Annotated in this window: 176 protein-coding genes and 4 pseudogenes; 95 read left to right on the top strand and 85 right to left on the bottom strand. The window is 73.3% G+C overall.

From position 1 onward, the window contains the following. The coding region (locus ACZ6A9_RS29065; RefSeq protein ID WP_468991267.1) for a maltotransferase domain-containing protein at window positions 1-573 on the bottom strand (573 nt) is incomplete at its 3' end. Between the two features lie 73 nt (window positions 574-646). Then, a complete protein-coding gene (locus ACZ6A9_RS29060) occupies window positions 647-949 on the bottom strand; it encodes a DUF5133 domain-containing protein (protein WP_468991264.1) in 303 nt (100 codons plus the stop codon). 372 nt (window positions 950-1,321) lie between these two features. Here ACZ6A9_RS29060 and ACZ6A9_RS29055 point away from each other — a divergent pair, with 372 nt between their 5' ends. Both ACZ6A9_RS29055 and glgX read left to right on the top strand, forming a co-directional pair. Then, a complete protein-coding gene (locus tag ACZ6A9_RS29055; RefSeq protein WP_468991261.1) occupies window positions 1,322-1,834 on the top strand; it encodes a pep a2 in 513 nt (170 codons plus the stop codon). Continuing rightward, window positions 1,831-3,975: a glycogen debranching protein GlgX gene (gene glgX / locus ACZ6A9_RS29050; protein ID WP_468991258.1), complete on the top strand. Its 2,145-nt coding sequence runs from the start codon at window positions 1,831-1,833 to the stop codon at window positions 3,973-3,975. The genes ACZ6A9_RS29055 and glgX overlap by 4 nt, the downstream gene beginning before the upstream one ends. 18 nt (window positions 3,976-3,993) lie before the next feature. Here the strand turns inward: glgX and ACZ6A9_RS29045 are convergent, their stop codons facing one another. Further along, complete coding sequence (locus tag ACZ6A9_RS29045; RefSeq protein WP_468991256.1) at window positions 3,994-4,794, bottom strand: VOC family protein; 801 nt, start codon at window positions 4,792-4,794, stop codon at window positions 3,994-3,996. 250 nt (window positions 4,795-5,044) lie between these two features. Between ACZ6A9_RS29045 and ACZ6A9_RS29040 the strand changes: the two genes are divergently transcribed. Next, window positions 5,045-5,365 (top strand): ANTAR domain-containing protein, encoded by a 321-nt coding sequence (locus ACZ6A9_RS29040; RefSeq protein ID WP_468991253.1) that lies wholly within the window; start codon window positions 5,045-5,047, stop codon window positions 5,363-5,365. 26 nt (window positions 5,366-5,391) lie between these two features. On the opposite strand, the gene ACZ6A9_RS29035 is transcribed toward ACZ6A9_RS29040, so the two are convergent. Continuing rightward, window positions 5,392-6,183 (bottom strand): RNA polymerase sigma factor SigF, encoded by a 792-nt coding sequence (locus ACZ6A9_RS29035; RefSeq protein WP_468991249.1) that lies wholly within the window; start codon window positions 6,181-6,183, stop codon window positions 5,392-5,394. A gap of 507 nt (window positions 6,184-6,690) precedes the next feature. On the opposite strand from ACZ6A9_RS29035, the gene ACZ6A9_RS29030 reads away from it, so the two are divergent. Beyond that, on the top strand, window positions 6,691-7,212 hold the full coding sequence (locus tag ACZ6A9_RS29030) for a hypothetical protein (RefSeq protein ID WP_468991247.1): 522 nt from the start codon (window positions 6,691-6,693) through the stop codon (window positions 7,210-7,212). 6 nt (window positions 7,213-7,218) lie between these two features. Here the strand turns inward: ACZ6A9_RS29030 and hemC are convergent, their stop codons facing one another. From hemC to ACZ6A9_RS29015, 3 genes are all read right to left on the bottom strand, one after another. Then, window positions 7,219-8,154 (bottom strand): hydroxymethylbilane synthase, encoded by a 936-nt coding sequence (gene hemC / locus ACZ6A9_RS29025; RefSeq protein WP_468991244.1) that lies wholly within the window; start codon window positions 8,152-8,154, stop codon window positions 7,219-7,221. Window positions 8,155-8,234: 80 nt separating this feature from the next. Next, window positions 8,235-9,011 (bottom strand): NPP1 family protein, encoded by a 777-nt coding sequence (locus ACZ6A9_RS29020; protein WP_468991243.1) that lies wholly within the window; start codon window positions 9,009-9,011, stop codon window positions 8,235-8,237. A 145-nt stretch (window positions 9,012-9,156) separates the two neighbouring features. Then, window positions 9,157-10,113, bottom strand: a complete 957-nt coding sequence (locus ACZ6A9_RS29015) for an ATP-dependent DNA ligase (protein WP_468991281.1) — start codon at window positions 10,111-10,113, stop codon at window positions 9,157-9,159. 159 nt (window positions 10,114-10,272) lie between these two features. On the opposite strand from ACZ6A9_RS29015, the gene ACZ6A9_RS29010 reads away from it, so the two are divergent. From ACZ6A9_RS29010 to ACZ6A9_RS28995, 4 genes are all read left to right on the top strand, one after another. Further along, window positions 10,273-10,779: a MarR family winged helix-turn-helix transcriptional regulator gene (locus ACZ6A9_RS29010; protein ID WP_468991241.1), complete on the top strand. Its 507-nt coding sequence runs from the start codon at window positions 10,273-10,275 to the stop codon at window positions 10,777-10,779. 78 nt (window positions 10,780-10,857) lie between these two features. Continuing rightward, complete coding sequence (locus ACZ6A9_RS29005) at window positions 10,858-11,238, top strand: DoxX family protein (RefSeq protein WP_228967586.1); 381 nt, start codon at window positions 10,858-10,860, stop codon at window positions 11,236-11,238. Beyond that, window positions 11,235-11,702 carry a peroxiredoxin gene (locus ACZ6A9_RS29000; RefSeq protein ID WP_468991234.1) on the top strand — a complete coding sequence of 156 codons (468 nt, stop codon included), beginning with the start codon at window positions 11,235-11,237 and terminating at the stop codon, window positions 11,700-11,702. The genes ACZ6A9_RS29005 and ACZ6A9_RS29000 overlap by 4 nt, the downstream gene beginning before the upstream one ends. A 60-nt stretch (window positions 11,703-11,762) precedes the next feature. Beyond that, on the top strand, window positions 11,763-14,105 hold the full coding sequence (locus ACZ6A9_RS28995) for a SpoIIE family protein phosphatase (RefSeq protein WP_468991232.1): 2,343 nt from the start codon (window positions 11,763-11,765) through the stop codon (window positions 14,103-14,105). Between the two features lie 53 nt (window positions 14,106-14,158). Here ACZ6A9_RS28995 and ACZ6A9_RS28990 read toward each other — a convergent pair whose 3' ends face one another. Then, the gene (locus tag ACZ6A9_RS28990) at window positions 14,159-14,989 is read right to left on the bottom strand and encodes an aldo/keto reductase (protein ID WP_468991230.1); all 831 of its coding nucleotides are present in this window, start codon (window positions 14,987-14,989) and stop codon (window positions 14,159-14,161) included. 183 nt (window positions 14,990-15,172) lie between these two features. Between ACZ6A9_RS28990 and ACZ6A9_RS28985 the strand changes: the two genes are divergently transcribed. Next, window positions 15,173-16,147, top strand: a complete 975-nt coding sequence (locus ACZ6A9_RS28985) for a TauD/TfdA dioxygenase family protein (protein ID WP_468991226.1) — start codon at window positions 15,173-15,175, stop codon at window positions 16,145-16,147. A gap of 13 nt (window positions 16,148-16,160) precedes the next feature. Here ACZ6A9_RS28985 and ACZ6A9_RS28980 read toward each other — a convergent pair whose 3' ends face one another. From ACZ6A9_RS28980 to ACZ6A9_RS28970, 3 genes are all read right to left on the bottom strand, one after another. After that, entirely contained in the window at window positions 16,161-17,669 is a 1,509-nt protein-coding gene (locus ACZ6A9_RS28980; protein WP_468991222.1) for a metallophosphoesterase family protein, read from the bottom strand. A 161-nt stretch (window positions 17,670-17,830) separates the two neighbouring features. Continuing rightward, the gene (locus ACZ6A9_RS28975; protein WP_468991219.1) at window positions 17,831-18,577 is read right to left on the bottom strand and encodes a dienelactone hydrolase family protein; all 747 of its coding nucleotides are present in this window, start codon (window positions 18,575-18,577) and stop codon (window positions 17,831-17,833) included. Window positions 18,578-18,600: 23 nt separating this feature from the next. Further along, window positions 18,601-19,221: an L-threonylcarbamoyladenylate synthase gene (locus ACZ6A9_RS28970; RefSeq protein ID WP_228967579.1), complete on the bottom strand. Its 621-nt coding sequence runs from the start codon at window positions 19,219-19,221 to the stop codon at window positions 18,601-18,603. 159 nt (window positions 19,222-19,380) lie between these two features. Between ACZ6A9_RS28970 and ACZ6A9_RS28965 the strand changes: the two genes are divergently transcribed. From ACZ6A9_RS28965 to ACZ6A9_RS28955, 3 genes are all read left to right on the top strand, one after another. Continuing rightward, the gene (locus ACZ6A9_RS28965) at window positions 19,381-20,871 is read left to right on the top strand and encodes a helix-turn-helix domain-containing protein (protein ID WP_468991216.1); all 1,491 of its coding nucleotides are present in this window, start codon (window positions 19,381-19,383) and stop codon (window positions 20,869-20,871) included. A gap of 324 nt (window positions 20,872-21,195) precedes the next feature. After that, a complete protein-coding gene (locus ACZ6A9_RS28960; RefSeq protein ID WP_468991213.1) occupies window positions 21,196-21,432 on the top strand; it encodes a hypothetical protein in 237 nt (78 codons plus the stop codon). Between the two features lie 330 nt (window positions 21,433-21,762). Then, on the top strand, window positions 21,763-23,421 hold the full coding sequence (locus tag ACZ6A9_RS28955) for a catalase (protein WP_468991210.1): 1,659 nt from the start codon (window positions 21,763-21,765) through the stop codon (window positions 23,419-23,421). On the opposite strand, the pseudogene ACZ6A9_RS28950 reads toward ACZ6A9_RS28955, so the two are convergent. Continuing rightward, window positions 23,411-24,304 (bottom strand): annotated as a pseudogene (locus ACZ6A9_RS28950) (fructosamine kinase family protein). The gene ACZ6A9_RS28955 and the pseudogene ACZ6A9_RS28950 overlap by 11 nt on opposite strands. A 129-nt stretch (window positions 24,305-24,433) precedes the next feature. Between ACZ6A9_RS28950 and ACZ6A9_RS28945 the strand changes: the two are divergent. From ACZ6A9_RS28945 to ACZ6A9_RS28930, 4 genes are all read left to right on the top strand, one after another. After that, on the top strand, window positions 24,434-24,757 hold the full coding sequence (locus ACZ6A9_RS28945; RefSeq protein ID WP_468991207.1) for a hypothetical protein: 324 nt from the start codon (window positions 24,434-24,436) through the stop codon (window positions 24,755-24,757). Window positions 24,758-24,833: 76 nt separating this feature from the next. Further along, a complete protein-coding gene (locus ACZ6A9_RS28940; protein WP_468991203.1) occupies window positions 24,834-25,367 on the top strand; it encodes a DoxX family protein in 534 nt (177 codons plus the stop codon). A gap of 148 nt (window positions 25,368-25,515) precedes the next feature. Beyond that, window positions 25,516-26,079: a hemerythrin domain-containing protein gene (locus tag ACZ6A9_RS28935; RefSeq protein WP_468991201.1), complete on the top strand. Its 564-nt coding sequence runs from the start codon at window positions 25,516-25,518 to the stop codon at window positions 26,077-26,079. Window positions 26,080-26,247: 168 nt separating this feature from the next. Continuing rightward, window positions 26,248-27,660 carry an MFS transporter gene (locus tag ACZ6A9_RS28930; RefSeq protein ID WP_468991198.1) on the top strand — a complete coding sequence of 471 codons (1,413 nt, stop codon included), beginning with the start codon at window positions 26,248-26,250 and terminating at the stop codon, window positions 27,658-27,660. 123 nt (window positions 27,661-27,783) lie between these two features. On the opposite strand, the gene rfaE2 is transcribed toward ACZ6A9_RS28930, so the two are convergent. From rfaE2 to ACZ6A9_RS28890, 8 genes are all read right to left on the bottom strand, one after another. Then, on the bottom strand, window positions 27,784-29,208 hold the full coding sequence (gene rfaE2 / locus ACZ6A9_RS28925; protein ID WP_468991196.1) for a D-glycero-beta-D-manno-heptose 1-phosphate adenylyltransferase: 1,425 nt from the start codon (window positions 29,206-29,208) through the stop codon (window positions 27,784-27,786). Beyond that, window positions 29,205-29,831, bottom strand: a complete 627-nt coding sequence (locus ACZ6A9_RS28920; protein WP_468991193.1) for a D-sedoheptulose-7-phosphate isomerase — start codon at window positions 29,829-29,831, stop codon at window positions 29,205-29,207. Before ACZ6A9_RS28920 ends, rfaE2 begins: the two co-directional genes overlap by 4 nt. Before the next feature lie 93 nt (window positions 29,832-29,924). Continuing rightward, on the bottom strand, window positions 29,925-31,187 hold the full coding sequence (locus ACZ6A9_RS28915) for a glycosyltransferase (protein ID WP_468991189.1): 1,263 nt from the start codon (window positions 31,185-31,187) through the stop codon (window positions 29,925-29,927). Further along, window positions 31,184-32,149: a glycosyltransferase gene (locus ACZ6A9_RS28910; protein ID WP_468991184.1), complete on the bottom strand. Its 966-nt coding sequence runs from the start codon at window positions 32,147-32,149 to the stop codon at window positions 31,184-31,186. The genes ACZ6A9_RS28915 and ACZ6A9_RS28910 overlap by 4 nt, the downstream gene beginning before the upstream one ends. Before the next feature lie 49 nt (window positions 32,150-32,198). Next, a complete protein-coding gene (locus ACZ6A9_RS28905; RefSeq protein ID WP_468991180.1) occupies window positions 32,199-33,263 on the bottom strand; it encodes a glycosyltransferase family 2 protein in 1,065 nt (354 codons plus the stop codon). Next, window positions 33,260-34,927: a carbamoyltransferase family protein gene (locus ACZ6A9_RS28900; RefSeq protein ID WP_468991178.1), complete on the bottom strand. Its 1,668-nt coding sequence runs from the start codon at window positions 34,925-34,927 to the stop codon at window positions 33,260-33,262. The genes ACZ6A9_RS28905 and ACZ6A9_RS28900 overlap by 4 nt, the downstream gene beginning before the upstream one ends. A gap of 66 nt (window positions 34,928-34,993) precedes the next feature. After that, a complete protein-coding gene (locus ACZ6A9_RS28895) occupies window positions 34,994-35,956 on the bottom strand; it encodes an NAD-dependent epimerase/dehydratase family protein (protein WP_468991175.1) in 963 nt (320 codons plus the stop codon). A 261-nt stretch (window positions 35,957-36,217) separates the two neighbouring features. Continuing rightward, window positions 36,218-36,709 (bottom strand): hypothetical protein, encoded by a 492-nt coding sequence (locus tag ACZ6A9_RS28890; RefSeq protein ID WP_468991172.1) that lies wholly within the window; start codon window positions 36,707-36,709, stop codon window positions 36,218-36,220. Between the two features lie 170 nt (window positions 36,710-36,879). Here ACZ6A9_RS28890 and ACZ6A9_RS28885 point away from each other — a divergent pair, with 170 nt between their 5' ends. Further along, window positions 36,880-38,127, top strand: coding sequence for a cytochrome P450 (locus tag ACZ6A9_RS28885; protein ID WP_468991169.1), 1,248 nt, complete (start codon window positions 36,880-36,882; stop codon window positions 38,125-38,127). A 92-nt stretch (window positions 38,128-38,219) separates the two neighbouring features. On the opposite strand, the gene ACZ6A9_RS28880 is transcribed toward ACZ6A9_RS28885, so the two are convergent. After that, window positions 38,220-39,590: a trypsin-like serine protease gene (locus tag ACZ6A9_RS28880; protein ID WP_468991166.1), complete on the bottom strand. Its 1,371-nt coding sequence runs from the start codon at window positions 39,588-39,590 to the stop codon at window positions 38,220-38,222. 166 nt (window positions 39,591-39,756) lie between these two features. Then, window positions 39,757-40,337: pseudogene (locus ACZ6A9_RS28875) on the bottom strand (alkaline phosphatase D family protein); the annotation flags it as partial. An 89-nt stretch (window positions 40,338-40,426) separates the two neighbouring features. On the opposite strand from ACZ6A9_RS28875, the gene ACZ6A9_RS28870 reads away from it, so the two are divergent. Continuing rightward, the gene (locus ACZ6A9_RS28870) at window positions 40,427-41,230 is read left to right on the top strand and encodes an SAM-dependent methyltransferase (RefSeq protein WP_468991163.1); all 804 of its coding nucleotides are present in this window, start codon (window positions 40,427-40,429) and stop codon (window positions 41,228-41,230) included. 167 nt (window positions 41,231-41,397) lie between these two features. Here ACZ6A9_RS28870 and ACZ6A9_RS28865 read toward each other — a convergent pair whose 3' ends face one another. Genes ACZ6A9_RS28865 through ACZ6A9_RS28855 form a run of 3 tightly spaced genes read right to left on the bottom strand, consistent with a single transcriptional unit; the run spans window position 41,398 to window position 43,151 of the window. Continuing rightward, complete coding sequence (locus ACZ6A9_RS28865) at window positions 41,398-42,153, bottom strand: metallophosphoesterase family protein (protein WP_468991161.1); 756 nt, start codon at window positions 42,151-42,153, stop codon at window positions 41,398-41,400. Then, on the bottom strand, window positions 42,150-42,437 hold the full coding sequence (locus tag ACZ6A9_RS28860) for a hypothetical protein (protein ID WP_228967559.1): 288 nt from the start codon (window positions 42,435-42,437) through the stop codon (window positions 42,150-42,152). Before ACZ6A9_RS28860 ends, ACZ6A9_RS28865 begins: the two co-directional genes overlap by 4 nt. Window positions 42,438-42,455: 18 nt before the next feature. Then, complete coding sequence (locus ACZ6A9_RS28855) at window positions 42,456-43,151, bottom strand: nucleotidyltransferase family protein (protein WP_468991155.1); 696 nt, start codon at window positions 43,149-43,151, stop codon at window positions 42,456-42,458. A gap of 221 nt (window positions 43,152-43,372) precedes the next feature. On the opposite strand from ACZ6A9_RS28855, the gene ACZ6A9_RS28850 reads away from it, so the two are divergent. From ACZ6A9_RS28850 to ACZ6A9_RS28820, 7 genes are all read left to right on the top strand, one after another. Continuing rightward, window positions 43,373-43,957, top strand: coding sequence for a hypothetical protein (locus ACZ6A9_RS28850; protein WP_468991153.1), 585 nt, complete (start codon window positions 43,373-43,375; stop codon window positions 43,955-43,957). Between the two features lie 22 nt (window positions 43,958-43,979). Continuing rightward, entirely contained in the window at window positions 43,980-48,305 is a 4,326-nt protein-coding gene (locus tag ACZ6A9_RS28845) for an HAD-IC family P-type ATPase (RefSeq protein WP_468991151.1), read from the top strand. 324 nt (window positions 48,306-48,629) lie between these two features. Further along, window positions 48,630-49,703 carry a zinc-dependent alcohol dehydrogenase family protein gene (locus tag ACZ6A9_RS28840; protein WP_468991148.1) on the top strand — a complete coding sequence of 358 codons (1,074 nt, stop codon included), beginning with the start codon at window positions 48,630-48,632 and terminating at the stop codon, window positions 49,701-49,703. A gap of 145 nt (window positions 49,704-49,848) precedes the next feature. Then, window positions 49,849-50,448: an Rv1733c family protein gene (locus ACZ6A9_RS28835; protein ID WP_468991145.1), complete on the top strand. Its 600-nt coding sequence runs from the start codon at window positions 49,849-49,851 to the stop codon at window positions 50,446-50,448. 210 nt (window positions 50,449-50,658) lie between these two features. Next, the gene (locus ACZ6A9_RS28830) at window positions 50,659-52,317 is read left to right on the top strand and encodes a SulP family inorganic anion transporter (RefSeq protein WP_468991279.1); all 1,659 of its coding nucleotides are present in this window, start codon (window positions 50,659-50,661) and stop codon (window positions 52,315-52,317) included. After that, window positions 52,314-52,736 carry an ATP-binding protein gene (locus ACZ6A9_RS28825; RefSeq protein ID WP_468991142.1) on the top strand — a complete coding sequence of 141 codons (423 nt, stop codon included), beginning with the start codon at window positions 52,314-52,316 and terminating at the stop codon, window positions 52,734-52,736. Before ACZ6A9_RS28830 ends, ACZ6A9_RS28825 begins: the two co-directional genes overlap by 4 nt. A 151-nt stretch (window positions 52,737-52,887) precedes the next feature. Continuing rightward, window positions 52,888-53,238, top strand: coding sequence for an ArsR/SmtB family transcription factor (locus ACZ6A9_RS28820; protein ID WP_468991138.1), 351 nt, complete (start codon window positions 52,888-52,890; stop codon window positions 53,236-53,238). A 174-nt stretch (window positions 53,239-53,412) separates the two neighbouring features. Here ACZ6A9_RS28820 and ACZ6A9_RS28815 read toward each other — a convergent pair whose 3' ends face one another. Continuing rightward, a complete protein-coding gene (locus ACZ6A9_RS28815; protein ID WP_468991136.1) occupies window positions 53,413-54,102 on the bottom strand; it encodes a class I SAM-dependent methyltransferase in 690 nt (229 codons plus the stop codon). A 74-nt stretch (window positions 54,103-54,176) separates the two neighbouring features. Here ACZ6A9_RS28815 and ACZ6A9_RS28810 point away from each other — a divergent pair, with 74 nt between their 5' ends. Then, window positions 54,177-54,629: a flavodoxin family protein gene (locus ACZ6A9_RS28810; RefSeq protein WP_468991133.1), complete on the top strand. Its 453-nt coding sequence runs from the start codon at window positions 54,177-54,179 to the stop codon at window positions 54,627-54,629. Between the two features lie 61 nt (window positions 54,630-54,690). Here ACZ6A9_RS28810 and ACZ6A9_RS28805 read toward each other — a convergent pair whose 3' ends face one another. Next, window positions 54,691-55,821: a YihY/virulence factor BrkB family protein gene (locus ACZ6A9_RS28805; protein ID WP_468991131.1), complete on the bottom strand. Its 1,131-nt coding sequence runs from the start codon at window positions 55,819-55,821 to the stop codon at window positions 54,691-54,693. 106 nt (window positions 55,822-55,927) lie between these two features. On the opposite strand from ACZ6A9_RS28805, the gene ACZ6A9_RS28800 reads away from it, so the two are divergent. From ACZ6A9_RS28800 to ACZ6A9_RS28785, 4 genes are all read left to right on the top strand, one after another. Further along, complete coding sequence (locus ACZ6A9_RS28800; RefSeq protein WP_468991128.1) at window positions 55,928-56,560, top strand: GNAT family N-acetyltransferase; 633 nt, start codon at window positions 55,928-55,930, stop codon at window positions 56,558-56,560. A 76-nt stretch (window positions 56,561-56,636) separates the two neighbouring features. Next, complete coding sequence (locus ACZ6A9_RS28795) at window positions 56,637-57,143, top strand: lytic polysaccharide monooxygenase (RefSeq protein WP_468991126.1); 507 nt, start codon at window positions 56,637-56,639, stop codon at window positions 57,141-57,143. 283 nt (window positions 57,144-57,426) lie between these two features. Then, window positions 57,427-59,487 carry a DUF1996 domain-containing protein gene (locus ACZ6A9_RS28790; protein ID WP_468991277.1) on the top strand — a complete coding sequence of 687 codons (2,061 nt, stop codon included), beginning with the start codon at window positions 57,427-57,429 and terminating at the stop codon, window positions 59,485-59,487. Between the two features lie 390 nt (window positions 59,488-59,877). Further along, entirely contained in the window at window positions 59,878-60,069 is a 192-nt protein-coding gene (locus ACZ6A9_RS28785) for a hypothetical protein (protein WP_468991123.1), read from the top strand. 86 nt (window positions 60,070-60,155) lie between these two features. Here ACZ6A9_RS28785 and ACZ6A9_RS28780 read toward each other — a convergent pair whose 3' ends face one another. Next, window positions 60,156-62,723, bottom strand: coding sequence for a SpoIIE family protein phosphatase (locus ACZ6A9_RS28780; protein ID WP_468991122.1), 2,568 nt, complete (start codon window positions 62,721-62,723; stop codon window positions 60,156-60,158). A 164-nt stretch (window positions 62,724-62,887) separates the two neighbouring features. Here ACZ6A9_RS28780 and ACZ6A9_RS28775 point away from each other — a divergent pair, with 164 nt between their 5' ends. Beyond that, on the top strand, window positions 62,888-63,463 hold the full coding sequence (locus tag ACZ6A9_RS28775; RefSeq protein ID WP_468991120.1) for an AMIN-like domain-containing (lipo)protein: 576 nt from the start codon (window positions 62,888-62,890) through the stop codon (window positions 63,461-63,463). A 28-nt stretch (window positions 63,464-63,491) separates the two neighbouring features. Here the strand turns inward: ACZ6A9_RS28775 and ACZ6A9_RS28770 are convergent, their stop codons facing one another. After that, window positions 63,492-64,184, bottom strand: coding sequence for a GAF and ANTAR domain-containing protein (locus ACZ6A9_RS28770; protein WP_468991118.1), 693 nt, complete (start codon window positions 64,182-64,184; stop codon window positions 63,492-63,494). Window positions 64,185-64,353: 169 nt separating this feature from the next. Here ACZ6A9_RS28770 and ACZ6A9_RS28765 point away from each other — a divergent pair, with 169 nt between their 5' ends. The 8 genes from ACZ6A9_RS28765 to ACZ6A9_RS28730 all read left to right on the top strand — a co-directional run bounded on the left by ACZ6A9_RS28765 (window position 64,354) and on the right by ACZ6A9_RS28730 (window position 70,869). After that, a complete protein-coding gene (locus ACZ6A9_RS28765; protein ID WP_468991115.1) occupies window positions 64,354-65,157 on the top strand; it encodes a restriction endonuclease in 804 nt (267 codons plus the stop codon). 35 nt (window positions 65,158-65,192) lie between these two features. Further along, a complete protein-coding gene (locus ACZ6A9_RS28760; RefSeq protein ID WP_468991114.1) occupies window positions 65,193-65,459 on the top strand; it encodes a hypothetical protein in 267 nt (88 codons plus the stop codon). Window positions 65,460-65,543: 84 nt separating this feature from the next. Beyond that, window positions 65,544-66,416, top strand: coding sequence for an oxygenase MpaB family protein (locus ACZ6A9_RS28755; protein ID WP_468991113.1), 873 nt, complete (start codon window positions 65,544-65,546; stop codon window positions 66,414-66,416). Window positions 66,417-66,512: 96 nt separating this feature from the next. Next, window positions 66,513-67,019 (top strand): SRPBCC family protein, encoded by a 507-nt coding sequence (locus ACZ6A9_RS28750; protein WP_468991110.1) that lies wholly within the window; start codon window positions 66,513-66,515, stop codon window positions 67,017-67,019. Then, the gene (locus ACZ6A9_RS28745) at window positions 67,012-68,661 is read left to right on the top strand and encodes a phytoene desaturase family protein (protein WP_468991106.1); all 1,650 of its coding nucleotides are present in this window, start codon (window positions 67,012-67,014) and stop codon (window positions 68,659-68,661) included. The genes ACZ6A9_RS28750 and ACZ6A9_RS28745 overlap by 8 nt, the downstream gene beginning before the upstream one ends. Before the next feature lie 49 nt (window positions 68,662-68,710). Continuing rightward, complete coding sequence (locus ACZ6A9_RS28740) at window positions 68,711-69,181, top strand: hypothetical protein (RefSeq protein WP_468991103.1); 471 nt, start codon at window positions 68,711-68,713, stop codon at window positions 69,179-69,181. Then, window positions 69,181-70,065, top strand: a complete 885-nt coding sequence (locus tag ACZ6A9_RS28735) for an SDR family oxidoreductase (RefSeq protein ID WP_468991099.1) — start codon at window positions 69,181-69,183, stop codon at window positions 70,063-70,065. Before ACZ6A9_RS28740 ends, ACZ6A9_RS28735 begins: the two co-directional genes overlap by 1 nt. Before the next feature lie 72 nt (window positions 70,066-70,137). Beyond that, window positions 70,138-70,869 carry a class I SAM-dependent methyltransferase gene (locus tag ACZ6A9_RS28730; protein WP_468991097.1) on the top strand — a complete coding sequence of 244 codons (732 nt, stop codon included), beginning with the start codon at window positions 70,138-70,140 and terminating at the stop codon, window positions 70,867-70,869. A gap of 12 nt (window positions 70,870-70,881) precedes the next feature. Here the strand turns inward: ACZ6A9_RS28730 and ACZ6A9_RS28725 are convergent, their stop codons facing one another. The 6 genes from ACZ6A9_RS28725 to ACZ6A9_RS28700 all read right to left on the bottom strand — a co-directional run bounded on the left by ACZ6A9_RS28725 (window position 70,882) and on the right by ACZ6A9_RS28700 (window position 75,629). Further along, window positions 70,882-71,241 carry an STAS domain-containing protein gene (locus ACZ6A9_RS28725; protein WP_468991093.1) on the bottom strand — a complete coding sequence of 120 codons (360 nt, stop codon included), beginning with the start codon at window positions 71,239-71,241 and terminating at the stop codon, window positions 70,882-70,884. Between the two features lie 29 nt (window positions 71,242-71,270). After that, a complete protein-coding gene (locus ACZ6A9_RS28720) occupies window positions 71,271-72,350 on the bottom strand; it encodes a cobalamin B12-binding domain-containing protein (RefSeq protein WP_468991091.1) in 1,080 nt (359 codons plus the stop codon). Between the two features lie 40 nt (window positions 72,351-72,390). Further along, window positions 72,391-74,037 (bottom strand): PP2C family protein-serine/threonine phosphatase, encoded by a 1,647-nt coding sequence (locus ACZ6A9_RS28715; RefSeq protein WP_468991089.1) that lies wholly within the window; start codon window positions 74,035-74,037, stop codon window positions 72,391-72,393. Window positions 74,038-74,222: 185 nt separating this feature from the next. Continuing rightward, window positions 74,223-74,906 (bottom strand): adenosylcobinamide amidohydrolase, encoded by a 684-nt coding sequence (locus ACZ6A9_RS28710; RefSeq protein ID WP_468991087.1) that lies wholly within the window; start codon window positions 74,904-74,906, stop codon window positions 74,223-74,225. Window positions 74,907-74,980: 74 nt separating this feature from the next. Then, window positions 74,981-75,406, bottom strand: coding sequence for an ATP-binding protein (locus ACZ6A9_RS28705; RefSeq protein ID WP_468991083.1), 426 nt, complete (start codon window positions 75,404-75,406; stop codon window positions 74,981-74,983). Window positions 75,407-75,479: 73 nt separating this feature from the next. Next, window positions 75,480-75,629: a hypothetical protein gene (locus ACZ6A9_RS28700; RefSeq protein WP_228967530.1), complete on the bottom strand. Its 150-nt coding sequence runs from the start codon at window positions 75,627-75,629 to the stop codon at window positions 75,480-75,482. A 328-nt stretch (window positions 75,630-75,957) separates the two neighbouring features. Between ACZ6A9_RS28700 and ACZ6A9_RS28695 the strand changes: the two genes are divergently transcribed. Together ACZ6A9_RS28695 and pgm are read left to right on the top strand one after the other, a co-directional pair. Further along, the gene (locus tag ACZ6A9_RS28695) at window positions 75,958-76,389 is read left to right on the top strand and encodes a hypothetical protein (RefSeq protein ID WP_468991081.1); all 432 of its coding nucleotides are present in this window, start codon (window positions 75,958-75,960) and stop codon (window positions 76,387-76,389) included. 151 nt (window positions 76,390-76,540) lie between these two features. Next, window positions 76,541-78,181 carry a phosphoglucomutase (alpha-D-glucose-1,6-bisphosphate-dependent) gene (pgm, locus tag ACZ6A9_RS28690; RefSeq protein WP_468991078.1) on the top strand — a complete coding sequence of 547 codons (1,641 nt, stop codon included), beginning with the start codon at window positions 76,541-76,543 and terminating at the stop codon, window positions 78,179-78,181. 50 nt (window positions 78,182-78,231) lie between these two features. Here the strand turns inward: pgm and ACZ6A9_RS28685 are convergent, their stop codons facing one another. Further along, window positions 78,232-78,744 (bottom strand): hypothetical protein, encoded by a 513-nt coding sequence (locus tag ACZ6A9_RS28685; protein WP_468991076.1) that lies wholly within the window; start codon window positions 78,742-78,744, stop codon window positions 78,232-78,234. A 256-nt stretch (window positions 78,745-79,000) separates the two neighbouring features. On the opposite strand from ACZ6A9_RS28685, the gene ACZ6A9_RS28680 reads away from it, so the two are divergent. The 4 genes from ACZ6A9_RS28680 (at window position 79,001) to ACZ6A9_RS28665 (ending at window position 81,687) form a co-directional block, all read left to right on the top strand. Then, on the top strand, window positions 79,001-79,411 hold the full coding sequence (locus ACZ6A9_RS28680; RefSeq protein ID WP_468991073.1) for an AraC family ligand binding domain-containing protein: 411 nt from the start codon (window positions 79,001-79,003) through the stop codon (window positions 79,409-79,411). A 65-nt stretch (window positions 79,412-79,476) separates the two neighbouring features. Then, window positions 79,477-80,742, top strand: coding sequence for a glycosyltransferase family 4 protein (locus ACZ6A9_RS28675; RefSeq protein ID WP_468991071.1), 1,266 nt, complete (start codon window positions 79,477-79,479; stop codon window positions 80,740-80,742). Continuing rightward, entirely contained in the window at window positions 80,739-81,542 is an 804-nt protein-coding gene (locus tag ACZ6A9_RS28670; protein WP_468991069.1) for a transferase, read from the top strand. The genes ACZ6A9_RS28675 and ACZ6A9_RS28670 overlap by 4 nt, the downstream gene beginning before the upstream one ends. Before the next feature lie 22 nt (window positions 81,543-81,564). Further along, window positions 81,565-81,687, top strand: a complete 123-nt coding sequence (locus ACZ6A9_RS28665; RefSeq protein ID WP_468991067.1) for a hypothetical protein — start codon at window positions 81,565-81,567, stop codon at window positions 81,685-81,687. 7 nt (window positions 81,688-81,694) lie between these two features. On the opposite strand, the gene ACZ6A9_RS28660 is transcribed toward ACZ6A9_RS28665, so the two are convergent. Further along, the gene (locus tag ACZ6A9_RS28660; RefSeq protein ID WP_468991065.1) at window positions 81,695-82,477 is read right to left on the bottom strand and encodes a hypothetical protein; all 783 of its coding nucleotides are present in this window, start codon (window positions 82,475-82,477) and stop codon (window positions 81,695-81,697) included. Window positions 82,478-83,492: 1,015 nt separating this feature from the next. Between ACZ6A9_RS28660 and ACZ6A9_RS28655 the strand changes: the two genes are divergently transcribed. Next, entirely contained in the window at window positions 83,493-84,347 is an 855-nt protein-coding gene (locus ACZ6A9_RS28655) for a L,D-transpeptidase family protein (protein WP_468991062.1), read from the top strand. A 41-nt stretch (window positions 84,348-84,388) separates the two neighbouring features. On the opposite strand, the gene ACZ6A9_RS28650 is transcribed toward ACZ6A9_RS28655, so the two are convergent. After that, window positions 84,389-85,396 (bottom strand): MASE1 domain-containing protein, encoded by a 1,008-nt coding sequence (locus ACZ6A9_RS28650; protein ID WP_468991060.1) that lies wholly within the window; start codon window positions 85,394-85,396, stop codon window positions 84,389-84,391. Between the two features lie 52 nt (window positions 85,397-85,448). Beyond that, on the bottom strand, window positions 85,449-86,279 hold the full coding sequence (locus ACZ6A9_RS28645) for a PP2C family protein-serine/threonine phosphatase (RefSeq protein ID WP_468991058.1): 831 nt from the start codon (window positions 86,277-86,279) through the stop codon (window positions 85,449-85,451). A 183-nt stretch (window positions 86,280-86,462) separates the two neighbouring features. On the opposite strand from ACZ6A9_RS28645, the gene ACZ6A9_RS28640 reads away from it, so the two are divergent. Beyond that, on the top strand, window positions 86,463-86,813 hold the full coding sequence (locus ACZ6A9_RS28640; RefSeq protein ID WP_468991056.1) for a hypothetical protein: 351 nt from the start codon (window positions 86,463-86,465) through the stop codon (window positions 86,811-86,813). 241 nt (window positions 86,814-87,054) lie between these two features. Next, window positions 87,055-89,106 (top strand): discoidin domain-containing protein, encoded by a 2,052-nt coding sequence (locus ACZ6A9_RS28635; protein ID WP_468991052.1) that lies wholly within the window; start codon window positions 87,055-87,057, stop codon window positions 89,104-89,106. Here the strand turns inward: ACZ6A9_RS28635 and ACZ6A9_RS28630 are convergent. Further along, on the bottom strand, window positions 89,070-90,695 hold the full coding sequence (locus ACZ6A9_RS28630; RefSeq protein WP_468991050.1) for a glycerol-3-phosphate dehydrogenase/oxidase: 1,626 nt from the start codon (window positions 90,693-90,695) through the stop codon (window positions 89,070-89,072). The two genes, ACZ6A9_RS28635 and ACZ6A9_RS28630, sit on opposite strands and share 37 nt — an antisense overlap. Next, complete coding sequence (locus tag ACZ6A9_RS28625) at window positions 90,692-91,300, bottom strand: TetR/AcrR family transcriptional regulator (RefSeq protein ID WP_468991046.1); 609 nt, start codon at window positions 91,298-91,300, stop codon at window positions 90,692-90,694. The genes ACZ6A9_RS28630 and ACZ6A9_RS28625 overlap by 4 nt, the downstream gene beginning before the upstream one ends. A gap of 74 nt (window positions 91,301-91,374) precedes the next feature. On the opposite strand from ACZ6A9_RS28625, the gene ACZ6A9_RS28620 reads away from it, so the two are divergent. The 8 genes from ACZ6A9_RS28620 (at window position 91,375) to ACZ6A9_RS28585 (ending at window position 99,386) form a co-directional block, all read left to right on the top strand. After that, entirely contained in the window at window positions 91,375-92,967 is a 1,593-nt protein-coding gene (locus tag ACZ6A9_RS28620; RefSeq protein ID WP_468991042.1) for an FAD-binding oxidoreductase, read from the top strand. A 62-nt stretch (window positions 92,968-93,029) separates the two neighbouring features. Next, window positions 93,030-93,911, top strand: a complete 882-nt coding sequence (locus ACZ6A9_RS28615; RefSeq protein WP_468991040.1) for a YegS/Rv2252/BmrU family lipid kinase — start codon at window positions 93,030-93,032, stop codon at window positions 93,909-93,911. 152 nt (window positions 93,912-94,063) lie between these two features. Next, complete coding sequence (locus ACZ6A9_RS28610; RefSeq protein WP_468991038.1) at window positions 94,064-94,501, top strand: Fur family transcriptional regulator; 438 nt, start codon at window positions 94,064-94,066, stop codon at window positions 94,499-94,501. 32 nt (window positions 94,502-94,533) lie between these two features. Then, window positions 94,534-96,765, top strand: coding sequence for a catalase/peroxidase HPI (gene katG / locus ACZ6A9_RS28605; protein ID WP_468991036.1), 2,232 nt, complete (start codon window positions 94,534-94,536; stop codon window positions 96,763-96,765). A 131-nt stretch (window positions 96,766-96,896) separates the two neighbouring features. Further along, window positions 96,897-97,127: a hypervirulence associated TUDOR domain-containing protein gene (locus ACZ6A9_RS28600; protein ID WP_468991034.1), complete on the top strand. Its 231-nt coding sequence runs from the start codon at window positions 96,897-96,899 to the stop codon at window positions 97,125-97,127. Then, entirely contained in the window at window positions 97,124-97,480 is a 357-nt protein-coding gene (locus ACZ6A9_RS28595) for a DUF3140 domain-containing protein (RefSeq protein WP_468991031.1), read from the top strand. The genes ACZ6A9_RS28600 and ACZ6A9_RS28595 overlap by 4 nt, the downstream gene beginning before the upstream one ends. A 275-nt stretch (window positions 97,481-97,755) precedes the next feature. Continuing rightward, complete coding sequence (locus ACZ6A9_RS28590; protein WP_468991029.1) at window positions 97,756-98,721, top strand: YihY/virulence factor BrkB family protein; 966 nt, start codon at window positions 97,756-97,758, stop codon at window positions 98,719-98,721. A 158-nt stretch (window positions 98,722-98,879) separates the two neighbouring features. Beyond that, the gene (locus ACZ6A9_RS28585) at window positions 98,880-99,386 is read left to right on the top strand and encodes a hypothetical protein (RefSeq protein WP_468991026.1); all 507 of its coding nucleotides are present in this window, start codon (window positions 98,880-98,882) and stop codon (window positions 99,384-99,386) included. A gap of 22 nt (window positions 99,387-99,408) precedes the next feature. Here ACZ6A9_RS28585 and ACZ6A9_RS28580 read toward each other — a convergent pair whose 3' ends face one another. Both ACZ6A9_RS28580 and ACZ6A9_RS28575 read right to left on the bottom strand, forming a co-directional pair. Then, window positions 99,409-99,540 carry a hypothetical protein gene (locus ACZ6A9_RS28580; RefSeq protein WP_468991023.1) on the bottom strand — a complete coding sequence of 44 codons (132 nt, stop codon included), beginning with the start codon at window positions 99,538-99,540 and terminating at the stop codon, window positions 99,409-99,411. Between the two features lie 81 nt (window positions 99,541-99,621). Next, a complete protein-coding gene (locus tag ACZ6A9_RS28575; RefSeq protein WP_468991021.1) occupies window positions 99,622-100,044 on the bottom strand; it encodes a DUF350 domain-containing protein in 423 nt (140 codons plus the stop codon). A 258-nt stretch (window positions 100,045-100,302) separates the two neighbouring features. Between ACZ6A9_RS28575 and ACZ6A9_RS28570 the strand changes: the two genes are divergently transcribed. The 5 genes from ACZ6A9_RS28570 to ACZ6A9_RS28550 all read left to right on the top strand — a co-directional run bounded on the left by ACZ6A9_RS28570 (window position 100,303) and on the right by ACZ6A9_RS28550 (window position 105,211). Continuing rightward, window positions 100,303-100,659, top strand: a complete 357-nt coding sequence (locus ACZ6A9_RS28570; protein WP_468991019.1) for a hypothetical protein — start codon at window positions 100,303-100,305, stop codon at window positions 100,657-100,659. 163 nt (window positions 100,660-100,822) lie between these two features. After that, window positions 100,823-102,067: a lectin gene (locus ACZ6A9_RS28565; protein WP_468991016.1), complete on the top strand. Its 1,245-nt coding sequence runs from the start codon at window positions 100,823-100,825 to the stop codon at window positions 102,065-102,067. Between the two features lie 180 nt (window positions 102,068-102,247). After that, the gene (locus ACZ6A9_RS28560; RefSeq protein ID WP_468991014.1) at window positions 102,248-102,802 is read left to right on the top strand and encodes a tellurite resistance TerB family protein; all 555 of its coding nucleotides are present in this window, start codon (window positions 102,248-102,250) and stop codon (window positions 102,800-102,802) included. Window positions 102,803-102,890: 88 nt separating this feature from the next. Then, on the top strand, window positions 102,891-104,342 hold the full coding sequence (locus tag ACZ6A9_RS28555; RefSeq protein WP_468991011.1) for a WGR domain-containing protein: 1,452 nt from the start codon (window positions 102,891-102,893) through the stop codon (window positions 104,340-104,342). Between the two features lie 146 nt (window positions 104,343-104,488). Continuing rightward, window positions 104,489-105,211, top strand: coding sequence for an FAD binding domain-containing protein (locus ACZ6A9_RS28550; RefSeq protein ID WP_468991009.1), 723 nt, complete (start codon window positions 104,489-104,491; stop codon window positions 105,209-105,211). Window positions 105,212-105,320: 109 nt separating this feature from the next. Here the strand turns inward: ACZ6A9_RS28550 and ACZ6A9_RS28545 are convergent, their stop codons facing one another. The 15 genes from ACZ6A9_RS28545 to ACZ6A9_RS28475 all read right to left on the bottom strand — a co-directional run bounded on the left by ACZ6A9_RS28545 (window position 105,321) and on the right by ACZ6A9_RS28475 (window position 118,828). Further along, window positions 105,321-105,773 carry a universal stress protein gene (locus ACZ6A9_RS28545; RefSeq protein WP_468991007.1) on the bottom strand — a complete coding sequence of 151 codons (453 nt, stop codon included), beginning with the start codon at window positions 105,771-105,773 and terminating at the stop codon, window positions 105,321-105,323. A gap of 76 nt (window positions 105,774-105,849) precedes the next feature. Then, window positions 105,850-106,917, bottom strand: a complete 1,068-nt coding sequence (gene hypE / locus ACZ6A9_RS28540) for a hydrogenase expression/formation protein HypE (RefSeq protein ID WP_468991005.1) — start codon at window positions 106,915-106,917, stop codon at window positions 105,850-105,852. After that, window positions 106,910-108,049, bottom strand: coding sequence for a hydrogenase formation protein HypD (gene hypD / locus ACZ6A9_RS28535; RefSeq protein ID WP_468991003.1), 1,140 nt, complete (start codon window positions 108,047-108,049; stop codon window positions 106,910-106,912). Before hypD ends, hypE begins: the two co-directional genes overlap by 8 nt. Next, entirely contained in the window at window positions 108,046-108,348 is a 303-nt protein-coding gene (locus ACZ6A9_RS28530; protein WP_468991000.1) for a HypC/HybG/HupF family hydrogenase formation chaperone, read from the bottom strand. The genes hypD and ACZ6A9_RS28530 overlap by 4 nt, the downstream gene beginning before the upstream one ends. A gap of 38 nt (window positions 108,349-108,386) precedes the next feature. Next, window positions 108,387-110,801, bottom strand: a complete 2,415-nt coding sequence (hypF, locus tag ACZ6A9_RS28525) for a carbamoyltransferase HypF (protein WP_468990997.1) — start codon at window positions 110,799-110,801, stop codon at window positions 108,387-108,389. Beyond that, window positions 110,762-111,457, bottom strand: a complete 696-nt coding sequence (gene hypB, locus ACZ6A9_RS28520) for a hydrogenase nickel incorporation protein HypB (RefSeq protein ID WP_468990994.1) — start codon at window positions 111,455-111,457, stop codon at window positions 110,762-110,764. Before hypB ends, hypF begins: the two co-directional genes overlap by 40 nt. A 2-nt stretch (window positions 111,458-111,459) precedes the next feature. Then, complete coding sequence (locus ACZ6A9_RS28515) at window positions 111,460-111,855, bottom strand: hydrogenase maturation nickel metallochaperone HypA/HybF (protein WP_468990992.1); 396 nt, start codon at window positions 111,853-111,855, stop codon at window positions 111,460-111,462. 106 nt (window positions 111,856-111,961) lie between these two features. After that, window positions 111,962-112,078 carry a DUF6893 family small protein gene (locus ACZ6A9_RS28510; RefSeq protein ID WP_468990990.1) on the bottom strand — a complete coding sequence of 39 codons (117 nt, stop codon included), beginning with the start codon at window positions 112,076-112,078 and terminating at the stop codon, window positions 111,962-111,964. Next, window positions 112,075-112,623, bottom strand: a complete 549-nt coding sequence (locus ACZ6A9_RS28505; RefSeq protein ID WP_468990987.1) for a hydrogenase maturation protease — start codon at window positions 112,621-112,623, stop codon at window positions 112,075-112,077. The genes ACZ6A9_RS28510 and ACZ6A9_RS28505 overlap by 4 nt, the downstream gene beginning before the upstream one ends. Continuing rightward, the gene (locus tag ACZ6A9_RS28500; protein WP_468990984.1) at window positions 112,620-114,035 is read right to left on the bottom strand and encodes a hypothetical protein; all 1,416 of its coding nucleotides are present in this window, start codon (window positions 114,033-114,035) and stop codon (window positions 112,620-112,622) included. The genes ACZ6A9_RS28505 and ACZ6A9_RS28500 overlap by 4 nt, the downstream gene beginning before the upstream one ends. Beyond that, window positions 114,032-114,670: a DUF6084 family protein gene (locus tag ACZ6A9_RS28495; RefSeq protein WP_468990981.1), complete on the bottom strand. Its 639-nt coding sequence runs from the start codon at window positions 114,668-114,670 to the stop codon at window positions 114,032-114,034. Before ACZ6A9_RS28495 ends, ACZ6A9_RS28500 begins: the two co-directional genes overlap by 4 nt. Next, window positions 114,667-115,308 (bottom strand): DUF5947 family protein, encoded by a 642-nt coding sequence (locus ACZ6A9_RS28490; protein ID WP_468990978.1) that lies wholly within the window; start codon window positions 115,306-115,308, stop codon window positions 114,667-114,669. Before ACZ6A9_RS28490 ends, ACZ6A9_RS28495 begins: the two co-directional genes overlap by 4 nt. After that, a complete protein-coding gene (locus ACZ6A9_RS28485) occupies window positions 115,305-115,895 on the bottom strand; it encodes a hypothetical protein (RefSeq protein ID WP_468990976.1) in 591 nt (196 codons plus the stop codon). Before ACZ6A9_RS28485 ends, ACZ6A9_RS28490 begins: the two co-directional genes overlap by 4 nt. Further along, a complete protein-coding gene (locus ACZ6A9_RS28480; RefSeq protein ID WP_468990973.1) occupies window positions 115,892-117,673 on the bottom strand; it encodes a nickel-dependent hydrogenase large subunit in 1,782 nt (593 codons plus the stop codon). The genes ACZ6A9_RS28485 and ACZ6A9_RS28480 overlap by 4 nt, the downstream gene beginning before the upstream one ends. 66 nt (window positions 117,674-117,739) lie before the next feature. Then, window positions 117,740-118,828, bottom strand: coding sequence for an NADH-quinone oxidoreductase subunit B family protein (locus ACZ6A9_RS28475; protein ID WP_468990970.1), 1,089 nt, complete (start codon window positions 118,826-118,828; stop codon window positions 117,740-117,742). Window positions 118,829-119,423: 595 nt separating this feature from the next. Here ACZ6A9_RS28475 and ACZ6A9_RS28470 point away from each other — a divergent pair. Beyond that, window positions 119,424-119,810 carry a hypothetical protein gene (locus tag ACZ6A9_RS28470; RefSeq protein ID WP_468990968.1) on the top strand — a complete coding sequence of 129 codons (387 nt, stop codon included), beginning with the start codon at window positions 119,424-119,426 and terminating at the stop codon, window positions 119,808-119,810. Window positions 119,811-119,864: 54 nt separating this feature from the next. Here ACZ6A9_RS28470 and ACZ6A9_RS28465 read toward each other — a convergent pair whose 3' ends face one another. Beyond that, window positions 119,865-121,343, bottom strand: a complete 1,479-nt coding sequence (locus tag ACZ6A9_RS28465) for a glutamate-cysteine ligase family protein (protein WP_468990965.1) — start codon at window positions 121,341-121,343, stop codon at window positions 119,865-119,867. A gap of 258 nt (window positions 121,344-121,601) precedes the next feature. Between ACZ6A9_RS28465 and ACZ6A9_RS28460 the strand changes: the two genes are divergently transcribed. Beyond that, complete coding sequence (locus ACZ6A9_RS28460) at window positions 121,602-122,048, top strand: DNA-binding protein (RefSeq protein WP_468990963.1); 447 nt, start codon at window positions 121,602-121,604, stop codon at window positions 122,046-122,048. On the opposite strand, the gene ACZ6A9_RS28455 is transcribed toward ACZ6A9_RS28460, so the two are convergent. Next, window positions 122,000-122,716, bottom strand: a complete 717-nt coding sequence (locus ACZ6A9_RS28455; RefSeq protein ID WP_468990961.1) for a lysophospholipid acyltransferase family protein — start codon at window positions 122,714-122,716, stop codon at window positions 122,000-122,002. The two genes, ACZ6A9_RS28460 and ACZ6A9_RS28455, sit on opposite strands and share 49 nt — an antisense overlap. 192 nt (window positions 122,717-122,908) lie before the next feature. Here ACZ6A9_RS28455 and ACZ6A9_RS28450 point away from each other — a divergent pair, with 192 nt between their 5' ends. Both ACZ6A9_RS28450 and ACZ6A9_RS28445 read left to right on the top strand, forming a co-directional pair. Then, window positions 122,909-123,103, top strand: a complete 195-nt coding sequence (locus tag ACZ6A9_RS28450) for a DUF2795 domain-containing protein (protein WP_228967499.1) — start codon at window positions 122,909-122,911, stop codon at window positions 123,101-123,103. A 103-nt stretch (window positions 123,104-123,206) separates the two neighbouring features. Continuing rightward, window positions 123,207-123,620: an SRPBCC family protein gene (locus ACZ6A9_RS28445; RefSeq protein WP_468990959.1), complete on the top strand. Its 414-nt coding sequence runs from the start codon at window positions 123,207-123,209 to the stop codon at window positions 123,618-123,620. A 409-nt stretch (window positions 123,621-124,029) separates the two neighbouring features. Here ACZ6A9_RS28445 and ACZ6A9_RS28440 read toward each other — a convergent pair whose 3' ends face one another. Both ACZ6A9_RS28440 and ACZ6A9_RS28435 read right to left on the bottom strand, forming a co-directional pair. Then, window positions 124,030-124,407, bottom strand: a complete 378-nt coding sequence (locus ACZ6A9_RS28440) for an ArsR/SmtB family transcription factor (RefSeq protein ID WP_468990957.1) — start codon at window positions 124,405-124,407, stop codon at window positions 124,030-124,032. A 42-nt stretch (window positions 124,408-124,449) separates the two neighbouring features. Further along, window positions 124,450-125,511, bottom strand: a complete 1,062-nt coding sequence (locus ACZ6A9_RS28435) for a flavin-containing monooxygenase (RefSeq protein WP_468990954.1) — start codon at window positions 125,509-125,511, stop codon at window positions 124,450-124,452. 110 nt (window positions 125,512-125,621) lie between these two features. Between ACZ6A9_RS28435 and ACZ6A9_RS28430 the strand changes: the two genes are divergently transcribed. Next, window positions 125,622-127,025, top strand: a complete 1,404-nt coding sequence (locus ACZ6A9_RS28430) for an NAD(P)-binding domain-containing protein (protein ID WP_468990952.1) — start codon at window positions 125,622-125,624, stop codon at window positions 127,023-127,025. Next, window positions 127,022-128,263: an MFS transporter gene (locus ACZ6A9_RS28425; protein WP_468990950.1), complete on the top strand. Its 1,242-nt coding sequence runs from the start codon at window positions 127,022-127,024 to the stop codon at window positions 128,261-128,263. The genes ACZ6A9_RS28430 and ACZ6A9_RS28425 overlap by 4 nt, the downstream gene beginning before the upstream one ends. Before the next feature lie 330 nt (window positions 128,264-128,593). Here ACZ6A9_RS28425 and ACZ6A9_RS28420 read toward each other — a convergent pair whose 3' ends face one another. Continuing rightward, window positions 128,594-129,484: a MerR family transcriptional regulator gene (locus ACZ6A9_RS28420; RefSeq protein WP_468990947.1), complete on the bottom strand. Its 891-nt coding sequence runs from the start codon at window positions 129,482-129,484 to the stop codon at window positions 128,594-128,596. A gap of 190 nt (window positions 129,485-129,674) precedes the next feature. Beyond that, complete coding sequence (locus ACZ6A9_RS28415; protein WP_468990944.1) at window positions 129,675-130,511, bottom strand: alpha/beta fold hydrolase; 837 nt, start codon at window positions 130,509-130,511, stop codon at window positions 129,675-129,677. A gap of 201 nt (window positions 130,512-130,712) precedes the next feature. Between ACZ6A9_RS28415 and ACZ6A9_RS28410 the strand changes: the two are divergent. From ACZ6A9_RS28410 to ACZ6A9_RS28400, 3 genes and pseudogenes are all read left to right on the top strand, one after another. Then, window positions 130,713-131,464 (top strand): annotated as a pseudogene (locus ACZ6A9_RS28410) (transposase). Window positions 131,465-131,594: 130 nt separating this feature from the next. After that, window positions 131,595-131,909, top strand: a complete 315-nt coding sequence (locus ACZ6A9_RS28405) for a CPCC family cysteine-rich protein (protein WP_468990941.1) — start codon at window positions 131,595-131,597, stop codon at window positions 131,907-131,909. Between the two features lie 341 nt (window positions 131,910-132,250). After that, window positions 132,251-132,754: a MarR family winged helix-turn-helix transcriptional regulator gene (locus ACZ6A9_RS28400; protein WP_468990939.1), complete on the top strand. Its 504-nt coding sequence runs from the start codon at window positions 132,251-132,253 to the stop codon at window positions 132,752-132,754. A 382-nt stretch (window positions 132,755-133,136) separates the two neighbouring features. Here ACZ6A9_RS28400 and ACZ6A9_RS28395 read toward each other — a convergent pair whose 3' ends face one another. The 9 genes from ACZ6A9_RS28395 to ACZ6A9_RS28355 form a co-directional block, all read right to left on the bottom strand. Continuing rightward, a complete protein-coding gene (locus ACZ6A9_RS28395; protein ID WP_468990936.1) occupies window positions 133,137-133,973 on the bottom strand; it encodes a pentapeptide repeat-containing protein in 837 nt (278 codons plus the stop codon). A gap of 169 nt (window positions 133,974-134,142) precedes the next feature. After that, the gene (locus tag ACZ6A9_RS28390) at window positions 134,143-135,069 is read right to left on the bottom strand and encodes a GNAT family N-acetyltransferase (protein ID WP_468990933.1); all 927 of its coding nucleotides are present in this window, start codon (window positions 135,067-135,069) and stop codon (window positions 134,143-134,145) included. Between the two features lie 88 nt (window positions 135,070-135,157). After that, window positions 135,158-135,949 (bottom strand): enoyl-CoA hydratase/isomerase family protein, encoded by a 792-nt coding sequence (locus ACZ6A9_RS28385; RefSeq protein WP_468990929.1) that lies wholly within the window; start codon window positions 135,947-135,949, stop codon window positions 135,158-135,160. Then, window positions 135,946-137,211: a cytochrome P450 gene (locus tag ACZ6A9_RS28380; RefSeq protein ID WP_468990926.1), complete on the bottom strand. Its 1,266-nt coding sequence runs from the start codon at window positions 137,209-137,211 to the stop codon at window positions 135,946-135,948. Before ACZ6A9_RS28380 ends, ACZ6A9_RS28385 begins: the two co-directional genes overlap by 4 nt. Before the next feature lie 98 nt (window positions 137,212-137,309). After that, window positions 137,310-138,608, bottom strand: a complete 1,299-nt coding sequence (locus ACZ6A9_RS28375; RefSeq protein ID WP_468991274.1) for a cytochrome P450 family protein — start codon at window positions 138,606-138,608, stop codon at window positions 137,310-137,312. Window positions 138,609-138,726: 118 nt separating this feature from the next. Next, complete coding sequence (locus ACZ6A9_RS28370) at window positions 138,727-139,329, bottom strand: GTP-binding protein (RefSeq protein ID WP_468990923.1); 603 nt, start codon at window positions 139,327-139,329, stop codon at window positions 138,727-138,729. Continuing rightward, on the bottom strand, window positions 139,304-139,678 hold the full coding sequence (locus tag ACZ6A9_RS28365; RefSeq protein ID WP_468990921.1) for a DUF742 domain-containing protein: 375 nt from the start codon (window positions 139,676-139,678) through the stop codon (window positions 139,304-139,306). Before ACZ6A9_RS28365 ends, ACZ6A9_RS28370 begins: the two co-directional genes overlap by 26 nt. Continuing rightward, complete coding sequence (locus tag ACZ6A9_RS28360) at window positions 139,675-140,076, bottom strand: roadblock/LC7 domain-containing protein (RefSeq protein ID WP_190099164.1); 402 nt, start codon at window positions 140,074-140,076, stop codon at window positions 139,675-139,677. Before ACZ6A9_RS28360 ends, ACZ6A9_RS28365 begins: the two co-directional genes overlap by 4 nt. Continuing rightward, window positions 140,073-141,278: an ATP-binding protein gene (locus ACZ6A9_RS28355; protein ID WP_468990917.1), complete on the bottom strand. Its 1,206-nt coding sequence runs from the start codon at window positions 141,276-141,278 to the stop codon at window positions 140,073-140,075. The genes ACZ6A9_RS28360 and ACZ6A9_RS28355 overlap by 4 nt, the downstream gene beginning before the upstream one ends. 470 nt (window positions 141,279-141,748) lie before the next feature. Here ACZ6A9_RS28355 and ACZ6A9_RS28350 point away from each other — a divergent pair, with 470 nt between their 5' ends. Continuing rightward, complete coding sequence (locus ACZ6A9_RS28350; protein WP_468990914.1) at window positions 141,749-142,447, top strand: response regulator; 699 nt, start codon at window positions 141,749-141,751, stop codon at window positions 142,445-142,447. 47 nt (window positions 142,448-142,494) lie between these two features. Here the strand turns inward: ACZ6A9_RS28350 and ACZ6A9_RS28345 are convergent, their stop codons facing one another. The 5 genes from ACZ6A9_RS28345 to ACZ6A9_RS28325 are packed head-to-tail and all read right to left on the bottom strand — an operon-like array spanning window position 142,495 to window position 149,869. Beyond that, the gene (locus ACZ6A9_RS28345) at window positions 142,495-143,100 is read right to left on the bottom strand and encodes a vitamin K epoxide reductase family protein (RefSeq protein WP_468990909.1); all 606 of its coding nucleotides are present in this window, start codon (window positions 143,098-143,100) and stop codon (window positions 142,495-142,497) included. Further along, window positions 143,097-143,789, bottom strand: a complete 693-nt coding sequence (narI, locus tag ACZ6A9_RS28340) for a respiratory nitrate reductase subunit gamma (RefSeq protein WP_468990905.1) — start codon at window positions 143,787-143,789, stop codon at window positions 143,097-143,099. Before narI (ACZ6A9_RS28340) ends, ACZ6A9_RS28345 begins: the two co-directional genes overlap by 4 nt. Next, window positions 143,789-144,574 carry a nitrate reductase molybdenum cofactor assembly chaperone gene (gene narJ / locus ACZ6A9_RS28335; RefSeq protein WP_468990902.1) on the bottom strand — a complete coding sequence of 262 codons (786 nt, stop codon included), beginning with the start codon at window positions 144,572-144,574 and terminating at the stop codon, window positions 143,789-143,791. Before narJ (ACZ6A9_RS28335) ends, narI (ACZ6A9_RS28340) begins: the two co-directional genes overlap by 1 nt. Before the next feature lie 47 nt (window positions 144,575-144,621). Next, entirely contained in the window at window positions 144,622-146,166 is a 1,545-nt protein-coding gene (gene narH / locus ACZ6A9_RS28330) for a nitrate reductase subunit beta (RefSeq protein ID WP_468990899.1), read from the bottom strand. Between the two features lies 1 nt (window position 146,167). Continuing rightward, complete coding sequence (locus tag ACZ6A9_RS28325; RefSeq protein WP_468990897.1) at window positions 146,168-149,869, bottom strand: nitrate reductase subunit alpha; 3,702 nt, start codon at window positions 149,867-149,869, stop codon at window positions 146,168-146,170. A 451-nt stretch (window positions 149,870-150,320) separates the two neighbouring features. Here ACZ6A9_RS28325 and ACZ6A9_RS28320 point away from each other — a divergent pair, with 451 nt between their 5' ends. The 13 genes from ACZ6A9_RS28320 to narI (ACZ6A9_RS28260) all read left to right on the top strand — a co-directional run bounded on the left by ACZ6A9_RS28320 (window position 150,321) and on the right by narI (ACZ6A9_RS28260) (window position 166,889). Then, window positions 150,321-151,568: a TIGR04053 family radical SAM/SPASM domain-containing protein gene (locus tag ACZ6A9_RS28320; protein ID WP_468990894.1), complete on the top strand. Its 1,248-nt coding sequence runs from the start codon at window positions 150,321-150,323 to the stop codon at window positions 151,566-151,568. After that, window positions 151,565-153,073, top strand: a complete 1,509-nt coding sequence (locus tag ACZ6A9_RS28315) for a multicopper oxidase domain-containing protein (protein ID WP_468990891.1) — start codon at window positions 151,565-151,567, stop codon at window positions 153,071-153,073. The genes ACZ6A9_RS28320 and ACZ6A9_RS28315 overlap by 4 nt, the downstream gene beginning before the upstream one ends. Further along, complete coding sequence (locus ACZ6A9_RS28310) at window positions 153,073-153,519, top strand: hypothetical protein (protein ID WP_468990887.1); 447 nt, start codon at window positions 153,073-153,075, stop codon at window positions 153,517-153,519. Before ACZ6A9_RS28315 ends, ACZ6A9_RS28310 begins: the two co-directional genes overlap by 1 nt. Window positions 153,520-153,676: 157 nt before the next feature. Then, complete coding sequence (locus ACZ6A9_RS28305) at window positions 153,677-153,982, top strand: FeoA family protein (RefSeq protein ID WP_468990885.1); 306 nt, start codon at window positions 153,677-153,679, stop codon at window positions 153,980-153,982. Beyond that, window positions 153,979-155,928, top strand: a complete 1,950-nt coding sequence (gene feoB, locus ACZ6A9_RS28300; RefSeq protein WP_468990882.1) for a ferrous iron transporter B — start codon at window positions 153,979-153,981, stop codon at window positions 155,926-155,928. The genes ACZ6A9_RS28305 and feoB overlap by 4 nt, the downstream gene beginning before the upstream one ends. Window positions 155,929-155,935: 7 nt before the next feature. Beyond that, window positions 155,936-156,517, top strand: coding sequence for a NifU family protein (locus ACZ6A9_RS28295; protein WP_468990879.1), 582 nt, complete (start codon window positions 155,936-155,938; stop codon window positions 156,515-156,517). Between the two features lie 364 nt (window positions 156,518-156,881). After that, a complete protein-coding gene (locus ACZ6A9_RS28290; protein WP_468990876.1) occupies window positions 156,882-157,919 on the top strand; it encodes an Acg family FMN-binding oxidoreductase in 1,038 nt (345 codons plus the stop codon). A gap of 123 nt (window positions 157,920-158,042) precedes the next feature. Next, entirely contained in the window at window positions 158,043-159,290 is a 1,248-nt protein-coding gene (locus ACZ6A9_RS28285; RefSeq protein WP_468990873.1) for an MFS transporter, read from the top strand. Between the two features lie 30 nt (window positions 159,291-159,320). Continuing rightward, window positions 159,321-159,794 (top strand): hemerythrin domain-containing protein, encoded by a 474-nt coding sequence (locus ACZ6A9_RS28280; RefSeq protein WP_468990870.1) that lies wholly within the window; start codon window positions 159,321-159,323, stop codon window positions 159,792-159,794. Window positions 159,795-160,071: 277 nt separating this feature from the next. Beyond that, window positions 160,072-163,758, top strand: coding sequence for a nitrate reductase subunit alpha (locus ACZ6A9_RS28275; protein ID WP_468991272.1), 3,687 nt, complete (start codon window positions 160,072-160,074; stop codon window positions 163,756-163,758). 1 nt (window position 163,759) lies between these two features. Further along, on the top strand, window positions 163,760-165,460 hold the full coding sequence (gene narH, locus ACZ6A9_RS28270) for a nitrate reductase subunit beta (protein WP_468990867.1): 1,701 nt from the start codon (window positions 163,760-163,762) through the stop codon (window positions 165,458-165,460). Next, entirely contained in the window at window positions 165,457-166,125 is a 669-nt protein-coding gene (gene narJ / locus ACZ6A9_RS28265; protein ID WP_468990864.1) for a nitrate reductase molybdenum cofactor assembly chaperone, read from the top strand. The genes narH (ACZ6A9_RS28270) and narJ (ACZ6A9_RS28265) overlap by 4 nt, the downstream gene beginning before the upstream one ends. Continuing rightward, window positions 166,122-166,889 (top strand): respiratory nitrate reductase subunit gamma, encoded by a 768-nt coding sequence (gene narI / locus ACZ6A9_RS28260; protein WP_468990862.1) that lies wholly within the window; start codon window positions 166,122-166,124, stop codon window positions 166,887-166,889. The genes narJ (ACZ6A9_RS28265) and narI (ACZ6A9_RS28260) overlap by 4 nt, the downstream gene beginning before the upstream one ends. A 49-nt stretch (window positions 166,890-166,938) precedes the next feature. On the opposite strand, the gene ACZ6A9_RS28255 is transcribed toward narI (ACZ6A9_RS28260), so the two are convergent. Together ACZ6A9_RS28255 and ACZ6A9_RS28250 are read right to left on the bottom strand one after the other, a co-directional pair. After that, a complete protein-coding gene (locus ACZ6A9_RS28255; RefSeq protein WP_468990859.1) occupies window positions 166,939-168,141 on the bottom strand; it encodes a globin domain-containing protein in 1,203 nt (400 codons plus the stop codon). A 73-nt stretch (window positions 168,142-168,214) separates the two neighbouring features. After that, window positions 168,215-168,724, bottom strand: a complete 510-nt coding sequence (locus ACZ6A9_RS28250; protein ID WP_468990857.1) for a nucleotide triphosphate diphosphatase NUDT15 — start codon at window positions 168,722-168,724, stop codon at window positions 168,215-168,217. Window positions 168,725-168,963: 239 nt separating this feature from the next. On the opposite strand from ACZ6A9_RS28250, the gene ACZ6A9_RS28245 reads away from it, so the two are divergent. Beyond that, window positions 168,964-170,469 carry a PTS transporter subunit EIIC gene (locus ACZ6A9_RS28245; protein ID WP_468990853.1) on the top strand — a complete coding sequence of 502 codons (1,506 nt, stop codon included), beginning with the start codon at window positions 168,964-168,966 and terminating at the stop codon, window positions 170,467-170,469. A gap of 674 nt (window positions 170,470-171,143) precedes the next feature. Beyond that, window positions 171,144-172,010, top strand: coding sequence for an endonuclease/exonuclease/phosphatase family protein (locus ACZ6A9_RS28240; protein ID WP_468990850.1), 867 nt, complete (start codon window positions 171,144-171,146; stop codon window positions 172,008-172,010). Window positions 172,011-172,017: 7 nt separating this feature from the next. On the opposite strand, the gene ACZ6A9_RS28235 is transcribed toward ACZ6A9_RS28240, so the two are convergent. The 3 genes from ACZ6A9_RS28235 to ACZ6A9_RS28225 form a co-directional block, all read right to left on the bottom strand. After that, entirely contained in the window at window positions 172,018-172,350 is a 333-nt protein-coding gene (locus ACZ6A9_RS28235) for a putative quinol monooxygenase (protein ID WP_468990847.1), read from the bottom strand. Beyond that, window positions 172,347-173,912: an MFS transporter gene (locus tag ACZ6A9_RS28230; RefSeq protein WP_468990842.1), complete on the bottom strand. Its 1,566-nt coding sequence runs from the start codon at window positions 173,910-173,912 to the stop codon at window positions 172,347-172,349. The genes ACZ6A9_RS28235 and ACZ6A9_RS28230 overlap by 4 nt, the downstream gene beginning before the upstream one ends. A 96-nt stretch (window positions 173,913-174,008) precedes the next feature. Then, window positions 174,009-176,738: a cation-translocating P-type ATPase gene (locus tag ACZ6A9_RS28225; RefSeq protein WP_468990839.1), complete on the bottom strand. Its 2,730-nt coding sequence runs from the start codon at window positions 176,736-176,738 to the stop codon at window positions 174,009-174,011. Between the two features lie 226 nt (window positions 176,739-176,964). Here ACZ6A9_RS28225 and ACZ6A9_RS28220 point away from each other — a divergent pair, with 226 nt between their 5' ends. The 4 genes from ACZ6A9_RS28220 to ACZ6A9_RS28205 all read left to right on the top strand — a co-directional run bounded on the left by ACZ6A9_RS28220 (window position 176,965) and on the right by ACZ6A9_RS28205 (window position 182,317). Next, complete coding sequence (locus ACZ6A9_RS28220; protein ID WP_468990836.1) at window positions 176,965-177,729, top strand: ABC transporter ATP-binding protein; 765 nt, start codon at window positions 176,965-176,967, stop codon at window positions 177,727-177,729. Window positions 177,730-177,732: 3 nt separating this feature from the next. Then, window positions 177,733-180,261: an FtsX-like permease family protein gene (locus ACZ6A9_RS28215; RefSeq protein WP_468990832.1), complete on the top strand. Its 2,529-nt coding sequence runs from the start codon at window positions 177,733-177,735 to the stop codon at window positions 180,259-180,261. A gap of 137 nt (window positions 180,262-180,398) precedes the next feature. Beyond that, a complete protein-coding gene (locus ACZ6A9_RS28210) occupies window positions 180,399-181,670 on the top strand; it encodes a sensor histidine kinase (protein ID WP_468990827.1) in 1,272 nt (423 codons plus the stop codon). Next, window positions 181,658-182,317, top strand: a complete 660-nt coding sequence (locus ACZ6A9_RS28205) for a response regulator (protein WP_468990824.1) — start codon at window positions 181,658-181,660, stop codon at window positions 182,315-182,317. Before ACZ6A9_RS28210 ends, ACZ6A9_RS28205 begins: the two co-directional genes overlap by 13 nt. A gap of 71 nt (window positions 182,318-182,388) precedes the next feature. Here ACZ6A9_RS28205 and ACZ6A9_RS28200 read toward each other — a convergent pair whose 3' ends face one another. Both ACZ6A9_RS28200 and ACZ6A9_RS28195 read right to left on the bottom strand, forming a co-directional pair. Beyond that, window positions 182,389-182,742, bottom strand: a complete 354-nt coding sequence (locus tag ACZ6A9_RS28200) for a MazG-like family protein (RefSeq protein ID WP_468990821.1) — start codon at window positions 182,740-182,742, stop codon at window positions 182,389-182,391. A gap of 49 nt (window positions 182,743-182,791) precedes the next feature. Next, the gene (locus ACZ6A9_RS28195; protein WP_468990817.1) at window positions 182,792-183,334 is read right to left on the bottom strand and encodes a DoxX family protein; all 543 of its coding nucleotides are present in this window, start codon (window positions 183,332-183,334) and stop codon (window positions 182,792-182,794) included. A 129-nt stretch (window positions 183,335-183,463) separates the two neighbouring features. On the opposite strand from ACZ6A9_RS28195, the pseudogene ACZ6A9_RS28190 reads away from it, so the two are divergent. The 5 genes and pseudogenes from ACZ6A9_RS28190 to ACZ6A9_RS28170 all read left to right on the top strand — a co-directional run. Then, window positions 183,464-183,791, top strand: a pseudogene (locus tag ACZ6A9_RS28190) (nuclear transport factor 2 family protein). Window positions 183,792-184,142: 351 nt separating this feature from the next. Continuing rightward, window positions 184,143-185,351: a S8 family peptidase gene (locus ACZ6A9_RS28185; protein WP_468990815.1), complete on the top strand. Its 1,209-nt coding sequence runs from the start codon at window positions 184,143-184,145 to the stop codon at window positions 185,349-185,351. A gap of 174 nt (window positions 185,352-185,525) precedes the next feature. Next, window positions 185,526-188,900, top strand: a complete 3,375-nt coding sequence (locus ACZ6A9_RS28180) for a pyruvate carboxylase (RefSeq protein ID WP_468991269.1) — start codon at window positions 185,526-185,528, stop codon at window positions 188,898-188,900. 206 nt (window positions 188,901-189,106) lie between these two features. Next, window positions 189,107-189,919, top strand: a complete 813-nt coding sequence (locus ACZ6A9_RS28175) for an SAM-dependent methyltransferase (protein WP_468990812.1) — start codon at window positions 189,107-189,109, stop codon at window positions 189,917-189,919. Between the two features lie 46 nt (window positions 189,920-189,965). After that, window positions 189,966-190,481: class I SAM-dependent DNA methyltransferase (locus ACZ6A9_RS28170; RefSeq protein WP_468990810.1), on the top strand; the 516-nt coding region annotated here is incomplete at its 3' end.

The following is a 190,481-nucleotide window of genomic DNA, read 5'->3' as shown; positions in this document are numbered from 1 at the left end:
CAGCGGCAGCGGGTCACTGCTGGTGACCAGCTCCCGCAGCGGATACCCCGCCAGCACCGCCTCCACCTCCGGCGTCAACGCCGCCGCCAGCCGGGTGGCGCAGGGCAGGGAGTCGTCGCGCAGCGTCCGTGCCGCGGCCAGCACCACGTCCCGTCCGTCGTCCCGCGGCACCCCGGCGGCCGCACGCTCGTGGAGATCGGCGCCCTCCTCCAGGACCAGGCCCGCGTCGATTCCTGCCGGAACCTTGATGCCGGCGGTCCTGCGCCAGGTGGTCACGGGGTCGCTCCAGGCCTCGACCCGGTAGGTCCACCGGCCCGTGCCGTGCGCGACGACCTCGGCGCCCCACCGGTCCGTGCCGGGTGCCAGCTCCCGCATCGGCGTGAACGGCCCCGGACGCCCCTCGGGATCCTTCAGCACCACGTTGGCGGCCACCGCGTCGTGCCCCTCCCGGAACACCGTGGCCGTGACCTGGAACGTCTCGCCCACGACGGCCTTGGCCGGCCGCCTTCCGCAGTCGACGGACGGCCGGACGTCCCGTACCGGGACACGACCGATGGTCCGGGTCGTCTTCATGGGTCTTCGCACCTCCGCCGTGCTCGACGCCCGGGCGGGCGCCCGGGCGTGGGACCAAACAGCGGCGGGAAGGTCATTGCCTTCCCGCCGGGGAGCGCCGCTCGACGGCCGGCGGGCCCCGCCGGGCCGTGGCGGCCGGACGGGGCCTGTCGTCCTGTTCCTGCAAGTAGGTGACGACGGTGGTGCGCAGATATCGTTCGGCGGCGTCGGCGGCCTCCCGGGCACAGCGCTTCCCCATCAGCACACAGAGGGTGTAGCCGGAGTCCTCGAAGGTGGCCCGCACCGTACGGTCGGTGGGGGCGGCCAGCATCACGCGTTCCCAGGCCCGGTAGCGACGCAAGTGCCGGGCAACTTCGGCTTTTGCGGGTAGCAGCATGCGCCGTTCACCTTTCCGGGGCTCGATGGAGACGCGTTGTCCCGACGGTCGGGCGAGACCGTGCGCACCGATGCACGGACCCGTAACGGCGATCGAGGTCTTCACACATGGTGCACGGGTGATGACCCAGCGTCTTGTTGGAATTTCAACCATCACTGGTGCGGGCTCGCGACCGCCCGGCGTGCGATGTCCACCCGCTCGCACCCGGCTGTCGCCCCATGAGCCCCACTCGTGCGCTCGTGTTGCACGAATGGACCAACCCCCTCACCCTGAAGGTGACTCAGAAGCGACACCCGCTCACGTTCCGTGTTCGGGGGCTCGCCCCACGGGGGCGAGGAGGAGCGAGAGCTTCGCGGTGAGGAGCCGACGACGATGAAGACCGCAGTGCCCTGCTACTACCACCTCGACGTGGAAGTGTGCCCGGAGAAAGTGGGACAGGTCAGCCGCATACTGGCCGCACACCTCCGGTTCTGGGACCTCGAGAACCTGATGGAACCCGTCTGCGGCGGCGCCGAGATGCTGCTGCGCGCCATCGCCGAGCACGCCACCGACCGGAACACATCGATCGAGATGTGGTGGAACGGCCAGCACCTCATCACGGCCATCGGAGAGAACAACCGCGCCCTGCGCCCGGACCAGGAACTGCGCGACTGCCTGCAGCACATCGCCGCGTGCAGCGACGGCTGGGGCTGCTGCGCCACCGAGAGCGGAGCCAAGGTCATCTGGTTCTCCCAGCGCGCCCGCGCCGGCGAACGCGTCCCGCTCGTGCCCACCACACCCGACCCGCGCGAGAGCGAGGGTCTCGACCTGCCCCGCGAGCTGAGCGTCACCCTGCTCGCGGGCCGGGTACGAACGCCCGGCGGCCTCCTGGAGGAGGTCCGGTGACCCGGCGACAGAGCCGGAAAGGGGCGCCCGCGTGGAGCGGGCGCCCCTATCCACTGGGTGCGGCCTACGACGGCCAGGGCACCAACTTCGCCCTCTTCAGCGAGGTCGCCGAACGCGTCGAACTGGTCCTGGTGGACGACGACGGCCGGCACCGGACCGTACGGCTCACCGAGGCCGACGGATTCGTCTGGCACGGCTACCTCCCCGGCATCGGTCCCGGGCAGCGCTACGGCTATCGGGTGCACGGCCCCTGGGCCCCGTCGGCCGGCCACCGCTGCAACCCGGCCAAACTGCTCCTCGACCCCTACGCCACCGCGGTGGACGGACAGATCGACAACCACCCCTCGCTGTACGAACGCGACCCGTACGGCCCCGACCCGGCCGACAGCGCCGGCCACACCATGCTCGGCGTGGTGACCGACCCGGCGTTCGACTGGGGCGACGACACCCGGCCCGGCCGCCCCTACTCCGACACGGTGATCTACGAGGCCCACGTCAAGGGCATGACCCGCACCCACCCCGACGTCCCCGACGAACACCGGGGCACCTACGCCGGACTGGCGCACCCCGCCGTGGTCGAGCACCTGACCTCGCTGGGCGTCACCGCCGTCGAACTGATGCCGGTGCACCAGTTCGTCCAGGACGGCGTTCTGCAGGGCCGCGGCCTGGCCAACTACTGGGGCTACAACACCATCGGCTTCTTCGCCCCGCACAACGCCTACGCCGCCGGCGGCACCCGGGGGCAGCAGGTCACCGAGTTCAAGAACATGGTCAAGACCCTCCACGCCGCCGGACTCGAGGTGATCCTCGACGTCGTCTACAACCACACCGCCGAGGGCAACGAGAAGGGCCCCACCCTCTCCTTCCGGGGCATCGACAACTCCTCCTACTACCGCCTGGTGGACGGCGACTGGCGCCACTACTACGACACCACCGGCACCGGCAACAGCCTGCTGATGCGCCACCCCTACGTGCTCCAGCTGATCATGGACTCGCTGCGGTACTGGGTGACCGAGATGCACGTCGACGGCTTCCGCTTCGACCTCGCGGCCACCCTGGCCCGGCAGTTCCACGAGGTGGACCGGCTGTCGGCGTTCTTCGACCTCATCCAGCAGGACCCGGTGATCAGCCGCGTCAAACTGATCGCCGAACCCTGGGACGTCGGCGAGGGCGGTTACCAGGTGGGCAACTTCCCGCCCCTGTGGTCGGAGTGGAACGGCCTCTACCGGGACGCCGTGCGGGACTTCTGGCGCGGGGAGGAGCACACCCTCGGCGAGTTCGCCTCCCGGCTGACCGGCTCCTCCGACCTGTACGCGCACAACCGGCGCAGGCCCCGCGCCAGCGTCAACTTCGTCACCGCGCACGACGGTTTCACTCTGCGCGACCTCGTCTCGTACAACGACAAGCGCAACGACGCCAACGGTGAGGGCAACCGGGACGGCGAGAGCAACAACCGCTCCTGGAACTGCGGCGCCGAGGGCCCCACCCGCGACCCGGCCGTGCTGGAACTGCGCGCCCGCCAGCAGCGCAACTTCCTCGCCACACTGCTGCTGTCCCAGGGCATCCCGATGCTCTCCCACGGCGACGAACTCGGCCGTACCCAGCGCGGCAACAACAACGCCTACTGCCAGGACAACGAGACCAGCTGGATCGACTGGCGGCTCACCGACGAACAACGCGGCCTGCTGGACTTCACGCGCACCCTCATCTCGCTGCGCGTCACCCACCCGGTACTGCGCCGCCGCCGCTTCTTCCGGGGCGAGACCGTACGCCACGCCGGCCAGCCGCTGCCCGATCTGGTGTGGCTGCTGCCGAACGCCGAGGAGATGACCGACGGCGACTGGCAGCGCTCCGACGCCCACTCCGTCGGCGTGTTCCTCAACGGCGACGCCATCGCCGAACCCGGCCCGCGCGGCCGGCGCCTGGTCGACGACTCGTTCCTGCTGCTCCTCAACAGCCACTGGGAGCCGGTCGACTTCCGGCTGCCGGACGCCTCCTACGGCGAACGCTGGACGGCCCTGATCGACACCGCTGACCCGGACGGCACCCCCGACGAGTCGGAACGCAAGGCCGGCACCACCCTCACCGTCGACGCCCGCAGCCTGGTGCTGCTGTCCCGCCCGTCCCGCACCCCGCGGTGACGGGCGGGCCCGGGGAGGTCAGCGCCCGCGGCGCGAGGTCACCGTGAACTGGGCGCCGTCGTTGTCACGGAGCACGGCCTCCCCGGGATCCTCGGACAGCACGCTGCCGCCGTGCCGTTCGGCGGCACGGGCACAGGCCGCCACGTCCTTCACCGCGAAATGCACCTGCCAGTGGGGCCGGATGGCCGGATCGGGGGCCGATCCCAGTGCCCCCGACTCGATGCGCGCCACCACGTTCCCGTCGCTGCGCAGCACCACTTCCTCGCCCTCGTAGTCGACCTGGCAGTAACCGGGTTGCGAGGACGCCCAGTCGAAGACCTCGCCGTAGAAGATCGCGGCGTCGAAGGCGTCCCGGGTGTGCAGCCGGATGAAAGCGGGCTGCGCCCGGTGCCAGGCGGCCCAGTCACTGAAGAGTTCCCCCTCCCACACCCCGAAGGTCGCCCCGTCCCGGTCGGCGAGCAGCGCCGCGCGGCCGGGCGGCAGCGAAAGGGGCCCGACCGCCGTCGTTCCGCCGCGCTCCTGCACCCGCGCCGCGGCCTCGTCGGCACTGCGCACCGCGAAGTACGGGGTCCACGCCACCGCCATCTGCCACATTCCGGCGACGGCGGCGATCCCGGCGACCGGCCGGCCGTCGGCCAGCGCGACCCGGAAGCGGTCGCCCAGGCGCATCGGACGCCACTCCCAGCCCAGCACCGCCCCGTAGAACTCCTCGGTCGTCCGCACGTCCCGGCTGGTCAGGCTCACCCAGCAGGGCGCGCCGTAGACGGAGTGCGTGGAGAAGACCTCCGTCGCGGCGGAGGAGGGCGTGTCGTGGTTCATGGCAGTCGTGTCCTGATCTCTTCGGCCTGGCAGCCACCCGGATGGCACCAGTGTCGGCCGGACACCGGCCCGGGCGCCTGCCGAGTACCCCGGCGGCGGGCCCGAAACGGTGCCCCCGAACGCCCCCGGACCACCCCGGTGGCACAGGGCGGCCCCAGTAGCGACGATGGAGGAATCCGACACTGGGTGAAGGCACTCAAGCACCCTGCGACGGCACGACGAGAGCGGCACACCGGACCCGGAGGTGACCATGCCCACGGACGGGGGCGCGGACCGGATTCTCCAGCTGGAGGAAGAAGTACAGCAGCTGAAGGACGCGGTCGTCTCGCACGCGGTGGTGGACCAGGCGATAGGCATGATCGTCGCACTGGGACGGGTCTCGCCCGACCAGGGCTGGACGGTCCTCAAGGAGGTCTCCCAGCGCACGAACATCAAACTCCGCACCATCGCCGACATGATCCTCGTCTGGGGCCGCACCGGCCTGCTGCCGGCGGAGGTGCGCACGGTGCTGGAGGAGGCCCTGGACCGGCTCGGCCCCACCCGGCTCCCCGGCGCGCCGCCGGAGCCCTGAGCGGGCCCCCGCCCGGCCGGGGCAGTTCAGCCCGCCTCGGTCCGCAGCTCCTCGCGCAGCCGGGCGAAGCAGCTGCTGAGCAGCCGGGAGACGTGCATCTGCGAGATGCCGAGCTGTTCGGCGATCCCGCTCTGCGTCATCCCCTTGAAGAAGCGCAGATAGAGGATGAGCCGCTCGCGCTCCGGCAGCGCCTCCAGACAGGGCCGCACCGCCACCCGGTCGACGACCGTGTCGTAGGCCGGGTCCGGGCCGCCGATCGCGTCCCCGAGCGCGTACCCGTCGGTGCCCGGCATCTCCGCCTCCAGCGACAGCGCGGAGAAGCACTCCAGGGCCTCCGTCCCGGTGCGCACCTCGTCCTCGGTCAGCCGGGCGTACGCGGCGATCTCGGGGACGGTGGGGGACCGGCCCGGCGTCGTCTGCGCCAGCTCCTTCGCCGCGTGCCGCACACGGTTGCGCAGGTCCTGCACCCGGCGCGGTACGTGCAGCGTCCACATGTGATCGCGGAAGTGCCGCTTGATCTCACCGGTGATGGTCGGCACGGCGTACGCCTCGAAGGCGTTGCCGCGCGCCGGGTCGTAGTGGTCGACGGCCTTCACCAGGCCGAGGGCCGCCACCTGGTACAGATCCTCCAGTGCCTCACCGCGCCCGCGGAACCGGACGGCGATCCGCTCGGCCATGGGCAGCCAGGCGGTGACCAGTTCGTCGCGCAGCGTCCGGCGCTCGGGCCCTTCGGGCAGCCCGGCCAGACGCGCGAAGTCCCCCGCCGTGTCGGGGGCGTCGTCGTGGGAGTGCGGCTTCCTGGGACTGACGGTACGCATCAGCGCACCTCCCTGAGCGGGATGCCGGATGGGACGGACCCCGTGGGAAACGGCGGATCGGACCGGGCGGGCCCGGGGCCGGCGAGCCGGTTCCCACGGACGTGCCTCCTGTCCGAAGCACTGAGCATTCCATTCCCCGTACGCCGTCCTTTCAAAACGGCTCCCGGAATTCACGGTCATTCACGGGGTCCGCATTCCCGGAGGAGTACGTTCTGGAATCGAAGGAATTCAGTGCGTGAAATGCGGGCCGGAGCGGAGGACGGCCCGGGGCCGCGATGCGACCGGTGGCGCGGCCCGCCGCCGTGGTGCGCGGGTGATCACCGCGGCGGACGTGATGTGCGGCACGCCGCCGCGGTGGGCCGGCGGGCCGGCCGGGGGATTTCTCCAGCGCAGCGCTTGATCATCGATCAGATCGGGCGAACCGCCTGACCGCAGCGCATTCCGCTCATTTGACAGTGCACTGAGCCCACAGATAGGAAACAGCGGACAGAAGTCGAGAGGTGCACTGTGTACGAGCCGAACGTGGTCGGGGACTGGCAGGAGTACGACGAGCATGCCGGTCTGCGGGTCCGCGTCCACCGTCTGGAACCGGGCGAGCCGCCCCGCGGACGGGACGACGCCGCCGACGGGCTGGCGTACTTCAGTGTCCGCGTGAGCGTCGAGAATCGCGGGAACCGGCCTTTCTGCGTTCATCTCGAGGACGGTCAGATCGACGTGCGGACCGGTCCCGACGGTGAGAGCGCGTTCATCGACTGGCGCAACTCGCAGTTCATCGAGGGATTCGACATCTACCCGCTGCGCCGTGCCACCGCCGTGATCTACGCCGCGGGACCCGAGGCGGCCCTGGGACAGGTCGACGTCCAGGTGCAGCTGCGCGCCGACGAGGAGTGGGCCGGCCGCCGGCTGTGGACCGGCGGCGTCGGGGTGCGCGAGGGCTCCGCGGGCACGCCCGTCGGCGCCGGCCGGGACAGCCTCGCCCAGCAGGTGAGCGTCTTCCTCCAGGAGCAGGCGGAGGAAGGCACGTCCTGACCGGGGTCAGTGCGGGATGCCGTCGATGATCTCGCGGGCGCCCTGACGCAGCAGGGCCACGGCGACCGAGGTGCCGAGCGTGGCCGGGTCGAGCCGTCCCGCCCACTCGTGGGCGTTCAGCCGCGTCTTGCCGTCCGGCGTGAAGACGCAGGCGCTGAGGGAGAGTTCCCCGCCCCGGTCCACGCGCGCGTACCCGGCGATCGGGCTGTTGCAGTGCCCTTGCAGCACATGAAGGAACATGCGCTCGGCGTCGGCCTCGCGATGGGTGTCCGGGTGGCCGAGGACGCCGACCGCCTCGATGAGTCCGCTGTCGCCCTCGCGGCACTGCAGGGCGAGGATCCCCGCGCCGATGGGCGGCATCATCACCTCGGGGGAGAGCACCTCGCTGATCACATCGGTGCGGCCGATGCGTTCCAGCCCGGAGACCGCGAGCAGCAGTGCGTCCGCCTCGCCGTCCGCGAGCTTGCGCAGCCGCCGGTTGGCGTTGCCGCGCATCGGTACGCACCGCAGGTGCGGGTGGGTGGCGGCGAGCTGGGCGACCCGGCGCACCGAGGAGGTGCCGATCCGTGTCCCCGGGGCGAGTTGGTCCAGGGTGAGTCCGCCGGGATGCACCAGGGCGTCACGGATGTCGTCCCGCTTCAGGAACGCGGCGAACACGGTGCCCGCCGGGAGCGGCCGGTCGGCGGGCACGTCCTTGACGCAGTGCACGGCGAGATCGGCCTCACCCGCCAGCAGTGCGGCGTCCACCTCCTTGGTGAAGGCGCCCTTGCCGTCCACCTGCGACAGATCGCCCAGCCACTTGTCACCGGTCGTCCTCACCGGGACGACCTCGGTGCGCACGCCGGGCCGGACGGCGGCCAACTCCTCACGTACCCGCTCCACTTGGGCGAGCGCCATGGGCGAGTCGCGGGACACGATGCGGATCGTTCCGGGAACGGGCATGGCGACACGATAGACCCTCGCGGCACCCGGGGTGCCGGGAACGCCGTACGGCGTCCCCGGCGTCAACGGAGCCGCCCCGGTCAGCCGTTCGGGTCGAACGGGATGCCCGCGGGTCTGGCCGCCGCGAGGTGGGAGGCGAAACTGCCGTCCTTCAGGCCGAAGTGGGCGCTGCCGAAGTCGTGCGAGGCCAGCTTGTCGCGCAGTCCCGCCGGATAGCCGTTCCACCCGACCAGGGCCGGGTACTGCCAGCTGCCCCGGTGGTTCTCCGGCGGTTCGTCGCCCGCGCCCGCGAGACGGAAGCAGTGGGTGCCGATGCCGTCCTTGTGGTAGACGATCTTCGGGTGCGTGCCCTCGAAGCGGACCGCCGACCGTGAGTGGACGGTGAACGACCCGTGGTTGGACGTCGCGACGTACCGGACCGTGTCGTTCTGCACCCACACCACGACGTGCTCCCAGTCGTGGCGGTGGCCCCCGAGGCCGATGCCCGGCAGGGCCTGGTCCTTCTCGAAGTACAGGGCGTAGACGATGGCGCACCATCCGTTGTTGCACGTGGAGCGTGCGTAGCCGTTGGTGTCCGCCAGGTCCGAGGCGTCGCGGCAGTTGCCGTTGAGCGCGCCCGTCGGCTTGAGGCCCGGGTTGACCGTGCCGTCCGGGCCGATCGCGGCCGTGGGGTAGCAGCCGTCGGTGTCGTAGTCGTAGGCGGGCTGGAAGGTCTGCTCCAGGGTGTCGGCACTGGCCGGCAGGGCGGGCGGGGGAGCGGCGAAGGCGGTGGCGGGGAAGGCGATGACGAGGGCGGCCGCGCCGGCCAGGCCGGTCAGCCACCTCCTGCGGTGTGTTCGGGGCGTGCTCGACGACACTGCGTCCTCCTCTTGGTCCGGGCGCAGCCCAACGGCTGTGGGGGATGGGGGAGTTCAGCATCCCGGCTGGACGCATACATGCCAAGAGGGGTCAGGTGTACCGCTGGTGAAGCGCGGCGCGACACTCAGGGCGCCGAGGACCGGATCACACCATGTCGTCCGGAATGTCGGCCGCCGCCTCCCCGGGGGCGAGGTCCGGCCGCAGGCGCAGCCAGGACGGCTGGCGCAGCATGCCGTTCCGGGTGCGGGTGCTGTAGCGCACCTCGCCCACCAGCCGGGGCACCACCCAGTGCGCGCCCGGGACGGCCGGTACGGGGTCGAAGGGGCAGGCGTCGGCCGCTGCGGCCCGCAGCAGCGCGGCGAGTTCGGTCCGTTCGGCCTCGCTCCAGCCGGTGCCCACGCTGCCGACGTAGCGCAGCCGGCCCCCCGCCCGCTGTCCGGCCAGCACGGCGCCCGGCAGCCCGCTCAGCCTGCCCCTGCCGGGCAGCCAGCCGCCGACCAGGACGTCCTCGCTGCGCATGTTGCGGATCTTGATCCAGGCGCGGGAGCGCACTCCCGGCTCGTACACGGAGTCCAGCCGCTTGCAGACCAGGCCCTCCAGCCCGTGCTCCAGGGTGGCCCGCAGGGCCTGCCTGCCGTGGCCGACGATCGCGGACGGAGTCGACCAGGCGGGCCCGTCGAGGGCGAGGTCCAGCAGCGTCTCGCGGCGCCGGACGTAGGGGAGACGGATCAGGGGACGCCCGTCCAGGTGCATCACGTCGAACAGCACCAGATGGACCGGCACCTCCGCCGCGCGCCGCGCCGCCCTGGCGGGGGCGTGCGCCAGGCCCATCCGGGACTGCAGCAGCTGGAAGCTCGCGCGGCCGTCCTCGTCGAGGGCGAGCACCTCCCCGTCCAGGACCGCGGGCCTGGTGCCGAGGGCGGTGGCCAGCGGGCGGAGCTCCGGGTACGCGCCGGTGATCTCCTGCCCGGAACGGGCCCGCAGGACGAGGGTGCCGTCCCCGGGGAGGTAGACCACCGCCCGCTGCCCGTCCTGCTTGGTCTCGTAGGCCCAGCGGGCGTCCGCCGCGGGAGGGGGAAGCGAGCCGGACGTGGCGAGCATGGGCGGGATCAGCGGCAGGGTCGTCACGGGGGAGGTGTGGACGCCCGGACCGGCCGCCACGCGCCCGCCGCGGGGCTTTCGCCCGAACGGCCGCCGCCCGTCTCGCGGAGGTACGGGGGCGATTGATTGAGTTACGCAATGAGATGGTAAAGTTCCGGTATGGCCACGCCCCCACTCCCCGACGCTCCCGCTTCCCCGGAAGTGGCCGAGATCGAGCGTGCGCTGCACCGCATCACGTATCTGAGCTCCCGGGCGCGCCGTCACGAGCGGCTGACCGCCCTGGCGGGGGTGCCGCTGGACCGGGCCGCGGTCGCGCTGCTGCGGAAGATGGCCGACACCGAGCCGATGCGGCCGGGGGAGCTGGCCGCGCAGCTGGGCGTGGAGGCCTCCCACGTCACCCGCACGGTGCAGCAGCTGGAGAAGTCCGGCCACGCCGTCCGGGTTCCGGACCCCGACGACCGGCGCGCGCAGCGCATCGAGCTCACCGACGCCGGGCGCGAGGCCATCGCCCGCCTCCGCGAGACCGGCGTCCGGGGCATGCAGGCCGCTCTCGGCCACTGGTCGCCCGACGACCTGCGGCAGCTCGCCACCCTCTTCCACCGCATGGTCGACGACTTCCTCGCCCACGCCGACGACGAGGACGCGGAACCCGGGGCCACCCGCTGACCCCCGCCGGGAGCCCCGGCGTCCTCCAGTTACTTACCGTCCGGTAATATCGCGCGGCAGGCCACCGGAGGAGGAACCGTGTCACGGTCCGAACGCTCGCCCCTGCTGCTCGCCGGCCTGCTGGCCGCCGCGGGCACCGCCCACTTCGCCGCCCCACGCCAGTTCGACCACATCGTGCCGCGCTCCCTGCCCGGCTCGCCCCGGACCTGGACCTACGCCAGCGGCGCCGTCGAACTCGCGCTGGCCGCCGGCCTGGCGCTGCCCCGCACCCGCAGGACCGCGGCCCTGGCCTCGGCGGCGTTCTTCGTCGGGGTCTTCCCCGCCAACGTCAAGATGGCCGTCGACTGGCGGCACCGCCCCGCGCCGCAGAAGGCCGCGGCCCTCGGCCGGCTGCCGCTGCAGCTGCCCCTCGTCCTCTGGGCGCGCGGCATCGCCAGGAACGCGGAGGGCCGGTCGTGAGCGGGCGCCCGGACAAGGGCGACACGGTCGAGGACTTCGCGCTGCCGGACGAGACCGGAACCGTCCGCAGGCTCTCCGACCTGCTCTCCGAAGGGCCGGTGGTGCTGTTCTTCTACCCGGCCGCCCTCAGCCCCGGCTGCACCGCCCAGGCCTGTCACTTCCGCGACCTGGCCGCCGAGTTCGCCGCCGTCGGCGCCCGCCCGGTCGGCATCAGCGGGGATGCGGTCGAGCGGCAGGCGGAATTCGCCGGACGGCACACCCTCGGCATGCCCCTGCTGTCCGATCCCGACGGCACCGTCCGCGAGCGCTTCGGCGTGAAGCGGGGGATCGCCCTGGCGCCCACCAGACGAGCCACCTTCGTCATCGGGCAGGACCGCACCGTCCTGGAGGCCGTCCGCAGCGAGCTGCGGATGAACACCCACGCCGACCGCGCGCTCGCCGCCCTGCGCGACCACCGGGCGTGACGGCGCCCCGGGGGCCCCGCCGCGGTTGAGAGGGCGCTGCCCCGGGTCGATGCTGGACCAATGGAGGAAGCCTCCGCCGCGGTGATCGTCGACACCCGCTCCATCGTGACCTGCTGGAGCGAAGGTGCCCGGCGCCTGACTGGTCACCCGGCCGAGGACGCCGTGGGGCGGCCCGTGCGGGAACTGCTCGCCGACCACGTGCCCGCAGGCCCCGGGCCGCTGCCGCCGAGGACCGTCGAGGTGCGCCACCGCGACGGTCACCCCGTCCTGCTGCGACTGACCGCGCAGCCCCTGCTGGACGTGCGGGGCGCACCCGCCGGACACGTGATCACCGTCGAGCCGTCCGCGGCCGGGGACACCTCCCTGGCGGGACAGGTCCTCCGGCAGGCGCCCCTGGGCATGTCGGTCCTCGACACCGAACAGCGCTACCTGCGGCTCAACGACCTCGCCTGCCGGATGCTGGGCGTACCCGAGGCGGACCTGGTCGGACGCAGCTACCTGGACACCATGGGGGAGTCCGAGGCGAGCCGCAGCTTCAGCCGGCACCTGCGCCGGGTCGTCGAAACGGGTGAACCGGCACACCTGGAGGACTTCACCCGGCTCCCCACCGGCACCCGGATGCACGCCTGGCACGTCGAGATGTGGCCGGTCCGCGACACCTCCGGCACGGTGATCGGTACCGCCGTCGCGGCGCTCGACAGCAACACGCAGCTGCGCGCCCGCGAACGCCTGGTGATGCTGAACGAGGCGGCCGCACGGATCGGCACCACCCTCGACGTGGTGCGCACCGCCGAGGAGCTCGTGGAACTCCTGGCTCCGGGATTCGCCGACTTCGCCGCCGTCGACCTGCTCGACGAGGTCATTGCGGCCGGCGCACCACCGGACCGCCGGCCGGACGGCTCCTCGCTGCGCCGCGTGGCGCACCGCTCCGCCACCGAGGGCACACCCGAGTCGATCGTCCGCATCGGCGAGATCGACGGACACCTCGCCGACTCGTCGCCCGCGCGGGCCCTGCGGCAAGGCCGGGCGGTGCTCCGGGGCGCCGGCGATCCGGACTTCGACCGGTGGCTGGGCGATCGGGGCCCGTCCCCACAGGGTGAGGGCCCCACGGTCCCCGCCGACACCCACTCGCTGCTGAGCGTGCCGCTGCGCGCCCGCGGGACGACGCTCGGCGTCGTGGTCGCCGCGCGCACCACCCACCCCGACGCGTACACCGCCGACGACACCCTCCTCGCCGAGGAACTCGCCAGCCGGGCCGCCGTCTGCGTCGACAACGCCCGCCGCTTCGTCCGCGAGCGCACCATCGCGCTGGCGCTCCAGCGGAGCCTGCTGCCGAAGGAGCTCCCCGGCCAGGCGGCCGTGGAGGTCGCCCACCGCTATCTGCCCTCCGGGTCCGCGGCCGGCATCGGCGGCGACTGGTTCGACGTCATCCCGCTGGCCGGCAGCCGGGTGGGCCTCGTCGTGGGCGACGTCGTCGGCCACGGCATCCCCTCCACCGCGGCCATGGGGCGGCTGTTCACCGCCGTGCGCACGCTCGCCGACGTCGACCTCCCGCCCGACGAACTCATCACCCATCTGGACGACCTGGTCCTCCACCTCGCCACCGACGAGAGCGGCGACGACGTCGCCGAACTGGGAGCCACCTGCCTCTACGCCGTCTACGACCCGGTGTCCCGGTTCCTGACCGTGGCGGCCGCCGGACATCCGCCGCCCGCAGTCGTGCTGCCCGACGGGACGAGCCGGCTCCTGCCCGTGAACACGGGTCCTCCGCTCGGCGTCGGAGGGCTGCCGTTCGAGGCGACGGGGATCCAGCTGCCCGAGGGCTCCCTCGTCGCCCTCTACACCGACGGCCTGGTCGGGCGCCGCGACCGGGACGTCGACCGTGCCACCGACGAGCTGCGCCGCGCCCTGACGGTGCCCGCCGACTCGCTGGACGCCCTCTGCGACAGCGTGCTGAAGGCCGTGATGCCGGAGGAACCCGACGACGACGTGGCCCTGCTGCTGGCCCGCACCCGGGCCCTCGGCGCGGACCGGGTCGCCACGCGAGAGGTGCGGCCCGACCCCGAGGAGGTGGCCGCCGCCCGTGAGTGGACCACCGCCATGCTGACCACCTGGGAACTGGACGAGATCGCCTTCGTCACCGAACTGGTCGTCAGCGAGCTGGTCACCAACGCGATCCGGTACGGCGTGCCCCCCGTCCAGCTGCGGCTGATCCGCGACCGCACCCTCATCTGCGAGGTCTCCGACGCCAGTTCCACCTCACCGCATCTGCGACGCGCCCACGTCTACGACGAGGGCGGCCGAGGACTGCTTCTGGTGGCCCAGCTCACCCAGCGCTGGGGCAGCCGGCAGACGGACCACGGCAAGACGATCTGGGCGGAACAAGCGCTGCCGCGCCGCTGATCCGCCGTCGGCGCCCGCGCCCCGCGTCCGCCCTGCGGGGCGCCGGGACCCGCTCAGAACTCCTCGTGCGCCTCCGGGTCACCGCCGATCCGCCGGTGCGCGCGTTCGGCGATGGCCCGCATCTGGGCGGCGTCCAGCTCGAAGCCGAACACGTCGAGGTTGGCGCGCTGCCGCGCCGGGTCGGACGACTTGGGGACGGGCAGTACACCCAGTTGGACGTGCCAGCGCAGGACCGCCTGGGCCGGGGTGACGCCGTGCGCCTCGGCGACGGCGGCGACGGCGGGATCGTCCAGCAGCCGCGAACCGCGGCCCAGCGGGCTCCAGCTCTCGACGAGCACGCCCTTGTCCGCGTGGTAGGAACGCAGCTCCTCCTGGGGGAAGAAGGGGTGCAGCTCGATCTGGTTGACCGAGGGCAGCACCCCGGTCTCCTCCTCCAGCCGCTCGATGTGGGCGGGCGTGAAGTTGGAGACGCCGACCGACCGGACCAGCCCGTCCGCGCGCAGTCTGATCATGGCCTTCCAGGAGTCGACGTACCGGTCGACGCGGGGGAGCGGCCAGTGGATGAGGTAGAGGTCGACGTACTCCAGGCCGAGCCGGGCCCGGGACTCCTCGAAGGAGGCGAGGGTCTCCTCGTAGCCGTGGTGCCTGCCCGGGAGTTTCGTCGTCACGACGATCTCCTCACGGGGCACACCGGAGGCGGCCACGGCACGGCCGACGCCGGTCTCGTTGCGGTAGTTCACCGCCGTGTCGACCAGGCGGTACCCCGTCTCCAGGGCCGTGCCGACCGCCCGCTCCGCCTCGGCGTCGTCCATCGGCCAGGTGCCCAGGCCCAGGGCCGGGACGGTGGTGCCGTCGTTGAGGGTGTGGCTCGGGATGCTGATCACGAGGGCGCCTTCCCGTTGACAGTGTCGTCCCTCCAGCGTCGGTGACGACGGGGGCAGTGATCAACCGGAGCGGCGGGCCCGTACGCGAAAGGCCCTGTCGCCAGGCCCGCGCCGCGCTGCCACGATCTTCCCGGGAGCCGGCCGCCACCCGGCCGGCGGGGACGACCGGCGGAGAGGGAGAGCATGACGACGGACAGGGACGGCGCGGCGGACGGGGAGCGGACCGGGTCCATGGAGGTGCGTCCCGTCACCGGGCACATCGGGGCGGACATCACCGGCGTCGACCTCGCCGGGGACCTCGACGAGGCCGTGGTCGCCGGGATCAGGGCGGCGCTGCTGCGCTGGAAGGTGGTGTTCTTCCACGGTCAGCGCCTCGACCACGCCTCCCATGTGGCACTGGCCCGCCGGTTCGGCGAGCCCGTCGTGCTGCCCCGGCGCGGAAAGGCCTCCCCGCCGGACCACCCCGAGATCGAGACGACCGCCGACCGGCTGGAACTGGGCGGCCGGTTCGGCATGGAGCACGAGGAGTGGCTGCGGCGGCGCCGCCACACCCTGCTGCGCGGCTGGCACTGCGACCACGGCGCCCGCGTCGACCCGCCGGCCGCGACGATCCTGCGTGCCGACACCGTCCCGCCCTACGGAGGCGACACCACCTGGTCGAATCTCGCCGCCGCGTACGCCGGACTGTCCGCGCCGCTGCGCGCGTTCGCCGACCGGCTGCGCGCCGAGCACCGGCTCGGGGTCGGCTACCAGCCCCGCCCCGGCGACGACGCCTATCTGCGGCACCTGCTGGACCGGCAGACCGCCTCCGAGCACCCCCTGGTGCGCGTCCATCCGGAGACCGGAGAGCGCGTGCTGTTCGTCAACGGCTACTACGTCGAGCAGATCACCGGCCTGTCCCGCCCCGAGAGCGCGGCCGTCCTCCAGCTGCTCCTCGACCAGGCCACCCGCCCCGAGTACACGGTGCGCCTGCGGTGGGAACCGGGCACCGTGGCGTTCTGGGACAACCGGGCCACCATCCACCTGGCGCCGGGCGACACGGCCCACCTCGACCACCCGAGGATCATGCACCGCGTGATGCTCACGGGCGACGTCCCGGTGGGCGTGGACGGCAGACCGTCCACGCCCCTCACCGGTACCGCGCCGGGCCGCTGGTAGCAGCGGCCCGCGCTCACGTCAGCGGGATGGTCACCTCGTCCTCGACGGGCGGGGCGACCTCCTGCGCGCGCAGTCCGGTGGCCGCGTGGCAGCGCAGCCGGACCGCCTCCGGGCTCACGTCGAGGCGCAGGAAGCTCTTGAAGAACGGCGGGCTGTACGTCGCCGAACCCGGCGAGAACAGCGACGTGTACGCCTTGCGCACCGGCAGCCGCAGCCGCTTGCCCCGGTCCGGACGCCGGCCGGTGCCCAGCAGCCCCGCCACCAGCCGCATCCGGCGGGTCACCCGGGGAGCGGAGCCCGGCGCACGGGTGGGGCCGATGCCGAGGCGCTCGGCGATCACGGCCATCGCCTCGGCGTCGGTCAGGGCGAAGAAGCGCCGCAGCCGCAGCCGCCGCCCGTAGAGGGCGCTGTAGAAGGCGAGGGAGTCGCCGCGCAGCGGGTAGCAGCGGAAGTCCCGCTCGGTGACGCCGGCGACGTCGACCCTGGGGATGGTGTGGGTGGCGTGGGTGAAGGCGCCCGAGCCGCCCGCCACCACGTACTGCAGGGTGCGGCCGTCGTCCAACCGCACCGGATAGCGCTGGTAGTTGTGGATGTCGCCGCCTATCGCGGCCACGTAGTGGTGACCGGGGTCGCGGACGATGTCGTCGACGGTTCCGCCGCCCTCGACCGGGCACGGCCGGTGCTTGCCGTCGACGTACAGCGGTGAACCCGTGACCAGGATCTTCGGGCGCGGCCCCCGGGACACCTCCCGCAGCCAGGCGCCCTGCTCGGCGTCGAGCGTGCCCCGCAGCCCGGTGTCGATGCCGACGACGCGCACCGGGCCGGCGTCGATCGCCCAGTACGGCCCCGGCTGCACCGTCCTCTGCCCCGGCTCGGAGCGCAGCCCGCGCGCCTCGTCGAGACGCCCTCCGTCCCCGGGGCGCGGCCGGTGCCACAGCAGACCGCGCAGCCAGGCCCGGGTGAGGATGCGCGGCGCGGGCCCGGGTGGCAGCGGCGGGGCGTCGTCGCAGAAGACGCGCATGAACCCGCCCAGGTCCTCGTACCAGTCGTGGTTGCCGGGTATCGCGTAGATCGGGGCCCGGTAGTCCCGGTACGGGCGGAAGAACTTGGGGCCGTAGTCGTCGGCGCTGCCCACCGGGTAGATCACGTCGCTGGCGAGCACGGCGAAGGCGGTGTCCCGGCCCTCGTTCAACAGGCCGGGCACGACCGCGTACTGCGGCTCGCCGCCCTCGCCGGTGTCGCCGATCACCAGGAACGAGAAGCGGTCCGGGTCGTCGCGCCGGATCACCTTGTCGGGCGGCGCGCCGGCCGCCGCCCGCTGGGCCACCCAGCGGGAGCGGACCTCTCCCGTCGGGTCCCCGAACAGCGTGGCCAGCACGCCGTTGCGGGCCGCCCACAGCATCCTCGGATCGAGCCAGGAGATCCTCCCCCCGGCCCTGTGCGGCATCAGCCGCCGGTACGCGCCGGGTTCGGCGGCGCCCCAGCCGGCACCCTCTGAGGTATCGCGTGAAGAGTCGGACACCGGTGCACCGTAACAACGGCGCACGGACCGGCCGGTGGCCGGGTGCCCGCGGCGGGGGCGGGGAACTCCCGCCGTGAGCAGCCGGGTTGGCGGTTGTGCCGGACGGGCTCCGCGTTCGCCGGGAGCGGGTACCAGCGCCGGCCCGGACACCTTCCGGCAGGTCAGAAGGTGCGCTCCAGCAGGCCGAGCAGCGCCGCCCAGTGGCGCTCGTCCGCCTCCTCGTCGTAGGCGGACGTGTCGGACTGGGTGAAACCGTGCCCCGCCCCGGTGTACACCTCACAGCGGTGCCGGACACCGGCGTCCGTCAGGGCCCGCTCCAGGCGCTCGATCTGCTCCGGGGGCAGCGACGGGTCCCGGTCGGCGTGCCCGAAGCAGACCTCGGCGGTGATCCGGCCGGCGAGGAGGTGCGGACTGTCCGGCGCGTCCGACGCCAGCCGGCCTCCGTGGAAGCCGGCCGCGGCGGCCACCCGCTCCGGATGGGTGGCGGCCGTGCGCAGGGACAGCGCCGCACCCATGCAGTAGCCGGTCACCGCCACCGGGCCGCCGGCCGCCACCGGACAGTCGGCCAGCCACCGCAGATACGCTCCGGCGTCACGCTCCGCCCGCGCGGGCGTGAGCTGCCGCATCACCGGCATCAGGCGCCGCAGCAGCCGGCCCCGCGACGCGTCGTCGATGAACGCGGGCAGCTCGGCCACCGGGGCGGGACCCCGCCGGTAGAACACGTTCGGCACCAGGACGGTGTAGCCGGCCGCCGCCAGCCGGTCGGCCATCGCCCGCAGCGCCGGACGCAGTCCGAAGGCGTCCATGTAGAACAGCACCGCGGGCCGGGGAGCCCCGTCGGCGGGACGCGTCAGATAGGCGTCGGCCGTCCCGTCCCCGGTGGGGACCTCGACGCCCGTCCCCTCCACGGCGCCCCCGACCGGACCCCGGGTCACTCGAACCGCGCGACGTCGCCCGCGCCCCGCCGCACGATCTCCGCCTCGCCGCCGGAGAAGTCGATCACCGTGGTGGGTTCGGTGCCGCAGTCGCCGGAGTCGAGCACCGCGTCCACCTGGTGGTCGAGCCGGTCCTTGATCTCCCACCCCTGGGTCATCGGCTCGTCCTCGCCGGGCAGCAGCAGCGTGCTGGACAGCAGGGGCTCACCCAGTTCCGCCAGCAGCGCCTGGGTGACGACATGGTCGGGGATGCGCACGCCGACGGTCTTCTTCCTGGGGTGCTGCAGCATGCGCGGCACCTCCTTCGTCGCGGGCAGGATGAAGGTGTAGCTGCCCGGGGTCGACGCCTTGACCGCCCGGAACACGTCGTTGTCGATCCGTACGAACTGACCGAGCTGCGCGAAGTCCCGGCACATCAGGGTGAAGTGGTGCCGGTCGTCCAGCTTGCGGATGGAGCGGATCCGGTCGATGCCGTCGCGGCTGCCCAGCCGGCAGCCGAGCGCGTAGCAGGAGTCGGTGGGGTAAGCGATCAGGGCGCCGGAGCGGATGCTGTCGGCGACCTGGCCGATGGTGCGGGACTGGGGGTTGTCGGGGTGCACGTCGAAGTACTTCGCCATTCACCGAGCTTAAGCCGCCCGTGCGGAAGCCCCGCGCACCCGGGTCCGCGCCGCCCGCCCGGCACGGGCGCCCCGCCGCGCCGGGGTGAGCCGCGCGCACGGGTGGGGTAACGTCCCCGCCCTGGGCCGAGGCGACGAGGAGACGAGAGGAACACCGGGGTGGCAGGCCGTAGGGACGGGATCCGGCGGACGCCGGGAGCGGCCGGGGAGCCCCCCGGCTGGGCGCGGGAACTGCTCGGGCATCTGCGGCCGGGCGGGCGGGACGCCCGCAGGGTCGTCGACTGGCTGGCCGCGACCGTGCGGGCGGAGGTGGCCCTCCAGGACGCCGACGGCACACTCCTCGCCGGCACCCGGCTGCCGCTGGAGGAGTCCCTCGTCGCCGACCTCGGCTCCGGCCGCGTCGCCTCCGCCGCCTGGGAGGGGGAGGGGCACCACCAGCGGCTGGTACGGATCGGTCGCCCGTCGGGCACCTGCGTGCTGGCCGTCTCCCGCGAGACGCCCTTCGACCGGCACACCGCCGACGTCGTCACGCACACCGCCCAGGTGATCGGACTCCTGCTGGCCGCCCACGAGACCACCGCTGCGGGGCGCCGGCTCCAGCGGGCCACGGCCGATCTGCGCCTCGCGATCCTGCAGCTGCTGATGGTGGAGGACACCGTGGCGGCCCGCCGGGTCGCGGCCGGGCTCTGGCCGGGCCTGCTGGACGCCGACACGGCGTGCGTGTACGTCGTCGAGTCGGCGCCCGAGCGGCGCGAACGACTGGTGGCGGAGTGCCTGGACAGCACGCGGGACGAGGCGCTGGTCGTGCGGTGCCCCGCCATGGACGGGCATGTGATCGTCGTCAGCCCCCGCGAGAGTACGGCGTCCGCACTGCGGTCGCTGGTCGGACGGCACCCCGAGACGTTCCTCGGCGGCAGCGTGTGGCAGAGCCTCGCCCGCACCGCGACCGCGTACGGGCAGGCCGTCAGCGCTCTGGCGGTGGCGCGCTTCCGCGCGGACAGGACGGCCGTGTACGCCGAACGCACCCGTCCCGAGCGGCTGATGGACCCCGCCGTCCTGCGCGGCTGGACGGGCAGGGTGCTGCGGCCGCTGGACGCGCTGCCGCACCACACGCGCGCCGAACTCCTCGCCACCACACGGCTCGGCCTGGAGTTCACGGCGGTCAACACCGCCAAGATCCTCGGCGTCAGCCGCAACACCGTGCGCGCCCGCATGGAGCGTGTCGAGACCATGCTCGGCGTCGACTTCGACGACATCACCGCCCGCGCCGTCGTCCACCTGGCGCTCCACACCCAGATCAACCTCCTCGACGGACAGACGGACCCTGAACGGGGCGCGCCCTCCCCCGGCCTCTCCGACCTGCTGTCCGGGCCCGCCGTCGGTACCTGGGCGCGGGAACTGCTGGGGCGCCTGGACCGCGACACCCGCAACGTGCGCCGCACCCTGCGCACCTGGATCGACTCCGGGGGCAACGCCGAGCGGGCGGCGCAGAGTCTGGGCGTCCACGCCCAGACCGTTCGCGAACACGTACGCAGCGCCGAACCGGTCCTGGAACGCCAGCTGCTGGCCACCGGCACCGATCTCTACGAGGTCGTGCTGGCCCACATCGCGGTGGGCGACCTGGAACAGCCGGTGCTCGCGGCGGAGTGAAACGGGCTTTCCGGACTCAGTTGTGCACGGATGAGCCCTCCGGGCGCCGCAGCGGGCACCGGCGCGGTACACAGGCGCGCCCCGCTCCGTCTAGTTTCGAGCCACGGCGGGGGCACGACCGGAACGGGGGACCGGTCGCGCCCCCGCCCCTCGCTCCGCGCACGGTCGCGCCGTGAGCCCCTTCTCCTCAATCCCCGCGCGCTCCCGCCCGCGTCGCCGTGTGCCCGCACCCCGGGCGGGTACCCGGCCGCGGCTGTCAAGGTCCGCCCCTCCGGCACCCGTGACCGGGCGGGCGGTGATCGAGCACCGCGAAGAGGAGAGCCGATGACCAGCGAGACGGAGACCGGCGGCGCCACCGGCACGCAGGACAAGGACTACAACCTGATCTGGTACGTCGAGGCGTGCCTGAGCAACGCCCTGCGCCTGGAGGGCTACATCCAGGACGCCGAGCGCGCCAAGGACACCGAGGTCGCCGACCTGTTCCGCAAGGCCCAGGCGGACAGCCGCAAGGGCGCGGAACTGGGCAAGGGGCTGCTGCGCGCACGCCTCGGCCAGGGCTGAGCAAGTGACCTCACCGGGCCCGGTCACCGTGCGCGGCACGGTGACCGGACCCGCACCGTGTCCCGGCCGGCCCGCGCCTCCCCGGCCGACAGCCGCACCGACGCCCCGCCCACGCCCGCACACCGGTGCCGCCCGACCCCGTCGGCCGGATGGCGTACGGCCGGTCACGGGCACTTCCGGCGGCGATGCCCGCACCCGGGCGGTGTGCACGGGGGCGAGCCGGCGCATCCGCCGGCGCCGCCGAGTCGCAGCCCGCCGTGATGCGCGGCAGCATGACCCCCGTACGCACGCGATCGGGGGGACGACGAGCAGTGCAAGGAGCCCACGACCATGACGGACGTTTCCAGCCGGGGTCCCGTTCCGGGTGAAAAGCGCAAGGTACTCACCAACCGCCAGGGCCATCCGGTCTACGACAACCAGAACCAGCGCACGGTCGGCGCCCGGGGCCCGGCCACGCTGGAGAACTACCAGTTCCTGGAGAAGATCAGCCACTTCGACCGGGAGCGCATCCCCGAGCGCGTGGTCCACGCGCGCGGCGTCACCGCCTACGGCTACTTCGAGGCGTACGGGAAGTGGGGCGACGAGCCCATCTCCCCGTACACCAGGGCCAAGCTCTTCCAGGAGCAGGGCAAGCGCACCGACGTGGCCGTGCGCTTCTCCACCGTCATCGGCGGACGCGACTCCTCCGAGGCCGCCCGTGACCCGCGCGGCTTCGCCGTGAAGTTCTACACCGAGGACGGCAACTGGGACCTCGTCGGCAACAACCTGGGCGTCTTCTTCATCCGGGACGCCATCAAGTTCCCCGACGTCATCCACGCCCTCAAGCCCGACCCGGTCACCTTCGAACAGCAGCCGCGGCGCATCTTCGACTTCATGTCGCAGACGCCCGAATCCATGCACATGCTGGTCAACCTGTTCAGCCCGCGTGGCATCCCGGCGGACTACCGCCACATGCAGGGCTTCGGCGTGAACACGTACAAGTGGGTCAACGCCACGGGCGACACCAAGCTGGTCAAGTACCACTGGATGCCCAAGCAGGGCGTGCGCTCCATGACCGAGGAGGACGCCGCCAACGTCCAGGCGGACTCCCTCGGCCACGCCACCAAGGACCTGTACGAGGCGGTCGCGCGCGGCGACCACCCCGAGTGGGAACTGCTCGTCCAGATGATGGACGACCACGACCACCCGGAGCTCGACTTCGACCCGCTGGACGACACCAAGACTTGGCCCGAGCAGGACTTCCCGCCGAAGCCGGTCGGCCGCATGGTGCTCAACCGGATGCCGGACAACTACTTCGCCGAGAACGAACAGATCTCCTTCGGCACCGGTGTCCTCGTCGACGGCCTGGACTTCTCCGACGACAAGATGCTCGTCGGCCGGACCTTCTCCTACAGCGACACCCAGCGCCACCGGGTCGGCCCGAACTACCTGCAGCTCCCCGTCAACCAGGCCAAGAACGCCGAGGTGCACACCAACCAGCGCGACGGGCAGATGACGTACTTCGTGGACGACGGCGGGCAGAACCCGCACGTCAACTACGAGCCGTCGATCACCGGCGGGCTGCACGAGGGCGAGTACCCGACGCACGACGACCAGGGCCCGGAGATCGTGGGCCGGCTCACCCGCAAGCGCATCCCGCGCACCAACGACTACCTCCAGGCGGGCCAGCGCTACTGCCTGATGGAGGAGTGGGAGCGCGACGACCTGGTGAAGAACTTCACCGACCTGTTCGCGCAGTGCGACCGCGAGGTGCAGGAACGCATGGTCTGGCACTGCCTCCTCGCCGAGACCGACCTCGGCCGCCGGGTGGGCGAGGGCCTCGGCATCATGCCGGAGGACGTCGCCCACCTCGAACTGCTCCCGGGCCAGACACTCTCGGACGAGGAGCGCAAGCGGCTGGCCAACCTCGGCGACAACCCGCCGCGCGACGTGGAGGGCCTCACCATGACCCACTGCGTCCCCAACGAACGGCACGTGGTCACCCGCTGAGCGGTCGTCCGGCAGCGGCGGCCCGCGCCGCGGAGAGCGCCTGCTCGGCGTAGCCGCGGCCGAACAGCACGGCGTGCACCAGCAGCGGGAACAGCTGGTGCACGCCGACGCGTTCCTCCCACCCGTCGGCGAGCGGCGCCGCCTGCCGGTAGCCGTCGAGGACCGCCCGAAGACGGGGGCAGTCGAAGAGGGCGAGCATCGCCGGATCGGTCTCCCGGTGCCCGCCGTGGGCCGCCGGGTCGATCAGCCGGACGTGTCCGTCGGAGCCCCACAGCTCATTGCCGTTCCACAGGTCGCCGTCAGCCGGGCCGGCGGCTCGGCCGGCCCGGAGAGCTCCGGCAGCCGCTCGCAGACCCGCTCCACCACGCCCGCCTCGTCCTGGCTGACGATGCCGTCGTCGACCGCCCGGCGCAGATCCGGCAGGACCCGGTGCCCGGCGTACCAGGCCGGCCAGTCGCCGCACGTGATGTTGCGCATCGGGGCGAGCCCGATGAACGCCTCCACCGGACCGCCCGGCGGCGGCGCCCCGAACGCGGGCGCGCCGGCCGCGTGCAGACCTGCCGGCTCCCGGCCGAACCGGACGGCGGCCTGCCGGTCCGGCCGGCCCGGCACCACCCGGTCCATGACGACGCCCCGCCTCGTGACCGTGCACGACGGGCACCCGGACCGTCCCCGCCCCGGCCAGCCAGCGCAGCCCCGCCGCCTCGGCACGGGCGGCCTCCGGGCCCGGGGTCCGTTTGACGACCACCACCCGGCCGTCGTCCAGCACGGCCTCGGTGAGTGAACCGGACAGGGCCCGCGCCCCGGTGACCGTCCGCCCGGTGAGCCGGGCCGCCACGGCCCCGTCGCCGTCCCGGGCGGCCGGATCCGAAGGGACGCTCATGCCCGCGACTCCTCATGTGCGCGGAGGTGCCCAGCGTACGGGCCCGACCGCCGCCGAAAGCTCACGCGGGACGGTGAACTCCCGGCGCGTACCGATGGAACACGGCCGGGGCGGGGGAGCACTGGGACCATGACGAGTTCACCGTTCCAGCGCACCCTCACCCTGCCCGCCTCGCTCTGCGAGAACGCCGCCCAGCACCTGGAGCAGGCCGCCGGGCGGACGGTCGACGGGGCCGGTGTCCCGCTCAAGGCGTTCCGCGCGGCCGCCGAGAACGACTACACCCTCCCGGTCTCCGTCGTCGAACAGGCGGCGGGCTGCCTGCTGGTCCTGGCCACGGAGACCGCGCAGACCGTTCGCCCGTCCGTCCTGCGCACCACCATCGGCGTCGCCCTGCGCCTGCGCGACGCCGTCGAGGCGGTCCACCAGCCCGCGCTCACCACCCGGTTCTGGTGACGGCGCGCGCCGATTGCGCCCCTCGCCCGAGGGAACCCGGCGCACGTCCGCACCACCGACTTTCCAGGAGTAGCCCATGAGTCTGTTGCGTGTCCTCGGCCGGCCGATGCTCGCGTCGATGTTCGTCGCGGGCGGGCTGGATTCCGTCCGCAACCCGCAGAACGTCGCGGGTCTCGCGGAGCCCGTCGTACGGCCCCTCACCGACCGGGTCGCGCCGCTGCCCGACAGCACCGAGGACTGCGTACGCCTCAACGGCGCCGTCCAGGTCGTGGGCGGGCTGATGCTGGCCACCGGACGCCTGTCCCGCCCGGCCGCGCTCGCCCTCGCCGTCTCGCTGGTGCCCACCACCCTGGCCGCGCACCGCTTCTGGGAGGAGGAGGACCCCGAGCGGAAGACCCAGCAGCGCATCCACTTCCTGAAGAACCTCGCCATGCTCGGCGGCCTGCTGATCGCCGCCGACGACACCGGCTCCGCCCCCTCCCTGCTGTGGCGCGGCCGGCACGCCGCCCATGACCTGCGGCGCGACGCCCACCTCGTACGCCACTCCGTCCGGGCCGGAGCCGGCCCCGCGGCGGTGGCCGGGCGTGTCCGGGCCAAGCTGTCCTGCTGACCGGTTGACCGGTTGACCGGTTGACCGGTTGACCGGTTGACCGGCTGTCCTGTTGACCGGCCGGCCGCGTTAGCACCCCGTCGGCGAGGGGACCCGGTGAGCCGAGTGGGCCCGGCCGGGCGCCACCACGGACCGGAAGGTGAAGGACATGGGACACGGAGGCAACGTCATCGACGAACTGGTGACCGACCACCGGGAGGTCGAGGAGCTGTTCGGCAAGATCGAGGCACTGCCGCCCGGCCACAAGGACCGCAAGGTGTACGCCGACCAGGCCACGATCGAACTGGTCCGGCACTCGGTCGCCGAGGAGGCCTACCTCTACCCGGCGGTGCGCGAGCACGTGCCGGACGGGGACGCGATCGCCGACCGGGAACTCGAGGACCACGCCACGGCCGAGCGGACCATGAAGGACCTGGAGGGCTGCGACGCGGACGACGCGGAGTTCGACCGCCTCATCGGATCGCTGATGAGCGAGATCCGGGAGCACATCGCCGACGAGGAGCAGAACCTCTTCCCGCAGCTGCGCGCCGCCTGTTCCACGGCGCAACTCGACCGGCTCGGTGAGAAGGTCCGGCAGGCGAAGAAGACCGCCCCGACCCGGCCGCACCCCGCCGCCCCGGACACGCCCCCCGCGAACAAGCTGCTGGCCCCGGGTGCCGGAATGGTCGACCGGCTCCGCGACGCGCTGAGCGGGCGCGGCAAGCTCGGCTGAGAAGCGCGGGTGAGGGCCCGTCGCGGCAGCGACGGGCCCTTCCGCGTGCCCGCTCCTGTGAGCAACCGCACTCACCGACCCAACTCCCCGCGGTCCCAGCGCGCTTGACGCACCCGGCCGGCCGGTCACCCGGCTGCCGGAACCGACTCGGCGCCTCCTTCTGCCACGATGGTCCGCGCCCAGTCCGGGCGACGGGAACCGCCGCGCAGCGCCGCCGGCCATCCGCTTCCCGCGCCCCTCGCTCCGAGCCCCCGGCTCGTCCGTCCGAGTAGCGCTCCTGTGTCTTCCTCGCCCCCTCATTCCGCCCGGCCCGGGTCCCGCTCGCCCTGGCGGTCCCTGCGGCACCGCAGCATGCGCTGGTGGTCCGTCGCGAACTTCGTGTCCAACGCCGGTACGTGGATGCAGCTCACGGTGCAGAACCTGCTGGTCCTGCAGATCACCGGTTCCGCCGCGGCCACCGGCCTGTCCATGTCCGTGCAGGCGGCACCCGCCCTGCTCATGAGCGTCCTCGGCGGTGCGGCGGTCGACCGCTGGCCGCGGAAGCTGACGGCCGCCGTCAGTCAGGCACTGCTGTCGGCGATCGCGTTCACCACGGCTGTCCTGGTGGCGCTCGACCGGCTGGACATGACCTCCCTGATGGTGCTCGCAGCCGTCACCGGCATGGTCGCCACCGTCGACAACCCGGCCTGCGCCCTGCTGGGCAACGATCTCGTGCCGGCCGAGGACGTGCCCTCCGCGATCGGGGTGGGCGCGCTGGTCTTCAACGCCGGCCGGCTCGCGGGCGCCGCGCTCGCCGGGGTGACGGTCGGGTTCCTCGGCACGGCAGCCGCCTACTTCGCCAACGGCTTCTCGTTCCTCTTCGTGACCGCGGTCATCCCGTTCCTGCGCCCGGCGGCGGGCGCGGTGCGCCACGTCGTGACGAAGGGCGAACGGCCGCGGGCCGCCCTGACCGTCCGCGAGGGGATCGCGTTCTTCGCCCGCCGGCCACGGCTGATGGCCCTCGCCGGGGTCACCGGCGTCAGCGCGGTCTTCGGACGCAACTACGGGCTGACACTCGCCGTCCTGGTCACCGGGCCGCTCGCGGGCGGCGCGGGCGCCTTCGGCACGGTGTCCACGGTCCTCGCCGTCGGCGGGATCCTCGGCGCGGTGCTCGGCGCGCGACTGCGCAGGCCGTCGGTGCGGCTGGTCGGCGCGCTCGCGGCGACGGGCGCGCTGCTGCAGGTGGTGGCGGGGATGTCACCGTCGCTCGCGGTGCTGCTGGTGCTGGTCCTGCCCATGGCGGTCGTCGAGTCCGTCTCCGACACCGCCGGCACGGCCGTCCTGCAGACCGACCCGCCCGCCCATCTGCGCGGCCGCGTCCTCGGGGTCTGGGGCAGCGTCGGCACCGTGTGGAGCCTGGGCGGCCCGCCCGCCCTCGGCGTCCTCATGGAACTCGCCGGCCCCCGCGGAGCCCTGATCGCCGGCGGTCTGATCATCGTGACGTCCATCGCCGCCGGCCACCTCCTCTCCCGCCGGACGGACGTCCCCCTCGAGCTCCCCGCGCGGAAGGCCCCCCGCCCCGCCCTGGAGACGGCGGCCTGACCCCGGCCGCCGGCCGTCCGAGGACGCCGGTCCGTCGAGGGCCGGCGGGCGGGCCGGTGACCGGCCGCGGGGAGGACCGTGCGGTGGTGGCGGAGGCGGAAACACCCCGCCTCCGCCGTCCCCTCACCCCTTACCGGACCTCACGGCCACCGCCGCCGCGTCGGCGGCCCGCCGCGCCAGCGAGGTGGTCGACCGTCCGTCCAGGTACGGCAGCACCACCGCCTGTCCGCCCCACCCCCGCAGCACCTCCGCCTCCGGCAGGTCCTGCACCGAGTAGTCCCCGCCCTTCACCCACACGTCCGGCCGCAGCCGCTCCAGCACCGCCGCGGGCGTGTCCTCCTCGAACACCAGCACCGCGTCCACGCTGCCCAGCGCCGCCAGCACCCGCGCCCGGTCCGCCGCCGGATTGAGCGGCCTCCCCGCCCCCTTGCGGCGGGTGACGGACGCGTCGGAGTTGAGGCACACGATCAGACAGTCCCCGATCCGCCGGGCGCTCTCCAGCAGCCCGACGTGCCCGGCGTGCACCAGGTCGAAGCAGCCACCGGTGGCGACCACCGTCCCGCCGCGCGCCCGCACGCTCTCCGCCAGCCCGAACGCGTCGGCCGCGTCGGCCCCGGGGCCGCGACCCGGGGCGGGCACCGCCGGCGTCTCCCACAGATCCGGATTGCCCGCCCCGCCCGCGGCGACGAACGCGGCGGCCGCCGCCACCGCCCGTTGCAGCGCCTCCTCCGGCAGCAGCCCGTCGGCCAGCGCCGCGACGGTGGTGGCGGCGAAGCAGTCACCCGCCCCGCACGGGTCGCCCTCGGCCCGGAAGGGCGCCGGGATCAGCATCGGCGTACCTCCTCCCGGCCGGGTCAGCAGTACACCCCGGTCGCCGAGCGTCACGGCCACGCCCGCCGCCCGCCAGCGCTCCGCCAGTGCCGCCCCCCGCTCGGCGAAGGCGCCCAGCGACGGCCCCGACACCCCCGGCGTACCGGCGCACAGGGCGACGGCCTCCGCCGCGTTGGGCGTGACGATCCGCGCCCCCGGCACCGGCGGTTCGCCCCGGGGGTGCGGATCCCACACCAGGGGCGTACGCCGGGCCGCGTCCTGCAGGTGCTCGCGCACCGCGCCCGCGGTGTGCCGTCCGTAGTCAGCGACGAGCACCGCGTGCGCACCCGCGAGCGCCTCGCACACCGCGGCGTCCGGCTCCCCGGGCGTCCCGCCGCCCCGGTCGATGCGGACCACGGGCCGTCCGCCCGCCAGGACCCTCGTCTTCACCGGCAGCGTGCCGTGCAGCGGCAGCTCCAGCAGCCGGACCCGGCCGCTGAGTCCCCGGCGGACGGCCTCGCTGGCGGGGTCGTCACCGAGGGCGGTCACCAGCACCACGTCCCGGCCGCCCCGGGCGGCGAGCGCGGCGGCGAGACCGGCCCCGCCCGGATGCGCGCGGTCACCGGTGACGTCGACGACCGGGGCCGGGGCGTCCGGGGCGAGCCGGGTGGCCACCCCCTCGATGTCCTCGTCCAGCAGCACGTCCCCCACCACCACGAGGGGCTTGAGCGAGGTCATGGCATCCTCCCGGGGACGGCCGCCGCCCGCCGCGCGAGGGGCGTGGACACGACGGTGTCGAACGACTCGCAGAGCAGGTGCACGGCCACGAGGTGCGTCTCCTGCACGGTCGCGGTGCTGCCCGCCTCCACGCACAGCGCCTCGTGGGCGGCCTCCGCCAGCGGATTGGGTCCGGGCCCGGTGAGCGCCCAGACCCGCAGCCCGGCCTGCCGGCCCGCCACGGCCGCCGCGATCAGGTTGGCGCTGCGGCCCGAGGTGGACAGGAGCATGAGCACGTCGCCGGGACGCCCGTGGGCGATCACCTGGCGGGCGTACACGTGGTCGAACCCGTAGTCGTTGCCGATCGCGGTGACGCTGGAGGTCTCCGCGTGCAGGGCGAGCGCCGAGAAGGCGCGCCGCTCCCTGCGGTACCGTCCGACCAGTTCGGCGGTCAGGTGCTGGGCCTGGGCGGCGCTGCCGCCGTTGCCGGCCGCCAGCAGCCGTCCCCCCTCGGTCAGGACGGAGGCGAGGTGTCCGCCCCAGTCGGCGATCCGGGGCAGGCCGTTCACGCGGAGGCCGTCGAGGGCCTCCTGGAGCGACCGGCAGTGCAGTCGCGCGGCGTCGAGCGCGGAGTGTTCGGTCATCCTGTTCCGGGCGCACCACCTCGGTGAGGACGGCGGTGGGACCCGCACCTCCTTCCAGCTGTCGCAACGTCGGCGGTCGTCCGTGCCGGCCGGTCAGCCGGCCCGGGTCGCGGCGGGTTCCGCGTCGAGGACCTCGCAGTAGGCCGCCTCGGTGGCGGCGGCGATCCGCGGCCAGCCATAACGGCTGAGCACCCGGCGGCGGCCGGCCGCACCGCAGGCGGTGCGGGCCGCCGGGTCGGCGAGCAGCGCGGCGACCGCCCGGGCCAGCGCCTCCGGGTCACGGGCCGGCACCAGCCGTCCGGTGCCCGGGTCCGCGACCGTGTCGAGCTGACCGCCGACCGCGCTGGCCACCACCGGACGGCCGCAGGCCATGGCTTCCAGCGGGACGATCCCGAACGGCTCGTAGTCGGCGGGGCACAGCACCACGTCGGCGGAGCGCAGCAGTGCCGGCACCCGGGCCGCGTTCACCCCGCCGGTGAACCGGACCCGGTCGGCCACCCCGGCGTCCCGCGCGAGCCCGCGAAGCCGGCACACCTCCGGGTCGTCGTCCAGCCGGTTCCGCGGCGGCCCGCCGACCACCACGAGCTCGGTGTCCGGCAGCCGGGCCAGCGCAGCCACCGAGACCGCGGCGCCCTTGCGGGGCACCAGCCGGCCCAGCTGGAGCAGCCGGTACCGGAAGGGTCCGCGCGGTGCGACCGGTCCCAGCGGGGTGAACCGGTCGGTGTCCACCCCGCACGGCACGACGCCGATCCGTTCCGCCGGCACCCCCATCCCGAGCAGTTCGGCCACCTCGTCCCGGCAGGTGGCGACGACACGGTCGCAGCCGAGCCCCACCTCGGTCTCGCAGCCGATCCGCTCGGGCGGGCTGGTGTCGGCGAGTCCCTGGTGCCGCCGCTTCACCGTGCCCAGCGCGTGATAGGTGTGCAGCAGCGGCAGCCCCAGCTCCCGGGCCGCCCGCAGGGAGGCGAGCCCCGACATCCAGTAGTGCGAGTGCGCCACGTCCGGAGTGCGGGCCCGCCACGCCCGGGCCAGGTGCTGCCCGAACTCCTCCATGTGGGGCAGCAGCCGGTCCTTGGGAAGCGGCCGCGCGGGGCCCGCCGGCACGTGGTGGACCTCGACGCCGTCGCGCAGCGGCACCCGGTCGGGCAGGGCGGGGTCGTCGCGGCGGGTGTGCACGGTGACACGGTGGCCGCGGTCGGCGAGCGCCCCCGCGAGGGCGGCGACGTGCACGTTCTGCCCGCCGGCGTCCACCCCGCCGAGCGTGGCGAGGGGGCTCGCGTGCTCCGAGACCAGTGCGATGGACAGCACGCCGGGGGCCAGGTCTCCGGCGGGCGGGGAGCCGAGGGGCGGGGTCATGAGCACACCTCCGTGATCAGGCGTTCCCAGTCGTCCAGGAACCGCTTGAGCCCGTACCGTTCGAGCGCCGCCTGCCGGGCCCGCGCCCCGTCCGCGGCGGCCGCCGCCGGGTCCGCCAGGTAGCGGCGGGCGGCCCGGGCGAGGACGTCGGGCCGGTTGGACACCGTGCCCGCACCGTCCGGTACCGCCTCGACCGCCTCGGTCGTGGCCAGCGCCAGGACGGGCATGCCGAGGTGCATCGCCTCCAGCAGGGACAGACCGAGGGAGGTCCAGCGCACCGGGTGCAGGTACATCCGGCGCTCGGCCATGGCCGCGTGCAGGTCGCGCTGCGGCAGGTCGGCGGTGCGGCACCGCTCCGGCGGCAGGCCCAGGTGCCCGGCCAGCCCGCCGGTGCGCATGCCGAACACGTCCAGCGGCACCGCCCGGGCCAGCTCGGGCAGCAGGTCCGTACCGGTGTACCGGCCGCGGCGCAGCGGTTCGTTGACGACGACGGCGGCGCGCTCCAGCCGGCCCGTCCAGCGGTGGCCCGGATCGACGATGCCGTGCTCGATCACCTCGGTGCGGGTGCTGCCGCAGTCCCAGAACAGCCGGTTGAAGTGGGTGACGTGCACGACCGTCAGATCGGCGCGGTCCGCGAGGGGGTGCCGGGTGTCGGGGACGTCGCCGTCCGGGGCGTTGTGCTCCAGGTACACGGCCGGCACGTCCCGGCCCGGGCGCCGGCCGCCGAGCCACCGCCGGGCGAGCTCGAGTTCGTGGGGCCGTTGCAGGACGACCAGGTCGAAGGGGGTCTCCCGCAGTTCCTCCGGCGTGGCCTCGCGCACCGACGAGGGCCAGGCGAAGGTGCGGGCCCGGCCGAGTCCGTCGGGACCGCGGTCCGGCGTGACGGGGACGACGTAGGTGTGCGGGCCCTGGACGAACGCCGTCGTCCAGGATCCGTGCACATGCCACAGCAGGATGTTCATACGGAGCCTCCTCGGTCCGTGCGCTCCGACCATTCCGGCGGTGGGCGGGTCATGACGGCAGCGGTTCGCCGGCCGGCGGCGGGTAGGCGGGCGCGGGGGCCCCGGGCCGTCCCGGGCGGGCCGGCGCCGCGCGGTGGCGGAGGTGACCCCGCAGCCGGTGGAAGACCGCGACCGGCGGGATGACCGCGCTGGTGAGGAGCATGGTGACGATCTCCTCCCGGGAGCGGGGTCCCGGGAGGATCCGGGCCAGGGCGAATTCGGCGGTTCCGGCCAGCCAGCCACCGAGGCAGACCGCCGAGGCCCGCGGCCGGCCGGACAGCGCGCAGGCCACGCCCGCAAGCCCCGCCGCGGTCACCGCGAGGTGGCCGGGCAGGCGCCCCCGTGGCGCGTCCGCCCGCTGCCGCCAGTCGCGGCCGTGCAGCCGGGACATCAGCACGTCGTCGGCGTTGCCCGCCTGGGCCCGTACGGAGACCCAGCGCCCGGCCTCCCGCACCGGATGGGTGGTGAGGCGGCGGCCCTCCGCCAGCGTCCAGCCGGCGTCGAGCACCCGCAGCGCCAGGTCCGCGTCCTCGCGGAACGCCCTGCGGAACCGTTCGTCGAAACCACCGGTGCTCTCCAGCGCCCGGCGGCGGTACACCATGTCGGCGGTGATCCAGCGGGCGGTGGCGAGGCCCGCGGTGCCGCGCTCCCAGTCGGTGGGCCGGCGGTCCGCGGGCAGCGGCACGTCGATCCGGGCGGTGATCCCGGCGGTGGCGACGCTCGCCCCGGCGAGGTCGAGGGCCAGGTCGTCGGCCCAGGTGGAACCCGGGACCACGTCGTCGTCGAGGAAGACGATCCACGGCACGTCCCCGGCCGCCCGCCATCCGGTGTTGCGGGCGGCGGCCGGTCCCCGCCCCCCGCCGGGCACGACGAGGGTGCGTGCGCGCAGCGACGGCGGAACGGCGGCGGTCAGCGGCGCCCCGGCCGGGTCCGGACGGTCGTCGACCACCACGACCCGGGCCGGTCCCGGCCCGTCCGCCTCAGCCAGCGCCCGCAGGCAGCGGGCCAGGGAGGGCCTGCCGAGCGTCGGCACCACCACGGCGTACTCGCCGCTCGGAGCGGGGGATCCGGTCATCGCGGCACCTCGCCTTCGCCCAAGGAGCGGAACAGGTCCGCGCGCCGGATCGCGAACGGACCGATGGCCAGCAGGTCGACGGGGGAGGAACCGAAGCACTCCAGGGCGTCGCGCGGGTCGTCGACCATGGGCCGGCCGGCCGTGTTGAGGCTGGTGTTGACGACCACGGGCAGCCCGGTCAGCCGCTCGAACTCGCCCAGCATGTCCGCCACCAGGGGCTCGCGCGCCGGATCCACGGTCTGGACGCGGGCGGTGCCGTCGACGTGCACCACGGCGGGGATGCGCTCGCGCCAGGCGGGCGCCACGTCGTGCACGAACAGCATGTACGGGCTGGGCAGCGGCCCGTCGAAGATCTCGGCGGCCCGGTCGGCGAGCACCATGGGCGCCACCGGCCGGAACTGCTCGCGGCCCTTGATGTCGTTGAGCCGCTCCAGGTTGCCCGCGTGCCCCGGATGGGCCAGCAGCGAGCGGTGTCCGAGCGCCCGGGGACCGTACTCGCTGCGTCCCTGGAACCAGGCGACGATGCCGTTGCCGGCCAGCGTCCTGGCCACCGTGGCGGCGATGTCGGCCGGCCGTTCGAAGGGCACGGCGGCCGTCTTCAGCCACGCCCCCAGTTCCGCGTCCGACCAGTCCCGGCCGAGGTCGGCGCCCGTCATGGGCTCCGGTCCGTCACCGGCCCCGGCGGACAGCAGCAGGGCGCCGCCCAGCGCGGTGCCCGCGTCTCCGGCCGCGGGCTGCACCCACACCCGGGAGAAGGGACCCTCCCGGGCGATGCGGGAGTTGGCGACGCAGTTCAGGGCGACGCCCCCGGCGAGGGTGAGCACGCTGTCGTGGGTACGGCCGTGCAGCCAGCGCACCAGGTCCAGCAGGGTCTCCTCCAGCACGGCCTGCGCACTGGCGGCGACATCGGCGTGGCCCGGGGTCCACGGTTCGTCGGGGCCGCGCGGCGCGCAGAACTCGTGCCAGGGCACCCCCGAGGCGTGGAAGCCGCCGTCGCCGGTCGGATACACGTACCGGCGCAGTTCGGCCAGCATGCGCGGGGTGCCGTGGGAGGCGAGGGCCATCACCTTGAACTCGTCGGAGGAGCGCAGGAAGCCGAGGTGCTCGGTGAGTTCCTCGTAGACGAGGCCGAGCGAGTGCGGGAGGTCCTGCGCGCGCAGGGACTCGAGCCGGTCGCCCACCCGGCGGGCGGCGAGGTGGGAGGCGCGTTCGCCGCGGCCGTCCAGGACCAGCACCGAGCAGTCCCCGCCGCCGGGCGCGGCGAACGCGCCCGAGGCGGCGTGCGCCATGTGATGCGGTACGAAGCGGACGGCCTGCGGGTCCAGGCCCGGCAGCGCGGTTCCGAGGAAGCCGGGAGCCTCGCGCGCGTAGGTGAGCCGCAGGTGGTCCCACGGGTCGTCCAGACCCATCGCGTCGGCGGGACGGGCGAGCGCCGGGTCGAAGGAGTAGGCGACCGCGTCGAGGTCCCGGGGGCGCAGTCCGGCGCGCCTCAGACACCAGGCGGCGGCCTTCTCGGGCAGTTCCCAGGCGGAGAACGGCAGCGGGCGCTTGCCGTGCTTGCGCCGGGAGAACCTCTCCTCCTCCGCGGCGGCGACGGTCCGCCCGTCGATCACCAGGGCGGCGGCGGGGTCGTGGAAGAGGGCGTTGATTCCGAGGATGCGCATGACGGACGCCTTTCGCGGATCGGGGGCGGCCCGGGGCCGCGTGTCGCGGGCGGGAGCGCGCCGCGCTCAGTGACCGGCCTCGGAGCGGAACCAGGCGATCGTGCGGCGCAGGCCCTCCTCGGCGTCCACCCGGGGCTCCCAGCCGAGCTTGTCGCGGGCGAGCGTGATGTCGGGGCAGCGCACGGCCGGGTCGTCCACCGGGCGTTCGATGTAACGGATGTCGGACGCCGATCCGGTGAGCCGGACGACCAGCCGGGCCAGGTCCAGCATGGTGATCTCGGCGGGGTTGCCGATGTTGACGGGGCCGCGCATGCCGTGGGCGGCCGCTGCGAGGATCCCGGCCACGGTGTCGTCGACGTAGCACAGCGAACGGGTCTGGCGGCCGTCACCGGTCACGGTGAGCGGCTCGCCGGCCAGGGCCTGCCGGACGAAGGTCGGCACGGCGCGCCCGTCGTGGCCGCGCATCCGGGGACCGTAGGTGTTGAACAGCCGCACGATGCACGCGTCGGTGCCGTGGGTGTCGGCGTGGGCGGTGGTGAGCGCCTCGCCGAAGCGTTTGGCCTCGTCGTACACGCTGCGCGGGCCGACGGGGTTGACGTTGCCCCAGTAGCGCTCGTCCTGGGGGTTCTGCAGCGGGTCTCCGTACACCTCCGAGGTGGAGGCCAGCACCAGACGGGCCTCGGAGTCCTGGGCGAGCCGCAGCGCGTTGCGGGTGCCGAGACTGCCCGCCTCCATGGTGTGCAGCGGCAGCCGCAGGTAGTCCGCGGGGGAGGCGGGCGAGGCGAGGTGCAGGACGAGGTCGGGCCGCCGGTCCACCGGCACCTCCTCGGCCACATTGGCCCGTACGAGGGTGAATCCTGGCCGTTCGAGGAGCGGCGTGACGTTCTCCGGCGGGCCGGTGCTGAAGTCGTCGACGCACGTGACGGCGGAGCCCGCGTCGAGCAGGGCGGTGCACAGGTGGGAGCCGACGAATCCCGCGCCGCCGGTGACGACGACGTGCTCCCAGTTCCGGGATATGGGGGTGGTCATGTCGCTCAGCCCTCCGTCGGAGGCGTCGGTGTCCGGGCCGGCACGGCGTGTCGGCCAGCTGGACCGGGCCGTCGGCCCTCGATCAGCCTGGGCCGTCTCCCTCCTCACGGCACGGTCGCCTACTGCGATCCAGTGAATGACGGAGCGTGAGCACAGCGTGGCGCGTGCCGTCGGCGCAGGTCACAGCGGTGACCGCGGGAAGCGGAGGGCGGCCGGACCCGCCCCCGGTGTGGCGGTCCCGCCGGGGTCTCCCGTGCGGGGTCAGGCCACGAGGGTGGTGTCCGTCCCGAGGCGGGCGAGCAGGGCGGCGCGGTGGAGGGAAGCCACCGGGAGCAGCAGATCGGGGTGGCGCAGCAGGGCCGCGGAGCGGCGGTGGGTCGCGTCGGGGGTGAGCAGACGGCGGAACCCGCCCGGTCCGTCCCCGTCGAGGGAGCCGACCGCGAGGCGGGCCAGTTCCGGGTCGGCGAGCAGACAGGCCGCCCAGCTGGCCACCACCTCGTCGACCCAGGTGCGCCAGGCGCCCCCGTCGCCCCCGCCGGTGACGTGGTCGAGCCGCGCCGAACCGCCCGGGCCCGCCAGGGACAGCAGGGCCGCGTCCATCGCCGAGGGGTACCGGAGCCGGGCCGCGACCGTCACCGCCTGCCGCGCCTGCGCCTCGCACAGCGCCGAGGCCAGCGCCCCGCCGGACGCGGGGAAGGAGCGGGTCAGCCACTGAGCGGTGGCCGCGATGACCGGGGAGAGATCTGCTGGCACAGCGGCCGTCCGAACCGTCGGGGGTGGGGGACCGGAGCAAACGGTAGCCGCCGGCCCGTCCGTCGCGGCGTGACCGGTGCCTCCTTCGCCGCGTGGCCTCGGACACACCCGTCCGGGTGCCCTTGCGCCGCCCGGCGTGTCCGAGGGGACCCGCAGGGCACCCGACGGCCATGGACCTTCTCACCCGCCCCCTGGTCGACCGCACGCTCCCCCTGCTCGCCGAGGGGTACGCCTGGCTGCCCAACCGGATGCGCGACGCCCCCGGCCCGGTGGTCCGCACCCGGATCCTGGGCCGCCCCGCCCTCGCGCTGCGCGGACCCGAGGCGGTCCGGTTCTTCTACGACGAGCGCAACGTGCACCGGCACCGGGCCATCCCCGAACCCGTGCTCGCCACCCTGTTCGGCCACGGGGCCGTGCACACCCTCGACGGTCCGGCCCACCGCGCCCGCAAGTCGCTGTTCCTGCCCCTGCTGGAACCCGGCCGCGTCACCGGCCTGGTCGAGCACGTCGGCGCGGCCTGGGACGACGCCGTACCCGGCTGGGCCCGGCGCGGCTCCGTCGTGCTGTTCGACGAGGCGAGCACGGTCCTGACCACCGGCGTGCACCGGTGGGCCGGCATACAGTCGGGGGACGCCGGGGCCGCGGCCACGGCCCGCGACATGATCGCGATGGTCGACGGCTTCGCGACCGCCGGTCCGCGCCATCTGCGCGCCCGGCGCGCCCGCACCCGCCAGGAGGAGCGGCTGGGCCGGCTCGTGCGGGACGTGCGCTCCGGCGAGGTCCCCGCGGAGCCGGACTCGGTGCTCGGCCTGGTGTCGGGGCACCGTGACGCCGACGGCGAGCCGCTCGACGAGAAGACGGCCGCGGTGGAACTGCTCAACGTCGTCCGCCCGACGGCCGCGGTCGCCTGGTTCGTCGCCTTCACCGCGCACGCCCTGCACCGCCGGCCCGAACTGCGCACCCGCCTGGCGGACGGCGATCCCGCGTTCACCGCCGCGTTCACGCACGAGGTGCGCCGCTTCTACCCGTTCGTGCCGTTCCTCGGCGGTCTGGCGGCACGTGACCTGTTCTGGCGGGGGGAGTGGATCCCGGCCGGGGGACTGGTGGTGCTCGACGTGTACGGGCAGAACCACGACGAGTCGCTGTGGGGCGATCCGTACGCCTTCCGCCCGCAGCGCTTCCTCGAACGGCCGGTGGGACGCGACGAACTGATACCCCAGGGGGGCGGTGACCCGGCCACGGGCCACCGGTGTCCGGGTGAGGGAATGACCATCGGCGTACTGGAGGCGCTCGCGGGGCGGCTGGCCCGCATGGAGTACACGCTGCCGGAGCAGAATCTGAGCATCCCGCTCAACCGCGTACCGACCCGCCCGCACAGCGGTGTTCTCCTCGCGGGCGTACGCCCGCCGGCCGGCTGACCGACGCGCTGCTGCCGGACAGCCGTGGTCCCGGATCGCGTCGGACGACCGCGGCGCTCCCGTGCCCGGCCACGCCCACCGGCGTCACGAGGTCACACCCGCTGCCACAGCGCCGGGGTGCCGGCGGGCGCCCACGCGCCCTGCGCCTGGTGGGTCTGCAGACACCGGTACGTCACGCCGTCCCGCGTCACCGTCGCCCCCGCCTCGTAGACCCGGCCCACCGTCCACGCCTGCGCGCCGCCCTCCTGCTGGTCAGGCGTCGTCTGCGCGGCCGACGTGGTCAGCGTGAGCTCGAAGTCGCTCAGGATCGGGTTGACCGGCTGGTAGAACGTCGTGCCGCCGTCGGTGCAGTCACCCGATCCGCCGGAGGTGACGCCCTGGGCCTGCGCGCCCGCGACGAACGGCCCGCCGGAGTCGCCCGGTTCGGCGCACACCGTCGTCCGGGTGAGCCCGTCGACCCTGCCCTCGGCATAGCTGACACTCGTGTCGTGCTGCTGGACGGTCCCGCAGTGCCATCCCGTGGTCGAGCCGGAACGGCACACCGACGCCCCGACGAGCGCCTGCGCCGAGCCGGTGACCTGCACCTCCTGGCCGTCCTGTGCCTTCACGTCAGGTGTCGGCGTCCACTGGTCGTTCGTCGCCACCCACGCCATGTCCTTGCCGGGGAAGGTGGAAGCGTGGAAGGTGCCCTGCGGGGTGCGGTCGTAGCCGGTGGTCGTCGCGCCCGCCCTGCCGCAGTGCCCGGCGGTGACGAAGCCCGGCTGCCCGCCGCTGGTCACGGAGAAGCCGACGGAGCAGCGCGCGGTGTCGTCGGCGTAGAAGGCGTCGCCGCCGGTGATGTCCCGCAGCAGCCGCGGCCGCACCGTCGTCATACGGATGCCGACGTCCGCCCCCTGGAGCCCCGCGGCCTCGATGAAGGCGGTGCCGGCCGCCTGACTGGCCGCCTCCAGCATGATCCGGTTCCTGGTCACGTCGACGTACCAGACGGGCGTGTCGGAGGTCTCGACGCGGGTGGCCGCCGCGTCCAGCTTCGCCTTGGCCGCCCCGAGTTCGGCCAGCGTCCGCCGCACCACCTCGGCCCTGGCGCCCTCGGCCTCGATGGCCGCGACGTCCTTGGCGTCGGTGCTCGCGACCGTCAGCTCGCCGGAGGTGGCGCCGCTCACCCAGGCACCGGCGAACCGCTCGCCCAGGGCGATGCGCAGCCGTCCCGCGCGGGCCCCCGCCTCCGCCTCGTTGACCAGCCGCTCGGATGCCTGCTGCGGTTCCAGGCCCAGGTCACGCTGGAGGGCACTGAGCAGCTGCGGCGAGGGCCGGTCCGCGCCGAGGGTCCGGGCCGCGCCGGGCGCCGGACCCGCCGCGGGAGTGGGATCGGCCGCCGCGACGGAGGGGAGTCCGGCGAGGACGAGCGCGCCGAGTGCCGTGAGGGCCGAGTGGCGCAGGGCACGGACATGACTGGGGACCATTCGGTACGTCTCCTTCGATCGGGGCGGCCAGGCTGCCGAGGAGCCTTAGGCCTTTCCCGGCGCGCCCGGCGCGATGTGGGGACACGCCGGGGTTAGCGCTTTGGAGACACGAACGGACGCCATGTGCAGTACGGATGTGCGACGGCGGGCACCCGGACGGGTCACACGGGGTGAGGCCGGGCGAGCCCCCCTCCGTGACGAAGGAGGCGGCCGTCGAAACGGGCGCGCGCCCGGGGTCGTCACCGCGGGGACGACCCGGAAGTCGGCGCGGGCGTTCTCCCGGCCCGGCTCGACGCGCACGTAGCCGCGCCGGCCGTCGTGGAACCGCAGGTGGGGGTTGGCCCGCAGGTAGGTGCCCCAGTTGGCCGGGTGCTCCGCCCCGTCCGTGCCGCCGGCGACGCAGGTGCAGGTCAGCTCCGTGCCCAGGGTGGGGGAGTCGGGGTCGTCGAAGTCGTCCTTGATGTCGAAGGCGTACGCCACGTGGACATCGCCGGTGAGGACCAGCCAGTTGTCGGCACCGGCCCCCTTCGCGCCCGCGACGAGCCGGCCGCGGTTGGCGCGGTAGCCGTCCCAGGCGTCCGTCGACATTTCCGCGTAGGCGCCCACGTCCATCCTGCGCTGGGAGCAGGTGACCTGTCGGGGCATCACGTTCCACAGCGCGGTGGAGCTCTCCCATCCGTCGATCAGCCATCGCTCCTGGGCGTCCCCGGTGAGGCTGCGCGCGGCATGGTCCGACTCCGGTCCCGGGCGACGCTCCTCGGTCCGGCCTGCGTGAAGTCGTCCCCGTGTCCCGGTAGTTGGTCTACGGAGGCACAGCTCTGTGTGAAGCTTTCCCCATGACTCACCCGAGTGAAGAAGTCAGAGCCAGGCTGCAGACCGATCGCCCGCACTCCGCCCGTGTCTGGAACTACCTGCTGGGAGGCAAGGACAACTACCCCGTCGACAGCGCGGCCGGCGAGGTCATCCTGAAGACCTTTCCGGAGTTCGCCGCCGTCGCGCGGCTGCAGCGCAGGTTCCTCGCGCGTGCCGTGCGGTTCCTGGCGGGCGAGGCCGGTGTCCGTCAGTTCCTCGACATCGGCACCGGACTGCCCACCGCCGACAACACACACGAACTGGCCCAGCGCATCGCGCCGGAGAGCCGCATCGTGTACGTCGACAACGACCCCCTCGTCCTCGTGCACGCCCAGGCCCTGCTCACCAGCAGTACCGAGGGCGCCTGCGCCTACGTCGACGCCGACGTCAGGGACCCGGAACGCATCCTCGCCGAGGCGGCGAAGACCCTGGACCTCAGCCGCCCGGTCGCCCTGACCATGCTGGGCATCATGGGGCAGATCTCCGACGCCGAGCGCCCCGCCGAGCTGGTGAGCACACTGATGTCGGCCCTGCCCCCGGGCAGCTACCTGGCCCTGAGCGACGGCACGGACACCAACGAGGCGCTCAACACCGCGGTCGGGGTCTACAACGGGCAGTCGGCCAACACCTACCACCTGCGGTCACCGCAGGAGATCGCCTCCTTCTTCGCCGGGCTGGAGCCGGTGGAGCCGGGCGTCGTGCCGACGGCCGCGTGGCGTCCGGACGCCGACCCGGCCGAGGACGACACGGCCGACGTCTCCGTCTGCGGTGTCGCGGTCAAGCGGTGACCCGGTCGGCCGCCCGGTGCTCCCGCCGGCCCTTACGGCGACCGGCGACCGGCGGCGCGGCGTTCCGCGGCAGCCGGTCGGCCGCCGCGTGCGCAGGGCCTGCGGCGGTGCCGTACCGGTCCGCTCGGCGAGAGCGAGCGGGCCGGCCCGCCCGGGTGAGCGGGGTCTCAGCCGGTGGTGGCCTCCGCGCCGACCCGTGAGCGGACCGGCAGGTGGTAGACGTGGAAGGCGCGGCCGATGACCGGCTGGGCGACGTTGCGGACCCTGACCCCGCCCGTGGTCATCCCGTGCTCGGTGCCCGCGTGCGCGTGTCCGTGCACGGCGAGGTCCGCGCCCGCCGTGTCGATCGCCTCGGCCAGCAGATAACTGCCGAGGAACGGATAGATCTCCAGCGGCTCCCCGGCCAGGGTCTCCGGCACGGGGGAGTAGTGGGTGAGGGCGATACGGACGTCGCACTCCTGCCCCGACAGGTCCTCCAGCGCGGTCCGCAGCCCGTCGGCGCACCGCCGGGAGACCCGCACGAACTCCTTCATCACCGGCTCGCCGAACTCCCCGGCGCTGGCGCCGACGAACCCGCCGCCGAAGCCCTTGGTGCCGGCCACCCCGACCCGCGCGTCCCCCACCGGCACCACCGTCGACTCACCCTCCAGGACCGTGGCCCCCGCGTCCCGCAGCACGGCCGTGACCTCGTCCTGCCGGTCGTCGTGGTGGTCGTGGTTGCCGAGCACGGCGACCACCGGAACCCCCAGGCCCCGGATCTCGTCGGCCACCACACGGGCCTCCTCGACGGTGCCGTGGCGGGTGAGGTCACCGGCCAGCAGCAGCAGGTCGGCGCACTCGGGCAGGGTGTCGAACGCGGGACGGAGCACGCCCCGGGTCTCGGGGCTCAGGTGGATGTCCCCGACGGCGGCGATCCGGATCATGACAGTTCCTCCGCGTGGTCGGGCGAGGAGGGCTCACTGACCACGATGTCGCAGTGCACCTCGAGACCCGCGAGTTCCTCCCGCACCGTGCTCAGGACCTCCTCGCGGCAGTGGGCGGAGGGGACGGTCCCCGTCACCAGTACGGTCGCGCCGCGGACCTCGGTCCGCACACCCAGTTCGCCGAGCTCACCGGAGGCGAGCCGGTCCTGGAGGTGGGCGACGCGGTACTCCGGGCTCCGCGCGGCGTGGGTGCCGGCCGCCGGACCGGCGTCGTGGGTGCTCATCAGCGTTCCTTCCGCGGATCAGATGACGTTCAGGCGTTCCAGGAGGAAGAAGAAGGCCGCTGGCATCGGCTCGTCGCCACTCTCCCGCCGTACCCGGTCCCAGTCGACCTTCTCGCGCAGGGCGCGGGCGATGGGCAGGACCGCACCGAAGTCGCAGTGGTGTTCCGAGAAGGCGGACACCAGGCCGGACAGCAGATCGGTGGGCGCCAGCACCGGCATGCGCACCGACTCCACCGGCAGCTCCTGCGCCCGCTCCAGCATCCCGGCGGACACGGGCCGGTGCGCCAGCTCGAAGATGATGTCCACGTCCTGGCCGAAACAGGTGGCCTTGATGAGCCAGTCCTCGGGCGGGGCGTAGACGGTCAGCCCGGCCTCGCGGAGCGTGGCGGCCACCGCGTCGGCGTCCTCGGGACGGACGCAGAAGTCGACGTCGTGCTGGAGGTTCCCGCTGCCTCCGTGGGCACGGACGGCGACGCTGCCGGCCAGGGCGAACAGGTGCCCGCCCCGCTTGAGCACCGCGCCGACCTGCTTGGCCGCCTCCAGGATGGCCTGGTTGCGGTCGCGGGGCAGCTCCGGCACGTCGTCCCCTCCCGGGGGTTGCGCCTCGCGCCGCACGTCGAGCGGGGGCACCTCGCCGGGGGCGTCCGAGGCCAGTCGGAGGTCCGGGACCACCGGGCGCCGGGCGAGCGTGGTGTCCTCGCCGTTCTCCGTCATGACCACTCCCTTCGGCGGCCGGACGGTCCGTACGGCCGCTGTCTCCGGCTCCCCCGCCCGGGACAGCCCTGTCTGCCCGCACCTGGTACCCGGCGTGCCCGTTCCGACACGGACGCGCGCCGACGGCGGGCGGCCGCGGACCGCGAGGGCCCGGCTCGGGCGTACTGGGAAAGCGCTCGGGCCCGTCACGGTCGAGTATGGGGTCAAGGCAGACAAACCGGATGGGTTTCCTGAGGGTCGCGCTCGTGGAGGTCGCCATGAACCAGGACACGTCTCGTTCGCCGGATCTCGCGCAGCCCCTCCGGGCGGTCGCCTCCCAGCTGCGCCGGCTGCCCGGCGTGCAGCAGGTGGAGAGGGTCGCCGGCGGTGCCCTCGACACGATCGGCGCGGTGTCCCCACGCGGCCGGCGGATGGCCGTCTACGCCGGAGCGGGGGTGCTCGGGGTGGCCGGACTGGTCGAGTGGCCGGTGGCGCTGACCGGCGCCGCCGTCGCCTGGCTCACCAGGCCGCGCTCCGCACAGCGGCCCGAGGGCGAGGAGGCGGGTACGGACCGGGCGGCCGCTTCGGGGCAGGACCGTGCGCGCGCCGTCCGCGCCGCCGGCTCCGAGCCGCCCGCGGGCCCCGGCGACCGGCTCGCGCCCTCCCGTCACCGCGACGGCCGCACCGACCGCGGCGTGCACGAAGAGCCCGCCAAGGTGGGCGACACCGCAACCGCCGAGGGCCTCAAGCAGGTGGCCGCGGCCACCGCGCACCACACACCGCAGGCCGGCCCCGCGCTGCCGCGCGACGACCGGCACGCGGGCTGAGCCGGGAACACGGGATCCTCCGATGCTCACACTCTTCGACGCCGCCCCCCTCGCCGGTGCCGTGGCGGGTGCCGCCGCCGGTGCCGCCCGCAGCACCGCCCGGGGCGTCACCTCCGTCCACCGCACCACCCGCCGCCTGGGCCACGTCGCGCGCAACGCCGTCGGCGGCGACCGGCACTGGCGGGCCGGACACCGCGTCCACCTGGCCCTGTACGGCCCGGGCGGCGCCGCAGCCCCGCTCGCCCGCAAGGCCGCCGCTCAACTCCTCGACCACCCCGACGTGCTGACCGCGTACTGGGACGACGGACTGTCCCGGCTCGTCGTGACCGCCGTGACGGACGCGGCCGGTGACCGCGTGAGCGGGCACGCCGTGGAACTCGCCGCCCGCCTCGGGCTGACCGAGGACGCGGGCCCCGAGGAGGAGAGCGGGACCGTGCACCCCGGCGACCCCCACGACGTACGGATCGCCGCCGCGGGGCTGCTGCTGGACGCCGCCGGCGCGGCCGGTGCCCTGGCCGGCCGGTCGCTGCGCCTGCCCCGCAGCCCCAAGGCGGTCACCGCCGCCGTCACCCTGCTGCGCGAGAACCCCCGCTTCCGCGCCCTGCTCAGCCGGCGGTTCGGCCGCAGCGGCATGGAACTCCTCCTCGCCGCCGCCAACGCCGCCGCGCACGGCGCCGGACAGTCCCCCGTGTCCCTCGTGCTCGACGGACTGCTGCGCACCGGCCAACTGGCCGAGGCGGCCGCCCGGGCCGCCGCCTTCGAGGCCCTCCACGACGACGTCTGCGGCGAACGGCGCACCAGCCTCCCGCCGCCCGCCGGCGTCCGCCCGCCCCTGCGCGTGACACCCACCCAGGCCTACGCCGCCCACGCCGGCACCGGCAGCGTGGCGGGCGCCGCCGCCACCCTCCTCATCACGCACGACGCGGCGGAGGCGGCCGAAGCGGTCCTCGCCGGATCCCCCAAGGCGGCACGCTACGGCCCCGCCGCCTTCGACTCGCTCCTCGGCGCCGGCCTCGCCGGATCCGGCGTCCTGGTCCGCAGCGGCAGGCGCCTGTGGCAGCTGGAGATCGCCGACTCCCTCGTCCTGCACGCCGACGCCCTGCGCGGCCACGCGCCGCCCGGCGGCGACGCCGTGTTCCACGACCCCGTCGACCCCTGCGCCGAGGCCGTCCTCGACGCGGCCCGCCGGGCCGGGCTGCACGTCGTGATCACCGGCGGCTCCGACCTGAAGGACATCACGCGCCTCGCCGACGAGGTCGCCCCCGCGGGCCTGCCGTTCGGCGACGTCGTCCGGGCCCTGCAGAACGACGGCCACATCGTGGTGAGTGTCGCGCGCGTGGCCGCGCACGGCGCCGGCGAGGTGGCGGACGGGCTGCCCGCGGGCGACGTGGCGATCGCCCTCACCGACGACCGCTCGGCGGTCGCCTGGGGCGCCGACGCCCTCGCCCCCGGTGGACTCGGCGACGTGTGGCGCCTGCTGACGGCGATCCCGGCGGCCCGCCGCGTCGGCCGCCGCTCCCAGACCCTGGCCCGGGCGGGCGCCGCCCTGTCCGGGCTCATGGTGGCCCGCGGCGGCACCCCGGGCGGCCGGTTCTGGCAGCGGCTCACCCGGCACGCCCCGGTGAACATCGCCGCGGCGGCCGCCCTGCTCACCGGCTGGACCGAAGCCGTACGCGTGGCCCGCGCCGCGCCGCCCGAGCCCCGGTGGCACGTGCCCTGGCACGCCCTGGAACCGCACGAGGCACGCGAACTCCTCCACCGCGTCCACACCGACGCCGAGCCCGAGGGACTCGCCCTGCTCGCCGGCCGCGCCCGGCAGCGGGCCGCCCGCCTCACCCGCACGCCCGCCCTCGCCCCCGCCCGCTGGACCTGGCAGGCGGCCGGCGCCGTACGCCGCGAACTCGACGACCCGCTCACCCCCGTCCTCGCCACCGGGGCGGTCGCCTCCGCGCTGCTCGGCTCGCTCGTCGACGCGCTGCTCGTCGTCGGTGCCATGGACATCAACGCGGTGGCGGGCGGACTCCAGCGGCTGCGCGCCGAACGGGCGCTGGCCCGGCTGGCCGCCCGGCAGCAGCCCAAGGCGCGCCGCCAGGACGGCCGCGGCCGCAGTGTGACCGTGGACGCCGCCCGGCTGCGGCCCGGCGACCGGATCACCATCGGCGCCGGTGACGTCGTCCCCGCGGACGCGCGCCTGCTCCAGGAGGACGGACTGGAGGTCGACGAGTCGTCGCTCACCGGCGAGTCGCTGCCCGTGACCAAGTCCCTCGCGCCGGCCCCGGGCGCCCCCGTGCCCCGCCGGACCTGCATGGTGTTCGAAGGCACCACCGTGGTGGCCGGCCGGGCCGAGGCGCTCGTGGTGGACACCGGCGACCGCACCGAGGCGGGCCGCGCCGTCGCCCTGGCCGCCCGCACCCCGCCGCCCGCCGGAGTCCAGGCACGCCTCCAGGAACTCACCCGCAAGGCCCTGCCCGTCACCCTCACCGGCGGCGCGCTGGTCACCGTACTGTCCCTGCTGCGCGGGAGCGCCGTCCGGCGGGCCGTCAGCGGCGGGGTCGCCGTGGCCGTCGCCGCCGTCCCCGAGGGGCTGCCGCTCGTCGCGACCGTCGCCCAGATGGCCGCCGCCCGCCGCCTCTCCCGGCGCGGCGTCCTGGTCCGTACCCCGCGCACCCTGGAGGCGCTCGGCCGGGTGGACACCGTCTGCTTCGACAAGACCGGCACCCTCACCGAGAACCGGCTCCGCCTGGTCCGGGTCGCCACCGCCGACGGCACCGTCCTCGCCCCGGGCGCGGCCGACGCGGTACCGGTCGTCCGGCTGGCCGCGCGCGCCTGCCCGCAGGAGGAGACGGCCGAGGGGCGGCGGGTCGCGCACGCCACCGACGAGGCGGTCCTCGACGCCGCCCCGCCCGACGGGACCTGGACCGCCGAGGGCGAACTGGCCTTCGAGGCCAGCCGCGGTTACGCGGCGGCGGTCGGCCGGGAGGACGGCCCGGGCACGGCCCGGCTGCTCGTCGTCAAGGGCGCCCCGGAGACGGTGCTGCCCGCCTGCCGGGACCTCCCCGACGAGGCGGCCGGGACGGCCCACACCCTCGCCGGCCAGGGACTGCGCGTCCTCGCCGTGGCCCGGCGCCCGTGCCGGGGGCCGGACGCGGAAACGGAACTCGACGCCGCGCTCGACGGCCTGGAGTTCGCCGGACTGGTCGCCCTGGCGGACGTCCCGCGCGAGACCTCGCAGGAGCTGCTCACCGAACTGCGCCGGGCCGGCATCCTGCCCGTCATGCTCACCGGGGACCATCCGGAGACCGCCCGCGCCATCGCCCTGCAACTGGGCTGGCCGGAGGGCACCTCCGTGGTCACCGGGGACGAACTCGTCGCGATGGGCCGCAGCGACCGGGTCCGCGCCCTGCACGGCGCCGGGGTCGTCGCCCGGGTCGCACCCGAACAGAAGCTCCACGTCGTGGAGGCCCTCCAGCAGGCCGGCCGGGTGGTGGCGATGGCCGGCGACGGCGCCAACGACGCCGCCGCGATCCGCGCCGCCGACGTGGGGGTCGCCATCGAGTCCCGCGGCTCCGCCGCCGCCCGCAACGCCGCCGACATCGTGCTCACCACCGGCGACCTGTCCGTCCTGGTCGACGCCGTGGGCGAGGGCCGCGCGCTGTGGCGCAGCGTCGCCGACGCGGTGAGCATCCTCATCGGCGGCAACGCCGGCGAGGTCGGCTTCAGCGTGCTGGGCACCCTCCTCGCCGGGGCCTCGCCCCTGTCGACCCGTCAGCTGCTCCTGGTCAACCTGCTCACCGACATGTTCCCCGCCATGGCGGTGGCGGTGACGCCGAGCGACGACCCGTCGACGGCCGCGCACGCCGCGACCGGCCCGATGGGTCTGGACGTGCTCGGCACGCCCCTGCTGCGTTCCATCCGCCGCCGGGGCGTCACCACGTGCCTCGGCGCGGTCACGGCGTACCTGTTCGGCCGCCTCACCCCCGGCACCGAACGCCGCTCCACCACCATGGCCCTGTGCGGAGTGGTCGGCGCCCAGTTGGTGCAGACCCTCTCCGGACGCCGCCACAGCACCCTGGTGTGGGTGACGGCCCTGGGCTCCGCGGCCGTGCTCGCCGCCCTCGTCCAGACGCCGGGCGTCAGCCACTTCTTCGGCTGCACCCCGCTCGGCCCGGTCGCCTGGCTCGGCATCGCCCTGGCCATCGTCCTGTCGGCGCTGGCCCCACGCCTGGAACGCCTGGAAACCGTACGGCACCTCTACGACCTCACCACCCGCTTCCTCCAGCATCTGTCCGCCTCCGCGACGCAGACCCGCCACCTCCTCGACCGAGGCATCGCCCGCCCCGTGGCCTGATCAAAGGGCGCGGGGAACCGCGGTGACCTGAGGGGCGCGGGGAACCGCGCGAGAGGGGGTCTGGGGGCGAAGCCCCCAGGGCCGGGAAGGGGCGGCGGGGGCGGAAAGGGTGCGGCCACCCCCGCGGAGCCCCACCACCGCGCCAGAGACCCACCCCCTCCGCCCGAGCACATCCCTCCCGCGCGCACATCCCCCGCCCCCCACTCACACTGGAAGTGCAGGGCGGCACCAGGACACCCCCCGGGCCCCCGAACAAGCGGGCGACGCGCACGCCCCGCGCCCAGCCCGCCGCACCGCCGCACAGCGAGAAGGGTGAGGATCGGCATGAAGGGCTACGTCTTCCACGGCCCAGGGCAGTCCGCCTGGGAGGAGGTCCCCGACCCGGAGATCAAGGACCCCGGCGACGCGATCGTGCGCGTCGACGCCGTCACCATCTGCGGTACCGACCTGCACATCCTCAAGGGCGACGTGCCCGCGGTCCGCCCGGGAACCGTCCTCGGCCACGAAGCGGTCGGGGAGATCGTCGAGGCCGGCACCGACGTCCGCACGGTACGCCCCGGGGACCGCGTCCTCGTCTCCTGCATCTCCGCCTGCGGACGCTGCGGCTACTGCCGTGAGACCAGCTACAGCCAGTGCCGGGGCGGCGGCGGCTGGATCCTCGGCCACCTCGTCGACGGCACCCAGGCCGAGTACGTACGCGTCCCGCACGCCGACCTCTCGGTGCACCCGCTGCCCGGCGCCGTGGCCAACGAGGACGCCGTGCTGCTCGCCGACATCTTCCCCACCGGCTACGAGGTCGGCGTGCTCAACGGGCGCGTGCGGCCCGGCGACACGGTCGCCGTGGTCGGCGCGGGCCCCGTCGGTCTCGCCGCGATCGCCACCGCCCGGCTGTTCGCGCCCGAGCGCATCGTCGCCGTGGACCTGGCCGCCTCCCGGCTCCAGGCGGCGAAGGAGTTCGGCGCCGATGCCGTGGCCGACGCGAGCGAGGCTCCCGAGCAGCTGATCGGGGACCTCACCGGGGAACTGGGCGCGGACGTGGTCATCGAGGCGGTGGGCGTGCCGGAGACCTTCGAACTGTGCGCCCGCATGGTGCGCCCCGGCGGGCACCTCGCCAACGTCGGCGTGCACGGCGCGCCCGTCACCCTGCACCTCGAGGAGCTGTGGAGCAGGAACGTCACCATCACCACCGGGCTCGTCGACACCCGCTCCACCCCCGCCCTGCTGCGGATGGCCGCCGCCGGCCGGCTGCCCACCCGCCGGATGGTCACCCACACCTTCCCGCTCGACCACATGCAGGAGGCGTACGACGTCTTCGGCAACGCCGCCGAGACCGGGGCGCTCAAGGTCGTGCTGGGCGTGCCGCAGCACGAAGTGGTCCCCGTGCACCCGACGCCCTGACGGGCCGAAGGTCCCGGGCCGGGCCCGGCCCTCCGGCGGGCCCGGCGCCGCGGAACGGGCCGTCGGGCCCCGTGCCGGACCGGGTGCCGGGGGTCCACCCTGGAGGGGTGGCGCCGTCGGGACCCGCGCGAGGAGGTGACCTCCCATGGCCTGGACGCAGGGCACGAGGCCGCGCAGGGTGCGCCTGTGGCGGTGGCGGAGGAACCCGCTGCGCCGCCGCAGCGATCTGGTCGAGGCCTGGCTGCTGCTCGCCACCCTCGTTCTCGCCCTGCTCGCCGGGGCGTTCGCCGGCGTGACGGCGGCCGGAGTCGTGGACGGGTCGATCGAGGAACGCCGCGAGGACACCCGCCCCGTCACCGCCGTCCTTGTGGAGGACGCCGCCCACGCGCTGCCGGCGTCCGTGACGGAGGACGGCGACGGCGGTGTCTGGGCCAAGGTGCGGTGGACCGCTCCCGACGGCGCCGTCAACACCGGCCGGGCGGAGGTCGAGGCGGGCACGAAGGCGGGCGCCGAGGTCACCGTGTGGAACGACCTCGCGGGCCGGCTCGCCACCGCGCCGCCCCAGGGCGCGGAAGCGCGGTTCCAGGTCGTCATGGCCGGGACCACGGTCGCCGTCGCCACCGGAGGACTGGTCGTGCTCGGCGGAGGGCTCCTCCGGTACCGGCTGCGGTGGCGGCGTCTGGCCGAGTGGGAGGCCGAGTGGCAGCGGGTCGAACCGGCGTGGCGGAAACGGATGACGGGCTGAGCCGACCGGGGGAGGGGGCGCCTGCCCGGCCGTCGTGCGCGAGGACGGACGCCCGTGGGGTGCGGAATTGCAAATTTTCGCAATTGCCTACATGCTTGTCTCATCATTTCGTGCGAGTGGAGTCGAGGGGCCGTGTCCGTACCGCTGTCACCGGCCGGGGTCCGGTCCCGGATCATCTCGCTGCTGCCCACCCGCGCCGACCTGGACGAGATGCGGCGCCACCCCCGCCGGGACCTGCTGGCCGGACTCACCGTCGCGGTCGTCGCCCTGCCGCTCGCCCTCGGCTTCGGGGTCTCCTCCGGGCTCGGCGCCGAGGCGGGACTCGCCACCGCGGTCGTCGCCGGGGCGCTCGCGGCCGTGTTCGGCGGTTCGAACCTGCAGGTCTCCGGGCCGACCGGGGCGATGACGGTGGTGCTCGTGCCGATCGTCGCCGACCACGGGCCCGGGGGCGTGCTCACCGTCGGGCTGATGGCGGGCATGATCCTCGTCGGCCTGGCACTGCTGCGGGCCGGCGGCAGCATGCGGTACGTGCCCGCTCCGGTGGTGGAGGGATTCACGCTCGGCATCGCCTGCGTCATCGGGCTGCAGCAGATACCGAACGCGCTCGGCGTGCCCGAACCCGACGGCGAGCGGGTCCTGGTGGTGGCCTGGCGGGCGGGCCGGGAGTTCCTCCGCGCCCCCAACTGGACGGCACTGGCGCTGGCACTCGCGGTGGCGGCCGTGATGCTCGTCGGGGCGCGCTGGAAACCCACCGTCCCCTTCTCCGTCCTGGCGGTGATCGCCGCCACCGTCGTGGCGCAGGCCGCCGGCCTGGACGGGGCCCGGCCGATCGGGGACCTGCCCCCCGGTCTGCCCGCCCCGTCGCTCTCCTTCGTCGACACCGCCGCCCTGGGCAGCCTGCTCGCGCCGGCCCTGGCCGTGGCCGCGCTCGCCGCCCTGGAGTCGCTGCTCTCCGCCTCCGTCGCCGACGGCATGACCGTCGGCCGGCGGCACGACCCCGACCGGGAACTGTTCGGCCAGGGCCTCGCCAACATCGCCGCCCCGCTCTTCGGCGGCGTCCCCGCGACCGGCGCGATCGCCCGCACCGCCGTCAACGTCCGTACCGGCGCGACCTCCCGGCTGGCCTCGCTCACCCACGCCGCCGTCCTCGCCGTGATCGTCTTCGCCGCCGCCCCGCTGGTCTCGCGGATCCCGCTGGCCGCCCTCGCCGGAGTCCTGCTGGCGACCGCGGTGCGCATGGTCGAGGTCGGCTCACTGCGCGCGATGACCCGCGCCACCCGCTCCGACGCCCTGATCCTGGTCCTCACCGCCGGCGCCACGCTCGTCCTCGACCTCGTCCAGGCGGTGATCATCGGGCTGGCCGTCGCGGGCGTCCTCGCCCTGGGCGCGGTCGCCCGCCAGGCCCGGCTCGCCCCGCTGCCGCTGGACCGGGGCGACCACTCGGAGGAGGAGCACGCGCTGCTCGCCGAGCACATCGTCGCCTACCGCATCGACGGCCCCCTGTTCTTCGCCGCGGCCCACCGCTTCCTGCTCGAACTGTCCGAACTCGCCGACGTACGCGTGGTCGTGCTGCGCATGTCCCATGTGAGCGTCGTCGACGCCACGGGGGCCCTGGTCCTCAAGGACGCGGTGACGAAACTGCGACGGCGCGGCATCCTCGTCCTGGTCTCCGGCATCCGCCCGGAGCACCGCCGCGCCCTCGCCTCCGTGGGAGCCCTGGAACTGCTGCGGCACGAGGGCGGGGAGTACGCCACCACACCCGAGGCGATCGGCGCGGCCCGGTCACTCCTGGAACGCGACGGTACCCTGCGGCGTGCCGGAGCGTCCCGGGCCGCCGCGGTGCCCACACCTACCCGGGAGGCATCGTGACCCCGGCCCTGAGCACCCTGCCGCACCGCCATGTGCTCACCCTGCCCACGGAACCCCGCGCGGTGCGCCTCGCCCGCGAGACCGCCGAACGCACCCTCGCGGAGTGGGGCATCGGCGACCGGCACCCCGCGGTGGGCCCGGCGTTGCTCATCCTGAGCGAACTGGTGACCAACAGCGTCCGGCACGCGGCCGCGGCCTCCCCGCAGACCACGGTGGTCTACGCGGCGAGCCCCGACTGCCTGGTCTTCGCCGTGCACGACCGGCATCCCCACCGGCCCCGGCTGTTCGGCACGCAGGGGGCGGGACGGGGCGGCCTGGCCACCGTGGTGGAACTGACCCACGGCCTGGGCGGCACCGCTGTCGTCCGGGGCGACGACGACGGCGGGGGCAAGAGCGTCTGGATCACCCTGCCGCTGTGAGAACGGCGGAGCCGGCCGCCGGACGGCGGGGATGTATGAAGTTGCTAATGTCGGAAAGCGTCGAGGCAGCGGGTGTCGACGAGCAGATGAGGCGATGGACCGAGGACCGGCCCCCCGGGCCGTGCTGCCGCGCCGGAAAGGGGACGGCACGATGACCACGCCGCTGTACCAGCTCAAGGCCGAGTTCTTCAAAACCCTGGGCCACCCCGCCCGCATCCGCGTACTGGAACTGCTCAGCGAGCGTGAGCACGCGGTCGCGGAGATGCTCCCCGAGGTCGGCATCGAGCCGGCCCACCTCTCCCAGCAGCTCGCGGTGCTGCGGCGGGCCAACCTGGTGGTCGGCCGCAAGGAGGGCTCGACCGTGTACTACTCGCTGACCAGCCCGCACGTGGCGGAACTGCTCCGGGTGGCCCGCACCATCCTCTCCGGCGTCCTGGCCGGCCAGGCCGAACTCCTCGCGGACCTCCAGGCCGCCCAGAAGGAGGCCAAGCCCCGGCCGTGACCCCACGCGGGCACACCGTGCCCGCCGCGGTCCGCCAGGGTGACCTCCGGTGCCGCAGCGGACACGGGTGAGTACGGGGGAGGCCCGGCCGTGGAGCGCCGGCCCCGGAGCCGGTGGCCGTGGCGGGCGTGGGCGGGGCGACGCGACGGGCTGCCCGCGCCCGGCCCCGTGCCGTCAGCCGGCGGGGGGTGCGGTCTCGCGGCGGCAGTGCAGGAAGAGGTGGGGTTCGGGGCGCGCGTCCGGGTGGGTCGGGGTGAACATCACGCTGTCCTGCGACTCCACCGTCAGTCCCGCCCCGCGGACGAGGGCGATGACGTCCTCCGCCGCGAAACTGGTGACCCGTACGGGCTGACCCATGAACACCCCGTCGAACTCCTCGACGTCCAGGGGCACGGTGGCCAGCGCCAGCAGGCCACCCGGCTTCAGCGCCCGCGCCAGCCGGCGCACGAGTCCGGCCTGTTCCGCCCGGGGCATCTGCAACAGCGCGAAGTACACGCAGATCGCGTCGAAGGAGCCGTCCTCCAGAGCCATCCGGCGGACGTCCTCGCAGCGGAACTCGGCCTCGGGAACCTGCCGGGCGGCGATCTCCACCATCACCGGCGACACGTCGACGCCCAGGACCCGGTGCCCGGCCCCGGCGAGCACGGCGGCCGTGGGACGGCCCGTGCCGCTGCCCACGTCCAGCACCCTGCTGCCGGGCTCCAGCCGGTCGAGCAGCCGGCCCAGGGACGCGCGGTGGGCCGCCGAGGAGGCGAACGCCTTCTCGTACTCGCTGCCCAGCGCGTCGAACACCGCCGCCGCCGGTGACTCGTGACCCTCGTCGACCAAGACACACCCCCGTCTCCGCATACCGATGCCGGGCATCGTGCCACCCCGGGCCCCCCGCTCACAACGGCCCCGGCTTGCGGGCGCGGCGACCGGCACGGCAGGGTCGGCATGTGCCCACTCTGCTGATCGTCCACCACACCCCCTCGCCCCACTGCCAGGCGATGTTCGAAGCGGTCCTGGCCGGGGCCACCGCCCCGGAGATCGAGGACGTGCGGGTGGTGCGGCGGGCCGCCCTGTCCGCCACCGCCACCGACGTGCTGGAGGCCGACGGCTACCTCCTCGGCACCCCGGCCAACCTCGGCTACATGTCGGGAGCCCTCAAGCACTTCCTCGACCAGGTGTACTACCCGTGCCTGGACACCACCCGGGGCCGCCCCTTCGGGTACTACGTGCACGGCGGCAGCGACGTCACGGGGGCGCTGCGGGGCGTCGAGACGATCACGACCGGGCTGGGCTGGCGCCGCGCTGCGGAGCCCGTGACGGTCACCGGTGAGCCCGACAAGGGCGCCGTCGAGCGCTGCTGGGAACTGGGCGCCACGCTCGCGGCGGGCCTGATGGAATGAAGAAGGCCGCCCAGGCGGCCACAGGCGCCGGGGCGGCCCTCGGGGAGGCCGGCTGGTCCCGTCAGGAGTCGTCGTCCAGGCGACGCCGGTCCTGCTCGTCCCAGGCACGCGTGTCGCGCGGCTGCGTGTACGGCTCCGCCTCCGGCGGATGCCCGCCGGCGATGGCCCGCTGCCGGGCGATCTCCGCGTCGAACTCCAGCCCCAGCAGGATGGCCAGGTTGGAGATCCACAGCCAGATCAGGAACACGATGACACCCGCCATCGTGCCGTACGTCTTGTTGTACGAGCCGAAGTTGGCGACGTAGAGGGCGAACCCGGCGGAGGCGAGGAGCCAGATCACCAGCGCCAGGAAGCTGCCCGGGGTGATCCACCGGAAGCCCCTGATCCGGGCGTTCGGGGCCGCCCAGTACAACAGCGCGATCATCATGGTGACCAGCAGCACCAGCACCGGCCACTTGGCGATCGACCACACCGTGAGCGCGGTGTCGCCCAGCCCGAGCAGGTCGCCCGCCTGCCGGGCGAGACCGCCGGTGAACACCACGATCAGCGCGCTGATCACGGCCATCAGCATCAGCGCGACCGTCACGCCGACCCGTACCGGCAGCACCTTCCACACCGGGCGGCCCTCAGGCATGTCGTAGACCGCGTTGGACGAGCGCATGAACGCCGCCACGTAGCCCGACGCCGACCAGATGGCCAGCACCAGACTGACGATCGCCACGAGGGAGCCGATGCCCGCCCGGCCCTGCAGTTGCTCCACCGCCTGGGTCATGATGTCGCGGGCCGCGCCGGGGGCGGTGAGCTCCTGGAGGTTCTCCACCACCTTGTCCGTGGTGGACTTGCCGGTGAGGCCCAGGATCGACACCAGGGCCAGCAGCGCCGGGAACAGCGACAGCACACCGTAGTACGTCAGGGCCGCGGCCCGGTCGGTGAGTTCGTCGTCCTTGAACTCGCGCAGGCTGCCCTTGAGTGCCGCGCCCCACGCCCCTTTCGGCAGTTTGGTCAGGGAGTCCGGCGCCGCCCGCTCGACCTGATCGCTCGGCCCCGGCCCCTCCGGCTCCGCGCGCTGCGTCTCGTCGCCCGGACGGGGCTCGTCCGGTGCAGCGCGCCGCGCCCCGTCGTCCGCGCGGTGCTCGTCCGTCGCGTCGTCGGGGGCCTTTCTGTCGTTCCGCCCCGGGATATGCAGCCTCATGGGCAACGGGTAACCCGCGACCGCGATGTCACGCCCCCGCCGTGACGGCCGGTCCGGGCACCCGCCCACGCTTGTGGGAGCGCTCCCAAGAGGGCAGGATGCCGACATGACCGAGTCCCCCAGGATCCGTCCGTACCGCCGCGAGGACCGGGCCGCCCTCGACGACATCTGCGTCCGCACCGCGCACATCGGTCAGGACAGCCGCCCGCATTACCGCGACCCCGCCGTCTTCCCCGCCACGTTCGCGGCCCCCTACGTCCACCTGGAGCCCGAACTGGCCTTCGTGCTGGACGACGGGGCGGGCCGGGCGGTCGGCTACATCGTCGGCACCGCCGACACGGCCCGCTTCGCCCGCGCCTTCCGTACCGCGTGGCTCCCCCTGGTCGCCGGCCGCCACCCCGAGCCGCCCGTACCCCCGCGGACGCCGGACGAGGAGATCGCCCGGCTGCTGCACCACCCCGAGCGCATGATCGTCCCCGAACTGGCCGCATGGCCGGCCCACCTGCACATCGACCTGCTGCCCGAGTGGCAGGGCCGCGGTCACGGCCGGCGGTTGATGCGGACCTTCCTCACCGCGCTGCGGGACGCGGGGGTTCCGTCCGTCCATCTGATCATGGTGAGGGCCAACGCACCCGCCCGGGCCTTCTACGACCGCATGGGCTTCGAGGAGGTCGACGCGCCACTGGACGACGCGGTCGTCTGCCTCGGGCGTACGACAGGGGACCTCGACCGGCTCTGAGCGGCCGGGTCGCCCTCGCCTCGAAGGACATCCAACACGCCGGGTCCGCTCCCGCCTCTCGCTCGTCCTGACCGTCGTGGTCGCCGCGCCCCTCTCGCTGATCCCCTGGAGCGGCACCGCCGTCCCCCACGGTTCCGTGGTCGACCCCGCGTCCCGCGACTACGGCTGCTGGCAGTCGCCGGGGGAGCGGCTTCCAGAACCCCGCGACGGCCCAGCAGGATCCCCTGTGCTGGCAGGCGTGGCAGGACAACCCAACGCCATGTGGAACTGGAACGGTCTCTACCGCAACGGCTCCGGCGGCAACCTCCAGGCCGTGATCCCCGGACGGCCGGCTGTGCAGCGGCATCCGCACCGAGGGCGGACGCTGCAACTCCCCGGACACGGTGGGCGCCTGGAAGACGACGGACGTGGACGAAGACTTCACGGTCCGGCTGTACGACCAGGCCGGCCACGGCGCGGACTGCTTCCGTGTCCACGTCGGCGGCAGGGCTTCGACCCCGCGACCCGGCCGCTGGGCTGGAACGACCTGCGACTGGTGGCCGGCACGGGCTCGTACGCGCCCGGTGACGTGAACTTCGGCTGAGCCGCGCTCACTTCGCTGCTCAAGCCCTCGAGTCCGGCCCGGCGGTGCCGACTTCGGCGGGGACTTCTAGGGTGCCGGGGGCCGCGTTTCCTGAGATCCGGGGAAGAAAACGTGGGGCCGTTGAACACCCGGCGGCCCGTCTGCGTATGGGGCGTGGGAATCCCATGCCGACCCCCCCGCATCACAGCGTAGGAGTACTGCCTTGGCACGCAACACACGCAGACGCCCCAAACAGCGCGCGACGCTCGCCGCATTCGCCCTGATCCTGGGCGGAGGCGGGATGATGGCGGCCAACGTCTACGCATCCGCGACGGAAGAAGGCGGCACGGGGGACGCGCGGGTCCTCTCGGGCGCCACGATCGACTGCCCGGACGTGGCCACCCGGCTGACCTCGGTTCCCGAGCAGGCGCGGCCGGAGGTGGACAAGGAACTCGCCGCCCTCGACGCACAGATCGCCGACGCCTACAAGCGGCTCGGGGAGTCCGCCGACGCTCTCCGGCAGGACCCGGGCTTCGCCGACAACGCGATCGCGGGACCGCTGAAGGAGAAGCGTTCCGCGACCCTCGCCCGTATCGCCACCGCGATCGACCGGGTGGGCGACCGCCCCGAGGGCCTCGAAGAACTCGCGGCCTGTGCCGTACGCGAGTCCGGCAACGCCCCCGCACAGCCGGACGCCGGGCAGGGCGATCAGGCAGGCGACGAGGGCGACGGTCAGGACCAGGACGGCCAGGACCAAGGCGGGCAGGACCAGGACGGCCAGGACCAGGGCGGTCAGGATCAAGGCGGTCAGAACCAGGGCGGTCAGGACCAGGGCGGGAACGGCGGCCAGGCAGGCAACGGGCCCGTCGCCGGCGACTACGTCGACATCACCGGCGTCCAGCCCAACGTCTCCCGGCCGCAGCAGACGGGCAACGCCTCACGGGGCACCTTCACCAGCGAGTGCGGCGTCAACGAGAACGGCGTGTTCAACTCGGACAACGTGATCGCCGCTCCGGGGGTCAGCAACGGCGCCCACCACTTCCACGACTACATCGGCAACCAGGTCACCAACGCCTTCTCCAGTGACGAGGACCTGGCCAAGGCGGACACGAGCTGCGTGGATCAGGGCGACAAGTCGTCGTACTACTGGCCGGTGCTGCGCCTGCAGAACGGTGTCCAGGAGCAGGACGCCGACTCGCCGGGCGGCGGCATCGAGGGCAACGTGGGTGAGATCGTCACGCCCAAGGAGGTCACGCTGACCTTCGTCGGCAACCCGCAGGGCGAGGTCACCGCCATGCCGCGGCTGCTGCGCATCATCACCGGTGACGCCAAGTCGTTCGTCAACGGCCCCGGCAACGCCAACGCGTCCTGGAGCTGCACCGGCTTCGAGGACCGGCAGCTGACGGACAAGTACCCGCTGTGCCCGCAGGGCAGCGACGTGGTGCGCACCTTCGACTTCCAGAGCTGCTGGGACGGCCGCAACACCGACAGCGCCAACCACCGTACGCACATGGCGTTCGTGGACGCCCAGGGCAACTGCCCGTCCGGCTTCAAGCCCGTGCCTCAGCTGGTGCAGCGCATCGTCTACGACGTCGACGCGCCGAGCCTGGACGACGGCGGGAAGACCACCCCGCTGTTCGCCGTGGACTCCTTCCCGGAGCAGCTGCACAAGCCGATCACGGACCACGGCGACTTCATCAACGTCTTCGACGAGGACCTGATGAACGAGATGGTCCAGTGCATCAACGAGGGCCGCACCTGCGATGCGGGCGCCGGTGGTGACGGCGGCGGTGACGGTGGCGATCAGGGCGAGGAGCCCCAGCAGCCGGAGCCCACGGCCACGCCCGACGACCCGGGCCAGGGCGGCGACGGCGGCCAGGGCGACGGCGGCGGGGACAAGCCCGGCGATGACGGCGGCCAGGGCAACGGCGGCGGGGGCAAGCCCGGCGATGACGGCGGCCAGGGCAACGGCGGCGGGGACAAGCCCGGCGATGACGGCGGCCAGGAGCAGCCGTCCGAGGCCCCGGCCGACAACCCGGCCACCGAGCAGCCCGCGGGCGGCGACGCCACCGAGCAGCCCGATGTCAAGGCCTCGGCCCCGGCCGCGGACACCGGCGCCGGGAACCAGGGCGGCGACAAGGGCGACACGGGTGACAAGGGTGGTGAGAACGACGGCGGCCAGGCCGCCGAGGCCGCTGAAGTGCCCGGCAGCCTCCCGGAGCTCGGAGCCGAGGACCGGACCGGGGCGCAGGCCCAGGGCGGCAGCCTGGCCGAGACCGGAGCGCAGCTCTGGCCGGCCGCGCTCGGCGGAGTGCTGGTGATCTTCGGCTTCTTCGTCCTGCGGAGCGTGCGGCGCAACACCTGACCCCTGCGCGGCACGTACACGGCGGCAGGCCCCCCGCGGGTCCTGCCGCCTCGCGCGTGCCGGCGCTCCGCGGGCGGTGTCCACCACGTGTGCCGCCCAGCAGGTTATGACCGCCGGCGCCGTCGGCAGCCGTACGGCGGTGGCGCCGACGGGCACGCTGACCGCCAGGCGGAGCCCGAGCGTCTTGACCACGACGTCGTCCCCTGCCCTCCCGGTCCTCCTCTGCCCGGCCGAGCCGTTCCCGCAACCCCTTCACCACAGGCTCGCCGCACCGGACCGGTCACCCGTGTGACGGACCACGTTCCGGCGGGCTGCGGTGTGTGACACTGGGCGTGCAGGCCGCGGCGCAGTCCGAGTGGACGCGCCGGACGGCCGCCGAGGGGAGACGCCGTGGACCAGGGGACGACGGTACGCACCAGCGACGACGAGGACGGGACGGCAGCCGCGCGGCACGCCCGTTTCGGACGTCTCCCGGAGCCGGTCAGGCCCGAGGACATGGTCGAGGAACGTCCGGCCACGGCCCCCGACCCGGCCCGCGACGCCTACGATCCGGACGAGTGGCTGGTCCGATACTGTCTGTGAGGCCGCGCCCGCACACCGGGAGCCTACGGCTGCCCTGACGTCCCGGCGCGCCCGATGGCGGTCGCGCCCCGGCCGCTCCGCCGGCCTCAGCCGCCCGGCTCCGGGTCGTACGCCGTCAGCAGGAGCGCCACGTCGTCCGGGCGGTCCTCGGTGCGGCGGGCCGAGCGGATCAGCCGGTCGGCGAGGACCTCGACGGAGTCGGTGCGGCTGTCGGCCAGGCAGTCGAGCACCTCCTCGATGGCCGTCTCGATGTCGCCGCCCGGCGTCTCGACCAGCCCGTCCGTGTACAGGACGAGCACACTGCCCGGGACCATGGTCAGCGTCGTCACCGGGTAGACGGCGTCCGGCTGCACCCCGAGCAGCACACCGCCGGGCAGCTCCAGGCTCTCCGTGCGCCCGTCGGGGTGACGCAGCAGGGGCGGGGGATGACCCGCCCGGACCGCCTGGGCGCGGCCCGTGGCCGGTTCCAGCTCGATGTAGCAGCAGGTGGCGAAGACTTCCGTCTCCAGCTCGGCCAGCAGCCGGTTGGTGTGGGTGATGACTTCCTGCGGCGGCCGCCCGCTGGAGGCGAAGGCGTGCACCGCGCTGCGCAGCTGCCCCATGACGGCCGCGGCGCCGACGCTGTGTCCCTCGACGTCCCCGATGACCAGGGCCACTCCGCGCCCCGTGCGGATCACGTCGTACCAGTCGCCGCCGATGGCCATGCCCTGCGTACCGGGCAGGTAGCGGCCGGTGGTGCGCAACCGGTCGATGACGGGCAGCCGGTGCGGCAGCAGACCCTCCTGCAGTCCCCGTGCCACGGCGGACTCGGCGTCGTAGAGGCGGGCCCTCTCCATCGCCTGCGCGGCCAGACCACCCAGTGCGGTGAGCGCGCTGCGTTCCTCCGCGGTGAACCGGTGGGGCGCGTCCCAGCCGAGGATGCAGGAGCCGACCGGGTGGCCGGAGGCGATCAGCGGCAGGAACGCCCAGGCGCTCTTCGCGTCCACGGCGATCTCGGGATAGGCGCTCAGCAGCGCCTCGGACGACTCGAAGAACAGCGGGAGACGCGTGGTGAGCGCGTGCACGCCGGGAAGGTCCGCGTCGAGCGGGACCCCCTCGAACGGGTCGAGGAAGTGCTCCGGGTAGCCGGATTCCCACAGCAGGTGCATCCGCCCGTCACGGATCGTGTAGAGGGCGATCTCCTGCGCCCCGAACCCGGGCAGCAGCTGCTCGGCCACGGCCCGGCACACATCCCTCACGGTCACGGCCTCGGTCAGCACGCTGGCCATCTGCACCACGTGGTAGAGGGCCCCCGCCCGGGTGGGCGCGACCAGCTCCGACGGCACCCCGGTGCTCGCGGTGAGCGGCTCCAGGGCCCGCCCCGGCAACGCGCCCGCGGGAGCCTCGGTGCGGAAGACCCGACCCGTCAGGCCGTGCACACCGGGATAGAGCACGAACCCGAGCCAGGCGCCGTCCGGGGCGTGCACCAGGTACGACACGGGTTCCTGGGACAGCATCGCCGCCCGGTAGCGGTCCTCGTAGGCCGGATCACGCAGCCAGGGCAGCGCCTCCCACGGATAGTGGCCGAGCAGGCGTTCCAGCCCGCTTCCCAGCAGTTCCTGGCAGCGGCGGTTGGCATAGATGACCCGGCCGTCCTGGTCGAGGGAGAACAGACCGTCCGGCAGGCGCTCCGCGGCCTCCGCGGCGGTCACCCCGCCGGCCGCGTCGATCAGCGCACCCACCAGGATGCGGTTGGCACCCTCCACCCGTACGACGTGGCCCCACAGTTCCACCGGCCGGTAACGGGCGCCGCCGTCGTCGTCCGGCCGGTCCAGGACCCGGAAGTGCCTGGCCCTGACCTGGCCGGTCTCCTCCGCCTCCCGCCGGCTCGCCCGCAGTTCGTACAGGTCCTCGGGGCTGACCCGCGCCTCGACCTCGGCCAGGGTGCCGCCGAACTCCGCCCGGGTGATGCCCAGCAGGGACAGGGCGTCGTCGTCCCCGGACCAGCGGTCGCCGTCCAGGTCCCACTCGATGATGCCCACGTCCACGGCGAGGGCCGGGGGAGTGGGCAGCCGTACGTTCACCGGCTGGCCGTCGTACTCGATGCCGTAGGCCACCGTGTCCGCGGCGCGCGGCATCCGGCGGGCGAACTCGGCCAGCCGCTCCTCCATGTCCCGTCCGGCCTCGCCCAGCGCGGACCGCACCGCCTGCTCGTCCGCGGGCTCCCGGCTGGCCGAGCGCAGCACGGCCAGGACGCCCACCTCCTCGCCGCCGACCCGCACCGGGCGGTAGGCGTGCGCGAACGAGTACGGCAGGGCGGCGGTGAACTGCGGGAAACGCAGCATCGTCGCCCGTTCGTCCGGGAGCCACAGCACCTCACCCCTGCGGTACGCCTCGGCTATGGGCAGCGAGCCGCCCACCGGTATCCGCCACCACGGCTTCAGCAGCGACCTCGGGACGCCGGACACCACGCACAGCACCAGCGAGCGCCGGTCGCGCGAACGCAGGTAGACCAGCCCGCCGTACCCGCCCGTGTCCCGCACCGCCGCCACCACCGGATCGGCGAGCGCGTCCTCGACGCGGTACTCCGGGTGCGCGGTCCGGCTCCCCCCGGCGCCCCGGCCGTGCCTGCCCGCCGGCCGCTTCCCGCGCGGTACGGCGGCTGCGTCATCCATGTCGCGCCCTCCCGGTGCGGACGCAAGGGACATCCATTCGGTTGCTTCCCCCAGGATGTGCCATGCCCGCCGGTCCGGCGACCGGCCGGAGAAAAGCCGCAACCTTCGGGGCATCCCGCTCGTCTCACCCGATATCAGATGGTTGCGAGCCCAGGGGGCACAAAATGCTTACATCAAGAACGATCTGTGCGACGGTCGTACTCGCCGGCGCGATGCTGGTCACGGCGGCGGTCCCGGCCACGGCGGCGCCCGCCCGGGCCGCGGTGGCCTGCCCCACCGGCTGGGGCAGTGCCGCCAAGTCCGACACCGACAGCACCTCCACACCGGTGCGTGACATCAGGACCGGCAGGCACGACTGCTTCGACCGGATGGTCGTCGACCTCCCCGGCACCGGGAGCGGCGACCTCGGCTACTCCGTCCGCTACGTCGACCGTCTGTACCAGGACGGCTCGGGACGGCACATCCCCGTCGCCGGCGGCGCCGTCCTCGAGGTGCGGGTGGCCGCGCCGTCCTACGCCCCCGAGACCGGGGAGCCCACCTACCCCGCGCGCGCCGGACACCCGCTGCCCGGCGTGAACCTCACCGGGTACCGCACCTTCAAGGACGCCCGGTTCGCCGGCAGCTTCGAGGGCGAGACACAGATCGGCCTCGGCGTGCGCGCCCGGCTGCCGTTCCGGGTCCTGGAACTGCCCGGCCGTCTCGTCATCGACGTGGCCCACACCTGGACGGCCGGCGGCTGACCCGCTCGCACGCGGCCGCGGCCCGCGCTCACTTCTGCGCGGTGCCGGTCTCGCAGACCCGGCGCGCCACCTCACGCAGCTTGGTGTTGGTGCGCTGGGACTGCGTGCGCAGGATGTCGAAGGCCTGGTCCTCGGTGATGTGGTGCCGTCCCATCAGGATGCCCATGGCCTCGCCGATCAGGTGCCGGGTGGCGATGGCCTCCTGCAACTGCGCGTCGGTCAGGGCGGTGGAGAAGGCCACCGCCGCGTGGGAGGCCAGCAGCCAGCCCGCAGTCTCGCTGTCCTCGGTGAACATCCCCGGCTTGCGGGAGTACATGTTGAGCGCCCCCAGCTCCTCCTCCCGCGTGTACAGCAGGAACCCCATCATGCTGCCGACCCCCAGCTCCCGGCAGCGGGGCACGAACGCCCGCCACCGTTCCGGCTCCTCGGTGAAGTCCGGGATCCGGAAGACCCGCTCGGACCGGTCCGGCCGGGCCGCGTCGAAGCACGGCCCTTCCCCCAGGCTTCCCTGGAGCCGGTCACTGTCGATGACGAGCTGTTCGGTGGGGGCCAGCGAACTCACCCGGCCGTCCCGCAGGACGAGGATCCCGGAGGCGTCGCAGCCGTCGACGAGGTCCACCGCGGAACGCGAGATCTGCTCCAGCGTCGAGTCGAGAGTGTGCTCGGCCAGAAGATCACGGGCCATCGAAGCCATCTGCTGAGCGAATCCCTGCCAGTCCACCCGTCCGCCTCCCTGATCGCCACCACCGGCACACCACCCCATACCCCGCACGCAGATGCGGCACGCAGGTGAACCAACCGATCCCGGGCACACGGCGTACGTGATCTCCGGCGTTCCCCGCACAGTCCGGGGCGCGTCGTGCCGGCTGCCAGAGAAGGGAACCACCACGGTGACCATGCCACAGCGCCGTACGCGTCCGCTGTACCGCCGGCGGCGCTTCGACCTGCGCGCCACCGCCATGTTCTTCGGACTGCTCGCCACGGCCCTGGTCGCGGCCGGCTTCGCGGTGCGCGCGCTGGCCGGGGCCGCGCAGCGGCGACCCGTGTGGGTCACGATCCTGGTCTGCGTGGCCGTCGCCGCCCTGCTGGCCCACCGCCGCAGAAGGCGGCTGTCCGCGGCCCGAATAGCCCGCCGGACCGGCGAGGCGCTGCACCGGGCGACGACCACGGCACTCGACGCCCTGGACGCACCGCCGCCGGTACCGGCGGCGGCACCCGTGCCGGAGGCGGAGACCCGCGCCGGCGACCCGCTGCCCGCGTACGACTTCGACGCCCTGAGCCCCGAGGAGTTCGAGGAGGCGACCGCGGCCCTGTGCGTGCGCGACGGCTGTTCGCACGTGGAGGTCGTCGGCGGCGCCGGCGACCTCGGGGCCGACGTGCTCGCGCTGTCCCCCGACGGCCGCCGCATCGTCATCCAGTGCAAGCGCTACAGCGACGACAACAAGGTCGGCTCCCAGGACCTCCAGCGCTTCGGCGGCACCTGCTTCACCGTCCACGAGGCGGACGTGGCCCTCGTCGTCACCACGAGCGAGTTCACCGCCCCGGCCGAGGACTACGCCGCGCAGTGCGGCATCCTCTGCGTCCCGCGCGACGCCCTGCTCGCCTGGAGCGAGGGCCGGGCGCCGGCCCCGTGGGACACGGGCACCGCGGGCCCGCCGGCGCACGACCGGGAGGTCTGCGTCCCGGAGGTCTAGGACCGATTGTCAGTGGCGGATGCCACCCTGCCGGTATGGACGAGGAGGAGTTCATGCGCGGACGGGTCTACGGGGCGGACCACGAGGACCCCGGCCCGCGCGCCGGGCGGTCGTACGCGGAGCTGGCCGGCGGGCCGCTGGACGGTCTGCTGCTGGACGTCACCGGCAGCGACGGCACCGCACCGGGGGGCGGAGTCCGCCTGCCCACCGAAATGGGCCGCTACGGGGCGGGCGGACGTTCGGTGTACGTGCCCCGCGACCCCGGCGGCAGGGTGTACGACTGGTGGGGCGACGTCCCCTGAGCGTGTGCACACCGAGAGGGCGGGGGCAGACGTAGGCCATGGGCGTCCGCGGTCGTCGCGGGCGCGGAGAGGGCGGAGCGAGCCATGGGACTGCTGGTGGAAGGCGGCACCGCGCTGCGCGACCGGATCGGTCACGCGATCTTCTCCAGGGTGGCCGGCCCCGACGGCCCTGACAACCGCGCGCGCATCCACGGCACGCCGGGCCCGCGCTGGTTCGGCCCCGAGCGGCCGGTGAGGACGGTGCACGGCGACGCGTCGATGTTCATCGGCGGTCTGTCGGCCCTGCTGCTCCAGTCGCTCCACCCCCTGGCCATGGCCGCCGTCGCCGGCCACTCCGGGTTCCGCGGCGATCCCTGGGGGCGCCTCCAGCGGACCAGCACCTTCCTCGCCGTCACCACCTACGGCACCGCCGACAGCGCCCAGCGGGCCGTCGACCGGGTGCGGGCCGTCCACGAGACGGTGCGCGGCACCACCCCCGACGGGGAGGAGTACCGGGCGGCCGACCCCCGTCTGCTGTGCTGGGTGCACGTCGCGGAAGTCGACTGCTTCCTGCGCGCCCACCAGCGCTACGGCGCCCGTCCCCTGGACGCGGAGGGCTGCGACGGGTACGTCGCCGACATGGCCCGGATCGCCACCGCCCTCGGCGTGCCCGACCCGCCGGTGGACCGGGCCGCTCTCGACGAGCGGCTGGCCGCCTACCGTCCCGAACTGCGCGCCACCGCCGAGGCGCGCGCCACCGCCCGCTTCCTGCTGCTCAACCCGCCCGTCCCGCTGCTCGCCCGGCTGCCCTACGGGGTCCTCGCCGCCAACGCGGTCTCCCTCCTGCCCGGATGGGCGTCCCGGGCCCTGTGGCTGCCCCGCGTGCCCGCGGCCGAGAGCGTGTGCGTGCGCCCGCTCGGCACCGCCGTCACCGCGGGCATCCGCTGGGCCCTGGCCCCGGCCCGCGACTCCGCCTGACCCGGACGGACCCTTCTGCGCGGCTCCGCCGGTTGAGACGGGCCGCAGGGGGCACTCAGTGCTGGCCGGCGCCGGTACGGAACACGGGAGGTCGAAGTGGCGGTTCGTCATCGTCTGATCAAAGCGAGCCCGCGGTCCGTATGGGCCGTGCTCGAAGACGGCACACGGTACGCCGACTGGGTCGTGGGGACGTCGTCGTCGGAGCCGGTGCGCGGGCACTGGCCGCAGCTCGGCTCCGCGATCGGCTACGAGATCCGCCTCGGACCGGTCACCCTCCACAACGAGACCGTCGTCCGGCGCCGCGTACCCGGCGAGGTCCTGGAACTCGAGGCCAAGGCGGGACCGCTCGGGACGGCGCGGGTCGCCATCGAGGTGCACACCTGGGGGGACCACAGCCTGGTGAAGGTGGACGAGCATCCGCTGCGGGGCGCGGGTGGCCGCGTGCACAACGTGGCGGTGGAAGCACTGATCCAGATCCGCCACCGCGCCATGCTGGCCCGCCTGGCGGAACTCTGCGAGACGGAGGCCGAGGAGGAGGAGCGGCGCCGCCCCATGGGCCAGGTCGTCGCACCGCAGCCCGACGCGGGAGGCGCCCGTGCCTGACGCCGTGGTGATCGGGGCCGGACCCAACGGACTGGTCGCGGCGAACCTGCTCGCGGACGCCGGCTGGAGCGTGGAGGTGCTGGAGGAGCAGCCGGAACCCGGCGGCGCCGTCCGGCACGACCGGGGTGTCGAGCCCGACTTCGTCAGCGACCTCTGCAGCTCCTTCTACCCGCTGGCCGCCGCCTCCCCGGTCGTCTCCGGGCTGCGCCTGGAGCGTCACGGGCTGCGCTGGAGCCACGCCCCGCACGTCGTCGCGCACCCGTTGAGCGACGGCCGGTGCGCGGTGCTCGACCGCCGTGTCGACGTCACCGCCGACTCGCTCGACTCCTTCGCGCCGGGTGACGGCGCGGCCTGGCGCCGGCTGCACGACGTGTGGGAGACCCTGCGGCCCGACCTCCTGGACGCCCTGTTCACCCCGTTCCCGCCCGTCCGCTCCGGGGCCCGGCTGGCCCTGCGGCTGCGCGGCACGGGAGGTCTGCGCATGGCGCGCACCCTGGTCCTGCCGGTGCGCCGCATGGCGGAGGAGGAGTTCCGCGGCGAAGGGGGAGGGCTGCTGCTGGGCGGCAACGCGCTCCACGCCGACCTGGCGCCGGAGGCCGCGGGCAGCGGAGGCTTCGGCTGGCTGATGTCGATGCTCGGCCAGACCTACGGCTTCCCGGTGCCGGCCGGCGGCTCCGGAGCGCTCACCGAGGCCCTGGTACGGCGTTTGGAGACGCTCGGCGGAGTGCTGCGCTGCGGGCAGCGCGTCGAGCAGGTGGTGGTGCGCGACGGCCGGGCCACCGGGGTGCGCACGGCGGGCGGCGAGACGGTCGCGGCAGGCCGGGCCGTCCTCGCCGACGTGGCCGTGCCCGCCCTGTACGGGGAACTCGTCGCCCCCGAGCACCTGCCCGCCCAGTTGCTGGCCGACCTGCGGCGCTTCGAGTGGGACTTCGCCACCTTCAAGGTCGACTGGGCGCTCGACGGGCCGGTCCCCTGGACCTGCGAGCAGGCCGCGGGCGCCGGCACCGTCCACCTCGCGGACGGACTCGACGAGCTCACCCGCTTCGCGGCCCAGCTCGCCACCCGCCACGTCCCGGACCGGCCCTTCAGCCTGTTCGGCCAGATGACGACCTCCGACGCCTCCCGCTCCCCCCGGGGCACCGAGTCCGCGTGGGCGTACACCCACGTGCCCCACGACGTCGCGGGCGACGCCGGCGGGGACTCCCTCACGGGTGCCTGGGACGCCAGGGAGCAGGAGATCATGGCCGACCGTGTCGAACGGCAGGTGGAACGCTTCGCGCCCGGCTTCCGGACCAGGATCCGGGCCCGGCGCGTACTGGCCCCGCCCACCCTCCAGGCCCTCGACCGCAATCTGCACGGCGGCGCCATCAACGGCGGCACCGCGGCCATGCACCAGCAGCTCTTCTTCCGCCCGGCCCCCGGCACCGGGCGCCCCGAGACCCCCGTCAAGGGCCTGTACCTGGCCTCCGCCGGCGCCCACCCGGGCGGCGGCGTGCACGGCGCGCCGGGCGCCAACGCGGCCCGCGCCGCCCTGCGCCGGTCCCTGGCGCCCGCCCTGACCGGTGTACAGCGCCTGCTCGCCCACCGCGACCGCACGGGCCGCAGGCAGCCGGACACGGGCGGACGGGCCGGCGGCGCATGACCGGCGCGCCGGCCGCGGGACACCATCGAGAACGGGCGGAGACGAGACGATGACCGCACACCACGACGGCCCCGACCGCGCGCACCGGCGCCCCGAGGGCGTCAGCGACGAGACGGTGGAGGCGCTCGGGTCGCTGTCGAAGGCCCTGGAGACCACCGAGCGCGCCCGGGGACACCTCTACAGCTTCCACCAGCTCACCGGCACCGCCGACCTCGAACTCGACCGCGCGGTCGAACTGCTGCACAAGGCCGGGCACCCGGACTGGGCCGAGACGGTGCGCACCCAGGTCCTCGGCCGCAACGTCATCCCGGGCCACTGGACGTTCCAGATCGTCGAGGCCTACGACACCACCTACTACCGGCCGTTCAAGGAGATCGAGCAGGGCGCCGTCGAGGAACTCGCCGAGGGCCGGGACCACTTGTACGAGGCCGAGATGAAGGAGTCCCGGCGCACGGCCGGCCACCCCGACCACACCGCCCGCCCCGGCTCCGCCCCGGAGCACCGCGACGGGGACGCCTGATGAGGAACTCCGCCCCGCTGCGCGGCCGCACCGTCGTGGTGACGGGTGCCGGGCGGGGCATCGGCGCGGCCCTGGCCCGCGACCTCGCCCGGCGCGGCGCCTGCCTCGCCCTCCTCGGCCACGAGCGGGCCCGCCTGGAGGCGGTGGCCGCCGCCCTGCCCACGGCGGCACTCGCGTACGAGGTCGACGTCACCGACGACGCCGCGCTGGAGACGGCCGCCGCACAGGTCAGGGCACGCCTCGGCGCCCCCTCCGCCGTCGTCGCCAACGCCGCCGTCGCCGAGGGCGGCCCGTTCGTCACCTCCGACCCGCGGCTGTGGCGACGCGTGATCGACGTCAACCTGACGGGCAGCGCCGCCACGGCCCGTGTCTTCCTCCCCGACCTGCTGGCGACGAGGGGCTACTACCTCCAGGTCGCCTCGCTGGCCTCGATCGGCGCCGCCCCGATGATGAGCGCCTACTGCGCCTCCAAGGCGGGCGTGGAGGCCTTCGCCCACGCCCTGCGCGCGGAAGTGGCGCACCGCGGGGTCGCCGTCGGCATCGGCTACCTCAGCTGGACCGACACCGACATGATCCGCGACGCGGACCGCCACCCCGTCCTGCGGGAGCTGCGCGGCCGGATGCCGCCCCCGGCCGGACGGCTGCACCCCGTGGACGAGGTCGCCGTACGGCTCGCAGCGGCCGTGGAACACCGCAGCCGGGCCGTCTACGTGCCGCGGTGGCTGCGCCTGGCTCAGGCGGCGCGCACCGCGCTCCCCCCGGTGGTGCTGCGCGCGACCCGCCCGAAGCTGGCCCGTCTCGAGGCGCGGGACCCTCTGCACCACACCGGCCTCCTGGGTGCGGGCGGCGCGGCCGACCGCACCGCCACCCGCCCCGCCCGGTGACCCGGCCGCGCCCGCCCGGCCGCGGGCCCCCGCCACCGGCGACCGCCCCGCCCTTCCGCCCCTGGAGACCGCATGATCCTGCTGCGCGACGGCCGTCTCGCCACCGCGTTCGACCACGCGTCCCGCAGTTATGACGCCCTGGTGGCCGCCAACCCCGGCTACCACGCCCACCTGCGCCGCTCGGTACGCCGCCTGGGGCTCCCGCGCCGGGGCGAGGGACTGCGCGTCCTGGACCTCGGCTGCGGCACCGGCGCGTCGACCGCCGCGCTCGCCGCCGTGCTGCCCGGCGCGCTGATCGTCGGCGTGGACGCCTCCGCCGGCATGCTCGAACGGGCCGCGGCGAAAGTCTGGCCGGACCGGGTGACCTTCCTCCGGGCACCGGCGGAGGCACTGGACGGGGCCGGAGTGCGGGGCCCGTTCGACGCGGTGTTCGCCGCCTACCTGCTGCGCAACGTGGCCGACCCCGACGCCGTACTCACCACCGTGCGCCGGCTGCTGGCCCCCGGCGGGAGGCTCGGCGTGCACGAATACACCCTCGGCGGCCGGCGCTCGGACCGTCTGGTGTGGAACCTGGTCTCCCGCGGCATCGTCCAGCCGGCCGCCACCGCGCTCGGCGACGGCGAACTGTACCGCCACCTGCGGCGCAGCGTCCTGGAGTTCGACACCGCGGGCCGTTTCGCCGCCCGGATGCGCGCGGCGGGCTTCGACGCGGTGCGCGCCCTGCCGATGCCGGGGTGGCAGGCGGGCATCACCCACACCATCGTCGGCCGCCGCCCCCGCACCAAGAGCGGGCCCGGCCGGTGACGCCGGCCGGGCTCAGCCGCCGGGGCCGGGCACCTCACCGGAGCCCGAAGGAACCGGCAGCGCCTCCGCGGGGTCCGCGGCGGTGAGATGGTCCAGGACGTTGGTCTGGCGCAGGAGGCGTTCGAGGACCGCGGGCCGGTCGTCCAGGTGCAGCACCGCGCGCGCGGCACTGGTGTGACGGCGGATCATGAGCAGCGCGGCCAGCCCCAGCGCGTCGACGCCCGCCAGTTCGCGGAAGTCCAGCCGCACGGCGCGCGACGGCGACGGCCCGCTCAGGTGCGCCACCACGACGGCGGTGAGCGCCGCACCGCAGCTGTCGTCGAGCTCACCGCTCACCCGCACCGTCAGCGTGGCCGCTTCCAGGTCCTGCACCGGGTGAACGCCGGCATGACGGGCCCCGGTCATACCGCGGTACCGGAAGCGCCGGCCGCCGCCCCCTCGCGCAGGGCCGCCGCGCCCGCGCGGACGAGACGCAGCCCCCGCGGGAAGTCGTGCAACTGCTCACCGATGATGTCGAGCCCCGACACCAGGGAGTGCACCGGGACGCCGCGCGCCGTGAGCACCTCGGCGGTCCACCGGAGGAACCCGGTGAACACCTCCGCGTCGTCCAGGTACAGGGCGGTGGCCAGGAAGTCCATGATGTGGACCAGGTCCTCGGCGGTCCGCTCCCGCTGCGCGTCGCTGTAGGCGCCCATCGCCGGGAACCGGCTCTCCAGGTCCACCAGCACCTGCTTGACCAGGCGGCTGCGGGACCGGACGACCATCGTGTACTCCTGGTCAGCCAGGTGCGGCAGGTCGTCGACCGTGTCCCTGTCCGCCGTGGGGCGCGCCAGACCGGCCTCCAGCGCGGCGGCCGCGCCGCGCGCGTCCGGGGCCCATGCGTCGGCGCCCAGCGCCCGTGCGTACCGGCCGTCCGGGCCGAAGGCCCTGCCGCCGGCCACCACCGGTACTCCCACCGCCTGACAGGCCGTGATCGCCGCGTGCGCGGCGGGCAGGTGCGTGGAGATCGACCCGGAGAGCAGGACGGCGTCGGAGTTGGTGCGGTGCTGGTGGGCGACGAGATGCGGGGTCGGCGTCTGGGCGCCCAGGTAGTCCACCTGCCAGCCCCGCAGCCGCAGCACCTCGGCGACGAGCCGGGCCGGGAAGGCGTGCCATTCACCGTCGACGCAGCTGACCGTCACCCGCCCGCGGTACGGGCCGGGGGGTCTGCTCGCCGGCTGACGGTGGACGAGGGCGGTGATCACGCGCTCGTTGATGGCCGTGGCGGCGTGCTCCTGGGCCACGGTGATCCGGTCGGCGGCCCATTCGGCACCGATCCTCTCCTGTACCGCCGCGACGACGTCGAGCAGCAGGGCCTCTTCCTCCCACCCGGCGTCGAGACCGGCCCGCACCGCGTCGACGGCCTCGTACTCGCCGCCTTCGAGCACTGCCTGCCAGAGCCGGTCCCGCAGCTCCGCGGCCGACAGGGGGGTCCCGCTCACACCGTCCTCCTCGAGTGGCCTCTTCCGCTGGTCGCGGACCTCACCGGCGGGCCGTGCGCGGCGCGCTGATGGCGACGGTGGCCATGTCGTCGTGGTTGCCGGTGCCCAGCCACTGCGCGGCCAGCATCTGCACCCGCTCCACCACCGCTTCCCCCGGCATGCCGGCGCACTCCCGCAGGGCCTGCCGCAGCCGGTGCTCCCCGAACAGCTCGTCGCCCAGCGGGCCGCCCCGGGCCTCGGTGATGCCGTCGGTGTAGAGCAGGCAGGTCTCGCCCGGGGCGAGCCATTCCTCGGCCGTCCGTACCGAGATCGACGGCAGCGCTCCGACCAGGGTGCCGTGGGTGGCCGCCTCCTCGACGCGTCCGTCGGCGCGGACGATGAGCGGTGGCATGTGCCCCGCGCTGGTCACCCGCAGCCGGACCCGGCCGCCGTCCTCGCGCTTGACGCAGGCCAGCACCAGGGTGGCGAAGCGCGTGTGGTGGGAGCTGAGCAGGGCGCCGTTGAGCAGGGTGAGGACCTGTTCGTGGTCGGACGCCAGCGGCACCAGCGCGTGCAGCGTGTTGCGGATCTTGCCGGTGAGGACGGCCGCCTCGAGCCCCTTGCCGGCCACGTCCCCGAGCACGACGAACGTCTCCCGTGAGGCGTCGGCCCCGGGGTGGACGTCGTAGAAATCACCGCCGATCCGCTCGTGGTCGCTGGCGGCGCGGTAGCGCCCCGCGTAGTCCACCCCGTGCACGTTCTCCAGGGTCGGCGGCAGCAGCTCCCGCATGAGCGTGGTCGTGATCGCGCTCTGCTCGCTGTAGAGGCGCGCGGCCGACAGGGCGGCGCCGGCGCGGGCGGCGAAGAGACGGGCGAACTCCTCCTCGTCCGGGGTGAACGCCTGCTCGGTGCTGGAGCGGAGCAGGACGAGCGCCCCCGCGGACACCCCGTGACCGGGAAGCGGCGCGACGATGACGGAGCCGACCGCTCCGTCGAAGCCCGCCGGCACCACCCACTCGGGAAGGGCCGCGGGATCGATCCAGCGCGCCGGCACCGGGGGGTACCCCTGGAGGGCCTCGGCCAGCCCCGGTACGTCCCGGGGATCGACCCGGCGCGAGGTGTGCACGGCGGGTTCGCCGCGCAGCGCGTGGGTGACCGCGTAGCGGCGCCCGACGGGCGGGAGGACGAGCAGTGCCGCGTCGGCGAGGTGCTCCGACGCCGTCTGCGTGGCCACCTCGGCGCAGCGCGGCACGTTCAGCGACGACAGCAGGGTGCTGGAGACCACGGCGCGGATCTCCGCCTGCCTGCGGGCGCTGAGCAGGGATCTCTCCGCCTCGCGGCGGCCGGTGGCGTCGACCAGCCACCAGGTCGCGCTCCCGTCGGCGAACGGGCCGGGGTGCGCCTCGAAATACCGGCCGGCGATCTCCCCCGCGGCAGGCGGTGCCGTTGCCGGTACGCCGGCCCCGCCGGTGAGACCGCGGTGCGCGTCCGCCAGCCAGGCGGGCACCCCGTCACGCCGCGCACCTTCCTCTTCCCCGCCATGACCCGCCAGCACGTGCCGGGCGGCCGGATTCAGGTCCGCGACCGTGCCGTCCGCGTCGAGGACCAGCGCCGGGCAGGGGGCGTCCTTCCACGTGGGCCCGTCACGGAGATCCGTGGCGCGCGCGTGGGCGGGGGAGCCGGGGGAAGGAATCACAAGCGCAGGCACGCGTCGTGCGCGCACCCCACCACCTCTCTGCCGGGAAATCGGTTCAGCTGCCACGGTCCCTCATCCGTCGCCGCGAAAGCAACCGACCCGGGCGTCGGCGTGCTCGCCGGCGGCTGCGTACCCCGGAACGCGACTCCCACTCCAGGTGATCCCCGCTCCTCCGGGTGTCCGCGTGACGGGCGGCCTCAGGGCAGCATGACGGCCGTCCGCACGGCGTGGTGGACGGCGCGGGCCAGCCGTGCTCCCCACAGCGAACGGGGCCCGGCGAAGGCGTGCGTCTCCTCACCGTGCACAGGTGTGAGGGCTGTCACGCACACCGCGTCGGTGGGGGTGCCGGAAGCGTCGTGACCGGTCTCCACCAGAGCCTGCACCTTCGCCTCCGTGGCCGTGGCCACCGCGTTGACCAGGGCGGAGTCGGTCAGCGGCACGGGTACCGCGGCGACGATGTTGATCGTGCCCGGCGGCTGCGGTCCGCCCGCGCCCGCGCCGGGCACGGCGGCCCAGCCGCGCACGTCGATCCCGGCCGTGACGAACGCGTCCGCGCCCTCGTCGTGTCCATGGGCGTACGCCGAGACGTCCGCCGCCGTCATCAGCCCCACCCCCGGGCCCCGGACGCCGGCGGCGGAGGCGAGGCCCGCGAGATGCCGCTCGGGGTCGGTGCGCCGGTAGCCGTGGGAGACCTGCGCGTTCAGGACCCAGGCCCGCTCGCCGATGCCGCCGCCGAGCACCGCGCTGCTGATCATCCTCCGGCCCTCGCCCGGCGCCCAGAGCAGCGCGTGCAGCCGGTCACCGTCCTCCTCCCGGGTCAGACGCCGCGGTTGCGGGAGCGTGACGGCGGTGGTGCGGGGCGGCGGGAGGACGGCGGTCACCGGGCGGGCTCCTTGCGGGATCGGACCGGCCGATCGTACGGCGGGGCCGTGGTCCTGCCGCGCACCGCCCCCGCTCAGTGCCGTCGCGGTCCCGCCGACCCGGGCCCGTGGAAGCAGGCGGTGACGGTCTTGCCGTGGGGACAGGGGTGCGCCTCCCAGGCGTCTGCCAGGGCGTCGACGAGGAACATGCCGCGTCCGCCGACCCGTTCGGTGCTCGGCCCACGGGGTGCGGGCAGGGTGGCCGAGGTGTCGTGCACCGAGATGTGCAGACACCGCTGGTCCCATGTCATGATCAGCTGGGCGTTGCTGTGGGCGTGCCGGTGGGCGTTGGTGACGAGCTCCGACACCGTCAGCAGCACGGCGTCCACCGCCTCGGGAGCGGTGGTGGTCCAGTCCAGCGCGTCGAGGTGCCCGCGGGCCCAGTCCCGGGCCGCCTTCACCTCGCTGTCCAACGGCAGTGAGCGCGCCCATCCCACTGCGCGGACCGACGATCCGGTCATGGTGGTCCTTCCTGGTCACGGTCGCACGGCCCGGCCGAGGTGTGCCGGACCGTGCGCGGGGGAGGGGCGGGGTTCAGCGGTGACCGCCGCGGAACCTGCCCAGCAGACGCTGCGCCTGGGCCCGGCGCCGGGGGTCGGCCGCGGCCCTGCGCACCTGTTCGGTGGTACGCCGTCCCTGGGGGCTCCTGGCGAACTGCTTGATGCGCTCCATCATGCTCGGCATGGGTGCTCCTCTCCGCGGGGGGTCCGCTGTGATGCCTGTGGTAGTCCGCCTACCCCCTGCGGGCGGAGTCAGCCCTGCGCCCCGGCCGAGGGGCACGGGGTCCACCCCGAAGGAGTACGCCCCGGCCCGGGAGCACACGCCCATGCCGTCCGCTCCCGGGCCGTCCGCCAGACCGCGACGGACGGCGCGGAGCGAGACCCCGACATCGGGCTCCCGGCCTTCACAGTGAAACCCGCCCACCGCACCAGGAGTTGGCCGGCTGCGGCCGGGCAACGGCCCGTGCGAAAGGGCGGGTTTGCCGCGGAGGACAGCGGCAAGTCGGGTGTCCATGAGTGAACAGAGCAAGAACGCCAACCAGAAGACCACGACCACCGCCCGCTCGGCCGCCTCCCAGACGCGCCAGGCCGCGGACAAGGCGACCGCCCCCGCCGGGAAGGCGGCGGGCAACGCCGCCGACAAGGCGAGTGACGCGGCCTCGGCGACGGCTTCGGGTGCCGGGCGCGCGGCGCAGGCGGCGAGTGGAGCCGCACAGACCGCGGCCAAGGGCGTCGAGGCGGGCCGCCGCGCGGTCGTCGCCACCACGGGGCAGGTCGCGTCCGGCGCCAAGACCGCCTGGACGGTGATCGCCAACCGCAGGCTCGTCGCCGCCGGGGCCGCGGCCGGACTGACCGCGCTGACCGCCGCCTCCTACGCGGTGGGCCGCCGCGCGGAACGCCACACCCACGGCCCCCTCACCCGGATGACCGGCGGACGGATCTGACCCCGCGAGGGGCGACAAGTCCGGGACGGAGGATCCGGCCGCGGCACGCGGAGCCGGGCCCGGCGGCGCCGGGCCCACTCGCGCGGTGCGGCCCCGAAGAGGAAAGATGTCTCCGCAAGCGAAGAATCAACCCGTGCGGAGGAGTGGGCACATGCAGCACGAGCGAGCGGGCGGCCCGGCCGGCCCCGAGGATCTCGTCGACGTCGCTCGGCTGGTCACGGCGTACTACGCGCTGCACCCCGATCCCGGGGATCCGGGACAGCGCGTCGCCTTCGGGACGTCGGGACACCGCGGTTCGTCCCTGACGGCCGCGTTCAACGAGGACCACATCGCCGCGACCAGCCAGGCCATCTGCGAGTACCGTGCCGGACAGGGCACCGACGGGCCCCTGTTCCTCGGCGCCGACACCCACGCGCTCTCCGAGCCCGCCCGGGTCACCGCGCTGGAGGTGTTCGCCGCCAACGGGGTCACGGTGCTCATCGACAGCGCCGACGGCTACACGCCGACCCCGGCCGTCTCGCACGCCATCCTCACCCACAACCGGGGCCGCTCCACGGGCCTCGCGGACGGCGTCGTCGTCACCCCGTCCCACAACCCGCCCGCCGACGGCGGCTTCAAGTACAACCCGCCCAGCGGCGGACCCGCGGGTTCGGAGGCGACCGGCTGGATCCAGGACCGGGCGAACGACATCATCCGCGGCGGTCTCGAGGACGTCCGCCGTATCCCGTACGCCCGCGCGCTCACCGCACCCGGAACCGGCCGCTACGACTTCCTCGGCACCTATGTCGCGGACCTGCCCAGCGTGCTGGATCTCGAAGCGATCCGCGCGGCCGGTGTCCGCATCGGCGCCGATCCGCTGGGCGGGGCGTCCGTCGCCTACTGGGGCCGGATCGCCGAACAGCACCGGCTCGACCTGACGGTGGTCAACCCGCTCACCGATCCCACCTGGCGGTTCATGACCCTGGACTGGGACGGCCGGATCCGCATGGACTGCTCGTCGCCGTATGCCATGGCCTCCCTCATCGGCCGGCGCGACCGCTTCGACATCGCCACCGGCAACGACGCCGACGCCGACCGGCACGGCATCGTCACCCCGGACGCCGGACTGATGAACCCCAACCACTACCTCACCACCGCGATCGGCTACCTCTTCGCGCACCGCGAGCGGTGGCCCGCGGCGGCCGGGGTCGGCAAGACACTGGTGTCCTCCGCGATGATCGACCGGGTCGCCGCCGACCTGAAGCGCGAACTGGTCGAAGTGCCCGTCGGCTTCAAGTGGTTCGTGGAGGGTCTCGTCGACGGCTCGCTCGGTTTCGGCGGCGAGGAGTCGGCAGGGGCGTCGTTCCTGCGCCGGGACGGCTCGGTGTGGACCACCGACAAGGACGGCATCATCCTCGCGCTGCTCGCCTCCGAGATCACGGCGGTCACCGGGAAGACGCCCTCCGAGCACTACACGGCGCTCACCGCCCGTTTCGGTGAGCCCGCCTACGAGCGCATCGACGCCCCCGCCACCCGCGAGGAGAAGGCCCGCCTGGCGAAGCTCTCCCCGGCCCAGGTGACCGCCGACACCCTCGCGGGGGAGCCGGTCACCGCGGTGCTCACCGAGGCCCCGGGCAACGGCGCGTCCATCGGCGGCATCAAGGTCACCACGGACAGTGCCTGGTTCGCCGCCCGCCCCTCGGGCACCGAGGACGTGTACAAGATCTACGCCGAGTCGTTCCAGGGACCCGAGCACCTCGGCCGGGTACAGGAGGAGGCCAAGGCCGTGGTCCTCGCGGCACTGGGCGGCTGATCCCCCCCGTACGGGGTGTCCCGGTCGTCTCTCGGGACGGCCGGGACGCCTCAACCCGCCTGGACGGCGGAGTCGGACGGCGACGGGGAGGGAAACCCCGACGGCTCGGACGCCCCCGTCGGCACGTCCGCCGGTGCCACCTCCGACTGCTGCAGGACGGTGTCGCCGCCGGGCCCCTCGACCGGCGTGCCGGCGCCGGTGGAGAGCAGGGACCACGCGCCCAGCGCCAGGGCGATCGCGGCCGCCGTGCCCACCACGCGTCCGGTGCGGCGCAGTTTGGCCCCGCGGTCCAGGTCCCGCCAGGACGGGCCCTCCCACGGATCGTCAGGACGCCACAGATCACCGACCGGTGCCGAGGCACCGTCGTCCGCCCGCGGTACGCCGGCCTGCGGGCGGCACGGCGAGGGTGCCGTCCGCTGGTGCGCCGGGGGTTCCTTCGGAGCGGTGGCGCGGATGGCGTGCTCGGTGTCGGTGAGGAACCGCTGCCAGACGTCCTCCGGCACGGACGGCGTACCGTCGTGCTCGTCCGGCGATCCGCCGGCGTCCGGGCTCTGCGCGGTCACGTGCCGTCCTTCCTTTCGTGTGTGAAAGCCCGCGTCGGCCTCTCGGCCGGATCGTCGGGTCCGGGGTCCGGGGTCCGGGGTCCGGGGTCCGGGGTCCGGGTTCGGAGTCCGGGGCAGGATCATCGCACAGCGTGAAAACCGGGGGACAGAGGGCGCCCTGGACACCCCGGCCAGGGCGCCGCCACGGCCCGGACGCGGATGCTAGGTTCGTCGTCGCAGGGCGAACGCGTACGGGCACAGGGGACGGTGACACCTCATGACGTCGGACGACAGTGGCACGCCGGACGAGGACCTCCCCCTGCCGCGGATCCTGTGCGACACGGCCGAGCTGGCCGCCGAGGCCGGCGACACGTCCGCCGGGGCCCTGTGGCGGCTCGCGGAGCCCGGCCGGCAACTCGACGCCAACGTCGTGCACCTCCCGCCGGACCACCGGGTCGACACCCACCGCGAACCCGAACTCGACGTGCTCCTGCTGGTCCTCGGGGGCACCGGGACCCTCACCGCCCCCGACGGCCCGCACGCCCTCGCCGGCGGCACCCTGACCTGGCTCCCGCACGGCTCCACCCGGAGTCTCGCCGCCGGCCCGGACGGGCTGACGTACCTCACCGTGCACCGTCGCCGTCCCGGGATGCGGATCGGGCACGGGGACCCGACGGCCCGAGAATGATCACCGGCGGCCACAAAGTGGTAACAGCAGACAACTTCTGAAGCCTTGGTGTGGTCTTGACCGCCATGAAGGTTTCCTTTCTGATCCACAACGCCTACGGGATAGGGGGCACGATCACCACGACGTTCAACCTGGCGGGCGCACTCGCCGAACGGCACGACGTGGAGATCGTCTCGGTGTTACGCCACCGGGAACACCCCAACCTCACTCCGCACCCGGGCGTGCGGCTGCGGGCGCTGGTGGATCTCCGCCGGGAGCAGGACCATCCCCTGCACCGAAGACCGGCCAGGGTGTTCCCCGCCGCCGAGTACCGCCACCACCAGTACAGCGAGCTGACGGACCGGCGGATCGCCGAGTCCCTCGCGGGCACCGCCGCCGACGTGGTGATCGGCACCCGGCCCGGGCTCAACGTGCACCTCGCCCTCCAGGCTCCCCGGCACGTCGTACGTGTCGGCCAGGAACACCTCACCCTGGACAACCATTCGCCCGCGCTGCGCACCGCGCTGCGCCGTGCCTACCGCGGGCTGGACGTGCTCACCACCGTCACGGAGGCGGACGCCGCCTCCTACCGGCGCAAGATGAGACTGCCCGGGGTACGGGTGGAGGCCCTGCCGAACAGCGTCCCCGACCCCGCACTGCCCACCGCCGACGGCACCGCCAAGGTCGTGGTGGCGGCCGGCCGGCTGGTCCCCGTCAAGCGGTTCGACCTGATCATCGAGGCGTTCGCCCGGGTCGCCGCGGAGTTCCCCGACTGGCAGTTGCGCATCTACGGCAAGGGCGAGGAACAGGAGCGGCTGCGCGGGCTGATCGAGAGACTCGGCCTGTGGAACAACGTCTTCCTCATGGGTGCGGCGACGCCCATGGAAGCCGAGTGGGTCAAGGGCTCGATCGGCGTGGCCGCCTCCAACTTCGAGCCGTTCGGCATGACCCTCGTCGAGGCGATGCGCTGCGGACTGCCCTTCGTGAGCACCGACTGCCCCTACGGTCCCGGGGAGATCATCAAGGACGGCGAGGACGGACGGCTGGTGCCGGTCGGCGACAGCGCCGCCTTCGGCGAGGCGCTCCTCGGCCTGGTCCGCGACGACGAGCTGCGCCGCCGCATGGGCAGGGCGGCGCTGGACAACGCGCGCCGCTTCGCCCCCGGCCCGGTCGTCGCCCAGGCCGAGCGCATGTTCCACGAGGCGATCGGGGCCCGCGACGACCACCGACCCGGCACCCCGTCACGGGACGGCATGCACCGCACCCTCGTCAGCCAGGGCCACGCGGCCCGCGACCTCGCCCGCGCCGCCGCCTCGAGCGCGCTGCGCACCGTACGGAAGGGACGCCCGTGAGCACCCTGCTCCGCACCCGCTGCACCGTCGACGCCGACGGCCGGATCACCTTCCGGCTGTCACCGCCCGAGGCCGCGCGTCCCGAGCTGGTTCTGGTGCTGCGCCCCAAGAAGGGCCTGCCCGAGGAGACCACCCACACCCTCGTCCTCGAACCCCATGGCGACGAAGGGGAGTTCCACGCCGTGCTGGAGCCGCAGCCCCGGCTGGCCGAGGGCCGCTGGGACGTGTACCTGCGCCCCGGTCCGGACACCGGGCGCGAGCGGCTGCGCCCCGGACCGCGGGACGTGCGGGCGCTCGTCGACGGCGGCCTGCGCGACCGGCCGTCCCCGGTGGCCGTCCGGGTGCCGTACACCACCAAGGACGGATACCTCGCGATACGGACCTGGCTGCGCCCCGCCCACGCCGAGGCCGGTCCCCTCGTCATCGCCGACGGCGCGATGACCGTGCGCGCCCGCCTCCACGGAGCCGAACTGACGGACGACGCCGAGGTGTTGCTGCGGCTGCGAACCGACCGGGACACGGTGCTCACCGTCCCGGCGCGGGCGGCCGGGGAAGGCGGCGGCACCTTCTCCTTCACGGTCGCCTACGGAGAGCTGACGGGTGCCGGCAGCCGGATCTGGGACGCCTTCCTCCGCACCGGGGGCGACGCGCCACCGGTCAGGATCGGCCGCCTCCTGGACGACGTGGCGGACCGCAAGGGCGTCTTCGTGTACCCGAGGGCCACCGTCGGCGGCTCGGCGGTCCGCCCGTACTACACGGTCGACAACGACCTGTCCGTCGAGGTGAACACCGCGACCTGAACCGGCGCCGTTGCCGGACGCCGTGGAAGACGTGCTGGTCGAGGGCGGATCGATCGAGGTCGTCCGGGCCGACGGCACGGGCCGCGCCCGGGTCACCTCCGACCCGGTGGACGTACGTCACTCCCCGCCCGCGGCGGCAGGGTGAGACGGCGTCAGGACCGTACCTCCCCGGCCGTCGCGGTCTCCTCGGCGGTGTCGGGGGCGGTGTAGAAGACCGACGTGCCCTGCTTGGTGCGCTGGGCCCGGTTGCGGGCGACCAGACCCTCGAGGGTGTTGCGCACCACCGTGGTCCTGAAGGTGCGCTCGGGGTGTGCCTCCCCGAGGGCCGCGGCCACCTCCGCCGCCGAACGCGGCTCGCTCTGCCCGTCCAGGTGCGTGCGGACGAGTTCGACCAGTTTGGGACCGTCCGTCCGGCCTCCCTGCGCCTGCGCCGACGGTGCCTCGGCCGACGGTGTCTCGACCGCCTGCTCCTTGACCGGCTGCTCCTTGACCGCCTTGCTCCTGCCCGGCCGGCTTTTGCCCGCCCGCGACGTGGGGCGCTCCACCGTGGCCGGGGCCGGCTTGCGCGCCGGCCCCGCGGGCGTGGTGCGCGCGGCCTGCCTCTTCGTCCGCTTCGGCTTCCGGTCGCCCGGCCCGGTGCCGCTCCGCCCGCGCGGCGCCGGGACGGTGGCTCCGCCCGGTGCAGGCTCCGCGTCGGACGCGTCCGCGGGGCCCTGCACGGGCGCGAGCCCGGCGGGCGCCGAGGCGAGGCCCAGCGCCTGCTGCATGTTCACCAGAATCGTGTGGTCGTGCTGAAGCACCGTCAACTGCTCCTGCAACGCCGCGATCTCGGCGGTGACCCGCTCCTGCTCCTTGACGTTGCGCTCCAGGTCGCCGGCGACCTGAGCGGTGTACTGCGATGTGAGATCAGTGGCTGAGGTGGAGTTCTCGGACACGGAAGTGCCCCTTTCTGCCCGTTGGTTCACCTGATGGCCAGCCATGGTACGGCCGAGTGCGGTTGACCGTTTCTGCTGCGGACGTCCCGGTTGACGTCCTTCTCCGGTGCGCGGAAGGGCACGGACTCCCGGGACGGGGCGCGCGCACGCCGCCGGCACGGGGGAAGCGATCCGGAGATCCGTCCGGGACGGCTCCCCCGCCGCTCACCTCAACGACGGTCGTCGGCGCGGTTGCCGGGAGGCCCGGCAGGGGCGTTCCCCCGGTCGGTGCGCGCCGGTCCGGCACCGCCTCGAGCCCGGACACGTCGTCAGCGGGCACACGAGGTGCGCCGCACCCGGATCCGGGCGGGCGCCGACACGGGTGGGGAAGCCGCGCGGTTGTCGGAGGCCGAGGTGTACGGCGAGGGCGGCGGCGGGGACCCACGGCGAGCTGCCCCCGACGGTGTGCACCCGGCGCTCGGCACACGCGTCGAGGCATCTCTCACAATTCACTCGTTCGTGGCGACCCACGCCAGCGACGGTCACTTGCGCAGCTACGGGACTCCGGCAGCCACCCCGCCCCCACCGCCGGGCCGGGTGCCCGCGCGGACCTCAGCGGTGTCGTGCTCCGGCTCCGTCCCGCCCCGTCCGCACCGAGCGCACACACAGACATCGCCACCGGGCTCCCGGAGCCACCGGAGTCACCGTCGCAGGTCTCCCGACGGCTCCGGCATCCCCGCCCTGAGCGGCGCCCGAGGCAGTGCGACCCCTGACGGAACGTCACCTTCACCGGTTCGGCCGAAGGGGGTCGTGGTGATCGAACCGGGCACGCGACGCGTCGTCGACCGGAGGCGCCACACCGGCGCGGTACTCCGTCCGGCGGGCCGGTACTCCGTCCGGGGCGCGGCTGCGTCACCCGTCCGGGTGTCCTTTGGGGCCGGGCGATGCCACAAGGGGGCGGCGCAGAAGGGGGACTTCGCCGGACTCGCGCCGGGAGCGGGGGGCGAATCCGGCGAGCCGAAGTCAGGCTGAGGGCATGGCCTCATCGATCGACTGCCCGCAGCGTCCGCGTCTTCGAGCTCCGTCCCGCCCCGGAGGCCGGGTTGCAGTCCCCGCCCCCGCACGCGGCCGTGTGCGGCCGGTGGCCGTCGTCCTCCTCGTACTGGCGGCCCTGACCGGATGCGGGACGGGAGCCGGCGGCAGCCCTGTGGACCTCCCGGCGGCCACCGTCCCGGCCGCCGGGCCGCCCGGTACCGCGAACACCGCCCAGGGCCGCAGCGGCGCCGGGGCGGAGACCCGCGTACCCGCCCGGATCCCCGGGCTCGGCCCCCGGACGAGTGCGTGGCTCCCCGAGCAGGCCCGCCAGGTGCTCGTGGTGACCGGCAGGGGCAGGGACGCCAACCGTTCCGAGGCCGTGCTGTACGAGCGCACCGGCTCCGGCTGGGAGGCGGGACCGGCGTGGCCCGCGCGCAACGCCCTGAAGGGCTGGACCGACGACCACTGGGCGGGCGACCTCCGCTCACCCATCGGCGTCTACACCCTCACCGACGCCGGGGGACTGCTCCCCGACCCCGGCACCGAGATGCCCTACGACCGGTCGGACGGGTTCAGCGTCAGCGGCACCGGCTTCCAGGGCGAGCCCCTGGAGGGCTCCTTCGACTACGTCGTCGCCATCGACTACAACCGCGAGCCTGGCACCACACCGCTGGACCTGACCCGTCCGCTCGGCGGCGACCGGGGCGGCGGCATCTGGCTGCACGTCGACCACCAGGGGCCCACGCAGGGCTGCGTCAGCCTGCAGAAGCAGCACATGCGGGACCTCCTGCGCGCCCTCGACCCCGACCTGCGTCCGGTGGTCGTGATGGGCGACGCCGCGTCCCTGAGCGAGTGACGCCCGGGGCGTGACGGAAGGGGCGCCGGAGGCGGAGCCGGCTACCGCGCGTCCGGCCTCCGCCCGCCGTCCTCGCCCGGTGTCCGTCCCGCGGCGGATTCCCCCGCGGTCAGATGCTCCAGCACCTCCACCAACTCCTGACAGGCCCGCTCCACCGACCGCCGCGTGTGGTGCTGCTCGGTGATCACCGCGGACAGCAGCAGAGAGGTCAGGGCCATCGCCCCGTTGAAGGCCTGCAGATTGACCATCACCTGAACCTCGGTCATGTGGGCGAAGGGCCCGATCCGGTCGGTCGCCGCCACCGTGGCCATGACGGACGCGTACAGCGCACAGAGCATGCTGCCGGGCAGCTGGAACCGCAACGCCGCCCAGATCAGCAGCGGATAGATCGAGAAGAGCAGACTCGCCGGGCTGCGCGTGACCGGCGGCACGAGGCAGCCCGCGATCACGGCCAGTCCCACCGCCTCCTTCCACCTCGACCAGCGCAGCGGGAACCGCAGCCGCCGGAGCATCAGCAGGACCGGGGTGAGGAGCAGTACGCCCATGGCGTCGCCCACCCACCAGGCCAGCCACACCCCCCAGAAGCTCCGTCCCGGCAGGTCGCCCGTGGCGACGAGGATCACGGCACCGGTCGACGAGCTGATCAGCATGGCCCCGAAGGCGCCCAGGAACACCAGGGCGAGACAGTCGCGCAGTCGGCTGAGATCCGTACGGAAGCCCACCCTGCGCAGCACGAGGTATCCGGCCACCGGCGCGGCGGTGCTGCCCACGAGGACGCCCACCGAAGCCGGCTGGAGGGACGTGAGGTGCATGAGGATGAGCAGGGAGCCCAGCGCGATCCCCGCCCAGCAGCGCAGCCCGAGGATCAGCAGGCCCGCGACGGCCACCCCGGTCGGCGGCCAGACGGGCGAGACCACCGCACCGGCGACGGTGAGCTCACGCAGCAGCCCCAGCCGCCCTCCGGCGTAGTAGCAGGCCGCGACGGCCAGCGTCTCGAGCACGAAGACGGCCGGTGTACGGAGATCCTGGCGAGCCACCACACCAGCCATCACACACCGGGGCCGCCGTGTCGGCGAGGTGGGACCGCGGGTCCTGTGGGCTCTATGGACGAGCGTCCGGACTGTCGTGTCCGATCACCAGGACGGCCGCGTCGTCGTTGTGCCCCACCCGCTCCGCGCCCTTGATCAGGGCGGCGGCGAGCGCGTCGGTGTCCATGCCCGCGACCGCCGCCGTGCCGGCGAGCCGCGCCGCCCGCTGCAGGCCCTCGTCGATCGGCATGGACGGCCCCTCCACCACCCCGTCGGTGAGCATCACGAACATGCCGCCGGTGTCGAGCCGGTAGCGGGTGACGGGGTAGACCATCGCGGACTGGATCCCCAGGGGCGGGCCGCCCTCGTCCCGGGTCACCCCGCTGTGGCCGTCCGCGGTCGCCCACACGCACGGCAGATGCCCGGCGCGGGCGCTCTCCAGCAGCCGGGTGTCCGGGTCGAGCCGCAGGAAGGTGCAGGTGGCGAACAGGTCGGAGCCCAGGGTCAGCAGGAGTTCGTTGGTCCGGGCGAGGAGCTCGCCCGGGTCGCTGTCCACGGAGGCCAGCGCCCGCAGCCCGACCCGGACCTGGCCCATGAAGGCCGCGGCCTCGATGTTGTGCCCCTGCACGTCGCCGATGGACAGACCGATCCGGCCGTCGGGCATGGTGAACGCGTCGTACCAGTCGCCGCCGACGTTGAGACCCTGGTTCGCGGGCGCGTACCGCACGGACAGCCGTACGCCGTCCGCGACCGGCAGCCCCCGCGGCAGCATGCCGCGTTGCAGGGCGACGGCCAGTTCCATCCGGGAGCGCTGCACCTCCGCCAGCGCACGCGCCTGAGCCGTCAGCGTCCCGAGCCTGACGAGAAGCTCGTCGCCGTCGTCCGTGGAACCGGTGCGGGACATGGATCACTCACTCGGGCGAGAAGTGCCGCCCTCGGGGGACGCAAAACGCATGCGCATATGGAAGGGATGATAGTCAGCGCAGCGGTGGCGGGGCCACTCGCCCACGGTCCCGGCCCGGGCCGGCGGGGGACGGCGGTGGCCGTTCCCGCCCGGCCGGTCGCCGCGGCTGTCTAGGCTGTGCGCATGGAACAGCGGGAGATCATGCAGCGGACCGTCGGCATCCTCACCGAGGCCCTCGAGATGCGGCGCCGACTGCGTGAGAACCCGGACGCCGACGTGGCCGGGAACGGGGCGGTCGCCACGCTCCTGGAGGAGATGCTGCCGCACGTCCAACTGCCGGCCGACGCCAGCGCGCGCGAGGTGGCGGACATCGTCACCGCGAAGCTCGGTCCCGCCATCGTCCAGATCGCCTCGTCCCTCACCTTCGCCTTCGTCCAGCTCGCCGAGATCCACGACGAGGGCCGCACCGACGTGTCGTCCGCCGACGTCCTGCGCTCCATCTCCCTGCACTACGAGACCGGTGGCGAGGCCTAGCTGGTGACCCGAGTCGGAGATCCGTCGTTGGTCGGGCATGAGTCGTCCGGGGCCGAGGATTCCGATGGAGGGAGCGGGGGCCGGCCTCGCGAACGCCGTTCGGGGAGGTCTCGCGCCCCCCGGCCGCGATCCCCCGCAGGCGGGTGACGCGCGCACCCTTGACGCCCTACGCGGCAGTGGCGATTCTCGGCCCAGAGGGTTGTGCCGGTCATGACAACTCCGTGACGGAGGGACGTGCGCAATGACCGAGAACCGCACACGACGACACCTCGGGGTCGTCACGCTGCTCCTCCTCGTGCTGGCGGCGGCGCTCGCCCCCACGCCCGGCTCCGCGGCCGACCGGGGCTGGTGGGACCCCACCGCCCGGCCCGTGCCGGACTCGGGGATCGACGTCACCGGCGAGCCGTTCACGGGGACCGGTGCGACCGGTGAGGTGCGCGGGTTCGTCGACGCGCACAACCACATCATGTCCAACGAGGCGTTCGGGGGCCGGCTCATCTGCGGCAGGGCGTTCTCGCAGGAGGGCATCGCCGACGCGCTCAGGGACTGCCCCGAGCACTACCCGGACGGCTCCCTCGCCGTCTTCGACTTCATCACGGGCGGCGGCGACGGCAGGCACGATCCGGCCGGCTGGCCCACCTTCCGGGACTGGCCCGCCCACGACTCCCTCACCCACCAGCAGAACTACTACGCCTGGATCGAACGGGCCTGGCGCGGCGGCCAGCGGATCCTGGTGAACGACCTCGTCACCAACGGCGTGATCTGCTCGGTGTACTTCTTCAAGGACCGTGGCTGCGACGAGATGACGTCGATCAGGCTCCAGGCGAAACTGACCTACGACATGCAGGCGTACATCGACGGGATGTACGGCGGGCCGGGCAAGGGCTGGTTCCGTGTGGTGACCGACAGCGCGCAGGCGCGTGACGTCGTCGCGAGGGGCAAACTCGCGGTGGTCCTCGGTGTCGAGACCTCCGAACCCTTCGGGTGCAAGCAGGTCCTGGACGTCGCGCAGTGCGACCGGGCCGACATCGACGCCGGACTGGACGAGCTGTACGCGCTGGGCGTGCGCAGCATGTTCCTGTGCCACAAGTTCGACAACGCGCTGTGCGGCGTGCGCTTCGACTCGGGCGCGCTCGGCACCGCGATCAACGTGGGGCAGTTCCTGTCCACCGGCACTTTCTGGAAGACCGAGAAGTGCACCGGTCCGCAGGCGGACAACCCGATCGGCGACGCCCCGGCGGCCGAGGCGGAGGAGAGGCTCCCCGCCGGCACGGAGGTCCCCTCGTACGGCGCCGACGCACGGTGCAACGTACGGGGGCTCACCGAACTCGGTGAGTACGCCGTGCGCGGCATGATGGAACGCAACATGATGCTCGAGATCGACCACATGAGCGTCAAGGCCACGGGCAGGGTGCTGGACCTCTTCGAGGCCGAGTCCTACCCCGGTGTCCTGTCCTCGCACAGCTGGATGGACACGGACTGGACCGAACGGCTCTACGGACTGGGCGGTTTCGCCGCCCAGTACATGCACGGCTCCGAGGGCTTCGTCGCGGAGGCGGAGCGCACCGAGGCGCTGCGCGACAAGTACGGCGTGGGCTACGGGTACGGCACCGACATGAACGGCGTCGGCGGCTGGCCGGCCCCGCGCGGCGCGGACGCACCGGACAAGGTGACCTACCCCTTCAGAAGCGTCGACGGCGGCTCCGTCCTCGACCGGCAGACCACCGGTGAGCGCACCTGGGACCTGAACACCGACGGAGCCGCGCACTACGGTCTCGTCCCCGACTGGATCGAGGACATCCGGCGCGTCGGCGGACAGGACGTGGTGGACGACCTCTTCCGGGGTGCCGAGTCCTACCTCGACACCTGGGGCGCCTCCGAGGCGCACCTGGCGGGGGTGAACCTCGCCGAGGGCGCGGCGGCCACCGCCGGCTCGACCGAGTGGAACCCGTTCACCAGCTATGCGCCCGGCCGGGCCGTGGACGGCGACCGGGGCACCCGCTGGGCCGTCGGCTGGAGCGACGACCAGTGGCTGCGCGTCGACCTCGGCGGCATCCACCGGGTCGGGCGCGTCACCCTGGACTGGGAACGCGCGTACGGGACCGCGTACCGCGTCGAGTTGTCCACCGACGGCACGAACTGGCGCACCGCGTGGTCCACCGCCTCCGGCGACGGCGGCCTGGACACGGCCGTGTTCGCCCCGTCACCGGCCCGTTACGTCCGCCTCCAGTTCCTGGACCGCGGGACCGACTGGGGCTACTCGCTGTACGAGGTCGGGGTCCGGGGAACCTGACCGGCCGCCCGGCCGCCGTGCCCCGACGCCCCGTCCAGCAAGGCGCGCACCGCCTCGCGTGCCGTCTCCCGGTCGGCGGGGACGAGCCCGATGCGGGTGCGGCGGTCCAGGACGTCCTCCTCGTCGAGGGCGCCCTCGTGGCGCAGGGCCCAGAGCAGTTCGACCCGGGTGACCGGATACCCGGGCAGCACCGGTTCGCCGAGGCCGGGGTCACGGGTGCCGAGCGCGTGGACGGCCGGGGCCTCGGTGCCGTAGAGCCGGACGAGCCGGCGCGGCGCGGGCAGGGCGGAGAGCACGTGCGGTGCCGCGGCGCCCACCAGGGGCAGGGAGGCGGTGGGGGAGGGGCCGGCCCGGAGGCCGCGGAGGCGGACGGCGGCGTCGACGGCGTCCTCGGCCATGCGCCGGTACGTGGTGAGCTTGCCCCCGACGACGGTGACGACGCCCTCGGAGGAGGTGAGGACCGCGTGCCGCCGCGAGAGGTCGGCGGTTCTCGGCGCCGTGCCGGAGGAGCCCGCGGTGGTGTCCAGCAGGGGACGCAGTCCGGCGAAGGCGCCGACCACGTCGTCGCGGTGGACCGGGACGTGCAGGACGGAGCAGAGGACGTCGAGGAGGAACCCGATGTCCGTCTCCGGCGCCTCGGCGACGTCGGGGACGTCGCCGGCCACGGGTTCGTCGGTGAGGCCGACGTAGACCCGGCCGTCGTCCTGGGGCAGGACGAGCACGAAGCGGTTGCTCTCCCCGGGGATCGGGATGTGCAGGCCCGCGGTCAGCGCTCCGAGGCTCTCGGGACGCAGGACGAGGTGGGTGCCGCGGGAGGGCCGTATCCGTACGCCGTCGACGAGGCCGCCCGCCCAGACACCCGACGCGTTGATCACCGCCCGGGCGCGGATCTCGCCCTCCTCGCCGGTCAGTTCGTCCCGGACCCTGGCCCCGGTCGAGGTCAGCTCCAGGGCGCGGACCCGGGTGAGGACGCGTGCCCCGCGCGCGGCGGCCGTCCGGGCGAGGGCGGTGACCAGGCGGGCGTCGTCGGTGAGCCGGCCGTCCCAGGACAGCAGACCTCCGCGCAGCCCGTCGCTGCGCAGGGCCGGGGCGAGGTGACGGGTCTCCACCACGGAGAGCCGGCGCGGCGGGGGCAGGGTGGCCCGGGCCGTCCGGGCGGCCAGCCGCAGGGTGTCACCGGCCCGGAAACCGGCCCGCGCGAGGGCGGCCTGACCACGCGAGACCAGGGGAGTGAGGGGGAGCACGAACGGCTGGGCGTGCACGAGGTGGGGCGCGGTGCGCTCCATCAGCACCCCCCGCTCGACCGCGCTCTCGTGGGCGACGTCGAGCCGTCCGGACGCGAGATAGCGCAGCCCTCCGTGAATGAGCTTGCTGCTGAAGCGGGAGGTGCCGAAGGCCAGGTCGTGGGCGTCGACGGCGACCACGCTCAGCCCGCGGGCCGCCGCGTCCAGGGCGGCCCCCGCGCCGGTGGCGCCGAGACCGACGACCAGGACGTCGACGGCGGGTCCGCCCACGGAGTCGGCCAGTTCACGGGCGCGCCGGGCGGAGGACAGGGACGAGGCGGAGGGACGTCCGCAAGGGGTGTTCACGGCGTGAGGGTCCTCTCCAGGATGGCGCGCAGTTCGCCGAGGAAGGCCTCGGGGGCGAGCTCGGGGTCGTCCTCCTCGGTCATGGTCCGCAGGGACAGGGTGAAGGACTGCACGATCAGCAGCACTGATCTGGCCTGCCGCTCCGGGTGGGTGATGCGCACCGAGCCGTCGGCGTGCCCGTCGCGCAGGAATCCGGCCAGCAGTTCCAGCAAGGCCTCCTGGCTCGCCCCGCGGCGGTCCAGCACGTAGGGCAGGAGCAGTTCGGGATCCACGTCGAGGATCTTGCGGAAGAGCGGATGGGCGTCGAAGGCGCGCACCGCCGCCACCAGCCCTTCGGTGAGCACCTCGCGTGCGGGCACCCCGGGGCCGCGCGCGGGGAGGGCGTCGGTGGCCACCCCGATCCACTCCCGCGTCATCAGGTCGCCGACCAGGGAGCGGACATCGGGCCAGCGCCGGTACAGCGTCATCCGGGAGACCCCGGCACGACGGGCCACGTCGGTGAGCGTGGTGCGGCGGACGCCGACGGCCAGGACGCAGTCCCGCACCGCGTCGAGCACCGCGTCGTTGTCCGAACCGCCGGAAGCGTTGTGACGAATAGGCGTCATGTGTCACAGTGTAACGCCATGTGAGGCCGTCGGTCGACGGCGTCGCTCGTTTCCGACCGGTGAGGACGACAGCCATGGACATGCTGTGGAGCGGCTGGGGGGACCCGGCCAAGGCGACGCCGCTGCCCGACACGGTGATCGGGCTGTTGCGTGATCTGCTCGGTGTCAAGCCGCGCGAGGCGGCACCCGTCGCCATCGAGGACATGACCGTCCCCCAGAGCCCGCTGGAGCCCGGAGCGCGCCGCGCCCTGATCGCGGCCCTGGGCGACGAGGCCCATGTCCGCACCGACGCGGAGACCCGGGTCCGGCACACGCGCGGCAAGTCCACCCCCGACCTGCTGCGCATCCGCGAGGGCGACGTGACCGCCCTCCCCGCGGCCGTGCTCCTGCCCGCGGGACATGACGAGGTGTGCGCCGTGCTGCGGGTGTGCGCCGAACACGGCCTGCCCGTGGTCCCGTTCGGCGGTGGCACCTCCGTCGTCGGCGGGCTCGCCCCGGAACCGCGGGGCACCTTCGTCGCCCTCGACCTCCGGCGCATGGACGCCCTGCTCGACCTCGACCCGGTCTCCCGCACCGCCACCCGGCAGGCCGGCCTGCGCGCCCCACAGGCCGAGGCGCTGCTCGCCGGACACGGCTTCACCCTCGGCCACTTCCCCCAGTCCTACGAGTGGGCCACCATCGGCGGCTTCGCCGCGACCCGTTCCAGCGGCCAGGCCTCCGCCGGCTACGGCCGGTTCGACGAGATGGTGCTCTCCCTCACCCTCGCCACCCCCGAGGGAACACTCGACACCGGCCGCGCCCCCCGCTCCGCCGCCGGACCCGACCTGCGCCAGCTCGTCCTCGGATCCGAGGGCGCGTTCGGCGTCATCACGTCGGTGACCGTACGGATCCGGCCCGTCCCGCGCACCAGCGTCTACGAGGGCTGGCACTTCCCCTCGTTCGAGGAGGGCGCCGCAGCGCTGCGCCGCCTCGCCCAGGACGGACCGCGGCCCACCGTGCTGCGTCTGTCCGACGAGACCGAGACGTTCATCGGCCTGGCGAATCCCGAGGCGATCGGCTCCGGCGCCGCGCAGCCCGCCGGCTGCACGGCCATCGCCGGTTACGAAGGCACGGACGAGGACACCGGGCACCGCAGGGAGCACGCCGCGGCCGTGCTGCGCGCGTGCGGCGGCACACCCCTGGGCGAGGAGCCGGGCCGGCGCTGGGCGCACGGCCGCTACTCGGCCCCGTACCTGCGCGACGCGCTCCTCGACGCGGGGGCGTTCGCGGAGACCCTGGAGACGGCGACGTTCTGGTCCCGGCTCCCCGGCCTGTACGCGGCCGTACGCGACGCGCTCACCGACACCCTCACCGGAGCCGGCACCCCGCCCCTGGTGATGTGTCACATCTCCCACGTCTACGAGAACGGCGCCTCGCTCTACTTCACCGTGGTCTCCGCCCAGGGCGCGGACCCCGTGGCGCACTGGACCCGCGCCAAGCACGCCGCCAACGAGGCGATCCTCGCCGCCGGCGGCACGATCAGCCACCACCACGGGGTCGGTACCGACCACCGGGACTGGTACGCCCGCGAGGCGGGCCCGCTGGGCATCGACGCCCTGCGCGCCGTGAAGCGCCGACTGGACCCGGCGGGAGTGCTGAACCCCGGCGTCCTGCTGCCCGGCGACTGACCCGCCCGCGCCCCTCGCCCCCCGTCCGTCCCCCTTCAGCCGGCCAGCCCCGGAGGCACCCGATGCGCCAGTTCACCGCCGTCGTCAACCCCACCGCGGGCGCGGCCACCGGAGCGGCGGCCCTGCTCGCCCTGGCCCGGCACCTGAGGGAGGAGGGCGCCGAACTGCGGACCGAGTACAGCCGCAGCCTGGACCACGCGCGGGAACTGGCCCGTGACGCCGGACAGCGGGGGAGAGTGGTCCTCGCCGTCGGCGGTGACGGCATCGCGGGCGGCGTCGGCGGGGCCCTCAGCGGGACCGGCGCGACCCTCGGCCTCGTCCCCGCGGGCCGCGGCAACGACTTCGCCCGCGCGCTCGGCCTGCCCCGCGACCCGCGGGCCCTGGCCCGCATACTGCTGCACGGGGAGCCCCGGCCGGTCGACACCGTGGAGGTCGGCTCGGCCTTCCACGACCGCACCGTCGTCCTCGGCGGCGTGTACGCCGGGGTGGACGCGCTCGCCAACCGCCACGCCAACCGGAGCCGGCTGCTGAGGGGTTCGGCGTCCTACTACGCCGGCGGCCTGCGGGCCGTCACCACCTGGCGGCCCGCCCGCTACCGGGTCACCGTCGACGGGGAGGAGCACACCCACACCGGCTACACCGTGGTCGCCGCCAACTCCGGCTTCTACGGATCCGGCCGCGTCATCGCCCCCGACGCCCGCGTGGACGACGGCCTGCTGGACGTCGTGATGATCGAACACGCTCCCCGGCGGCTGTTCTTCGCCCTGATGAACGAGTTGAGGACCGGCGCGCACGTCCGCCGGCCCGAGGTGCGGATCCTGCGGGGCCGCGAGATCCGTATCGAGGCCGACCGGGACGTCCCCTACGGCACCGACGGGGAAGTCGACGCCGTCCTCCCGGTCACGGCCAGGGTCCTCCCCGGCGCGCTGAACGTGCTGTACTGACCGCCCGTCAGGAACCGGCGGCACGACGGCCGCCGCACCCCTGCGGGCCGGCGGCACGCAACCCGGGAGCCACCCGCCGTTACCGGACATGACCCAAGACTGGACTCGTTCGTTCCCTGGAATTATTCGTCTCTGGGCCATAGGTTCGGCGCATGACCGCATCCCGGCCGCCGACCGCGGCCGAGGAGCTCCGCGGTGCGGGCCTGCGTGCGACGGCAGCCCGCGTCGCCCTCCTCGACACCGTCCGCCAGGGCGGCCACCTCGGAGCCGAGGCCCTCGCCTCCGAGGTGCGCCGGCGCACGGGGCACGTCTCCCTGCAGGCGGTGTACGAGGCGCTCAACGCGCTCACCGGGGCGGGGCTGCTACGCCGCATCGCACCGGCCGGCGGCCCCGCCCGCTACGAGGGACGCGTCGGCGACAACCACCACCACCTGGTCTGCCGTGCCTGCGGCGTCGTCGCCGACGTCGACTGCGCGGCGGGCGCGGCGCCCTGCCTGACCGCGTCCGACGCACACGGCTTCGTGATCGACGAGGCCGAGATCGTCTACTGGGGCCTGTGCCCCGGCTGTTCCACCTCCCGCCGCACCTGAACTGCGCGACCCGTTCGCCCGGAAGGACTCCCATGACCGAGAACCACGACGCGATCGTCACCGAACCCAAGGCGGAGGAAGCGGGTGGCTGCCCGGTCGCGCACGGACGCGCACCGCACCCCACCCAGGGCGGCGGCAACCAGCGGTGGTGGCCCGAGCGCCTCAACCTGAAGATCCTGGCCAAGAACCCCGCCGTGGCGAACCCGCTCGGCGACGACTTCGACTACGCCGCGGCGTTCCAGAGCCTCGACCTCCCGGCGGTGAAGCGGGACATCGCCGAGGTGCTGACCACCTCCCAGGACTGGTGGCCGGCCGACTTCGGCCACTACGGCCCGCTCATCGTCCGCATGGCCTGGCACAGCGCCGGCACCTACCGCATCAGCGACGGCCGCGGCGGCGCCGGGGCCGGCCAGCAGCGCTTCGCCCCGCTCAACAGCTGGCCGGACAACGCCAACCTCGACAAGGCCCGCCGACTGCTGTGGCCCGTCAAGAAGAAGTACGGCAAGAGCCTGTCCTGGGCCGACCTGCTGATCCTCTCCGGCAACGTCGCCCTGGAGTCGATGGGCTTCACGACCTTCGGCTTCGCCGGCGGCCGCGGCGACGTCTGGGAGCCGGAGGAGGACGTCTACTGGGGGCCCGAGTCCACCTGGCTCGGCGACGAGCGCTACACCGGCGACCGCGAGCTGGAGAACCCGCTCGGCGCGGTCCAGATGGGCCTCATCTACGTCAACCCCGAGGGCCCGGGCGGCAATCCGGACCCGATCGCCTCCGCCCGCGACATCCGCGAGACGTTCCGCCGGATGGCGATGAACGACGAGGAGACGGTCGCCCTCATCGCCGGCGGGCACACCTTCGGCAAGACCCACGGCGCGGGCCCGGCCGACCACGTCGGCGACGACCCGGAGGCGGCCGGCTTCGAGGTGCAGGGCCTCGGCTGGAAGAACACCTTCGGCACCGGCAAGGGGGCCGACACGATCACCAGCGGCCTCGAGGTCACCTGGACCAACACGCCGACCACCTGGGACAACAGCTTCTTCGAGATCCTCTTCGGCTACGAGTGGGAACTGTTCAGCAGCCCCGCCGGCGCCCACCAGTGGCGGCCGAAGGACGGCGCCGGGGCCGGCACCGTACCCGACGCCCACGACCCGTCGAAGACCCACCAGCCGACGATGCTGACCACGGACCTCGCGCTCCGCTTCGACCCGGTCTACGGCGAGATCTCCCGGCGCTTCCTGGAGAACCCGGACGAGTTCGCGGACGCCTTCGCCCGCGCCTGGTACAAGCTGACCCACCGCGACATGGGCCCCAAGTCGCTCTACCTCGGCCCGGAGGTGCCCGCCGAGACACTGCTGTGGCAGGACCCGCTGCCCGAGCGGACGTACGACCTCGTCGACGCCGACGACATCGCCGTCCTCAAGCAGCGGGTCCTCGCCTCGGACCTGTCGGTGTCCGACCTGGTGTCGACGGCGTGGGCGTCGGCCTCCTCCTTCCGCGGCAGCGACAAGCGCGGCGGCGCCGACGGCGCGCGCATCCGCCTGGAGCCGCAGCGCGGCTGGGAGGCCAACGACCCCGACCGGCTGGCGACGGTCCTGCGCACCCTGGAAGCCGTCCAGGAGTCCTTCAACTCCGCACAGACCGGCGGCAAGCGGATCTCCCTGGCCGACCTGATCGTCCTGGCCGGAGCCGCGGCCGTCGAGAAGGCCGCCAAGGACGGCGGCCTCGACATCGAGGTCCCGTTCACGCCGGGCCGCGTGGACGCCTCCCAGGAGCAGACGGACACGGAGTCCTTCTCCGCCCTCGAGCCGTCCGCCGACGGCTTCCGCAACTACCTGGGCAAGGGCAACCGCCTCCCCGCCGAGTTCCTGCTGCTGGACAAGGCCAACCTGCTGACCCTGAGCGCCCCGGAGATGACCGTCCTCGTCGGCGGCCTGCGCGTCCTGGGCGCCAACCACGGGCAGTCGTCGCACGGCGTCCTCACCACCGCCCCCGGCACCCTGACCAACGACTTCTTCGTCAACCTGCTGGACATGGGAACGACGTGGAAGGCGATCTCCGGGGACCAGACCCTCTTCGAGGGCCGGGACGCGGCCACCGGCGAGGTCAGGTGGACCGGCACCCGTGCCGACCTGGTCTTCGGGTCGAACTCCGAACTGCGCGCGCTCGCCGAGGTCTACGCGAGCGACGACGCCGGGGAGAAGTTCGTGAAGGACTTCGTCACGGCGTGGGACAAGGTCATGAACCTCGACCGGTTCGACCTCGTCTGAGCCGTCCGACCCACTGAACCGGGCCGGCCCCTCGGGGTCCGGCCCGGACGTGCGTGCCCCCGAGATGCGCGCGGGCCGCCCTGCGACCAGGGTGGAACCGAACCGACCGCCACGCGAAGGAGGCACCAGGGATGGGCAAGGGCAGCGACCGCCGGAAGGACCTCCACGAGGGCGACGAGGTCGCCTGGAGCAGCCACGGCAGCGAGACCACCGGCCAGGTCGAGAAGAAGATCACCGAGCGCACGGAGGAGGCCGGACGCACGGTCGCCGCCTCCGAGGAGGAACCACAGTACGAGGTGCGCAGCGACAAGTCGGGCAGGACCGCCGTCCACAAGCCCTCCGCGCTCAAGAAGAAGAAGTGAGCGCGGCGGAAGCGCGGCGCGAACGGGAGACCCGTGAGGAGTTCCACGAACTGGTCAACATGCAGCCCGCCGATCTCGAGCGGTGGCTCGAGACGGACGAGTCACGTGCCGCGGGGCAGCACAAGGACGGCGGCGAGTCGACCGGCCACGCCTCCGGGCGCCGCATCGTGGAGATCCTGCGCGCCGGACGCGGGGACCTCTCGGACGACGACTACGCGCACATGCGCAAGGTTGTCGGCTACATCCGCCGCCATCTCGCCCAGCGGCCGTCCGGCGACGTACGCGACACGCGGTGGCGGCACTCCCTCATGAACTGGGGGCACGACCCCCTCGCGGGGGCCCCGCGCCGGTGACGGACGGACACCACGGCGCGGTACGTCCGACTCCGCCGCCCTGACCGTCCGTCCCGGCTCCCCGCGCCCGCCGGGTGGACTCCTGTACGGCACCCGGCACCCCGCGAACCCCTCGTCCGCGCACGGGCCTTCCGCGCCCCTCGAGCGTCCCGTCACGCGACTCTCGCCCCGGCGGCCTCCCGGACGCTCCCCTACGTCACCAGCGCAGGTGTGACGCCGGGGAAAGGGGCGATCAGTGAGTGGAGCAAGCCACTCGAGGCGAGGAAGGTCCGCGTATGGGAACCGTCGTCCGTGTTCCGCAGACCCGGGACATGATCGGTGACGAACTCTCCGGAGACGAGGCGTTCGCCGCGCTGCGGCACTACGGAGGGCTGCGGCTGCTGACCGACTCCTTCAGCCGCTTCCGCTACGCGGACGGATTCACCAACGCGCGTGCCCTCGCCTTCCAGGTGGTCCTCGGTCTGGTGCCGTTCACCGTGGCCCTGGTGGGCCTCGCGACCTCCACGCACACCGAGAGCGTCGGCCGTGTCATCGAGCTGGCCCTCGGCCACATCGTGCCGGGCGCCAGCGCCGACATCGTCGAGGACGCCTTCGACGGGACCCGGCGCACCGCCCACGACGACCTCGCGAGCACCCTGGCCCTCTGGCTCGGGCTGGGCTTCGCCGTCCTGAACCTCGCTTCCGCCATGGGCCAGATCGAACGCGGCGCCAACCGCATCTACGGCATCGAACGCGACCGTCCCTTCCCCCGCAAGTACGGCCGGGCCGTCCTCCTCGCCATCGCCGCGGGACTGCCGCTGGTGCTCGGCTTCGTCGTGCTCGTCGCCGGCGACGCGGTGAGCCAGGCGGTGGCCGAGGTGGTCGGTGGGCGGGGGAGTGACGCGGGCTGGTGGGGAGCGCTGGACGTGCCGGTGGGGCTGGTCCTGGCATGGGTGGCGTCCGCGGTGCTCTTCCGCTGGTCGCCCCGCCGTACGCAGCCGGGCTACACCTGGCTGGCCTTCGGCTCGGCCGTCCACCTCCTGCTGTGGGTCGCGGCGACGTGGCTCCTCGCGCTGTACGTCGAGGGCAGCGGGGCGTTCGGCGCCCTGTACGGGCCGCTGACCGCCTTCATCGCCCTGCTGATCTGGGCGAACCTGACCGCCGTGGCCCTTTTCCTGGGCATCGCCTTCGCCGCCCAGCTGGAGGCGGCGCGTGCCGGTGTCGAGGCGCCGGTGCGTCCGGACCCCGGGCCCGGCGGCTGAGCACCCGTTCCGGCGGCGTTCCGGCACCTCGGCTGCCGGCCGCCGGCGCGACACGCCGACACGGGAACGGGGCGGGCTCCCCCCTCGTTGTCGGTGTGAGGTTGCACAATGATCGGAAAAGGAGATCAACTCCGGCGCGGTGCTGGGTAGACGGTCTCGTGTCCGGCTCCGGAAAGGTCCTGCTGATGCTCTCCACCGTCGACCGTTCGAGGTCCCTCGTCGCCCTGCCGACGGCGCGCCGCCGGCACTCCTGGTCAGGCGCCGGCCCGGCGCCGGCGGCCCGCCCGTCGGGCGCCGCCGCCGACGCGCTGCGCATCATCGCCGACCCCCGGACCCCCACGTACGTCACGGTCTACGCCAACGGCCGCCGCAGATACAGCTACTGGCGTCCCCTGGACTCGACCACCGGCGCCGGCGGGTGCTACGCGGCCCTGCCCACCGCCGAGTGCGACGAACTGCAGGCGGCGGGACGGATCACCCTCGGCGAGCCCGTAGTCGACCCCCACCGCACGACGTACCGGGTCCGGGCGGCCACCCGCGCCCAGTCCGTTCCGCGCGCCCAGTCGGTCTCACGCGCCGAGCAGGTCACCCGTACCGGGCCGGCCCCCCGGATGCGGCCCGAGCCGGTGCGCGGCGCCGCCCGGGAGCGGAGCCGGGTGGCGTGAGGGCGGGGCGGCGCCGTCCCGCTCAGCGGTGCCGCATCCAGGCGTTCGGTCCCCGCTGCACCCGGTCCGAGGAGCGGTCGATCCGCAGCAGGGCGAGCCGGTCCGGGATCACGTGGTCGCCCGACCCGGGGAACACCACGCCCGTCTCTTCCATCGCATCACACGTTCCCAGCACGCGCGTCCGCCGGCGGGCAGCGGCGAGGTCCCTCCCGGGTGCGGGAACCGGGCCGGTGCGTCAGGCGATGGACGCCGAGACGATGGCCGACACGGCGAGATTGCACGACGCCGTCACCCACACCGCGGGGTGGGGTTCGGGCTCCACCAGCGTGGCGCCCAGACGCCCGGGGGTGATGAGGTCCACGACCAGGAACGCCACCGCCATCATCACCAGGCCCAGCAGCCCGAACGCCGCCGTCGACACCAGTCCCTTGCCGAAGTCGTCGTACGTCGTCCAGATCGACGTGAAGACGATCCCGCCGATGCCGAGCAGGGAGGAGCTGAGGACGATCGCGGCGTTGCGGTTGCGCTCCTGCCAGATCTGCCGGCCGAGCTTTCCGGGCGTCAGGAGGTCGACCAGGACGATGCCGAGGACCAGCAGGACCAGTCCGAGTGCGCCGTAGGCGGTGGCCCGGCCGAGTCCGTTGACGATGTCGCTCATGGGTGTGCCGGCTCCGTAGCGTGAGGGATCGTGAGGTGATCGTGGTCAGACGCGTGCAAAATGTAGCGCACCCGTTCGACCGCCTGGCCCATGGCCCGGAAGAGGGACGCTTCCGCCGGTGGCAGCGCGGTGCGCAGCCACCCCGGGAGGGCGGCAAGTCGCCCTGGGACAGGAGGACGTGAGCGGTCTTCCGGTGGCGAGTCATGCCCGCGCGCATGCGGGGCATCAGGAGTCCATCGGACAGAAGGAGAACGCGCCATGAGCAGGGGCAGCCGCACGCTCACCGTCCTGTACGCCGTCGTCGCCCTCTGGCTCTCCTTCTGCACGGTGCGCACCTGGGGCACCGTTCCCGCCTGGACCACCCTCGCCATGGCTCTCGCCGCCCTCGCCCCCGTCGTGGGGGTGGTCCGCGAGACGGTCATCGCCGACGAGCGCCGCGCGGTCGCCGTCCTGCGGGAACGGGAGGGCCGCCGGGCGGCATGGCGCGACGCGGCGGCGGCGGCCCTCGCACAGGCCGAGGTGGAGGCGGCGTGCTGCGAACGCTGGTGGACGTCCTGTGCGACGGAGCACGACCCGAGCTGCGCACATCGGACCTCGTGGGGCACAACGGCGTGAACCGCCGGGCGGGTCCGGTCCGGTGGTGCGACGTGAACTCCTGGTCCGTACCAGAGTCTTGACGCCGTCTTATCTCATCCCTTGAATCAAATCGTTGCGCAATCCCCCCACAACCTCGGTCGGCGCGCCCGTGCACGCGGGCCGTCGTACGGAAGGGAGAGCCATGTTCTCTCCGCGCACCCGCCGCAGATGGCTGATCGCCGCCCTGTCCGCCGTCCTGGTCGCCTCCGGCGCGGCCGGTACCACCGCACAGGCCGGTCAAGCCGGACCGGCCGACGGCCCCGCCGCGGCGGCCGTGACGTTCTCGGACACCTTCGACGGCCCCGCCGGCGCGGCGGTCGACTCCACCAAGTGGCAGCTCGAGACCGGCGACAACGTCAACAACCACGAGCGGCAGTACTACACGTCGGGCACCAGGAACGCGGCCCTCGACGGCCAGGGCCACCTGGTCATCACGGCCCGCAAGGAGAACCCGGCCGGCTACCAGTGCTGGTACGGCACCTGCCAGTACACTTCGGCGCGGCTCAACACCGCGGGCAGGTACACCGCGCAGTACGGGCACGTCGAGGCCCGGATGAAGATCCCGCGCGGACAGGGCATGTGGCCGGCCTTCTGGATGCTGGGCACGCCGGTGAACTGGCCGGACTCGGGTGAGATCGACGTCATGGAGAACGTCGGCTTCGAGCCCTCCACGGTGCACGGCACCCTCCACGGCCCCGGCTACTCCGGTTCCGGAGGCATCGGCGCCGGGTACACACTGCCGGGCGGCCGGGCCTTCGCGGACGACTTCCACACCTTCGCCGTCGACTGGGCCCCGGACTCGATCACCTGGTCCGTGGACGGCAACGTCTACCAGCGGCGCACCCCCGCCGACCTGGGCGGCAGGCAGTGGGTCTTCAACAAGCCCTACTTCCTCATCCTCAACCTGGCCGTGGGCGGCTACTGGCCCGGCGATCCCGACGGCTCGACCGTGTTCCCGCAGCAGCTCGTGGTCGACCACGTGTCGGTGACGACGAGCGACGCGCCGGCCGGCGGCGCGATCCGCGGCCTGGCCGGCAAGTGCGTCGACGTCGCGGGCGCGAACACGGCCAACGGCACCCCGGTACAGCTCTACGACTGCAACGGCACCTCCGCCCAGCGGTGGTCGGTGGGCGGTGACGGCACGGTCCGTGCGCTCGGCAAGTGCCTGGACGTCGCTTCGGGCGGCACGGCGGACGGCACCCCCGTGCAGCTGTGGGACTGCAACGGCACCGCGGCTCAGAGGTGGGTCGTCACCGGCGCACACGACATCGTCAATCCCCAGGCCGACAAGTGCCTGGACGTGACGGGCAACAACCCGGCCAACGGCACCCGGCTGCAGCTGTGGACCTGTTCGGGCGGCGCGAACCAGAAGTGGACGGTGGGCTGACCCCGATGACGGCCGTCCGGCCGCGCCGGACCGGACGGCCGTAAGGGTGATTCCTTTTGCCTTTCTTTTGCCGTCCGGGAACACGGCCGGGGCCACGTCCGTTTGACCGGGCGAACCGCAGGACCCGGGACTGGGCACCAGGACCGGGCGGACAGCGACAGAACCCGAAGGTGGCACCGAATGGCGATGTGGGACCGGCTCAAGGACCAGGCCAGGACGCTCCAGCAGTTCCAGGGAGCACAGGCGGGAGGCGCACGGCAGCAGGGTCACGGCTCCACCTCCTCCGGCGGCGGCTCCAAGGCCAAGCTGATGGGCCTGTTCAAGTCGCAGCTCGCCGCGGCCAAGACGGAGCTGAAGAGCGGCGCCTACCGGGACGCGAGCATGGCGATGTGCGCGCTGGTCGCCGCGGCCGACGGACGGGTCGACCCGGTGGAGCGGCAGCGGGTGGAGGAACTGATCGTCACCAACGAGGTGCTGCAGAACTTCCCGCCGGACCAGCTCCGCCGGTTGTTCAACGAGCACGTGGACCGGCTCACGGCCCACTTCGAACAGGGCCGTGCACAGGCCCTGGAGACCATCGCCAAGGCGGCGAAGAAGCCGGTCGAGGCGCGGGCCGTCGTCCAGACCGGCATGGTCGTCGCCGGCGCCGACGGGAGCTTCGATCCCGCCGAGCAGTACGCCGTCCGCGAGGCCTGCGTGGCGCTCGGACTCTCACCGCAGGAGTTCGGCGTCTGACCGCCACCCCGTTGTCGGTGCCACCGCCTACGGTGTGATCAGTGGGCCCGCAGGAGTGGCCGCGGGCCCGTCCGGGGAGGGGTGTGCCATGTCAGCCGGGGCCATGGTGTCGACGACGTATCTGGAGCTGTCGCAGGACGGCGGCGGCGCGCACAAGTTCTACGAGGTGGCCGTCGACGGCCAGGTGGTGACGGTGCGGTACGGCCGGATCGGTGCGGCCGGCCAGACCCAGACGACGACGTTCGCGACGGCCGCGAAGGCGCAGGCCGCCGCGGCGAAGAAGGTGGGGGAGAAGGTCCGCAAGGGCTACGCGCCGGCGGTGCCCGGTGGGCGGGCGCCCCGCGCGGTGACCCGGCGTCAGGTGGTCTCGGCTCCCTCCACCGCGCGTGCCGTGGCCCCCGTCCTGTGGCGATTCCGCACGGGCTCCGCGGCGTTCGGCATCCACGTGGACGACGACCACTGCTGGGTGGGCAACCAGTCGGGCGACGTCTACACCCTGGACCACGAGGGCAACGCACTGGCCCGCTTCGGTCTGCCGGACGGCGTGAAATGCCTGGTGGCCGACGACTTCTGGATCTACGCGGGCTGCGACGACGGCAGCGTCTACGATCTGTCCTCCAAGCTGCCGTTCGCCGCCTACGACATCGCGGCGGACGTCGACATCTTCTGGCTGGACATCCACGAGGGCGTTCTCGACGTCTCGGACCGCGACGGCCGGCTCACCGTGATCGACCACGAGGACGAGCACCAGTGGACCCGCCGCAGCCAGGGCGACCACGCCTGGATGGTCCGCGCCGACGACCGGGCCGTCTACCACGGTCACCACCGGGGCGTCACCGCCTACGCGCCCGACGGCAGCGGCGAGTTGTGGCACACCCCCACCCGGGGCGGTGTGCTGTTCGGCTGGCAGGAGGACGACACCGTCTACGCGGGCACCGCGCACCGGGTGGTGCAGCGGCTGTCGAAGGCGACCGGAACCATCGAGGCCACCTACGCCTGCGACAGCGCCGTCTACTCGTGTGCGACCGCGCCGGGCGGGCGGTTCGTCTTCGCCGGCGACGCCGCGTCGTCCGTCTACTGCTTCGACCGGGACGGCACGCGGCTGTGGAAGCTCGGCACCGGTGGCGGATCGGCGCTGTCCATGCAGTACCGCGACGAGCGGCTGTACCTGGTGACGACGGACGGCTCGCTGGTGTGCGTGGACGCGAGCGAGGCGGCGGTCTCCGCGGCGCAACAGGGCTCGGTGCCGGCCGTGCGGGACGTCAAGCTCGCCGCGGCCCTGCCCACCTACGCCCCGGCCACGACCGCGACCGCGGTGACCACCGTCGCCCAGGCGCCGTCCGGTGCCGTGGTCGTCGAATGCGTGCGGGACGACGGGCGGCTGCGCGTCCACGTCGTGTCCGAGGGCTACGACGGCTCCTGGAACGTGCAGTTCCCGCGGGCGATACGGGAGCCCGGCGCGCGCTACGTGGTGGACGCGCTGCACCCGGCGGCCGGCGGCTTCTACCGGGTGCGGGGCGAGATCCGGCGCCTGCGGTGACCGGGAGGCGCCCCCGCCGGCGGGCGCACGCGGCGGACCCGTGAGCCCTGGACGCGCCCCCGGGTCCGTACGGAGAATGCAGTGCTCCCGATCACCCGTGAAGTGCTGTCTCTCCCGCCCTCGTCGAGGAAAGCAGGTCGAGCGTCGTGCTGCTGCGTCTGCCCACGTCACTGTCCGAAGCACAGCGGTCTCTGGCCGAGGGCGCGGTGCCCGTCGGAGGCGCCACCCTCGTGTGGGCCCTCTGGCAGCGCGACGGCTTCCCCGAGCAGGCGATGTCCCTGCGTGAGCTGCCCGAGGCCACCCTGATAGAGCGGCAGGCGCTCGGCGCCGCGGTGCTGCTGCACCAGGTGGACGACCGGGTACCGGACGTGCTGCGCCGGGCAGCCTCCACCGTGGGCACCGGAGCCGTCCGCCGGACGGCCACCGTCGGCGGCAACATCGTGGGCAGCACGCTGCGTTGCCTGCTCCCGGCGGCGCTCGTCCTGGACGCGCGGGCGACCGTGCTCGACCGGGACGGCACCTACGAGACCGACCTGGGCGAGGTGGTGGCCAAGCGCCATCTGCTGCTCACCCTGCGCTGGAAAAACCCCGTGGCGAGCGGGTACTACAAGGCGCCCGGCGAAGCGGGCGGCCCGCCGCCCCTCGTGGTGGCCACCGCCGTCCACGCCGACGACGACGGACGGCACCGGCTCGTCGTCGCCGTCCGGGACGGCTACGACGTCGTCAGCGCGCACGCCGACTGCCGCACCGGAGCCGGACAGGCGCTGAGGGACCTGGACCGCGCCGGCCTGGGGTCGCTGCCCACGCCGGCGCGCGAGGCCGTACGCCGGGAGGTGACCGGCATCCTGGACGGCCCCGCGGACCGCTGAACCGGCCGCGCCACCCGATCCGCCCTCGCGGCCCGGACGGCCCAGGCGGCGAGGGCGGCCCGGCCGGCGAGCCGGAACACCGGGCACGGCGTCCGGCCGGCGAGCGGCTTCAGCCGTCCGCCTCCCGACGGTGCCGGACCACGACGACCGGGCAGGACGCGTGCTGGGCACAGCGCTGGCTGACCGAGCCCAGCATCGCCCGGGCGAACCCGCCCCGCCCGCGATGACCCACCACCAGCAGTTCCGCCCCTTCCGAGGCGCGGATCAGGACTTCCGAGGGATCACCCTCGACCAGCCGTTCCCGCAGACCGGCGGGCCGGTCGCCCGGGAACGCCGTGCTCAGCGCCTCCGCGAAGCGGTGCCGTGCCTGTTCGGCGTCGAAGTCCGGCTCGATCACCGGACCGGCCCATCCGGTGGACGACGGCGTCTCCCAGGCGTGGACGGCCTCCACGATCCCGCCGACCGCACGGGCGTACCGTACGGCCCAGCGCAGCGCCTCGTACGAGGCGGGAGATCCGTCCACACCCACGACGACCCGCGGTGCCGGCTCAGTGGCTTCCATGGTCACCTCACTCACCTCACTCACCTCTCGAAGTTCGCGTCCCCCGTGCCGCCCGGCCCGGCGCCTCGGTGCCGGGTCAGCAGATGCGCGGAAGCTGTTCACCCATCGGCAGATCCACCACCCGTGTGCCCCCGAGTCCGGTCCGTGCCACGACCGTCCCCGGATGCTCCGCGACCGCCTCACCGATCACGGCGGCGCCGGAGCCCAGGGGGTGCGCCCGCATCGCGGCCAGGACCGCGTCGGCGTGCTCCCGGGGCACGAAGGCGACGAGCTTGCCCTCGTTGGCCACGTACATCGGGTCCAGCCCCAGCATGGCGCAGGCGCCGGCCACCGCAGGCGGCACCGGGACCGCACGCTCCCGGACGACGACCCCGCACCCCGAGGCCACCGCGATCTCGTTCAGCGAGGCGGCCAGACCCCCGCGGGTCGGGTCGCGCAGCACATGCAGGTCCGGCGTGACCGACAGCATCGCCTCGACGAGTCCGCCGAGCGGCGCGCAGTCGCTGACGACGTCCACCTCGAACCGGAGGTTCTCCCGCCGGCTCATGACGGCCACGCCGTGCACGCCGATGTCACCGCTCACCAGCACCACGTCACCGGGAATGACCCGCTGCGGACGCAGGTCGACCCCGGGAGGGACCACACCGACGCCGGACGTGTTCACGTACACGCCGTCACCGTGCCCGGACTCCACGACCTTGGTGTCACCCGTCACCACCCGCACCCCGGCGGCACGCGCCGCACGCCCGAGCGCCTCCGCGACCCGCCCGACGGTGTCGATCTCGACACCCTCCTCGAGGATCAGGGCGCACGAGAGGTACGCGGCGCGGGCCCCGCTCATCGCGAGGTCGTTGACCGTGCCGTTGACCGCCAGGTCACCGATGCTGCCACCGGGGAAGAACAGCGGCCGGACCACGAAGGAGTCGGTGGAGAACGCCAGCCGGGCCCCGTCGAGTTCGACCACGGCGGAGTCGGTCAGCGCGGCCGGAGCCGCACCGCCCAGCCCCGGAAGCACCACCTGCTCGACGAGCTCGGCGGACAGCGCTCCGCCACCGCCGTGCCCCATCACCACGCGCGGCCGGTCACGCAGGGGCGCCGGGCAGCTCCAGGAGAGCATGTCGGGCGCGGCGGTCGTGTCAGACAACGGAGCTCGCCTCCCGGTCCGGGACGGCCGCGGCGGCCGCCGGCAGTTCAAGCCGCCGGTACAGGTAGTACGCGGCGCAGGCGCCCTCACTGGACACCATGGTCGCCCCCAGCGGGGTGCGCGGAGTGCACGTCGTCCCGAAGGCCTCGCACTCGTGCGGCTTCAGCAGCCCCTGCAGCACCTCGCCGCTGCGGCACTCCGCCGGTTCCAGCGTGGCGATGTCCCCCACCTGGAACCGGTGCTCGGCGTCGTAGTCCCGGTAGCGCGCCGCCAGCCGCCAGCCGCTGTCGGGGATCACCCCGATGCCGCGCCAGGCGCGGTCGGCCACCTCGAAGACGTCGTCCAGCATCGCCCGCGCGGCGGGGTTGCCCTCCGCCCGCACGGCGCGCGGATAGGCGTTGTCGACGGTGTGCTCGCCCCGCTCCAGCTGCCGCACGGTCCGCCGCACGCCCTCCAGGATGTCCAGCGGTTCGAACCCGGTCACCACGATGGGCACCCGGAACCGCTCGGCGAGCGCCGGGTACTCCCGCGTCCCCATCACGCTGCACACGTGCCCGGCCGCCAGGAAGCCCTGGACCCGGCAGTCCGGTGACTGCATGATCGCCTCGATCGCGGGAGGCACCCGGACGTGCGAGACCAGCAGGCTGAAGTTGCGGACACCGAGCCTGCGGGCCTGGTGCACCGTCATCGCGTTGGGCGGCGCCGTGGTCTCGAAACCGATGCCGAAGAACACCACCTCCCGGTCCGGGTTCTCCCGCGCGATCCGCAGCGCGTCGAGCGGGGAGTACACCACGCGGACGTCGCCGCCCTCCCCGCGGACCTGGAACAGGTCACGTCCGGTGCCCGGCACCCTGAGCATGTCGCCGAACGAGCAGAAGACGACCTCGGGCCGGGAGGCGATCGCCAGCGCCTTGTCGATCACCTCCAGTGGCGTCACACACACCGGACAACCCGGCCCATGAATCAACTCCACTTCGTCGGGCAGCAGTTGGTCGATGCCGTGGCGGATGATGCTGTGCGTCTGGCCGCCGCACACCTCCATCAGCGCCCAGGGCCTGGTCACCGTGGCCCTGATGTCGTCGAGCAGGCGGCCCGCCAGCTGGGGGTCCTGGAACTCGTCGATGTACTTCACCGCCGCACCTCCCGCGCGAGGTCGTCGCCGCCCGTCCGCGCGGCCTGTTCCCATGGGTCGCCGAACTCCTCCTGGAGCATGCCGAGGTTCTCGAACAGCTCCAGGGTCCGGCGGGCCGACTCCTCGTCCAGCCGCTGCAGGGCGAAGCCGACATGGACGATCGCGTACTCACCCACCTCCAGGTCGGGCAGGTACTCCAGGCACACCTCCTTGACCACGCCGCCGAAATCGACGGTGGCCATCCGGGTGCCGTCCCGTTCCTCGACGCCCAGCACTCTGCCGGGTACCGCCAGACACATGCGGATCTCCTCACTTGTCGCGTGCGCGGGAGCGCACCTCACCGGGCGGTGGCTCCCGCCCGGGCGGCCACGATCAGCTGGCCGAGTGCCAGTCCGCCGTCGTTCGGCGGGATGTCGCGATGGCGCAGTACGGTGAACCCGGCAGCGCGCAGTTCCCGGGCGCAGGCCGAGGAGAGCAGCGCGTTGGAGAACACGCCCCCGGTCAGGGCCACCGTCCGCAGACCGGCCGCCCGCCGCGCCGCCGCGCACACGTCCCGCACCAGCAGGGCGACGGCCAGATGGAAGCGGGCGGCGATCACGGCCGCCGGCACCCGACCCCGTACGTCCTCGGCCACCGCCCTCAGCAGGGGATCAGGGGCGGCGGTCAACGGTCCGGGACCGTTCGTGAGCCGGAAGGCGTACCGGGGGTCGTGCGGCTCCTCGTCACCGGCCGGCACCGCCGTCGCCTCCAGCTCGATCGCGGCCTGTGCCTCGTACCCGGCGTGGTGACACACCCCCGCCAGGGAGGAGACCGCGTCGAAGAGCCGGCCCATGCTGGAGGTGGGCACGCAGTTCAGTCCTCGCGCCAACTGCGTCCGCAGCACGTCGAGTTCGTCCGGCGGGCAGGCGGCCGTGCACGGCAGGTCCGGGTCGGCGGTGATGCCCGCGGCGTGCAGATGGGCGAGCGCCATCCGGTACGGACGCCGCACCGCCGCGTCACCGCCGGGCAGCGGCACGGTGGCCAGGTGGGCGAACCGGTGGAAGCCGTCGTAGTCCGCGAGGAGGAACTCACCGCCCCATACGGTGCCGTCGTCCCCGTACCCGGTGCCGTCGAAGGCGACCCCGATCACCCGGTCTCCCTCCGCGACCCCGTGCTCGGCCAGGACGGAGGCGATGTGCGCGTGGTGATGCTGCACCCGGACCACCGGCCGTCCCCGGGCGTGCCGCCGTGCCCACGCGCCGGACCGGTATCCCGGATGGCTGTCGGCCGCCAGCAGCGTCGGCCGCACACCGGTCAGCGACTCCAGGTGCCGTTCGGCCCGGCCGAACGCCTCCTGCGTGGCGAGGTCGTCCATGTCCCCGACGTGCGCGGACAGCCAGGCCCGCTCGCCCCGCCCGAGACAGAAGACGTTCTTGAGGTCGCCGCCGACCGCCAGCGCCGGCACCACCGCGGCCGGCAGGGCGACCGGCAGCGGCGCGTAGCCGCGTGAGCGGCGCAGCACCAGCGGCTCGCCGTCGAGCACGCGGACGACGGAGTCGTCGCACGGCACCCGGACGGGGCGGTCGTGTGTCAGCCACGCGTCGGCCAGCCCGGCCAGCCGCTCCAGGGCCTGCTCGTCGTCCGTCACGATGGGCTCGCCGGACATGTTGCCGCTCGTCATCACCAGCAGCCGGGGCGCACCCGCCAGCAGCAGGTGGTGCACCGGCGAGTACGGCAGCACCACACCGAGATCGGGGCTGCCCGGCGCGACACCGTCGGCGGGCACGAGCACTCCCGGGGCGGGCCGGACGCCGGTGCGCCGCCGCATCAGGACCACGGGCCGCACCCGCCCGGTGAGCAGGTCCCGCTCCACCGGACCCATGTGCACCAGATGCTCGACGTCCCGCGCGCTCGGGGCCATGACCGCGAACGGCTTGTCCCCGCGCGCCTTGCGGCGGCGCAGCCCGGCCACCACCTCCGGCCGGGTGGCGTCGCAGGCGAGGTGATAGCCGCCGACGCCCTTCACGGCGAGCACCGCGCCGGCGTCGAGCAGCGAGCGGGCCCCGGCGAGCGGATCGCCGCCGGCGGGCAGCGGACCGCCGGGGCACCCGGGCGCGGTCACGAGCCGCAGCCGCGGACCGCAGGCGGGGCAGGCGACGGGCTGCGCGTGGAAGCGGCGGTCGCGGGGGTCGTCGTACTCGCGGGCACAGTCCGGGCACAGGGGGAAGCCCGCCATGGTCGTGTGCTCCCGGTCGTACGGCAGTCCGGTGACGATGGTGAAGCGCGGCCCGCAGTGCGTGCAGGTGATGAAGGGATGGCCGTGGCGCCGGTCGCCGGGGTCGCCCAGTTCGGACAGACAGTCGCGGCAGGTCGCGGTGTCGGGGGCCACCAGTGTGCGCACGGGCCCTTCGGCCCGGGACGCCACGATGGCGAATCCGCCGGTCCCGGTCACGGGCAGTTCGGCCCTCTCCACCGACTCCACCACCGCGAGCGGCGGCGCCTCGCAGGTGAGGCGCGCGCAGAACCGGTCGACCGCCGAGGAGGCGCCCTCGACCTCCACCGACACGCCGTCACCGGTGTTCGTCACGTGCCCCGCCAGTCCGAGACCGGTCGCCAGCCCGTACACGAACGGCCGGAAGCCCACGCCCTGCACCACACCCCGTACGACGACCCGCGCGCGCCGCACGGACCCCGCCCCGTCGGCAGGTGCGGGGCGGACTCCGGGAGCGGTGCTCACGCCCCGGCCCGCGCCATCACCGGCGCGTGGACGCATCCCCCGTCGGCCGCCGCGAGCGCCCGGTCCACCAGGAGCCCGGCCCCCTCGCCGGTCCGTACGGAGGTGAGCGCCACCTCGACGCCCGGGTTGACCCGCTCCACATGGGCGCGGAAGGCGGCCTCGTCGAAGGCGGCCGGGCCGGCCAGGTCGGACTTGGTGACGATCACCAGCTGGGCGAGCCCGAACGCGGTGGGGTACTTCAGCGGCTTGTCCTCGCCCTCCGTGACGGACGCCAGGACCACCCGCAGGGACTCGCCCAGGTCGTAGGAGGCCGGACACACGAGGTTGCCCACGTTCTCCACGAAGAGCAGCCGGGTGGGGTCGGGCAGCCAGTCGTGCAGATGCCCGGCGAGCATGTCCGCCTCCAGGTGGCACAGGCCGTCGGTGAGCACCTGCTTGACGGGGACACCGGAGCGGGCCAGCCGGGTGGCGTCGTTCTCCGTGGCGAGGTCCGCGGTGAGGGCCGCGGTCGCCACACCGCGCTCCCGGGCCAGCAGCAGCTCACGCTCCAGCAGGGCCGTCTTGCCACTGCCCGGGCTGGACAGGAGATTGACGACGGTCGTGCCCCGGGCGGCGAGTTCGGTGCGCAGGACGTGTGCCGCCATGGTGTTCTTGGCGAGCACGGCCTGCCGGAGGTCGACGGTGCGGCACATGGTCAGCTCTCCTGGGGTTGCGATACCGGTGTGGGGTCGGGTGCGGCGGACCGCGCGGACCAGTGCACCTCGGCGATCCGCAGGTCGCGGCCCGAGAGCAGTTCGCTGGCGCCCCCGCCGCAGACCGCGCAGATCATGTCCGGCGGCATGCCGGTGTCCCAGGCGCGCCCGCACGGTGCGCACGCCGCCCGGCCGGGCACGAACCGGGTGACGAGCTCGGAGCCCTCCAGCAGCGTCCCGGCGCAGGCGAGTTCGAAGCAGAAGGCGAGCGCGTCGGGGACGACCCCGGCCAGCTCGCCGATCTCGACGGCGACGCGGCGCACCCCGTGCGCACCGCCGGATCGTGCCGCCTGCTCGACCTGGTCCACGACCGACAGGGCGACGGACATCTCGTGCATGGCCGCTCCGTCCTGACCGGGGTGGGCTGGGGGCGCTGCCCATTGAAGGCAGTCCCGGTGCGGCAGGCCGCCCGGCGCGCCGGGACCGTAGCCCGATCGGACCGCCTCACATGCTGCGGATGCGCAGGTAACGCCGGACGTCCGGCCAGAGACTCGCGGCGACCGCCGCCAGCGCGGACATGCCGAGGACGGTGGCGACACCGCCGATGAGGCGCTTGCTCATGGTGCTCTCCGAACGGGGGAAGGGGGATGCGGACCGGGCCGGACGACGGATCCGTCACCGACCAGTTCGACGACCAGGCGCACCGCCTCGGGCACCGCCGCGGCCGCCTGCCGGCTGAGACCGATGCCCTCCTCGACGGTGGCGGGTTCGCAGCCCACCACCAGCGTGCGTCGCGGCGGGAGGGCGCCGGTGCCCGCGCACAGCGTGTCGAGCAGGGCGAGCACGGCGTCGGGCGACATGCGGTGGCCGTCCAGGGGGACGCCGTCCGGCGGTCGGCGGCTGCCGGCTTCGCCCGCGTCGATCACGTACACGGTCCCCGGCGCACCGCCGCGGGCCGTCGCGTCGAGGACGATCAGCGTGTCGTAGCCGTCGAGGAGCCGGTAGGCCAGGTGGACACCTCGGATGCCGATGTCGGCGACCTCCACGCCCTCCGGCAGCGGGTGTCCGGTGAGCGCCCGGGCGGCCTCGACACCGAAGCCGTCGTCGCCGAGGAAGACGTTGCCGACTCCGGCGACCAGGGTGCGCGGGCCCGCGCCGCCGGTCACGGCGTCTCCACGTCGATCTCGTCGGGCTGGAAGTACAGGTATCGGCCCTGCTCGCGGCGGATGTCGGCGCCCGGATCGTCCTCGACGGTGACCGCGATGTGCACGCCCCCGTCGACGTCGTGCAGGACCGCCTCGACCAGGGCGCGCCGCCCGCTGAGGAACAGGTCCTGCGCGTCACTGTGCCGCAGCCGGGGTCGCAGGACGACGCGGCTGCCCGCCCGCACCTCCCGCCCGTCGACCAGCACATGGTCGTGGGCCGGGTCCACCGAGGCGTCCGCGCCCGGATCCCACCAGGGGACGTCCGGCCGGGCGATACCGCCGTCCGTGTCGGCGAACACCGGTGCGGGCAGGGTGGGCGCGGTGACGTCGCGCAGGCCGCGCACGGCGCCGTGCAGCCGCTCCAGGACCTCCGCCGGCATCGACTCGGTGAGGTCGATCACCGCCGCCGCCCGGTCGTCCGTCCCCCTGGCCTCACGTTTCTCCTCGTCGGTGAGGGCCGCGGTGCGCAGGGCGAGGATCTCGTCGATCTCCGTGGCGTCGTACAGGGCACCCGGGCTCTCCGGGGCGATGGCCGGATGGTCCTCCAGGATGATCGGGGAGGAGAGCACCAGGTCGCGGGAGGCCGGTTCACCGGCCAGCACGGGCCAGGTGTGCAGATTGCGGCAGGCCGCCGCCGCGGCCCCGGCCCACTCCGGCGGATCCGTCAGCGACAGGAAGCGCCCGGCGTCCAGATGCAGCAGTGTGTGCGTGGCGACCAGGGAACGGGACAGCGCCGCGTCCCGTCCGGCGCCCTCCTCGGGCAGCCATGCGGAGGTGTTCTCGACGACCACGCTCAGCCGCTGGGTCGTGTACGGGCCGTCCAGCGGGACCGCGGACAGGCGCAGGACGCCGTCGACCGCCTCACGGCGCCGCACCAGACGGCCCACCACCGTCCCGGCGGCGTCGGTGACCGGTTCGCTCTCCTCACCCGCCGGCCGGCCGAAGGGGACTTCGGTGCCCGCGTCCGCCAGCTCCTCGACGGGCACGGTGACCCGCACCCGCTCCTCCCGGCCCTCGTCCCAGGGGACCACCACCCGGTCCTCCAGGCGCAGTTCGCCGACGGTCTCGAAACCGCCGTCCGGCAGGGCCCGCTGCACCGTGCGCCGCCGGGCGTGCAGGAACCGCACCTCGACCGAGAGGACCGCGCCCGGACGCGGCTCCATCAGCACCTCGGTGTGCTGGAACTCGTGCTCCGCGGCCGTCGCCGTCCAGGACGGGGGCACCAGCACCCCGAACTGCCAGCGCAGCCGGTTCTTGGCGGCCGACGCACGGTACGGGTAGAGCACGTAGCCCTCGAACAGCACCGCGTCGGCGACCTGGCGCGCCACCGCCAGCCGGGCCTCGGCGCCGGAGGTGAACGTCGTCGTGGTCATGGTGTCCTCTCACCCGCCGTTTCCAGCAGCCGCTCGACGGCCGCCTGCCAGGAGGGCAGTGCCTGCCGCGACCGGTAGGCGAGCAGCGCGTCCATCGTGTCCGCGGGCAGCCTGATCCAGCCGGAGCCCGGAAAGTGCCGGTCGACCATCTCGCGCCAGGTCTTCACCGGCATCCGGAACACGGCCTCCCGGTCCCAGGGGACGGGTTCGACCCGGAAGCCGCCGGTGCCGGTGAAGGCGGTGCCCGAGAACAGCATCCGCAGCGGTACCTCCCCGTCCGCGAGGGCGTGGAAGTAGCGGGAGGCGGCGATGTCCATGTCGTAGGTGCAGGGCACGACCACGTCGGTCTCCGTCTCACCGGTGAACCCCCGGACCATCACCGGGACGTGGGCGAGCTCCAGCGGATTGAGGCTGCTGCCCCAGCGGGAGCGGTCGCCGAAGAGGTCCGTCAGGGCGGCGGCTTCGGCGTCGTCGTAGCTCCGGCGGGCGGGCTCGATCCGGATCTGGCAGCGCAGTGCCACCGCGTGCACCGGGACGCCCGGGGAGGAGGTGACCCGCAGCCGGAAGACCAGCGCCGGACCCACGGCGTACGGGTCGGCGCGCACCCCCGTGCAGGTGAAGCCGAACTCCGTCACGGCCTGCTCCCCCCGGGGACGCGGGCCCGCTCGCGCACATGGCCGAAGAACTCGTCCAGATCGGCCCGCGCCTCGGCGCCCCCGTCGAAGCCCTGCCACCGTAGTCGCATGCGCCCCACCAGCTCGTAGCAGATGTCGATGGGCACCAGATGGCACTCCACCCGCCCCTCGTGGCGGCGCAGCAGCAGCGCCTCCACGTCGGGCCGGAGCAGCCCGGCCAGCTCGGAGGCCGCCAGGAGGGACTGCCACGCCTCCGGTTCCAGTTCGCTCTCGGTGGCCCCGGCGGGGCTCGGATAGAGCGCGACCGGGCGGTCGAGAGCGGAGTTGCGGAAGAAGAAGGCGACCCCGACGGGGACGCGGAGCCTTTCCCACGCCGCCTCGTCCAGTTTGTGGTCCGGGTCGCTCAGATAGCGCCCCGGCACGGTGCGGAACCTCCCCCCGGAGGCGCCCGGCCGGTCCAGCAGCTGGGCGCAGGGGTCGCAGGCGCACGTCAGCGCCCGTCTCTCGGTGTCGACGAGGTGACGGTGACCGGGGTCCGGCAGTGCGGCGGAGCACAGTTCACAGCGCTCCTCGCGGGGAGCCCTGGGCGCGGTGAACCGGAACAGCCCCCTGACCGGCGGGGGTCGGCGCCCGCTCACGGTGCCGTGGTGGCCGGTGGGCGGCCGCTCGGTCCGGACGGGGGTGCACCGGGCGGGCCGGCGCCGATCTGGAGCAGCACCGGCCCGGGTGCCGCGTCCGGCTCCAGCGTCACCGCCGTCACCTCCGGCGCGACACCGGCGAGGGCGTCCCGGACCGCCTGCTCGACGGCGTCCCGCGAACCGCCGCAGCCGCAGCCGCCCGAGCCGGTGAGCCGCAGCCTCAACTCGCCCGTCGCCGGGTCGAATCCGGTGTTCTCCACGGCGTGCGGAAGCGCGTCGAGGGCCCGGGCGATCCGGGTCGGCGCGTCGTCCGGGTGCAGCCCGTGCAGCACCAGCAGGCCGGCGACGAGTTCGTCGCGGAGCAGGGCGCCGGCGGCCTCGCGGGCGGGCCGGTCCGCTCGGCGGCCCAGCAGTTCCATGGTCCGGGCGAACGCGGCGCCGTAGAACTCCATGAGCGCCCGGACGAGTTCCTCGGCGGCCTCGCGGACCGCGTCGTCGGCGGAGGAGGCGAGCCGGTCGAGGATCTCCTCCACCCTCCGCCCGGCCGCCTCGGCGTCGGGGCCCGGCCGCACGTCCGCGGGGCTCATCCGGCCAGTCCGCTCAGACCGGTGGGGACGTGCATCGACTTCACCGTCCGGCCGTCGCCGACGTACATGTGGACGCCGCACGGCAGACACGGATCGAAGCTGCGCACGGCGCGCATGATGTCGATGCCCTTGAAGTTCTCCGGGGGGTTCTCCTCGAAGATCGGCGTGTTCTGCACCGCGTCCTCGTACGGGCCCGGGGTGCCGTAGGTGTCACGCGTCGAGGCGTTCCACGGGGTCGGCGGGTACGGGTGGTAGTTCGCGATCTTCCCGTCCCGGATCACCATGTGGTGCGAGAGGACACCGCGCACCGCCTCGGTGAAGCCCACCCCGATGGACTCGTCCGGCACCTCGAACTTCTCCCACGTCCGGGTGCGCCCGGCGCGCACCTCCGCCAGGCCCTTCTCCGCGCTGTGCAGGGCCACGGCAGCGGCGTACGCCTGGAAGTAGGTGCGGGCGCGGTTGCGTTCCAGCGCGTTGGACCACTTCGGGATCGTCCACTCGAAGGTGGTCTCCGGCTTGGTGAGGGTGCGCGGCAGGTTGATGACGACGCTGTGGCCGGTCGCCTTGACGTACCCGACGTCCACGAGCCCGGACAGGGCGGTGGACCACAGGCGGGCGAGGGGGCCGCCGCCGGTGTCGAGGGGCAGGTGGTCCTTGCCGTCGAACCAGCGCGGGGACATCACCCAGCTGTACTTGTCGTCGAAGTTCCGCTTCTGCGGTGCGGGGATGGTGTGCTGGTTCCACGGGTGCCGCGGGTCGACCGGGTTGCCGAGCGGGTCCCGGGTGACGAACTGCTCCTGGCCCTCCCAGTCCTCGTAGTACGAGCTGCCCAGGAGGATGCGGATGCCGAGGTTGATCTCGGTGAGGTCGTTGGTGACCAGTCTGCCGTCCACCACCACACCGGGGCTGACGAGCATGCGCCGTCCCCAGTCCGTCATGTTGGCGTAACTGAAGTCGCAGTACTCCGGGTCGTTGAACGCGCCCCAGCAGCCGAGCAGCACCCGCCGCCGGCCGACCTCCTCGTAGCCCGGCAGCGCCTCGTAGAAGAAGTCGAACAGGTCGTCGTGGAGCGGCACGACCCGCTTCATGAACTCGCAGTAGCGCATGAGGCGGGTCATGTAGTCCGTGAAGAGCTGCACCGAGCCGATGGTGCCGACGCCGCCCGGGTACAGCGTGGAGGGGTGCACGTGGCGGCCCTCCATCAGGCAGAACATCTCCCGCGTGTACCGGCTGACCTGGAGCGCCTCCCGGTAGAACTCGCCCTCCAGCGGGTTGAGCGAGCGCATGATGTCGGCGATGGTGCGGTAGCCGTGGTCGCCGGCGTGCGGGGCCTCGGTGCGCTCGGCGAGTTCGAGGACGCCCGGGTTGGTCTCGCGGACCATCTTCTCGCAGTAGTCGACCCCTACCAGGTTCTCCTGGAAGATGTTGTGGTCGAACATGAACTCCGCTGCCTCACCGCAGTTGATGATCCACTCACCGAGGTGCGGCGGCTTCACGCCGTACGCCATGTTCTGCGCGTACACCGAGCAGGTGGCGTGGTTGTCGCCGCAGATGCCGCAGATGCGGCTGGTGATGAAGTGCGCGTCACGCGGGTCCTTGCCCCGCATGAAGACGCTGTAGCCGCGGAAGACCGACGAGGTGCTGTAGCACTCGGCGACCCGCTTCTGCTTGAAGTCGATCTTCGTGTGGATGCCGAGGCTGCCCACGATCCGGGTGATCGGGTCCCACGCCATCTCCACCAGGCCGGTGCCGTCACCGGTCGTCGTCGAGGTCGCCATTGTGTCGGTGCTGCCCTTCGGTCGTTCGGGTCGGTGAGCGGGTTGCGGGTCGACGTCAGGCCGTGGTCACCAGGGCGGCCGGTAGCCGGTGGTGAGTTCCCGTCCGGTGTGCCGCCACCTGGGCTCCTTGTCCACCGTCCGTGCGGTGACGGTCCGCAGCTTGCGCACCACCGCTCCGTAGGCGCCGCTGGCGGTGCTGGACAACTTCGCGCCGGGCGGTTCGTCCATGAACGGCATGAACTTGTCGGGGAATCCGGGCATGGTGCAGGCGATGCAGATGCCGCCGACGTTCGGACAGCCGCCGATGCCGTTCATCCACCCGCGCTTGGGCACGTTGCACTTCACCACGGGCCCCCAGCAGCCGATCTTCACCAGGCACGTCGGGGAGTCGTAGGAGGTGGCGAACTGGCCCTGCTCGTAGTAGCCGGCCCGGTCGCAGCCCTCGTGCACGGTGGCGCCGAACAGCCAGGTGGGGCGGAGCTTGTCGTCAAGCGGGATCATCGGCGCCGAGCCGACGGCCTGGTAGAGCAGATACGTCAGGGTCTCGGCGAAGTTGTCCGGCTGGATGGGGCAGCCCGGCACGCACACGATCGGGATACCGGCCCCTGACGTCCAGTCCCAGCCGAGGTAGTCCGGCACGCCCATCGCCCCCGTCGGGTTGCCGGCCATGGCGTGGATGCCGCCGTAGGTCGCGCAGGTGCCGATGGCCACGACGGCGAGGGCCTTGGGGGCGAGCCGGTCGATCCACTCACTGGTGGTGATGGGCTGTCCGGTCTCCGGGTTGTCGCCGAAGCCGCACCAGTAGCCCTCCTGCTTGATCGCCTCGTTCGGCACGGACCCCTCGATCACGAGGACGAACGGATCGATCTCGCCGCGCTCACCCTTGAAGAACCACTCGATGAAGGTGTCCGAGCCCCCGACCGGCCCGCACTCGAAGTCGATGAGCGGCCAGTGCACGGCGATCTTCGGCAGACCCGGCAGACCCCCGAGCGCGATCTCCTCGATGCTGGGCTGCATCGCGGCCGTCAGGGCGACCGAGTCGCCGTCGCAGCTCAGCCCGGCGTTGATCCAGAGGATGTGGATCGGCTTGTCGTCCGTGCCGACGGCGCCGGCCGTCTCCGCATCGGCGTTCGCGGGCGGGGAGCTTGCGTTCATCGAGGCCTCCTGGGGAGGAATGCGGCGGTGTCGATGTGTCGATGTGTCGGTCCGTGTACAGAGTCGGCTACACCGCCGGGAACCGCAGGCGGGACCGCCGGCGGTTCCTTGCGTACGAGCGCCCTGCGGGGCGCGGAGTACGGCGCGGTGGGGTCGAAGAAGATCCTCCGCGCGTGCGCGGGTTCCCGCGCGTGTACCGCCGCCGGTGGTGTGACGGCCTCCCGCCGCCCGCCCTCGGGCTCCTTCGCCACCGGCCGCGACCGTGCCGCGGAGGAATCCGCCCGGCGCTGGGCCGGCCGGGTGACCGCGGACACCGGACGGGAGCCGGCGGCGCACAGCGTGCGCGGCACCGTCGGGGTGGGACGGCCGCACCACACGGCACGGCGGATCACCCCGGTGCTCCTCGCTCCTGCGACGCGGTGCGGGGGAGCAGGAGGCGCACGGTGACGGCCCTCCCGGGGCACCGCGGCCGTCGACGAGAGGCGGCCGGGCTGCGGATTCATTCGATATGCCTGGTAGGGGGATGAGTGGGAGGCTTTTACTGCCGGGGCGCTGAGGAACGTGCCCCTACGAGAGTGGACAGGTGGGTCGGCACATGCCCGAGGAACGCAAGCCGTCGCAACCGTCACGGGGCCGCGGACCCGGTCGTCACCACGGGAGCGAACACCACGGCTGGTCACCCGACGTCGACGAGACACGGCAGGAGGACAACCCGAGCGCCCGCCGCTCCTTCCACACGGAGGAACACGCCCCCTCGCGCGGAGCGGGCCGCAGGCACGCCCAGGAGGAACACACGTCCGTCCCGGGCGACGTCGCGCGCAGTGACGCCAAAGGGGGCGAGGAGTACGCGGACCGGGACGAGGAGGGCAGGCGGAGCACGGGACGCAGGGGCCGTTCCGCACGCCCGAGCGGCACGAAGGACGAATCGGCCTTCACCGGCGTCGACCCCGACGACTCCGACACCGGACGCCGGCCGGGCTGACACGCCGCGCACGGCCGGGCGCGTGCGGGGCCGCTGCCGTGGGCCTGCCCGCCTTCACTCCACGGGCCACGTGTGCACGGGGGCGTTGAGGTGCATGTACTCGATGTACTGCTGGGTCATCCGCCGCAGCGCCTCGTGGCGGCCGCAGTGCGCGGTGGCGTCGATGTGGTGGAACATCTCCTTCTGCCACACCGCTCCGTTGCGGCCCGCCACGCACCGCTGCTCGATGATGCCCAGCAGCGGTTCCCGCCAGGCCTCGTCCATCCCGGAGCGCTCCAGACCCCGGTGCGCCAGCGGCAGCAGCCGCCGCAGCACGAGTTCGGACGCCGGCACCTCGCCCATCCCGGGCCAGTACAGCCGGGCGTCGATGCCGTACCGCGCCGCCGTCCGGAGGTTGTCCTCCGCGGCCGAGAAGGACATCCGTGACCACACCGGCCGGTCCTCCTCCACCAAGGCGCGGGTGAGCCCGTAGTAGAACGCCCCGTTGGCGAGGGTGTCCGCGACGGTCGGGCCGGCCGGCAGCACCCGGTTCTCCACCCGCACGTGCGGCTTGTCGTGGGCGACGGCGTACACCGGGCGGTTCCAGCGGTAGATGGTCCCGTTGTGCAGCGTCAGCTCGCCGAGTTCGGGGATGTCACCGCGCGTCAGGGTCTCCGCGGGGTCCTGGTCGTCGCACAGCGGGAGCAGGGCCGGGAAGTAGCGCAGGTTCTCCTCGAAGAGGTCGAACACGCTGGTGATCCAGCGTTCCCCGAACCACACCCGGGGCCGCACCCCCTGCGCCTTGATCTCCTGCGGGCGGGTGTCGGTGGCCTGCTCGAACAGCGGGACGCGGGTCTCGTGCCAGAGTTCCTTGCCGAACAGGAAGGGCGAGTTGGCCGCGAGCGCGACCTGGACCCCGGCGATCGCCTGTGCCGCGTTCCAGTAGTCCGCGAACTGTTCCGGCGCGACCTGGAGGTGGAACTGCGTGCTGGTGCACGCGGCCTCCGGGGTGATCGTGTCCGCGTAGGTGCGCAGCCGGTCGATCCCCGTGACCTCGATGTGCAGGTCCTCGCCGCGTGCCGCGAAGATCTGGTCGTTGAGCAGCCGGTAGCGCGGGTTCTCCGACAGGGCGCCCTCGCCGACGTCCTCCTGCCGCAGGGTGGGCAGGATGCCCGTCATGATCAGATGCGCGCCGATGGACCGGGCGCGCCGCTCCGCGTGGTTGAGCGCCGCGCGGATCTCGGACTCCCAGGCGTCCGGCCCGCCCGCCGTGAGCCGGCGCGGCGCGATGTTGATCTCGAGGTTGAAGCGGCCCAGCTCCGTGTCCCAGGCCGGATCCGCGATCGCCTCCAGTACGTCGGTGTTGCGCATCGCGGGCTCGGCCCGGTCGTCCACCAGGTTCAGCTCGATCTCCAGCCCCACCTGGGGCCGCTCCGCGTCGAAGCGGGACTCGCGCAGCATCTGCGCCAGTGCGTCGAGGCACTCCTGCATCTTGATCCGGTAACGGCGGCGGTCCTCGCGGGTGAAGGTGAGCGCCGGGACGTCGCGTCCCATCGGTCTCCCTCCGGTGCTCGTCCTCGGAACCTGTCCACCCCAGCCTCGCACCAGCGGGAGAGTCGGACCACGCGAGTCCAGTCCCGCGTGCCGCCGGCCAGGAGGGCGGCCAGGCCGTCGAGGAGCAGGGTGGTGCCGTGCTCGGCGCCGTCACCTTCTCCGGCCGTGTCGCACGGCTGGAGAAGGGCACGGGACGCATCGGCCATCCCCTGGGTGTACTACGTTGACAACAAAGCGTTCACAATGGATGCTGGTTTCATGCCCACGACACCCGACCCGCCCGCCGACGCCTTCACCCCTCCGAGTTCCGAGGCCGCCCGCGTGCGACGGGTGCACGCGTCCCTGTTCCGCATCGCCGAACGGCACGCGGCCACCGACGGACAACGCCGTCGCCAGGCCCATCCCGGCGTGATCGGCCCCCACGAGGCGGTCCGGCTGGTGGCCTTCCTGCTCAGCGGCGCGGCACTGCTCGAGGACGGCGAACCCGAGGTGGACCGCGCGGACATCACCGCCGCACTGAGCCTCCTGCCGCGGGCCCGCGCCGAGATGGACGAACTCGAGGTCGGCCTGCTGCAGATGGCACGGGGGCGCGGCATGACCTGGCCGGAGATCGCCTTCGGGCTCGGCCTGCGCAGCCCGCAGGCCGCCCGGCAGCGCTACGAGCGGCTGGCCGGGCGCACCGACTCCGACGCGGGCGACGCGTAGCCGGGTGACGGACGGCCGGTGGCCGGCTCGCCCACCGCCCGGGCTGCCTGGCGCCAGGCGGCACCGACCGCCCGGTGGGCCACCGCCGTACCGGCCGCCGCTCCGGAGGGCAGCCGCACGGGCCGGCCGATGTGGACGTGGAACCGCGGCCGGCGCACGGGGGCGGTCAGCACGCCCGCCAGCTGTTTCGCGACCGTTCCGGAGGCGAGCCGCCGGGCCCCCGCCTGCCCCACGGGCACGACCTGCGCGCCGGTGGCCGCCGCCAGCCGCGCCAGACCGGTGCGGAAAGGCCGGGGCGCCGCACACGCCGCGTCCTCGCGCGGCGGCAGGCCCCCCTCCGCGTAGATCAGCACATGGCGTCCCGACCGCACCGCCCGCGCCGCGGCCTCCAGCGCGTCGGCCGCGCGGGCCGTTCTCCGCTGCACCGGGATGTGACCCCCCTGCGCCAGGGCACGCCCCAGCACCGGCACCCGCCACAGCCCCGCCGTCGCCATGACGACCGGTGTCACCCCGACGCTCCGCAGGGCGGCCAGCACGAGCGCCGGATCGGCGAGCGAGTCGTGGTTGGCGACGAAGACACTGCCCGCGGCGAAGGGCTCCGGGGCCTCGCGGGTGACGGTGAGCCGTCCGAACAACGGCAGCAGGACGGCGGCGGTACGACTGAGCACGGGACGGCCTCTCGACGGACGGAAGTTCCGCCCCTCAGCCTGGTGCGTGACGGTCGCCGGCGCCTGAGTACGCGTACCCGGGTGGACGGCGCAGGCCCCGGGGGTACCGGGGGCGAATCACCTCCGGGCGCCCTGGGTACCCGCCACGTCCTCGCGCGGATCCGCCGCGTCGCTCCACCGAGGGAGGCCGCCATGGCCGAGCTCAACCCGATCGAACTGCAGAAGGCCCTGAAGGGCGCCGACTATCCCGCCGGCCGTGACGACCTGGTCGAACTGGCGAAGAGCAACGGCGCGGACAGCACGCTCGTCCAGAAGCTGACGCGGAGCCGGAGCGAGCGGTTCGACGGCCCCGATCAGGTGCAGAAGGCGGTCTTCGACAACGAGTGACGCCTTGGTCCGGGGCTGTCGGCGGCCGTCACGGTCGTACGCCGGCCCTGGACATGCGCCCGACGCACGGACGCACGACCCGAACCGAAAGGCGGTACCGGCGATGACCGAGTACGAACGATCACGGACGATGCCGGCCCAGCCCGAGCACGTCTTCGACCAGGTGGCGAACATCGACCAGATGAGCGACTGGCTGCCCAGGGACCTCCATGTGCGCGCGGAGGAACTGCCCGCCGTCACCGTGCACGAGGACCGCACGGACGAGGACACCGCCGCCCTGCTACGGGCACGGCGGGACCAGATGCGGCTCGAATGGGGCACGCGTGCCCAGGGCACCTACACCGGCTGGCTCCAGGTCGCCGGCATCGGCAGCGGCGCGAGTGAGGTGACGGTGCACCTCTCCTTCTTCGACGACAGCCACGACCCGGGCGAGAAGCAGGTGGGCGACGCCCTGGACGCGAGCCTGCGACGCCTCGAGGACCAGGTACGGCTGCGTTTCGACACCGCGGCCGGCTGACTCCGTGAAAACACCGGCCTGGGCAGCGCGACACACGACGACGGCCCGCCTCGCGCAGCGCGCACTGGGCGGCTTTGCGATTCAGCCACTTCAGCGACAGCTCGATGCTGTGCCGGTAGTTGGAGGGGATCGGGAGGGGCAGCCGGTCATCCGGGCCGTGGGCGATCCAGTGTCGGGCGGCGGTCTCGGCCACTCGCAGACAGCCGCGGGCGAGGGCGAGACCGTCCTCGCCGACACCGCCCCGGACGGCGATCCCGGCATTCGCCCACCGGGGCCGGGGCAGGCTCGACCGGTCTTCCGCTTCCTCCGTCCCGTCAGGAGGCAACCGTCCGGCTCATCCACTACCGCTCTTGCCCGCTGCCCGTCGGCGCAGCGTCCCTGGGCGTTGCCGACGGGAGTCCGGGTGTGGTCATGCCGCAGCCGAGGCGCCTGCCAGCAGTCGGCCCATGGCGGCGAGCACGGACGGCTCGACGCGGTAGTAGACCCAGGTGCCGCGCCGCTCGGAGGCGACCAGCCCGGCTTCCTTGAGCTTCTTCAGGTGGTGGGAGACGGTGGGCTGGGAGACGCCGACGTTCGAGATGTCGCACACGCACGCCTCCCCGCCCTCGTGGGAGGCCACGGCGGAGAACAGCCGCAGGCGGACCGGGTCTCCGAGCGCCTTGAACATCCGCGCGGCGGTCTCGGCCTCGGCGGCGGTCATCGGGCGTTCGGCCAGCGGCGGGCAGCACGGCGCCACGCCCTGGCCGTCGGCGGGCTTGAGCAGCGGCAGCACCTTCGCATGCGACATGCGTCTATGTTCACACGCGTCGAACCAGTGCGGGGAGGGCCGTCATCGGCGCGTGAGACGGGCAGCCAGGCGCCGGACGATCCGCTCCGCGTCCCGGCCCACGCCACGCAGCGAATTCGACGACAGACCGCGCTGCCATTCCAGCCCGACGAACGCCAGGCCCGGCACACCCGTGGCGATGCCCTCGCGGTGCCGGGGGTCCCCCTCGCTGTTCAGGGCGCCGTCGAGGGCGGTGAGGTAGGGCAGGTCGGGGCGGTAGCCGGTGGCGAGCACGATCGTGTCGACTTCCTCCCGCTGTCCGTCCGGCCAGACGAGCTTGGCCCCGTCGGCGCCAGTGAACACCGGCCGCCGGTCGGGTCGGCCGGCGGCCAGGGCGGCCCGGTAGCGGCCGTCGTCGAGGACCGGCTGCGCCGGTGGGCGTGACAGGAGCCGGCCGAGGGGTGCGGTGTCCAGGCCGGTGCGTGCCGTCCAGAAGTGCAGGTCGCGGCCGAGGACGCGCTGGGCTTTGAACTTCACCGGCCTCCGGGTGGCGAGCGTGACCCGTGCCGTCCCGGCGAGCTCGGCGGCGATCTGCACCGCGGAGTTGCCGGCCCCGACCACGACCACCCGGCGGCCGGCGAAGGGGGCCGGACTGCGGTAGTCGGCGGCGTGCAGCACTTGTCCGGCGTAGTGCCTCATGCCCGGCAGCGTGGGTCGGTGCGGGTGTCCGAACGTCCCGGAGGCCGCCACGACGGCCCGCGCGGACAGCCGGTCGCCGTCCTCCAGCTCCACCTCGAAGACGTCGCCGGTGCGGCGGACCCCCGTGACGCGACAGCCCGTGCGGATCTCGGCGTCCAGGCGACCGGCGTAGGCGGTGAGGTAGGCGACGACCTCGTCGCGATGCGGGTAGCGGTCGCGATCGGCACCAGGGAACGGCATCCCCGGCAAGGAGCTGTACCGGGCGGGCGAGAAAAGCCTCAGGCTGTCGTAGTAGCGCGGCCACGACCCGGCCGTGCGGTCGGACGCCTCCAGCACCACCGGCCGCAGCCCGCGGCGCAGCAGTGCGTGGGCGGTGGCGAGGCCGGACTGGCCACCGCCGATCACGGCGACGTCAATGTGCTCCATCAGCACATCCCCCTGGTTTCGACGAGTGTCTATGTTGACGTCCATCAATACAGGTGTCATGCTGGGCCGCGCAAGCCATCGACAGGTGTCGAAACACGCAAGGAGTCGCCGTGAACGCGCCCGCCACCACCGAACTGCCCGTTGTCGTGATCGGGGCCGGACCCGCCGGTCTGGCCGCCGCCGCCCACCTTCTCGGCCAGGGCATCGAGCCCCTGGTCCTGGAGGCCGGCCCCACCGCCGGCGCGGCGGTGCGTGAGTGGTCGCACGTGCGCCTGTTCTCCACCTGGGGCGAGGTTGTCGACCCGGCCGCCGAAAAGCTCCTTGCCCCCACCGGCTGGACGCGCCCGAACCCGGCCACCTACCCCTCCGGCGGCGACTGGGCCGAGCTGTACCTGCAGCCGCTCGCCGACGTCCTCGGCGAGCGGGTCCGCACCGGCGCGACGGTCACCGGCGTCTCCCGGGCGGGCAGGGACCGGATCGTGGACGCCGACCGCGAGCAGCAGCCGTTCGTCGTGCACGCCGCTTACGCCGACGGCCGTGAGGAGCGCGTCTTCGCCCGCGCCGTCATCGACGCCTCCGGCACCTGGGCCACACCCAGCCCGGCCGGCGGCAGCGGCCTTGCCGCTCTCGGCGAGAAGGCCGCCGCGGACCGGATCACCTACCGCGTCCCGGACCTCAAGGACCCGGCCGTCCGCGCCCGGTACGCGGGCAAGCGCACCGCCGTCATCGGCTCCGGCGCCTCCGCCTTCACCGCCCTCGCCTACCTCGCCGACCTCGCCAAGTCCAAGGACGGCGCGGGAACGAAGGGCGTATGGATCCTGCGCCGAGGTATCTCGGGCTCCACCTTCGGCGGCGGCGAAGCCGACCAGCTCCCGGCGCGCGGCGCCCTGGGCCTGGCGGCGAAGGCCGCCGTCGACGAGGGCCACGCGGACGCCGTCACCGGCTTCCGCACCGAAGCGGTCGAGCGCGACGGCGACGGTCGCCTGGTCCTGGTCGGCGAGGACGGCCGCCGTCTGAACCCGGTCGACGAGGTGATCGTGCTGACCGGCTTCCGACCCGACCTGTCCTTCCTCGACGAGCTGCGTCTGGGCCTCGACGAGCGTCTCCAGGCGCCGGTCGAGCTGGCTCCGCTGATCGACCCGAACCAGCACTCCTGCGGCACCGTCTACCCGCACGGCCACCGCGAGCTGTCCCACCCCGAACCGGGGGTGTACCTGGTCGGGATGAAGTCCTACGGCCGTGCCCCCACCTTCCTGGCGATGACCGGGTACGAGCAGGTCCGCTCAGTGGCCGCCGCGATCGCCGGCGACCTCAAGTCCGCCGACCGCGTGGAACTCACCCTGCCCGAGACCGGAGTCTGCGGCGGCGCCGGCCTGTTCGACGCCCCCGGCGCCCAAGAGGCCGACGGTGGCGGCTGCTGCGCGCCCGCGCCGCAGCTCGTCCAGCTCGGCGCCCCCGCCACGGTCGGGACCGCTGCTGAGGAGGCCCCGGCGGGCGGCTGCTGCGGCTCGTGACCGGCCTGGGCACCCCCACGCGCGGGGCCGCGACCGGAACAGGGGACCGGTCGCGGCCCCGCGCCGCCCTGCCCGCCCTCTGCGCCACGCAGATCGTCAGCTGGGGCATCGTCTACTACGCCTTCCCCGTCCTGAACCCCCAGATCACCGCCGCGACCGGCTGGCCGGCGGGGGCGACCACCGCCGCGTTCTCCCTCGGCCTCGTCGTCTCCGCCCTCGCCGGGATCCGAGTCGGCCGCATCCTCGACCAGCGCGGCCCCCGCACCGTCATGACCGTCGGCTCCGTACTCGGCGTGGTCAGCCTGCTGATTGTGGCCGTGGCCCCCAACTTGCTGGTCTTCTTCACCGGTTGGGCGCTCGCCGGGCTCGCGATGGCGGCCACCTTCTACCAGCCCGCGTTCGCCGCGCTCACCCGCTGGTGGGCCCCCGACCACGTCCGCGCCCTGACCATCGTCACCCTCGCCGGCGGACTCGCCTCCACCGTCTTCGCACCCCTGACCGCAGCTCTCGCCGACCACCTGTCCTGGCGCCACACCTACCTCGTGCTCGCCGCGATCCTCGCCGCCGTCACCATCCCGGCCCACGCCCTGGCCCTGTGCGCACCCTGGCCCGAGGCTCCAACGAGCCCTGCCCACACAGCCGCCGACGCTGCCGATGTTGCGCGCAGTCGTCCGTTCCTGCTGCTCGCCGCCGCCTTCACCCTGTCGGCTTTTGCGATGTACGCCGTCGTCGTCGCTCTCGTCCCGCTCTTCCTGGAACGCGGATACACCACCAGCCAGGCCGCCTGGGCTCTCGGCATCGGCGGCGCAGGCCAGACCCTCGGCCGCACCCTGTACGCCGCCCTCGCCCGCCGCACCACCGCCATGACCCGCACCACGATCCTCATCGCACTCGGCGGACTGACCACGGCCGCGTTCGCCGCCGCCCCTGGCCCGTACGGTCTCCTCATCGCCATTTCGGTCGTAGCCGGTATGGTCCGCGGCAACCTCACCCTCCTCCAGGCCACCGCCATCACCGACCGCTGGGGCACCACCCACTACGGCCGACTTTCCGGACTCCTGACCGCACCCGCCCACACAGCAGCAGCACTCGCACCGTTCGCCGGTGCCGCTCTCGCCGTGCACCTCGGCGGCTACAGACCGCTGTTCTTCCTCCTGGCCGACGTCTCCGTGGCCGCCGCGCTCATCGCGCCGTGGACAGCCACCGACGCCGTACGCCGTCGATCCCCAGGGCTGTGACAACCGCCAAACCCCCGAAGGCACAGACGAACCCGCCCTCGCTTTGATCTCCAACCCGGGGGCGACGCGCGGGTTCTTCAACGGCTGAGGCTGCCGAGAATCCGCGAACCGGCGCGCTTCCCGGCGGGGATCTGCGGGCTCGGCCGGCGGCCGACCCGGATCCGGAGGTACGGGCGACGCTCGCCCAGTGGTGGACGCAGGCCCCGGAACTGATACGCCGGGCTCTGCTGACGGATCCCGAGGGCGTGGTGCGGGCACAAGCCTGCGCGACCTTCACCTACGGATGAACGCGACCGGTTGTCGGGCCACGTCAGTGCCAGGCACAGGCGATCAGCTGTCCGCGGAGTGGGCGTCGGCAAGGGCCTCACCGAAGAGCCGTCCGGCGAGTTCCATGCAGCGCATCCGGGCAGGAGAGAAGTCATAAGGCATCTTGGTGATCGCTGCGGCGGCGCTCATCTCTGTGCCCTCCTCCCCTTTCAGGTCGGCGTCGTAGATCTCGAAGATCTTCTCCTCGGCCGCGTCGAGACCAGCTGCCTCGATGGCCTGATGCAGGGCCATTTGGTAAGCGCATCGCTGTACGGCGAGCTCTTCGACGCGCGGGTCGTCGGGTTCGACGCCGTCGTCGAGGGTGGCCTCGGCCGCCTCAAGTCGGTCCTCCTCGGCCCGCAGGTCGGGGTGGGTGGCCAGCACGATGAACGTGCTGGCCTGGATGGCGGCGCCCAGCGGCCCGAAGATCCGTTCCGTGACGAGCAGGGCGTCCAGATCGGAGGGGCGCAACGCGCCCGGGGGCAGGTGGCTGAGACGGTCCGTGACCAGTTCGGAGAGCAGCCCCAGCGGGTTGCCCACCGCCTGCAGGTGCTGGACAGCGGCGCGCCGACGTTTGATGGTGGCCTCCTGCGCCGCCAAGGTTTCCTCGAGCCTGCTCAGGACCGACTCGATATCCGGGGCTTGGTCCAGGGCTTCGTCTCCAGCTTCGTCCCGGGCTTCGCCGAAGGCGGCCCGCATGTCGTCGAGGCTGATACCGGCATCAGCCATCTTGCGGATCCACAGCAGGCGGATCATGTCGGCATAGCCGTAGCGGCGGCGGCCGTCCCCGCCGCGCTCTGGCTCCGGCAGCAGACCGATCTCGTGGTAGTGGCGGATGGCGCGTGGGGTGATCCCGGCGAACGCAGCGGCATCACCGATCTTGACCTGCCGGGGAGGCGTGAGGGAGGGGTACATCGCAGACAGAGCCTTTCGTGCTGTGGTGCCCCGACCCCACCACATGCCGCTACGGCATGTGCAACAACCCCTGAAGGCGTCCCGCAAGTCGTGGTCGTTCAGGGTTCGGCGGTCAGTTGGACGTGGGTCGCGCTCCGCTCCGAGTACCAGGAGGGGTACCAAGCGCCGCCGAACCGCTCGAACGACACGCTCATCCCTTGAAGAACTCGATGATCTGCGGGGCAATTTTCCTGGGGGCCATGACGACGGCGCCGTGGTTGAGTCCGGGCAGAGTACGGTGGTCGGCCTGCGGCAGGATCTCGGTGACGGCGAGGGCGGCGCGCTGGAACGCGGCCGGGCTCTTGCCGCCGGTCAACACGCGGATGCGTACGGCCACTCCTTTCCACTCCTCGGCACGAAGCGGCTCGCCTTGCTGGGTATCGCCCATGACCGCGATGTCATAGGGCAGAGTGCTGGCCAGCTTGGTGAGGTTTGCCCACATCTTCGGCATGAGCTTCATGAAGAACACGGCGATGCCGGGCATGCCCTGCACTCTGGTCATGAAGTACTTGACCGCGTCACTGTGCCGACCTTCCGCAAGCATCACGGTGATCTGCTGCGCGAGATCCTTGGGTGGCCCGTCGTCTCCTTCGGCGACCACGAACGGCGGCTCATACAGAGCCAGGCGGTCGATGTTCACTCCGGCAGCGGCCGCGCGCAGGGCGAGGACGGCGCCGGAGGACGAGCCGAACAGCGACGCCGAACCACCGACGTGTTCGACCAAGGCGGCAATGTCCTCAATCTCGCGGTCGGGGGCGTAAGCATGGGCGTCACCGCTGGCACCCCGTCCCCGCCGGTCGTAGTTGATCACAGTGAAGTTCTGGGCGAGGAGAGCCGCAAGTTTGGTCGTGTCCGAGCGGTCTGCCAGCGCCGAGGCAACCAGGACGACGGCCGGACCGCGGCCCGACTGCTCGAATGCGATCTCGGTGCCGTCTGCGGAGACGACACGGGCCTCGGCCCTGGCCGACTGCTCTCGCGCTGTTGCCATGTCCATCTCTCCGGTTCACGTAGGGGCCGTACTGCTGTGGTGTGCGTTACGCCCAAGAGGACCCCCGCAGCGCAGAAAACTCATCGGTGTGCCAGGCGCCCGACGCCGAAGCCCTCACATCTCGCAGAGGACGAACCCCGTCACACAGAATCGAGGGCATGGGCCGGCAGTGGAAACCGGGATGACCCAGTTGCGACTAGGTTGATTACGGCGTCGCGGCCGTCCTGGATAGCCCCGTTCACCGGGCTGAGCCCGCGTTCCTTCGGGAAGCTGGTGACGGTTCTGCGGCGCGAGGGTGCGGACGCCGTCGGTGAGGGGCGGCCGTGGAGCCTGTCTCTGGGGGACTGGCACTGCTGGTCGTGGCCTACTGGCGAACAAACTTGACGATGCGGCAGCTCGCCCTGCGGTGTGTCGAAGTCGGCCGCAGACCGGATCATCGACCCTCTCGGGCCGATGATCGCGCTCCGGCCACGCAGGTCTTTCGCCCACTGCACCGTACTGATCGTGGACGGGACGCTCGTGCCCACCCGAGACCACACCATCGCCGAGCGGTCCAAGAACTATCGGTACTCCACCAACCACCAGATCGTCATCGACGCTGACACCCGCCACGTCGTCCTGGTGGGCCGCCCGGTACCCGGCAACCGCAATGACTGCACGGCATGGGAGGAGTCAGGTGCCAAGGCTGCCGTCGGCACGACCATCACCATCGCCGACGACGGCTATCCGGGCACCGGACTCGTGATGCCTCACCGGCGGCGGAAAGCCGGGGAGCTGCCCGACGGGAAGCAGGCCCACAGCGCATCCCACAAGCAGGTCCGCGCCGCGTCGAGCACGTCTTCGCCCGCATGAAGAACTGGAAGATCCTCCGCGACTGCCGCCTCACAGGCGATGGCGTCCACCACGCCAAGCTCGGCATCGCCCGGCTGCACAACCTCAACCTCGCCGGATAGACGAGCGTCCGGATTGATCACCGCCCACGTTCCCGCCCGTCAGAGATCAATTACGGGACGGCCCTTACTGTTCGTTTCAGAATGAGCGACCAGCCCAGGGCTTGCTCCCAGATCGTGCAACACTCGACGCGTGACACCGCCCGACGAACCGACCAGAGCCGGCCCGCCCGGCTGCGGTCCGTATGCCTGTCCCTGCTGCAAGCTCTTGACGTTGGAAGCCCGCGGACAGTTCCAGATCTGTGCCGAGTGCAGTTGGGAAGACGATGGCCAGGACGACCCGAACGCCGACGAGGTCTGGGGCGGCCCTAACGGAGCGGAGAGCCTGACCGACGCACGTCGTCGCTACACCCAGTACGTCACGACAACGAGGGCAACAGATCCGAGATCGGCAGCCAATGGCGGCCCGGGTAGGTGGCGTTCGCGCCCGAACCGTCGTCGTATCTGAGTACAGGGATTGGTCCACACCGGAGATCTCCTCAGCCTTTTCCGACACCACGACTATGCCGACGGAACAGCCGTTGTGGGCGCTGTAGCTGTACACAGAGCCATGAGGTTGGCCCAGGGCTCGGCAACTGGGCTGGTGGGCAGCAGAGTTCTGCGGGTGTCGGATGATCTGGTGCCTGATGATCTGTGGGAGCACGTCGCCCCGATGCTCCCACCTCGCCCGCCGAGGCGTCAGCGGTACCCAGGCCGGCTGCCGGCGGATGACGCGCTGCCTTGGACGAGTTGCAGTGAATGGCGCATCCCGGTGGTTCAGTGCGCCGGAGGGAATGTAGCGTCGCGATCATGGAATCGCTGATAGGCACCACCACTGACCAGGCGCCGGCGAACCCGGCCGCGACGGATGACATGCTGGCCACTCAGCCGATCGGCTACTGGAGCGGCTTGGCCCACGCGACCGTCACGCGGTATCTGCGTGACGCGATGGCCAAGCTCGACGTCACGCAGCCGCAGTACTGGGTGCTCAACCGCGTCGACGGCGGCCCTGCGGCGCCGAGCCGCGAGGGGGTCGTCGCGCAGCTGACGCACCTTGCCGACGGCCCGCACGAGATCGCCAGGGTCGTCGACCAGTTGATCCACCGCGAATGGCTGCGGATCGACGACGGGCAGCGCCTGCACCTCACGGATGCCGGGGAGGCCGCCAGAGCGCGGCTTCGTGAGCTGGCGACCGAGGTACGCGCCGTAGTCCACAAAGGCATCAGCGACGATGAGTACGTGGCCGCGCTCAAGGTGCTTCGCACGATGGTGGCCAATGTCGAGGACAACGGGGCTTCTGGTTATCCGGTCTGACGAGGCGATCCCGTGACGCTGGGCCTGGATCCACATCGGCACCGACAGCCATCGGCACCTGCTCATCCGCCGCAACCGGTCCACCGGCGAACTCGGGGGACCTGACGGGTCCGAATCCCGTCGATCGGGGAAAGTACTGGCCCGAGCCGGTTCAAGCCGGCGTTCCAGGTGCCCTCCGGGACACGGTCGGCCGGTCCGATGAACAGCGTGTCGTCGGCGCCGTCGAGGAGCGCGGTACGGCGTGCGTGCAGGGCGCCGAAGAGACCGGCGTGCTTGACCGTTGGCGCATCCCGCTCGTAGCGGACCGACTTCACCCGCAGGGTCGGCTACCGGGAGCTCCCGCGGACCCCGGGCAAGGTACTCGCCGGACGGGCCCGGCCGGTCACCAGTGGGCGGGGCGGCTGAGCGCGGGCGGCAGCACCGTGGCCGCGTCGCCCCTGGCGGAGTTCAGCTGCGCCTGGGTGAGGAAGAGGGCGCCGGTGAGGTCGGCGCCGCTGAGGTCGGCGTCGCGCAGGTCGGCCCCGATCAGATCGGCGTCCCGCAGGTCCGCCCCGCTGAGGTCGGCGGCGACGAGCAGGGCGCCGCGCAGGCTCGCCCCCCGCAGACCGGCGCCGGCGAGCTTCGCGCCGACGAGATCGGCCCCGCGGTGGTTCTTCCTGCGGCCCGGGACGTGGGCCCGGGCGAGTTCGCCGGCCCGCAGCAGCAGCACGTTGACCTCGCCGCGCAGCGCGTGCACGTCGAGGCCGGCGATCGACTCGGCGCTGCCGCGGGTCAGGCCGTCGATCCGGTCCCGCGCACGCCGGAGTTCGCCGTGGACGGGACGGGCGGGAGCGAGACCGAGGGCTTCGGTGATGTACCAGAGCAGTTCGTGCAGCTGCCGCACGACGGGGAAGACCTCGACCATGGCCTGCGCCGTCTGTGGCGCCTCACGCCAGTCGGTGCCGCCGAAGGTGACCTGGGACACCTTCTGCCCGGCGCCGAAGCAGTCGAAGACGGTGCAGCCGGCGTAGCCCTTGTCGCGCAGCCGTTCGTGGATGCCGCAGCGGAAGTCCGTGCGGAGGTGGGAGCACGGCCGTCCGGCGGGCTTGGTGACGGCGAAGTCGGCCGAGCGGGCGAACGGCAGGGCCACGCAGCACAGGCCGAAGCAGGCCGCGCAGTCGGCCCGCAGGTCCTCGCGGTACCCGGGGGAGGGGAGGGGGACTCCGTGCTGTGATGACACCGTGCGTGCTCCCGTCGGGCGGCGAGCACCGCACACCGCGGAGCTCCGTGATCCGCCCGTATTCTCGCAGACGGCGCCCGTGGGGCCGTGGTCGCGGCCCGTGCGGGCGCCGGCGGGCGACGACCGCCATGAAATCCACGGGCTGCCGCGAACCTGCGGCACCGGGCCGTCAGTTCACCACCGTCTCCCAGGTGTCGACGGCGTAACGCACCGTCAGGCCGTGCCGGTCGTACAGGCGGGGCGCCCCGGTGGTGTTCTCGGTGTCCACGCCGAGGCCGACGGTGTCCCGCCCCCGCGCCGCGAAGGCCGCGAACGCCCGCCGCAGCAGGAATCCGCCGAGCCCCCGGCCGCGCGCCGGGGGCAGCACACCGAGGCTGCGGATCCACCCCATGGCCTCGCGGTCGTTGCGCGCGAGCAGGAAACCGGCGTCGCCCAGATCGTCGGTGGACACGATCCACACCAGCGACCAGTCCAGGCCCTCGGCGTCGATGTCGTGCACCCAGTCCCCGTAGGCGCGCGGCTGGAAGTCGAAGTGGTCGGCGAAGGACGCCTGGTACAGCTCGTGCACCCGCCTGCGGTCCGCCTCGGCGGCGCAGTCGCGCACGCGCACGCCGGCGGGGACCTGAGGCACCGGGTCGCGTGCGGGGTCCAGGGGGCGGTGCAGGACGTGGTAGCGGCGGACGACCCGCCAGCCTCGGGCGCGCAGCAGTCCGGTGTCGAGCGTGGGCGCCACATTCAGGTGCAGATGCACCACCGCCCGTTCGGCCCCGTTCTCCCGTGCCTTCTCCAGTGCCCTGGCCTCCATGGCCTCGAGCATCCGGGCGGCCGCCTCCTGGTGGTCGGGCAGGACGTACTGGTCGATGTCCACGCGCTCACCCTCGGACTCGTCCCACAGCAGCCCGTAGGCCACCAGCAGGTCTCCGTCCCAGGTGAGCCAGGAGTCCCGCTCCAGGTCGGTTCCGGGGTGCTTCAGGTCGGCCTGGACGGCGTGCAGGTCGGTCTCGGGTCCGCCGATCTCGATCTCGTCGACCTTGTTGAGCAGTGCGGTGATGGCGGGCGCGTCGGTGAGCGCGGCGGGACGCTGCGAGTAGGGCATGGGAACCAAGGGTCGGCGCGGGGAAGGCGCCGCGCAACGCGTTTTCCCGTGAGGGCCACGCGTCCCCCGTCGCGTGGCCCGCCGGAGGTCAGCGTGCCGAGCCGGTGTGGCGCTGCTCGGTGAGGATCGCCGTCAGCAGTTCCGGGTCGAACACCGAGACGTCGGCGAGACGGGTGGGGGCGGCGAGGGAGTTGAGCATGGCCTTGGTGACCCGTACGGCGGAGGCCGGCCGCCGCAGCACGGGTCTGGCCCAGGCCATGACGGCGGCGTCCAGCGCGTCACGCGGCACGACCTTGTGCAGCACCGACAGACCGAGGGCCTCCTGGGCGTCGAAGACCCGTGCGGTGAGGATCAGTTCCCGTACGCGGGCGACCCCCACCTCGCTGATCAGCCGGGGGAGCAGCCCGCCCCAGGCGGGCGGCACCCCCAGGGCGAGCTCCGGCAGACGGAAGGTCGCGGTGTCGACGCCCACACGCAGGTCGCAGGCGAGCGCGAGGCCGACGCCGGCGCCGACGGCCCTGCCCTGGACGCGGGCGATGGTGACGGCCGGGTTGGCGGTGAGCGCCTCGCACACCCGCAGGGCCTTCGCACCCGAGACGCGGATGCCGCCCCCGGTCGGATCGTCGTCGAGGTGCCGGGGGAACTCCCGCCGGTCGCCACCGAGGCAGAACTCCTCCCCGGCGGCGGCCAGCACCAGGACCCGGACCGCGGGATCCTGGTCGTCGAGGACGGTGAGGAGGTCGTCCAGCATGGCGTCGCTGACGGCGTTGCCCTCCTCCGGGAGGTTCAGCTCCACGGTGAGCAGAGGGCCCTGCCGGTAGGTGCGCAGGGTCTTGAGTATGCGGTCGACGGGGAGCTCGGCGATCGGCTGGGCGTTCATATCGATACTTTCAGTGACGTGATGCGGCGGAAGACGAGCCGGGAGTTGTCGTAGGAGGGGGCACCGACCGGCCGGAGGGTGGGGAAGCGCTCGAGCACCTGGGCGATCACCTCGTGCGCCTCGAAGCGCGCGAGGGCCGCGCCGAGGCAGTAGTGGGGGCCGCTGCCGAACGTGATGTGGCCTCCCGCGCGCAGGATGTCGAAGACGTGCGGGTCCGGGTTGCGGCGCGGGTCGTGGGCCGCCGACCCGTAGAGGATGTGGACGGTGGTGTCCTTGGCGATGGGGGTGCCGGCGAGGACGGTGTCGTCGGCGGCCACATGGGAGTTGAGCCAGACCGGGGGGTCGTAGCGGAGGGTCTCCTCCACGAGGTCCTCGATGTGCTCCGGGTGGGCCCGGAGCCAGTCCGCCCGGCCGGGTTCCCCGGTGGCGAACCGCACCGCGTTGGTCAGCAGCACCGCGCTGGTCTCCAGCGAGGCGATGGTGATGAACATCGTCAGGTGGTAGATCACCCGCGCCGCGGCGGCCGGGTCGTGCGGGTACTGGGCGTCCCAGTGGTGGATCCAGCCGGTGAGGACATCGTTGCCGGGGTGCGCCCGCCGGTGGCTGATCAGCTCACTGAAGAACTCCCGCATCTCCAGCGTGGCCCGGCCCGCCTGCGCCAGTTCCTCCTTGGTGGGCAGCAGTTCCTGGGCGTAGGCCTGCCGGTGGGCGAAGTCCAGGATGTGCGCGTGGTGCTCCTCGGGGATGCCGAGCCACTCACCCACCGTACGGACCGGCAGGAGTTCGGCGACCGTATGGACGAAGTCGGCCTCCCCGTCGGCACGCAGGCGCTTGTCCAGGTCGTCCAGGAGCCCGGAGACCAAGGTGGCGATCCGGGGACGCATGCTCTCCAGGGTGGAGCGGTCGAACGGGTTGCCCAGGGCGCGGCGCTGGCAGGTGTGCGTCGGGGCGTTGATGCGGGACAGGGTGCCCGTCAGCTCCTGGGTGGCCGGCTCCTGCCAGCGTCTCGGGTCGGGTTGCCGTTCCTGCCAGGCGAAGTCCGGCACCAGCCAGTTCCTGCCGCGCAGGACCTGGCTGCATGCCTCGAACGAGGTGACGAAGTAGGCGCCCCAGGGGGCGCGTACGACGTCCCCCAGGGCGCGTAGCCCCTCCCAGACGGGAAGGGGGTCGGCCTGCCCTTCGGCCGAACGCAGGTGGCGGAGGAGGGAGATGACGGCTCGCCGGTCGTGGACGGACCCGCGTATGTCGCCAACGGCGGTCAAGTGGAGCTCCTTAGGCTGAACGCTACCGTTACCGCCGGAACCTACCCTTCCACCCACCCGTGTCATGTGTCGTTCGGTGTTGCTCCCGTCACATGCAGTCAGACGCGGAACACGTCCAGGAAGCTGCTCCAGAACCCCTTCTTGCGTGCCGGGTCCTGCCGGACCGGCTCGGACACGGTCGCCGTCATGGGCTGCGCACCGGCGGCCGGGCTCCGGTCGCGGAGCGCGGCCGCCGTACGGGTGGCCGGTGTGGGGGTGAAGGTCACCGGCAGGGTCACCAGCGCGCGGTGGAACGGCCCGGGCCGCCACTGGAGTTCCCGCTCCGCCACGGTCAGGGTGAGGTCGGGCAGCGCGTTGAGCAGCCGCTCGATCGCGGTGGTCGCGATGACCTGCGCCGGATCCTTCGCCGGGCAGGCGTGCGGCCCCGCGCCCCACGCCAGGTGGGCGCCCTTGCTGTGCGCGCGGCGGGCCTCGTCCAGCGCGGGATCGCCGTTGGCGCCCGCGAAGGAGATCACGACCGGGGTGTTCGCCTCCGCCACGTGTCCGCCGAGATCGACGTCCTGCACGGGGTAGTGGGTGGCGTAGTTGGCGATCGGCGTCTGGTTCCACAGCACGTGATCGAGTGCCTCCTCGATCAGCATGCCGCTCTGCCTGCCGCCGCTCCCGGACAGCAGCAGCATCAGGGAACTGCTGATGAGACTGCGTTCGGGTTCGATGCCGGCGCCCATCAGCAGCACCAGCTGGTCCTTGAGCTCCTCGTCGGTCAGCCCGGCGGGGTGCTGGATGAGCCAGGAGGTGACGTCGTCGCCGGGGCTGCGCCGCTTCAGCGCGATCAGCTCCATGAGCGAGGCGGTGAGCTCCTCGTTCGCGCGCAGCGCGTCCTTGCCGTCGAAGATCGCCGACACGGCGGTGGTGACGGTGTCGCCGATGTCCGCCGGGCAGCCGAACAGCTTGTTGAACAGCAGCAGCGGCAGCAACTTGGCGTAGTCACCGAGCAGATCGGCCCGGCCCCGCTCGCTGAACTGGTCGATCAGGTAGTCGGCGATCGGCTCGACGTCACGCCGGATCCGCGTGGTGCTGAGCCGGGCCAGGCTGTCCACGACGGCCTTGCGCAGCCGCAGGTGCACGGCGCCGTCGGTGAACAGACAGCTGGGCCGGTACGCCATCATCGGCAGCACCGGGCTGTCCATGCTGATGCGGCCCTCGTTCAGGGCCTTCCAACGGCGGGCGTCGCGCGCGAACAGCTCCGTGTTCTGCAGCACCCGCAGCGCCATCTCGTGCTCGACGACCAGGGTGGCGTCCACACCGGGGGCGAGTTCGACCGGACCCGCCGGGGCGTGCTCGCGCAACCGCTCGTAGACCTGGTGGGGATCGGTGGCGAACGCGGCGTCGTGCATGGGGCATCTGCCGGCGGTCGCCGTGGACGTGGAGTGAGGATCCATGAAGTCTTCCTTAGTGATCCGGGAGCCCGGGGCCCGGGGATCCGGGGCCCCGGGCCGGGCGGACGCGGGGAGGTCAGGCCGCGCGCTCGAGCAGGTGCCGCACCAGCGCGATCAGCGCCATCGCGGACGACTGCTGCTCGCGGGCGTCGCAGTAGACGACCGGAGTGTCCGGCAGCAGGTCCAGCGCCTCCCGCACCTCCGCCTCGCTGTACGTGGCGGCGGGGTCGAAGCAGTTGACGGCGATGGCGTACTCCAGGCCGTACCGCTCGACGAGGTCGATGACCGGGAAGGTCTCCTCCAGCCGCGCCGGGTCGACCAGCAGCAGCGCCCCGAGGGCACCACGGGCCATGTCCTCCCAGAGCTGCATGAAGCGCTGCTGACCGGGGGTGCCGAACAGGTACAGCACCAGGTCGTCGCTGAGGGTGAGGCGGCCGAAGTCGAGGGCGACCGTGGTGGTGGTCTTGTCCGTGACTCCCCTGAGGTCGTCGACGTGGACCGACGCCTGGGTCATCTTCTCCTCGGTGCGCAGCGGAGTGATCTCCGACAGCGAGCCGATGAGGGTCGTCTTGCCCACGGCGAAGTGCCCGACGACGAGGATCTTGGCGGCGTTGGTGACCTCGCTGGAGACGTAGATGGACTTCTGCGCCGTCTCAGCCGATGAGGGATTGGAGTCCATTCAGAACCTTCTCGAGGGTCGCTCTGTCAACGTTCTGGGCCCGGGGCGGCTCGGCCCGGCGCAGCAGGTGCCCCTGTTCCGCTAAATCGGTGAGCAGCAGCCGGGCCACCCCGACGGGCAGGCCGAGGTGGCCCGCCACCTCGGCGACCGACAGGTAGCCACCCGCGCACAGCTCCCAGATCGCCCTGACCTCGGGACCGGCCCCGAGCGGCAGCGTCCGCTCGGGAGCCAGGGTGACCAGGGTGTGCAGCGCCAGCTCGTCGGAGGAGGGCAGGTCACGCCCGCCGGTGATGACGTACGAGCGGACGAAGTCGCTGGTGACGGGTGCTTCCTCGCCGGGCGTGGTCATGCGCCGGCACCGTTGTCGGAGCGCGGCGCCACGCTCATCGCCTTGCTCAGCGCCGTCACCGTCTTCTGCATGCGGAACGACATGGCCTCCATGTCGACGTCCGGCGCCGCGGAGACCGCCAGGTAGGCACCCTGCCCCGCGGCGATCAGGAAGATCCAGCCACCGTCGTACTCCAGCAGCGTCTGCTTCCAGATGCCGTGCCCGGCCCCCACGAAGCCGGCGACCGCCCGGCTGAGGGACTGCATGGAGCTCATCGCGGCGGCGTTGGTCTCCGCGTCGTCACGTGAGATGTCGTCCGAACGCTGCAGCAGCAGGCCGTCACCCGAGACGAGGACCGCGTGGCGGGCTCCACGCACCTCGAGCACGTCGTTCAGCACCCACGACAGGTCGGTGTTCACTGGTGGTCAGGTCCTTCCGTGGTGTTCGTGGTCCGCCCGAGCTGCGTGCCGCGAGCGAACGCCCCCAGGCGGGACGCGGTCACCTCACCGGCCGACTCGGACGTCTGCTCGTCGATGGCGGGCTCGGGGGCCGGCACCACCGAAATGGGTCCCTGACGCCGTCGGCGCTTGGGCAGTCCGCCGGATGTCGTGCCCACCACGTGCGACGGGCCCACCGGGACCGGGGCCAGCCGCTGCGGCGCGCTCTCCTGGCTCTGCGCCGCGGGCTCCCGCGCGGGCTCGGCGGGGGTGACGGCCTCGGCCGCCAGAAGGCTCTCCGGAACTCGGATCACTGCGCGCACTCCGCCGTAGGGGGAAACCGAACCGACGGAGACGGCGAAGCCGTACCGCGCGGCGAGCATGCCGCACACCGCGAACCCGAAGCGCGGGGGGTCACCGAGACCGGTGATGTCGACCGGGCCGTCGGCCGACAGCAGGGTCGCCGCGCGGTCCTTGGTCTCCTGGTCCATGCCGAGACCGGCGTCGTCGACGATGAAGCACACGCCCGTCGGAACGGCCTGGATGTTGACCTCGACCGGTGTGCCCGGAGCGCTGTAGGTGGTCGCGTTGTCCAGCAGTTCCGCCAGCACCACCGCCACCGGCTCCACCGCCTTGCTGGAGACGGCGACGCTGACCTGGGCGTGGATGCTCACCCGGTTGAAGTCCTTGATGCGGCCCTGCGCGCTGCGCGCCACGTCGTAGACCGTCGCCACGCCTTCGCGCCGGCCCAGCCACCCGCCGCAGAGCACCGAGATGCCCTTGGCCCGGCGGCCGAACTGGCTGCCGGTGTGGTCCACCGCCATCAGGTCGGCCAGCACCTCGGTGTCGTTGCCGTACTTCTTCAGCAGGCCGTCGAGCAACAGCTGCTGCTCCTCGGAGAGCGACTGCAGGGTGCCCATCGCCGACTTCAGCACGGCCTTGGTCGACGCTTCCGCGTCCCCCCGGACGTTCGCGAGGTCACCGCGGTGCTGGTCGCCCAGAGCGGATATGTGTCCCTGGAGCTGGTCGATACGTCCCTGCGCGTGGCCCAGGTGCGTCTCCAGGTCGTTCTTGGTTCTTCGGAGCGCCAGATTGGTTCTCCGCGCCCGCACCACGGCGAAGACCGCGGCTGCGAGCACCACAAGCAGGATCCACAGCAGTGGATCCTCGATCAATGACGTCATGAGACTCTCTTCAAGTCGCATCGCGCCGGGAGTGCGGGAAGACCGCGCATCCGTGAGACGGGTCCGGCCGTCGGGCGGCGCGGATCCACGGGCGGGACCAAGCCTCAACTCCTCAGCGGTGGGGCCTTAGAGACTGTCCCCCGTACGCGTGCATGACGCGCCGCCAGCCTACTGAAAGTAAGATCATCTTAGCAGTCGACTGGCGGCAACACGCCTGCCCCGAACATTACTTGACTTCTCTCACGAGACCCACACACCGAAGTGGTTCTCCGGCCGACGGCTGAACGGAGGGCGACCTGAGTGCGCCGCCCGGAACGGAAGGAGTCCGTCCGGGGCCGTCGGCGGCCGCTACCGTACGGGTGCTCATGGGGACGGAATCGGGAAAACAGGGGCCGACCGGCCCTGGCCGTCAGGCCCTGGACCGGCGAGGATCGTGGCGGAACACTGCACGCGCAAACGAGGAGCACGCGATGGCGGACGGCGAGCAGCCCGGCCCCGACAACCCGATCCGGGTCTTCCTGCTGGACGACCACGAGGTGGTCCGGCGCGGGGTGCACGACCTGCTGAACGACGAGCCGGACATCACGGTGGTCGGTGAGGCCGCCACCGTCGCACAGGCCCTCGTCCGTGTCCCCGCCCTCCGCCCCCAGGTCGCCGTCCTCGACGTCCGGCTGCCCGACGGGGACGGCGTCAGCGTCTGCCGCGAGCTGCGCTCGCAGCTGCCCGACCTGGCCTGTCTGATGCTGACCTCGTTCGACGACGAGGAGGCCCTGCTCGACTCGATCATGGCCGGGGCCTCCGGCTACGTGCTCAAGCAGATCCGCGGATCCGACCTGGTGACGGCCGTCCGCACGGTGGCCCGGGGCCAGTCGCTGCTCGACCCGAGCGCCACCACCAAGCTGATGGCCCGGCTGCGCGGCGGGGAGCGCAAGGAGGAGGAGCGGCCGGACGCGCTGCCCGGGCTGACCGACCGGGAGCGGGAGATCCTCGAGCTGATCGGCGAGGGGCTCACCAACCGGCAGATCGGCCAGCGGCTGTACCTGGCCGAGAAGACGGTGAAGAACCACATCTCCCGCCTGCTGGCCAAGCTCGGTGTGGAGCGCCGCATCCAGGCCGCCGTGATCGCCACCGAGGCCCGGGACCGTCTGCGCCACGACGGCGGCCGCTGACACCGGCGGGCCCCCCTCCGCTCGTGGGAGGGGGCCCGCCGGCCTGCTCACAGCAGGCTGCTCCAGTAGGTCCAGAAGCGGGTCAGGACCAGCAGGACGATGACGCCGTACCAGCCGGCCAGGAGGAGCCAGTGGCTCTCCAGCACCACGTCCACGGCGGCGCGGGCGCCGCGCGGGACGGGGAGGACGCCGTGCCGGAGGTTGTGCAGGGTCAGGTACCAGAACAGCGCGATGGTCACCAGCCAGACGACGACACAGTACGGGCAGAGACGGTTCAGGTCGTACAGCGACTGCCAGACCAGCCAGTGCACGAAGCCCACCGCCCCCAGCGCCCCGGCGTTCAGCGCGAGCCACAGCGCCCGGGGCAGCCGTCCCCCGGCCAGCACGGTCAGACCGAGGGCGGCCACCGCGGCGAACGCGCCGAGGCCCAGCAGCATGTTCGGGAAGCCCAGCAGGTTCCCCTGCCAGCTCGCCATGGCACTGCCGCAGCCCACCACGGGGCTCACGTCGCACGACGGCTCGTACGCCGGATCCTTCAGCAGACGCCAGTCGTCGACCGTCAGCCGGAACGACGCCAGCCAGCCCACCGCACCGGTCACCGCCATCAGCCACCCGGTGCGCCGCCCCGACGTGCCGGCCACGGTCGCGCTCATGCGGCGCGCCGCCGCCGGTAGACCACGTAGGGACGGACCAGGTAGCCGACCGGCGCGCTCCACACATGGACCAGACGGGTGAACGGCCAGGCCGCGAAGAGCAGACAGGCCGTGAGGGCGTGCAGCTGGAACAGCAGCGGGGCACCCGCGATGGCCCCGGGCTCCGGCGAGAGGGCGAACAGGCCGCGGAACCACACCGAGACGGTGGAGCGGTAGTCGTACCCTGCCCCGAACACGTTGTGCGCGGCGGTGGCGGCGATGCCCAGCAGCACGGTCGCCGACAGCAGCGGGAAGAGCACCTTGTCACTGCGGTCGGTACGGTGCCGGATCCGCGGGCTCAGCAGCCGGCGGGCGCACAGCATGCCGAGACCGACGACCATGGCGACCCCGGCGACCGAACCGGCCCACACGGCGACGCTGTGGTAGGCGTGCTCGTCGACGCCCACCGCCTCCGTCCAGGAGGCGGGCACCGCCAGCCCGACGACGTGCCCGGCGATCACCATGAACGCGCCGAGGTGGAACAGCGGACTGCCCCAGCGCAGCCAGCGGTGCTCCAGGAGCTGGCTGGTGCGGGAGGTCCAGCCGAACTGGTCCTGCCGGTACCGCCACACGTGCCCCACGGCGAACACCGCGAGGCAGACGTAGGGGACGGCGACCCAGAGGAGGAGGTCGGCTCCGGAGGTGTTCATCAGCGGTCTTCCTGACGGTGCGGGGCGGTCGGCGGAGCGAGGGTGGGCGGGGCAGGGGCGGGCGGGACGAAGGCGCCCGGCGGCGCGAACTCCCCGGCCCCGTACGGGTCGAGTCCGACGTCCTCGTTCGGCGGACCCTGGGCGGCCAGTTCGGCCACCGCCCGCAGGTCGGCCGCGGTCGGCGGCGGCAGCAGCTCCGTCAGCGCGGCGAGGACGTGCCGGTAGGGCGAACCCGCGTCGGACAGGGCGCGGTGCACCAGCTCGATGCCGCGCCGGTGCTGGCGCAGCGGCGCCTCGCCCCTGCCGGGGCCGGCCAGCGCGGCGAACTCCAGGACGACCGGCAGGTGGTCGGGCAGTTCCCCGCCGTCGGTGTCCCAGCCGGCCGCCCGGTAGCGCTGGGCGAGGGTGAGCAGCGCCATGCCCCGGCGGCGGGTGTCGCCGTGCAGGTAGTAGGTGAGGTAGAGGCTGCTGCGGCGGCGCAGGTCGAACGTCTCGACGTAGTGCCGCTCCAGGGCGTCGGTCTCCTGGCCGGTGAACCAGGCGGTGAACTCGGCCAGGTGCCCGGTCGCGGACGACGGCGGCAGCGCCGCGACGGTGCTGCTGATCACCGGGCGGGCGGCGGCGAGTTCGGCGTCGGGGTACTGCAGCAGCAGCGACATCAGCCGCAGCAGCAGCGCCCGCTGCTCCGTCTCCTCGGGGGAGAGCGGTACGGGCCGGGTCGCTCGGGGGGCCCGGTCCGGGCGGCGCAGAGCGGCCCGGACCCTGGCGCGGACGATCCCCGGCATGGACGGGAGTCCCCCCGGGCGCTGGGCGCTGGGGGAGGGCAGCGGGGTCACGGTCGGCCTCCGGCGGGGTTCTCGGGGGAGCGGCGGCGCAGTGTGGGGATGCCGAGCATCACGCGGCGGCCGTCGCCGGGAGCCGGGTCGCCGGAGGACTCGACGGGGCAGCGGTTCTCCATGGCGGTCAGCGCGGCCGCGTCCTCCTTGTGCGCGGCGGGGACGACGTAGCGGTCCTCGTACTTGGCGACGGCGAGCAGCCGGTGCAGGTCCTCGGCCTCCCGCGCGGTGAGGCCGACGGCCTTGACCACGGCCTCGTCGCCCTCCTCGCCCAGGGTGCGCTCCCGCATGTACGAGCGGAGCGCGGTGAGCTTCATCAGGACCCCGCCGACGACATCGGTGTCCCCGGCGGTGAACAGCTCGGCCAGGTACTCCAGCGGGATGCGGAGCCGGGTGACGGCGGCGAACACGTGGTCGGGGTCGTCCTGGTTCCCGCCGGCCGCGTCGACCGCGTCGAGCACGGGGGAGAGGGGCGGCACGTACCAGACCATCGGCAGCGTGCGGTACTCCGGGTGCAGCGGGAGCGCCACCTTGTACGTCGACACCAGCGCGTACACCGGGGAGCGACGAGCCGCGTCCAGCCAGTCCTCGGGGATGCCCGACTGCCGAGCCGCGGCGACGACCTCGGGGTCGGAGGGGTCGAGGAACACGTTCCGCTGGGCGTCCAGCAGGTCCTTCTCGTCGGGAGTGGCCGCCGCCTCGCCCACCCGGTCGGCGTCGTACAGCAGCAGCCCGAGGTAGCGCAGCCGGCCGACACAGGTCTCGGAGCAGACGGTGGGCTGACCGGCCTCGATGCGCGGGAAGCAGAAGGTGCACTTCTCGGCCTTGCCGGTCGCGTGGTTGACGTACACCTTCTTGTACGGGCACGCCGTCACGCACATCCGCCAGCCGCGGCACTTGTCCTGGTCGACCAGGACGATGCCGTCCTCGACCCGCTTGTACATCGCGCCGGACGGACACGCCGACACGCAGGCCGGGTTGAGGCAGTGCTCGCACAGCCGGGGCAGGTGGAAGAGGAAGGTCTGCTCGAACTCGAACCTGACCTTCTCGGCCCACTCGCCCGACAGGTTGGGGTCGCGGCCGGCGTTCTCCGGGGCGCCGCCGAGGCCGTCCTCCCAGTTGGCACCCCAGGTGATGTCGGTGGGCTTGCCGGTGAGGACCGAGCGGGGCCGGGCGACGGGCATGTCGGGCCCGGCCGGGGCGCTGATGAGGTTGTCGTAGTCGTAGGTGACCGGCTCGTAGTAGTCCTCGAGGGAGGGCAGGTCGGGGTTGGAGAACAGCGACAGCAGCCGCTTGACCCGGCCCCCGGAGCGCAGCACCAGGCGTCCGCGCTTGTCGAGCATCCAGCCGCCCTTCCACTGCTCCTGGTCCTCGTAGCGGCGGGGGTAGCCGACGCCGGGCTTGGTCTCGACGTTGTTGAACCAGGCGTACTCGACACCGGTGCGGTTGGTCCACGTCTGCTTGCAGGTGACCGAGCAGGTGTGGCACCCGATGCACTTGTCGAGGTTCATCACCATCGCGATCTGTGCCATCACGCGCATGTCAGTACTCCACTTGCTGGCTGCGGCGACGGATGACGGTGACCTCGTCCCGCTGGTTGCCGGTCGGACCGTAGTAGTTGAAGGCGTACGTGAACTGGGCGTAGCCGCCAGCCAGATGGGTCGGCTTGAGCAGCAACCGCGTCAGCGAGTTGTGCATGCCGCCGCGTCTGCCGCTGACCTCGGTCTTCGGCACGTTCACGTTGCGGTCCTGGGCGTGGTACATGTACACGGTCCCCTCGGGCATCCGGTGGGTGACCACGGCCCGGCAGGCGACCACGCCGTTGCGGTTGTACGCCTCGATCCACTCGTTGTCCTTGACGCCGATCTTCTCGGCGTCCTCCAGCGACATCCAGATGACAGGACCGCCGCGGGACAGGTCGAGCATGTACTTGTTGTCCTGGTAGTTGGAGTGGATGGACCACTTGGAGTGCGGGGTCAGATAGCGGACCGTGACCTCCGCCCGGCCGCCCTCGTGCAGCTGCTCGTCGCCGTAGTGCCGCGGGGTGTTCAACGGCGGTCGGTACACCGGTAGCTGCTCGCCGAGCTCGGTCATCCAGTCGTGCTGGACGAAGAAGTGCTGGCGCCCGGTGAGCGTGTGCCACGGCTTGAGGTGCTCGGTGTTGATGACGAACGGGGAGTAGCGTCGCCCGCCGGTCTCCGAGCCCGACCACTCGTAGGACGTGATCACCGACCGCGGCTGGGTACGGGTGTCGGCGAAGGTGATCCGCTCGGCCTCGCGCTCGGAGGCGAGCTCCACCAGACCCTCGCTGCCGGTCTGCCGCTCGAGCTCGCGGAACCCCTCGGTGGCCAGGCGGCCGTTGGTGGTGCCGGACAGGGCCAGGATCGCCTCGCACATGTCGGAAGCGGTGGCCAGCGACGGCCGGCCGGCGGCCACACCCTCACGGACGGTCCCGCAGCGGCGACGCAGGTCCTCGATCTCCCGGTCGGGACGGACGGTGACGCCCTTGGTGGTGGTGCCCAGGGTGTCCAGGAGCGGGCCGACGGCCCGCATCTTCTGCGCCGTGGCCGGGTAGTCCCGCTCGACGACGACGAGCTTGGGCATGGTGCGGCCGGGGACCGGATCGCACTCTCCGGTCTTCCAGTCCCGCACCACCCCGCCGGGCTGCGCGAGTTCGTCGGGAGTGTCGTGCAGCAGCGGTACGGCCAGGACGTCGGTACGCCTGCCCAGGTGCTCGGCGGCCAGTTCGCTGAACCGGTCGGCGATGGTGAGGAAGCTGTCGTAGTCGGTGCGGGCCTGCCAGGGCGGGGAGATGGCCGGGGTGAAGGCGTGCACGAAGGGGTGCATGTCCGTGCTGGACAGGTCGTCCTTCTCGTACCAGGTCGCGGCCGGCAGGACGACGTCGGAGAGCAGACCGGTGGAGGTCATCCGGAAGTCCATGGTGACCAGCAGGTCGAGCTTGCCCTCGGGCGCCTCGTCCCGCCACACCACCTCCTTCGGGCGCTTCTCCGGCGGGGTCTCCTCGGAGCGGACGGCCGCGTCCGTGCCGAGCAGGTGCCGCAGGAAGTACTCGTTCCCCTTGCCGGAGGAACCCAGCAGGTTCGCCCGCCACACGGTCAGGACGCGCGGGAAGTTGGCCGGGTCGTCGGGGTCCTCGGCCGCGAACCGCAGGCGCCCGGACTTCAGTTCGTCCACGATGTGATCGGCGACCGGGCGCCCCTGTGCGGCGGCCTCGTCCGCCAGGTCGAGGGGGTTGCGGTTGAACCCGGGGTGGCCGGGTGTCCAGCCCAGGCGCACCGCCTGAGCCAGGCAGTCGGCGAACCCCTTGCCCGCGAAGCGCCCCTCACCCAGCGGGGAGGCCAGCTCGTCGGGGCCGAAGGCCTCGTAGCGCCACTGGTCGGAGTTCAGGTACCAGTAGGAGGTGCCGGCCATGTGCCGCGTGGGCCGCTGCCAGTCGAAGGCGAAGGCCAGATGCTGCAGACCCGTGACCGGGCGCACCTTCTCCTGGCCGACGTAGTGGGCCCAGCCGCCGCCGTTGACGCCCTGGCAGCCGGTCATGGTGATCAGCGCCAGGAACGCCCGGTAGATGGTGTCGGAGTGGAACCAGTGGTTGGTCCCCGCGCCCAGAGCGATCATCGAACGCCCCTGCGTGCGCTCGGCGTTGCGGGCGAACTCCCGGGCGATCCGGGCCGCCTGCGCCGCCGGGACGGACGTGATCGTCTCCTGCCACGCCGGGGTGTACGGCTCGTCGGCGTCGTCGTAGGAGGACGGCCAGCTGCCCGGCAGGCCCGGCCGCCGCACACCGTACTGGGCCAGCATCAGGTCGAAGACCGTGGTGACCCGGCGCCCGCCGACCGTGCGGACCGGCACCCCCCGGACCATGGTCGTGCCGCCCTCGGTGGCGCCCTCGTCGAAACGGGGCAGGACGACCTCGGCCGTCCCCTCCGCCCGCTCCAGCAGCGTCAGTTCGGGCGTCACCTCGCCGAGGTCGAGGTTCCAGCGGCCCTGCTCGCCCTTCGCCCAGCGGAAACCGAGCGAGCCGTTCGGCACGACCGGCTCGCCCGTGGCCGAGTCCAGCAGGACGGTCTTGGAGCCGGCGTTCTCCTCGTCGTGGCCGAGGTCGGCGGCGGTCAGGAACCCGTCCGGGACGAGACGGCCCCCCTCGTGCTCGCGCAGGGTGAGCAGGAACGGCGCGTCGGTGAACTTCCGCAGGTAGTCCCGGAAGTAGGGCACCTCACGGTCGACGAGGAACTCGCGCAGGATGACGTGGCCCATCGCCATGGCCAGCGCGCCGTCGGTGCCCGGGTGCGGGGACATCCACTCGTCGGCGTGTTTGACGTTGTCGGCGTAGTCGGGGCTCACCGCGACGACCTTGGTGCCGTTGTAGCGGGTCTCGGTCAGGAAGTGCGCGTCGGGTGTGCGGGTGACCGGGATGTTGGAGCCCCACATGATCAGATAACCGGCGTTCCACCAGTCCGCGGCCTCCGGCACGTCCGTCTGGTCGCCGAAGACCTGGGGGGAGGCGACCGGCAGGTCGGCGTACCAGTCGTAGAAGGACAGCAGGGTGCCGCCGATCAGCGACATGAACCGGGCGCCGGCCGCGAACGACGCCATCGACATCGCGGGGATGGGGGAGAAGCCGGCGACGCGGTCCGGACCGTACCGCTTGACCGTGTGCACCTGCGCGGCGGCGACCAGCTCGGCCACCTCGTCCCAGTCGGCGCGCACCAGACCGCCCTTACCGCGCGCCCGTTTGTAGGCGCGGGCCTTGGCCGGGTCACCGGTGATCTCCGCCCAGGCCGCGACCGGATCGCCCAGCCGCTTGCGGGCCTCGCGCCACATCTTCAGCAACGCGCCCCGCACGTACGGGTAGCGGACCCGGCTCGGGGAGTAGGTGTACCAGGAGAACGACGCACCGCGCGGACAGCCGCGCGGCTCGTACTCGGGGCAGTCGGCGCCGATCGACGGGTAGTCGGTGGCCTGGTGCTCCCAGGTGATGATGCCGTCCTTGACGTACACCATCCACGAGCAGGAACCGGTGCAGTTCACCCCGTGGGTGGAGCGCACCACCTTGTCGTGGGACCAGCGGTCCCGGTAGAAGCCCTCCCACTTGGGGTCGCCCTCACCGAAGACCGCGCGTCCGTCGGACGACACTTCCCGGCGGTTCAGCAGTCTGCGTGCCGCCAGTGGCCAGGTCCCCGGAACGGACGTGTGTCCCCGGCGTGCGCTTTGATCGTTCTCCATGGCCGGAAACCTAGGTTCCCGACCGGGGCCGCGGCCTTGGGTCGAACGGCCCCGGTCACCCGTCTTTCGGCCCGCTCTCCGCCGCATGCCCGGGCCACTGGTCCCGCGGATCCCTCCGGCAACCCTCGACGACGTGGACGCCGTGCGGGGCGGGGCCCTTGCGCCAGGCCGTCCCGGGTCCTCGGAGGACGGAAGGGGACCAACGGCCCACCGGTCCGGGACTGATCGGCCGCCGTGCGACGGGACCCGGTGCGGCAGGCTGACACCGACCGACCCGGAGGTGTCCCGTGTACGACCGCAACCCGTATCCGTCCGGCAATTACCACCGCCGACTCCCCTCGCGGATGCCGCGCGCCGTCCGGGCCGGTCACCGGCGGGCCGACCGGGGCGTCTGCCCCGACTCCCGCGTGGCCGGACGGACGCAGCGCGTCCGCAGGTCCGGGGGCACCCGGTGAGCGGCGCACGAGCGATCCGCCGGCAGCACCAGGACGCCGGCGACCGGCCGTTCATCGTCATCTGGGAATCCACCCGGGCCTGTCCGCTGGCCTGCCTGCACTGCCGCGCCGAGGCGGTGCCCGACCGCGACCCGCGCGAGCTGGACACGGACGCGGCCAAGGACCTGCTGCGCCAGGTCGCCGCGTTCGGACAGCCCGCCCCGCTCTTCGTCATCACCGGCGGAGACCCGTTCCAGCGCCCCGACCTCAACGAGCTGATCTCCTACGGCAAGGAGGTGGGGGTCCGCGTCGCCGTGTCGCCGTCCGGCACCCCGACGCTCACCGGGGAGCGGCTGCGGGAGGTGCACGATGCCGGCGCGGTGGGACTCTCCCTCAGCCTGGACGGGTCCACCGCCGAACTGCACGACGGCTTCCGCGGCGTGCCCGGTGTCTACCGGTGGACGCTGGACGCCTGGGACACCGCCCGCGCGATGGGCATGAAGGTGCAGATCAACACCACGGTCACCCGGCACAACCTGCACGACCTGCCGGACGTCGTCCGTCTCGTCCGCGACCACGGGGCGATGCTGTGGAGCGCCTTCTTCCTGGTGCCCACCGGACGCGGCCGGCACCTCGGCGTCCTCACCCCGGCCGAGACCGAGGACGTACTGAACTTCGTGTACGACGTGGGCCTGACCGTGCCCGCCAAGACGACCGAGGCCCACCACTTCCGGCGGGTCGCGCTCCAGCGCACGATCCTCGCGGACACCGGTGACGACCACGTGGAGGTACTGGGGCTGGGCCCGCTCTACCGTGAGTTGCGGGCGCGGAGCGCCGAGCTGGGCCTGGACGCCGGGGGCCGGCGGGCCCGGCGCCCGCCGCTCGACGTCAACGCCGCCCGCGGCTTCGTCTTCGTGTCGCACACCGGCACCGTGCACCCGAGCGGCTTCCTGCCGCTGGGCGCGGGCAGCGTACGCACCCGTCCGCTGGCGGAGATCTACCGCACCTCGGAGCTGTTCACCGGCCTGCGGGACGCCGACGGACTGGGCGGCCGCTGCGGACGGTGCGAGTTCCGCCGGGTCTGCGGCGGCTCCCGGTCCCGGGCGTACGGCGTCACCGGTGACCCGTACGCCGAGGAGCCCTGGTGCGGCTACCAGCCCGGCTCCTTCCCCTACCAGCGGGAACTGGCGGCGCTGTTGCCCGGTGCCGGCCGGCCGGCCGCAGAGGGCCCCGTCGTGCCGCACCCCCGAGGCCCGCACCGATGAGCATCGTGACCGTCGACGCCGGCGTGGTGCCGGCAGCGGTCGCCGGTGCGGCGTTCGTCGCCCTCACCGCCGCGGTCCTCCTGCGGAGCGCACGCGGCGGGCGCGGCGGGGCGGACCGCTCCGCCGCCTCCTCAGGGCGGCCCGCCCTGTGGGGAACGGCGGCCGGCGCGGCGCTGACCGTGCTGGCCGTGCTCGCCGCCAACAGCGGTGGCGGGGCCGGGGATCCGGTCGCCGCCGGACCCGGAACAGGTGGTGCCGCCGCCACCCGCACCGTCGAGGTCACCCTGGGGAACATGCGGGTCCGTCCCTCCCGCATCGACATCACGAAGGGCACCGCCCTGCGTCTGGTGGTCACCAACACCGACGCCCAGCGCCACGACCTCCGGGTCGCGGACGGACCCGCCACCCCGCTGCTCTCCCGCGGCCAGAGCCGCACCCTCGACCTCGGCCCGGTCACCGGGGACCGCGAGGCCTGGTGCACCCTTCCCGGGCACCGTGCGGCCGGCATGACCCTGGACATCGCCGTCCGCGACACGGACGGCGACTCCAGCCACCAGGCGGCCGGCGACGCACCGGGCGAGGCGGCCGGCGACGCACACGGCGGCCACTCCATGACCACGGACGGCGGCGCGGGACTCGACCTGGGCGCCGGCTTCTCCCGGGGCTGGCGAGAGCGCCCCGCAGAGCTCGCCCCCGCCCCCGGCGGGCAGCTCCACACGGTTGAACTGCGCGCCGGCCACACCACCGTCGAGGTGGCTCCTGGCGTGAAACAGCAGATGTGGACCTTCGGCGGCACCGCCCCCGGCCCCGTCCTGCGCGGCAAGGTCGGCGACGTCTTCGAGATCACCCTGATCAATGACGACAAGGGCATGGGCCACGGGATCGACTTCCACGCTGGGTCCCTCGCCCCCGACCGGCCCATGCGCACCCTCCTGCCCGGCGAACGCCTGGTCTACCGGTTCCGTGCGGAGAAAGCGGGAGCCTGGCTCTACCACTGCAGCACCGCTCCCATGCTCCAGCACATCGGCAACGGCATGTACGGCGCCGTCGTCATCGACCCGCCCGGCCTGGGGAAGGTGGACCGCGAATACCTCCTGGTCTCCTCCGCGCTCTATCTGGGCACCCCCGGCAGCACCGCCCAGGTGGCCAAGATGCGCGAGGGCGACCCCGACGCCTGGGCCTTCAACGGCGTCGCGGCCCAGTACACCGAGCGGCCCCTGGACGCGCGGGCCGGGGAACGGGCCCGGTTCTGGGTGATCGACGCCGGACCGAGCGACCCCGTCGCCTTCCACATCGTGGGAACCGTCTTCGACACCGTGTACAAGGAGGGCGCCTACCTGTTGAAACGCGGCGAGCCGGGCGGGGCCCAGGTACTCGATCTGGCCCCGGCCCAGGGCGGGTTCGTCGAGACCACGTTCCCCGGGGCCGGGCACTACTCCTTCGTCGACCACGACATGCGCCGCGCCGAGGCCGGGGCGCACGGCACCGTGGAGGTGAGCCCGTAGTGGACGCCGTAGGACCGTGGTCCCTGGTGCGCTTCGCCCATGTGGCCGGCGCCGCACTGTGGGTGGGCGGGCAGCTGGCCCTGTCCCTGGTGATCCTGCCGCTCGCCAGGCGCCTGCTCGCTCCCGAGGCCAAGGACCGCTTCACCGCCGAGGCGGGACGCCGCTTCGGGATGCTGACCGGGGCGTTGTTCCTGCCGGTTCAGATCGGTACGGGCATCGCCATGGCCTGGCACAAGGGTGTCACCTGGGCGTCCCTGGCCGAACCGGGCTACGGCCGTACGCTCGCGGCCAAGCTGGTGCTGTTCGCCCTGGTCATGGCCGCCGCGGCCGGCCACGGCATCGCCCACTCGCGTCACCGCACGGACCTGGCCCGCGCCCTTGCCGTCGTCTCCCTCGTGTGCTCCCTGGGAGTCGTCCTGCTCGCCACCGCCCTGCCGGCCACGTAGGGGACCTCACGATCGGGCCCCTTAAGGCTGAAAGGGCCGAACGGCCCCGGTCCGGGGCCCACCGCCCCAGCGCCTCACCGGTAAGGCAAGGCTAACTTGACCTTTGGTTGATCCTTCGCCGAGCGGCCGCGCTCGGCGCGATGGGGCGGAGACACGCATGGACGGCAGAGACAGGGCGCGCGCAAGGGTGGGCGACGGGACGGACACCGCCGCAACCCCACGACCGCGCTCCTTGGCGGAGCTGGCACCTGGAGCCCGTGCCGTGGTGAGCGAGGTCGCCGACGGCGGGGATCCGGCCGTTGTCCGCAGGCTGCACGACCTCGGATTTACCCCTGGCGCGGTCGTGGAGGTGCTACGCAGGGCGCCCTTGCGCCAGCCCGTGCTGTACCGGATCAAGGACTACGAGGTGTGCCTGCGGCGGGAGCAGGCGGAGCGCGTGCACGTCACCGGGGCCGAGCGGTGAGCACGGGCTGCCACGACGCCTCCGGCGCCCGCGCGACCTCGTCCGGGGCGCCACGGATCGCCCTGGTCGGCGCTCCCAACTCGGGGAAGACCAGCGTCTTCAACGGCCTCACCGGCCTGCGCGCCAAGACGGGCAACTACCCCGGGGTGACCGTGTCCCGGTTCGTGGGGACCGCCCGGACGGGCCACCTGCGGTACCTGGTCGAGGACCTGCCGGGAACCTACGGTCTGGACCCGGTCAGTCCGGACGAGCAGATCACCGTCGACATCCTGGAGGGACGGCTGGAGGGAGCGGACCGGCCGGACGCGCTGCTGGTCGTGGTCGACGCCACGACGCTCCGTCGCTCCCTCGGCTTCGTCGCCCAGGTCCTGGCCCGGGGCCTGCCGGCCTGCGTGGTGGTGACGTTCACGGACGAACTCGCCCGCCGTCAGGGCCGCGTCGACGTCGACGCGCTCGCACAGGCGCTCGGCGTGCCCGCCCTGCCCGTGGTCGGCCACCGAGGGCTGGGCATCGCGCAGCTGCGCGAGCGGCTCGCCGGCTGGCACACCTGGCAGACACCGGCCGTGCCCCCGCCCACCGAGCCGGGCGAGACGGACGCCTGGGCGGAATCGGTCCTGGCCTTCGCCGGCTACCGGCCCCCCGAACGCCACCGGGTCACCCGGCGCGTGGACGCGGTACTGCTGCATCCGGTGTGGGGGACGGCGGTCTTCCTCGCGGTGATGGTGCTGTTCTTCCAGACCGTCTTCACCGTCGCCGCTCCGCTGCAGGACCGGGTGGAGTCGCTGTTCGCGTGGCTGTCGGGCCAGGTGCACGCCCACGTCGGCGCCGAGTGGCTGTCCGGGCTGCTGGGTGACGCCCTCATCGGCGGCGTCGGCGGCGTGCTGGTGTTCGTTCCGCAGATCGTGCTGCTGTTCCTGCTCCTGGCCCTCCTGGAGGGCGTGGGCTACCTGCCGCGAGCCGCGTTCCTGATGGACCGGGTCATGGCCCGTTTCGGGCTCGAGGGCCGGGCCTTCGTGGCGCTGCTGTCGTCCTTCGCCTGCGCGATCCCCGGGATCATGGCCACCCGCACACTGCCCTCGGCCAGGGACCGTCTGGCCACGATGATGGCCGCCCCGCTGATGACCTGCTCGGCGCGGCTACCGGTCTACGTCCTGCTCATCGGCCTGCTGGTCGACCCTTCCGTCAAGGCCGGCCCGTTCGGTGCGCAGGGCCTGGTCATGTTCGGCCTGTACCTGCTGGGCGCCGTCTCGGCGATGCTGGCCGCCTGGGCGTTCAAGAAGCTGGGCGACCGCCACGGCCGGCCGGTGCCGTTCTTCATGGAGCTGCCTCCTTACCGGCTGCCCGCCCCGCGCGCGGTTCTGGTGGCGATGTGGTCCTCCGCGCGTGCCTTCCTGCGCAAGTGCACGACCGTCATCGTCGCCACCAGCGTCCTGCTGTGGGTGCTGCTGAATCTGCCACTCCCCACGGCCGCGCAGATGAGCGCGGCAGGCGTCGACACCACCGACTCCGTCGCCGTGTCCGCCTACACCGTCGACCACAGCTACGCCGCCGGACTGGGCCGCCTGGTCGCCCCCGTCTTCGAGCCACTGGGCTTCGACTGGCGCATCAACATCGGGGTGCTGTCGGCGCAGGGTGCCCGGGAGACCTTCGTCGCCACCCTCGGACAGGTCGCCGCCGCCGAGGACCCCGAACAGCCGGCGCAGGCCCTCGAGGCCATGACCCACTCCAGCGGGCCGCGTGCCGGGGAACCGGTGTTCACGGCGCCCACCGTCGCCGCGCTGCTGGTCTACTTCGTCTACGCGCTGCAGTGCATGGCCACGGTGGCCGTCCTGCGCCGGGAAACCGGTACCTGGAGATGGCCGGCGATCGCCCTTACCTACCTGACCGTCCTGGCCTGGCTCATGGCCTACCTGGCCCGCACGGTCGCGGTCCTGGTGGGCGGGTGAGCCGGCCGTGATCCCCCTGCACCCGCAGCAGGTCCCGGGCAGGCCCGACCGGCTGCGCTGGATCACTCCCGCCGACGCCGTCACCGGCACCGGCCCGCTCTCCGAGGTACCGGCGCCGCTGGCCGCGCTGCTGGGCGACGGAACCCTCACCCGGATCGAGCTGGAACCCGCGGCTGTCGTCACCTGTCTGGGCGAGGGCCGCACGTGGTACGAGGAAGGTGCCCGGGTGCGTACGGCACTCCACGCCGCACTCGACGCCCGGCCCCTGGCCGCGGGCACGGACCGTGACCACGACGACGCGCTGCTGCACCGGGTGGCATGCGAGGTCCTCGACGGGGAGGTGGGGGACTTCGCCCGGTCCCACGGCGGCACGATCGACCTCCTCGGCGTGCGCGACGGTGTGGTCACGGTCCGTCTCGGCGGAGCCTGCCACGGGTGTCCCGCCTCCTGGATCACGCTGCACCAGCGCCTGGAACGGGCACTGCGCCGACGCCACCCTGGTGTGCTGGCGGTCCGCAACGCCACGTCGCCGGGGGGTCCCGGCCCGCGCAGGGCATGTGTACGGTTCCGTGGCTCCGAATCCACCTGACCGGTCGTGTCACCCGCTGGACGACACCCGCTCGACGCGCTGCCGACGGAGGCTGGTACCGCCGTCGGCGGACCCCTCCTCCCCGCACACGAGCCGAGGGAGCCGGTCCCGGCCTTTCCCGGACGCCCACCGGAACCACCTCCACGCGGTACCGAAACTAAACTGAGGAAGGCGGGCCTCAACACAGGGACGGCGGATGCGGGTCCCTCTCCTCCGGCGTGGAACCGCCGGGCAGGCGGGCGTGGGGTCGCTCGGCGCCGGGTGAGGGCCGAGTGGCCCTCGTCACGTACCCGGGCGCGGCGCAGGGTGGAGGCAAGGGCGGCTCTCCCGCGTACCGGAGGCTCCCGGAGGGTGAGGAGCAACGATGCACATCGACAAGATCGACGCCCTGGCGCTGGAGACGCTGCTGGCCGCGGCGGTGGCGGCACCGTCGATCCACAACACACAGCCCTGGCGTTTCGGCTTCGACCTGAGCACCCGGTCGGTCACGGTCCACGCGGACCGCAGCCGCGGGCTCGCGCTGGCGGACCCCTGCGGGCGCGCCCTGCATCTGTCCGCCGGTACGGCGGTGTTCAACCTGCGGGTCGCGGCGGCCCACCTCGGCTGGCAGCCCGTCACTCACCTGTTGCCGGACCCGTACGACCCCGACCTGCTCGCCACCGTGCGGCTGACCGTCCCCGCCGCGGGGCCGCCCGCCTACCGCTCGCTGTACGCGGCCGTGTCCCGGCGCCACTCCAGCCGGATGCCGTTCACCGGCCGCCCGGTGCCGGAGCCGGTCGTCGCCGGCCTGATGGGCGCCGCCAGGGCCGAGAGCGCGCACCTCTACGTCCCCGACATCGTCCGCACGCGCCGTCTGCTGCGGGTGACGTCGGCGGCCGAGCTGCGCAACACCGAGGACACGGCGCGCACCGCCGAGAGCCGCGCCTGGATCGCGCGGCCCGGGTCGAGCCAGTACGGGATACCCGCCACCACGACCCGCCCGCTGGACGCCGCCGGACGCATGCCCATGCGCGACTTCACCGGACGGCCGCCCGTGCCCGGGCGACCTCGGCTGCGGTTCGAACGGCACCCCCAGGTCGCCCTGCTGTGGACCGTCGGCGACCGGCCGCGCGACTGGCTGCTGGCGGGACAGGCACTCGAACGCGTTCTGCTGGTGGCCACCGCGCACGGCGTGCGGACCTCGCTGCTGCACCAGGCGATGGAATGGCCCGACCTGCGGGCGGCGATGCGGGCCCCGTCCACCAAGTGGTGCAGCCCTCAGGTGCTGATCCGGTTCGGTTACGGCCCCGAGGCCCAGGGCACTCTGACCCCGCGGGCTGCGGCCCGCCCGGCCGACCGGCGCGCGGGGCATGCCGACCGGACCCCGAACCCGGGACCGCCCGTCCCTGGCGACAGGGACTGACGGCCCTGCGCGCCACCGCGCCCCGCGCCCGATAGTGGACGTGGGAGGCCGGCACACAGCCCCGGTACCCGCGGCACCGACTGAGTCGGACGGGCCGCACCGCAAACAGGGAGGACGGACGGCATGCTCCAGCCGTCGAGCAAGGCGAATCGAGCTCCGGGACCCGGTCCGGCCGTGTCGGGCCGGGCCTGGCTGATGCTGGCCCTGGCCACCGTCGGTTTCGCCGTCAATTTCTGGGCCTGGGCACTGCTCAGTCCTCTGGCCCCCCGGTTGCAGGACTCCTTGGGGCTTTCATCGTTCCAGCAGTCGCTGCTGGTGGCCGTACCGGTGATCGTCGGCTCACTGGGCCGCATCCCGGTCGGTGCGCTCACCGACCGGTTCGGCGGGCGGACGATGTTCCCGCTGGTGTCCGTCGCCACCATCGTGCCCGTGCTCTACCTGGGCCTGGCCGGGCACTCCTCGTTCGCCGCGCTGCTGGTCGGCGGCTTCTTCCTCGGCATCGGGGGAACCGCCTTCGCCATCGGCGTGCCCTTCGTCAGCGCCTGGTTCCCGCCCGAGCGCCGTGGCCTGGCCATCGGCGTCTTCGGGGCCGGCATGGGCGGCACCGCGATCAGTGCCCTCACCACGGTGAAGCTGGTGGATGCCAACGGCATGGCCAACCCCTTCGTCATCACCGCCGCCGTGCTGGCCGTCTACGCGGTGGTCTCGGCCCTCGTGCTCCGCGACGCCCCGGGGCGCACCGTGCCCACCGAACCGCTGGCCCGCAGGCTCGGCGCCACCTTCCGGCTGAGCGTCACCTGGCAGGCGTCCGCCCTGTACGCGGTGGCGTTCGGCGGCTACGTCGCCTTCTCGGTCTACCTGCCCACCTACCTCAAGACGGGCTACGACCTCACTCAGGCGGACGCGGCCAACCGTATGGCGGGATTCGTGCTGCTGGCCGTGGCCATGCGACCGGTCGGCGGCTGGCTGTCGGACCGCGTCGGCCCCGTACGGGTACTGGGCGCATCCCTGGGCCTGGTCACCGTGGGCGCGTTCGTTCAGGCCTTCACCCCGGCCCTGGCGCCCGTCGGCACCATCGCGTTCCTGGCCATGGCCGCGGCTCTCGGCGCGGGCAGCGGCGCCGTCTTCGCCCTGGTGGCCCTGCTGGCCCCGGCGAACAAGGTCGGTTCGGTCACCGGCGTCGTCGGTGCCGCGGGCGGACTCGGCGGCTTCCTGCCCCCGCTGGTGATGGGCGCCCTGTACGGCGCGTACGGCTCCTACGCCCTCGGCCTGGCGCTGCTGGCCCTCGTGGCTGCCGCCGCACTCGCCTACACCGCCACCGCCGTCCGCCGCGGGATCGACCACCGCGTCCCCGCCGGCCGGTCGCACTGATCCGGCAACGCCCGAGAAGGAGGCAGGACCATGTGTGAGTACTGCGGCTGCCAGTCCGTCGCCGCGATCGGCGAACTCACCCGCGAGCACGACGAGGTGGTGAACCTGATCAGCCACGTCCGGGACGCCCACCGCGACGGGGACACCGCCCGGATGGCCGAACTGGCACGCCGCATCGGTGCCGTGCTCGAACCCCACACCGAGGTCGAGGAACACGGGCTCTTCCCCGCCCTCGCCGACGAGTTCCCCGAGCAGCTGGCCGCCCTCGAGGACGAACACCGCCGCGTCGAGGCCGTGCTGGCGGAGGCGGAGGGGGGCACACCGTCCGACCTCACCTGGCCGGACCGGCTGATCAGCATGCTCGACCTGCTGCGCCTGCACATCCTGAAGGAACAGGACGGTGTGTTCCCCGCCGCGCTGGCGGCGCTGTCCACCGAGCAGTGGGAGGCGGTCGAAGCGGTGCGCGCCCGCGCCGGCAACCGCGTGGAGCAGCCGGCCGGCTGACGCGGAGGCCGGCCGGATCACACGGAACCGGGCCCCTAGGGGCCCGGTTCCGTGTCTCGCCCGGAGTGAAAGGAGGGTACAAAGGGACTCGCGGCCAAAAAAGATGCACCGGTTCCGAATAACCTTCCGGTGATCAGGTAATGCGATCACATGCGTAGTACGGCCGGGACCCGGCGAGCACCACGGGCGCGCGAAGCGTCCGGGAAGGAGCGGCGCAGTGAGCACGGAGGCGAGCGCGACACCGGGAAGGGCGGGCCGGGGGAAGCAACCCCCGGGCATGGACGGTGAGGTCGCTCAGGCGCTGGTCGGCTCACGACGCTTCTTCACCCGGGCGGAGGTCTCCCAGGACCTGCGCTCGATGCACCGCAAGGGCGGCCGCCAGGCCGACGAGTTCTACCGCGACCGCTGGTCCCACGACAAGGTGGTGCGCTCCACCCACGGGGTGAACTGCACCGGCTCCTGTTCCTGGAAGGTGTACGTCAAGGACGGCATCATCACCTGGGAGGCCCAGCAGACCGACTACCCCTCCGTCGGCCCTGACCGCCCCGAGTACGAACCGCGCGGCTGCCCCCGGGGCGCGGCCTTCTCCTGGTACACCTACTCGCCGACCCGGGTCCGCTACCCCTACGTGCGGGGCGTGCTGCTGTCGATGTACCGGGAGGCCAAGGCCCGCCTCGGCGACCCGGTGGCGGCCTGGGCGGACATCGTCGACGACCCCGAGCGCTCCCGCCGCTACAAGCGCGCCCGCGGCAAGGGCGGCCTGGTGCGCGCGACGTGGGCGGAGGCGGCGGAGATGGCCGCCGCCGCGCATGTGCACACCATCAAGCGGTACGGACCGGACCGGCTGGCCGGGTTCTCCCCGATCCCCGCCATGTCGATGGTGTCCCACGCCGCCGGGGCCCGCTTCTACTCCCTGCTCGGCGGGGTGATGCTCTCCTTCTACGACTGGTACGCCGACCTGCCCGTCGCCTCGCCCCAGGTGTTCGGTGACCAGACCGACGTACCGGAGTCCGGGGACTGGTGGGACGCCGGATACCTGATCATGTGGGGTTCCAACCTGCCGGTGACCCGCACCCCGGACGCCCACTGGATGGCCGAGGCCCGCTACCGGGGGCAGAAGGTCGTCGCGGTCTCCCCGGACTACGCGGACAACGTGAAGTTCGCCGACGAGTGGCTGGCCGCGCAGCCCGGCACGGACGGCGCGCTGGCGATGGCCATGGGGCACGTGGTCCTCAAGGAGTTCTTCGTCGACCGGGAGACCCCCTACTTCCTCGACTACGTGCGACGGTTCACGGACCTGCCCTTCCTGGTCGCGCTCGACGAGAGCGCCGACGAGCCGGGCACGTACACGCCCGGCAAGTTCCTCACCGCCTCCGACCTGGGCGGCGAGCACGCACGGGCGGAACACGCCGAGTTCAGGACGGTGCTGCTGGACGAAGCCACCGGGGCGCCCGTCGTCCCGAACGGCACCCTCGGCGACCGCTTCGGCGAGTCCGGCGCCGGGAAGTGGAACCTCGACCTCGGTGACACCCGGCCCCTGCTGTCCGCCGAGGGCGGCGGCGAGCCGGGCGCCGTGGTGACGCTGCCCCGCTTCGACGCCCCGGACGGGCGAGCCGCACGGCTGCGGCGCGGAGTGCCGGTGCGCCGGGTGGCCGGACGACTGGTCACCACGGTGTACGACCTACTCCTCGCCCAGTACGGCGTGGCCCGCGAGGGCCTGCCCGGGAGCTGGCCCGCCGGCTACGACGACGCGAGCGAGCCGCACACCCCGGCCTGGCAGGCCTCGATCACCGGCGTGGACGCGGACCGGGCGGCGCGCATCGCCCGGGAGTTCGCCGCCAACGCCGAGGACTCACACGGCCGTTCGATGATCATCATGGGGGCGGGGACCAACCACTGGTTCCACTCCGACACCATCTACCGGGCGTTCCTGACCCTGACCACCCTGACCGGCTGCCAGGGTGTCAACGGCGGAGGCTGGGCGCACTACGTCGGCCAGGAGAAGGTCCGGCCGATCACCGGCTACTCCACGATCGCCACCGCCTCCGACTGGAACCGCCCCGCACGGCAGATGATCCAGACCGCCTACTGGTACCTGCACAGCGACCAGTTCCGCTACGACCCGTTCTCCGCCGACACCCTGGCCGCCGCGGGCGACGGCAGCGGACCGTTCGCCGGGAAGACCACGGCGGACGTCATCGCGGCCTCCGCCCGCATGGGCTGGATGCCCTCCTACCCGACCTTCGACCGCAACCCGCTGGACCTCACGGACGAGGCCGAACGCGAGGGCCGGGCACCGGCCGACCACGTGGTGGACGAACTCAAGGCGGGGCGCCTGAAGTTCGCCGGTGAGGACCCGGACGCCCCCGAGAACCACCCCCGGGTGCTCACCATCTGGCGGGCCAACCTGCTGGGCTCCTCCGCCAAGGGCAACGAGTACTTCCTCAAACACCTGCTGGGTACCGACTCCTCGGTGCGCGCCACCGAGGCCCCGCCCGACGCCCGACCCCGCGACGTGGTCTGGCACGACGAGGCCCCGGAGGGCAAGCTCGACCTGCTGCTCACCCTCGACTTCCGCATGACCAGCACCACCGTCTTCTCCGACATCGTGCTGCCCGCCGCGACCTGGTACGAGAAGTACGACCTGTCCAGCACGGACATGCACCCCTTCGTGCACTCCTTCAACCCGGCCATCGCCCCGCCCTGGCAGACCCGTACCGACTTCGACATCTTCCACACCCTCGCCAAGGAGTTCAGCCGTCAGGCGGCCGACCACCTCGGTGTGCGCAAGGACCTGGTGGCCGCGCCGCTGCTGCACGACACCCCCGACGAACTGGCCACCCCGCACGGCAGGGTCCGGGACTGGAAGGCGGGGGAGTGCGAGCCGGTGCCCGGCCGCACCATGCCGAAACTGATCACCGTCGAACGCGACTACGCCGCCGTCGCCGACAAGATGGGCGCCCTCGGCCCGCTGCTGGACACCCTGGGCGCCACCACCAAGGGCGTCACCTTCAAGGTCGAACGCGAACTCGATTATCTGCGGCACAAGAACGGCACCGTGCGCGGCGGCGCCGCCGACGGCCGCCCGTCGATCGCCCGCGACGCGCAGGCATGCGAGGCGATCCTCGCCCTGTCCGGCACCACCAACGGCCACCTCGCCACCCAGGGCTTCCACACCCTCGAAGCCCGCACCGGCACCCGGCTCGCGGACCTGGCCGCCGAGCACGAGGGCAAGCAGATCACCTTCGCCGACACCCAGGCGGCCCCGGTCCCGGTCATCACCTCGCCCGAGTGGTCCGGCTCGGAGACCGGCGGCCGGCGCTACTCGCCGTTCACCGTCAACGTCGAGCGGTCCAAGCCCTGGCACACTCTCACCGGCCGCCAGCACTTCTACCTCGACCACGACTGGATGACGGCCCTCGGCGAGCAACTGCCCGTCTACCGGCCTCCGCTGAACATGAACGCGCTCTTCGACGAGCCCCGCCTCGGCGAGACGGGCGAACTCGGCGTGACGGTGCGCTACCTGACCCCGCACAGCAAGTGGTCCATCCACTCCGAGTACCAGGACAACCTCTTCATGCTGTCCCTGTCCCGGGGCGGTCCGCACATCTGGATGAGCGTCCAGGACGCGGCGAAGGTGGGGGTGAGGGACAACGACTGGATCGAGGCGGTGAACCGCAACGGCGTCGTCGCCGCCCGCGCGGTGGTCTCGCACCGCATGCCCGAGGGCACCGTGTACATGTACCACGCCCAGGACCGGCTCATCGACGTGCCCCGCACCGAGACCACCGGCCGGCGCGGCGGCATCCACAACTCCCTGACCCGGCTGCTGATCAAACCCAGCCATCTCATCGGCGGCTACGCCCAGTTGAGCTATGCCTTCAACTATCTCGGCCCGACCGGCAACCAGCGCGACGAGGTGACGGTCATCCGCCGCCGTGCGAACCAGGAGGTGGAGTACTGAGATGCGCGTCATGGCCCAGATGGCGATGGTGATGAATCTCGACAAGTGCATCGGGTGCCACACCTGCTCGGTCACCTGCAAGCAGGCGTGGACCAACCGCACCGGCGTCGAGTACGTGTGGTTCAACAACGTGGAGACCCGCCCCGGTCAGGGATACCCGCGCCGTTACGAGGACCAGGAGCAGTGGCGCGGCGGCTGGGAGCTGAACAAGAAGGGCAGGCTCGCGCTCAAGGCGGGAGGCCGCTTCAAGAAGCTGATCACCATCTTCGCCAACCCCGTCCTGCCGTCGCTCGACGACTACTACGAGCCCTGGACGTACGACTACGAGACCCTGACCAACGCCCCGCTGCAGGAGCACACACCGGTCGCCCGGCCCAAGTCCCTCATCACCGGCAAGGACATGAAGATCTCCTGGTCGGCGAACTGGGACGACGACCTCGGCGGATCCTCCGAGCACGGCGACAAGGACGTCCTGCTCAACCAGGTCTCGGAGAAGATCAAGCTCGAGTTCGAGCAGACCTTCATGTTCTACCTGCCGCGCATCTGCGAGCACTGCCTCAACCCGTCCTGCGCGGCCTCCTGTCCCTCCGGCGCGATCTACAAGCGCGAGGAGGACGGCATCGTCCTGGTCGACCAGGACCGCTGCCGGGGCTGGCGCATGTGCATCACCGGCTGCCCGTACAAGAAGGTGTACTTCAACCACCGCACCGGCAAGGCCGAGAAGTGCACCTTCTGCTTCCCCCGCGTCGAGGTCGGCCTGCCCACCGTCTGCTCCGAGACCTGCGTCGGCCGGCTGCGCTACATCGGACTCGTCCTCTACGACGCCGACAAGGTGCTGGAAGCCGCCTCCACCCCCGACGACACCGGTCTGTACGAGGCCCAGCGGCAGGTCTTCCTCGACCCGAACGACCCCGAGGTGATCGCCGCGGCGGAGAAGGCGGACATCCCGCGGGACTGGATCGAGGCCGCCCAGCGCTCCCCGATCCACGCCCTGATCAACACGTACAAGGTGGCCCTGCCGCTGCACCCGGAGTACCGCACCATGCCCATGGTCTGGTACATCCCGCCGCTGTCCCCGGTCGTCGACGCCGTCCGCGACACCGGCCGGGACGCCGAGGACCACCGCAACCTCTTCGCCGCCGTCGACGCCCTGCGCATCCCCGTCGACTACCTCGCCCAGCTGTTCACCGCCGGCGACCCGGCACCCGTGGACGCCGTGCTGCGGCGCCTCGCCGCCATGCGCGCCTACATGCGCGACATCAACCTCGGCCGCGAACCGGACGCCTCCATCCCCGAGGCGGTCGGCATGGGCGAGGAGCAGATGTACGACATGTACCGGCTGCTCGCCCTCGCCAAGTACGACGAGCGCTACGTCATCCCCGCCGCCCACGCCGAACAGGCCCACAGCCTCGAGGAACTGGCCACCGAGTGCAGCCTCGACTACGAGGGCGGCCCCGGCATGGGGGGATCCGGTCCCTTCGGCGAGGCGTCCGGCGGCGCGGCGCCCGTCGCGGTGGAGAACTACCGCGCGCTGCGCGACCGCCAGCTCTCGGACACCCCGGCGGCCCCCGACGGCAAGGAGACCCGCGTCAACCTCCTCAACTGGGACGGCAAGGGCAGTCCGCCCGGCCTCTTCCCGCCCGGGAACGGCGACCGCCCGGACAGCCCCGACAGCGGCGGAGAGGTCGGACCGAAGCCATGAGGAACAAGCTCACACTCAGGCCCGCGCAGCGCGTCCAGCCCTGGCACACCTACGCCTGGCAGCTCCAGTCCCTGCTCCTGGGCTACCCGGACGAGAACCAGACGGCACACCTGTCGATGGCCCGGCGGGCGGCCCCCGCGCTGCCCGCCGAGGTGCGCGCACCCCTGCTCCGCTTCCTCGAGCAGGCCGAGGACACCGGCCCCGAGGCCCTGGCAGCCGCCTACGTGGCCACCTTCGACCACCGCAAACGCTGCTGCCCGTACCTCACCTACTACGCCCACGGCGACACCCGCAAACGGGGTCTGGCCCTGGTGCGCCTGAAGCAGACCTACGCCCGGGCCGGCTGGCGCCTCACCGACGACGAACTGCCCGACCACCTGGCGGTCGTCCTGGAGTTCGCCGCCACCGACCCGGCGACCGGCCTGCGCCTGCTCACCGAACACCGGGCCGGCCTGGAACTGCTGCGCCTGGCCCTCCGTGACGAGAAGTCGCCCTGGGCCGACCTGCTGAGCTCCGTCTCCGCGACCCTGCCCGCGCTCGGCGGCGACGAACGCGACGCCGTCGCCCGGCTCGCCGCCGAGGGCCCGCCGGAGGAACAGGTGGGCCTCGACCCCTACGCGCCGCCCCAGTACATGCCCGCCCCGTCCGCCGGAGGTCCCCGATGACCACGTCCCAGCAACACCTGGACCTGGCGGTGGAGTCCGGTACCGGAGGCATCCTGCTGTGGGTCGTACTGCCCTACGTCAGCCTCGCGGTGTTCGTCCTCGGTCACGTCTGGCGCTACCGCTACGACAAGTTCGGCTGGACCACCCGCTCCTCCCAGCTCTACGAACGCCGCCTGCTGCGCATCGGCAGCCCGCTGTTCCACTTCGGCATCCTCGTCGTGCTGCTCGGGCACATCGGCGGACTGCTCGTCCCCGAGAGCTGGACCGACGCCGCAGGCATCAGCGAGCACACCTACCACGTCGTCGCCGTCGTCCTCGGCACCATCGCCGGCGTCTGCACCCTCGGTGGTGTGGCCATCCTGATCTACCGGCGGCGCACCGTCGGCCCGGTCTTCTCGGCCACCACCCGCAACGACAAGGCCATGTACCTCTCGCTGACCCTGACCATCGTGCTCGGTCTGGCCGCGACCGTGGCCGCGAACATCGTCGGCGGGGGCTACAACTACCGGGAGACCATCTCCCCCTGGTTCCGCTCGATCTTCTACCTGCAGCCCGACCCGGACCTGATGACCGGCATTCCGGTCCTCTTCCAGCTCCACGCCCTGAGCGCCCTGCTGCTCTTCGCCGCGTGGCCCTTCACGCGGCTCGTCCACATGCTCACAGCGCCCCTGGGCTACCTCACGCGTCCCTACATCGTCTACCGCAGCCGCGACAGCCGGCTCGGCTCCCGCGCCCCCCAGCGCGGCTGGGAACGCATCCGCTGACAGGAAGGGGGGCGGGCCGCCCATCCGGCGGCCCGCCCCCTTCCGTGTGCTACTTGCTGAGCCAGAGGTCGGGACCGAACACCTCGTAGTGGATGTCCTTCGGCGCGACCCCCCGGGTGAGCAGGTCACCACGGACGGCCTGCATGAAGGGCAGCGGGCCGCACAGGAAGGCGGTGACGCCCTCGGGCAGGGCCAGCCCGGTGACGTCGGCCAGGCCCGTGCCGACGTGGGGTGCGGCGAGTCCTTCCGGCTGCTCGTACCACAGATGCAGGGTGCCGCCCGGGAGCCGGCTGACGAGGTCGTCCAGTTCCAGCCGGTGTGCGTGGTGGGCGGGGGAGCGGTCGGCGTGGACGACCGTGACCTGCCGCTCGGCCGAGGCGTTCGCCAGGTGGTCCAGCATCGACAGCATGGGCGTGATGCCGATGCCGGCCGAGGCGAGGAGCAGCGGGCCGTCGCCCTCGGGGAGTACGAGGTCACCGAAGGGCAGCGAGACCTTCACGATGTCGCCGGGGCGGGCATGGGCGTGCAGCCAGGACGACACCTCGCCCTCGGGGACCCGGCCGTCCACCGAGCGCTCCCGCTTGACGGTGATCCGCCACGACTTGCGGGCCGGGGCGGTGGAGAGGCTGTACTGGCGTATCTGCCTGGCCCCGTCGGGCAGTTCGACCTGCACGCTGACGTACTGGCCGGGAGCGAACGGCTCGGTGGGACGTCCGTCGGGCCGGCGCAGTTCGAAGGAGGCGGTGTCGAGGGACTCCTCGACGCGCTCCGCGATCTCCATGTCGTGCCAGACGGCGCCGTCCTCCACCCCGGCCCCCGCGTACAGCCGTGCCTCCATGGCGATGAGGGCGTTGGCCATGAGCCAGTACACCTCGTCCCAGGCGGCCCCCACCTCGGGCGTCACCGCGTCCCCCAGCACCTCGCCGACGGCGCCCATGAGGTGTCGCCCCACGAGGGTGTACTGGTCCGCCGTGATGCCGAGCGAGGCGTGCTTGTGGGCGATGCGTCCGAGGATCGCGTCGGGCCGCTCGCCGGGCCGTTCCACCAGCGTGGTGGCGAACGCGGCGACGGCGCCGGCGAGGGCTTCGCGCTGGGCGCCGCTGGCCTGGTTCCCGCGGTTGAAGAGGTCGCGCAGCAGCTCGGGGCGCTCCTCGAACATGCGGCGGTAGAACAGCTCGGTGATGGAGCTGAGGGAGGCCCCGACGGCCGGGAGGGTGGCCCGGACGACGGGGACCGACTGGGTGGAGAGCATGCGCCGGCTCCTTGCCTGGATGCTTCGGTGATCGCGGACCCCATCCTAGATAATTGGCATTAGGGATTCATATTTAGGAGTGTGTGATCTGTGCGACGTCACCGGCGACCCGGTAACGGCGCACCTCCGCCGCCCCGCGGGGAGTTGGCCCGGGCCACAGGCAGTCCAGGACCGAGGCGGTCGGAGCGAACAGCGCGGAGGGCACCTCCTCGCGCGCGAACCACTCCCAGCGCACGATCTTGTCCGGCTCGGTCACCCGGGGCGCCCCCACCGCTCCTTCGGTGACCGCCGCGGCCGTGACGCGGGTCAGCCCCCGGAGGCCGTCGACGGCAACCGCCATGACCCGTACGGCCGTCGCGGGCACCGTGAGTCCCGTCTCCTCCGCCAGCTCCCGTGCCGCGGCGGTCTCGAAGTCCTCCCCGGCGTCCACCTTGCCGCCGGGGAGCTCCCACCTCCCGTCGTGGCCGAGCCCGAGCAGGACGCGACCGCCCCGGTCGAGGACGGCCAGGCCGACTCCGGTCAGGCTCTGGGGCGTGGGGCGGGCGCGCTCGGGGCGCTCGGCGCCGTGTTCGTCGGTGTTCATGCCGCCATTCCACACGGTGCCGACACGGCCGGCCCCCACCGCCACCCGGGTGAGGCGCAGTCGGGCTTTCCCCGGCCGCGGCCGGCGCCCCCGTCGCCGGCGGATCTTGACGACCGCGGGCGCTGAAAATACCTTTCACCTCAGGCGAGATGCCCGAAAGAAAATTTCTACGCCGTACCCCACGACACCACAGCCGCCTGTCGAAAGAGCCCCACCTCACAGCAAGGCACGAGCGCATCATGAGCGACGAGAACAAGCATCACGCCACCGCCGCCGCCCTCCTCCCGCTGATCGGAGGCGCGGACAACGTGACCTCGGTGGCCCACTGCATGACCCGGCTGAGACTGGGACTGCGCGACCGGTCCCTGGTCCAGGACGAGCGACTCAAGGCGCTGCCGGCGGTCATGGGCGTCGTCGAGGACGACACGTACCAGATCGTGCTGGGGCCGGGCGCGGTCGCGCGGGTCACCCCGGAGTTCGAGGTCCTGGTCGAGGCGGAGCGGGCCGGGACCGGGCAGACTGCGGCGGACCCCGGAACGGGTCCGGTGACGGCGGAAGGCCTCGCGGCGCACGGTGCCGCGCTCAGGGCGGAACGCAAGGCGAAGAACGCCACACCGGTCAGACTGTTCCTGCGCCGTATCGCCGACATCTTCGTGCCCCTGATCCCCGCGCTCATCGGCTGCGGCATCATTGCGGGCCTGAACGGCCTCCTGGTCAACCTGCACTGGCTGCCCGCGATGACCCCGGCACTGGCGGCCATCGCCTCCGGGTTCATGGCGCTGATCACCGTGTTCGTCGGCTACAACACGGCCAAGGAGTTCGGCGGCACGCCCGTCCTCGGCGGCGCCGTCGCGTCGATCATCGTCTACGCGGGGGTCGCCGACGTGGAGGTGTTCGGCCGGCACCTCTCCCCGGGCCAGGGCGGTGTGCTCGGCGCGCTGGGCGCCGCGTGGCTCGCCGTGCGGGTGGAGAAGTGGTGCCGCCGCCGGGTGCCCGAGTCCGTCGACGTCCTGGTGACGCCCACCGTCACCGTGCTCCTGGCAGGGCTGGCGACCCTCTTCGGCCTGATGTTCCTCGCCGGCGAGGTCTCCGCCTGGATCGGTGACGCCGCCGACTGGCTGCTGACCCACGGTGGCGCGGGCGCCGGCTTCCTCCTCGGCGGTCTCTTCCTGCCCCTGGTGATGCTGGGTCTGCACCAGGCCCTGATCCCCATTCACACCACGCTGATCGAGGGGGCGGGCTTCACCGTCCTGCTGCCCGTCCTCGCGATGGCGGGCGCGGGGCAGGTCGGCGCCGCGATCGCGATCCACCTGCGCCTGCCCCGCAACACCTCCGTCCGCACCACGATCAAGTCGGCGCTCTGGCCAGGCTTCCTCGGAGTCGGGGAGCCCCTCATCTACGGCGTGTCCCTGCCCCTGGGCCGGCCGTTCGTCACCGCCTGTGCGGGCGGTGCCTTCGGCGGCGCGTTCGTCGGCCTCTTCAACCAGCTGGGCACGGATGTCGGCTCCACCGCGATCGGACCCTCGGGATGGGCGCTCTTCCCGCTCCTCGACGGCAGCCACGGCCTGGGACGGACGGTCGCCGTCTATGCCGCCGGGCTCTTCGTCGGCTACGTGGCGGGCTTCCTGGCGACCTACTTCTTCGGCTTCACGAAGACCATGCTCACGGACCTCAACGCGGAGCCGGACGCCCCCACGGCCACTCAGCCGCCCGCTCCAGCGGGCCGGGTGACCGAGAGGGTCTGAACGACGGCGCGAGGCTTGTCCGAATCGACCGGGAAGACGGCGGCGCGGCCCGGGTCACCTCGGGGGCATGGGTGTGCGTGGGACGGCGTGCGGTGAGGGGGCCCGGCACGGAGGCACCGGCCGCGGATCCGGTGCGACGGCCCCCCGTGCGACGTGTCGGGACGGCACCCGAGACGGTGAGGCGGCCCGGGGCCGAGCGAGCCGGCCCCGCCTAAGCAGCCGGTCGCGGTCCGCGCCCCGCCGGCGCGGACCATCACGCCCCAGCGGCACGACAACGTGGTGCCCGCGGGCTGCGGCCGGCCTGTGCCGAGAAGCGTCACCGGGACCTGCTGTCGGGCGGGCCCCGGCGTCCCCGTGGGCACGCCGGCCACGTGCGCCCCGCGCTCCTCACCGCGCCGTGCGCCACGAGGGAGCACCGTCCGCGCCGTCACCGACTGCACCCCCGCCGGCGAGCGGTTCCCGGGCGTCGAGGGCTCAGCGGATCGCCGTACCGTGCCGCGACGCCCCGCCCACGGGAGCCTGCCGTGACCGGAGTCGGGCCCCGGGCACCGGGGTTCGTGGCGAAGCCCGGTGGGCGTGGAGCACCTGTGCTTCCATTCTGCGGGTGACCGGACACCCGGTCGCTCAGCCCGACCGCTCGGAACCGTCCCACCCCGACGCGACCTGGAGAAGGCATGCCCAGATTCCGACGCCCCGCCCGTGCCACCGCCGCACTCGCCACCGTGCTGCTGGCCACGGCGGCCCCCGCGACAGCGGGGGCCGCCGGAGCCCCCGGCTCCCCGGCCCCCGCGGTCCCGCTGCGGGTGGCGACGTACAACATCCACGCCGGGGCGGGACAGGACCAGGTCTTCGACCTCGACCGCACCGCGGACGCCCTGAGCGCTCTGCACGCCGACGTGATCGGCCTCCAGGAGGTCGACGTGCACTGGGGCGCCCGGAGCGAGTTCGCCGACGAGGCGCGCGCGCTGGCCGAGAAGCTCCGCATGCGGGTGTTCTTCGCCCCGATCTACGACCTCGAACCCGCCGGCCAGGACGGCGAACGCCGGCAGTACGGCGTCGCGGTGCTGAGCCGCCACCCGGTGCTTCGCGCGGAGAACCACGAGATCACCCGGCTCTCCACCCAGTCGCCCGACCCGGTGCCGGCTCCGGCTCCCGGCTTCGCCGAAGTGGTGGTCGACGTGCGGGGCACACGGGTGCACGTCTACTCCACGCACCTCGACCACCGGGCCGACCCCTCCGTCCGCGCCGCCCAAGTGGCGGACATGCTCGCCGTGCTGTCCGAGGACCGCGGGCCGAAGGTCCTCGTCGGCGACTTCAACGCCGAGCCCGGCGCACCCGAGTTGGCGCCGCTGTGGCACCGGCTGCGCGACGCCGCGCCCGACGCGGGCGACACCTATCCGGCGGCCGGTCCGGTCAAGCGCATCGACCTGGTCACCGTCTCACCCGGCATCGGGGTGAGAGGTGCCCGCACCGTGGCGACGGAGGCGTCCGACCACCGGCCGGTGGTCACGGACCTGAGGGTGCCGCGGCACGGGCACTGAGACCGGTTCACTCCTGCCCGGACACGCTCATCTCGCCCAGCTCCGACCAGTCGTCCTGCGGGACCGACGCGTTGACGATCCGTGGTGTCGCGGCCAGGTGCGGCGGCAGGTTCCGCTGTGCCGTCCGGAAGTGCTCCGACCGCACATGGGCGGCGCCCGCCTCCTCGTCGCGGAAGGCCTCGACCAGGACGTACTCCGTCGGATCCTCGACACTGCGGGACCAGTCGAACCACAGGCAGCCCGGCTCCGCACGGGTCGCCGCGGTGAAGTCCGCGGCGATCCGCGGCCACTGGTCGGCGTCCTCGGGACGGACCGGGAACCTGGCGGTGATGAAGATCATCGGTCTCCTTCCTCACTCCGGACCGGCACCGCGTCGCCCTGGAGGCGCTGCAGGTCGGAGGGGCGCACCTGAATGGCCAGTACGGCGATCAGCGCGGCCACCGCGGCGAACACGGCCGCCGTGACGAACGCGGCGGAGACACCCGCGGTCAACACCTCGTCCGCCCAGGGCGCCGGCAGCTCCCCGGTGCGCCGGAACTGCAGGCGCTCGGCGGGGGTGGCCTGCTGCAGGAACCGCGGGACCTGTTCCTCCGCCTCGTTGCCGCTCGCCGTGCCGTACATCGTGACCAGGATGGACAGGCCGAGCGAGCCCCCGACCTGCTGGGTGGCGTTGAGCAGTCCGGAGGCGGCCCCCGTCTCCCGGACGGCGACGTTCGACAGCGCCATGAGCGTCAGCGACACGAACTCCATGCCCATGCCGAGGCTGAACACCAGCATCGGACCGAGGACACTGCCCGCGTACGTGGAGTCGACGTCGGTCAGGGTCAGCCAGCCCAGACCCGCCGCGGCGAGGAGGCCGCCCACCACCATGAAGGGTTTGGGCCCGTACACGGGCAGGAACCGCGAGGCGAGCCCCGCGCCGATCGCGATGACCACGCTGACCGGCAGGAAGGCGAGCCCCGCGCGCAGCGGGCTGAAGTCCAGCACGTTCTGCACGTAGAGCGTCAGGAAGAAGAACATGCCGAACATCGCCGCGGCCAGGCACAGCATGATGCCGTACGTGCCCGCCCGGTTCCGGTCCGCGAACATGTGCAGCGGAGTGATCGGCTGCCGGGACCTCCGCTCGACCAGTACGAACAGGGCGAGGATGACGACGGCAGCCGCGAACGAGACCAGGGTGAGGGTGTCCCTCCACCCGTCCTGGGCGGCCCTGATGAACCCGTACACCAGCAGCACCATGCCGGCGGTGGAGGTCAGGGCGCCGGTGATGTCGAAGCGGCCCGGATGGCGCTGGGACTCCTTGATGTAGCGCGGCGTGGCGAGGGCGATGAGGAGCCCGATCGGGACGTTCACGAAGAGCACCCACCGCCAGTTCAGCCACTCGACCAGCATGCCGCCGGCGAGGAGTCCGATCGCGCCGCCGCCCGCCGACACGGCGGCGAACACCCCGAAGGCCCGGTTGCGCTCCGGTCCCTCGCGGAAGGTGGTGCTGATGAGGGCGAGGGACGTGGGCGAGGCGATGGCGCCTCCGACGCCCTGCAGGGCGCGCGCGGCCAGCAGTTGGCCGGGGCTCTGGGCGAGCCCGCCGAGCAGGGACGCCAGCACGAACAGCAGCACACCGAAGACGAAGACGCGCCGTCTGCCGAGGATGTCGCCGGCCCGGCCGCCGAGCAGCAGCAGCCCGCCGAAGGTGAGTGTGTAGGCGTTGACCACCCAGGACAGACTGGTGGTCGAGAAGTCCAGGGAGCGCTGGATGTCCGGAAGCGCTATGTTCACGATGGTGATGTCCAGCACCACCATCAGCTGACAGGAAGCGATGACCAGCAGGGCCATCGCGTTCCCGCCGCCGCTGTCACGGGTGGTGTGCTGCGGCGCGGAGGTGGGACGGGGTCGACTGGTCATGCGGGGTCGCCCTTTCGGGAAGCCACCGTTCGACCGTACGCGCGCCCCCGGACCCCCACCACTCGATCACCACGCCCAGCCACGGCGCGGGGCGGGTCACGACCTCGCGCGGGCCCGCAGCACGGCCTTGAGGAGCTCGCCCGCCACGAGGATCGCCGAGCCCACCGCCGCGCACACCAGCCACTGTCCGGCGGTCAGGTCCGTCGTGGTGAAGAACCCGTGCACCGCGTCCACCTCGACCACCAGGGCCAGCAGCAGGATCACGGCGCCGGTGGCGACGAAGGCCGACGTGTTGGACAGCGTCTCGCGGCTGAGCACACTGCGGGTGGGATGACGCACGTTGAGCAGGTTGAACGCCTGGAAGAACACGAACGTCACGAACGCCATGGTGCCCGCGGTGGTCGGTTCCCCCAGCACCGGCTCGGGCCCCGGAGCCAGCGCCAGCACCGCCAAGGTGCCGGCCGCCATCACGGAACTCGCCAGCAGGATCCGCTTGAGCCGCTCGCGGGTCAGGATGCGCTCGCGCGCGGGGCGCGGCGACCGGGTCATCGCGTCGTGGCTGACGGGGTCGACGCCCAGCGACATCGCGGGCGGCCCGTCCATCACGAGGTTGACGAAGAGGATCTGCAGCGCGGTGAACGGCGCACCGCCCGCGATCCCGGTCAGCGAGGCGATCAGGAAGACGAGCACGAAGCCGAGTGCGGTCGACAACTGGAACCGGGTGAACTTCACGATGTTGTCGTAGATGCCCCGGCCCTCGCGGACCGCGCTGACGATCGTGGCGAAGTTGTCGTCGGTGAGGACCATCGTGGAGGCTTCCTTGGTGACCTCCGTGCCGCTGCGTCCCATGGCGACGCCGATGTCGGCCTTGCGCAGCGCCGGGGCGTCGTTCACCCCGTCACCGGTCATGGCGACCACGTCGCCCCGCCCCTGCAGCGCCCGCACGATACGGATCTTGTGGGCGGGTGAGACCCGGGCGACGACGCCGGTGTCGTCGAGGCGGCGGGCGAGCTCGCCGTCGTCGTCGATCCGGTCCAGGTCGTCACCGGTGACGGCGCCGCCGGGGATGCCCAGCTCCCGGGCGATGGCCGCGGCCGTCACCGCGTGGTCCCCGGTGATCATACGGACCCGGATGCCCGCGTCCCGGCACTCGGCGATGGCCTGCTTCGCCTCCGGCCGCGGCGGGTCGACGATCCCCACCAGCGCCGTCAGCACGATCCGGTCGAGCAGGCCCTTGAGGTCACCGGCGCCGTCGACGTCCTCGGGCGCGAAGTCCGCCACGCCCACGGCGAGCACCCGCATCCCCTGCTCCGCCAGTGCCGCGTTCGCCCCGTCGTACCGCTCGCGCTCCGTGTCCCCGAACGGCGTCACACCGTCACCGGACAGGTACCGGTCCGCACGCCCGGCCAGGACGTCCGGGGCGCCCTTGACGAAGCAGCGCACGACATCGCGGCCCGTGTCGTCCGTCCAGCGGTGGAACGTCGCCATGAACTTGTGGTCGGAGTCGAACGGAATCTCGCGCACCCGGGGCCGCCGGGAGCGCAGCGCGCCGACGTCGACGCCGCCCTTCTCCGCCAGCACCACCAGCGCGCCCTCCGTGGGGTCGCCGACGATGTCGCCGTCCCTCAGCTCGGCGTCCGAGCACAGTGCCATGGCGATCAGCGCCTCGTCGACCGTGCCGGCAAGGGGCTGCCCGTCGGTCGTCCTGATCCGTCCGTCGGACGAGTAGCCCTCGCCCGAGACGGTGAACCTGCGGTCAGCGAAACGCACTTCCCGGGCGGTCATCTGATTGAGCGTCAGAGTGCCCGTCTTGTCGGTGCAGATCTGCGAGGTGCTGCCGAGTGTCTCGACCGAAGCGAGCCGCTTGACGACCGCGCCGCGCGCGGCCATCCGCCCGGTGCCCATGGCGAGGGTGAACGCGACGACGGCGGGCAGCCCTTCGGGGATGGCGGCGACCGCGAGCGAGACGGCGCTGATGAACAGGTCGCCGAAGTCCTGGCCGCGCAGGAGCCCCAGCAGGAAGACGACCACGATGACGGCGCCCGCGATGAGGGCGAGGGTGCGGCCGAGGCTCGCGATCTGCCGCTGCAGCGGGGTGGGTTCCGGCTCCGCCTCGTGCAGCATGTGGGCGATCCGCCCGGTCTCGGTGTGCATGCCCGTCGCGGTGACCAGGAACTCGCCCCGGCCCCGGGTGACGGTCGTGTTCATGAAGACGGCGGTCGTGCGGTCGCCCAGCGCGGCCCGCGGGGCCACCTCGGCGTGAGCCGACTTCGGTACCGACTGCGCCTCACCGGTGAGCGAGGACTCCTGGACCTCCAGCGCGGTCGCCGACAGCAGCCGTCCGTCCGCCGGCACCCGGTCCCCGGCCTCCAGCACCACCACGTCCCCGGGCACGAGTCCGGCGGCGTCCAGCCGGACCAGGCCGCCGTCACGCCGTACGGAGGCCGTGGTGACGAGCATCTTCTTCAGTGCTTCCAGCGACGCCTCGGCGCGCGACTCCTGGACGAAACCGATGGTCGCGTTGAGCAGGACCACCAGGGCGATGACGACCGGCGTCTCCCACTCCCGGGTGACCACCAGGCTGACCACGGCGGCGACCAGCAGGATCACGATCAGCAGGTCCTGGAACTGGCGCAGGAAGGCACGCCAGCGAGGCTCACGCGGCGCCTCGGCGAGCCGGTTGGCGCCGTGGCGCTCCTCGCGCCGGGCCGCCTCGGACGCGGAGAGGCCCGCGGACGGTTCCACCCCGAAGTGCTTCAGGGCGTCGGCGGGAGGAAGGGCGTGCCAGGGCTGGGGCTCCGCCGCGTCGGGCAGGGTTTCGACCATGCATCCATGATCCCCCGGGAGCGGCCGCCCCCGGAAACCGCCCCGGCGAGAGCACCGAGGACGCGACGGAACCCCGCGTCCACCGGCGCATGCGCTCGGGTACCGCGTCACACGGGGTAGTGCCTGCACCACCCGCATCCGGTCGCTGGCTGCATGGGCGGCGGAACCCGCGGCTCCTACCGTCGTGACAGTCCCGCGAGAAGCTCCGCCCGGAAGGCGCCCCACCATGTCAGTGAGCCCGGCCGACGCCGCCGTCAGCCTCGACCGCGTACGCAAGACGTACGGCACGGACCAGCCGGTCGTGGCACTGGACGACGTCAGCGCCGTGTTCGAGCGCGGCACCGCGACGGCCGTCATGGGGCCGTCCGGATCCGGCAAGAGCACCCTCCTGCACTGCGCGGCGGGGCTGGACCGGCCCGCCTCGGGAACGGTGCGGATCGGCGGCACCGACCTGTCCTCGATGTCCGAGAAGCGGCTGACCGAACTGCGCCGAAGCCGCGTCGGGTTCGTGTTCCAGGCGTACAACCTGGTGGCTGCGCTGAACGTGGAGCAGAACATCCTGCTGCCCTCACGCCTGTCGGGCCGCCGGCCGGACCCGGCCTGGCTCGCCGAGGTGATCGCAAGGACCGGACTGGGCGACCGGCTGCACCACCGGCCGGCACAGCTCTCCGGCGGCCAGCAACAGCGCGTGGCGATCGCCCGGGCGCTCGTCACCCGCCCGGACGTCATCTTCTGCGACGAGCCCACCGGAGCCCTGGACACCCGCGCAGCGGCCGACGTCCTCGCCCTGCTGCGCTCAGCGGTCGACGAGGCCGGACAGACCGTCGTCATGGTGACCCACGACCCGGTCGCCGCGTCCTGCGCCGACCGCGTGGTGGTCCTCGCCGACGGGCGGATCGTCGAGGACATGCCCCGGCCCGGAGTCGAGCGGATCGCCGAACACCTGGCACTGCCGGGCCGCCGGCAGCCCGTCGCGACCCGGGAGGGCTGAGCCGTGCTGCACCTCGCCGCGCAGATGGTGCGCTTCCGCAAGGGCTCCTTCACCGCCACGTTCGTCGCGCTCGCCGCCGGCGTCGCCGTCCTGATGACCTGCTCCCTGTTCGTGGAGTCGGGCCTGCGGTACAAGGGTGTGCCCCAGCGTTACGAGGCGACCCTCGCGGTGGTCGCCGACCGGGAGTTGCGGGTGGCAGGTCCCACGGTGTTCGGCGAGACCGAGTACACCACCGTCGCCCTTCCCGAACGCGGCGGTGTGGCCGAGGAACTGGCCGGTGACCTGGCCGCCGTGCCCGGTGTGGCGCGCGTGGTGGGCGACCGGTCGGTCACGGTCGTCACGACCGCCGCCCCGGACCTGCCCACCACCGGACACGGCTGGGCGAGCGCCGCCCTCGCCCCGCACCGGCTGATCTCCGGTGCCCCGCCGCGCACCGACGGGGAGATCGCCGTGGACGCCCGGCTCGCCGACCGTACGGGGCTTTCCCCCGGCGACAGCACGGACATCCTCACCGGGGGAGAGAGCCGCCGGTACCGGGTGAGCGGTGTGGTCGGGACGGACGGCGCGACGGGAGAGCGGGCGGCGCTGTTCTTCACGGACGCGCGGGCCGCCGCACTCGACCCGCACCCGGGCCGCTTCGACGCCATCGGCGTCCTGGCCGAACCGGACGCGGACCACACGGCCGTCCTCGCCGGGGTGCGCCGGATCGCGGACGGAGCGGACGCCCGGACCTACACCGGTGACGAGCGCGGACTGGCCGGGCAACCCGAGGCCGCCGCCGCACGCGCGCTCACCGTCCAGGCGGGCGGCGCCTTCGGCGGCTACGCCGCGATGATCGTCGTTTTCGTCGTCGCCGGTACCGTGGGCCTGTCGGTACGGCACCGGCGCCGCGACCTCGCCCTGCTGCGGGCCGTCGCCGCCACCCCGGGCCAGGTGCGCCGGATGCTCCTCGCCGAGACGGGCCTGCTCGCCCTGCTCGCCACCGTCGTCGGCGTCCCGGCGGGACTGCTCGCCACCGGACTCCTCCGTGACGAACTCGTCACCCGGCAGTTCGTGCCCGGCGACTTCACCGTGGCGGGCGGGCCGGCGTCCGCGGCCGCCGTGACCGTGGCCGTCGCCTCGGTGGCCCTGCTCGCCACCTGGGTCGCGGCGCTGCGCGTCACCCGGATCCGGCCCACCGAAGCCCTCGGGGAAACGGCCGTCGAGCGAGGACTCGGCAGCAGAGCGCGTTTGGTGACCGGTCTGGTGTGCCTCGTCGCCGCGGTCTCGCTGACCGGGCTCACCGGAGCCACCGACGGCCAGAGCGCACTCGGCGCGGCGATGGGCATGCTCTACGCGTTCGTGCTGGGCACCGCCCTCCTGGCGCCCTGGATCAACCTGGCAGCGGCCCGGCTGCTCGGGCCCGTCCTGCGCACCGTCTGGGGGAACAGCGGCTACCTCGCGGCGGCGAACCTGCGGGCGGGCGCCCGCGGCACGGTCGCCGTCCTCACCGCCCTCGTGCTCTCCGTCGGCCTCGGCGGCACCGTGTGGTTCCTGCAGGACAACCTCCAGCGGCAGACGGCCGTCGAGAGCCGCGACGGCGTCCTCGCCCAGCACGCCCTGACCAGCGCCACCGGACTGCTCGCCTCCGCCACCGCCGAGGCCCGCCGGATCCCCGGTGTGGTCGCGGCGACCGGTGTGCGCCGCACCTCCGTCGTCGTGCCGGGCCGGCTGGAGGCGCGGACCGTCGTGGCCCAGGGCATCGATCCGGAGGGTGTGGAGCGGACCCTCGATCTGAAGGTCCGCTCCGGCAGCCTCGCCGGTCTGCGCGAGGGCACCGTGGCGGTGTCCTCGGCACAGGCGGACGCCGCCGGCTGGAAGCTCGGGGACGAGGCCGAACTGTGGCTCGGCGACGGAACACCCGCGACCCTGCGCGTCGTCGCCCTGTACGAACGCGGCTGGGGCTTCGGTGACGTCACCCTCCACACCCGGACCCTGACCGGGCACACCGTCACCGGACTCGACGACCAGGTGCTCATCCGCACCGCACCGGACGCCGGCACCGGCACCGCCCTGGCCGATCTCGCCCGCCGGTACCCGGCCGCGGCCGTGGTGGACGCCGACCGGCTCACCGGCGAACTCGCCCACGACCTGGCCGTCGGCGGCTGGCTGAACAGGCTGCTCGTCGCCGTCCTGGTCGGCTACGCGGTCCTGGCCGCCGCCAACACGCTCGCCATGGCCGCCCTCGCCCGCACCCGGGAGCTGTCCCTGCTGCGCCTGGCCGGGGTCACCCGCGGCCAGCTGAGGCGGATGGTGCACGCCGAACAGGCCGGACTGCTCGGCGCGGCGCTCGTCGTCGGCGGGTCGATCGCGGCCGTCACCCTCACCACGATCGTCAACGCCGTGTCCGCGCAGCGCGTCCCCCACGTCCCGGCCGCCGGGATGGTCGCCGTCGTCGCCGGCACCGTCGCGCTGGCCCTCGTCGCCACCCTGCTGCCCGTCGGCCGGGTCCTGCGCACCCCGCCGGTCGAGGGCATCGGCATCCGCGAGTGAGCCCCGCCCACCGGGCCCCCGACCGTGCCACACCCGTCCGCTCCCGGGCCCGCGGCGGCACCGTCCGCGTACCGGTCGGCGGACGGCCGGGCGGGCCCGGTGCCGGGCGTTCTATCCTCCGTGCCGGGGAGGTGCGGATGGCGACGACCGACGGCCGTCCGGCGGACGGCCGCACGGGACGGGCAGGGGCCGCGTCCGCGCGTGCCCGGACGGCGCTGGATGCCCTGGAGCACCTGATCGGCGGTCTGGCCACCGGCCTGCTGGCGTTGCTCGCCGCGCTGTGGCTGGCCCTGACCGCCGTGGCCTGTCTCGTCGGGGTGGGCCTGTGGCTGCTGCCGTCCGCCCTGCACGCGGTGCGGGCCGTCGCCGACCGGGAGCGGGCCCGCCTGTCGCGCTGGGGCCCGGAGGTCATCGGCCCGGCGCCGCTGCCGGCCGGGCTGCGGGCCGCGGTCACCGACCGCGCCGTCCGCCGTGAGGTGCGCTGGGCATGCACCCACGCCTTCTTCGGCCTGTTCCTCGGACTGGTCGGGGCGACGCTGCCGCTGAACGCGGCCCACGACATCACCTTCCCGCTGTACTGGCACCTCCTGCCGGAGAGCGAGGCCACCGCGGCGGCGGGCTGGTGGACCGTGCGCGACTGGCCCGGAGCGCTGCTCGTCACCCTGCTCGGCGTGGTGTGGGTCGGCGTCATCGTGGCGGGCGCGCCCGCGCTCGCGCGGCTGCAGGCCAGGCCCGGCCGGCGGCTGCTCACCCCGGACCGCGGGACCGACCTCGTGCTGCGGGTCGCGGAGCTCACCGCCACCAGGGCCGCCGCCCTCGACGCCCACGCCACCGAACTGCGGCGGGTGGAGCGCGCGCTGCACGACGGCACACAGAACCGCATCGTCGCGGTCACCGTCCTGCTCGGCGCGGCCCGCCGCGCCCTGGCCCGGGACCCGCGCGAGGCCGACGCCGTCCTGGCCCGCGCCCAGGACGCCGCCGAACAGGCCCTCGCCGAACTGCGCGGCGTGGTCCGCAGCATCCTCCCGCCGGTCCTCGTCGACCGCAGCCTGCCCGACGCCCTCACCGCCCTGGCGGCCGACTGCCCGGTGCCCTGTCACCTCGACGCCGACGTGCCCGGCCGGTGCGCGGCGGCGGTGGAGGCGACGGCGTACTACGTGGTCGCCGAGGCCCTCACCAACATCGCCCGGCACAGCGGAGCACACGAGGCCGCGGTCGTGGTGCGCCGCCTGGACGACCGCCTGCACGTGGAGGTCCGCGACGACGGCCGCGGAGGCGCCGACGAGCGGAACGGATCCGGCCTCACCGGCATGCGGCGCCGCACCGAGGCGCACGACGGAACACTCGAACTGGCCAGCCCACCCGGCGGCCCCACCACCCTGAAGGTGACACTGCCATGCGGATCGTGATCGCCGAGGACGACGCCCTGCTGCGCGAAGGGCTCGCCCTGCTGTTGCGCGCCGAGTCGCTGGACGTGGTGGCCACGGCGGAAAATCCCGACGTCTTCCTGGACGCCGTCGACGCGGAGCAGCCGGACGTCGCGATCGTCGACGTGCGGATGCCGCCCACCCACACGGACGAGGGGATCACAGCGGCCGTGGAGGCCCGGCGGCGGCGACCGGAACTCGCCGTCCTCGTCCTGTCCGCGTACGTCGAGCAGGCCTTCGCGACGGATCTGCTCGCCCAGGGCACCGCCCGGCTCGGCTACCTGCTGAAGGAACGGGTCGGACGGGTCGAGGAGTTCCTCGACGCGCTGCACCGGGTGGCGGACGGCGGCACCGCCATCGACCCCGAGGTCGTCGCCCAACTCCTGACCCGGACAAGGCCGGACGCCCGGCTGCAACGGCTCAGCCCCCGTGAGCGGGACGTACTGGCGCTCATGGCGGAGGGACTGGGCAACACGGCCATCGCCGAGCGGCTCGTCGTCAGCGACGGCGCCGTCCACAAGCACATCCGCAACATCTTCGCCAAGCTCGACCTGGCCCCCACCGACCGTACGGACCGCCGCGTCGCCGCCGTACTGCACTACCTGGAGGACGCCCGTCGCCGGGACTGACCCCGGCGACGGGCCCGGGACGGCCCCCGCGCGCCGGCGCCCGAGCGGGGGCGCGCTCCACCCGAGCGCCGCTACGTGCCGAGGGAGCGGCGGGTGACACCGTCGAGGTGCCGGGTGAAGACCCCTCGGGCGTCGGGCGTGAGCGTGCGCAGTGCCACCAGGGCCGTGACGGCCACGTCGCACAGCTCGGACTGGACGTCCTCCCACGTGTGCGTGGTGCCCTTGCGGGGGTTGCGGCCGGTCGCCCCGATCACCGCCTGGGCGACCTCGCCGACCTCCTCGGACAGTTTCAGGATGCGCAGCGGCACACTGTCCGGGCCGTCGTCGGGACGGTGGGCGTCCAGCCAGCCGCACAGGCCGTCGATGGCCTCCCACAGGTCCGCACCGGCCGCCCGGGGCGGGGGAGGAGACAGATCGTCAGTCATGGGGACAGCCTGGCACGGGCCACTGACATCGCCCTCCGGCCGGTGCCCGTTACTCGAACAGCGCTTCCTGCTCGCCCTCCCTGGCCCTGCGGAGCCGCCGGTTGCGCGCTCCCAGCATCACCGCCGTGCCCGCGCCGATCGCCGCGAAGGCCACCGGAAGCATCCAGTTCCGGTTGGCCGTGTGGCCGAGGACGTGGTCCAGGGAGAGCCGGCCTGGCCCCGTGACGGCGAGACCGGCGGCCGTCAGGCCGAGCGAGGCGGCGTACTCGAAGCCGCCCTCCTGGTTGAAGAAGCCGTTGGGCGCGTGTACGGCGGACGCACCCGCCATCGCCCCTGCCGCCGCGGCGCCCGCCGCCGGGGTGGCGAGTCCGAGCGCGAGCAGTGTGCCGCCGCCCGCCTCCGCGACGCCCGCCAGTGTGGCGCTGGCCCTGCCGGGCGCGTAGCCGATGGACTCCATGAACTGACCGGTGCCCTCGATACCGCCGCCGCCGAACCAGCCGAACAGCTTCTGCGCGCCGTGCGCCGCGAGCACCCCGCCCGTTCCCAGCCGGAGCAGCAGCAGTCCCAGATCGCGTCGGTCGTCACAGTTCACGTCGTCTCCCGGGAGCGGTGGCTTGGCCCGACCACCGTCGCACCCCGACGACGGGGCGGGCGCGCCGCCGGTCGCCGTTCGGGTGACGGCGGGTGGCGGGGCCCGGTGGGCGGTACGACGCTGGCAGACATGACCATTCAGATCACCCGTCTCAGCGACCCCGGCCGTGCGTGCCTTCGTCGCTGCCGTCAACCACCACGACCGGGAGGGCTTCATGGCCCTCCTCGCGCCCGGCGCCACCATGGCGGACGACGGCACCGAACGCGACCTCGTCGAGTGGACCGACCGGGAGATCTTCTCCTCCCACGGTCACATGGACGTCGACAACGAGTCCGACGGCGGCCGCCGCCTGGTGGCCCGCTACAGCAACGACACCTACGGCGAGATGCGCACCCGCTGGAGCTTCACCGTGGACGACGACGGCCGCATCACCCGCTTCGAGACCGGTCAGGCCTGACCGCACGACAGCCCGGCGGGGGAGTGGTGGGCCGCGCCCCGGCTTCCCCGCAGGCGTCGCCGCGCGGCGACGGCAGCACCAAACGTGCCCGCCGTGAGAGTCGGGTGAGGGGATGGTCACAGATCTCGCCCAGTCGGTCCTTGAGGGTTTCGATCAACGCGCTCAGCTCGGCTTTTGTCCGGCGGTTGGCTCGGACTTGGGCGGACGTTGTGGAGATCCACCGTCACACAGCCCCGGCCGCCGAACCGGCCCATTGAACTGACCGCGACAAAAAGTCAGTCTTCTCGTCAGCTTCCGCGCCACTCCGCGCCGGAGGTCAACCCCCCACATCTGACGAGGAGATCCCTCTTCATGACACATCAGACGCGTACCGCCGCCCTGAAGGTCACCGCCGCCGCGTGCGCGGTGACGGCCGCCGCCGCGACAGCCCTGCTCGGGGCGTCGTCGGCCCAGGCCGTCGAGCCCGCCCAGGGCACCGTCTTCGGCCTGAACGCCGAAGGAGCGGTCGCCGGCAGCTACATCGTCCTGCTCGACGAAAAAACGACGTCCGCCGCCAAGAAGGACCTGGCCGAGGAGTACGGCGGTGAGCTCAGCCGGTCCTACCGGGCGGCCCTCGACGGCTTCGCCGCGGACGGCCTGAGCGAGACCGAGGCCAAGCGCCTCGCCGCGGACCCGGCCGTCGGCGCGGTCGTGGCCAACCGCACGTTCCGCACCACCGCGACCCAGGACGACCCGCCGTCCTGGGGCCTGGACCGGGTCGACCAGGCGGACACCGCGGGCGACAGCAAGTACACCTACCCCGACCGGGCCGGTGAGGGCGTCACGGCCTACGTCATCGACACCGGCGTACGCGTCACGCACCAGGACTTCGAGGGCCGGGCGACCCACGGCTACGACGCCGTCGACAACGACGACACCGCGGACGACGGCAACGGACACGGCACACACGTCGCCGCCACCATCGCCGGCGCCGCGCACGGAGTGGCCAAGAAGGCGAAGGTGGTGGCGGTCAGAGTCCTGGACGACAACGGCTCCGGAACCACCGAGCAGGTCATCGCCGGCATCGACTGGGTCACCGAGAACCACAAGGGCCCCTCCGTCGCCAACATGAGCCTCGGCGGCGGCGCCGACCCGGCCCTCGACGCGGCGGTCCAGAAGGCCATCGCCTCCGGGGTCACCTTCGCCGTCGCGGCCGGCAACGAGTCCACCGACGCGGGGCAGGGATCGCCCGCCCGTGTCCCCGAGGCCCTCACGGTCGCCTCCAGCACCAAGGACGACGCCCAGTCCGACTTCTCCAACTACGGCAAGGTGGTGGACCTCTACGCGCCCGGCTCCGACATCACCTCCGCCTGGAACGACGGCGACGGCGGCACCAAGACGATATCCGGCACCTCGATGGCCTCCCCCCACGTGGCCGGCGCGGCCGCCGTCTACCTCGCCGGTCACCCCGGCGCCGACCCGGCGGCGGTGGCGTCCGCGCTGACCGCGGGAGCGACCGCGGACACGATCGGCGACCCCGGCTCCGGCACCCCGAACAGGCTGCTCAAGATCACGGAGTAGTGCGCCGTCCGGGCGGGAGCCACTGACACGTGTGAGGGGCCGGGGAGGGGAAACGTTCCTCTGCGGTCCCTCACACGCCTCGGTGGCCAGGTGTGAGTGGCCCGGCTCACATGGCGTACCGGACCTGCCACCGACACGATGGTCTTCGTCAACGGCAGGCTGAAGGGATCGAGAATGTTCCGCAAGGTGCTGGTCGCCAACCGCGGTGAGATCGCGATTCGGGCGTTCCGCGCGGGCTTTGAACTGGGCGCCCGAACCGTCGCCGTCTTCCCCCACGAGGACCGCAACTCACTGCACCGCCTGAAGGCGGACGAGGCGTACGAGATCGGCGAGCAGGGGCACCCGGTGCGGGCCTACCTCTCCGTGGAGGAGATCGTCGGCGCCGCGCGACGGGCCGGCGCCGACGCCGTCTACCCGGGCTACGGCTTCCTGTCCGAGAACCCGGAGCTGGCCAGGGCCTGCGAAGAGGCGGGCATCACCTTCGTCGGCCCCAGCGCCCAGATCCTGGAACTGACCGGAAACAAGGCCCGTGCCGTGGCCGCCGCCCGGGAGGCCGGCGTGCCCGTCCTCGGCTCCTCGGCGCCCTCCACCGACGTCGACGAGCTCGTCCGCGCCGCCGAGGGCATCGGCTTCCCCGTCTTCGTCAAGGCCGTCGCGGGCGGCGGCGGACGCGGCATGCGCCGCGTCGAGGACCCCGCCCAGCTGCGGGAGGCCATCGAGGCGGCGTCCAGGGAGGCGGCGTCCGCGTTCGGCGACCCCACGGTGTTCCTGGAGAAGGCCGTCGTCGAACCCCGCCACATCGAGGTGCAGATCCTCGCCGACGCCGAGGGCGACGTCATCCACCTGTTCGAGCGGGACTGCTCGGTGCAGCGCCGCCACCAGAAGGTGATCGAACTCGCGCCCGCCCCGAACCTCGACCCGGAACTGCGCGACCGCATCTGCGCCGACGCGGTCCGCTTCGCCCGCCGGATCGGCTACCGCAACGCGGGCACCGTGGAGTTCCTCCTCGACCGGGACGGCAACCACGTCTTCATCGAGATGAACCCGCGCATCCAGGTCGAGCACACGGTGACCGAGGAGGTCACCGACGTCGACCTGGTCCAGTCGCAGCTGCGCATCGCCGCCGGCGAGACACTCGCCGACCTCGGCCTCTCGCAGGACTCCGTCACCCTGCGGGGCGCCGCGCTGCAGTGCCGCATCACCACCGAGGACCCGGCCAACGGGTTCCGCCCGGACACCGGCCGGATCAGCGCCTACCGCTCGCCCGGCGGCTCCGGCATCCGGCTGGACGGCGGCACCACCCACGCCGGTACGGAGATCAGCGCCCACTTCGACTCGATGCTGGTGAAACTGACCTGCCGGGGACGGGACTTCGCCGCCGCCGTGGGCCGGGCCCGGCGCGCGGTGGCCGAGTTCCGCATCCGCGGCGTCGCCACCAACATCCCCTTCCTCCAGGCGGTCCTCGACGATCCGGACTTCCGGGCCGGACAGGTCACCACGTCCTTCATCGAGCAGCGCCCGGAGCTGCTCACGGCCCGCCACTCCGCCGACCGCGGCACCAAGCTGCTCACCTACCTCGCCGACGTCACGGTGAACAAGCCGCACGGCGAGCGGCCCGAGCTGATCGACCCGCTGACGAAGCTGCCGCCCCTGCCCGCCGGCGAACCGCCGGCCGGCTCCCGGCAGCGGCTGCTGGAACTCGGCCCCGAGGGCTTCGCCGCCCGGCTGCGCTCCTCCCCGTCCATCGGCGTCACCGACACCACCTTCCGTGACGCCCACCAGTCGCTGCTCGCCACCCGGGTCCGCACCAAGGACCTGCTCGCCGTCGCCCCCGTGGTGGCGCGCACCCTGCCCGAACTGCTCTCCCTGGAGTGCTGGGGCGGCGCCACGTACGACGTCGCCCTGCGCTTCCTCGCCGAGGACCCGTGGGAGCGCCTGGCCGCCCTGCGGGAGGCGGTGCCGAACATCTGCCTGCAGATGCTGCTGCGCGGGCGCAACACGGTGGGCTACACCCCGTACCCGACCGAGGTCACGGACGCCTTCGTCCAGGAGGCGGCGGCCACCGGCATCGACATCTTCCGCATCTTCGACGCGCTGAACGACGTCTCCCAGATGCGGCCCGCCATCGACGCGGTGCGCGAGACCGGCACGGCCGTCGCCGAGGTGGCCCTGTGCTACACCTCCGACCTGTCCGACCCGTCCGAGCGCCTCTACACCCTCGACTACTACCTGCGCCTGGCCGAGCAGATCGTCGAGGCCGGCGCCCACGTGCTGGCCGTCAAGGACATGGCGGGTCTGCTGCGGGCGCCCGCGGCGGCGACCCTGGTATCGGCCCTGCGCCGGGAGTTCGACCTGCCGGTGCACCTGCACACCCACGACACCGCCGGAGGCCAGCTCGCCACCTACCTCGCCGCGATCCAGGCGGGTGCGGACGCGGTCGACGGGGCGGTGGCGTCCATGGCCGGCACCACCTCGCAGCCCTCGCTGTCCGCACTCGTCGCGGCGACCGACCACTCCGAGCGGCCCACCGGCCTGGACCTGGCCGCCGTCGGCGATCTGGAGCCCTACTGGGAGAGCGTCCGCAAGGTCTACGCCCCCTTCGAGGCGGGCCTGGCCTCGCCGACCGGGCGCGTCTACCACCACGAGATCCCCGGCGGCCAGCTCTCCAACCTGCGCACCCAGGCCATCGCGCTCGGCCTCGGTGACCGCTTCGAGGACATCGAGGCGATGTACGCCGCCGCGGACCGGATGCTCGGCCGCCTGGTGAAGGTCACCCCCTCGTCGAAGGTGGTCGGGGACCTGGCCCTGCACCTGGTCGGCGCGGGCGTGTCCCCGCGGGACTTCGAGGAGGATCCGGACCGCTTCGACATCCCCGACTCCGTCATCGGCTTCCTGCGCGGCGAGCTGGGCACCCCGCCCGGCGGCTGGCCGGAGCCCTTCCGCACCAAGGCCCTGCGCGGCCGCGCCGAGCCCAAGCCCGTCCAGGACCTGTCCGCCGACGACCGGGAGGGGCTGGCGAAGGACCGCTGGCCGACCCTCAACCGGCTCCTCTTCCCCGGCCCCACACGGGAGTTCGAGACGCACCGGCAGTCCTTCGGGGACACCGGCGTCCTGGACAGCAAGGACTTCTTCTACGGACTGCGCCCGGGCAAGGAGTACAGCGTCGACCTCGAACCCGGTGTCCGGCTCCTCATCGAGCTCCAGGCCGTGGGCGACGCCGACGAGCGGGGCATGCGGACCGTGATGTCCACGCTGAACGGGCAGTTGCGGCCGATCCAGGTGCGTGACCGGGCGGCGGCCTCCGACATCCCGGTCACCGAGAAGGCCGACCGGGCGAATCCCGGACATGTCGCGGCGCCGTTCGCCGGTGTGGTGACCCTCTCGGTCACCGAGGGCGACGAGGTGGAGGCCGGAGCCACCGTGGCCACCATCGAGGCGATGAAGATGGAAGCCTCCATCACGGCCCAGAAGTCCGGGACGGTCACCCGGCTGGCGATCAACCGGATCCAGCAGGTGGAGGGCGGCGACCTGCTCGTGGAACTCGGCTGACCGGACGAGCGGGGGGCACGGGACCGGCCGTGCCCGCCGCTCGTCCGGCCACGCCGTGCGAGGGCGAGCCGCGGCCCCGGCGTCACACCGGCCGGCCGGTGTGGACTCGCCCGGTGTCCCTGTCGAACAAGCCTGCGCCGACGTGCTGTGGGACCGTAGATTATGCGTTGGCCAGAACAGCCCTCGAACGACTACGGACGGTACTCATGACCGACCCTGCCGCGGCGCCCGGATCAGCGCAACAGAAGATCGACACCTCGGTGCCGCACTCGGCCCGCATCTGGAACTACTGGCTGGGAGGGAAGGACAACTATCCCGTCGACGAGGAAGCCGGTGACGCCTACACCGCCGTCTTCCCCGGCATCGTCACCATCGCCCGCAGCAGCCGTGCCTTCCTGCAGCGCAACATCACCTATCTGGCCGCCGAGCAGGGCATACGCCAGTTCCTGGACATCGGGACCGGGCTGCCCACGGCCGACAACACCCACCAGGTCGCCCAGCGGATCGCGCCGGACTCCCGGATCGTCTACGTCGACAACGACCCGATGGTGCTCGCCCACGCCCGCGCGCTGCTCTACTCCACCCCGGAGGGGGCGACGGCGTACGTCGACGCGAACGTCCTGGAGCCCGACCGTATCCTGGAGGCCGCGGGGCAGACGCTGGACCTCACGCGTCCCACCGCCCTCATCCTCAGCAACATCCTGGGGCACATCGCGGACTACGACCAGGCCCGTTCCATCGTCACCCGGCTGATGGCCGCGCTCCCGTCCGGCAGTTACCTCTCGATCAACGACGGTTCGCGCGGCATCGACCCGGACTTCGAGCAGGCCCAGGACGGGTACAACAAGAGCGGCGCCATCCCCTACAACCTGCGCACCGTCGACGAGATCACGGCGTTCTTCGACGGGCTGGAACTCGTCGATCCCGGCGTCGTCTCGGTCCAGCTGTGGCGTCCGGACGCCTCCGGTCCCGAGCCGGTGACCATCGCCGAGCACGGCGGCCTCGCCCGCAAGCCGTGACGTAAAGCATTGGACAACGCCCGTGCCGACGGGGAGCGTTGGTGCAATGGACCAGAAGGAGAACTGGAACGCGGACGCCGCCCGGCGCTATGACACGCCCGGCACCGGCATGTTCGCGCCCGAGGTGCTGGGGCCGGCCGTGGAGCGGCTGGCCCGGCTCGCGGGGGACGGGGCGGCCCTCGAGTTCGCCATCGGCACGGGCCGGGTGGCCGTTCCGCTCGCCGGCCGGGGAGTTCCCGTCACGGGCATCGACTCGTCCCGCCCCATGGTGGAGCGACTGCGGGCCAAGGCCGGAGGGCCGGCGATCCCGGTGGTCATCGGCGACATGGCGACCGCCACCGCCCCCGGTGAGTACACCCTGGTCTACCTCGTCTACAACACCATCTCGAACCTGCTCACCCAGGCCGAGCAGGTCGAGTGCTTCCGCAACGCCGCCCGCCACCTCGTACCCGGCGGGCGGTTCGTCATCGAGCTGTGGGTGCCCGAACTGCGCACGCTGCCGCCGGGCCGGCAGGCCACCGTCTGGCAATCGGCCCCCGGCCGCATCGGCCTGGACACCTAC

Source organism: Streptomyces sp. NPDC041124, assembly GCF_055592385.1.
The sequence above is the reverse complement of the archived record's forward strand: the minus strand, read 5'-3'. Positions and strand labels throughout refer to the sequence as shown.

Coding starts and splice junctions, on each gene's coding strand:
- ACZ6A9_RS28835 (WP_468991145.1), top strand. CDS start 49,849: ATGGCCTGGACGCAGGGCACGAGGCCGCGCAGGGTGCGCCTGTGGCGG.
- ACZ6A9_RS28880 (WP_468991166.1), bottom strand. CDS start 39,590: ATGGTCCCCAGTCATGTCCGTGCCCTGCGCCACTCGGCCCTCACGGCA.
- ACZ6A9_RS28480 (WP_468990973.1), bottom strand. CDS start 117,673: ATGGCGACCTCGACGACGACCGGTGACGGCACCGGCCTGGTGGAGATG.
- ACZ6A9_RS28390 (WP_468990933.1), bottom strand. CDS start 135,069: ATGCCCTACTCGCAGCGTCCCGCCGCGCTCACCGACGCGCCCGCCATC.
- ACZ6A9_RS28580 (WP_468991023.1), bottom strand. CDS start 99,540: ATGGAAGAGACGGGCGTGGTGTTCCCCGGGTCGGGCGACCACGTGATC.
- ACZ6A9_RS28345 (WP_468990909.1), bottom strand. CDS start 143,100: ATGAGCGCGACCGTGGCCGGCACGTCGGGGCGGCGCACCGGGTGGCTG.
- ACZ6A9_RS28465 (WP_468990965.1), bottom strand. CDS start 121,343: ATGGGACGCGACGTCCCGGCGCTCACCTTCACCCGCGAGGACCGCCGC.
- ACZ6A9_RS28220 (WP_468990836.1), top strand. CDS start 176,965: ATGTCAGTGAGCCCGGCCGACGCCGCCGTCAGCCTCGACCGCGTACGC.
- ACZ6A9_RS28545 (WP_468991007.1), bottom strand. CDS start 105,773: ATGGAAGCCACTGAGCCGGCACCGCGGGTCGTCGTGGGTGTGGACGGA.
- ACZ6A9_RS28820 (WP_468991138.1), top strand. CDS start 52,888: ATGACCACGCCGCTGTACCAGCTCAAGGCCGAGTTCTTCAAAACCCTG.
- rfaE2 (WP_468991196.1), bottom strand. CDS start 29,208: ATGACCTCGCTCAAGCCCCTCGTGGTGGTGGGGGACGTGCTGCTGGAC.
- ACZ6A9_RS28510 (WP_468990990.1), bottom strand. CDS start 112,078: ATGAGCAAGCGCCTCATCGGCGGTGTCGCCACCGTCCTCGGCATGTCC.
- ACZ6A9_RS28470 (WP_468990968.1), top strand. CDS start 119,424: ATGCCCGAGGAACGCAAGCCGTCGCAACCGTCACGGGGCCGCGGACCC.
- ACZ6A9_RS28450 (WP_228967499.1), top strand. CDS start 122,909: ATGGCCGAGCTCAACCCGATCGAACTGCAGAAGGCCCTGAAGGGCGCC.
- ACZ6A9_RS29055 (WP_468991261.1), top strand. CDS start 1,322: ATGAAGACCGCAGTGCCCTGCTACTACCACCTCGACGTGGAAGTGTGC.
- narJ (WP_468990902.1), bottom strand. CDS start 144,574: ATGCCGGGGATCGTCCGCGCCAGGGTCCGGGCCGCTCTGCGCCGCCCG.
- ACZ6A9_RS28860 (WP_228967559.1), bottom strand. CDS start 42,437: ATGAGCACCCACGACGCCGGTCCGGCGGCCGGCACCCACGCCGCGCGG.
- ACZ6A9_RS28610 (WP_468991038.1), top strand. CDS start 94,064: ATGACCGCATCCCGGCCGCCGACCGCGGCCGAGGAGCTCCGCGGTGCG.
- ACZ6A9_RS28800 (WP_468991128.1), top strand. CDS start 55,928: ATGACCGAGTCCCCCAGGATCCGTCCGTACCGCCGCGAGGACCGGGCC.
- ACZ6A9_RS28370 (WP_468990923.1), bottom strand. CDS start 139,329: ATGGACTCCAATCCCTCATCGGCTGAGACGGCGCAGAAGTCCATCTAC.
- ACZ6A9_RS28355 (WP_468990917.1), bottom strand. CDS start 141,278: ATGACGTCATTGATCGAGGATCCACTGCTGTGGATCCTGCTTGTGGTG.
- ACZ6A9_RS28275 (WP_468991272.1), top strand. CDS start 160,072: ATGGACGGTGAGGTCGCTCAGGCGCTGGTCGGCTCACGACGCTTCTTC.
- ACZ6A9_RS28225 (WP_468990839.1), bottom strand. CDS start 176,738: ATGGTCGAAACCCTGCCCGACGCGGCGGAGCCCCAGCCCTGGCACGCC.
- ACZ6A9_RS28850 (WP_468991153.1), top strand. CDS start 43,373: ATGGGTTTCCTGAGGGTCGCGCTCGTGGAGGTCGCCATGAACCAGGAC.
- ACZ6A9_RS28870 (WP_468991163.1), top strand. CDS start 40,427: ATGACTCACCCGAGTGAAGAAGTCAGAGCCAGGCTGCAGACCGATCGC.
- ACZ6A9_RS28625 (WP_468991046.1), bottom strand. CDS start 91,300: ATGACGCCTATTCGTCACAACGCTTCCGGCGGTTCGGACAACGACGCG.
- ACZ6A9_RS28245 (WP_468990853.1), top strand. CDS start 168,964: ATGAGCGACGAGAACAAGCATCACGCCACCGCCGCCGCCCTCCTCCCG.
- ACZ6A9_RS28730 (WP_468991097.1), top strand. CDS start 70,138: ATGATCCTGCTGCGCGACGGCCGTCTCGCCACCGCGTTCGACCACGCG.
- ACZ6A9_RS28485 (WP_468990976.1), bottom strand. CDS start 115,895: ATGAGCCCCGCGGACGTGCGGCCGGGCCCCGACGCCGAGGCGGCCGGG.
- ACZ6A9_RS28855 (WP_468991155.1), bottom strand. CDS start 43,151: ATGACGGAGAACGGCGAGGACACCACGCTCGCCCGGCGCCCGGTGGTC.
- ACZ6A9_RS28250 (WP_468990857.1), bottom strand. CDS start 168,724: ATGAACACCGACGAACACGGCGCCGAGCGCCCCGAGCGCGCCCGCCCC.
- ACZ6A9_RS28780 (WP_468991122.1), bottom strand. CDS start 62,723: ATGGATGACGCAGCCGCCGTACCGCGCGGGAAGCGGCCGGCGGGCAGG.
- ACZ6A9_RS28185 (WP_468990815.1), top strand. CDS start 184,143: ATGACACATCAGACGCGTACCGCCGCCCTGAAGGTCACCGCCGCCGCG.
- ACZ6A9_RS28910 (WP_468991184.1), bottom strand. CDS start 32,149: ATGAACATCCTGCTGTGGCATGTGCACGGATCCTGGACGACGGCGTTC.
- ACZ6A9_RS28705 (WP_468991083.1), bottom strand. CDS start 75,406: ATGACCGGATCGTCGGTCCGCGCAGTGGGATGGGCGCGCTCACTGCCG.
- ACZ6A9_RS28815 (WP_468991136.1), bottom strand. CDS start 54,102: ATGCCCGGCATCGGTATGCGGAGACGGGGGTGTGTCTTGGTCGACGAG.
- ACZ6A9_RS28935 (WP_468991201.1), top strand. CDS start 25,516: ATGGGACACGGAGGCAACGTCATCGACGAACTGGTGACCGACCACCGG.
- ACZ6A9_RS28280 (WP_468990870.1), top strand. CDS start 159,321: ATGTGTGAGTACTGCGGCTGCCAGTCCGTCGCCGCGATCGGCGAACTC.
- narJ (WP_468990864.1), top strand. CDS start 165,457: ATGAGGAACAAGCTCACACTCAGGCCCGCGCAGCGCGTCCAGCCCTGG.
- ACZ6A9_RS29015 (WP_468991281.1), bottom strand. CDS start 10,113: ATGCTCGCCACGTCCGGCTCGCTTCCCCCTCCCGCGGCGGACGCCCGC.
- ACZ6A9_RS28375 (WP_468991274.1), bottom strand. CDS start 138,608: ATGCACGACGCCGCGTTCGCCACCGATCCCCACCAGGTCTACGAGCGG.
- ACZ6A9_RS28920 (WP_468991193.1), bottom strand. CDS start 29,831: ATGACCGAACACTCCGCGCTCGACGCCGCGCGACTGCACTGCCGGTCG.
- ACZ6A9_RS28655 (WP_468991062.1), top strand. CDS start 83,493: ATGGCCTCATCGATCGACTGCCCGCAGCGTCCGCGTCTTCGAGCTCCG.
- ACZ6A9_RS29060 (WP_468991264.1), bottom strand. CDS start 949: ATGCTGCTACCCGCAAAAGCCGAAGTTGCCCGGCACTTGCGTCGCTAC.
- ACZ6A9_RS28940 (WP_468991203.1), top strand. CDS start 24,834: ATGAGTCTGTTGCGTGTCCTCGGCCGGCCGATGCTCGCGTCGATGTTC.
- katG (WP_468991036.1), top strand. CDS start 94,534: ATGACCGAGAACCACGACGCGATCGTCACCGAACCCAAGGCGGAGGAA.
- hypF (WP_468990997.1), bottom strand. CDS start 110,801: ATGCGTCCACGCGCCGGTGATGGCGCGGGCCGGGGCGTGAGCACCGCT.
- ACZ6A9_RS28895 (WP_468991175.1), bottom strand. CDS start 35,956: ATGACCACCCCCATATCCCGGAACTGGGAGCACGTCGTCGTCACCGGC.
- ACZ6A9_RS28675 (WP_468991071.1), top strand. CDS start 79,477: ATGAAGGTTTCCTTTCTGATCCACAACGCCTACGGGATAGGGGGCACG.
- ACZ6A9_RS28695 (WP_468991081.1), top strand. CDS start 75,958: ATGAGTGAACAGAGCAAGAACGCCAACCAGAAGACCACGACCACCGCC.
- ACZ6A9_RS28645 (WP_468991058.1), bottom strand. CDS start 86,279: ATGTCCCGCACCGGTTCCACGGACGACGGCGACGAGCTTCTCGTCAGG.
- ACZ6A9_RS28900 (WP_468991178.1), bottom strand. CDS start 34,927: ATGCGCATCCTCGGAATCAACGCCCTCTTCCACGACCCCGCCGCCGCC.
- ACZ6A9_RS28235 (WP_468990847.1), bottom strand. CDS start 172,350: ATGATCTTCATCACCGCCAGGTTCCCGGTCCGTCCCGAGGACGCCGAC.
- ACZ6A9_RS28420 (WP_468990947.1), bottom strand. CDS start 129,484: ATGTACCCCTCCCTCACGCCTCCCCGGCAGGTCAAGATCGGTGATGCC.
- ACZ6A9_RS28475 (WP_468990970.1), bottom strand. CDS start 118,828: ATGAACGCAAGCTCCCCGCCCGCGAACGCCGATGCGGAGACGGCCGGC.
- ACZ6A9_RS28955 (WP_468991210.1), top strand. CDS start 21,763: ATGACGGACGTTTCCAGCCGGGGTCCCGTTCCGGGTGAAAAGCGCAAG.
- ACZ6A9_RS28735 (WP_468991099.1), top strand. CDS start 69,181: ATGAGGAACTCCGCCCCGCTGCGCGGCCGCACCGTCGTGGTGACGGGT.
- ACZ6A9_RS28680 (WP_468991073.1), top strand. CDS start 79,001: ATGACGTCGGACGACAGTGGCACGCCGGACGAGGACCTCCCCCTGCCG.
- ACZ6A9_RS28240 (WP_468990850.1), top strand. CDS start 171,144: ATGCCCAGATTCCGACGCCCCGCCCGTGCCACCGCCGCACTCGCCACC.
- ACZ6A9_RS28500 (WP_468990984.1), bottom strand. CDS start 114,035: ATGACCACGACGACGTTCACCTCCGGCGCCGAGGCCCGGCTGGCGGTG.
- ACZ6A9_RS28230 (WP_468990842.1), bottom strand. CDS start 173,912: ATGACCAGTCGACCCCGTCCCACCTCCGCGCCGCAGCACACCACCCGT.
- ACZ6A9_RS28180 (WP_468991269.1), top strand. CDS start 185,526: ATGTTCCGCAAGGTGCTGGTCGCCAACCGCGGTGAGATCGCGATTCGG.
- ACZ6A9_RS28995 (WP_468991232.1), top strand. CDS start 11,763: ATGGAGGAAGCCTCCGCCGCGGTGATCGTCGACACCCGCTCCATCGTG.
- ACZ6A9_RS28305 (WP_468990885.1), top strand. CDS start 153,677: ATGGACGGCAGAGACAGGGCGCGCGCAAGGGTGGGCGACGGGACGGAC.
- ACZ6A9_RS28315 (WP_468990891.1), top strand. CDS start 151,565: ATGAGCATCGTGACCGTCGACGCCGGCGTGGTGCCGGCAGCGGTCGCC.
- ACZ6A9_RS28515 (WP_468990992.1), bottom strand. CDS start 111,855: ATGCACGAGATGTCCGTCGCCCTGTCGGTCGTGGACCAGGTCGAGCAG.
- ACZ6A9_RS28615 (WP_468991040.1), top strand. CDS start 93,030: ATGCGCCAGTTCACCGCCGTCGTCAACCCCACCGCGGGCGCGGCCACC.
- ACZ6A9_RS28865 (WP_468991161.1), bottom strand. CDS start 42,153: ATGATCCGGATCGCCGCCGTCGGGGACATCCACCTGAGCCCCGAGACC.
- ACZ6A9_RS28760 (WP_468991114.1), top strand. CDS start 65,193: ATGGACGAGGAGGAGTTCATGCGCGGACGGGTCTACGGGGCGGACCAC.
- ACZ6A9_RS28905 (WP_468991180.1), bottom strand. CDS start 33,263: ATGACCGGATCCCCCGCTCCGAGCGGCGAGTACGCCGTGGTGGTGCCG.
- ACZ6A9_RS28755 (WP_468991113.1), top strand. CDS start 65,544: ATGGGACTGCTGGTGGAAGGCGGCACCGCGCTGCGCGACCGGATCGGT.
- ACZ6A9_RS28560 (WP_468991014.1), top strand. CDS start 102,248: ATGGCGATGTGGGACCGGCTCAAGGACCAGGCCAGGACGCTCCAGCAG.
- ACZ6A9_RS28640 (WP_468991056.1), top strand. CDS start 86,463: ATGGAACAGCGGGAGATCATGCAGCGGACCGTCGGCATCCTCACCGAG.
- ACZ6A9_RS28565 (WP_468991016.1), top strand. CDS start 100,823: ATGTTCTCTCCGCGCACCCGCCGCAGATGGCTGATCGCCGCCCTGTCC.
- ACZ6A9_RS28285 (WP_468990873.1), top strand. CDS start 158,043: ATGCTCCAGCCGTCGAGCAAGGCGAATCGAGCTCCGGGACCCGGTCCG.
- ACZ6A9_RS28205 (WP_468990824.1), top strand. CDS start 181,658: ATGCGGATCGTGATCGCCGAGGACGACGCCCTGCTGCGCGAAGGGCTC.
- ACZ6A9_RS28805 (WP_468991131.1), bottom strand. CDS start 55,821: ATGAGGCTGCATATCCCGGGGCGGAACGACAGAAAGGCCCCCGACGAC.
- hemC (WP_468991244.1), bottom strand. CDS start 8,154: ATGCCCGTTCCCGGAACGATCCGCATCGTGTCCCGCGACTCGCCCATG.
- hypB (WP_468990994.1), bottom strand. CDS start 111,457: ATGTGCCGCACCGTCGACCTCCGGCAGGCCGTGCTCGCCAAGAACACC.
- ACZ6A9_RS28915 (WP_468991189.1), bottom strand. CDS start 31,187: ATGACCCCGCCCCTCGGCTCCCCGCCCGCCGGAGACCTGGCCCCCGGC.
- ACZ6A9_RS28325 (WP_468990897.1), bottom strand. CDS start 149,869: ATGGAGAACGATCAAAGCGCACGCCGGGGACACACGTCCGTTCCGGGG.
- narI (WP_468990905.1), bottom strand. CDS start 143,789: ATGAACACCTCCGGAGCCGACCTCCTCCTCTGGGTCGCCGTCCCCTAC.
- pgm (WP_468991078.1), top strand. CDS start 76,541: ATGCAGCACGAGCGAGCGGGCGGCCCGGCCGGCCCCGAGGATCTCGTC.
- ACZ6A9_RS28435 (WP_468990954.1), bottom strand. CDS start 125,511: ATGGAGCACATTGACGTCGCCGTGATCGGCGGTGGCCAGTCCGGCCTC.
- ACZ6A9_RS28945 (WP_468991207.1), top strand. CDS start 24,434: ATGACGAGTTCACCGTTCCAGCGCACCCTCACCCTGCCCGCCTCGCTC.
- ACZ6A9_RS28570 (WP_468991019.1), top strand. CDS start 100,303: ATGAGCAGGGGCAGCCGCACGCTCACCGTCCTGTACGCCGTCGTCGCC.
- ACZ6A9_RS28415 (WP_468990944.1), bottom strand. CDS start 130,511: ATGGCAACAGCGCGAGAGCAGTCGGCCAGGGCCGAGGCCCGTGTCGTC.
- ACZ6A9_RS28970 (WP_228967579.1), bottom strand. CDS start 19,221: ATGGCGAAGTACTTCGACGTGCACCCCGACAACCCCCAGTCCCGCACC.
- narH (WP_468990899.1), bottom strand. CDS start 146,166: ATGCGCGTGATGGCACAGATCGCGATGGTGATGAACCTCGACAAGTGC.
- ACZ6A9_RS28255 (WP_468990859.1), bottom strand. CDS start 168,141: ATGCTCTCCACCCAGTCGGTCCCCGTCGTCCGGGCCACCCTCCCGGCC.
- ACZ6A9_RS28350 (WP_468990914.1), top strand. CDS start 141,749: ATGGCGGACGGCGAGCAGCCCGGCCCCGACAACCCGATCCGGGTCTTC.
- ACZ6A9_RS29045 (WP_468991256.1), bottom strand. CDS start 4,794: ATGAACCACGACACGCCCTCCTCCGCCGCGACGGAGGTCTTCTCCACG.
- ACZ6A9_RS28210 (WP_468990827.1), top strand. CDS start 180,399: ATGGCGACGACCGACGGCCGTCCGGCGGACGGCCGCACGGGACGGGCA.
- ACZ6A9_RS29035 (WP_468991249.1), bottom strand. CDS start 6,183: ATGCGTACCGTCAGTCCCAGGAAGCCGCACTCCCACGACGACGCCCCC.
- ACZ6A9_RS28985 (WP_468991226.1), top strand. CDS start 15,173: ATGACGACGGACAGGGACGGCGCGGCGGACGGGGAGCGGACCGGGTCC.
- ACZ6A9_RS28365 (WP_468990921.1), bottom strand. CDS start 139,678: ATGACCACGCCCGGCGAGGAAGCACCCGTCACCAGCGACTTCGTCCGC.
- narH (WP_468990867.1), top strand. CDS start 163,760: ATGCGCGTCATGGCCCAGATGGCGATGGTGATGAATCTCGACAAGTGC.
- ACZ6A9_RS28555 (WP_468991011.1), top strand. CDS start 102,891: ATGTCAGCCGGGGCCATGGTGTCGACGACGTATCTGGAGCTGTCGCAG.
- ACZ6A9_RS28575 (WP_468991021.1), bottom strand. CDS start 100,044: ATGAGCGACATCGTCAACGGACTCGGCCGGGCCACCGCCTACGGCGCA.
- ACZ6A9_RS28530 (WP_468991000.1), bottom strand. CDS start 108,348: ATGTGTCTGGCGGTACCCGGCAGAGTGCTGGGCGTCGAGGAACGGGAC.
- ACZ6A9_RS28740 (WP_468991103.1), top strand. CDS start 68,711: ATGACCGCACACCACGACGGCCCCGACCGCGCGCACCGGCGCCCCGAG.
- ACZ6A9_RS28885 (WP_468991169.1), top strand. CDS start 36,880: ATGGACCTTCTCACCCGCCCCCTGGTCGACCGCACGCTCCCCCTGCTC.
- ACZ6A9_RS28845 (WP_468991151.1), top strand. CDS start 43,980: ATGCTCACACTCTTCGACGCCGCCCCCCTCGCCGGTGCCGTGGCGGGT.
- ACZ6A9_RS28445 (WP_468990959.1), top strand. CDS start 123,207: ATGACCGAGTACGAACGATCACGGACGATGCCGGCCCAGCCCGAGCAC.
- ACZ6A9_RS29040 (WP_468991253.1), top strand. CDS start 5,045: ATGCCCACGGACGGGGGCGCGGACCGGATTCTCCAGCTGGAGGAAGAA.
- ACZ6A9_RS28590 (WP_468991029.1), top strand. CDS start 97,756: ATGGGAACCGTCGTCCGTGTTCCGCAGACCCGGGACATGATCGGTGAC.
- ACZ6A9_RS28775 (WP_468991120.1), top strand. CDS start 62,888: ATGCTTACATCAAGAACGATCTGTGCGACGGTCGTACTCGCCGGCGCG.
- ACZ6A9_RS28960 (WP_468991213.1), top strand. CDS start 21,196: ATGACCAGCGAGACGGAGACCGGCGGCGCCACCGGCACGCAGGACAAG.
- ACZ6A9_RS28290 (WP_468990876.1), top strand. CDS start 156,882: ATGCACATCGACAAGATCGACGCCCTGGCGCTGGAGACGCTGCTGGCC.
- narI (WP_468990862.1), top strand. CDS start 166,122: ATGACCACGTCCCAGCAACACCTGGACCTGGCGGTGGAGTCCGGTACC.
- ACZ6A9_RS28440 (WP_468990957.1), bottom strand. CDS start 124,407: ATGTCGCATGCGAAGGTGCTGCCGCTGCTCAAGCCCGCCGACGGCCAG.
- ACZ6A9_RS29010 (WP_468991241.1), top strand. CDS start 10,273: ATGGCCACGCCCCCACTCCCCGACGCTCCCGCTTCCCCGGAAGTGGCC.
- ACZ6A9_RS28650 (WP_468991060.1), bottom strand. CDS start 85,396: ATGGCTGGTGTGGTGGCTCGCCAGGATCTCCGTACACCGGCCGTCTTC.
- ACZ6A9_RS28460 (WP_468990963.1), top strand. CDS start 121,602: ATGCCCACGACACCCGACCCGCCCGCCGACGCCTTCACCCCTCCGAGT.
- ACZ6A9_RS28790 (WP_468991277.1), top strand. CDS start 57,427: ATGGCGGCCAACGTCTACGCATCCGCGACGGAAGAAGGCGGCACGGGG.
- ACZ6A9_RS28385 (WP_468990929.1), bottom strand. CDS start 135,949: ATGAACGCCCAGCCGATCGCCGAGCTCCCCGTCGACCGCATACTCAAG.
- ACZ6A9_RS28830 (WP_468991279.1), top strand. CDS start 50,659: ATGCGGCGCCACCCCCGCCGGGACCTGCTGGCCGGACTCACCGTCGCG.
- ACZ6A9_RS28400 (WP_468990939.1), top strand. CDS start 132,251: ATGGAATCGCTGATAGGCACCACCACTGACCAGGCGCCGGCGAACCCG.
- ACZ6A9_RS28930 (WP_468991198.1), top strand. CDS start 26,248: ATGGTCCGCGCCCAGTCCGGGCGACGGGAACCGCCGCGCAGCGCCGCC.
- ACZ6A9_RS28175 (WP_468990812.1), top strand. CDS start 189,107: ATGACCGACCCTGCCGCGGCGCCCGGATCAGCGCAACAGAAGATCGAC.
- ACZ6A9_RS28620 (WP_468991042.1), top strand. CDS start 91,375: ATGGACATGCTGTGGAGCGGCTGGGGGGACCCGGCCAAGGCGACGCCG.
- ACZ6A9_RS28700 (WP_228967530.1), bottom strand. CDS start 75,629: ATGCCGAGCATGATGGAGCGCATCAAGCAGTTCGCCAGGAGCCCCCAG.
- ACZ6A9_RS28840 (WP_468991148.1), top strand. CDS start 48,630: ATGAAGGGCTACGTCTTCCACGGCCCAGGGCAGTCCGCCTGGGAGGAG.
- ACZ6A9_RS28600 (WP_468991034.1), top strand. CDS start 96,897: ATGGGCAAGGGCAGCGACCGCCGGAAGGACCTCCACGAGGGCGACGAG.
- ACZ6A9_RS28635 (WP_468991052.1), top strand. CDS start 87,055: ATGACCGAGAACCGCACACGACGACACCTCGGGGTCGTCACGCTGCTC.
- ACZ6A9_RS28200 (WP_468990821.1), bottom strand. CDS start 182,742: ATGACTGACGATCTGTCTCCTCCCCCGCCCCGGGCGGCCGGTGCGGAC.